The sequence below is a fragment of the Lentzea sp. NPDC037011 genome (assembly GCF_055607425.1).
This window is the reverse complement of the sequence record NZ_JBVJRT010000009.1, coordinates 171,377-402,062: the sequence shown is the minus strand read 5'-3', so window position 1 is coordinate 402,062 and position 230,686 is coordinate 171,377. Positions and strand designations below refer to the sequence as shown.

The 230,686-nt window shown below is 71.8% G+C and carries 183 protein-coding genes (2 of these 183 cut by a window edge); 92 read left to right on the top strand and 91 right to left on the bottom strand.

The annotated features are described in order from the left end of the window. The 3 genes in view from ACZ7CH_RS28380 to ACZ7CH_RS28370 are tightly spaced (at most 18 nt apart) and all read right to left on the bottom strand, a layout consistent with a single transcriptional unit that may run on beyond the window. On the bottom strand, positions 1-285 hold the 5' portion of the coding sequence (locus ACZ7CH_RS28380) for a hemerythrin domain-containing protein (RefSeq protein ID WP_360384491.1). 270 nt of this gene lie to the left of the window's left edge; 285 of the gene's 555 nt are visible here — the first part of the coding sequence; its start codon is at positions 283-285; its stop codon lies off the left edge, out of view. A gap of 18 nt (positions 286-303) precedes the next feature. After that, complete coding sequence (locus tag ACZ7CH_RS28375; protein WP_360384493.1) at positions 304-969, bottom strand: hypothetical protein; 666 nt, start codon at positions 967-969, stop codon at positions 304-306. A 1-nt stretch (position 970) separates the two neighbouring features. Then, entirely contained in the window at positions 971-1,294 is a 324-nt protein-coding gene (locus ACZ7CH_RS28370) for a plasmid stabilization protein (protein WP_470375362.1), read from the bottom strand. 70 nt (positions 1,295-1,364) lie between these two features. On the opposite strand from ACZ7CH_RS28370, the gene ACZ7CH_RS28365 reads away from it, so the two are divergent. Next, positions 1,365-2,552 carry a cytochrome P450 gene (locus tag ACZ7CH_RS28365; protein WP_458432669.1) on the top strand — a complete coding sequence of 396 codons (1,188 nt, stop codon included), beginning with the start codon at positions 1,365-1,367 and terminating at the stop codon, positions 2,550-2,552. Next, entirely contained in the window at positions 2,549-3,373 is an 825-nt protein-coding gene (locus tag ACZ7CH_RS28360; RefSeq protein WP_470375361.1) for an SDR family oxidoreductase, read from the top strand. Before ACZ7CH_RS28365 ends, ACZ7CH_RS28360 begins: the two co-directional genes overlap by 4 nt. A gap of 18 nt (positions 3,374-3,391) precedes the next feature. On the opposite strand, the gene ACZ7CH_RS28355 is transcribed toward ACZ7CH_RS28360, so the two are convergent. From ACZ7CH_RS28355 to ACZ7CH_RS28310, 10 genes are all read right to left on the bottom strand, one after another. Next, on the bottom strand, positions 3,392-3,892 hold the full coding sequence (locus tag ACZ7CH_RS28355) for a phosphatase PAP2 family protein (RefSeq protein WP_360384501.1): 501 nt from the start codon (positions 3,890-3,892) through the stop codon (positions 3,392-3,394). After that, positions 3,889-4,557, bottom strand: coding sequence for an SDR family oxidoreductase (locus ACZ7CH_RS28350; RefSeq protein ID WP_458432672.1), 669 nt, complete (start codon positions 4,555-4,557; stop codon positions 3,889-3,891). The genes ACZ7CH_RS28355 and ACZ7CH_RS28350 overlap by 4 nt, the downstream gene beginning before the upstream one ends. Next, positions 4,557-5,834: a D-glycero-beta-D-manno-heptose 1-phosphate adenylyltransferase gene (rfaE2, locus tag ACZ7CH_RS28345; RefSeq protein ID WP_470375360.1), complete on the bottom strand. Its 1,278-nt coding sequence runs from the start codon at positions 5,832-5,834 to the stop codon at positions 4,557-4,559. The genes ACZ7CH_RS28350 and rfaE2 overlap by 1 nt, the downstream gene beginning before the upstream one ends. Positions 5,835-5,988: 154 nt before the next feature. Further along, on the bottom strand, positions 5,989-6,564 hold the full coding sequence (locus ACZ7CH_RS28340; protein WP_360384507.1) for a D-sedoheptulose-7-phosphate isomerase: 576 nt from the start codon (positions 6,562-6,564) through the stop codon (positions 5,989-5,991). Next, positions 6,561-7,775, bottom strand: coding sequence for a glycosyltransferase (locus ACZ7CH_RS28335; protein ID WP_470375359.1), 1,215 nt, complete (start codon positions 7,773-7,775; stop codon positions 6,561-6,563). Before ACZ7CH_RS28335 ends, ACZ7CH_RS28340 begins: the two co-directional genes overlap by 4 nt. Beyond that, positions 7,772-8,638 (bottom strand): glycosyltransferase, encoded by an 867-nt coding sequence (locus ACZ7CH_RS28330; RefSeq protein WP_470368966.1) that lies wholly within the window; start codon positions 8,636-8,638, stop codon positions 7,772-7,774. Before ACZ7CH_RS28330 ends, ACZ7CH_RS28335 begins: the two co-directional genes overlap by 4 nt. Continuing rightward, on the bottom strand, positions 8,635-9,618 hold the full coding sequence (locus ACZ7CH_RS28325) for a glycosyltransferase family 9 protein (protein WP_458432676.1): 984 nt from the start codon (positions 9,616-9,618) through the stop codon (positions 8,635-8,637). The genes ACZ7CH_RS28330 and ACZ7CH_RS28325 overlap by 4 nt, the downstream gene beginning before the upstream one ends. Then, positions 9,615-10,130 (bottom strand): D-glycero-alpha-D-manno-heptose-1,7-bisphosphate 7-phosphatase, encoded by a 516-nt coding sequence (locus tag ACZ7CH_RS28320; protein ID WP_360384515.1) that lies wholly within the window; start codon positions 10,128-10,130, stop codon positions 9,615-9,617. The genes ACZ7CH_RS28325 and ACZ7CH_RS28320 overlap by 4 nt, the downstream gene beginning before the upstream one ends. Positions 10,131-10,192: 62 nt before the next feature. After that, positions 10,193-11,185, bottom strand: coding sequence for an NAD-dependent epimerase/dehydratase family protein (locus ACZ7CH_RS28315; protein ID WP_360384517.1), 993 nt, complete (start codon positions 11,183-11,185; stop codon positions 10,193-10,195). Then, entirely contained in the window at positions 11,182-11,577 is a 396-nt protein-coding gene (locus tag ACZ7CH_RS28310; protein WP_360384519.1) for a ChaB family protein, read from the bottom strand. The genes ACZ7CH_RS28315 and ACZ7CH_RS28310 overlap by 4 nt, the downstream gene beginning before the upstream one ends. Before the next feature lie 50 nt (positions 11,578-11,627). On the opposite strand from ACZ7CH_RS28310, the gene ACZ7CH_RS28305 reads away from it, so the two are divergent. Continuing rightward, the gene (locus ACZ7CH_RS28305; RefSeq protein WP_458432677.1) at positions 11,628-12,974 is read left to right on the top strand and encodes an aldehyde dehydrogenase family protein; all 1,347 of its coding nucleotides are present in this window, start codon (positions 11,628-11,630) and stop codon (positions 12,972-12,974) included. On the opposite strand, the gene ACZ7CH_RS28300 is transcribed toward ACZ7CH_RS28305, so the two are convergent. From ACZ7CH_RS28300 to ACZ7CH_RS28275, 6 genes are read right to left on the bottom strand one after another with little or no spacing between them, the layout of a single operon-like run. After that, the gene (locus ACZ7CH_RS28300; protein ID WP_470375358.1) at positions 12,958-14,187 is read right to left on the bottom strand and encodes a UDP-glucose dehydrogenase family protein; all 1,230 of its coding nucleotides are present in this window, start codon (positions 14,185-14,187) and stop codon (positions 12,958-12,960) included. The genes ACZ7CH_RS28305 and ACZ7CH_RS28300 overlap by 17 nt on opposite strands. Further along, positions 14,139-15,014, bottom strand: a complete 876-nt coding sequence (locus ACZ7CH_RS28295) for a glycosyltransferase family 9 protein (protein ID WP_360384525.1) — start codon at positions 15,012-15,014, stop codon at positions 14,139-14,141. Before ACZ7CH_RS28295 ends, ACZ7CH_RS28300 begins: the two co-directional genes overlap by 49 nt. Continuing rightward, positions 15,011-16,234, bottom strand: a complete 1,224-nt coding sequence (locus ACZ7CH_RS28290; RefSeq protein ID WP_470375357.1) for a glycosyltransferase — start codon at positions 16,232-16,234, stop codon at positions 15,011-15,013. Before ACZ7CH_RS28290 ends, ACZ7CH_RS28295 begins: the two co-directional genes overlap by 4 nt. Continuing rightward, the gene (locus ACZ7CH_RS28285) at positions 16,231-17,826 is read right to left on the bottom strand and encodes a carbamoyltransferase family protein (RefSeq protein ID WP_360384529.1); all 1,596 of its coding nucleotides are present in this window, start codon (positions 17,824-17,826) and stop codon (positions 16,231-16,233) included. Before ACZ7CH_RS28285 ends, ACZ7CH_RS28290 begins: the two co-directional genes overlap by 4 nt. A gap of 9 nt (positions 17,827-17,835) precedes the next feature. Then, positions 17,836-18,753, bottom strand: coding sequence for a UDP-glucuronic acid decarboxylase family protein (locus ACZ7CH_RS28280; RefSeq protein ID WP_360384531.1), 918 nt, complete (start codon positions 18,751-18,753; stop codon positions 17,836-17,838). Continuing rightward, complete coding sequence (locus ACZ7CH_RS28275; RefSeq protein ID WP_470375356.1) at positions 18,743-19,876, bottom strand: zinc-dependent alcohol dehydrogenase; 1,134 nt, start codon at positions 19,874-19,876, stop codon at positions 18,743-18,745. The genes ACZ7CH_RS28280 and ACZ7CH_RS28275 overlap by 11 nt, the downstream gene beginning before the upstream one ends. Before the next feature lie 149 nt (positions 19,877-20,025). Between ACZ7CH_RS28275 and ACZ7CH_RS28270 the strand changes: the two genes are divergently transcribed. Continuing rightward, positions 20,026-22,284 (top strand): molybdopterin oxidoreductase family protein, encoded by a 2,259-nt coding sequence (locus ACZ7CH_RS28270; RefSeq protein WP_470375366.1) that lies wholly within the window; start codon positions 20,026-20,028, stop codon positions 22,282-22,284. A gap of 3 nt (positions 22,285-22,287) precedes the next feature. Then, positions 22,288-22,749 (top strand): hypothetical protein, encoded by a 462-nt coding sequence (locus tag ACZ7CH_RS28265; protein WP_470375355.1) that lies wholly within the window; start codon positions 22,288-22,290, stop codon positions 22,747-22,749. Here the strand turns inward: ACZ7CH_RS28265 and ACZ7CH_RS28260 are convergent. The 5 genes from ACZ7CH_RS28260 to fusA all read right to left on the bottom strand — a co-directional run bounded on the left by ACZ7CH_RS28260 (position 22,746) and on the right by fusA (position 31,108). Beyond that, positions 22,746-25,328, bottom strand: a complete 2,583-nt coding sequence (locus ACZ7CH_RS28260) for a hypothetical protein (RefSeq protein ID WP_470375354.1) — start codon at positions 25,326-25,328, stop codon at positions 22,746-22,748. The genes ACZ7CH_RS28265 and ACZ7CH_RS28260 overlap by 4 nt on opposite strands. 10 nt (positions 25,329-25,338) lie before the next feature. Further along, positions 25,339-27,627 (bottom strand): GH92 family glycosyl hydrolase, encoded by a 2,289-nt coding sequence (locus ACZ7CH_RS28255; protein WP_470375353.1) that lies wholly within the window; start codon positions 27,625-27,627, stop codon positions 25,339-25,341. Between the two features lie 32 nt (positions 27,628-27,659). Next, on the bottom strand, positions 27,660-28,256 hold the full coding sequence (locus tag ACZ7CH_RS28250) for a hypothetical protein (protein WP_360384541.1): 597 nt from the start codon (positions 28,254-28,256) through the stop codon (positions 27,660-27,662). 64 nt (positions 28,257-28,320) lie between these two features. Next, positions 28,321-29,097, bottom strand: coding sequence for an endonuclease/exonuclease/phosphatase family protein (locus tag ACZ7CH_RS28245; RefSeq protein ID WP_360384543.1), 777 nt, complete (start codon positions 29,095-29,097; stop codon positions 28,321-28,323). 52 nt (positions 29,098-29,149) lie between these two features. Beyond that, positions 29,150-31,108 (bottom strand): elongation factor G, encoded by a 1,959-nt coding sequence (gene fusA / locus ACZ7CH_RS28240; RefSeq protein WP_470368955.1) that lies wholly within the window; start codon positions 31,106-31,108, stop codon positions 29,150-29,152. 331 nt (positions 31,109-31,439) lie between these two features. Between fusA and xylA the strand changes: the two genes are divergently transcribed. From xylA to ACZ7CH_RS28225, 3 genes are all read left to right on the top strand, one after another. Beyond that, the gene (gene xylA, locus ACZ7CH_RS28235; protein WP_360384547.1) at positions 31,440-32,579 is read left to right on the top strand and encodes a xylose isomerase; all 1,140 of its coding nucleotides are present in this window, start codon (positions 31,440-31,442) and stop codon (positions 32,577-32,579) included. Position 32,580: 1 nt separating this feature from the next. Then, complete coding sequence (locus tag ACZ7CH_RS28230; RefSeq protein WP_360384549.1) at positions 32,581-33,966, top strand: xylulokinase; 1,386 nt, start codon at positions 32,581-32,583, stop codon at positions 33,964-33,966. Positions 33,967-34,170: 204 nt separating this feature from the next. After that, positions 34,171-35,307 (top strand): ROK family protein, encoded by a 1,137-nt coding sequence (locus ACZ7CH_RS28225; RefSeq protein ID WP_360384551.1) that lies wholly within the window; start codon positions 34,171-34,173, stop codon positions 35,305-35,307. On the opposite strand, the gene ACZ7CH_RS28220 is transcribed toward ACZ7CH_RS28225, so the two are convergent. Beyond that, positions 35,264-35,575: a DUF6223 family protein gene (locus ACZ7CH_RS28220; protein WP_360384553.1), complete on the bottom strand. Its 312-nt coding sequence runs from the start codon at positions 35,573-35,575 to the stop codon at positions 35,264-35,266. The genes ACZ7CH_RS28225 and ACZ7CH_RS28220 overlap by 44 nt on opposite strands. Before the next feature lie 153 nt (positions 35,576-35,728). Between ACZ7CH_RS28220 and ACZ7CH_RS28215 the strand changes: the two genes are divergently transcribed. Next, the gene (locus ACZ7CH_RS28215; RefSeq protein ID WP_470375352.1) at positions 35,729-36,817 is read left to right on the top strand and encodes a sensor histidine kinase; all 1,089 of its coding nucleotides are present in this window, start codon (positions 35,729-35,731) and stop codon (positions 36,815-36,817) included. After that, the gene (locus tag ACZ7CH_RS28210) at positions 36,814-37,470 is read left to right on the top strand and encodes a response regulator transcription factor (protein ID WP_360384557.1); all 657 of its coding nucleotides are present in this window, start codon (positions 36,814-36,816) and stop codon (positions 37,468-37,470) included. Before ACZ7CH_RS28215 ends, ACZ7CH_RS28210 begins: the two co-directional genes overlap by 4 nt. Before the next feature lie 154 nt (positions 37,471-37,624). On the opposite strand, the gene ligA is transcribed toward ACZ7CH_RS28210, so the two are convergent. Continuing rightward, positions 37,625-39,616: an NAD-dependent DNA ligase LigA gene (gene ligA, locus ACZ7CH_RS28205; protein ID WP_470375351.1), complete on the bottom strand. Its 1,992-nt coding sequence runs from the start codon at positions 39,614-39,616 to the stop codon at positions 37,625-37,627. A 447-nt stretch (positions 39,617-40,063) separates the two neighbouring features. Between ligA and ACZ7CH_RS28200 the strand changes: the two genes are divergently transcribed. Next, entirely contained in the window at positions 40,064-43,258 is a 3,195-nt protein-coding gene (locus tag ACZ7CH_RS28200; RefSeq protein WP_470375350.1) for a tetratricopeptide repeat protein, read from the top strand. 19 nt (positions 43,259-43,277) lie between these two features. Here the strand turns inward: ACZ7CH_RS28200 and ACZ7CH_RS28195 are convergent, their stop codons facing one another. Together ACZ7CH_RS28195 and ACZ7CH_RS28190 are read right to left on the bottom strand one after the other, a co-directional pair. Then, positions 43,278-43,604 (bottom strand): DUF6416 domain-containing protein, encoded by a 327-nt coding sequence (locus ACZ7CH_RS28195; RefSeq protein ID WP_470375349.1) that lies wholly within the window; start codon positions 43,602-43,604, stop codon positions 43,278-43,280. A gap of 132 nt (positions 43,605-43,736) precedes the next feature. Then, on the bottom strand, positions 43,737-43,967 hold the full coding sequence (locus ACZ7CH_RS28190) for a hypothetical protein (RefSeq protein ID WP_360384565.1): 231 nt from the start codon (positions 43,965-43,967) through the stop codon (positions 43,737-43,739). 115 nt (positions 43,968-44,082) lie between these two features. Here ACZ7CH_RS28190 and ACZ7CH_RS28185 point away from each other — a divergent pair, with 115 nt between their 5' ends. The 4 genes from ACZ7CH_RS28185 (at position 44,083) to ACZ7CH_RS28170 (ending at position 50,055) form a co-directional block, all read left to right on the top strand. Continuing rightward, entirely contained in the window at positions 44,083-45,096 is a 1,014-nt protein-coding gene (locus tag ACZ7CH_RS28185; RefSeq protein WP_470375348.1) for a pyridoxal-phosphate dependent enzyme, read from the top strand. A 77-nt stretch (positions 45,097-45,173) separates the two neighbouring features. After that, a complete protein-coding gene (locus ACZ7CH_RS28180; RefSeq protein WP_470375347.1) occupies positions 45,174-48,707 on the top strand; it encodes an nSTAND1 domain-containing NTPase in 3,534 nt (1,177 codons plus the stop codon). A 119-nt stretch (positions 48,708-48,826) separates the two neighbouring features. Continuing rightward, positions 48,827-49,678 (top strand): NAD(+)/NADH kinase, encoded by an 852-nt coding sequence (locus ACZ7CH_RS28175; RefSeq protein ID WP_360384571.1) that lies wholly within the window; start codon positions 48,827-48,829, stop codon positions 49,676-49,678. Between the two features lie 20 nt (positions 49,679-49,698). Continuing rightward, complete coding sequence (locus ACZ7CH_RS28170) at positions 49,699-50,055, top strand: 5-carboxymethyl-2-hydroxymuconate Delta-isomerase (RefSeq protein ID WP_458432697.1); 357 nt, start codon at positions 49,699-49,701, stop codon at positions 50,053-50,055. Here the strand turns inward: ACZ7CH_RS28170 and ACZ7CH_RS28165 are convergent. After that, complete coding sequence (locus ACZ7CH_RS28165; protein ID WP_470375346.1) at positions 50,052-50,591, bottom strand: CGNR zinc finger domain-containing protein; 540 nt, start codon at positions 50,589-50,591, stop codon at positions 50,052-50,054. The genes ACZ7CH_RS28170 and ACZ7CH_RS28165 overlap by 4 nt on opposite strands. Before the next feature lie 72 nt (positions 50,592-50,663). Here ACZ7CH_RS28165 and ACZ7CH_RS28160 point away from each other — a divergent pair, with 72 nt between their 5' ends. The 5 genes from ACZ7CH_RS28160 to ACZ7CH_RS28140 all read left to right on the top strand — a co-directional run bounded on the left by ACZ7CH_RS28160 (position 50,664) and on the right by ACZ7CH_RS28140 (position 54,505). After that, positions 50,664-51,125, top strand: coding sequence for a mycothiol transferase (locus ACZ7CH_RS28160; protein WP_360384578.1), 462 nt, complete (start codon positions 50,664-50,666; stop codon positions 51,123-51,125). After that, positions 51,122-52,222 (top strand): MalY/PatB family protein, encoded by a 1,101-nt coding sequence (locus ACZ7CH_RS28155; protein ID WP_470368947.1) that lies wholly within the window; start codon positions 51,122-51,124, stop codon positions 52,220-52,222. The genes ACZ7CH_RS28160 and ACZ7CH_RS28155 overlap by 4 nt, the downstream gene beginning before the upstream one ends. A gap of 4 nt (positions 52,223-52,226) precedes the next feature. Then, the gene (locus tag ACZ7CH_RS28150) at positions 52,227-52,418 is read left to right on the top strand and encodes a hypothetical protein (protein ID WP_470375345.1); all 192 of its coding nucleotides are present in this window, start codon (positions 52,227-52,229) and stop codon (positions 52,416-52,418) included. Between the two features lie 155 nt (positions 52,419-52,573). Continuing rightward, complete coding sequence (locus ACZ7CH_RS28145; protein ID WP_360384584.1) at positions 52,574-53,296, top strand: MgtC/SapB family protein; 723 nt, start codon at positions 52,574-52,576, stop codon at positions 53,294-53,296. 264 nt (positions 53,297-53,560) lie between these two features. Beyond that, positions 53,561-54,505 carry a hypothetical protein gene (locus ACZ7CH_RS28140; protein ID WP_360384586.1) on the top strand — a complete coding sequence of 315 codons (945 nt, stop codon included), beginning with the start codon at positions 53,561-53,563 and terminating at the stop codon, positions 54,503-54,505. Positions 54,506-54,665: 160 nt separating this feature from the next. Here the strand turns inward: ACZ7CH_RS28140 and ACZ7CH_RS28135 are convergent, their stop codons facing one another. Beyond that, the gene (locus tag ACZ7CH_RS28135; RefSeq protein ID WP_360384588.1) at positions 54,666-55,241 is read right to left on the bottom strand and encodes a TetR/AcrR family transcriptional regulator; all 576 of its coding nucleotides are present in this window, start codon (positions 55,239-55,241) and stop codon (positions 54,666-54,668) included. 107 nt (positions 55,242-55,348) lie between these two features. Here ACZ7CH_RS28135 and ACZ7CH_RS28130 point away from each other — a divergent pair, with 107 nt between their 5' ends. The 6 genes from ACZ7CH_RS28130 (at position 55,349) to ACZ7CH_RS28105 (ending at position 61,664) form a co-directional block, all read left to right on the top strand. Continuing rightward, positions 55,349-56,872 (top strand): MDR family MFS transporter, encoded by a 1,524-nt coding sequence (locus ACZ7CH_RS28130; protein ID WP_360384984.1) that lies wholly within the window; start codon positions 55,349-55,351, stop codon positions 56,870-56,872. Positions 56,873-56,876: 4 nt separating this feature from the next. Beyond that, a complete protein-coding gene (locus ACZ7CH_RS28125) occupies positions 56,877-57,359 on the top strand; it encodes a universal stress protein (RefSeq protein WP_360384590.1) in 483 nt (160 codons plus the stop codon). A 34-nt stretch (positions 57,360-57,393) separates the two neighbouring features. Further along, positions 57,394-57,867: a GNAT family N-acetyltransferase gene (locus ACZ7CH_RS28120; RefSeq protein WP_360384592.1), complete on the top strand. Its 474-nt coding sequence runs from the start codon at positions 57,394-57,396 to the stop codon at positions 57,865-57,867. A gap of 629 nt (positions 57,868-58,496) precedes the next feature. Beyond that, entirely contained in the window at positions 58,497-59,507 is a 1,011-nt protein-coding gene (locus ACZ7CH_RS28115; protein WP_470368944.1) for a CobW family GTP-binding protein, read from the top strand. After that, positions 59,507-60,631 (top strand): GTP-binding protein, encoded by a 1,125-nt coding sequence (locus ACZ7CH_RS28110; RefSeq protein ID WP_458434418.1) that lies wholly within the window; start codon positions 59,507-59,509, stop codon positions 60,629-60,631. Before ACZ7CH_RS28115 ends, ACZ7CH_RS28110 begins: the two co-directional genes overlap by 1 nt. Before the next feature lie 73 nt (positions 60,632-60,704). Continuing rightward, positions 60,705-61,664, top strand: coding sequence for an alpha/beta fold hydrolase (locus ACZ7CH_RS28105; RefSeq protein ID WP_360384598.1), 960 nt, complete (start codon positions 60,705-60,707; stop codon positions 61,662-61,664). Between the two features lie 51 nt (positions 61,665-61,715). On the opposite strand, the gene ACZ7CH_RS28100 is transcribed toward ACZ7CH_RS28105, so the two are convergent. Beyond that, entirely contained in the window at positions 61,716-62,948 is a 1,233-nt protein-coding gene (locus ACZ7CH_RS28100) for a helix-turn-helix domain-containing protein (protein WP_470375344.1), read from the bottom strand. 122 nt (positions 62,949-63,070) lie between these two features. On the opposite strand from ACZ7CH_RS28100, the gene ACZ7CH_RS28095 reads away from it, so the two are divergent. The 22 genes from ACZ7CH_RS28095 to ACZ7CH_RS27990 all read left to right on the top strand — a co-directional run bounded on the left by ACZ7CH_RS28095 (position 63,071) and on the right by ACZ7CH_RS27990 (position 103,279). Further along, a complete protein-coding gene (locus ACZ7CH_RS28095; protein ID WP_458432710.1) occupies positions 63,071-64,018 on the top strand; it encodes an alpha/beta hydrolase in 948 nt (315 codons plus the stop codon). An 80-nt stretch (positions 64,019-64,098) separates the two neighbouring features. Next, the gene (locus ACZ7CH_RS28090; protein WP_470375343.1) at positions 64,099-65,169 is read left to right on the top strand and encodes a FecCD family ABC transporter permease; all 1,071 of its coding nucleotides are present in this window, start codon (positions 64,099-64,101) and stop codon (positions 65,167-65,169) included. Further along, complete coding sequence (locus tag ACZ7CH_RS28085) at positions 65,166-66,239, top strand: FecCD family ABC transporter permease (protein WP_470375342.1); 1,074 nt, start codon at positions 65,166-65,168, stop codon at positions 66,237-66,239. Before ACZ7CH_RS28090 ends, ACZ7CH_RS28085 begins: the two co-directional genes overlap by 4 nt. Before the next feature lie 29 nt (positions 66,240-66,268). Continuing rightward, positions 66,269-67,102: an ABC transporter ATP-binding protein gene (locus tag ACZ7CH_RS28080; protein WP_360384608.1), complete on the top strand. Its 834-nt coding sequence runs from the start codon at positions 66,269-66,271 to the stop codon at positions 67,100-67,102. A 104-nt stretch (positions 67,103-67,206) separates the two neighbouring features. Continuing rightward, on the top strand, positions 67,207-68,229 hold the full coding sequence (locus ACZ7CH_RS28075) for an iron-siderophore ABC transporter substrate-binding protein (RefSeq protein WP_470375341.1): 1,023 nt from the start codon (positions 67,207-67,209) through the stop codon (positions 68,227-68,229). A gap of 34 nt (positions 68,230-68,263) precedes the next feature. Next, complete coding sequence (locus ACZ7CH_RS28070) at positions 68,264-70,057, top strand: ABC transporter ATP-binding protein (protein ID WP_470375340.1); 1,794 nt, start codon at positions 68,264-68,266, stop codon at positions 70,055-70,057. 29 nt (positions 70,058-70,086) lie between these two features. Further along, positions 70,087-81,006 (top strand): non-ribosomal peptide synthetase, encoded by a 10,920-nt coding sequence (locus ACZ7CH_RS28065; protein WP_470375339.1) that lies wholly within the window; start codon positions 70,087-70,089, stop codon positions 81,004-81,006. Then, a complete protein-coding gene (locus tag ACZ7CH_RS28060; RefSeq protein WP_470375338.1) occupies positions 80,993-82,696 on the top strand; it encodes an ABC transporter ATP-binding protein in 1,704 nt (567 codons plus the stop codon). The genes ACZ7CH_RS28065 and ACZ7CH_RS28060 overlap by 14 nt, the downstream gene beginning before the upstream one ends. A 34-nt stretch (positions 82,697-82,730) precedes the next feature. Then, positions 82,731-83,807 carry an alpha/beta hydrolase-fold protein gene (locus ACZ7CH_RS28055; RefSeq protein WP_470375337.1) on the top strand — a complete coding sequence of 359 codons (1,077 nt, stop codon included), beginning with the start codon at positions 82,731-82,733 and terminating at the stop codon, positions 83,805-83,807. A gap of 124 nt (positions 83,808-83,931) precedes the next feature. Then, a complete protein-coding gene (locus ACZ7CH_RS28050; RefSeq protein ID WP_470375336.1) occupies positions 83,932-85,005 on the top strand; it encodes a hypothetical protein in 1,074 nt (357 codons plus the stop codon). A 1-nt stretch (position 85,006) separates the two neighbouring features. Next, positions 85,007-86,149 carry a toxic anion resistance protein gene (locus tag ACZ7CH_RS28045; RefSeq protein WP_470375335.1) on the top strand — a complete coding sequence of 381 codons (1,143 nt, stop codon included), beginning with the start codon at positions 85,007-85,009 and terminating at the stop codon, positions 86,147-86,149. Then, positions 86,146-87,759 (top strand): substrate-binding domain-containing protein, encoded by a 1,614-nt coding sequence (locus tag ACZ7CH_RS28040; RefSeq protein WP_470375334.1) that lies wholly within the window; start codon positions 86,146-86,148, stop codon positions 87,757-87,759. The genes ACZ7CH_RS28045 and ACZ7CH_RS28040 overlap by 4 nt, the downstream gene beginning before the upstream one ends. Beyond that, positions 87,746-88,336, top strand: a complete 591-nt coding sequence (locus ACZ7CH_RS28035; RefSeq protein WP_470375333.1) for a hypothetical protein — start codon at positions 87,746-87,748, stop codon at positions 88,334-88,336. Before ACZ7CH_RS28040 ends, ACZ7CH_RS28035 begins: the two co-directional genes overlap by 14 nt. 60 nt (positions 88,337-88,396) lie before the next feature. Beyond that, positions 88,397-90,733: a glycoside hydrolase family 3 protein gene (locus ACZ7CH_RS28030; protein WP_470375332.1), complete on the top strand. Its 2,337-nt coding sequence runs from the start codon at positions 88,397-88,399 to the stop codon at positions 90,731-90,733. Positions 90,734-91,475: 742 nt separating this feature from the next. Beyond that, positions 91,476-94,157 carry an AfsR/SARP family transcriptional regulator gene (locus ACZ7CH_RS28025; protein WP_470375331.1) on the top strand — a complete coding sequence of 894 codons (2,682 nt, stop codon included), beginning with the start codon at positions 91,476-91,478 and terminating at the stop codon, positions 94,155-94,157. Between the two features lie 91 nt (positions 94,158-94,248). Continuing rightward, positions 94,249-94,428: a thiazolylpeptide-type bacteriocin gene (locus ACZ7CH_RS28020; RefSeq protein WP_360384633.1), complete on the top strand. Its 180-nt coding sequence runs from the start codon at positions 94,249-94,251 to the stop codon at positions 94,426-94,428. Continuing rightward, positions 94,425-96,842, top strand: a complete 2,418-nt coding sequence (locus ACZ7CH_RS28015) for a lantibiotic dehydratase (protein WP_470375330.1) — start codon at positions 94,425-94,427, stop codon at positions 96,840-96,842. Before ACZ7CH_RS28020 ends, ACZ7CH_RS28015 begins: the two co-directional genes overlap by 4 nt. Then, positions 96,839-97,918 carry a hypothetical protein gene (locus ACZ7CH_RS28010; protein WP_470375329.1) on the top strand — a complete coding sequence of 360 codons (1,080 nt, stop codon included), beginning with the start codon at positions 96,839-96,841 and terminating at the stop codon, positions 97,916-97,918. The genes ACZ7CH_RS28015 and ACZ7CH_RS28010 overlap by 4 nt, the downstream gene beginning before the upstream one ends. A gap of 4 nt (positions 97,919-97,922) precedes the next feature. Beyond that, a complete protein-coding gene (locus ACZ7CH_RS28005; protein ID WP_470375328.1) occupies positions 97,923-99,404 on the top strand; it encodes a hypothetical protein in 1,482 nt (493 codons plus the stop codon). Further along, the gene (locus ACZ7CH_RS28000; protein WP_470375327.1) at positions 99,401-100,951 is read left to right on the top strand and encodes a YcaO-like family protein; all 1,551 of its coding nucleotides are present in this window, start codon (positions 99,401-99,403) and stop codon (positions 100,949-100,951) included. Before ACZ7CH_RS28005 ends, ACZ7CH_RS28000 begins: the two co-directional genes overlap by 4 nt. Before the next feature lie 12 nt (positions 100,952-100,963). Then, positions 100,964-102,469, top strand: a complete 1,506-nt coding sequence (locus ACZ7CH_RS27995; RefSeq protein ID WP_458432733.1) for a thiopeptide-type bacteriocin biosynthesis protein — start codon at positions 100,964-100,966, stop codon at positions 102,467-102,469. A gap of 210 nt (positions 102,470-102,679) precedes the next feature. After that, on the top strand, positions 102,680-103,279 hold the full coding sequence (locus ACZ7CH_RS27990; RefSeq protein WP_470375326.1) for a DedA family protein: 600 nt from the start codon (positions 102,680-102,682) through the stop codon (positions 103,277-103,279). Here ACZ7CH_RS27990 and ACZ7CH_RS27985 read toward each other — a convergent pair. Further along, positions 103,242-103,961, bottom strand: a complete 720-nt coding sequence (locus ACZ7CH_RS27985; protein WP_470375325.1) for an SDR family NAD(P)-dependent oxidoreductase — start codon at positions 103,959-103,961, stop codon at positions 103,242-103,244. The two genes, ACZ7CH_RS27990 and ACZ7CH_RS27985, sit on opposite strands and share 38 nt — an antisense overlap. 111 nt (positions 103,962-104,072) lie before the next feature. Between ACZ7CH_RS27985 and ACZ7CH_RS27980 the strand changes: the two genes are divergently transcribed. Next, positions 104,073-104,915 (top strand): alpha/beta fold hydrolase, encoded by an 843-nt coding sequence (locus ACZ7CH_RS27980; RefSeq protein WP_360384648.1) that lies wholly within the window; start codon positions 104,073-104,075, stop codon positions 104,913-104,915. Here the strand turns inward: ACZ7CH_RS27980 and ACZ7CH_RS27975 are convergent. The 8 genes from ACZ7CH_RS27975 to ACZ7CH_RS27940 all read right to left on the bottom strand — a co-directional run bounded on the left by ACZ7CH_RS27975 (position 104,890) and on the right by ACZ7CH_RS27940 (position 113,971). Next, positions 104,890-105,996, bottom strand: coding sequence for a macrolide family glycosyltransferase (locus ACZ7CH_RS27975; RefSeq protein WP_470375324.1), 1,107 nt, complete (start codon positions 105,994-105,996; stop codon positions 104,890-104,892). The genes ACZ7CH_RS27980 and ACZ7CH_RS27975 overlap by 26 nt on opposite strands. A 41-nt stretch (positions 105,997-106,037) precedes the next feature. Next, positions 106,038-106,952 carry a Gfo/Idh/MocA family protein gene (locus ACZ7CH_RS27970; protein WP_470375323.1) on the bottom strand — a complete coding sequence of 305 codons (915 nt, stop codon included), beginning with the start codon at positions 106,950-106,952 and terminating at the stop codon, positions 106,038-106,040. A 15-nt stretch (positions 106,953-106,967) separates the two neighbouring features. Next, on the bottom strand, positions 106,968-108,032 hold the full coding sequence (locus tag ACZ7CH_RS27965) for an ABC transporter permease (RefSeq protein ID WP_470375322.1): 1,065 nt from the start codon (positions 108,030-108,032) through the stop codon (positions 106,968-106,970). A 1-nt stretch (position 108,033) separates the two neighbouring features. Beyond that, on the bottom strand, positions 108,034-108,903 hold the full coding sequence (locus tag ACZ7CH_RS27960) for an ABC transporter ATP-binding protein (RefSeq protein ID WP_360384656.1): 870 nt from the start codon (positions 108,901-108,903) through the stop codon (positions 108,034-108,036). A 125-nt stretch (positions 108,904-109,028) separates the two neighbouring features. Then, a complete protein-coding gene (locus tag ACZ7CH_RS27955; protein WP_470375321.1) occupies positions 109,029-110,468 on the bottom strand; it encodes an alpha/beta hydrolase in 1,440 nt (479 codons plus the stop codon). Positions 110,469-110,799: 331 nt separating this feature from the next. After that, a complete protein-coding gene (galK, locus tag ACZ7CH_RS27950) occupies positions 110,800-111,942 on the bottom strand; it encodes a galactokinase (protein WP_470375320.1) in 1,143 nt (380 codons plus the stop codon). Between the two features lie 125 nt (positions 111,943-112,067). Next, on the bottom strand, positions 112,068-112,718 hold the full coding sequence (locus ACZ7CH_RS27945; protein WP_458432742.1) for a response regulator: 651 nt from the start codon (positions 112,716-112,718) through the stop codon (positions 112,068-112,070). Further along, positions 112,715-113,971 (bottom strand): sensor histidine kinase, encoded by a 1,257-nt coding sequence (locus ACZ7CH_RS27940; protein WP_458432743.1) that lies wholly within the window; start codon positions 113,969-113,971, stop codon positions 112,715-112,717. The genes ACZ7CH_RS27945 and ACZ7CH_RS27940 overlap by 4 nt, the downstream gene beginning before the upstream one ends. Positions 113,972-114,127: 156 nt before the next feature. On the opposite strand from ACZ7CH_RS27940, the gene ACZ7CH_RS27935 reads away from it, so the two are divergent. Both ACZ7CH_RS27935 and ACZ7CH_RS27930 read left to right on the top strand, forming a co-directional pair. Beyond that, entirely contained in the window at positions 114,128-115,441 is a 1,314-nt protein-coding gene (locus ACZ7CH_RS27935) for an alpha-lytic protease prodomain-containing protein (protein ID WP_360384667.1), read from the top strand. 73 nt (positions 115,442-115,514) lie between these two features. Further along, on the top strand, positions 115,515-116,261 hold the full coding sequence (locus ACZ7CH_RS27930) for an MBL fold metallo-hydrolase (RefSeq protein ID WP_470375319.1): 747 nt from the start codon (positions 115,515-115,517) through the stop codon (positions 116,259-116,261). Here ACZ7CH_RS27930 and ACZ7CH_RS27925 read toward each other — a convergent pair. The 5 genes from ACZ7CH_RS27925 to ACZ7CH_RS27905 form a co-directional block, all read right to left on the bottom strand. After that, a complete protein-coding gene (locus tag ACZ7CH_RS27925; protein ID WP_360384671.1) occupies positions 116,248-116,670 on the bottom strand; it encodes a VOC family protein in 423 nt (140 codons plus the stop codon). The two genes, ACZ7CH_RS27930 and ACZ7CH_RS27925, sit on opposite strands and share 14 nt — an antisense overlap. A 10-nt stretch (positions 116,671-116,680) precedes the next feature. Beyond that, entirely contained in the window at positions 116,681-117,115 is a 435-nt protein-coding gene (locus ACZ7CH_RS27920) for a helix-turn-helix transcriptional regulator (protein WP_458432745.1), read from the bottom strand. A gap of 44 nt (positions 117,116-117,159) precedes the next feature. Continuing rightward, the gene (locus tag ACZ7CH_RS27915) at positions 117,160-118,053 is read right to left on the bottom strand and encodes a helix-turn-helix transcriptional regulator (protein ID WP_470375318.1); all 894 of its coding nucleotides are present in this window, start codon (positions 118,051-118,053) and stop codon (positions 117,160-117,162) included. A 55-nt stretch (positions 118,054-118,108) separates the two neighbouring features. After that, the gene (locus ACZ7CH_RS27910; RefSeq protein ID WP_360384675.1) at positions 118,109-118,912 is read right to left on the bottom strand and encodes an SDR family oxidoreductase; all 804 of its coding nucleotides are present in this window, start codon (positions 118,910-118,912) and stop codon (positions 118,109-118,111) included. Between the two features lie 165 nt (positions 118,913-119,077). Next, positions 119,078-121,342 (bottom strand): glycosyl hydrolase family 18 protein, encoded by a 2,265-nt coding sequence (locus ACZ7CH_RS27905; protein WP_470375317.1) that lies wholly within the window; start codon positions 121,340-121,342, stop codon positions 119,078-119,080. 181 nt (positions 121,343-121,523) lie between these two features. On the opposite strand from ACZ7CH_RS27905, the gene ACZ7CH_RS27900 reads away from it, so the two are divergent. Further along, a complete protein-coding gene (locus ACZ7CH_RS27900) occupies positions 121,524-121,970 on the top strand; it encodes a hypothetical protein (protein WP_470375316.1) in 447 nt (148 codons plus the stop codon). Positions 121,971-122,027: 57 nt separating this feature from the next. Here the strand turns inward: ACZ7CH_RS27900 and ACZ7CH_RS27895 are convergent, their stop codons facing one another. The 6 genes from ACZ7CH_RS27895 to ACZ7CH_RS27870 form a co-directional block, all read right to left on the bottom strand. Further along, complete coding sequence (locus ACZ7CH_RS27895) at positions 122,028-122,480, bottom strand: DUF4396 domain-containing protein (RefSeq protein WP_360384681.1); 453 nt, start codon at positions 122,478-122,480, stop codon at positions 122,028-122,030. Positions 122,481-122,690: 210 nt separating this feature from the next. Continuing rightward, positions 122,691-123,686 carry a YdcF family protein gene (locus ACZ7CH_RS27890; RefSeq protein ID WP_360384683.1) on the bottom strand — a complete coding sequence of 332 codons (996 nt, stop codon included), beginning with the start codon at positions 123,684-123,686 and terminating at the stop codon, positions 122,691-122,693. A 22-nt stretch (positions 123,687-123,708) separates the two neighbouring features. Then, positions 123,709-123,909 (bottom strand): hypothetical protein, encoded by a 201-nt coding sequence (locus ACZ7CH_RS27885; RefSeq protein ID WP_360384685.1) that lies wholly within the window; start codon positions 123,907-123,909, stop codon positions 123,709-123,711. 32 nt (positions 123,910-123,941) lie between these two features. Then, positions 123,942-124,094, bottom strand: a complete 153-nt coding sequence (locus ACZ7CH_RS27880) for a hypothetical protein (RefSeq protein WP_360384687.1) — start codon at positions 124,092-124,094, stop codon at positions 123,942-123,944. Between the two features lie 40 nt (positions 124,095-124,134). Next, positions 124,135-124,866 (bottom strand): phosphotransferase, encoded by a 732-nt coding sequence (locus tag ACZ7CH_RS27875; RefSeq protein WP_470375315.1) that lies wholly within the window; start codon positions 124,864-124,866, stop codon positions 124,135-124,137. A gap of 46 nt (positions 124,867-124,912) precedes the next feature. Then, positions 124,913-125,359: a YflT domain-containing protein gene (locus tag ACZ7CH_RS27870; protein ID WP_470375314.1), complete on the bottom strand. Its 447-nt coding sequence runs from the start codon at positions 125,357-125,359 to the stop codon at positions 124,913-124,915. Between the two features lie 215 nt (positions 125,360-125,574). Here ACZ7CH_RS27870 and ACZ7CH_RS27865 point away from each other — a divergent pair, with 215 nt between their 5' ends. From ACZ7CH_RS27865 to ACZ7CH_RS27855, 3 genes are all read left to right on the top strand, one after another. Then, positions 125,575-127,020 carry an aminotransferase class I/II-fold pyridoxal phosphate-dependent enzyme gene (locus ACZ7CH_RS27865; RefSeq protein WP_470375313.1) on the top strand — a complete coding sequence of 482 codons (1,446 nt, stop codon included), beginning with the start codon at positions 125,575-125,577 and terminating at the stop codon, positions 127,018-127,020. A gap of 74 nt (positions 127,021-127,094) precedes the next feature. Next, positions 127,095-127,379, top strand: a complete 285-nt coding sequence (locus tag ACZ7CH_RS27860; RefSeq protein WP_470375312.1) for a hypothetical protein — start codon at positions 127,095-127,097, stop codon at positions 127,377-127,379. A gap of 38 nt (positions 127,380-127,417) precedes the next feature. After that, positions 127,418-129,970, top strand: coding sequence for an NPCBM/NEW2 domain-containing protein (locus ACZ7CH_RS27855; protein ID WP_470375311.1), 2,553 nt, complete (start codon positions 127,418-127,420; stop codon positions 129,968-129,970). A gap of 23 nt (positions 129,971-129,993) precedes the next feature. On the opposite strand, the gene ACZ7CH_RS27850 is transcribed toward ACZ7CH_RS27855, so the two are convergent. The 6 genes from ACZ7CH_RS27850 to ACZ7CH_RS27825 all read right to left on the bottom strand — a co-directional run bounded on the left by ACZ7CH_RS27850 (position 129,994) and on the right by ACZ7CH_RS27825 (position 133,173). After that, positions 129,994-130,182, bottom strand: coding sequence for a DUF3072 domain-containing protein (locus ACZ7CH_RS27850; RefSeq protein ID WP_360384697.1), 189 nt, complete (start codon positions 130,180-130,182; stop codon positions 129,994-129,996). Between the two features lie 53 nt (positions 130,183-130,235). Then, positions 130,236-130,529 carry a hypothetical protein gene (locus ACZ7CH_RS27845; RefSeq protein ID WP_360384699.1) on the bottom strand — a complete coding sequence of 98 codons (294 nt, stop codon included), beginning with the start codon at positions 130,527-130,529 and terminating at the stop codon, positions 130,236-130,238. A gap of 399 nt (positions 130,530-130,928) precedes the next feature. Continuing rightward, complete coding sequence (locus ACZ7CH_RS27840; RefSeq protein WP_470375310.1) at positions 130,929-131,138, bottom strand: hypothetical protein; 210 nt, start codon at positions 131,136-131,138, stop codon at positions 130,929-130,931. Positions 131,139-131,145: 7 nt separating this feature from the next. Then, positions 131,146-131,322, bottom strand: coding sequence for a hypothetical protein (locus ACZ7CH_RS27835; RefSeq protein WP_470368913.1), 177 nt, complete (start codon positions 131,320-131,322; stop codon positions 131,146-131,148). Between the two features lie 206 nt (positions 131,323-131,528). Further along, positions 131,529-132,593, bottom strand: a complete 1,065-nt coding sequence (locus ACZ7CH_RS27830; RefSeq protein ID WP_470375309.1) for a CU044_5270 family protein — start codon at positions 132,591-132,593, stop codon at positions 131,529-131,531. Continuing rightward, a complete protein-coding gene (locus tag ACZ7CH_RS27825) occupies positions 132,586-133,173 on the bottom strand; it encodes an RNA polymerase sigma factor (protein ID WP_360384705.1) in 588 nt (195 codons plus the stop codon). The genes ACZ7CH_RS27830 and ACZ7CH_RS27825 overlap by 8 nt, the downstream gene beginning before the upstream one ends. A gap of 174 nt (positions 133,174-133,347) precedes the next feature. Here ACZ7CH_RS27825 and ACZ7CH_RS27820 point away from each other — a divergent pair, with 174 nt between their 5' ends. The 8 genes from ACZ7CH_RS27820 to ACZ7CH_RS27785 all read left to right on the top strand — a co-directional run bounded on the left by ACZ7CH_RS27820 (position 133,348) and on the right by ACZ7CH_RS27785 (position 140,427). Beyond that, on the top strand, positions 133,348-134,352 hold the full coding sequence (locus ACZ7CH_RS27820; protein ID WP_360384707.1) for a LacI family DNA-binding transcriptional regulator: 1,005 nt from the start codon (positions 133,348-133,350) through the stop codon (positions 134,350-134,352). Positions 134,353-134,362: 10 nt separating this feature from the next. Then, a complete protein-coding gene (locus ACZ7CH_RS27815) occupies positions 134,363-135,961 on the top strand; it encodes an FAD-dependent oxidoreductase (RefSeq protein ID WP_360384709.1) in 1,599 nt (532 codons plus the stop codon). A 15-nt stretch (positions 135,962-135,976) separates the two neighbouring features. Continuing rightward, entirely contained in the window at positions 135,977-137,170 is a 1,194-nt protein-coding gene (locus tag ACZ7CH_RS27810; protein WP_470375308.1) for an ABC transporter substrate-binding protein, read from the top strand. After that, a complete protein-coding gene (locus tag ACZ7CH_RS27805; protein WP_360384713.1) occupies positions 137,167-138,054 on the top strand; it encodes a carbohydrate ABC transporter permease in 888 nt (295 codons plus the stop codon). Before ACZ7CH_RS27810 ends, ACZ7CH_RS27805 begins: the two co-directional genes overlap by 4 nt. After that, positions 138,044-138,862, top strand: a complete 819-nt coding sequence (locus tag ACZ7CH_RS27800) for a carbohydrate ABC transporter permease (RefSeq protein WP_360384715.1) — start codon at positions 138,044-138,046, stop codon at positions 138,860-138,862. The genes ACZ7CH_RS27805 and ACZ7CH_RS27800 overlap by 11 nt, the downstream gene beginning before the upstream one ends. Continuing rightward, positions 138,859-139,743, top strand: coding sequence for an alpha/beta hydrolase (locus tag ACZ7CH_RS27795; protein WP_470375307.1), 885 nt, complete (start codon positions 138,859-138,861; stop codon positions 139,741-139,743). The genes ACZ7CH_RS27800 and ACZ7CH_RS27795 overlap by 4 nt, the downstream gene beginning before the upstream one ends. A 140-nt stretch (positions 139,744-139,883) precedes the next feature. Continuing rightward, a complete protein-coding gene (locus ACZ7CH_RS27790; protein WP_360384719.1) occupies positions 139,884-140,183 on the top strand; it encodes a hypothetical protein in 300 nt (99 codons plus the stop codon). Between the two features lie 88 nt (positions 140,184-140,271). After that, a complete protein-coding gene (locus ACZ7CH_RS27785; protein ID WP_360384721.1) occupies positions 140,272-140,427 on the top strand; it encodes a hypothetical protein in 156 nt (51 codons plus the stop codon). A gap of 14 nt (positions 140,428-140,441) precedes the next feature. Here ACZ7CH_RS27785 and ACZ7CH_RS27780 read toward each other — a convergent pair whose 3' ends face one another. Beyond that, positions 140,442-140,915 (bottom strand): MSMEG_6728 family protein, encoded by a 474-nt coding sequence (locus ACZ7CH_RS27780; RefSeq protein WP_360384723.1) that lies wholly within the window; start codon positions 140,913-140,915, stop codon positions 140,442-140,444. Positions 140,916-140,992: 77 nt separating this feature from the next. Here ACZ7CH_RS27780 and ACZ7CH_RS27775 point away from each other — a divergent pair, with 77 nt between their 5' ends. After that, entirely contained in the window at positions 140,993-141,271 is a 279-nt protein-coding gene (locus ACZ7CH_RS27775; protein ID WP_360384725.1) for a hypothetical protein, read from the top strand. A gap of 61 nt (positions 141,272-141,332) precedes the next feature. Here ACZ7CH_RS27775 and ACZ7CH_RS27770 read toward each other — a convergent pair whose 3' ends face one another. Next, on the bottom strand, positions 141,333-141,728 hold the full coding sequence (locus ACZ7CH_RS27770) for a RidA family protein (protein WP_360384992.1): 396 nt from the start codon (positions 141,726-141,728) through the stop codon (positions 141,333-141,335). Between the two features lie 91 nt (positions 141,729-141,819). Between ACZ7CH_RS27770 and ACZ7CH_RS27765 the strand changes: the two genes are divergently transcribed. Continuing rightward, a complete protein-coding gene (locus tag ACZ7CH_RS27765; RefSeq protein WP_470375306.1) occupies positions 141,820-142,785 on the top strand; it encodes a helix-turn-helix transcriptional regulator in 966 nt (321 codons plus the stop codon). Here the strand turns inward: ACZ7CH_RS27765 and ACZ7CH_RS27760 are convergent. Together ACZ7CH_RS27760 and ACZ7CH_RS27755 are read right to left on the bottom strand one after the other, a co-directional pair. Further along, entirely contained in the window at positions 142,776-143,837 is a 1,062-nt protein-coding gene (locus ACZ7CH_RS27760) for a family 2 encapsulin nanocompartment cargo protein terpene cyclase (protein ID WP_470375305.1), read from the bottom strand. The two genes, ACZ7CH_RS27765 and ACZ7CH_RS27760, sit on opposite strands and share 10 nt — an antisense overlap. Then, positions 143,837-144,691 (bottom strand): geranyl diphosphate 2-C-methyltransferase, encoded by an 855-nt coding sequence (locus tag ACZ7CH_RS27755; RefSeq protein ID WP_470375304.1) that lies wholly within the window; start codon positions 144,689-144,691, stop codon positions 143,837-143,839. Before ACZ7CH_RS27755 ends, ACZ7CH_RS27760 begins: the two co-directional genes overlap by 1 nt. A gap of 321 nt (positions 144,692-145,012) precedes the next feature. On the opposite strand from ACZ7CH_RS27755, the gene ACZ7CH_RS27750 reads away from it, so the two are divergent. Together ACZ7CH_RS27750 and ACZ7CH_RS27745 are read left to right on the top strand one after the other, a co-directional pair. Continuing rightward, on the top strand, positions 145,013-147,727 hold the full coding sequence (locus ACZ7CH_RS27750) for a CHAT domain-containing protein (protein WP_458432770.1): 2,715 nt from the start codon (positions 145,013-145,015) through the stop codon (positions 147,725-147,727). A gap of 180 nt (positions 147,728-147,907) precedes the next feature. Then, the gene (locus tag ACZ7CH_RS27745; RefSeq protein WP_470375303.1) at positions 147,908-150,766 is read left to right on the top strand and encodes a right-handed parallel beta-helix repeat-containing protein; all 2,859 of its coding nucleotides are present in this window, start codon (positions 147,908-147,910) and stop codon (positions 150,764-150,766) included. Between the two features lie 74 nt (positions 150,767-150,840). On the opposite strand, the gene ACZ7CH_RS27740 is transcribed toward ACZ7CH_RS27745, so the two are convergent. Next, on the bottom strand, positions 150,841-151,614 hold the full coding sequence (locus tag ACZ7CH_RS27740) for an ion transporter (protein ID WP_360384994.1): 774 nt from the start codon (positions 151,612-151,614) through the stop codon (positions 150,841-150,843). Positions 151,615-151,678: 64 nt separating this feature from the next. Continuing rightward, on the bottom strand, positions 151,679-152,635 hold the full coding sequence (gene zapE / locus ACZ7CH_RS27735; protein ID WP_470375302.1) for a cell division protein ZapE: 957 nt from the start codon (positions 152,633-152,635) through the stop codon (positions 151,679-151,681). Between the two features lie 120 nt (positions 152,636-152,755). On the opposite strand from zapE, the gene ACZ7CH_RS27730 reads away from it, so the two are divergent. From ACZ7CH_RS27730 to ACZ7CH_RS27710, 5 genes are all read left to right on the top strand, one after another. Then, a complete protein-coding gene (locus ACZ7CH_RS27730) occupies positions 152,756-153,697 on the top strand; it encodes a pirin family protein (RefSeq protein ID WP_470375301.1) in 942 nt (313 codons plus the stop codon). Between the two features lie 98 nt (positions 153,698-153,795). Further along, on the top strand, positions 153,796-154,197 hold the full coding sequence (locus tag ACZ7CH_RS27725) for an SsgA family sporulation/cell division regulator (protein ID WP_360384737.1): 402 nt from the start codon (positions 153,796-153,798) through the stop codon (positions 154,195-154,197). A 20-nt stretch (positions 154,198-154,217) separates the two neighbouring features. Beyond that, the gene (locus ACZ7CH_RS27720; protein WP_470375300.1) at positions 154,218-155,411 is read left to right on the top strand and encodes an amidohydrolase; all 1,194 of its coding nucleotides are present in this window, start codon (positions 154,218-154,220) and stop codon (positions 155,409-155,411) included. Positions 155,412-155,474: 63 nt separating this feature from the next. Beyond that, entirely contained in the window at positions 155,475-156,326 is an 852-nt protein-coding gene (locus tag ACZ7CH_RS27715; protein ID WP_470375299.1) for a helix-turn-helix domain-containing protein, read from the top strand. Beyond that, positions 156,301-156,477: a DUF397 domain-containing protein gene (locus ACZ7CH_RS27710; RefSeq protein WP_470375298.1), complete on the top strand. Its 177-nt coding sequence runs from the start codon at positions 156,301-156,303 to the stop codon at positions 156,475-156,477. Before ACZ7CH_RS27715 ends, ACZ7CH_RS27710 begins: the two co-directional genes overlap by 26 nt. A 5-nt stretch (positions 156,478-156,482) precedes the next feature. Here ACZ7CH_RS27710 and ACZ7CH_RS27705 read toward each other — a convergent pair whose 3' ends face one another. The 4 genes from ACZ7CH_RS27705 to ACZ7CH_RS27690 are packed head-to-tail and all read right to left on the bottom strand — an operon-like array spanning position 156,483 to position 160,741. Continuing rightward, a complete protein-coding gene (locus ACZ7CH_RS27705; protein WP_360384745.1) occupies positions 156,483-156,779 on the bottom strand; it encodes a hypothetical protein in 297 nt (98 codons plus the stop codon). 22 nt (positions 156,780-156,801) lie between these two features. Continuing rightward, positions 156,802-158,412, bottom strand: a complete 1,611-nt coding sequence (gene glpD, locus ACZ7CH_RS27700; RefSeq protein WP_470375297.1) for a glycerol-3-phosphate dehydrogenase — start codon at positions 158,410-158,412, stop codon at positions 156,802-156,804. Positions 158,413-158,434: 22 nt separating this feature from the next. Beyond that, positions 158,435-159,952, bottom strand: a complete 1,518-nt coding sequence (gene glpK, locus ACZ7CH_RS27695) for a glycerol kinase GlpK (RefSeq protein ID WP_360384749.1) — start codon at positions 159,950-159,952, stop codon at positions 158,435-158,437. Between the two features lie 33 nt (positions 159,953-159,985). Beyond that, complete coding sequence (locus ACZ7CH_RS27690; protein WP_360384751.1) at positions 159,986-160,741, bottom strand: MIP/aquaporin family protein; 756 nt, start codon at positions 160,739-160,741, stop codon at positions 159,986-159,988. A 243-nt stretch (positions 160,742-160,984) separates the two neighbouring features. On the opposite strand from ACZ7CH_RS27690, the gene ACZ7CH_RS27685 reads away from it, so the two are divergent. Beyond that, a complete protein-coding gene (locus tag ACZ7CH_RS27685) occupies positions 160,985-161,749 on the top strand; it encodes an IclR family transcriptional regulator (protein WP_470375296.1) in 765 nt (254 codons plus the stop codon). Positions 161,750-161,774: 25 nt separating this feature from the next. Next, positions 161,775-163,268, top strand: coding sequence for a glycerol kinase GlpK (gene glpK, locus ACZ7CH_RS27680; protein ID WP_470375365.1), 1,494 nt, complete (start codon positions 161,775-161,777; stop codon positions 163,266-163,268). A 63-nt stretch (positions 163,269-163,331) separates the two neighbouring features. Here the strand turns inward: glpK (ACZ7CH_RS27680) and ACZ7CH_RS27675 are convergent, their stop codons facing one another. After that, positions 163,332-164,708, bottom strand: a complete 1,377-nt coding sequence (locus ACZ7CH_RS27675; protein WP_360384755.1) for an aminopeptidase P family protein — start codon at positions 164,706-164,708, stop codon at positions 163,332-163,334. Positions 164,709-164,815: 107 nt separating this feature from the next. On the opposite strand from ACZ7CH_RS27675, the gene ACZ7CH_RS27670 reads away from it, so the two are divergent. Then, a complete protein-coding gene (locus ACZ7CH_RS27670) occupies positions 164,816-165,757 on the top strand; it encodes a LysR family transcriptional regulator (protein ID WP_470375295.1) in 942 nt (313 codons plus the stop codon). A gap of 142 nt (positions 165,758-165,899) precedes the next feature. On the opposite strand, the gene ACZ7CH_RS27665 is transcribed toward ACZ7CH_RS27670, so the two are convergent. After that, a complete protein-coding gene (locus tag ACZ7CH_RS27665) occupies positions 165,900-167,477 on the bottom strand; it encodes an MFS transporter (protein ID WP_360384759.1) in 1,578 nt (525 codons plus the stop codon). Between the two features lie 427 nt (positions 167,478-167,904). Here ACZ7CH_RS27665 and ACZ7CH_RS27660 point away from each other — a divergent pair, with 427 nt between their 5' ends. From ACZ7CH_RS27660 to ACZ7CH_RS27625, 8 genes are all read left to right on the top strand, one after another. After that, positions 167,905-168,666 carry an ESX secretion-associated protein EspG gene (locus ACZ7CH_RS27660; protein ID WP_360384761.1) on the top strand — a complete coding sequence of 254 codons (762 nt, stop codon included), beginning with the start codon at positions 167,905-167,907 and terminating at the stop codon, positions 168,664-168,666. A 342-nt stretch (positions 168,667-169,008) separates the two neighbouring features. Then, positions 169,009-169,389, top strand: a complete 381-nt coding sequence (locus ACZ7CH_RS27655; protein ID WP_360384763.1) for a hypothetical protein — start codon at positions 169,009-169,011, stop codon at positions 169,387-169,389. Between the two features lie 43 nt (positions 169,390-169,432). Further along, positions 169,433-171,106 carry a PPE domain-containing protein gene (locus ACZ7CH_RS27650; protein WP_470375294.1) on the top strand — a complete coding sequence of 558 codons (1,674 nt, stop codon included), beginning with the start codon at positions 169,433-169,435 and terminating at the stop codon, positions 171,104-171,106. Next, positions 171,103-171,858 carry an ESX secretion-associated protein EspG gene (locus tag ACZ7CH_RS27645; RefSeq protein ID WP_360384767.1) on the top strand — a complete coding sequence of 252 codons (756 nt, stop codon included), beginning with the start codon at positions 171,103-171,105 and terminating at the stop codon, positions 171,856-171,858. The genes ACZ7CH_RS27650 and ACZ7CH_RS27645 overlap by 4 nt, the downstream gene beginning before the upstream one ends. A 41-nt stretch (positions 171,859-171,899) precedes the next feature. Next, positions 171,900-172,412: a YbaB/EbfC family nucleoid-associated protein gene (locus tag ACZ7CH_RS27640; RefSeq protein ID WP_360384769.1), complete on the top strand. Its 513-nt coding sequence runs from the start codon at positions 171,900-171,902 to the stop codon at positions 172,410-172,412. 48 nt (positions 172,413-172,460) lie between these two features. Continuing rightward, complete coding sequence (locus tag ACZ7CH_RS27635) at positions 172,461-174,254, top strand: WXG100 family type VII secretion target (RefSeq protein ID WP_470375293.1); 1,794 nt, start codon at positions 172,461-172,463, stop codon at positions 174,252-174,254. A gap of 186 nt (positions 174,255-174,440) precedes the next feature. Further along, positions 174,441-191,885, top strand: coding sequence for a hypothetical protein (locus ACZ7CH_RS27630; RefSeq protein ID WP_470375292.1), 17,445 nt, complete (start codon positions 174,441-174,443; stop codon positions 191,883-191,885). A gap of 19 nt (positions 191,886-191,904) precedes the next feature. Beyond that, positions 191,905-192,753 (top strand): XRE family transcriptional regulator, encoded by an 849-nt coding sequence (locus ACZ7CH_RS27625; protein ID WP_470375291.1) that lies wholly within the window; start codon positions 191,905-191,907, stop codon positions 192,751-192,753. A gap of 85 nt (positions 192,754-192,838) precedes the next feature. On the opposite strand, the gene ACZ7CH_RS27620 is transcribed toward ACZ7CH_RS27625, so the two are convergent. The 12 genes from ACZ7CH_RS27620 to ACZ7CH_RS27565 all read right to left on the bottom strand — a co-directional run bounded on the left by ACZ7CH_RS27620 (position 192,839) and on the right by ACZ7CH_RS27565 (position 210,679). Continuing rightward, positions 192,839-193,567, bottom strand: coding sequence for a hypothetical protein (locus ACZ7CH_RS27620; RefSeq protein WP_470375364.1), 729 nt, complete (start codon positions 193,565-193,567; stop codon positions 192,839-192,841). A 200-nt stretch (positions 193,568-193,767) separates the two neighbouring features. Continuing rightward, the gene (locus ACZ7CH_RS27615; protein WP_360384777.1) at positions 193,768-194,223 is read right to left on the bottom strand and encodes an SRPBCC family protein; all 456 of its coding nucleotides are present in this window, start codon (positions 194,221-194,223) and stop codon (positions 193,768-193,770) included. Positions 194,224-194,278: 55 nt separating this feature from the next. Further along, the gene (locus tag ACZ7CH_RS27610; RefSeq protein ID WP_458432785.1) at positions 194,279-194,509 is read right to left on the bottom strand and encodes a hypothetical protein; all 231 of its coding nucleotides are present in this window, start codon (positions 194,507-194,509) and stop codon (positions 194,279-194,281) included. Positions 194,510-194,541: 32 nt separating this feature from the next. Then, on the bottom strand, positions 194,542-195,762 hold the full coding sequence (locus tag ACZ7CH_RS27605) for a salicylate synthase (protein ID WP_360384781.1): 1,221 nt from the start codon (positions 195,760-195,762) through the stop codon (positions 194,542-194,544). Positions 195,763-195,875: 113 nt separating this feature from the next. Beyond that, entirely contained in the window at positions 195,876-197,129 is a 1,254-nt protein-coding gene (locus ACZ7CH_RS27600) for a cytochrome P450 (RefSeq protein WP_458432786.1), read from the bottom strand. Between the two features lie 62 nt (positions 197,130-197,191). Continuing rightward, entirely contained in the window at positions 197,192-199,156 is a 1,965-nt protein-coding gene (locus ACZ7CH_RS27595; protein WP_470375290.1) for an oxidoreductase, read from the bottom strand. Next, on the bottom strand, positions 199,153-200,118 hold the full coding sequence (locus tag ACZ7CH_RS27590; protein WP_458432788.1) for a thioesterase domain-containing protein: 966 nt from the start codon (positions 200,116-200,118) through the stop codon (positions 199,153-199,155). The genes ACZ7CH_RS27595 and ACZ7CH_RS27590 overlap by 4 nt, the downstream gene beginning before the upstream one ends. Positions 200,119-200,158: 40 nt before the next feature. Continuing rightward, positions 200,159-203,473 (bottom strand): non-ribosomal peptide synthetase, encoded by a 3,315-nt coding sequence (locus tag ACZ7CH_RS27585; protein ID WP_470375289.1) that lies wholly within the window; start codon positions 203,471-203,473, stop codon positions 200,159-200,161. A 5-nt stretch (positions 203,474-203,478) separates the two neighbouring features. After that, entirely contained in the window at positions 203,479-208,032 is a 4,554-nt protein-coding gene (locus ACZ7CH_RS27580) for a type I polyketide synthase (protein ID WP_470375288.1), read from the bottom strand. A gap of 205 nt (positions 208,033-208,237) precedes the next feature. Further along, positions 208,238-209,188 carry an LLM class F420-dependent oxidoreductase gene (locus ACZ7CH_RS27575; RefSeq protein ID WP_470375287.1) on the bottom strand — a complete coding sequence of 317 codons (951 nt, stop codon included), beginning with the start codon at positions 209,186-209,188 and terminating at the stop codon, positions 208,238-208,240. Between the two features lie 47 nt (positions 209,189-209,235). Then, positions 209,236-209,847, bottom strand: coding sequence for a hypothetical protein (locus ACZ7CH_RS27570; protein ID WP_470375286.1), 612 nt, complete (start codon positions 209,845-209,847; stop codon positions 209,236-209,238). 46 nt (positions 209,848-209,893) lie between these two features. Then, positions 209,894-210,679, bottom strand: coding sequence for a polysaccharide deacetylase family protein (locus tag ACZ7CH_RS27565; RefSeq protein WP_470375285.1), 786 nt, complete (start codon positions 210,677-210,679; stop codon positions 209,894-209,896). A gap of 602 nt (positions 210,680-211,281) precedes the next feature. Between ACZ7CH_RS27565 and ACZ7CH_RS27560 the strand changes: the two genes are divergently transcribed. The 7 genes from ACZ7CH_RS27560 (at position 211,282) to ACZ7CH_RS27530 (ending at position 217,785) form a co-directional block, all read left to right on the top strand. Next, the gene (locus ACZ7CH_RS27560) at positions 211,282-212,916 is read left to right on the top strand and encodes an AMP-binding protein (protein ID WP_470375284.1); all 1,635 of its coding nucleotides are present in this window, start codon (positions 211,282-211,284) and stop codon (positions 212,914-212,916) included. Continuing rightward, a complete protein-coding gene (locus tag ACZ7CH_RS27555; RefSeq protein ID WP_470375283.1) occupies positions 212,913-213,197 on the top strand; it encodes an acyl carrier protein in 285 nt (94 codons plus the stop codon). The genes ACZ7CH_RS27560 and ACZ7CH_RS27555 overlap by 4 nt, the downstream gene beginning before the upstream one ends. Further along, positions 213,194-214,423 carry a cytochrome P450 gene (locus tag ACZ7CH_RS27550; protein ID WP_360384803.1) on the top strand — a complete coding sequence of 410 codons (1,230 nt, stop codon included), beginning with the start codon at positions 213,194-213,196 and terminating at the stop codon, positions 214,421-214,423. Before ACZ7CH_RS27555 ends, ACZ7CH_RS27550 begins: the two co-directional genes overlap by 4 nt. After that, positions 214,420-215,409 carry a beta-ketoacyl-[acyl-carrier-protein] synthase family protein gene (locus ACZ7CH_RS27545; protein ID WP_470375282.1) on the top strand — a complete coding sequence of 330 codons (990 nt, stop codon included), beginning with the start codon at positions 214,420-214,422 and terminating at the stop codon, positions 215,407-215,409. Before ACZ7CH_RS27550 ends, ACZ7CH_RS27545 begins: the two co-directional genes overlap by 4 nt. 144 nt (positions 215,410-215,553) lie before the next feature. Further along, a complete protein-coding gene (locus ACZ7CH_RS27540; protein ID WP_470375281.1) occupies positions 215,554-216,018 on the top strand; it encodes a nuclear transport factor 2 family protein in 465 nt (154 codons plus the stop codon). A gap of 46 nt (positions 216,019-216,064) precedes the next feature. Next, the gene (locus tag ACZ7CH_RS27535; RefSeq protein ID WP_470375280.1) at positions 216,065-216,676 is read left to right on the top strand and encodes a TetR/AcrR family transcriptional regulator; all 612 of its coding nucleotides are present in this window, start codon (positions 216,065-216,067) and stop codon (positions 216,674-216,676) included. Between the two features lie 89 nt (positions 216,677-216,765). Further along, positions 216,766-217,785, top strand: coding sequence for an NAD(P)-dependent alcohol dehydrogenase (locus tag ACZ7CH_RS27530; protein WP_470375279.1), 1,020 nt, complete (start codon positions 216,766-216,768; stop codon positions 217,783-217,785). Positions 217,786-217,811: 26 nt separating this feature from the next. Here the strand turns inward: ACZ7CH_RS27530 and ACZ7CH_RS27525 are convergent, their stop codons facing one another. Continuing rightward, positions 217,812-217,955 carry a hypothetical protein gene (locus ACZ7CH_RS27525; protein ID WP_458432799.1) on the bottom strand — a complete coding sequence of 48 codons (144 nt, stop codon included), beginning with the start codon at positions 217,953-217,955 and terminating at the stop codon, positions 217,812-217,814. A gap of 100 nt (positions 217,956-218,055) precedes the next feature. Here ACZ7CH_RS27525 and ACZ7CH_RS27520 point away from each other — a divergent pair, with 100 nt between their 5' ends. Both ACZ7CH_RS27520 and ACZ7CH_RS27515 read left to right on the top strand, forming a co-directional pair. Continuing rightward, entirely contained in the window at positions 218,056-219,396 is a 1,341-nt protein-coding gene (locus ACZ7CH_RS27520; protein ID WP_470375278.1) for a glycosyltransferase, read from the top strand. An 81-nt stretch (positions 219,397-219,477) separates the two neighbouring features. Continuing rightward, positions 219,478-220,620 (top strand): hypothetical protein, encoded by a 1,143-nt coding sequence (locus ACZ7CH_RS27515; protein ID WP_470375277.1) that lies wholly within the window; start codon positions 219,478-219,480, stop codon positions 220,618-220,620. Between the two features lie 65 nt (positions 220,621-220,685). On the opposite strand, the gene ACZ7CH_RS27510 is transcribed toward ACZ7CH_RS27515, so the two are convergent. The 9 genes from ACZ7CH_RS27510 to ACZ7CH_RS27470 all read right to left on the bottom strand — a co-directional run. After that, positions 220,686-222,167 (bottom strand): multicopper oxidase family protein, encoded by a 1,482-nt coding sequence (locus ACZ7CH_RS27510; RefSeq protein WP_470375276.1) that lies wholly within the window; start codon positions 222,165-222,167, stop codon positions 220,686-220,688. Further along, a complete protein-coding gene (locus ACZ7CH_RS27505) occupies positions 222,076-222,726 on the bottom strand; it encodes a hypothetical protein (RefSeq protein WP_470375275.1) in 651 nt (216 codons plus the stop codon). Before ACZ7CH_RS27505 ends, ACZ7CH_RS27510 begins: the two co-directional genes overlap by 92 nt. A gap of 31 nt (positions 222,727-222,757) precedes the next feature. Then, positions 222,758-223,708, bottom strand: a complete 951-nt coding sequence (locus ACZ7CH_RS27500) for a nuclear transport factor 2 family protein (protein ID WP_470375274.1) — start codon at positions 223,706-223,708, stop codon at positions 222,758-222,760. Between the two features lie 41 nt (positions 223,709-223,749). Further along, complete coding sequence (locus tag ACZ7CH_RS27495) at positions 223,750-224,784, bottom strand: zinc-binding dehydrogenase (protein ID WP_470375273.1); 1,035 nt, start codon at positions 224,782-224,784, stop codon at positions 223,750-223,752. Next, positions 224,781-227,012: an SDR family NAD(P)-dependent oxidoreductase gene (locus ACZ7CH_RS27490; protein ID WP_470375272.1), complete on the bottom strand. Its 2,232-nt coding sequence runs from the start codon at positions 227,010-227,012 to the stop codon at positions 224,781-224,783. Before ACZ7CH_RS27490 ends, ACZ7CH_RS27495 begins: the two co-directional genes overlap by 4 nt. A gap of 37 nt (positions 227,013-227,049) precedes the next feature. Next, entirely contained in the window at positions 227,050-227,736 is a 687-nt protein-coding gene (locus ACZ7CH_RS27485; protein ID WP_360384827.1) for an O-methyltransferase, read from the bottom strand. Then, positions 227,733-228,500, bottom strand: a complete 768-nt coding sequence (locus ACZ7CH_RS27480) for an L-tyrosine 3-hydroxylase (RefSeq protein ID WP_470375271.1) — start codon at positions 228,498-228,500, stop codon at positions 227,733-227,735. Before ACZ7CH_RS27480 ends, ACZ7CH_RS27485 begins: the two co-directional genes overlap by 4 nt. Beyond that, positions 228,497-230,008: an aromatic amino acid lyase gene (locus tag ACZ7CH_RS27475; RefSeq protein WP_470375270.1), complete on the bottom strand. Its 1,512-nt coding sequence runs from the start codon at positions 230,006-230,008 to the stop codon at positions 228,497-228,499. Before ACZ7CH_RS27475 ends, ACZ7CH_RS27480 begins: the two co-directional genes overlap by 4 nt. 481 nt (positions 230,009-230,489) lie before the next feature. After that, positions 230,490-230,686, bottom strand: partial view of a LysR substrate-binding domain-containing protein gene (locus ACZ7CH_RS27470; RefSeq protein ID WP_470375269.1) — the final stretch only. The gene runs 730 nt beyond the window's last position; the window shows 197 of its 927 coding nt (coding positions 731-927); its start codon lies beyond the right edge, outside the window; it ends in the stop codon at positions 230,490-230,492.

The window sequence follows — 230,686 nt, the reverse complement described above, 5'->3', positions numbered from 1 at the left end:
CTGCTCGTACTGCGGGGAGTCCATCTCGGCGTCGAGCAGCTTCGCGAGGAGCTGCTCCGCCTCGGCGTGCTCCTCCTGGCTGTGCTCGACCTCGTCGGACTCGCCGGCTTCCTGCTGGGCCACGGGGTACACCTCGGCTTCCTCGGCCCGGCTGTGCGCGACGAGCAGTCCACACAGGACGGGCGTGAGCAGCGGTCGCTTCTCCGGGTGGTTCTTCAGCTCGTCGAACAGGCGCTCGACCTCGCGGTGGTCCTGCATGATCAGGTCGACGACGTCGTACTGCACGGTGGTTCTCCTCGTTGGTCAGTTCCTGGGAAAGCGGGTGTTGATCGGTGCGACGCCGCGGCGGCCGATGCGGCCGAGCGCCACCCCGAAGGCGGTGATCACGACGGTGGCCACGCAGAGGCCGATGACGATCGACCAGGTGAGGCCGGCGTGCAGCAGTCCGGCCGCTGCGCCCGCGATGGCGCCGGCGACGAGGCCGTTCACGAGGTTCACCAGACCGGCCACGCTCAGCGCGGTGCCGATGAGCCGCGGCCGCCGGGCGTTGCGCCAGGCGGTCTGGCCGGAGTCGACCTCGACGCCGACCGTGTCGTCGTGCACCTGCCGGACGAACACGTCCCTGGTGCAGGGTTCGATGTCGCCGTACATGTGCCGGATGCGGTTGATCCCCAGGCCGGCCTGGACGTCCTCGACGCCGAGCTCGACCGTGCGGAAGAGCGTGGCGAGGCCGATCAGGAACAGGCCCGTGAAGATCACCAGCATCAGCGTCAGCAGCACCGGCAGCGGCACGACCTGGGCCACGAACCCCAGCGCGATCATCGACGCGGAGATCGTGGTGAGCAGGTGGCCCGCCCGGCTGGACGCGTCGGCGATCGTCGCGCTGCGCACCATCTGCAGCGTGTAGTGCTCGGTGGTGAGGATCGTGAGCGTGGAGCCCTTGTCCTCGACAGTGGTGGTGGGTGGCACGTCAGCGTCCGAGGGCGTGGGCGAGCTCCTTCTTCGTCATGGACGAGCGGCCCTTGACCCCGCGCTGCCTGGCCTCGTTGTAGAGCTGGTCGCGCGTGGGGCCCTGGGCGCCGCTGTGGGACCGCTGCCCGCCGCGCTGCTGCGGCGACTTGTCCTTCGTGGACGATCGGCTGGCGGTCTTGGACTCACCGGCCTGGGCGCGGTTCTTGTTCACCGTGCGCGCGGCGATCTCCTTCGCCCGCGCGGGTGACTCACCACGGCTGCGGGCCGAGTCCTCGATGTGCTCGTACTGGCGTTCACGTTTGGCGTTCGATCCGCGTGGCATGATGACCTCCCGCTGGCCGAATACCCCCGGTCGTGCCGGTTCACACGCACACGAGCGGGTAGTCCGGTGCATGGCCATCTCTTCACGACTCGACACCACGCGTGTCTTCGCGACGGTGTTGCTGCCCACGCTGGCGAAAGGCGTCATCGTCCGCAGGCCGGGCGTGATGGCGCTCGCCGACAAGGTCCAGTCCGACTCCACCGCCATCGACACGATGCGGCACCTGCGGGACCGGTACGGGCCCGAACCGGTCCGCCTGCGCGTCACCGGCCGCAGCGTCGCCGTGCTGGTCGACCCGGCTGATGTGGGACGGTTGCTGCGCGAGTCGCCGGAGCCGTTCGCGTTGGCCACCAGGGAGAAGAAAGCGGCGCTGCGGCACTTCCAGCCGCACGGCGTGCTCATCTCGGACGAACCGGAGCGCGACCGGCTGCGCGAGCTCAACGAACGCGCGCTGCGGCCGGAGAACGTGCCGGTCGAGGACGTCGTGCGCGACGAGGTGGACCTGCTGGTGCGGCACGTGATGAGCAACGGCGAGCTGACCTGGCAGGGGTTCAGCCAGGTGTGGTGGCGCATCGTGCGCAGGATCGTGCTCGGCAACGGCGCACGTGACGACGACCAGCTCACCGACGACCTGAAGGCGTTGCGGCAGAACGCGAACTGGGCGTTCCTGCACCCGCGGCAGGAGGGTCTGCGCGAACGCTTCCAGCACCGGCTCGACGAGCACCTCGCACGGCGCGAGCCCGGCAGCCTCGCCGCGTTCCCCGGCGACCTGTCCGGCCAGGTGCCGCACTGGCTCTTCGCGTTCGACGCGGCCGGGATCGTCACGATGCGGGCGCTGGCGGTGGGCGGCACCGGTGTGCGCGGTGTGCTGGAGTCGGCGCGGCTGTGGCCGACGACACCGATCATCCTGCGGGAGAGCACGATCGCGACCCGCTGGCACGGCACGTGGCTGCCGGAGAACACCGAGTTCGTGGTGTTCACGCCGTTCTTCCACCGCGACCCGGACCGGTTGCCGTTCGCCGACCGGTACGCGCCGGAGCTGTGGGACGGGCCGCGCGACCCGGCGATCGTGCCGTTCAGCGGCGGTCCCGGCGAGTGCCCCGGCCGCGATCTGGTGCTGGTCACGGCCGGAGCGGTGCTCGACGCGCTCAGCGAGCACCTGGCGTTCTCCGGTGTGCTGGGTGAGCCGCTGCCCAGGACGTTGAACCACTTCACCCTCCGCATGCCCGCGACCGCGGCGGGTACTCGCGTCCCATGACCACCGCACCCCTGCCCCAGGACCGCGCCGGCGCGCCGCTGCGCGCCGTCGTGACCGGCGCCGACTCCGGCATCGGCAAGGCCGTCGCGGTCGCGCTGGCCGGCGGCGGCGTCGACGCGGGCATCACGTTCCACGACGACGCCGACGGCGCCGAACGCACCGCCGAGGAGGTCCGCGCGGCGGGCGGCCGGTGTGCCGTGCGCCGCCTCGACCTCACCGACCTGCCCGGTGCCGCCTCCGTCGTCGACGAGCTGGCCGAGGAGCTGGGCGGCCTCGACGTGCTGGTGAACTGCGCGGGCACCGGCAGCAGCGAGAAGGCGCTGGAGATGTCGTACGAGAAGTGGCGGGAGGTGCTCTCGGTTGACCTCGACGGCGCGTTCCTGTGCTGCCAGCGGGCCGCGCGGCACATGATCGCCAGTGGTCGCGGCGGCCGGATCGTGAACATCACGTCCGTCCACGAGCACCTCCCCCGCGTCGGTGCCGCACCGTACTGCGCCGCCAAGGCCGGACTCGGTGCGCTGACCCAGGTTCTGGCGCTGGAGCTGTCCGAACACGACATCACCGTGAACTCCGTTGCCCCCGGCGAGATCTCGACGCCGATGACCGGCCAGGAGGACGTGGACCCGCGCACGGAGCCGCGGCCAGGCGTCCCGCTCGGACGGCCCGGTCACGCCGCCGAGGTCGCCGCGGTCGTGGCGTTCCTGACGACCCCCGCCGCCGGGTACGTGACGGGCGCGTCGTTCGTCGTGGACGGCGGGATGTCGCTGATGGGACCGCAGGCGAGCCCGCTCCTCGGCGACGAGGGGTGGAGGCGGCCCTGACCCGCGTGCGCGCCGGGATCAGCGCCTGGTCCCGGCGCGCACGGCCAAGCCGATCACCGCACCGAGCGCCAGGCCGCCGATGACGTCGGTCGGCCAGTGCACGCGGGTGCGCAGCCGGCTGTAGGCGACGAGCAGGACCAGCGGCGTGACGAACGCGCCGGCCACCGGGTCCTCCACCGCGGTGACGGTGCCGAAGGCGGCGGCCGTCACCGCGTGCTTGGAGGGGAACGACGACGAGTCCGGGTGCTCCGGCAACGCCTTGCGCGCGGGCAGCACCGAGTGCGGTCTGCGCCGGTGCACCACCAGGCTCACCAGGTGGCCCAGCGGCATGGCGGCCACGGCCGCGAGCAGCGCGTGCCGGGCGGTCCGCTTCCTGCCCGTCGCGGCGATGACACCCGCCACCGGCAACCACAGCAGGCCACCGCGCGCGCTCAGGCCGGCCGCGACGATCACCGGGTGTGGTCGTCTGGCCGGCAGGAAACCGCTGTCGAACTGGGAGTCCTCGTCGAGTTCGTTCACGGCCAGGACGGCTCCTGTGCGTGGGCGATCACGAGCTCGCGGACCTCGCACCCCTCGGGTTGGTTGAGCGCGAACAGGATCGCGGCCGCCACCCGGTCCGGCGGGTTGAGCTGGTCGAGGTCCTTCGGCCGGTACTGCTCGGTGCGGTCGTCGAAGAACTTCGTCCGCATGCCGCCGGGCACGACCAGCGTGACACCGGTGCGGCCCGCGGTCTCGGCCGCCAGTGCGCGGGTGAAGCCGACGACGCCGAACTTCGACGCGCAGTACGCCGTGGCGTCGCTGACGGCCTTGAGCCCGAGGGTGGACGCGACGGTGACCACCCGGCCGCCCTCCAGGTACGGCAGTGCCGCCCGGACGACGGCCGCGGTGCCGAACAGGTTGACCCGCACGACGTTCTCCCACTCGTCAGCGGGCACCTCCGCGAGCGTGCCGCACCGGTCGATGCCCGCCGCGGTCACCACCGCGTCGAGTCCTCCGTTGCGCTCGGCGAGCGTGCGCACCGCCTGCTCGGCGGCCCGTCCGTCCGCGAGGTCGACCAACTCGAAGTCGTGCACGCCCTCCGGCGCCGACTTGTCCAGCACCAGCGGGGTTCCGCCCGCTTCGCGCACCGCGTCCGCGACGGCCGCGCCCAACCCGGACGCGCCACCGGTCACCAGCACCTTCATCAAGCCCTCCTCGACAGGATCTCGGTCGTCGAATGCCCGCGGTGGTACGGCACCACGACGGTGCGCCCGCCCCACCGCCGGACCACCGCGGTCTCCGGCAGCAGCTCGGCGGTGTAGTCGCCGCCCTTCACCCAGATGTCCGGCCGCAGCCGGCCCAGGACGTGCTCGGGGGTGTCCTCGCCGAACACGACCACGTCGTCCACGGACTCCAGCGCCTTGAGCACCTCGATCCGCTCGGCCTGCCCGTTGACCGGCCGGTGCTCGCCCTTGAGCCGGCGCACCGAATGGTCGGAGTTCAGGCACACGACGAGGCAGTCGCCCAGCGCCCGTGCCGCCGCGAGCATCCGCACGTGCCCGGGGTGCAGCACGTCGAAGCAACCGCCGGTGGCGACCACGACCCCGCCGCGCCTGCGCACCTCGTCCACGGTGGAGCCGGGCTCCGCCCGCATGCCGGAGACACCGCCCTGCTGCAGGAACTCCGCCGCGCGCGCGACCGCGTCGGCCACGGCGTCGTCCGGTGCCGCGCCCCGGGCCAGCCTCGTGGTGACGGCGACGGCGAACCGGTCGCCGGCACCGCACGGGTCCACGGCCGGGATGACGGGCGCCGGAACGGCGACGGGTGTCCCTCCACAGTGGAGCAACGCACCGGACTTGCCCATCGTGACCACGACGGCACGCGCCTGCCAGGTCTCCCTCAGTGTGCGCGCCGCTTCCTCCGGGTCGGCGGTGCCGCTGAACGCGGTGGCCTCGGACAGGTTGGGCGTGACGAGCCGCGCGCCGGGCACCGGTCGCGGTCCGCGCGGGTGCGGGTCCCACACGACCGGGACGCGCGTGAGCACCGACCGCAGCCGTTCGTCGGCCAGCAGCCCACGCCCGTAGTCCGACGCCAGCACGAAGTCCGCGGTCAGCACCGCGTCGAGCATCTCGTCGGTGACCTGCGGTGCCGGGCCGCCCCCGCCGCGGTCCACCCGTGCCAGCGACGTGCCGCCGCTGCGCAGCCGGGTCTTCACCGGCACCGGTCCCGACTGCCCCACGACGGCGGGCACCTCGAACAACCCGCGCAGCCGCTGTCCGGCCTCGTCATCGGACAGGGCGGTCACCAGCGTGACGTCAAGACCGTCCCGCGCCGCCATGGTGGCGGCCAGCGCGGCACCGCCGGCACGGGCGTGCTCGTCGGCGACGTCCAGGACGGGGGCGGGCGCGTCCGGGCACACGCGGGTGACGGTGCCGCAGATGTCGATGTCGAGCAGCGCGTCACCGACGACGACGAGCTTCATGCCGGCCTCCGCTCTGCTGCGTGCGGTGGGCGGGCGGGCGCCGCACGCCAGGCTGTCGGCACTACCACGTCGCACCGCGCACGCGCCGTACCGCGCGATCCGGCCAGCTCGGGCCGCCCATCCCGCACCGCAGCCCGCGACGTCCCGGCCGCGGTCACGACACCCTCCGCCCCACGACCGGCAGCGCGGCCTCGAACGCCTCGCACAGCGCGTGCACCACGACCAGCTGCGCCTCCTGCACGTGGCACGGGTCGCCCGGCAGCGCGAGCACGTCGTCGGCCAGCGCGGCCAGCGGGTTCGGCAGGGCGCCGGTCAGGGCCCACACGCTCGCCTCCGCCACCCGACCGGCCCGTGCGGCCTCCAGGAGGTTGGGGCTGGAGCCGCTGGTCGAGATGAGCAGCACCACGTCGTCGGGGCGGGCGTGGGCGAGGACTTGGCGGGCGAACACCTGGTCGTAGCCGTAGTCGTTGGCGATGGCGGTGATGCTGGAGGTCTCGGCGTTCAGCGCCAGGGCCGCGAACGGGCGGCGGTCGTGGCGGTAGCGGCCGACGAGCTCCGCGGTGAGGTGCTGGGCCTCGGCGGCGGAACCGCCGTTGCCCGCGGCGAGCAGGCGGCCGCCCGTGGAGAGCAGGTGGGCCAGGCGGGCGCCCCAGCGGTGCACGAGGGAGGCCTGGGACTGCAGGCCGGACAGCGTGTGGTTCAGGCCTTCGAGGTGGCTTTCGAGGGTCACCGGGCCACCGCCAGCCGGTCGGTCGGCGCGAGGTGGCCGGTCGCGAGGCCGCGGTAGACCAGCTCGGTGCGGGCCGCCACCTCGTCCCACGAGTACATGGCCTCGACGCGGTCGCGGCCGGCGATGCCGTAGGCCGTGCCGCGGGACGGGTCGGCCAGCAGCGTGCGCAGCGCCCGGCCGAGGGCACGCGGGTCGCGGGGTGCGGTCAGCACACCGGTCACACCGTCGACCACGGTGTCGGTCAGGCCGCCCACCTCGGACGCCACGACGGGCACGCCGCAGGCCATGGCCTCCAGCGGCACGATGCCGAACGGTTCGTACCAGGGCACGCACGCCACGACGTCCGCGGAACGCAGCAACGCGGGCATGTCCGTGCGCGCGACCTGGCCGGCGAGCTGCACGCGGTCGGCGACGCCGAGCGACTGCGCCACGGCCAGCAGCCGTCGTGCCTCCGGGTCCGCGGTGAGGTCCGGTGGTCCGCCCACGATCACCAGCTCGGTGTCGTGCACCATCGGCAACGCGGCGATGAGGTCGGCGAACCCCTTGCGCGGCAACAACCTGCCCACCGACACGATCCGCCGGGGCGCCGACCGCGGCACCACCGGGCCGGCCACGCCGAACAGGTCGGTGTCCACGCCGCAGGGCACGACGACGGTCTTGTCCCGCCGCAGGCCCATGGCGACCAGCTCCCGCACCTCGTCGGCGCAGGTCGCGGCGATGACGGTCGCCTCCTGCCCGACCAGGCGCTCGACCGCGACGCGCTGCGGCGGGCTGGTGTCGTCCGCGCCCTGGTGGCGGCGCTTCACGGTGCCGAGCGCGTGGTAGGTGTGCACGATCGGCACGCGGGAGCGGCGGGCGGCCAGCACGGAGGCGAGACCGGACATCCAGAAGTGGCTGTGCACGACGTCGGGTGCCTTCTCCTGCCACTGCTCGTGCAGGAACCGGCCGAACTCGGCCATGTGCGGCAGCAGCTCGTCCTTCGGCACCTCCGCGGGCGGCCCGGCCGGCACGTGGACGACCTCGTACCCGTCGGGCGTCGTCACGCGGCCGGGCAGTGCCTCGCCGTCGCGGCGGGTGTGGACCACGACGTCGTGACCGCGCCGCACCAGTGCGGCCGCGAGCGACGCGACGTGCACGTTCTGACCGCCCGCGTCCGCGCCGCCCAGCACGGCAAGCGGACTTGCGTGCTCCGACACCATTGCGATCCTCATCCGACCCACACCTCCTTCAGCACCACGTCCCAGCTCCGCAGGAACGCTTCGAGCCCGTAGCGGGCCAACGCGAACTCACGCGCCCGTTTCCCTTTCTCGTGCGCAAGAGCCGGATCGGCGATCAGCTCCCGCACCGCCGACACCAGCTCCTCCACGTCCGTCGAGATCGCACCGGCCTCGGGCGGCACCGCGCGCATGGCTTCCGTGCACGCCAGCGCGACCACGGGCATCCCGATGTGCATGGCCTCCAGCAACGACAGCCCGAGCGACGTCCAGCGCGGTGTGTGCACGTAGACGCGGCGGCGCGCGAGCTCGCGGTGCAACGACTCCAGGTCGTGGTCCCCCATGCCGCCGATCTGCTCGGTGCCCATGCCGAACACGTCGACCGGGTCGAACCGCGGCAGCAGGTCGGTGCCCACGACCCGGCCGCGCCGCACCGGTTCGTTGATCACGGCCGCCGCCCTGGGCAGCTCACCGGTGTAGAGCTGCCCGGGGTCGACGACCCCGTGCTCGACGACGATCGTGCGGGTCCTGCCGCAGTCCCACATCAGGTCGTTGAAGTGCGTGACGTGGACCAGGGTCCCGTCCCAGTCCGCCATCGGGTGCCGCTGGCCGGGCGCGGCGGGCGTGTTGTGCTCCAGGTACACGACCGGGATGCCGCGCGGTACCAGCGACAGCTCCTCGACCCGTTGCACCACGGCCACGTCGGGGTCCACATCGGACAGTTCGATCTCGCGCGCCGCGGGCCACGGCCGCCCGGCGAGCCCGATGCCGTCCGGCGGACCGGGCACCAGGTACTCGTGTCCACCTTGGACGAACGAGTGCGTCCACGAACCGTGGACGTGCCACAACAGGATCCTCACGCTGTCACCTCCGCGACCGCCGCGACGACCGCGGCCGGGTCCACCAGGTCGAGACACGGATGTCCGGGCACCGGGCACTCGCGCGCCCTGCTGCCCCGGCACGGCGCGTTCTGGTCACCGAGCAGCACGTGCCTGCCGTACGGCGCCCACCGGACGGCGGGCACCACCGGCGCGAACAGCGACACGACCGGGGTGCCGACCGCGGCCGCGAGGTGGGCGGGTCCGGTGTTGCCGACGACGATCGCGGCAGCACCCTTCAGCACCCCGGCCAGCTCGCGGAAGCCGGTGCGCCCGCCCAGGTCGAGCCCGCACGCGCCGGCAACGTGCCCGGTCAGCTCGGCCTCGGCCGGTCCGCCGGTCACGACCACCCGGTGCCCGGCGGAGGTCAGCGCGACCACCGCCTTCGCCCAGCGGTCCGGCGACCAGGTGCGGGCGGGCGCCGTCGCACCGGGGTGCACCACCACGTACGGACCGCTCAGGTCCGCCTCCGGCGGGTCGGTGACGGCGAGCCGGCCGTCGTCGCCCTCCGGCAGCTCGAACCCCGCGGCTCGGGCGACCTGCAGGGCCCGCTCCGCCTCGGGGATGTCCGGGTCGTCGCGCAGCCGCACGTCCAGCAGCGACCCCGGGTAGTCGGTCGAGCGGGCCACGATCTTGGGCACGCCCGCCAGCCGCAGCAGCAGCGCCGTGGGCAGCGGGCTCTGGTGGAACGACGTCAGCACCAATGCCACGTCGGCGCGAATCCCGTGCACCAGCGCGATGACGGCCTCGATGTCGACCGGGCGCACGTCGGAGGCCGGGTTGACGATCCACGGGCACTCCCACTCGACGATCCGGCTGACGCCCGGCAGCAGCTCGGCGGCGCGGACACCGTTGGGGCCGCACAACAGCACGACCTCGCCCGCCGTCGCGGCCGCGCGCACCGCCGGACCGGCCAGCAGCACGTCACCGTCGCTGTCGAGGCGGGCGACCAACGTCCTCATCGGACCATCTCCAGCACGCCGAACAGGTCGGGTGCGGTGTGCGGTGCACCGGCGACCTCGTCCGGCCTGGTCACCTCGGTCGGCACGAGCAACGGCACCGCGCCCGCGGCCTGCGCGGCCTCGACGTCGGAGCCGATGTCCCCCACGAACAGCGTGCGGTGCGGACTCACCCCGAGGGCTTCGCACGCGGCCAGGACCATCCCGGGAGCCGGCTTGCGGCACGCGCAGCCGTCCTCGGGCGCGTGCGGGCAGATCTGCCAGGTGCCGAACCGGCCGAGCAGCTCGTCGACCCGTGCGTTCACGGCCGTGACCTGCGTCTTCGTGAGCAGGCCACGGCCGATCCCCGACTGGTTGGTCACCACGCCGGTGAGCAGGCCGTGGGCACGCAGGCCGTGCAGCACCTCGCGGGCGCCCGGCATGGGTGTCACGGCACTCGGGTCGCCGTTGTACGGGACGTCCCGGATGAGCGTGCCGTCGCGGTCGAAGAGGACCGCGTCGAAAGTCCCGTCCATAGAGGAGATTTAGCCGAGAAAAGCGGCTTGAAACGCTACTCGGCGAAGCGGTTCTCCCCGTCTCACAGCACCGGGCTGGCGTCGACCTCCTGACCGGCGCCGATGCCCCGAACAAGAGCACGAAGAGCTTCCTGTGACCCGAAAGTGGGCTCCCAGCCCAGTTCCGACCGCGCCCGCGACGCGCTGAGCAGCGGCGATGCCAGTGCGAGGTCCACCCAGCCCGGCGGAGTCGGTTGAAGCCGCAACAACCAGGACGCGTGCGCCAAGAACCGCATCAGCCGCGCCGGCACGGGAACGTGGCGGCCACCGAGGACGTCGGCGAGAACACGGGGAGTGACGACGGGTTCGGCGACGAGGTTCACCGCGCCGTGCGGGCGGTGCCGCAGGATGCGCACCAGACCGTCGGCCACGTCGTCGGCGTGGACGAACTGCAGCACCAGGTGGCGCGGCAGCGGCAGCACCGGGATGCGGTGCCGGAACAGCCACTTCGGCACGAGGCTGCCGAGGAAGTAGTCGCGGATCTCGGACCCGGCGTCGGACTGCAGGATCAGGCCCGGTCGCGGGCGGGAGATGAGCAGCTGCGACTCGAACTGGCCCAGCAGGTGCTCCACCGCGGCCTTGTGCCTGCTGTAGAACGACGACCGCACGCCCTTGACCGGCCACGACTCGTCCACCCTGCGGTCCTTCGTCGCCGGCGAGTACGCGCCGACCGACGACATGTGCACCAAGTGCCCCACGCCCGCGTCGACCGCGGCGGTGAACACGCGTGCCGAACCGGCGATGTTCGTGCGGTACAGCGCGCGTTCGTCGTGCGACGGCTGGATCAGCCACGCCAGGTGCACGACGGCGTCGGCGTTCTCGAACGCGGTGGCCAGCACCTCCTCCGCGCCCGGCCGGCCGATGTCGACGGGCGTCCAGGTGATCCCCTGGTAGGGCGCGGCGTTCGCGGGACGGCGGCGGGAGATGCCGTGCACCTCGATGTCGGGCTCGTCGGCGAGCCTGCGCAGCAGGGCGGTGCCGACGTTGCCGGTCGCGCCGGTGACGACGACCTTCACGAGCGCGCCCGAGCCGTCGCGCGGGTGTTGGCCCTGTCGATCGCGTCGACCAGCTCGTCCTTGGTCATCTGCGACCTGCCCTCGACGCCCAGCCGCTTGGCCAGGTCGTAGAGGTGCTGCTTGGTCGCGTTCGCGTCCACGCCACCGGCGGTCTCACCCTGCTGCGGGGTGCTGCGCTCGGCCTGCGGGTCGGACGGTCCCTTCTCGTCCTTGGCCTCCCAGTGGTCGCCCACCTTCTCGAAGCTGTGCTTGAGCGCGGAGAACGCGGTGCGGTGCGCCCGTTCCCCCTCGCCGTAGGACTCGACGGCCGAGTCGTGCGCCTTGATCCACGTGCGCTGGGCCTTCTTCGACGACCGGGCCACCGTGCTGGGCAGTTCCTCGCGTCCGGGCATGGTTCTCCTCCCAGGTGTTTCTCCCTGCTCAGAAGGGCTACCCGGCGGACATGACCACCATGCACGCCATCGACGTCCGCAGCCCCCTGGACGACCAGCCGGTCGGCTTGCTCCCCGTAGCCGGCGAGGACGACGTGACCGCCGCGCTGGCCGCCGCGCGGACCGCTCAGGCGGAGTGGGCGGCGACACCGGCGGCGGAACGCGGAGCGGCGGTCGCCGCGGCGGCGGCCGAGCTCAGGGCGCGGGCCGGCGACCTGGCCGCGGTGATCGAGACCGAGACCGGGCGGCCGCTCGCCTCCGCGCGGGAGGGCGTGCTCGCGGGCGCCTCGACGCTGGTGCAGTACTCCGAGCTCGGTCCGGTCCACCGTGGACGGTCGTTGCACGGCACCGCGGTCGACTTCATGATCCCGCAGCCGCGCGGGGTGGTCGTGGCGCTGACGCCGTGGAACGATCCGGTGGCGGTGGCGTGCGGGCTGCTGGGGGCGGCACTGGTCACCGGGAACACCGTGGTGCACAAGCCGAGTGAGCGCTGCCCGCACACCGGTCTGCTGCTCGACGCGGTCCTGCGCCCGTTCTTCCCCTCCGGCGTGCTGCAGACGCTCACCGGCGCGGGCCCGGTCGGTGCGGCGCTGGTGAGCGGTGACGTGGACGTCGTCGCGCACGTCGGCAGCACCGCGACCGGACGCGCCATCGCCGCGTCCACCCGCGCGAAGGTGTTGCTGGAGAACGGGGGCAACGACCCGTTGCTCATCGACGACGACGTCGACCCGAGGTGGGCGGCGGCGCAGGCGGCGCTGGGCGCGTTCACGAACGCGGGCCAGCTCTGCGTGTCGGTCGAGCGGATCTACGTGCACAAGACGATCGCCGCACCGTTCCTGGAGGAGCTGTGCGCGCTGGCCCGCCGGTGGAACGAGCAGCCGCAGCCGCTGGTCGACGTGCGGCACCGGGAGTTCGTGCACGGCCAGGTCGCCGCGGCCGTCACCGCCGGGGCGCGGGCCCTCGTCGGCGGGGAGGTCCCGCCCGGTCGCGGCGCCTTCTACCCCGCGACCGTGCTGGCCGACTGCACCTCGGCGATGCAGGTCATGTGCGAGGAGACGTTCGGCCCGGTCGCCCCGGTGCAGGCGGTGCCGACGTTCGACGACGGGCTGGCCGAGGCGTGCTCCGGCGACTACGGGCTCGCGGCGACCGTGCTGACCGGGTCGATGGAGCACGCCACCCGCGCGTGGCGTGCGTTGCCGGTGGGCACGGTGAAGGTGAACAACGTCTTCGGCGGTGCCCCCGGCGGTGCGGCCCAGCCGCGCGGGGCGTCGGGCACCGGGTTCGGGTACGGGCCGGAGCTGCTGGACGAGATGACCACCGTGAAGGTGGTGCACCTCGGGGTCAGCGGCCGGTCGTGACCAGCAGGAAGCCCGCCTCGGCCACCTTGTCGCGCGGCACCACGTTGCGGGTGTCGAGGATGCGCGGGGTGGCCGTGTGGCGGGCGAGCTCCGGCCAGTCCAGCTCGGCGAACTCCGGCCACTCCGTGAGCACCACCAGCATGTCCACGTCCCGCGCCGCGTCGGCGGGGGTGGCGTGCACGGCGATGCCGTCGAGGTCGCCGGTGACGCACGGGTCGTAGCCGGTCAGCCGGGCACCCTCCCGGGTGAGCAGCTCCGCGACGGCGAGTGCCGGCGAGTCGCGCAGGTCGTTGGTGCCTGCCTTGAACGTGAGCCCGAGCAGGCCGATCCTCTTGTCCCGCAGCGGACCGGTCTCCGCGCGGATGCGGTCGACGACGCGGTGCGGCTGGTGCCGGTTGGTCGTGACGGCCCCCTCCAGCGTGGGGAAGTCGACGCCGGCCTGCCGTGCGGTGGCCAGCAGCGCGAGGGTGTCCTTGGGCAGGCACGAGCCGCCCCAGCCTGGTCCGGGTTCCAGGCAGGACGCGCCGATCCGGTCGTCGAGCCGCATGCCCTCGGTGACGCCGTCGATGTCGGCGTCGACCTGCTCGCACAGCTCTGCCAGGGTGTTGACGTAGGAGAGCTTCAGCGCCAGGAAGCAGTTGCTGGCGTACTTCACCAGCTCCGCGCTCGTGTTGTCGGTGATGACGGTGGGCGCGCCGGTCGGTTCGTACAGCGCGGCCACCTCCAGCGCGTGCCGCTCGTCGCGGGCGCCGACGACGACCCGTTGCGGCCGCAGGAAGTCCTCGACAGCGTGGCCCTCGCGCAGGAACTCGGGGTTCGACACCACCCCCGGGTACCGCGCGGCCGTTCCCACCGGCACGGTGGACTTCAGCACCAGCCGGCACCCCCGCGGTGCCTCGGCGATGACCGCCTCCACCGCCGTGAGGTCGGCCGCGCCGTCGGGTCCGGTGGGGGTCGGCACGCAGACGAACGTGAAGTCCACGTCGGACAGCGCCTCCCGGTTGCCGGCCACGAACCGCAACCGCTCGGCGTTGCGCACGACGAGCTCGCGCAACCCCGGCTCGTGCAGCCCGACCTCACCCGCGGCGAGGGCGGCGACCTTGGTCTCGTCGACGTCCGCGCACACCACGTCGTGGCCGAGGTGCGCGAAGCACGCGGCCGTGGTCAGGCCGACGTAACCCGCGCCGACAACACCGATCCGCTGGGGTCGCACAGCACACCTCCTGCAGCTTCGAGGACCTCGTCCACGGTGATCCGCAGCAGGCCGGGGTCGGGTTCGGCGGCGAACGTGTCGCCGGTGGAGCCGTGCCAGAGCACGAGGTGCGGCCCGTGCCGCGGCCCCCAGAGCTGAGGCGGCACCGGCCCGAACAACAGCACCGACGGGGTGCCGTAGGCGGTGGCGACGTGCGCGACGCCGGTGTCGCCGCAGATGACCAGCCGCGCGGTGGCGACGAGGTCCAGCAGCTCGGCCAGGCTGCCCGAGAACGGCGTCGGCGAGACCCTGCGGGCGAGCTCGCGTTCACCGGGCCCGGCGGTGACGACGACATCGCTGCCCAGCGCGCGCACCACCGTCGCGTACCGGTCAGCCGGCCAGCGCCGCGCCCCGGTGCTGGCGCCGGGGTGGACCACCATCCGGTTCGTGCGCGGCCCGACCGGCGGCAGGTGCAGGTCGGCCGGGTCGCACGGGATGCCGTTGCGCTCCAGCAGGTCGCACCACCGGACCACCTCGTGGTGGTCCTCGCGCCAGTACTCGTGCGTGATCAGCCGCTGCGGCCGGGTCGCCCGCAGCAGCTCCACGCTCTGCGGCCCGCGACCGTGCAGGTTCACGGCGAGGTCGGGCCGGTCGAACGCGATCGGCGCCAGCTCCTCGGTGGGCAGCAGGCGGTCGACCGCGTCGATCCGGTCCACGACGTCCCGCAGCCACTCCGGAGCCGCCAGGGTGATCTCCGCGTCCGGGAACGCGGCTCTCAGCCCGCGCAGGGCCGGTACGGCGGTCAGGAGGTCACCGAGGCCGAGGGCGCGCAGGACGAGGACCCTCATCGGCCGGCCCTCCGCGGTCGCAGCTCGTCGGCCGGCAGCCGGTCGGGCTGAACGTCCCGGCGGTCGCCCAGGTCGGTGGCCTGGCGGTCGCCCAGGTTGGTGGCCTGACGGTCGCCTGGGTGGGTGGCCTGACGGTCGTCCAGGTCGGTGGCCTGACGGTCGTCGAAGTCGGCTGTCCGACGGTCGCTCAGCCCCGCAGCCAGCCGATCGCCCAACTCACCAGAGCGCTGCCCATTCGGCGGCACAGCCTGCGGCTCGCCCACTCCACCGCTCCGCGGCCGGCCACCCTGCGGAACCGGCACCTCGCCGCCCTCCTGCGGCACCCGAGCGACCCGCCGGTGCCGCCACTCCCCGCGCACCCGGTGCCAGCACGCCACCGGCGGGATCGCCGCACTGGTCACCACCATCTCGGCGACCTCCCGCACGTCACGCGGCCCCGGCGCGATCCGCGCCCAGGCGAACCACCCGGTCAGCCCCGCCCACACCGCCGCCAGCACCGCACCGGCCCGCCGCCGGCCCGTCAGCCCGCACAGCACCGCGCCCACCCCGGCAGCGGTGGTCAGGGCGTGCACCCGCAGCCGACCCCGCCGGCCACCGATGCGCGACCGCCAGCCGGGGCCGAGCAGGCGGCGCATCAGGGCGTCGTCGGCGTTGCCGCGTTGCTGCTGCACGCTGGTGAAGAACGTCGCGGGCTTGACCGGGTGCGTCGTGACCCGTTCCCCGCGCACGATCCGGTACCCGCGGTCCTGCACGCGCAGCGCGAGCTCGGCGTCCTCGCGGTAGGCGCGCGGGAACCGTTCGTCGAACCCGCCGCACTCCGCCAGCGCGGAACGGCGGTAGGCCATGTCGGCGGTGATCCACAGGGCGTCGGCGAGGCCGGCGGTGCCGCGTTCGGCGTCGGTCGGCCTGCGGTCGGGTGGCAGCGGCACCACGATCCACGCCTGGGTGGCGGCCACGTCGTCCGCGAGGCCTTCCAGGTCCGCGGCCAGCTGGGTCTTCCAGTCCCGCGGCAGCACCACGTCGTCGTCGACGAAGGCCACCCAGTCGCCGGACGCGGTGCGCCAGCCGGTGTTGCGGGCGGCGGCCGGGCCCAGGCGGGTCTCGCTGTCGTCGACGACGACGACCTCCAGCGGCTCCGGGCCGGGGCCGTTCTCGAGCACGTCGAGCAGCGCGTCCAGGGACGCGCGGCCGACGGTGGGGATCACGACGGAGTACTTCATCGGCGCACCACGAAGGGGCCGATGGCGAGCAGGTCCACCGGGGACGAGCCGAAGCACTCCAGCGCGTCGCGCGGGGTGTCGACCATCGGGCGGCCCGCGGTGTTGAGGCTCGTGTTGACCACGACCGGCACGCCGGTGAGCTCCTCGAAGCCGCGCAGCATCCGTTCGAGCAGCGGGTCACCGGCCACGGTCTGGGCCCGCGCGGTGCCGTCGACGTGCACCACGGCCGGGATGCGGTCCCTCCACTCCGGACGGACGTCGTGCACGAACAGCATGTAGGGGCTGGGGATCGGGCCGCGGGTGAAGATCGTGGCGGCCCGTTCGAGCAGCACCATCGGCGCCACCGGGCGGAACTGCTCCCGGCCCTTCACGTCGTTCAACCGGTTCAGGTTCTCCGGGAAGCACGGGTTCGCGAGCAGCGACCTGCGGCCGAGTGCGCGCGGGCCGTACTCGCTGCGGCCCTGGAACCAGGCCACGATCTTGTTGTCCGCCAACGCCCGCGCGACCTCGGCGGCCACGTCGGCGGGGCGTTCGTAGGGCACGGCCGCGGTCTTGAGCACCGACTCGATCTCGGCGTCGGAGAAACCCCGGCCCAGCGCCGCGGTCGGCATCGGCTCGACCACGTCGGTGCTCGCGTGCAGCGCGGCGCCGAGAGCGGTCCCGGCGTCACCGGCGGCGGGCTGGACCCACACCTCGTCGAACGGTCCCTCGGCGAAGATCCGGCTGTTCGCCACGCAGTTCAGCGCCACGCCACCGGCCATCGCGAGCCGCCGTTCGCCGGTGTGCTCGTGCAGCCACCCGGCCAGCTCCAGCAGCACCTCCTCGACGCGGACCTGCACGGACGCGGCCAGCTCCGCGTGCTCGGAGGTCAGCTCCTCGTCGTCGGCCCGCTGCTTGGCCAGGGTGTTCCAGTCGAACGGCGTGATCTCGAAGCCGCCGTCGCGGACCACCACGTGCTCGCGCATCAGGTCCAGGTGCACCGGCTTCGCGTGCGAGGCCAGCGCCATGACCTTGTACTCGTCGCTGGACCGCAGGAACCCCAGGTGCTCGGTCAGGTCCTCGTAGAACAACCCGAGCGAGTGCGGCAACCGCTGCGCCGCCAGCGTGGTCAGCTCCTGGTCGACGTACCGGCCGGCCAGGTGCGACCCGCACTCGCCGCGCCCGTCGGCCACCAGCACGGCGCAGTTGCCCGCGAACGGTGCGGCCAGGCCGGTGGAGGCGGCGTGGGCGACGTGGTGCGGTACGAACTGGACGATGTCGGGGTCCAGCCCCGGCAGGACGGTGGAGAGGAACTGCGGCGCGCGCCGCACGTACTGCGTGCGCAGGTCCTCCCACGGCGCGTACTGCGCGTCGACCAGGTCCGGGTCGTAGGAGTAGGCGACGGCGTCGAGGTCCGCCGCCGTCAGCCCCGCCTGCTCCAGGCACCAGCGCGCGGCCAGCTCCGGCTGCTCCCACGCGGAGAACGGCACCGGGCGCTTGCCGTGCTTGCGGCGGGAGAAGCGTTCTTCCTCCGCTGCCGCAACGGTCTTGCCGTCGATCACGAGAGCGGCGGCCGGGTCGTGGAACACCGCGTTGATCCCGAGGACTCGCATGGTCAGCGGCTACCCGGCGAAGTGCCGGGCAAACGAGCGCAGCCCCTCTTCCAGCGGAACGCGTGGCTGCCAGCCGAGCACCTGCCGTGCCAGCGCGATGTCGGGGCGGCGGCGGCGCGGGTCGTCGGTCATCGGCTCGACGTGGCGGATCTCCGACGAGCTGCCGGTGACCTCGATCGTCTTGTGCGCCACGTCCAACACGGTCACCTCGGCCGGGTTGCCGAGGTTGATCGGGCCTGCCTGGTCGGTGCGGGCCATCGCGAGCAGCCCGCGCACGAGGTCAGAGACATAGCACAGCGACCGGGTCTGCCGGCCGTCGCCGTGCACGGTCAGCGGTTCTCCGGCCAGCGCCTGCCGCAGGAACGTGGGGATCATCCGACCGTCGTGCGCGCGCATCCGCGGGCCGTAGGTGTTGAAGATCCGCACGATGCCCGCGTCCACGCCGTGCTCCTGCCTGAACGCCATCGTCATCGCCTCGCCGAAGCGCTTGGCCTCGTCGTAGACGCTGCGCGGCCCGATCGGGTTGACGTGGCCCCAGTAGGACTCGCGCTGCGGGTGTTCCAGCGGGTCGCCGTACACCTCGCTCGTGGAGGCCACGACGACCCTGGCCCCCTTGCGGCGGGCCAGCTCCAGCGCGTGGTAGGTGCCGAAACCACCGGCGCGCAACGTGTCCACGGGCATCCGCAGGTAGTCCGCGGGCGAGGCCGGGCACGCCAGGTGCAGCACCAGGTCGACCGGGCCGAGCAGGTCGAGCGGACGGGACACGTCCGCGGTGACCACGCCGACACCTTCCGGCACGTTGGCCCGCGAGCCGGTGCGGAAGTCGTCGATGCACACGACCTGCGCACCGTCCCGCAGCAGCGCTTCGCACACGTGCGAGCCGAGGAACCCCGCACCCCCGGTGACGACGACCCTTTCAGGCGACATCGAGGACCGTCTTCAACCAGCCGTCCTCGCGCAGGTCGAACGACTTGTACGCGTCGATCGCGGCGGCGGGCTCCTCGTGCTTCGTGATGAACGCCGTCGGGTCCACGACACCGGAGACGACGAGGTCGAGCAGCCGCGGGAGGTAGCGGCGGTGGTTGCAGTTGCCCATGCGCAGGGTGAGGTTCTTGTTCATCGCCTCGCCGATCGGGAACTGCTCGAAGCCCGGCGGGTAGACGCCGATGATCCCGATGGAACCGGCCTTCGCGACCATCTCCACCGCCCACTTGAGCGCGAGGTCCGGCGCGTCACCGGGCTTCCACTGCTCCCCCCTCTCGCCACCGGGCTTCTCGGCGTCGACACCGACCGCCTCGATCACCCGGTCGACGCCGATGCCGCCGGTCAGCTCCTTCACCACCTCGGCGGGGTCCTCGGTGTTGAAGTTCACCGTCTCGGCGTTCTGCTCGCGGGCCTTGTCCAGCCGGGACTCGATGCCGTCGACGACGATCACCCGTCCCGCGCCCTGCCGCTTGGCCGACGCGATCGCGAACTGACCGACCACGCCCGCGCCCAGCACGAGCACGGTGTCACCGGAGCCGACCTCGGCCAGCCGGGCGCCGAACCACGCCGTGGGGAAGATGTCGGAGAGCAGGATCGCCTGGTCGTCGCTCACCGCGTCGGGTATGCGCACCAGCGTCGTCATGGCGTACGGGATGCGGGCGTACTCGGCCTGCAGCCCGTCCACCGGTCCGGTCGGCTGGGGGCCGCCGAAGAAGCAGGTGCCGGCTTCCGGGCCGTTCGGGTTGGCGGTGTCGCACTGGGCGAAGTACCCGGCCCGGCAGTAGGAGCAGGTGCCGCAGCCGACCGTCGAGGTCACCACCACCCGGTCACCGGGCGTGAACCCGCGCACCGCGGACCCGACCTCCTCGACGACGCCGACGGCCTCGTGGCCGAGGACCGTGCCCTCCACCATGCCCGGCATCGTGCCGCGGACCATGTGCAGGTCGGTGCCGCAGATCGCGCTGCGGGTGATCCGGATGACCGCGTCGGTCGGTTCCTGGATGCGCGGGGCGTCCACGTCGTCCAAGCGGATGTCGCCCACGCCGTGCCACACAACAGCCTTCATCGGCCCTCCTCGTTTCCAGGCTGGTTCCCGTGCCGGAGCGGCACAAACACGCCCGGACGGGTGTTTGCGGCGGGCGCACCCCGGGTAAGGCTCGTCCGATTTGCGCGCGATGTCCGCAGTTTCAGCAGGTCAGCGGGGGGTACCGCTTCCTGGTGAACCGCATCGACGACATCTGGGGACCGCGCACTCCGCACGCTCGCGACGCGCGCTGGCCGGTACGGGTGGACCTCGAGCTCGCGGACGGCGTCACCGAGTCCGATGTGGACCGGTGGGTGCCGTCGGCCTGCGTGCTGTGCAGCAACGGCTGCGGCTGCGACATCGCCGTCAAGGACGGCAGGATGGTGGGCGTCCGCGGTCGCTCCGGCGACATGGTCAACCATGGCCGGCTCGGCCCCAAGGGGCTCTACGGCTCCTGGCAGGCCCATCGCACCGACCGCCTCACCAAGCCGCGCGTCCGCCGCGGTGGCGAGCTGGTCGAGACCGACTGGGACACCGCGATGGGCGAGGTCGTGCGCCGGTCGAAGGCGCTGCTGGCCGAGCACAGGCCGTTGTCGCACGGGTTCTACACGAGCGGGCAGCTGTTCCTGGAGGAGTACTACACGCTCGGCGTGATCGGGAAGGCCGGTCTCGGCACACCGCACATGGACGGCAACACCCGGTTGTGCACGGCGACGGCCGCGGCGGCGCTCAAGGAGACCTTCGGGGCCGACGGGCAGCCCGCGTGCCACGCCGACGTGGACCTGACCGACGCGATGTTCCTCTACGGGCACAACATGGCCGCGACGCAGACCGTGCTGTGGGCGCGGGTGCTGGACCGACTGGAGGGCCCCGACCGGCCGCGGCTCGTCGTCGTGGACCCGCGCCGCACGCCCGTGGCCGAACGCGCGGACGTGCACCTGGCGCCGTTGCCCGGCACCAACCAGGCGCTGATGAACGGCCTGGTGCGCGCGGTGATCGCGAACGACTGGGTCGACCACGACTACGTCGCCGCGCACACCCTCGGGTTCGAGGACCTCAAGGCGGTCGTCGAGCCGTACACGCCCGAGCACGTCGCCGAGGTCTGCCGCATCTCCCCCGTCGACCTGCTCAGGGCGGCGGAGATCTTCGGCACCACCGGGCGCGTGCTGTCGACGGTGTTGCAGGGCTTCTACCAGTCCCACCAGGCCACCGCGGCGTCCTGCCAGGTCAACAACCTGCACCTGCTGCGCGGCCTGATCGGGCGGCCGGGCAGCGGCGTGCTGCAGATGAACGGCCAGCCGACCGCGCAGAACACCCGCGAGTCCGGCGCGAACGGCGACCTGCCCGGTTTCCGCAACTGGGACAACCCCGACCACGTCGACGAGCTCGCGCGGCTGTGGAACGTCGACCCGCTGACCATCCCGCACTGGGCGCCGCCGACGCACGCGATGCAGATCTGGCGGTACGCCGAGCAGGGCACGATCCGGTTCCTGTGGATCTCCGCGACGAACCCGGCGGTGTCGCTGCCGGACCTGGCGAGGATCAGGGACATCCTGCGGCGCGAGGACCTGTTCGTCGTGGTGCAGGACGGTTTTCCGACCGAGACGACCGAGCTGGCCGACGTCGTGCTGCCCGCCGCGCTGTGGGGCGAGAAGCAGGGCACGTTCACCAACGCCACCCGTGTCGTGCACCTGTCCGAGCAGGCCGTGCAGCCGCCCGGCGAGGCCCGCAGCGACCTGGACATCTTCCTGGACTACGCGCGCCGCATGGACCTGCGCGACCGCGACGGCGCCCCGCTGATCAAGTGGAAGGACGCCGAGGGCGCGTTCGACGCGTGGCGTGAGTGCAGCCGTGGCCGGCCGTGCGACTACACCGACCTGTCCTACGAGAAGCTGCGCGGCGGCGGAATCCCCTGGGGCGGCGCGGAACGGCTCTACGCCGACGGCCACTTCCCCACCGCAGCCGACTACTGCGAGGACTTCGGCCACGACCTGCTGACCGGCGCATCGGTCACTCCGACCGAGTACAGGGCGCGGCGCCCCGACGGCCGCGCGTTCCTCAAGGCCGTCGAGCACACCCCGCCGCCGGAGCAGCCGAGCGAGGACTACCCGCTGCTGTGCACGACCGGGCGGTCGGTCTACCACTTCCACACCCGCACCAAGACCGCCCGCGCACCGAAGTTGCAGCAGGCCGCGCCCAACCCGTGGGTGGAGGTCTCCCCCACCGACGCCGAAGAGCTGGGCCTGGCCCACGGCGACCTGGTGCGCGTGGAGTCGCCGCGCGGCGCGATCGAGGTCCCGGTCCGCATCGGGCGGTGTCGGCCGGGGGTGGTGTTCGTGCCGTTCCACTACGGCTTCCAGGCCGCGAACGAGCTCACCCGCACCCAGTGGGACCCGGTCTCGAAGCAACCGACGTTCAAGATCAGTGCCGTGCGGATCAGGAAGGTGTGACCGGTGCACCTCTCGACTTACCTCGGTCTCCTGCACACCTCGCTGGGCACGCTCGCCGCCGCGTTCCGCGAGATCGCCGCCGGGCACGGCGACGAACCCGACGTGCAGCATATGTGCGAGGTGCTGGCCGGCCGGACCGACAGCCAGGCCGGCCACCTCTGGCCGTTCGTGCAGCGCTACGGCGAGCACCGCGAGGACGAACCGGAACGCCTGCACGCGGCCGAGGTCACCGAGACCCGCAGCGGTGGCGTCGGGCTGTTGCGCGACCTGCAGGACCTGTACGCGCTGGCGTCGTTCACGGACATCACGTGGACCGTCGTCGGGCAGGCCGCGCAGGGGCTGCGGGACCGCGCGCTGCTCGACGTCGTGAGCTCCTGCGAGAAGGAGACCAAGCGGCAGCTGTCGTGGCTGACGACGCGGATCAAGCAGGCGGCACCGCAGGCGTTGATCGCGGCGAAGGACTAGAAGCCGCGCAACATCTGGCGCACCAGGTCTCGGCGCACGCGCCGCCACCGCTCCGCCGCCTCGTCGTCACCCAGCCTGGTCTCCAGCACGATCACCGCGTCGGCGGCGGCGAGCGCGCCCGCACCGTCGAGCAGCAGCTCGCGCACGCCGTCGGCGAACGGTCCCGGCCCGGTCACCAGGTCCACGGCGATCCCGTGGCCGTCCTCCGTGAGGTCGATCAGCCACCTGAGGTGCTCCAACGCCTCGTCGAACGCGCCCGCCCGCACCGCACGCGCCGCGAGCTCCCGGCGGGCCTCCCGGTCGCACGGGTCGACCTCCAGCGCCTGCTCCGGCGAGTCGCACGGGGTGAACTCGACCGCGCGGGCCAGCTCGACCAGCCCGGCCGGCTCGGTCTCCACCACCGGGCCGAGCCAGCCGACCGCCCTGCGCACCGGCGGTTCCGGCAGCGACGGCATCCCGGTCAGCGCGAACTGCTGGTGGAGCAGGAAACCCGCACCACCCAGCACGGCGGGCAGGTCCGGCAGCAGGTGCGGCAGGCGTGCCGCCACGACGACGTCCGCGAAGAGGCCCTGCATCGTCCGGCCCTGGCCCAGCTGCAACGCACGGCCCTCGGTCGAGGCGGTGCGGGCGGCGTCGGCGTCCCCGCACACCGCGAACACCGCGGCGGCGGCCCTGAGCACCAGGCCGCGGCACCCGCCGCAGTGGTCGTGGGCCCGCCGCCACACCGCCAGCGCCTCCACGAGCAGCCGCGCCGCGTGCGCCGGCCGACCGGCCACCAGGAGCACCTCGGCGCACCGGACCAGGGCCTCGACCTGGTCACCCGACGGGCGCACCAGGGGACGTGCGGACGGCAGCCCGAAGACGTCGACCTCGTCCACCCGAGCCGCGGCGGCGAGCCTCCTGCGGGCGCCGTGCACCGCCGCGAGCCCGATCTCCAGCGCTGCGGCGGGATCGCCACCGTGCAACGCCACCGCCATCCGCACCATCGCCGTGTCGTGCTGCTCGGCGCCGTCCGGCAGCACGGCCAGCTCGTGCGCGGCCTGCTCGGTCCGGCCGATCATCAGCAGGTGGTGGGCCAGCGCGGGCCGCAGCCGGTCCGGTCCGAACTCGCCCTGCTCGGCGCCGAGCCCGGCCACCAGCGCGGACAGCAGCTCAACGGCCTCGAAGTTCGCCCCGATCTCCAGCCGCAGCGGGAGGTCGAGCTGCTCGTCGTACAGCTCGGCCGCCGCCTGCCACTCCCCGAGCCGCACCAGCGCGCGGCACAACGCCATCGCCTCGGCCCGGTCCGACACGTCGGCCGTCGCGCACCACCCGGCGTACCCGGCGCCCCACGCGTCGATGCCGGTGAACCGGCCGCGCAGCGTGGTGCTGAGGGTGCGGACCAGCGCGGTGGTCTCGTCCGGCGCGAGCCGCGCGGCCGCCGCCGACCCGGTCAGCGGGTGGCAGCCGAGCTCGTCCCCGTCCGCCACCGCGAGCCCGGACGCGACGACCTCCCGCACGGCCCGGCGGAACTCCGCGTCGGTCAACCCGGCCGGGCCGACCGCCCGCAGGGTCGGCAGGTCCGCCGAGCCGCCCAGCACACCCGTGGCGGCGAGCAGCAGGCAGGCGGGGGCCGACAACGCCGAGGCCGCGCGCACGAACAGCCGGTCGCGGAGCTGCCGCGGCCCGGTGCCGTCCGCCGTCAGGTAACCCTCGTCGGCCAGCCACGCCGACAGCGACCGCTTCGGCCGCACCGACCCGCGGACCTGGCGGGCGAGCAGTTGCAACGCGAGCGGGTGGCCGCCGAGCACCGACGCCGCCGTTGCCGCGTCCGCCGGGGTGAGCGGGGTGCCGACCCGGTCGAGCAACGCGCGGCCGTCGGCGGGGGTCAGCGGGCCGACGACGTGGCTCGTGATCCCGGCCCGCAGCGCACCGCCGCTCGCGAAGTAGTCGGCGGGCACGACGCGGGACGTCGCCACGACCCGTCCGGCGGGCAGCTCGGTCAGCTGCTGGAAGAAGCGCAGCGCGTCGTCGGAGGCGAAGCCCAGCTCGGTGTCGTGCCACAGCTCGTCACCGTCGTCCTGCACCGCGCCGAGGGGGCGCTGGTAGCAGCGCAGGCAGCGTTCGACGCCGTCGAGGAAGAGCACGACCTCCTCCGCTGCCACGGCGTCGAGCACGGCGTCGACGCGCGCGGTCTCCGGCAGTCCGAGGAACCGGGCCAGCTCCGGGACCATCGCGGCGAAGCTGCCGACGCCGCGGCCGTCGTAGAACGAGTACCAGAACTGCCGGGCCCCGCTCGCGCGCCGGCGTTTCCAGCTGTCCCAGGCCAGGGCGCTCTTGCCGATGCCGGGCACGCCGACCAGCAGCAGCACCGCCGCGCCCGTCCCGGTGAGGAACTCGTCGACGGCGCGGCGCAGCTCCGCCCGCCCGACCACCGCGCCGGTCTCCAGCAGCAGGTACGGGCGCGCGGCGACGGCGTTGGGCCGCGGGCGTGCCGAGCCGATCGTGACGTCGCCGTGGACCGATCCGCCCACCTGCACCACGACCTCGGCGTCGCCGGTGAACGAGACCCGCGCTTCCGGTTGCTGCACAACTGGCATTGGTACCAGCTCAGCGGGCGCTGACGACCAGGATTCCGCCACGTCGCACGAACGACTCCGGCAGCCGGGGCTGCTCCACCGCCCGGCCGTTCCACCGCACGGTGCCGACGTGCACGCCGTCCGGCCGCGGCGCCAGCACCGTGATGCCGCGGCCGGCGATGCGGGCCTTCGCGAACATCGGGTTGGTCACGTGCAGCTCCGCGCTGCTGGGCGTGCGCGGGTACAGGCCGAGCGCGGCGAAGACGTACCAGGCGGACATGGTGCCGAGGTCGTCGTTGCCGGGCAGGCCGGCCGGGCCGGTGCGGTAGACCAGCGACGCCAGGGCGCGCACGGTCTCCTGCGCCTTGTCGGGGCGGCCGAACTCGCTGTAGAGCCACGGGGTGTGGATGCCGGGCTCGTTGGTCGGGTCGTAGCGCGCCGGGTCGCCGCCGGTGGCCCACGAGCCGTCGGCGCGGTGGAAGAACGCGTCGAGGCGGGCCACCGCGGCGTCGTCACCGCCCATCGCGGCGGCCAGACCGGCGGCGTCGTGCGGGACCATCCACGTGTAGGTGGCGCTGGACCCCTGCGCGAACCCGAGGTCGGAGGACGGGCTGAACGGCGTCACCCACGACCCGTCGGCGCGGCGGGCCTGCTGGTACCCGGTGGCCGGGTTGAAGGTGTTGCGCCACCAGCCCGCGCGGGCGCGCAGCTCGGCGGACGGGCGGCCGAGGCGGTCGGCGAGGTCCGCGAGCGCCTGGTCGGCGACCGCGTCCTCCAGGGTCTCGGCGGCACCGCCCCAGCAGTGGCAGGTGTCCTGCGGGGCGTAGCCGAGGCGCAGGTGCTCGGCGAGGTTGGGGCGCTGGCCCTCGCACTGGCCGGGACAGCCCTTGTCGGACAGGCCGTCCGGGTGCGGGACGGTGGCCTGGCGCAGCAACGAGTCGAACGCGCCGCGGACGTCGAAGTTCTTGGCCCCCATGGCGTGCATGCCGGCGACAGCGGGCGCGGACGGGTCGCCGGTCATCACGTGGGTGGGGCCGTTGACGTGCACCCAGCGGTCCCACACCCCGCCGTTCTGCCGTGCCAGGTTCAGCAGGGACTGGGCGTAGTCACCGGCGACGCGCGGTTCGAGCAGCGCCAGCAGCTGGGTGTGGGCGCGGTACTGGTCCCAGCCGGAGAAGTTGCCGTACTGGACCCGCTGGCCGGGTGCCAGGCGGTGCACGAGGCGGTCGCTGCCGAGGTAGGTGCCGTCGACGTCGCTGGCCACGTTCGGCTGCAGGAAGGCGTGGTAGAGCGCGGTGTAGAAGACCGTGCGCCGGTCAGCGGTGCCGCCGTCGACCTCCACGGCGCGCAGCTGCCCCGCCCACTCGCGCCGGGCGTCCCCGGCCACCGACTCGACGGTGTCCCGCTTCGAGATCTCGGCCTTCAGGTTGCGCTGTGCGGCTTCGAGGCTGGTGTAGGAGATGCCGACGCGCATGCGCACCTTGGTGTCCGCGAAGGACACGTAGCCGCCGGAACCCCTGCCGGCACGGGCGTTGCCGGTCAGGTAGCCCTCGCCGCCGGTCGCGGTGGTGGCACCGGGCTTGAGCGAAGCGTCGACCCACGTGCCGAAACCGCTGAACGCCTGGTCGAAGGAGGCGGTGAAGTACAGGCGGTAGTAGGACCTCTGGTTGTTCGTGCCGCCGTTCGCCCGCCGGCCGCAGAAGGCGCCGGTCAGCACGGAACCGGAGACCGTCCGCGCGGCCGGGTCGATGGTGACCTCGGCGTCCTCGCTGCCGTTCAACGAGTTCGAGACGCGGAACAGCAGCGACGCCGGCTGGTCGGCGGGGAAGCCGAACTCGCCGATGCCCGCGCGGGTCGTCACGGAGAGGTCGGCGCTCGCACCGGACTTGAGCCCCACCCGGTACCGGCCGGGTTCGGCGACCTCGTCGGCGTGGGAGAAGTCGCTCGCGAAGACCTGGTCCCCGATGTCCGCGGTCGGTGACGTGGTGATGGCGCCGACGTGCGGCATGATCGGCACGTCCCCCGCCGCGCCGGGGTGGCAGCCGGCGCCGTTGACGTGTGTCAGGCTGAACCCGCGCACCCGCGTGGCGTCGTAGGCGTACCCGTTGGCGGCACCGGTGTTCGTCTGGTCGCCACGGGTCGACGTCGGGCTCCAGGAGATCATCCCGAACGGCCGCACCGCGCCCGGATAGGTGTTGCCACCACCCGCCGAGCCGATCAGCGGGTCGACGGAGGACGTGTCGTCCCGCACCGCCGCGCTCGCGGGAGCCGCCAGCGCGGCGGTGAGGACAGCGACCAGGGTGATCGAGAGCGCTCTCACGCGCCGGAACGTACCCGGTCGCGACAACGCTGTCAGTAAACGCAGGGTGGCCGGTACCCGTCCACCTTCAGCCCCTTGAACGTCAGGTCGTTGGGCGTCTTGCCGACGAAGACCAGGCCGCGGGCGTCGTCGAGCGCGTCCGCCAAGGGGTAGTTCGGCGCACCGAGCTCCGCCAAGGTCGTCCACTTGTCCGGCGCGAAGCTGAAGAACCGCGAGACGACCTTGCCGCGGGTCGACGGGATCTTGGTGACCCACTTGGCCCCGCCGCTCCAGTCGGACGCGGGCCGCAGCTGGACGTACAGGTCGTCGGTGGCGCTGTAGGTCATCAGGAACCCGCGCGAGCGCGACAGGTCCGCCTCTGCCTCGAACCGGTTCCCGAGCCAGAGCACCATGACGTGCCACTCGGGGTTGAGGAACTTGATCTTCGCCGCGTACCGGTGCCGCCCGTCGGGGACGAGGGTGCTGCCGGTCGCGGGCTCGGTGGTGCCCTCACCGCTGGCCAGCCACTGCTGGTAGCGGTCGATGGACGGGGTGGCGCACTCGTGGCGGGCCGGAGCGGCCGCCGCCGCCGCTCCGGAGCCGAGCGAGACCGCCACCAGCACGGACGCGATCACTGTTTTCAGGCGCATGCAGCCAACCTAATGGTTCAGACCACTGCGCGGTCGAGCTGAGACGGGTTCCGGTACCGATGGATCAGTGGAGCCGGAGCAGCGCCTGGATCGGGAGGTGGTCGGACGGGTACTGGGTGCCCTCGGCGTAGGTGTTGATCGCGGCGGCCTCGGTGGTGGCGCCGCGGGTCATGATCCAGTCGATCCGCGGGCCGTCCGGCACCAGCGGCGCGTAGCCGTGGAACGTGCCGTACGCGGGCGTGAGGCGGGAGCCGTTCCAGGTGTCCTCCAGGCCGAGGACGCGGTAGGCCTTCGACCCCGGCACGTCGTTGAAGTCGCCGGTGAGCACGACCGGCAGCGTCTGGGCGTTGAGGCGGTCGCGGATGGCCTCGGCGCTGCGCAGCCGCGCGAGCTCCGACTCGTGGTCGAAGTGGGTGTTCACGAAGACGAACTGGGCACCGGTGTGCTTGTCGGCGAAGCGGACCCACGTGACGATCCGGACCACGTTGTTGCCCCACGTCCGCGAGCCGATCACGTTCGGGGTGTCGGAGAGCCAGTGGTGGTCGAACGCGAGCGGGTCGAGCCGCGCGGTGTCGAAGAAGACGGCGACGAACTCGTCGTGGCTGCCGCCCGCACGGCCGACGCCGATCCAGTCGTAGCGGTCCGGCAGGTCGGTCGCGACGTCCTTGACCTGTCCGTACAGGCCTTCTTGAGTGCCCAGGACGGTGGGTTGCTCCGCGTTGAGCAGCCGGGCCACCACCGGTCGTCTCGTGGCCCAGGAGTTCGGCTCCACGTTCGAGGCGAAGCGCAGGTTGAACGACATCACGTGCAGTCGGTCGTGGGGAGCCGGTCCGATCACCATTCGATCGAGCATAGGCCCGCCCGCGCCGGTGCGCGGGCGGGCCCGTTCCGTGCTATGCGGGCGCATAACCGGTGGGGCGGCTGGTGAACGTGCCGCGGCCCTGCGTCCGGCTGCGCAACCTCGTCACGTAGCCGAACATCTCCGCCAGCGGCACGCTCGCCGTCACCACCGCCACGTCCGCCCTGGTGGTGGAGCCGAGGATGCGGCCACGCCGGGCCGCCAGGTCGCCGAACACGCCGCCGGCGAACTCCTCCGGCACGGTGACCGTGACCTCGGTCACCGGTTCGAGCCTGGTCATGACGCCCTGGCGCAGCGCGTCGCGGAGCCCGAGGCGGCCCGCCGTCCGGAAGGCCATCTCACTGGAGTCCTTGACGTGCGTGGAGCCGTCGGTGAGCGTCACCCGCACACCGGCCACCGGGAACCCGAGCGGGCCCTCGGCGAGCGCGTCGCGGCAGCCCTGTTCGACCGCCCTGACGAACTCCTGCGGCACCCGCCCGCCGGTGACCGCCGAGCGGAACTCGAAGGCGTCGGCCGGTTCGGTGTCGATCACCACGTGGGCGAACTGCCCCGCACCTCCGTCCTGCTTCACGTGCCGGTAGACGAATCCGGACACACCCCGTTCGACCGTCTCGCGGTAGGCGACCCTCGGCCGTCCCGTCACGACCTCGACGCGGTGGGTCTGGCGCACCTTCTCCACCGCCACCTCCAGGTGCAGCTCACCGAGGCCGGCGAGCAGCAGCTGATCGGTCTCCCGGTCGGTCGTGACCTTCAGCGACGGGTCCTCCTCTGTGAGGTGGGCCAGCGCCTGGACCAGCCGTTCGGTGTCGGCGGCGGACCTGGCCTCCACCGCCACCGAGACGACCGGGTCCTGCGTGACCGGTTCTTCGAGCAGCAGCGGGGCGTCGGGCGCGCACAGGGTCGCCCCGGTGCGCGTGTTCTTCAACCCCACCACGGCCACGATGTCACCGGCCGTCGCGGTGTCGATCGGCGTGTGCCGGTCGGCCTGGACCCGCAGGATCCGCGCGACGCGTTCCGTTCGGCCGTTCACGAGCACCGTGTCTCCCTTGTGGAGGGTGCCCGAGTAGACGCGCACGGAGGTCACCCGGCCCGTCGCGGTCGAGTTCACCTTGAACGCCAGCGCGGCGAACGGTTCCTCCGGATCCGCCCGTCGTCGTTGCCCGTCCACGCTCTCGATCGGCCGTACGTCCACAGGGGACGGCAGGTACGCCACGACCGCGTCCAGCAACGGTTCGACGCCGCGGTTGCGGTACGCGCTGCCGCACAGAACGACTGTCGCCTTGTTCGCGTGCGTGAGGTCGCGCAAGGCGTTCCTGAGCGTGTCGTCGGTGAGCTCGTCCTTCGCGCAGAACTCCTCCAGCGCACCGGGGTGCAGCTCGGCGACCGCTTCCTCCAGCCTTCTCCTGCGGGCGTGTGCTTCTTGCGGCACAGCGGTTTCCGCGCATTCGTCGGTCCAGACGTACGCGCGCATCGCGACCAGGTCGACGACCCCGCGGAAGCCGTCCTCCCGGCCGATGGGCAGCTGGACGACCAGCGGCGTGGTGCGCAGCCGGGTCCTGATCGACTCGACGGCCCGGTCGAGGTCGGCGCCGGCCCGGTCGAGCTTGTTGACGAACGCGATCCGCGGCACGCCGTACCGGTCGGCCTGCCGCCACACCGACTCGCTCTGCGGCTCGACCCCGGCCACCCCGTCGAACGCCACGACCGCGCCGTCGAGCACGCGCAGCGCCCGTTCGACCTCGTCGGCGAAGTCGACGTGGCCCGGCGTGTCGATGAGGTTGATGCGGTGGTCGTCCCACGTGCAGCTCACGGCGGCGGCGAAGATCGTGATGCCGCGGTCGCGCTCCTGCGGGTCGAAGTCGGTGACGGTCGTGCCGTCGTGGACCTCGCCGCGCCGGTGGGTGGTGCCGGTGACGAAGAGGACGCGTTCAGTGAGGGTGGTCTTGCCGGCGTCGACGTGGGCGAGGATGCCGATGTTGCGGATGGCGCGCATGGCGCGGTGCCTTTCGGGTGGTCTCTGGTGGTGCGGTCGGCGCGATGCGGCCGACGAGACCCGGACGGCACGACAGGTCACGTGCCGGGAGAAGAGGGGTCTTCGCGGACTACCGGTGCCCGGCGCGCAGCGGGCAGCCGGGGTGCGAGGACACGAGGATCACGTCGAAGCGGGGAGCGGTGCGGACGCGCACGGCCGTACTCCCCTCGCTCGGTGATGGTGATCAGAAGTCTACGAGGCGCGTTGCGGACGTGGAACCGGATTATTGCGATCACGGGCTCGGCGTCGTACGGTCTGCACTAAGTTCAAGCTTTGAACGAAAGGGTGGATCATGAGCGCGCCCACTCCGGCGGACAAGTTCTCCTTCGGCCTGTGGACCATCGGCTGGCCGGGTCGTGACCCGTTCGGCGAGGCCACGCGACCCGCACTGGACGTGGTCGAGGCCGTGCACAAGCTGGCCGAGCTCGGCGCGTGGGGCATGTCGTTCCACGACGACGACCTCTTCGACTCCTCCAACCGCGACCAGCAGGTCGGGCGGTTGAAGGGGGCGCTGGAGGAGACCGGGCTGACCATCCCGATGGTCACCACGAACCTGTTCACCCACCCGGTGTTCAAGGACGGCGGTTTCACCAGCAACGACCGGGGCGTGCGCCGGTACGCGCTGCACAAGGTGCTGCGCAACGTCGAGCTCGCGGCCGAGCTCGGTGCGAAGACGTACGTGCTGTGGGGCGGCCGCGAGGGCTCCGAGTACGACACCGCGAAGGACGTGCGGGCGGCACTGGACCGCTACCGCGAGGGCCTGAACCTGCTCACGCAGTTCGTCACCGACCGCGGTTACGACATCAAGTTCGCCATCGAGCCCAAGCCGAACGAGCCGCGGGGCGACATCCTGCTGCCCACGATCGGTCACGCGCTGGCGTTCATCACCTCGCTGGACAAGCCGGAGCTGGTCGGCCTCAACCCCGAGGTCGGGCACGAGCAGATGGCGGGCCTCAACTTCGTGCACGGCATCGCGCAGGCGTTGTGGCACGGCAAGCTGTTCCACATCGACCTCAACGGTCAGCGCAGCATCAAGTACGACCAGGACCTGGTGTTCGGCCACGGCGACCTGATGAACGCGTTCGCGCTGGTCGACCTGCTGGAGACGGCGGGCTACGAGGGGCCGCGGCACTTCGACTACAAGCCGTCGCGCACCGAGGACTTCACCGGCGTGTGGGAGTCGGTCAAGGCGAACATGCGGACGTACCTGCTGCTCAAGGAGCGTGCGGCGGCGTTCAGGGCCGACCCCGAGGTGCAGGAGGCGCTGGCCACCGCCGGTGTGCCGGAGCTGAGCCAGCCGACGCTGAACGACGGCGAGGGCTACGACGAGCTGCTGGCCGAGTCGTTCGACCCGGACAAGGCCGCCGAGCGCGGGTTCGGGTTCGTTCGCCTCAACCAGCTGGCCCTCGAGCACCTCATGGGAGCGCGCTGACATGACGCTCGTGGCGGGGGTCGACTCGTCTACGCAGTCGTGCAAGGTCGTCATCAGGGACGCGGACACCGGCGAGCTCGTGCGCGAGGGCCGGGCCGCGCACCCCGACGGCACGTCGGTGCACCCGTCGCACTGGTGGCGGGCGTACGAGGAGGCCGCCGCCCAGGCGGGCGGGCTCGACGACGTGGCCGCGCTCAGCGTCGCGGGGCAGCAGCACGGCATGGTGTGCCTCGACGACGACGGCGAGGTCGTGCGGGACGCCCTGCTGTGGAACGACACCAGGTCCGCGGCAGCCGCCGCGGACCTGACCGCCGAGCTCGGCGCGGACGTGTGGGCGGCGCGGATCGGCCTGGTGCCGGTCGCGTCGTTCACGATCACCAAGCTGCGCTGGCTGCAGCAGCACGAACCGGAGAACGCCAAGCGCACCGCCGCCGTCTGCCTGCCGCACGACTGGCTGACGTGGCGGCTGCGCGGCACCGGCGACCTCGCCGACCTGGTGACGGACCGCTCGGACGCCTCCGGCACCGGCTACTTCGACTCGGTGGCCGACGAGTACGTCCCGAGCCTGCTCGAACGCGGCCTCGGCCGCGCCGACGTGCAGCTCCCCCGCGTGCTCGGCCCTGCCGAGTCGGTCACCGCGGGCCACCTGCGCCTCGGTCCCGGCGCCGGCGACAACGCGGCGGCGATGCTGGGCGTCTCGTCGGGCAACGACGTCGTGGTGTCCCTGGGCACCTCCGGCGTGGTGACCGCGACGAGCGAGGTCCGCGCGACGGACCCGTCCGGCATCGTGGCGGGCTTCGCCGACGCCACCGGCCGCTACCTGCCACTCGCGTGCACCCTGAACGCCGCCCGCGTGCTGGACGCGACCGCCCGCATGCTGGGCGTGGACCTCGACCGGCTGAGCACGCTCGCCCTGTCGGCCCCGGCCGGCGCGGAGGGCGTGGTGCTGGTGCCGTACCTGGAGGGCGAACGCACCCCGAACCTCCCGGACGCGACCGGCGCCCTGCACGGCCTGACCCTGTCGAACGCCACCCCGGCGAACATCGCCAGGGCCGCCGTCGAGGGCATGCTGTGCGGCCTGGCCGTCGGCCTCGACGCACTCGCCGCCCAGGGCGCCGACGTGACCGGCGTGCAACTGGTCGGCGGCGCGGCTGCCTCACCCGCGGTCCGCCGGATCGCGCCGACCGTGTTCGGCGTGCCGGTGACCGTGCCGTCGCCCGGCGAGTACGTGGCCGACGGTGCGGCCCGGCAAGCCGCGTGGGTGCTCGCCGGTGGTGCGCAGCCGCCCGTGTGGTCGCGCGGGGCGGCGGAGGTGTTCGAGGCCGCCGCTGTTGCGGAGGTCCGGGCCCGGTATGGCGAGGCGGCGCAGAAGTACCTGAGCCGGTGATGGTGTGACCGGGGGCTTGGGAGTGGGCTTGGGCGGCGTGCGCGCGGTGGGAGTCGTGCGCACGCCGGCCGGGTCGTGTGTGGGGTGCGGTGTGGGCGCATGTGCCACCACCACGCGACCCGCCGCTCCCCCGCCCACCCGCGTCGGCCCACCAACCGGCATCCACGCGCACCCCTCCGCCCCCGCGCGGCGATACTGATGGCGATGACCACCGTCGACCACCTGCGGCAGGTACGCCTCGGCAACCTGCGCACAGTCCTGCTCGCCCTGGTCGACAAACCCGGCTCGCGCGCCGAACTGGCCGCCCGCACCGGTCTCACCAAGGCGACCCTGTCGAACCTGACCGAACCGTTGCTGGCCAACGGTGTCCTGGTCGAGGAGCCCGCGACCCTGACCGGGGTCGGACGGCCGTCGAAGCCGCTCCGGTTCCACCCGGAGGGGCCGGTCTCGATCGGCGTGGAGGTCAACGTCGAGCACCTCGCCGTCGAGGTGCTGGGGCTCGACGGCGAGACCGTGCACCGGCACCGGGTGCCCGCCGACAACCGGCACGCCACCGCCGAGCAGGTGCTCGCCCGCGTCGCCGACCTCGTCGAGAGCGCGAAGACCACGAGAACCGTCCTCGGTGTCGGGCTCGCGGTGCCCGGCGTGGTCCACAACGGAACGGTCGTCCGTGCGCCGAACCTGCCGCACCTCGTCGGCCACGACCTCACCGCGCACCTGACCGCGCGGCTCGGGCTGGACGTCGAGCTCGACAACGAGGCCAACCTCGCCGCCCTCGCCCACCTGTGGCCGAAGCACCTGGCGGGCGAGGACTTCGTGCACGTCTCGGCGGACGTCGGCATCGGCGCCGGGGTGGTGCTCGGCGGCGAGGTGTACCGCGGGGTGAGCGGGTTCGCCGGCGAGCTCGGGCACGTGGTCATCGAGCGCGATGGTGTGCAGTGCACGTGTGGCAGCCGTGGGTGCGTGGAACGGTATGCGGGGCTTGACGTCATGCTGCGGGATGCGGGACGCAAGCACCTCGACGAGCTCACGGAAGCCCTGAAGACCGATGAACGCGCACGGCACGCCGTCAGCGAGGCCGGACGGGCGCTCGGAGTGGGGCTGGCGACGTTGATGAACCTCTTCGACGTGCCGACCGTCGTGCTCGGCGGCAGCTATGCCGTCCTGCACGACCACTTGAGCGCCGCGATCCGGTCCGAAATGGACAACCGGGTGCTGGCGGGCGGTGAGCGGCACACGCGGCTGGTCGCGTCGCCGCTCGGCGAGTTCGCGGTCGTGCGGGGTGCGGCGGGGCTCATCACCCGGCGGACGGTCCAGCAGCCCGAGCGCCTCTACGCCTGAGCACGGCGGTGACCACCGCGGCCAGGCCCACGACCAGTGACACGTAGCCGCCGACGATGCCGTGGCCGGTACCGGGACCGCCCTTCGCGAACGCCACCACCAGCACCCCGGCCACCGCGCCGGCGGCACCCGCGGCGAGAGCGACCACCGCGAACCGGCGCCCGGCGAACGCGAGCACCAGCCCGGCCAGGCCGAGTGCGGCACCGACGAGCGACCACGTGCGGCCCGCCGTCATCCCGTACGTGTCGGCGATCTGTGCGAGAACCACGACTTTCCCCTTTCAACGGATGGCCCCAGCGTGGCCGCGCAGACCGTCCGCGTCGTCGTGCGCGCACAGACACCCGTCTACTGCGTCCGCGGTAGCCGGAAGGTCCTCCCCGTGCAGGATCTACCAGCGTGAACATCCGGTTAGGGTGCACGCATGAGCAGGCGGTGGACGGACTGGGCGATCGCGGCCGGGGTGGCGGCGAGCCTCGTGGTCGCCGGTGCCTCCCGGCCGGTCACGACGCTCGAACCGCTCGGTTTCGCACTGCTGGCGGCGAGCGGACTGGCGTTGGTCGCGCGGCGCAGCCACCCGCGTGCCGTCCTCGCCGCCACCGGGCTCACCGCGCTCGGCTACCAGGCCGCCGGGTTCGACGTGCCGGTGATCGCGTTCCTGTTCGCCGTCTACGCCGCGATGCGCGCCGGTCACCACGTCGTCACGGTCGCCGGGTCGGTGCTGATGCTGGCCGCGCTGCCGCTCGCCGTCGTGCTGTCGCCGCGCGGGCTGACCACCGCCGAGGCGTTCACGCAGAGCCGGGACGTGCTCCAGATCGCCTGGCTCGTCGCGGCCGCGGCGGCGGGAGAAGCGTTGCGGCAGGCGGAGAGGAGGGCGGACGAGGCCGAGCGCACCCGTGAGGAGACCGCGCTGCGCCGGGCGAACGAGGAACGCCTCCACATCGCCCGCGAGCTGCACGACTCGCTCACCCACCAGATCTCGGTGATCAAGCTGCAGGCCGAGGTCGCCGTCCACCTCGCGCGGAAGCGGCGGGAGGACGTTCCGGACGCGCTCATCGCCGTCCGCGACGCCAGCCGCGAGGCGACCAGGGAGCTCCGCGCAACGCTGGAGGCCCTGCGCGACGACACCGAGTACCACGGCCTGGGCGACGTGCCCGACCTCGTCGACCGCGCGCGGACCACCGGCCTCGACGCCCGGCTCACGATCGAGGGCGACCGCGCGGACCTCCCCGCGGCCGTCGACCGGACCGCGTACCGGATCGTGCAGGAGTCGCTCACCAACATCGCGCGGCACGCGCGGGCCGCGTCCGCCAGCGTCCACATCGACCACCGCGAGGACGCGCTCGTCATCCGGGTCGACGACGACGGCACCGCCACCCCGAACGGCACTCCCGGTGTCGGCCTGCGGGGGATGCGCGAACGGGTCACCGCGCTCGGCGGGCGCCTGGACGCCGCGCCGCGCACCGGGGGCGGCTTCCGCGTCCACGCCGAGCTGCCGGTGGCACAGCCGTGATCCGGGTGCTGCTGGCCGACGACCAGCCGTTGATCCGCAGCGGGTTCCGCGCGCTGCTGCAGGCCGAGGACGACATCGCGGTCGTGGCGGAGGCGGCGAACGGCGCCGAGTGCGTCGAGCAGGCCCGTGCCCACCTGCCGGACATCGCGCTCGTCGACGTCCAGATGCCCGAGGTCGACGGCATCGAGGCCACCCGCCGGATCGCCGCCGACCCGGCGCTGGCGGGCGTGCACGTCGTCATCCTCACCAACTACGGCCTGGACGAGTACGTGTTCGAGGCGCTGCGGGCGGGCGCGGCCGGGTTCCTCGTCAAGGACGTGCACCCGGAGGACTTCCTGCACTCGGTGCGGGTGGCGGCCCGCGGCGACGCCCTGCTCGCGCCGTCGATCACCCGCAGGCTCATCGACCGGTACGTGAGCCAGCCGCAGCTCAACCGGCACGGCCTGAGCGAGCTGACCAACCGCGAACAGGAGGCCGTCGTGCTCGTGGCCCAGGGCCTGTCGAACGACGAGGTCGCCGCCCGCATGGTGATCAGCCCGCTCACCGCCAAGACCCACGTCAACCGCGCCATGACCAAGCTGCACGCCCGCGACCGCGCCCAGCTCGTGGTCCTCGCCTACGAGTCGGGCCTCGTCACGCCGCAGCGCCCGTGACGCGGACCCTGCTCGCCGACTTCAGCCCGTTGCCACAACGGGTGCCGCTCGCCGTTGCAGGGCAAGCGGTTGCGCGTGGAGACGCGGCAGGGCAGATGACGACGCTGTGGGTGAGGGCGGCCGCCGCGGAGGCGGCACCGGAGGCGGGCGCCGGTCAGGCGATGCCCGCCGCGATCAGCTTCGACCAGATCTCGCCCTGGTCCACCACCTCGACGCCGAGCTTCTCCGCCTTGGTCAGCTTGCTCGCGCCGACGTCCGCGCCCGTGATGAGCATGTCCGTGGTCGCCGAGACCGAGGAGGCGGCGGTGGCGCCGGCTTTCTCGCACATGCGCTGGAAGGTGGGGCGGGCGACCTTCTCGCCGGAGCGGGGGTCGCTGATGGAGCCGGTGATGACGACGGACTTGCCTTCGAGCGGGGCGCCGGCGGCGACCACGGGTGGGAGGTCCTCGTCGCGGACGTCGAGGTTCACGCCGCGGGCGCGCAGGCGTTCGATCTCGGGGCGCAGGCGGGTGAGGTGGTGGTTGAGGGACTCGGCGACCTTCGCGCCGATGTCGTCGACGGCGACCAGGGCCTCGACGCCCGCGTCGGCCACCTCTTCGAGGGAGCCGAAGCCGGCACGGCACAGGCGGGCGGCGGTGCCCTCGGAGGCCATCGGGATGGCGAGGCCGATGAGGGCGCGGCGCAGGCCGACGGCGCGACTGCGGTCGATCGACTCGATCATGCGGGTCGCGGAGACCTCGCCGACGCGGTCGAACTCCAGCAGGCGTTCCTTGGTGAGGGTGTAGAAGTCGGACGGGTTCACCAGGTCGCCGGTCTCGGCGAGGCGTTCGATCCACACCTGGCCGATGGCGTCGATGTCCGCCGCCGCGCGGGAGGACCAGTGGATGAGGCGGCGCACGGTCTGCGCGGGGCAGGCGGCGTTGGTGCAGAACAGTTCCCGGCTGTTGCCCTGCTCGGTCAGCGGCTGCGCGCACGAGGGGCACTCGGTCGGGGGCACGATCTCGCGCTCCTCGCCGGTGCGCTTCGAGGCGTCGAGCACGCCCGCCACGAACGGGATCACGTCGCCGGCGCGGCGGATCAGGACCGTGTCACCGATCTTGATGTTGCGGGCGCGGATGACCTCCTGGTTGGCCAGGGTCGCGCGGGTCACGGTCGTGCCGCCCACGAACACCGGCTCCAGCCACGCGACGGGGGCGATCTTGCCGGTCTTGCCGACGTCCCACACCACGTCGGCGAGCACCGTCGTCTTCTCCTCGGCGGCGAACTTGTAGGCGATCGCGCCGCGCGGTGAGCTGGACCGGGTGCCGGCGGCGGCGAACGCGTCGCGGTCGGCCAGGCGCAGCACGGCGCCGTCGAGGTCGTAGTCGAGGGAGTTGCGCTGCTCCTCGATCGAAGCGATGACCTCCTGCGCCTCCGCCGCGGTGCCGCAGTGCCGCATCTCGGCAACGCTGAAGCCGAGCTTGCGCAGACCGGCGTCCAGGTCGGAGTCCGCGCTCTCCGGCTCGGTCGTCAGGTCGAACGCGAAGAACTGCATGCGCCGGCCCTCGACCGCCTTGGGGTCCTTGGCGCGCAACGTGCCCGCCGCCGCGTTGCGCGGGTTGATCAGCGGCTTGTCCGGGTTCTTCCTGTTGTAAGCGTCGAAGGTGGACCGCAGCATCACGCACTCGCCGCGCACCTCGACCCGCCCCGGCGCGTCCACCCGGTCGGGCACGCCGTCGGTCAGCGCGCGCGTCAGGTACGTGACGTCGTCGCCCGTCGTGCCGTCGCCCCGCGTGACCGCGCGCGCCAGCCTGCCGTTCTCGTACACCAGCGCCAGCGACAGCCCGTCGAGCTTCGGCATCACCACCACCTGCTGGCCGGGGAACCGCCCGAAGAACGCCTCGACCTGCTCGGGCCGGTTCGCCTTCTCCAGCGACAGCATCGGCCGCGAGTGCCGCACCGGGGCGTGCAGCACGGTGGGCGCCCCCACCGAGTCGAGCGGGTTGTCCTCCGGCGTCAGCTCGGGGTGCTCGGTGAGCAGCGCCCGGAACTCGTCCTCCAGTGCGTCGTACTCGGCGTCGGCCACCAGCGGCGCGCCCTGGTAGTACGCGTCGCGCAGCTCGAAGAGGCGGGCGGCGAGCTCCTGAATCCGGTCCCCAGCGTTCATGGGCCAGACGTTACTCGGGGGGACCGACAACATCGGCTCGTTCCTGGTGGAGGCCCGCTTGAGTCCTCGTCGAGCCCGCTCCCGCGGCCACCCGATCCACATGCGACTCCGGATACTGGTTCGCGTGCCGGCGCCACGTGCTCAGCGGTGTCCACTCCGGACCTCCGTGAACGCCCGCAGGAACCTGTCGTCGGCGAACAGCCCGTGCGTGAGCATCTCCAGGCCCGTCACCGCCGAGGGTCGTGGCCGCGACGCCGTCCGCACCGAACGTGTTCGGTCTTGCCAAGATCAATTGATTCGGCGAACTCCCCGGAAAAGTGGACAAATGCTGGCCAGGCGATCACGGACTTGCTCGTGCCGCTACGCTTTCCGCTTTCCCCAGGGCGTTCAGGAGCGGAACGGATGCGGGCCCACGAAAACCGGAGACGAGACGGTCTCGAATCCGACGTGCGCAACGAATTCACCGGGCTCGCGACCGGTCCGGTCGTGCAGGTCGGGCACATTGGTGGAAACGTCAACATCCATTCCCGCAGACGCCGCTACGACCTGCGCCCGTTCACCAGCCCCATCCCACCGGACCCCGCTGAGCTGCGCAGACAGCCCAGCCAACTGCTGCTCGCCGGCAACCAGGTCGTGCCCTTCACCGGCCGGGAGAACGAGCTCGCCCGGCTCGACGAGTGGCGGCGCGGCGAGGGCCGGATCAGCGCGATGCTCGTGCACGGTCCGGGCGGCCAGGGCAAGACCAGACTGGCCACGGAATTCGCGGCGGAATCGATGTGGGCGGGCTACTCGGTGCTGGTCGCGCACCACGGCGGCGATTCTTCGGAGGCCTTCGCCGAACAGCTCACGGTCACCGAGCCGAACACGGGAATTCTCGTCATAGTGGACTACGCGGAAAGGTGGCCGCGTGCCGATCTGCTGGCGTTGTTCGAGGACCGGCTGATCCACCACGCCGGTCCCACCAGGGTGCTGCTGCTCGCCCGCTCGGGCGCGCGGTGGTGGGACCTGCTGCGCTACCCGCTGCTCAAGCGCGGTGTGGCGGCCGAGTCGGAACGGCTGACCGACCTCGCCGCCGACGTGGACGCGCGGCAGGCGGTGTTCGACTCCGCGCGGGACAGCTTCAGCACCGTGCTGGGCACGGACGCGCGGGACGCGACGCCCGCGGGGTCGTTGGCCGACCCCGCCTACCAGTCCGTGCTGACGATCCTCATGGCCGCGCTCGCCGCCGTGGACGCGTGCGACCGCAACCGGGTGCCGCCCGGTCACCCCGGCGCGCTCGCCTGCTACCTGCTCGACCGGGAGACCGACCACTGGGCCGGGATGCGGGCCGGTGGCAGCGTCGGGGCGAGCACGGACGTGCTGGGGCGGGTGGTGTTCCTCGCGACGCTGACCGGCCCGATGTCCTACCGCGAGGGCTGCCTGGCGTTGCGGGTCACCGGGCTCGCGCGGTCGCGGGAGGAGGCCGACCGGCTGCTCGACGACCACCAGGCCTGCTACCCGCCCGCCGACGACGGCACCGTGCTGGCCCCGCTCGCGCCCGACCGGTTGGGCGAGGACCTCGTCGCACGGGGCCTGAAGACCGATCCGCGCTGCCGGGACATGGTGCGCGCGCTGCTGACGACGGGCGCGCTCAGCCAGGTGATCACGGTCCTCGCCGAGACGGGCAAGCGGTGGCCGCACGTCGGCGAGCACCTCGACGCGGTGGTGCGCGAGGACCCGTGCCGCGTGATCGCCGCGGGTGGCAGCGCGTTGATGGCGGTCGTCGACACAGCGGGGACGGACCTGCTGGCCGCGATCGAGCCGCAACTGCCGGAACGGCACGTGGACCTGGACTTCCCCGCAGCCCGGCTGACCCAGCGGCTGACCGAGCACCGGCTGGAGCAGACCCACCACCCCGCCGAACGCGCACGGCTGCTGATGGTGCTCGCCCGCAGGCTGGCCAACGCGGGCGCGTTCGACGAGGCGGTGAAGGCGAGCGAGCCCGCGGTGCAGATCTACGAGGGCCTGGCGCAGCGGCAGCCGGACAGGTACCCGCTCGTGCTGGCCGAGGCGCTGCACCACCTGGGCACGCACCTGTCCGGCGCGGGACTCGGCCAGCGGGCGCTGGACGCCACGGCCCGCGCGGTGGAGCTGCGCCAGCGGCTCACACCGGCGTCGGCGGAGCTCGCGTCGTCGTTGAACAACCTCGCGATGGACCTGTCGGCGCTGGGCCTGCGCGGCCAGGCGCTCGGCGCGACCCGCACGTGCGTGGCGATCCTGCGCCGCCTGCGCCAGCCGCAGGAACCGCTGCTCGCGGTGGCGCTGAACAACCTCGGCATGCACCTCGCGGGCGTGGGCCGCCGGCACGAGGCGCTGGAGGCGGCCCGGCACTCGGTCGACCTGCACCGCAGGCTCGCCGCGGTCAACCCGGCCGTGTTCGACCCGGACCTCGCGGGCGCGCTGCACAACTTCGGCCTGCACTGCTCCCACCTCGGCGGCTGGGAGGAGGCGCTGCGGGCCACCGAGCAGGCCGTCGCGATCCGCCGCCGGCTGGCGATCACGAACCCGGCGCTGTTCGAGCCCGGTCTCGCGCTGTCGTTGCGGGAGCTGGCCGCGATCTGCCTGGAGCTGGGCCGCGCGGCCGAAGGGCGGGAGTGGAGCGCGCAGGCCGTCGACCTGCACCGCACGCTCGCGACCGTGAACCCGGCGGTCTACGACGCCGAGCTGGCCACGTCCCTGCACAACCACGGCGTGCACCTGGCCCGCGCCGGTGAGCAGGTCGGCGCGCTGGCCGCCACCCGCAAGGCCGTGGTGATCAGGTCGAGCGTGTTCGAGGTCCACCTGCACGCCCACGAGCTGCGCCTCAACTCCGTGCTGACGCAGCTCGGCATCGCGCTGCCCGGCACCCCGCGCGCGTCGTCCGACAGCGACCTGCAACGGCGGGTGGACGAGATCTTCAACTTCCCGCGCCCCGGTTTCATGCAGTCCACCGACAACCTCGCGGCCCGCTCGGCCATCGCCCACCGCCTCACCGCCGCCGTGTGCGCCGTGCACCCGCGCTGGTCGGACCACCTCACCCCGTCCGCCGCCGCGCTGGTGACGATGGAGGCCCTGCTCGCCCGGTCGCTGGGCAACCTCAGCGCCCGCCACGCCGACCTCGGCAAGCAGGCGGAGGCCCTCACCGCGGCCGAGCAGGCCGCCGACTCCTACCAGCGCCTGGCCGACCTCGACCACGCCCACCGCGCCGACTTCGCGACGTGCCTGGCCTCGCTCGGCACCCGCCTCGCCGAGTACGGCCGCCGAGACCAGGCTCTCAAAGCAACCCGCTGGGCCGTCGCCGGCATCGGCACCGGCCGCACCCCCCAGGTCGCCGCGGCACTGCACGCCTTCGCCTGGGTCCGCATGCACTCCAGCCTCGAACTGGACGACGCCGTCCGCGCCGCCGAGGCCGCCGTCCGCATCTACCGCGACCTCGGCCGGACCTCACCGGCGGTGGCGGCCGACCTGCGGTGCGCGCTCAAGACCTGTTCGGCGCTGCTGAGCCAGGTCGGGCGGGGCCGGGAGTCGCTGACGATCGCACGGGAGCTGCGCGCGCCGGGCGGTGAGGAGGCGCCGGCGACGGTGCGGTTGACGGCGCTGGAACGGCGTCCTGCTCTGACCTGATGCCCGCCCTCAGCGCGGGTCAGCGCGCACTCGTCCGCTTGAAGAGAGCGGCGACCTCTTCGGTCATCCAGTAGTGGGCGGTCTTGCCACCGGGATACCCCCAACACCACACCAACGCGCGGCCGAGCTGGTAGCAGCACTTGCCTGCCGTGCCGAGGACGCCCGCCACACTGCTCTTGCCCTTGGGCAGGTCGAGCAGTCGGCTCAGCTCGTCACCGCTGAACTTCCTCCCCGGCTCTGTCATCAACTCCGAGAAGAGGGCTTTGGCGCTGTCGTTCAGCGTCTCCCACAGCTGCTCCGCAGCGGCACCGTCGGCACGGCTCCACGCGAGCCGGTCTTCAGGCACGGACCGCTCCTCTTCCTGGTCGGGTCGAGGCCCGACCGGCCACGCACGAGTCGCCACGAAAGATCATCGACGATTCGCCCCGCGTGTTACAGCACCTGCGCCGCGGCATCACGAACGGCAACCGCCCCGGTGCTAGTCCCGAGGACCGCGCAACGTCAGCACCACCCGCAGCACGTGCTCCACAGCAGCCGGGAACACCGCCCCGCGCAGCTCGTCGCGGTGGGCCAGGGTCTGGCCGGCGAACTCCACCATCCGGTCGGGTCCCACGCGGCGGACCACGAGCGCGGCGACCTCCTCCAGGTCGAGGCCGGGGTGGTCGAGGCGGGTCAGGGCGAACTCGACGACCAGCTCGTCATCGGTCACGGCGCCTCCTCCCACCGCGGTCCAGCCTAGTGGAGAACCGGTGGGCGAACCGGACGAGCAGGCGTCGCGAACGCGCGCTGGACCGACGGCTCGGCCAGGCCCCAGGCTGGGCACCATGATGTGGTTCACGCGGCCGGGTGCCCGGCAGTGGCGGTGTGCACCGGCGCCGCGCGAGGTGCGCGCCTTCCACGCGGGGCTGCCGGGATACGCGCCGACGCCGCTCGTCGAGCTGCCGGACCTCGCGGCGGAGTTCGGGGTCGGGCGGTTGCTGGTGAAGGACGAGTCGGACCGGCTGGGGCTGCCCGCGTTCAAGGCGCTCGGAGCGTCGTGGGCCGTGCACCGCCTCCTCGAACGGGTCACCGCGCCGGTCACGCTCGTCGCCGCCACCGAGGGCAACCACGGGCGGGCAGTGGCGCGGATGGCCCGGCTGCGGGGGCGGGCGGCGCACGTGTTCGTGCCGGAGGCCGTGCACTCGCAGGTGGTGCAGGCGATCGCCGCCGAGGGTGCGCGGGTCACGGTCGTGCGCGGGTCGTACGGCGACGCGGTCCGTGCGGCCGCGGAGGCCGACGGGGTTCTGGTGCAGGACGTGGGGTGGCCCGGTTACGAGGAGGTGCCGGGGTGGGTCGTCGAGGGGTACGCCACGCTGTGCGCCGAGGTCGACGAGCAGCTCGGGCGGGCGCCGGACCTGGTCGTGGTGCCGGTCGGGGTGGGGTCGCTCGCGCAGGCCGTGATCACGCACTACCGCAGCACGACGGCCGCGCCCTGCGTCCTCGCCGTGGAACCGGAGACCGCCGCGTGCGTCACGGCCAGCCTCATCGCCGGCGAACCGGTCACCATCGGCACGAGCGACACCGTCATGGCCGGGCTGAACTGCGGGACGCCGTCGACCACCGCGTGGCCGTTCCTGCGCAACGGCCTTGACGCCGCCGTCACCGTCTCCGACGCCGAATGCACCAAGGCGGCAGCGGATCTGCACGCGCGCAACGTCCACTCCGGACCGTGTGGTGCCGCCCCGCTCGCCGGGCTGCGGGCGGCACCACACGGGGACCTCGGGCTCGACTCCACGTCCGTCGTCGTCCTGCTCGGCACCGAGGGCACGAGCGCCAACCCGCGAGGAGCGACCGGCTGACGGCGATGATCATCCGGTTCTGCGGCTGAGCGGCGCCCGCTACCTTGCTCGGTACGCGAGGGCAGGGGGATTCGGGGATGCCACGCAGGGAACGACCGCTCGACGCGGGCGACGGCGCGGTGCTCGCGTTCGCGCGCGAGCTGAGGGCGTTGCGGGAGCGGGCGGGGAGCCCGACCTACCGCGAGCTGAGTGCGCGCACGCACTACTCGGAGGCGGCGTTGTCGCAGGCCGCGGCCGGGCGCAAGCTGCCGACGCTGCAGGTCGCGCTGGCATACGTGCGGGCGTGCGGCGGTGACGAGGACGAGTGGCGGCAGCGCTGGCAGGAGACGTCCGCAGGCCAGCGGCCCGCCGACGTCGACGACCGGAGCGCGCCGTACGCGGGGCTCGCGGCCTTCCAGGCGGAGGACGCCGACCGGTTCTTCGGCCGCGACCGGCTCGTCGAGCAGCTGGTCGAACGCACGGAGGAGCAGCGCGTCGTCGTGGTCGTCGGGGCGTCCGGTGCGGGCAAGTCGTCGCTGCTGCGGGCCGGGCTGCTGCCGCGCCTGGGCAACGCCGTGCTGTTCACGCCCGGTGCGCAGCCGCTGGAGGAGTACCGAGCACACGCACGTGAGAACGCCGTCCTGGTGGTCGACCAGTTCGAGGAGGTCTTCACCCTCTGCGCCGACCGCGAGACCCGGCGCCGGTTCGTCGAGAAGATCACCGCTCACCGGGTCGTGCTGGGGGTGCGCGCCGACTTCTACGGTCACTGTGCCGACTTCCCGGTGCTGGTCGAGGCGATGGGGTCCGGCCAGGTCACCGTCGGGCCGATGAGCACCGACGAGCTGCGCGCCGCGATCGTCCAGCCCGCCCGCGGCGTCGGGTGCGCCGTCGAGACCGCGCTGGTCGCCGAGCTGGTCGCGAACGGGACCGGTCACGCGGGCGCGCTGCCGCTGCTGTCGCACGCGCTGCTGGAGACGTGGCACCGCCGCAAGGGCAACACGCTGACGTTGCAGGGGTTCCAGGCCGCCGGCGGGTTCGAGGGCGCGCTGTCCAGGACGGCGGAGTCGGTGTTCGGCGAGCTGACCGGGGCACAGCGGGAGCGCGCGCGGTCGTTGTTCCTCCGGCTCACCGCGGTCGGCGACGGCACCGAGGACACCCGGCGCCGAATCGCCCGCGCCGAGCTGGACGACGAACCGGACACGCGGCTGGTGCTGGAGGCGTTCACCGCGCAGCGGCTGGTCACGGTGGACCACGACCGGGTGGAGCTCACCCACGAGGCGCTGATCCGCTGCTGGCCCCGGCTGCGCGAGTGGCTCACCGCCGACCGCGACGGCCTGCGCGCCCACCGCGACCTCACCGAGTCCGCCGGTGTCTGGGAGTCGCTCGACCGCGACCCCGGCGCGCTGGTGCGGGGTGCGCGGCTCGCGGCGTTCCGGTCGTGGCTCGACGAGCCGCCGCACCCGCTGACCGCCCGTGAACGCGACTTCCTCACCGCGAGCCTGGCCGCCGAGTCCGCGGAGCTCGCGAAGGCCCGCTCCGACCGGCGCCGGCTCGGCCTGCTCACCGCGCTGCTGTCGGTGCTGCTCGTGGCCACGGCCATCGGTGCCGTCACGGCGGTCGACGCGGGTTCCGAGGCCACCCGGCAACGCAACAACGCGCTTTCGCAGAAGGTCGCCCAGGACGTGCACCGCCTGCGCGGCACCGATCCCGCGCTCGCCGCCCAGCTCGCGCTGGCCGCGTTCCGCCTGTCCCCCACCGTCGAGGCGCGCAGCGCGTTGCTGGGCTCGTTCACCCCGTCCTACGCCACCCTGCTGACCGGCCACACCGACGCCGTCAACGCGGTCGCCCACAGCCCGGCGCGGCACCTGCTGGCCAGTGCGAGCCACGACCGCACGGTGCGGCTCACCGACATCGCCGACCCGCACCACCCCCGTGAGGTGCGCACGCTGACCGCCCACACCGACAACGTCCCGCACGTCGCGTTCAACTCCACGGGCAACGTGCTCGCCACGGCCGGTTGGGACCGCACGGCACGCTTGTGGGAGACCAGCTCCGGCGCCGTTCTCGCGACGCTGACCGGTCACACCGGGCCGGTCAACGCCGTCGCGTTCAGCCGTGACGACCGCCTGCTCGCGACCGCCGGATCGGACAACTCCGTGCGGTTGTGGGACCTCACGGACCTGCGCTCACCCCGCGAGGTCGCCGTTCTCCCGCACCCGGCACCGGTGGTGGCGCTCGACCTGGGCGACCGGCACCTCGTGACGGGGTCGTGGGACGGCTCGGCGCTGCTCTGGGACCTCGGCACCCGCCGGGCACGGCCGTTGACCGGGCACACCGGCGCGGTCCAGGCGGTCGCGGTCAGCCGGGACGGCGCCCTGGTCGCCACGGCGGGCCAGGACCGGGTGGTCAGGGTCTGGCCGGTCGAGGGCGGCGAGCCGCGCGTGCTGACCGGGCACACGGACGCCGTGCGCGGGCTGGCCTTCGAGGGCTCCCGGCTGGTGAGCACCGGCGTCGACCGCACGGCCCGCGTCTGGGACCTCGACCACCCCGGTGACCCGCTGGTGCTGACCGGCCACACCGCCGCGGTCGTCGGCGCGGTGGTCGCGGGCGGCACGCTGGTGACCGCGAGCGACGACCACACCGTCCGGCTGTGGGACCTGCCGTTGCCGTTGAGCCACAACGACTCGGTGTACTCGGTGGCCTCCTCCGGCCCCCTCGTCGCCTCCGGCGGCTACGACCGCACGGTCCGGTTGCTGGCGAACGGCCGGACGGCCGCGGTGCTCACCGGACCGGCCGGCGCGGTGAACTCGGTGGCGTTCTCCGCCGACCGCCGCACCCTCTACGCCGCGAGCGCCGACCAGCGCGTGCACCGCTGGGACATCGGCGATCCCCGGCAGCCACAACCGCTGCCGCCGCTGACCGGGCACACCGACGCGGTGAACGCCATGGCCGTCAGCCCGGACGGCAAGGTGCTCGCCACCGGCAGCACCGACCGCACGATCGTGCTGTGGGACACCGCCACCGGCACGTCCCTGGGCACCCTGACCGGGCACGCGGAGTCGGTGCAGGCACTGGCGTTCAGCCCGGACAGCCGCAGGCTCGCGAGCGGCGGCGGCGACTTCGGCGTGCGGATCTGGGACGTGGACACCCACCGGGTCACGACCCACCTGCCCGGCCAGGGGCACGTGGTGAAGTCGGTCGCGTTCAGCCCCGACGGCACCCGGATCGCCACCGGGACCACCGACTTCGCCGTCCGCGTCTGGGACGCGGCGACCGGCGCCCGCACGGCGGAGCTGACCGGGCACACCGACACCGTCCACGCCGTCGCGTTCTCCCCGGACGGCACGACGTTGGCCAGTGCGAGCGCCGACCACGACGTGCGGTTGTGGCGCCTGTCCGACCACACCCCGTTCGCGGTGCTCAGCGGGCACACCGAACGGGTGTACGGGCTGGCCCACCCGGACGCGCACACGGTGCTCAGCGCGAGCGGCGACCACACCGTCCGGACGTGGGAGGCCGACGAAGAGCATGCCGCGCAACGGGTCTGCGCCACCGCCTCACCACCGTTGTCACCGCAGGAGCACGACCGGCACTTCCCCGGCGTCGGGCACACCCCGCTCTGCGGATCGTGACCTTCCCCGAACGGGGTGCCGGCCGTGGCGGAAGGCCCGGTACGTCCCCCGTACCGCACGCTCCCCGCCGGACGAGGGCAGACTGGCGTCCGTGACCCAAGACGTGAGGACCCGCTGACGTGCACGCCGCAGGACTGGTGCTGCACCCGCGCCGTGACTCCGCCGCCGCGGTCGAGGCCGTGCTCGGCTGGGCGGCCAACCGCGGTGTCGAGATCCTCGGCATCGACGACGAGATCCAACGCCTGCGCTGCGCCGCCACCCCGGTGTCGGCGGTGGAGCTGGGGCGGCGGGCCGACCTGGTGGTGAGCCTGGGCGGTGACGGCACGATGCTGCGCGCGATGCGGCTGGCCGACGGGGAGAAGGCGCCGGTGCTGGGCGTGAACCTGGGCAAGCTCGGGTTCCTCGCCGAGGTCGACGTGCCGGACCTGCCCGCTGCTCTGTCGGCCATCGACGCGCACGAGTTCACCGTCGAGCCGCGGCTGGCGGTCGACGCGACGTTCGGCGATCAGGAGGTGACCGCGTTCAACGACGTCGCGGTCGTGCGCACGCCCGGTCAGGGCAGTGCGCGGGTGGCGGTGCGGGTCGCGCGGCAGCCGTTCGTGAGCTACGCGGCGGACGCGGTGATCGTCGCGACGCCGACCGGGTCGACCGCGTACAGCTTCTCGGCCGGTGGGCCGATCACCAGCCCGTCGGTGGAGGCGTTGCTGGTCACCCCGGCCGCGCCGCACTCGGCCTACAGCCGCGGGGTGGTGCTGTCGGTGGCCGACGAGGTGGACCTCGACCTGCTGCCGTCGAGCGGGCGGCTGGCCGTCGAGGTGGACGGGCAGGTCGCGGGCTACGTCGAGCCGGGTGAGCGGGTGTCGTTGCGCGGGCGGCCCGCCGCCGCGAAGGTGGTGCGGCTGGGGATGACCACGTTCTACCAGCGGGCACGGCGCAAGCTGCAGCTCACCGACTCGGCCGAGCTCACCTGAGCACCCAGTAGGTTGACCTCATGCCACAGATCACCGTCGAGTACTCCGCCGAGCTGGCCGGCGCGTTCGACCGCCGCGGGTTCGCCCTCGCACTGCACCGGGCCGTGTCACCGCTGGTCTCCTCCGAGGTGGCCGCGTTCAAGACGCGGTTCCGGCAGATCGAGGAGTCGGTGATCGGCGAGGGCGCGCCGGCCGCGATGGTCCACGTCCGGGTCGGCCTGCTCTCCGGTCGTCCGGCCGAGCTGAAGCAGGAGGTCGGCCGCACGGTCGTCGGGCTCGCCGGTGAGCACCTCAAGCCGGTGGAGGGCCTGCCCACGCAGGTGACGCTGGAGGTCTACGACATGGACCGGGAGCAGTACCGGCAGCTGGAGTCCTAGCCGCTCATGCGGCGGGCGCGGTACTGGGCCGCCTTGATCCGGTTGCCGCACTCCTCCATGTCGCACCAGCGCCGGTTGCCGGTGCGCGAGCGGTCGATGAAGATCCGCGTGCACTCGGCGCGCCCGCACTCCCTGATCACCAGCTCGTCCGCGCGCTCCAGCAGGGCCGCTGCCGCACGCGCGATCTCGCCGCCCACCGCACGCGCGGTGCCGTGCCTGCGCACCCCGGTTTCCGTCAGCGTGAACGACGGCGCCGGGGCGTCCGCGTAGGAGTTCACCCGCAGCAGGTCGTCCTCCGGCCGGCCGCTGCCCGCGAGCGTGGCCCTGACCAGCCGGTACACCGACTCCCGCAGCTCGACGAGCGCGGTGAGCTGGGCCGCGGTCACCTCCGGCTGCTCCGTGACCAGCCCAGCCGCCACCGCCCACGCACCCACGTCCCGCGGGCCGGTCAGCAGCTCCTCGTCGTCGCCGCCGCGCCACTTCAGGGTGCCCAGGAAGTCCAGTGCCAGGTTGCCGCTGACGAACGCGAAACTCACGTCACCATCTTGACAGGTGACGCGGGTGCCCGGCAACGTTCGCGTCACCATCTGAGAAGGTGACGCGAACTGATGATCACTGTCGAGCAGTACCTCCACTTCACCGGCCAGGCCCTCGACGACATGGCCGCGACCGTGCGCGACCTCGGAGCCGAGCGCGCGAACCGCACGCCCATCCCCGGCGTGAGCAGCCCGTACGCCCTGCTCACGCACTGCTGCGGCGTGGTCGACTACTGGGCGGGTGAGCTCGTCACCGGCCGACCGGCGCACCGCGACCGCGACTCCGAGTTCGTCGCCACCGGACCGGTCGAGCCGCTGCTCGCCCGCGTCGGCCGCACGAAGGCCGCGCTGGAACGCGCTGTGCGGCAGGCCGACTTCCGCGCGCCGCTGAAGGCCGAGCCCGACTCGAACTTCCTCGGCCCCGGCCTCCCGCTCGACCAGGGCGCCGCCCTGCTGCACGTGTACGAGGAGCTCGCCCAGCACCGCGGTCACGTGGACATGCTGCGGGCCGTTGTCGAACGGGGCACCGCGTGAGCTTCGACCGGATCGACGAGTCCCGGCTGCGGTCGGGTTCGGGCGTGAAGTGGGGTTCGCTGCCCACGGGCACGATCGGCGCGTGGGTCGCGGACATGGACTTCGGCCTCCCGCCCGCGGTGAAGGCCCGGCTGTGGCAGGAGGTCGAGCGCGAGGACTTCGGCTACCCGCACTGGCCCTCCGGCGACCCGGTGGTCGCGGCGTTCGAACAGCGGATGCACACGCGCTACGGCTGGACGCCGTCGGCGGGCCACACCAGGGTGTTCAGCGACCTCATCCAGGTGCTGCAGGTCGTCATCGAGCACACCACCGCACCCGGTGACGGCGTCGCGCTGCACGTGCCGACGTACCCGCCGTTCCTCGCGAGCATCCGGCGCGCCGGCCGCCGGGTCGTGCCGATCCCCCTGCGGCACACCGGGGACGGGTGGCGGTTCGACGCGGAGGTGCTGCGCGGGACGGGGTGCCGGTTGCTCGTGCTCGTCAACCCGCAGAACCCGACCGGCCGGGTCTTCACCCGCGCGGAGCTGACCGGGATCGCCGCACTGGCAGAGGAACTGGACCTCGTCGTGCTGTCCGACGAGATCCACGCCGACCTCACCCACCCCGGCCACCGGCACCTCCCGTTCGCGTCGCTGAGCGCGGAGACGGCCCGGCGCACGGTGACCGCCACGTCGGCCACCAAGGCGTTCAACATCGCCGCCCTGCGCTGCGCGGTGGCGCACATCGGCGTTCCGGCCCTGCGCAGGGCGCTCGACGCGGCACCGCTCGACTACTTCGGCACGCCGAACACGCTGGGGCGGGCGGCCACCGTGGCGGCGTGGCAGGACGGCGACCCGTGGCTCGCGGAGCTGCTGGAGACGTTGCGGCGCAACCGGGACACCGTGACCGCGTGGCTGGGGCCCGACCGGCGCTACCACCCGCCGGAGGCCACCTACCTGGCGTGGTTCGAGGGCACGGCCGCGCCGGGGGTGAAGCTCAGCGAGGGCGCGGAGTTCAGCGCGGGCACCGGCGTGGACACCTCGGCGTTCGTGCGGCTGAACTTCGCGACGAGCCCGGACACCCTGGCGGAGGTCCTGCGGCGGTTGGCATCCTCGTAACGGTGTGCCCGCCGCGCTCGATGTCCTGCGGCACGCGTTGACCGGCACCCCGGACGTGCCCGCTCCCCCGTCCCGCCGCGAGCTCGCCGCCCTGCTCACCGCTCCGAACTGGACAGAGGTGCTGCACGTCCTCGCCGCGTCAGAGCCGGAAGTCCTGCGGCAGCTCGCGGAGGCGTTGCCGGCGCTGCACCGGTAGCGGTCCCACCGCACGGGACCCGCGGGCCGCCGGAAAGTTCCCGGCGGCGTTCAAGATCATCCCTTGGTGGCGCATCGGGCAGGAGGGGTGGCCGCGTGGAGCGTCCACATCGGATACTCCGGTGGCCTTGGCCGCGACCGGAGGAAGGCCGCACGATGACCACCGCGGAAATGCTGCTGCGCCTGGGCACGGGTGTGGGGCTGGGTGCGCTGATCGGCATCGAGCGCCAGTACCGCGCCCGCATGGCCGGGCTGCGCACCAATGCGCTCGTCGCCGCCGGTGCGACGTTGTTCGTGCTGCTGTCCGCGCACGGCTTCACCGGCGGCACCGCCGACCCCACCAGGGTCGCCGCGCAGATCGTGTCCGGCATCGGGTTCCTCGGCGGCGGTGTCATCCTGCGCGAGGGCCTCACCGTGCGCGGACTGAACACCGCCGCCACGCTCTGGTGCTCGGCCGCGGTCGGAGCGCTCGCGGGTGCCGGCCTGCACCTCATGGCGGTGGCCGGAACCGTTGCCGTGGTCGCCGTCCACCTGGTGTTCCGCCCGCTCGGCCGGGTGCTGGACCGGCGCCCGGACACCGGTGAGGAGACACCGGCCACCTACACCTTCCTCGCGGTCACGAGGGACGACGACGAGGCCCACGTGCGCACGCTGCTCGTGCAGGCCCTGTCGCGCACCGACTTCGCGCTGCAGTCGATCGAGAGCACCAACGCCGGCCGCGACGGCCTGGTCGAGGTGCGGGCGGCGTTGAGCGCCGAACAGCGCGACGACAAGCAGATGGAGTCGGCGGTCAGCCGCCTGTCGCTGGAGCCGTCGGTCACCAGCGTGCGGTGGCGGGTGCACGCACCCGGCGAGCGCAACGACGAGGACGGCTGGTGACGCGGTCAGCCGATCCAGTTACCCCGCACGAGGTCTAACACCCCTTCAGGTGGCCGGTACATCAACGCACGATCAGCGCGTGTCGCCCGTTCAGCTATCGCTTGACCAGCATGTTTTCCGCCCTCCGGCACGGTTATTCCCACCCCGGGAGTCACGGTGCTCCGTCGAGAGGAGGGCTCTGCGCGGACGTGGTTCCCATGCTGTGTCCCGCACATCCGAAACGACATCACGTTCCAAGGCAGTTGTCGTCAAGGAAGGAAGACAATGCGCAAGAAACTCAAGGGCGGTCTGCTGGCCGCCGCCGTGGCCGGTGGGCTCGTGCTCGCGAGCGGGCCCGCCTCCGCGGACGTCGCCGCGTTCCACCCGTACTGGTTCGGCGGCGGCGCACACCCGCTGGCCGGGGAGATGCTGCTGCACCACGCTTCACCGTCCACTGTGGCCGCTGAGGACGACGAGGACGCCGAGGACGAGGACGGGCACCACCCGCACGGCCACGGTCACCACCACACCGGCCAGGCCGACTCGGACGCCACCGCGCTCGCCGTGGGCGGTCACGGCGCCCCGTCCGGTGAGGGCGGCGACGCCGAGAGCCAGAACATCGCCCTCTCCGGTCACTCCGGTGACTCCGGTGACTCCGGTGACACCGGCGACAACAGCGCGATCATCATGTGCGTGCAGGCCGACTGCGCGGCGGACGTGTCCTCCGGCGACTCCGGCGACACCGGCAGCGGTGACACCGGCGACGCCGTGAACCTCAGCGCCACCAACGGCGGCGACACGGGCAACGGCGGCAACGGCGGCGACGCCGGGGCCATCGCGGAGAGCGCGACCGCGACCGGGTCGGAGGACGACGACCACGGCTCGGCGAACGACTCGGACGCCACCGCGGTTGCCGTGGGCGGTCACGGCGCCCCGTCCGGTGAGGGCGGCGACGCCGAGAGCCAGAACATCGCCGTCTCGGGCAACTCCGGGCACTCCGGTGACTCCGGTGACACCGGCGACAACAGCGCGATCGTGATGTGCCACAAGGCGAACTGCATCGCCGACGTGAGCTCCGGCCACTCCGGCAACACCACCACCGGTGACACCGGCGACGCGGTCAACACGAGCGTCACGAACGGCGGCGACACCGGCCACGGCGGCAACGGCGGCGACGCCGGCGCATGGGCCACTTCTCTGAGCGAGCTGTACGAACTGGACCTCGACTGATGCCGTGACCGCCGGTGGGACGGACGGGATCGCCCCCTGTCCCGTCCGTCCCACCGGCGGTTCAGTCGAATGCGGGTCTTCGCCATCCAGATGACCGGCAGGCACGGCAGCGCCGGTTCGGGCCCGTCCAGCGCTGCCGTTCCGGCCTGCGGCCTCCCGCTCAGCAGCTGATCCCGCACCGACCGAGCAGCCGGTCCACCAGGTCGGGCAGCGGTTCGTCCGCGCCCTCCAGCCACAGCGCGACGCCGGTGCGCAGGACCGCGAAGAACGTCGCCGCCGTCAGCCGCGCCAGCTCCGGGTCGGGGCCGCGCGCCACCAGCACCTCCGTCAGGTCCCGTTCGACCGCCACCTGGTCGCCCACCTGCCGCGCGAGCAGCGACGGGTGCCTGCGCAGCATCCGCAGCTGGGCCATCCACTCCAGGTCGGGCACGGGCCACGTGGCGTACAGCCGGGCCGTCGCCGCGCGCAGGGCCGGCCACGGCTCCTCCTCCGCCGGCCGTGCCGCGACCAGGGCGACCAGTGCCCTGGTCCGTTCGCGCTCGGCCTCCAGGACGGCGTCTTCCTTGCCGGCGAAGTAGTTCGAGAAGGTGCGCCGGGAGACCCCCGCCGCGTCCGCGATGTCCTCGACCGTCACACCGTCCAGACCGCGCTCCATGGCCAGCCGCAACGCCGCCGCGGCCAGCGACCGCCTCGTCACCGCCTTCTTCTGCGCGCGGAGCGTGGTGAGGGTCTCCATGCACCCAGACTAGCCGTGGAGTAAGTTGCCCATTGTGCAAATTTGCACGACGCGCAAGAATTGAGGGGACGAAGGGACTCGGGGTGAAGACGCAAGAGAGCGGCGCGATGGGGCACCGGCAGGTGCTCGAGTCGTTGTCCGGACTGCTGCTCGCGCTGTTCGTGGCCATGGTCAGCTCCACGGTGGTGTCCACCGCGCTGCCGCGGATCATCGGCTCGCTGAACGGCACGCAGACCCAGTACACGTGGGTGGTCACCGCCACCCTGCTCACCGCGACGGCCACGACCCCGGTCTGGGGCAAGCTCGCTGACCTGTTCAACAAGAAGACGCTGGTCCAGGCCGCGATCGTGATCTTCGTGATCGGGTCGCTGCTGTCCGGCTTCGCGCAGGACACCGGTCAGCTGATCGCCGCCCGCGCGTTCCAGGGCCTCGGCGTCGGCGGTCTGCAGGCGCTGGTCCAGGTCGTGATCGCCGCGATCATCCCGCCCCGCGAGCGCGGCCGGTACAACGGCTACCTCGGCGCGGTCATGGCGGTCGCCACGGTCGGCGGCCCGCTGCTCGGCGGCCTGATCGTGGACGTGTCGTGGCTGGGCTGGCGCTGGTGCTTCTGGGTGGCCGTGCCGATCGCCGCGCTCGCGTTCGTCGTGCTGCAGGCCACGCTGAAGCTGGAGACCGTGCGCAGGCAGAACGTGAAGATCGACTACCTCGGCGCCGCCCTGATCGCCGCCGGTGTCAGCGTGCTGCTGATCTGGGTGTCGTTCGTCGGCAACTCGTTCGACTGGCTGTCCTGGCAGACCGCGGCGATGGTGGGCGGCGGGCTGGTGCTGCTCGGTGCCGCCGTGGCCGTGGAACTGCGCGTGCCCGAACCCGTGGTGCCGCTGCACATCGTCACCCAGCGCACCCCGGCGCTGGCGATCATCGCGAGCCTCGCGGTCGGCATGGCGATGTTCGGCGGCGCGGTGTTCCTCGGCCAGTACTTCCAGATCGGCCGCGGCTACTCCCCCACGGAGGCCGGCCTGCTGACCATCCCGATGATGGCGGGCGTGCTCGTCTCCTCGACCGTCTCCGGCCGCATGATCAGCCGATCCGGCAAGGTCAAGCCGTACATCGTGTCCGGCACGGTCATCCTGGTGCTCGGCTTCCTGGGCCTCGGGTTCGTCGACCACGCGACCGCGCTGTGGATCGTCGGCACCGCGATGGCCGTGGTCGGCATCGGTGTCGGCATGACCATGCAGAACCTCGTGCTGGCGGTGCAGAACACCGTGCCGCTGCGGGAGCTGGGCGCCGCGAGCGCCACGGTCACGTTCTTCCGCTCGCTGGGCGGCACGATCGGCGTGTCCGTGCTGGGCGCCGTGCTGGCCAACCGGGTCACCGCCGACCTGTCCGCCGCGCTGCACGTGCCCGCGGGCCAGTCGACCGGCGAGACCAGCGCCCTGAACCTGCAGGCGCTGCCGCCGCAGGTGCAGACCGTCGTGCACACCGTGTACGGCGACGCGACCGCCCACATCTTCCTGATCTCCGCGGCCGTGGCCGTGGTCGGTGTGGTCGCGGCGCTGCTGCTGAAGCCGATCACCTTGCGCACGACCATCGACCTCGAGAAGAAGGACGCCGACACCGCTGTCGTGAGGTGACATCGTGGACCGTTCGCTCAACACCTTCGAAGCCACCAAGGACGACTTCGGCCCCCGCCCGGTGCCGTCCGCGCGGACCATCCTCGTCGGCGTGGACGGCTCCGACACGGCCATGCGGGCCGCCGCCTTCGCCTTCGGCTCGGCCCGCCGCCAGTGCGCCCGCCTGGTCGTCACGTTCGTCGCCTGCCACTCGACGCTGGCCTCGCTGAGCCCTGGCGCGGCATCGGTGTTCGAACACGAGGCCACGGCCGGCCTGTACGCCGAACTGCGCGGCCAGGTGCGGGCGGCCGCCGAGGAGCTGGACGTGCCGGTGACGTTCGTGAAGACCTTCGGCGACCCGTTCACCACCCTGCGCGACTGCGCCGACCGCTGCCAGGCGGACATGGTGGTGGTCGGCGCCTCGCAGCAGGCGGGACATCGCTTCGCGGGCTCGGTGGCGACCCGGCTGATCCGCACGGGCCACTGGCCGGTGCTGGTCGTGCCGTGAGTTTTTCGTCGGTGCTCGTCGCTACGGTCATCCCATGCCCCACGTCACGTTGCGAGAGATCGAAGAGTCCGACCTGGACGCGCTGTTCGAGCTGATGCGCGATCCCGAGTCGGTGCGCATGGCCGCTTTCGTCGCCGACGACCCGGACGACCGCGCGGCCTTCGACGCGCACTGGCAGCGCATCCTGGCGCGCCCCGACGTCACGAACCGCGCCGTGCTGGCCGACGGCCGGTTCGCGGGCACCGTCGCGAGCTTCGTGCTGGAGGGCGACACCGAGGTCACGTACTGGATCGACCGCAGCCTCTGGGGGCAGGGCGTGGCCAGCCGTGCGTTAACGCTGCTGCTGGAGCTCGTGCCCGTCCGGCCGGTGTACGGGCGGGCGGCGAGCGACAACGCCGGGTCGAGGCGGGTGCTGGAGAAGGTGGGCTTCGAGGTGGTGGGGACCGACGTCGAGTACGCCACCGGGCGGCGTGAGGAGGTGGAGGAGACGATCATGCGGCTGGGCTGAGCCGGTCGGCGTTGGTCTGCGCGGTCGCGCTGACCAAGCGGCCTGCGATGCCCAACGGCCCTCGCGGGCTCACGGTCCCGCGGGTTTACGGTCCCGCGGGCTCACGGTGCCAACGGTCCCGCGTTGCCTCGCCGATCCGACGCGCGTCGTCCCGTGGGCTCACGTTGCCCAGTTGGCACGCGCCGACCCGTGCCGTCCAGCGAACCTGCGTCGCCCCCGCCCCGTGCTGCCCAGCGAGCCTGCGCTGCCCAGCCGACCCGCGCTGCCCAGCCGACCCGCGCTGCCCAGCCGACCCGCGCTGCCCAGCCGACCCGCGCTGCCCAATCGACCGTGACGCCCGCTGGCATGCGCCGCCCAGCCGATCCGCCGTCCGGCTGCCCTGCCCACCTCACACGCGCCGTCCGGCCGACCTGCGCTGCCAGGCGGCTTGCGCTGGCCTGCGCTCCTGGTGGGCCCGCGCCGCCCAGACCAGCCCGTCTCCCTCAGCCGACCCGCACCGCCCAGCCCGCCGCATCGCTCAACCCACCCCACCCAACTCGCCCGCGCAGCCCACCCCCGTCGGCCCCAACCACCCTCCAACCCCCACCCACTCACGCTAACGATAATCATTGTCATGTACGCTGCCACCCATGGCAGCGAGGGTCGTATTGGTAGCCGGGTTCACGCAGCACGACGTGGCGGACGAGGTGTGGCGGGCGTCGCCGGACTCGGTGCTGGTCCGGCACGACCTCAGCCGCCTCGCCGACGGGGTGGTGCGCAGGTGGGTCGACGGCCGGTTGACGGTGCTGGAGCTGGCGCACGGGTGCGTGTCGTGCACGTTGCGGCTGGACCTGGTCCCGTTGCTGGAGGGGCTCGACGCCCGCGTGGTCGTGCACCTCGACCCGGCGTTGGAGCCGGAGGCGGTGTGCTTCGCCCTCAGCGCGACCGAGGTCGAGGTGGAGGCGGTGCTCACCGTCGTCGACCCGGCGCGGTGGCTGGCCGACGCCACCGGTGGTGACACGCTGGCCGAGCGCGGCATGGGTGCGGCGGCGGAGGACGAGCGGACGGTGGCGCAGGTCGTCGTCGGGCAGGCGGAGTTCGCCGACGCGCTGGTGCTCACCGCGGCACCAGACCCGGCGACGGCGGCGGTGCTGGAGCGGCTCAACCCGTTGGCGCCGCGGCAGCAGCTCGACGGGATTGACGTGCCGGCGTTGCTCGCCGCCATTCCCGCGACGGCGCGGCGGGGTGGGTTCGACGACGGGTTCGGGTCGTTGCTCTACGGGGCGCCGCCGCTGCACGCCGCGCACGGGGTGTCGGTGGTGTGCTTCAGCGAGGCGCGGCCGTTCCACCCGATGCGGTTGCACAAGGCGGTGGACGTGCTGCTCGACGGGGTGGTGCGCACGCGCGGGCGGGTGTGGGTGGTGAGCCAGCCCGACGAGGCGCTGTGGCTGGAGTCGGCCGGTGGCGGGTTGCGGGTGGGGAACCTCGGGGCCTGGCCGCGGGACAGGGGTCAGGAACTCGTCGTGATCACCACGAAGGACCCGGCGCGGATCACCGCCGCGCTGACGGCCGCGGTGGTCACGGACGAGGAGCTCGCGCTGGCGGACGAGCTCGACTTCGTGGACCCGTTCGGCGAGTGGCACGAGGAGGCGGAGCTCTGATGCGCACGCCCGTGACGGTGCTGTCGGGGTTCCTCGGCGCCGGCAAGACGACGTTGCTCAACCACGTGCTCGCCAACCGCGAGCAGCGCAGGGTGGCGGTGGTGGTCAACGACATGAGCGAGGTCAACGTCGACGCCGCGCTCGTGGCCGGGCAGGGGACGCTCGACCGCACCACCGAACGGCTGGTGGAGCTGACGAACGGCTGCATCTGCTGCACGCTGCGGGAGGACCTGCTGGAGAGCGTGGGCGAGCTGGCGCGGTCGGGGCGGTTCGACTCGATCCTCATCGAGTCGACCGGCATCTCCGAGCCGATGCCGGTGGCCGCCACGTTCGAGTGGACCTTCGAGGACGGCACCAGCCTGTCCGACCACGCCCGCCTCGACACGATGGTGACGCTGGTCGACGCGGCCGGGTTCCTGCGTGAGCTCAAGGCGGGTGACCGGCTCGACGAACGCGACCTGGCCGCCGCGGAGGAGGACGAGCGCACGATCTCGGACCTGCTCGTGGACCAGGTGGAGTTCGCCGACCTGATCGTCGTCAACAAGACGGACCTGGTCGGCGCCGAAGAGCTCGCGACGGTGAACGCGCTGCTCAAGCGGCTCAACCCGGTCGCACGGCTGCTGCACACCCAGCGCGGCGTCATCGACCTGGCCGAGGTGTTCGACACCGGCCGCTACGATCCGGTCACTGCGGCCCGGTCCCCCGGCTGGGCGCAGGAGCTCGCGGGCACCCACACGCCGGAGACCGAGGAGTACGGCATCCGGTCGGTCACCTACCGCGCCGACCGGCCGTTCCACCCCGGCCGGTTGCTGGCCGCGCTGGCGGACTGGCGGACACCGCTGCGCAGCAAGGGTTTCTGCCACATCGCCACCCGGCGGGACGTGCTCGCGGTGTGGTCGCAGGCCGGTCCCAACCTCACGTTCGAACCCGGCCAGCTGCTCACCGGTGACGAGCGGCCGCGGCAGGAGTTGGTGTTCATCGGTGTCGGCCTCGACCCCGACGAGCCGCGCCGCCTCCTCGACCCCGCCCTGCTGACCGACGCCGAGCTGGCGGACCCGGCCGGCTGGGCCGCGTTCGACGACCCGCTGCCGCCGTGGAGCGCCGAGGACCTCCACGCGCACTGACCGGTTCCACCGGTCTTCAAGCGCCGCTTGTTCGGATGTCCGCGCCGAGCAACGGGATGTGGGGGTAGGGACGATGGAGTTGAACAGACGCGGCGTCTTCGCACTGGGCGCCGCACTCGCCGCGGGCACGGGGGTCGCGGGCACCGGGGTCGCGAACGCGGAGGGCGCCGGGGCGAAGCACGCGGAACCGAACCTGCCCGGGTTCAAGCACAACTACGCGCGGGTGAACGGCGTCCGCCTGCACTACGTCACGGGTGGCAGCGGCGAGCCGCTTGTGCTGCTGCCGGGGTGGCCGCAGACGTGGTGGCTCTACCACAAGATCATGCCCGCGCTGGCCGCCCGGTACCGGGTGATCGCGGTGGACCTGCGCGGCATGGGCGGTTCGGACAAGCCGCAGTCCGGGTTCGACAAGAAGACGATGGCGACCGACATCCACGAGCTGGTGCGCGCGCTCGGGTACAGCAAGGTCAACGTCGTCGGCCACGACCTGGGCAGCATGGTGGCGTTCGCGTTCGCCGCGAACTTCCCCGCGGCCGTCGACAAGGTCGCGTTCATGGACGTGCTGCACCCGGACGAGAGCTTCTACCACATCCCGCTGCTCCCGCCGCCCGGCGGATTCAGCCTGTGGTGGTTCGCGTTCAACCAGGTGCAGGCCCTGCCGGAGCAGCTGCTCGCCGGCCGGTTCCGACACCTCGCCGACTGGCTGTTCGCGAACACCGCGTTCACGCCGGCCGCGATCGACGAGCGGTCCCGCCAGATCTACGCGCGGTCTTACAACTCACCGGACGCGATCCGCGCGAGCAACGGCTGGTACCAGGCGTTCCACCAGGACATCGCCGACGGCAAGACCTACGCCAAGCTCGTCCCGCCGGTGCTGGGCCTCGCGTCCGTCTCGTCCTACGACCAGTTCCTGGGCGCGCTGCCGGCCGTGGCGAACGACTTCCAGGTCGTGCGGGTCGACGGCTCCGGCCACTGGCTCGCCGAGGAGCAGCCCGACTTCGTGGCACGGGCGCTCACCGAGTTCTTCGGCTGACCGCCCAGCGGCAGCGGGACGACCGCGGGCGCCGGGAGTGCGCCTGCCGGATCAGCCGGACCCGTTGTCCCGCAACCGGCGCAGCAGCAGCGCGAGGTGCAGCCGAAACCGCCCGCCCGCCGAGTCGACCTCGAACCCGAGCACCGTCTCGGCGCGGGCCAGCCGGACGGTCATGGTGCTGTGGTGGCGGTGCAGCACGGCGGCGGCCTTGCGCACCGATCCGGTGGCGCACAACGCGTCCAGTGCCGCGAGCGTGTCGGGCTGGACAGCGGCCAGCCGGTCGAGTGCGCGGACGTCGTCGAGCGCGGCGACGTCGTCCCGGTCGACTCGCTCGGCCACCAGCGCGAGGCCGCCGAGCCGGTCCCACCACACCACGGGTTCGCTGTCCGCGGTGAACCGCAACGCCTTCAGCGCGTCCTGCCACGACCGGGCCGCCTCGATCGCGGGCACCACCGGCCCGACGCCGACCCGCACCCCGGCGGCGCCTGGCAGCCCTGCAACGCCCGGTGCCCAGGCGGCATCCGGCACCCCGGCGGCATCCGGCGGCCCGACGACGCCTGGCATCCCTGCGGTGCCCGGCAGCCCTGCAACGCCCGGCGCCCAAGCGGCATCCGGCACCCCGACGGCGCCTGACACCCCGACGGCACCCGGCAGCCCGACGGCACCCGGCAGCCCGACGGCACCCGGAAACCCGACGGCACCCGGCACCTCGGCGGAGTCCGGCACGTCCGTGCTCAGCACCGCCCGCACGCTGCCCAGCACCACCGACCGCCCCGGCAGGTCGCCGGTGGTGGCCAGCACCCGCAACCGGCTCGTGGCGGCGATGCCGAGCAGGTGCAGCGCCCGCGAGCGCTCCGCCGTGCCGGCGCCCTCCGAGAGCACCAGCTCCACCAGCGCGGGATCGCCCAGTTCGGGCAACGGCACGCTGGAGTGGTCCAGCAGCACGGCGGCGGCGATGGCGAACCGTTCAAGCAGCATGTCGTCCAACGGCGCGGGCGCGCCCTCGCGGGCCACCCACACGTCGGCGCCGCCCTCCAGTGCGCGGACCGCTGCACGTGCGGGAGCCGGTGCGGCCGTCACGCCGGTGCCAGGGGCGGCGCGCAGCACCAGGCCCTGGCCGGGGGCCCGCAGGCCGACCGGGCAGCCGGCCAGCTCGGCCGTGCTGTGCACCAGGGTGTCGAGGCCGGAGCGCTCGGTGATCAGGCGGTCGAAGAACCCGATCACCCGCACGGCGTTCTCGGCATCGGCGTCCAACCCGGACAGCCGCAGCAGCAGGCCCTTCATCCCGTCACGATAGCCCCGCGGGACGGCCGCACCGGGCGATCCGCCACCTGGCTGTCCCGGAGCGCCGATCCCCCGCCACGTGTCGGCTGCCGCCGGAGCTGGAACGGCTCCATGATCGGTGCATGAGCTACGCCATCGACCCGGAACTGCTGCCCTGGCTCGACATGCTGCCCGCACTGCGGTTCACCGACCACGAGGAGCTGCTGGCCGCCCGCGCCAGGCAGTCCGAGCTCCTCGCCGCCATGCCGACGTACGAACCGGTGAACGCGATCGACGTCCGCGACACCACCGTGCCGGGACCCGACGGCGCGCCGGACGTGCCGGTGCGGGTCTACTCACCGACCAGGGACGCGCAGCCCGTGCCCGGCCTGCTCTACATCCACGGCGGCGGGTTCATCGTCGGCGACCTCGACATGTTCCACTCCTCCGTGCTGCGCATGGTCGACGAGCTCGGCGTCGTCGTCGTGTCGGTGGACTACCGGCTGGCACCGGAGCACCCGTTCCCGGCACCGGTCGAGGACTGCTACGCGGCCCTGCGGTGGCTCTCGGCCAACGCGGCCGAGCTGGGCGTCGACCCCGGACGCATCGGCGTGGCCGGGGAGAGCGCGGGCGGCGGGCTGTCCGCCGGGGTCGCGCTGCTGGCCCGCGACCGGGGCGGGCCCGCGCTGTGCTTCCAGCTGCTCGGCATCCCCGAGCTGGACGACCGCCTCGACACCGAGTCCATGCGCGACTACGTGGACACGCCGCTGTGGAACCGGCCCAACGCGATCTTCAGCTGGGCCAGCTACCTCGGTGGTGCCGAGGAGGTCTCGCCCTACGCCGCGCCCGCCCGCGCCACCGACCTGTCCGGGTTGCCGCCCGCGTTCGTGACCGTCTGCCAGTTCGACCCGCTGCGCGACGAGGGCATCGAGTACGCCCGCCGGCTCGCGCACGCGGGGGTGCAGGCCGAGCTGCGCCTCTACCCCGGCACGTTCCACGGGTCGAGCCTCGTCGAGAGCGCGGAGGTCTCGCGGCGGATGTTCACCGACGAGCTGGACGCGCTGCGCCGGGGACTGCGGATCACGGGCTGACCGGGGGCCGGGCCAGGCACGCGGTCACGTGATCGACGCGCGTCACCCACTTAGGTAAGGGTGAGCTAACGTAGCGGCTCGTGAGCATCGTGGTGGAGCAACGCGGACTCGACCCCGCACCGGGCGGTGGGGGCGCCGGCCCGCGACGGCGCAGGCTGCTGGGACTCGTCCTCCTGGTGGTCCTGCTCGCCGCCACCGCGGTGCTCTCCACGACGATCGGCGCACGGGCGCTCAGCCCGGCGCAGGTGTGGCAGGGGCTGTTCGGCGACCCCGGCACCGACCAGCGGCTCACCGAGATCGCGCTGATCATCCACACGTCGCGCATCCCGCGCACGGTCCTCGCGGTCGTGGCGGGGCTCGCGCTCGGGGTCGCCGGTGCGCTGATCCAGGGCCACACCCGCAACCCGATCGCCGACACCGGCCTGCTGGGCGTCAACTCCGGCGCGTCGTTCGCGGTGGTGCTCGCGGTCTACCTCTTCGGCCTGCAGAACCCGCTGCAGTACCTGTGGTTCGCGCTGGCCGGTGCCGCGGCGGCCGGTGTGGTCGTGTTCGGGCTGGCGAGCCTCGGCCGCGGCTCGGGCAACCCGCTGACGCTCGCGCTGGCCGGGCAGGGCGTCACGATCTTCCTCGCCGCGATGACGACGGCGGTGGCGTTGCAGGACAAGGCGTCGCTGGACGTGCTGCGGTTCTGGAACGCCGGTTCGGTGCAGGGCGTCGGCTGGAACGTCATCGCGGTCGCCGGGGCGTTCGTCGCCGCCGGACTGGTGCTGGCGGTGGTGAACCTGCCGACGCTCAACCTGCTCAACCTCGGTGACGACGTGGCGCGCGGGCTCGGCGTGAACATCGCGGCCGGGCGGACCGTCGGCGTACTGGCGATCACGTTGCTCGCCGGCGCGGCCACGGCGGCGTGCGGGCCGATTGCGTTCCTCGGGCTGATGGTCGCGCACATCGCGCGCTGGATCACCGGCCCCGACTACCGGTTCCTGGTTCCGTTCGCGGGGCTGCTCGGCGGGGTCCTGCTGCTGGTGGCGGACATCGCCGGCCGGCTGGTCGTGCGCCCGGCGGAACTGCAGGCGGGCATCGTCGTCGCGCTGCTCGGCGCCCCGTTCTTCGCGGTGCTGGTGTGGCTCGGGAAGTTCAGGCAGGCATGAGCACCCCCGCGGCCGACCCGGCCACCGAGAAGATGCCCGCGGGCCTGCGCCTGGGCGGCTGGTCCTGGGTCTGGCGGCCCTGGCTCGTGCTCGCCGCGGTGGTGCTCGCCGCAGCCACGTTCCTGCTGTTCTGCGTGTCCATCGCGGTCGGCGACTTCACGATCGACCTGCCCGCCGTGGTCAGGACGATCTTCGGCCAGGGCGAGCGGGTCGACGAGTTCGTGGTCATGGAACTGCGCATGCCGCGCTCGCTCATCGGCCTGATCGTCGGCGTCGCGCTCGGCATCTCCGGTGCGCTCACCCAGTCGATCGCCCGCAACGCGCTCGCGAGCCCGGACGTCCTCGGCATCACCACGGGTGCCGGCGCGAGCGCGATCTTCGTGGTGACCACGTCGGGTGGCGCGGTGGTCGGCGGGTCGATCGGGCTGCCCGCGGCGGCGCTGGCCGGTGGCCTCGGCACCGGGCTGCTCGTCTACTTCCTCGCCTGGCGGAAGGGCATCGACGGGTTCCGGCTGATCCTGATCGGCGTCTCGGTGAGCGCGATGATGACGGCGCTGACGACGTGGCTGCTGGTGCTGGCCGACATCCGCGACGTCGCCCGCGCGCAGTCGTGGCTGGTCGGGTCGCTCGACTCGCGGTCGTGGGCCGAGGTGTGGACGACGCTGTGGATCACAGTCGCGCTGGTCGTGGTCGTGCTGGCGGTCTCGTTCCACCTGCGCCCCATGCACTTCGGTGACGACGTCGCCGCCGGCCTGGGCGTGCGGTACTCGCTCGTGCGGGCGGTGCTGCTGCTGTGCGCGGTCCTGCTCGCCGGAGTCGCGGTGTCGGCGGCCGGTCCGGTGCCGTTCGTCGCACTGGTCGCGCCGCAGATCACGATGCGGCTGCTGCGCACTCCGGTGCCGCCGCTGGTCGCGTCCGGGCTCTTCGGCGCGCTGCTGCTGATCGGTTCCGACCTGATCGCGCGGCAGGTGCTGCCCAACGACCTGCCCGTCGGCATCGTGACCGCGATGATCGGCGGCCCGTTCCTCGTCTACCTGCTGGTGCGCGCGAATGTGAAGCGTCCTGCCTGAGGTGAGCCTCAGTTAAGTAAGGTTGACCTATGACCGCGATGCGCAACGATGTCGCCCGGCTGGGCGCCCAGGGCGTCACGGTCGGGTACGCCGACCGGGTCGTGCTCGACGACCTGGACGTCGCCATCCCGACCGGGGTGATCACCACGGTGATCGGGCCGAACGGCTGCGGCAAGTCGACGCTGCTGCGGACGTTGTCCCGGCTGCTCAAACCGCGCCGGGGCACGGTGCTGCTGGACGGCGACGACATCGCGCGGCTGCGGACGAAGGACGTGGCGAAGCGGATGGGCCTGCTGCCGCAGACCCCGATCGCGCCGGAGGGCCTGACGGTCGCCGACCTGGTCGCGCGGGGCCGGCACCCGCACCAGAGCTGGGTGCGGCAGTGGTCGTCGGACGACGCGGAGATCGTGGCGAGAGCGCTGGCCATGACCGGTGTCTCCGACCTCGCGCACCGGCCGGTCGACTCGCTGTCGGGCGGGCAGCGGCAGCGGGTGTGGATCTCCATGACCCTGGCGCAGGGCACCGACCTGCTGCTGCTCGACGAGCCGACGACCTACCTCGACCTCGCGCACGCCATCGACGTGATCGACCTCGTCGACGACCTGCACGAGAACGGCTGCACGATCGTGATGGTGCTGCACGACCTGAACCTGGCCGTCCGCTACAGCGACAACCTGATCGTCATGAAGCAGGGGTCGATCGTCGCCCAGGGCCACCCGAGCCAGGTGATCACCAGCGAGCTGCTGCTGGACACGTTCGGCCTGCAGGCGAAGGTCATCGACGACCCCGTCTCGGAAAGGCCGCTGATCGTGCCGATCGGCCGGACGCACGTGGTATCGAAGAGTGACCAAGGACTAGGTTAGCCTGTCCTAACTGGGTGATAAGGTTCGGCTGTCCTAAATTTCCCCCGCCGCGTGGGCAGCGAAGATCGAGGTGCCGAATGGGCTTCAACCGTCCGAGAACAGCCATGACCTGGAAGCGGCTGACCGCTGTGGCCGCCGCCGTGGTCGTCGGCGGCAGCGTGCTCGCCGGGTGCGGCTCTTCCCAGCCGGCGTCCACGCCCGAGGGTGGCAACGCGAGCGGTGGCACGTTCCCGGCCAAGGTCGAGCACTTCTTCGGCACGACCGAGATCAAGGAGGCCCCGAAGCGGGTCGTCTCCCTCGGCTACACCGACGAGCAGACGATGCTCGCGCTCGGCACGGTCCCGGTCGGCATGGTCGACCAGTACCCGAACCCCGAGGGCACCAGCCCCGACGTCAACACCCAGTGGCCGTGGGTGAAGGACAAGTGGGGCTCGACCAAGCCCGAGGTCGTCATGAAGAACGGCGACACCGAGCCCAACTACGAGAAGATCGCGCAGCTGCGCCCCGACCTGATCATCGCGGTCTACTCCGAGGCCGACCAGGCCTGGTACGACAAGCTCAGCAAGATCGCCCCGACGGTCGGCCGCCCCAAGGGCGAGGCCGAGGCGTTCAGCGGCAAGTGGCAGGACACCACCCTGCAGATCGCCAAGGCGCTGGGCAAGCAGACCGAGGGCGAGAAGATCATCAAGTCGGTCGACGACAAGTTCGCCGAGATCAAGAAGGCCAACCCGGACTGGGCGAACCAGACCGCGGTCGTCACCTCCTGGTACAAGGACGCCATTGCGCCGTTCGCCACGACCGACGTGCGCAGCCAGCTCGTGACCGGCATGGGCTTCAAGGGCAACACGAAGGTCGACGAGGTCGCGGGCGGCAAGTTCTTCACCACGCTGTCCCCCGAGCGCATCGACGTGATGAACGTCGACCGCATCTTCGTGATCGCCGACAAGGCCGACGCGGACAAGCTGAAGTCGTTCGAGCTCTTCGCGAACCTGCCCGCCGTCAAGGCGGGCAAGGTGTCGTGGCTGCTCGACAGCGAGGGCCCCGCGATCGGTGCCGCGATGTCGCAGGCCACGCTGGCCTCGCTGCCGTACGCGATCGACGAGATCGCCAAGTCCGCGAAGTCGTAGTACCCGCTCAACCCCTGCGAAAGGCCTCCGAACAGTGAGCACCACCGCGTCCGCGCCCGTGACCATCCTGCGCACGGCGACCGGACGGGAGGCCCTCCGCTGGGTGTACGACCACTGCCGCACCACCCCGCTGCTGCCGATCGCCACCGTGCTGGCGACGGTGGCCGGGGCGGTGCTGCAGGTGGTCCCGGTGTTCCTGCTGGGCACCGTCGTGGACGGCGTGCAGCAGGGCCGTGACCCGGCGGTGCTGTGGTCCATCGGCACCACCACGGTCCTGGCCGCGCTGGGCGGGGCCGTCATGACCTCCGTGTCGACCTACCTGGTCGGCCGGGTGGGCGCAGATTTGCTGGCACGCCTGCGGGAAGGCGCTGTCCGCGCGGTGCTGGGGATGCCGAGCGCGCGGATCGAACAGGTCGGCCGCGGTGACGTGCTGTCCCGCGTGGGCGACGACGTCGCCGTGATCTCCAAGGGTTTCCGCACCGCGATCCCGACGATCTTCTCCGCGACCGTGCTGGTCGTGATCGCCACGGCCGGCATGTTCGGCCTGGACTGGCGGCTCGGGCTCGCCGGTGCGATGGCACTGCCCGCCTACTGGTGGGCGTTGCGCTGGTACCTGCCGCGCTCGCAGCCGCTCTACCGCGCCCGGTCCGAGGCGCAGGCCGACCGCGCGCAGGCGTTGATCAGCGGCCTCGACGGCATCGACACCGTGCGGGCCTACCGGCTGGAGAGCGCGTTCCGGGACAGAGTGACCGCCGAGTCGTGGCGGGTGCGCAACATCGGCATCGACGTCTTCCGGTTCTTCGGCCGGTTCATCGGCCGCGAGAACCGCGCCGAGTTCATCGGCCTCGGCCTGATCATCGTGGTCGGCTACCTGCTGGTGGCGAACGGGCAGTCGACGCTGGGCCAGGTGTCGGTGGCCGCGCTGCTGTTCCACCGGTTGTTCAACCCGCTCGGGCTGATCATGGCGTTCTTCGACGAGGCGCAGAAGTCCGGCGCGGGCCTGACCCGGCTGGTCGGCGTGCTGTCGGAGTCCGACGGCGACCAGCTCGTGCGCAGCGCGGTGGCCGTGGACGCGAACGCGCGGCCGCTGCCCGTGTCGGTGCGCGGGCTTTCCTTCCGCTACCCCGAGTCCGACCACGTGGTGCTGCGGGACGTGGACCTGGAGATCCCCGCGGGCACGTCGCTGGCGCTCGTCGGCGCGACCGGTGCGGGCAAGACGACCCTGGCGGCCCTGGTCGCGGGCACCGGCACCCCGCTGACCGGGTCGGTGCACATCGGCGGGACCGACCTCGCGGACGTGGACGAGGCGGGCGCGCGGGCGTTGGTGAGCATCCTGACCCAGGAGGCGCACGTCTTCGCCGGCCCGCTCGCGGAGGACCTGCGGCTGGCCGCCCCCGACGCGACCGACGACGAGCTGATGGCCGCCCTGCGCACCGTCGGCGCCGCCGGGTGGGTGCAGGCGCTGCCCGACGGCCTGCGGACCGACGTCGGCGAGGGCGGCGAACGCCTCGACGTGACCAAGATCGCCCAGATCGCGCTGGCCCGCCTCGTGCTGGGCCGCTCCCCCGTCGTCGTGCTGGACGAGTCGACAGCGGAGGCGGGCAGCCAGGGCGCCGCACAGCTGGAGAAGGCGGCGCTGGCGGCCTGCCGGGGCCGGACGACGCTGCTCGTGGCGCACCGGCTCACCCAGGCCGTCGCCGCGGACCGGATCGCGGTGCTCGACGCGGGCCGCGTGGTGGAGCTGGGCACCCACGACGAGCTGGTCGCGCGTGACGGGCGTTACGCCCGGCTTTGGGCCGCTTGGCGACTCGGCTCCGCGACCACTTAGGTTAGGCTCACCTTCACCGAGATGAGGGGATGGCTGAGTCGTCGATGGAACTGGTGGCCGACCGTGACGTGCTTCTTCCGACCGCCCGGATCGACTCCGTCCGGCGCCGCGCCGGCGAGTACCCGCAGCGGACCGTCGCCGTCGCCGCAGCCGTCGCGCTGAACCACTGGGCGGACCCCGGTCTGCGGGTCGACGGCCTGGACCTCTCCCCCGCCACGCTCTTCGGCGACCTGCTCGTCTGGGCGGACAAGGGCGAGGACGCCGCGCGGTGGAACGTCACCGAGCGCCAGGAGGGCTGGACGATCGGCCTTCCCGCGGGCGTCGCGCTCGACGAGGCGCAACGGGCGCTGGACGACCTGGCCGAGTTCCCGAACCGGGCGATCGGCACGATGACCGCCCAGACCCCCGGCGACCGGCTCGCGGAGCTGGCCAGGTGGAACGACAACGACCTCCCGCGCGACCGGCCGAGCATCGTCGAGCTGTTTCGCGCCCAGGCAGCCGAACGCCCCGGCGCCGTCGCGGTCAACGACGGCGACCGCGCGTTCACCTACGGCCAGGTGCTCGCGCTGTCCAACCAGCTGGCCCGCCACCTCCTCGACCGCGACCTGCGGCCGGAGCAGGTCGTCGGCATCTCGCTCGACCGGTCGGCGGAGATGGTCGTGGGCCTGCTCGCCGTGCTCCAGGCCGGTGGCGCGTTCGTGCCGCTGGACCCGCAGTGGCCGGCCTCCCGCCGCGAGTCGGTGATCACCGACGCCGGGGTCGTCCTGCTGCTCGGCAGCGGTCAGGACGGTGAACCCGAGGCGGTGCGGGTCTCGTTGGAGGACTGGGACTTCAGCGCGTACTCCGCTGACCCGACCGACGTCGAGGTCGGTGGCGCGCAGCTCGCGTACGTGATGTTCACGTCCGGTTCGACCGGCCGCCCCAAGGGCGCGATGATCCGGCACGAGGCGATCAGCGAGCGGCTGCTGTGGCAGGTGCACCAGATCCTCCACTTCGGACACTCCGACGCGTCGCTGTTCAAGGCGCCGCTGTCGTTCGACATCTCGATCAACGAGATCTTCCTGCCGCTGGTGTGCGGCGGGCGGACCGTCGTCGTGCGCTCCGGCGGGGAACGCGACCCGCACCACCTGCTGCGCACGATCGACCGGCACCGGGTGACGTTCGTGTACCTGGTGTCGTCGATGCTGGACGTGCTGCTGAACATCGCCTCGGACGGCGAGCTGGCCAGCCTGCGGCACGTGTGGTGCGGCGGCGAGGTGCTCACGCCCGAGCTGTACGAGCGGTTCCGCACGCAGCTCGACATCCCGATGTACCACGGCTACGGGCCCGCCGAGGCCACGATCGGCGTCTCGCACGTGATCTACCGCGGCGAGGCGGAGCGGCTGTCGACGTCGATCGGCAAGGCCAACCCGAACACCGACCTGTACGTGCTCGACGACGAGCTGCGGCCGTGCCCGGTCGGCGTCGGCGGCGAGCTGTACATCGGTGGGTTCCTGCTGGGCCGCGGGTACGTGAACGCGCCGGGTCTCACGGCTTCCCGGTTCGTCGCGAACCCGTTCGCCACCGACGGTTCCCGGCTCTACCGGACCGGTGACCTGGCGCGGTTCGCCGCCGACGGGTCGCTCGACTTCCTCGGCCGGGTCGACAACCAGGTCAAGATCCGCGGCATGCGGCTGGAGCTGGAGGACGTCGAGGTCGCCCTCGCCGAGCACCCCGGGGTCCGGCACACCTGTGTCGTGGTGAGGAAGAACTCCGCGGGCGGCAACTACCTCGTCGGGTACGTGATCCCGGTGACCGAGGGCCTGACCGCCGACGAGGTCAAGCGCTGGGCGGCCGAGCACCTCGTCGAGTACATGGTGCCCGCCCACGTCGTCGTGATGAGCGAGTTCCCGTTGACCCCCAACGGGAAGCTCGACCGGCGCGCGCTGCCGGAGCCGGTGGTGGACACCGGCCCGGTGACGGCCGCCGCCACCGACGACGAGGCCGTCATCTGCGCCGCCGTCGCGTCGGTGCTGCGGGTCGAGGCGGTCGGTGCCGACCAGGACTTCTTCGAGCTGGGCGGCGACAGCATCCTCGCGATCTCGCTGCTGAGCGCGCTGCGGGCCGAGGGCGTCTTCGTCACGGCCACGCAGATCTTCGTCCACCGCACGCCGCGCGCGCTCGCCGCCGTCGCCACCCGTGACGGCGGTGCGGTGGCCGACCACGACGACGTGCCGACCGGTCCGGTGGCCGGGCTGCCGATCGTGCAGTGGCTGGGCGAGACCACCGACGCGATCGACGGGTTCGTGCAGTCGGTCGTGCTGAACACCCCCGCCGATCTGACCGCCGAGGCTTTGACGCGGATTCTCGACGCCCTGGTGGCACGCCACGACATGCTGCGCGCCAAGCTCGTGCGCGGCACGCGGTGGTCGTTCGACGTCCTGGAGACCGGTGCGGCGCTGTGGGAGGAGAGCACCGCCTCGCTGGAGGACTGCGTCACGGCGGCGACCGAGGGCCTGAACCCGGACGCCGGGATCATGCTGCGCGCGGTGTGGCGGTCCGGTGCGCGGCAGCTCGTGCTCGTCGTCCACCACGTGGTGGTCGACGGCGTGTCGTGGCGAATCCTGTTCGACGACCTGGCGCTGGCGTGGCAGCAGGTGTCCTCGGGTGCGCCGGTGGAGCTGCGGCCGGTGGGGACGTCGTTCCGGCGGTGGACGCAACTGCTGGAGCAGGCCGACTTCTCGGCGGACCTGGAGCACTACCGGCGGCCGTTGCCGGGTGCCGACGCGCTGCTCGGCCGTCGTGAGCTGAACGACGACGACGTCGTCGCGCGCGAACGGGTCCGGACGGTCACCGTCGGTGCCGCAGCGACCGCGGCGCTGCTGGGCGACGTGCCGGCGTTGTTCCACGCGAAGGTCAACGACGTGCTGCTGACCGGTCTCGCGGTCGCGCTCGCGAAGTGGCGGCGGGACAACGGCCAGGACCAGACGTTCGCGCACGTCGAGCTGGAGGGCCACGGCCGCGAGGGCCGGTTCGTGCCGCTCGACCCCGACCTGTCCCGCACGGTCGGCTGGTTCACCACGCTGTTCCCGGTGGTCGTCGACCCCGGCACGGTCGACGACCTGCCCGCCGCGCTGAAGAACGTCAAGGAGGACCTCGCTCGGGTGCCGAGCAACGGCGTCTCCTACGGTGCGCTGAAGTACTTGGGGCACACCGAGTTCGGCGGCACGCGGCCACAGGTGCTGTTCAACTACCTGGGCCGGTTCGACGGCGGCGCCACCGGTGACTGGCAGCTCGCGGAGAACGCGGGCCAGCTCGGTGAGAAGCGCGACCCGCGCATGCGGCTGCCGCGGGCGCTGGAGCTCAACGCGAGCGCCGAACCCGGTGACAGCGGTGAGCTGGAGCTCGTCACGGTCCTCTCGTGGCCGGAGGGCGTGTTCACCGACGCCGACGTGGAGCGGATCGGCGGCTACTTCACCGAGGCGCTCCGCGCGCTGGCGGCGTTGACGGAGGGCGGCCACTCCCCGAGCGACTTCGACCTGCTGCCGCTCACCCAGGCCGACGTCGACCTGCTCGACGGCCCGGCGTTGCGCGACGTCCTGCCGCTGACGCCGTTGCAGGAGGGCCTGTACTTCCACTCGATCTTCGACGACGAGTCGTCGCACCGGTACGTCGAGCAGCAGCTGCTGACGTTGACCGGCGCGGTGGACGCCACCCGGCTGGAGGCCGCGGCGGCACGGGTGCTGGAGCTGTTCCCGAACCTGGCCGCCCGGTTCACCGGCCTGCCCGACGGCCGGGTCGTGTCGGTGCTGGAGTCCGGTGTGCGCCCGGAGTTCGCCACGGTGGACGGCCAGGGCATGACCGGCGAGGAGATCGCGGCCTTCGCCGAACGGGACCGGCTGGCCGGGTTCGACCTCGCGCGCGGGCCGTTGATGCGCTTCACGCTGATCCGCACCGCACCCGGCCGGTACGTGCTCGTGCAGACCGTGCACCACATCATCGCCGACGGCTGGTCGGTGCCGCCGATGCTGCGCGCACTGCTCGCCGAGTACGAGGAGCCGGGGTCGGTGCACGTGCGCGGCAGCTACGCCGACTACGTGCGCTGGCTGGTCACGAGCGACGCGGCCGAGAGCGACCGGGTGTGGGCCGCCGAGCTCGCCGGGCTGCCGGGGCCGTCGTTCGTGGCGGAGGGGCACACGCCGTCCGAGCGGTTCGCGGACTCGGTGCTCGACGCCCCCGCGGGCCTCGACGAGTCGGTGCGCGCGGCCGGGGTGCCGCTGAGCGCCGCCGTGCACAGCGCGTGGGGCGTGACGCTGGGTGCGTTGCTGGGCAAGCGGGACGTCGTGTTCGGGTCCACCGTGTCCGGCCGGGACGCCGACGTCCCGGGCATCGCGGACATGGCCGGGTTGTTCATCAACACGATCCCCGTGCGGACGCGGTGGAGCGCTGACACCTCCGCGGCCGAGCTGCTGGCGTCGGTGCGCGACCACCAGACGGCCGTGCTGCCGCACCAGCACGTCTCGCTGACCCGGATCGGGCGGCAGGCCGAGCACGGGTCGGCGTTCGACACGCTCGTGGTGTTCGACGTGGCGACCGACGTGACGGCGTTGAGCGGCCCGTTCACGATCGCCGAGGTCGTCAACGAGGGCGCGCCGCACTACCCGCTGACACTGGTGGTCGAACGCGGCAACGACGGTGCGCTGCGGTTCAACCTCGTCCACGACACGACCGTGGTCAGGTCCGCCGGTGCCGAGGTGCTCCTGCGGGCGTTCACCGGCACGCTGACCGCGCTGCTGTCCGGTTCGCTGGTCACGCCGGTGCTGGAGCAGGCACGCCCGGCGGTCGCGGTGGAGCCGGCCACGCTGGTGGAGCTGTTCGACGCTGCGGCACAACGTGACCCGTCCGCGCGGGCCGTGACGATGTGCCACCTCGACGGCAGCTCGGAGGGCCTGTCGTACGGGGTGCTGGCCGACACCAAGAACCGGTTGGCGCGCTCGCTCGTCAACGCGGGCGTCGGGCCGCACGAGCGGGTGGCCGTGGCGATGCCGCGGTCGTTGCAGCAGGTCGTCTCGCTGCTGGGCATCGTGTCGGCCGGTGGCGCGTACGTGCCGCTGGACCTCGCCTACCCGGACGAGCGGCTGGAGTACGTGCTCGCCGACTCGGCGCCGCAGGTCGTGCTGGTCGAGCGGGAGCACCGGGAGCGGTTCGAACGGCTGCTCGCGCGTGCGGGCGTCACCGCGCGGGTTCTCGTGTACGGCGAGGAGGTGCCGGGTGACGGCGTGCTGCCGTCGTTCGACTGGCGCACCCCGGCCTACGTGATCTACACGTCCGGGTCGACCGGCAAGCCCAAGGGCGTCGTCGTCTCGCACGCGAACGTGGTGGCGCTGCTCGCGAACACCCAGCCGGACATGGACTTCGGCCCCTCCGACGTGTGGACCCAGTTCCACTCGTACTCGTTCGACTTCGCGGTGTGGGAGCTGTGGGGCGCCCTGGTCCACGGCGGCGAGCTGCTCGTCCCCGACCACGGCCTGACCCGGTCGCCGGTCGACTTCCACCGGCTCGTGCGGGCGCGCGGTGTCACCGTGCTCAACCAGACGCCGTCGGCGTTCTACCAGTTCATCGAGGCCGATCGGCTCTCCGACCCGCTGCCCGCGTTGCGGCGTGTGATCTTCGGTGGCGAGGCGCTGGACCTGTCCCGGCTGCGCGGCTGGGTCGAGCGCTACGGCACCGACCGGCCGGAGCTGGTCAACATGTACGGCATCACCGAGACCACCGTGCACGTCACGCACCGGGTGCTGGACTCCGCGGACTTCGAGTCCGGTGCGGTGAGCCCGATCGGCGGCCCGATCCCCGGGCTGCGCACCTACCTGCTGGACTCCTCCCTGCGTCCCGTTCCGCCCGGCCGGGTGGGCGCGATCTACGTGGCCGGCGACCAGCTGTCGCTCGGCTACCACGACCGCCCCGGCCTGACCTCGACCCGGTTCGTCGCGGACCCGTTCGGCGGCGGCCGGATGTACAACACCGGCGACCTCGCGCGCCGCACCCTCGACGGCGAGCTGGAGTTCGTCGGCCGCGCCGACGACCAGGTGCAGCTCAAGGGCTTCCGCATCGAGCTCGGCGAGGTCGAGGCGGCCGTCCGGTCCGTTCCCGGCGTCGTGGACACCGCGGTGACGGTGGCCTCCTCCGCCGACCACCTGGTCGCGCACGTGGTCGGCACGCCTTCCGCTGACGTGGCCGGGTTCCTGGGCGCGAAGCTGCCGGTGCACATGGTGCCGCAGCGGGTGCTGTTCCTGGACGCCCTGCCGCTGACGGTCAACGGCAAGCTGGACCGCAGGGCGCTGGAGGAACGCGCTGCCGGCGAGGTCGAGGCGGTCGCGTCCTCCGACGCTCCGGCGCTGTCCGCTCTCGTCGCGATCTTCGCCGACGTGCTGCCGGGCTCTTCGGTGGACGCCGACACCGACTTCTTCGTCGCGGGCGGCGACAGCATCATCGCGATCGGCGTGGTCAACCGCGCCCGCGCCGCCGGCTTCTCCCTGACCCCGCGCGACCTCTTCCTCCACAAAACCCCCCGCCTCCTCGCTTCGCACGCGGGGCCCTCCCGTGCGCTCCTGGTGAACGAAAGCTCCCCGCGTGCACTCGAAACGGCGGTGGACGGGCCGGTTGTGCCGACGCCGATCGTGCTGCGGCAGCGGGAGCTCGGTGGGGAGCTTCGGCGGTTCGCGCAGGCCAGGCAGGTGGAGTGCGCGTCGCTGGCGGATGCGCAGCGGGCCGCAGAAGCCGTCGTGCGGGCGCACCCGGTGCTGCGGATGCGGCTGACGGTCGCGCACGGGGTGTGGTCGCTCGGAATCGATTCCGACTCGCAGGCCCCCAGGGGGGATCGGGTCCCCACTCCAATCGTCTCAGGCGGGTCTGACAGTTCCGGCGAGCCGCACGTCGGGGTCGCTGTCACCGGCGAGCCGCAGGTCGAGGTGGTCGCCGCCGTCACCGACGACCCGCAGGTCGCCGCCGACGAGGCCGCCGACCGGCTCGACCCCGAAGCCGGTGTCCTGACCGCGTTCACCTGGCTGGAGTCCACCGGCATCCTCGTCGTCGTCATCCACCACCTGGCCGTGGACGCGGTCTCCTGGATGATCCTGCTCGACGACATCACCGCGGCCCTCCGCGGCGAGGACCTGGCGCCGGCCACCACGCCGTTCACCGCCTACGCCGCAGCACTCGCCCTGAGCGCCCACCACACCGCCGACCTGCCCCGCTGGGTCGACGCGCTCGACGCGCCGCCGCTCACCCCGCAGGTCGGCCAGGTCCGCGAGGTGACCGTCAACCTGGCGGCCGACATCACCGACCGCGTCGTCCACACCGCCCCGACCGCGCTCGGGCTTGGGCTGACCGAGCTGCTGGCCGGTGCCCTGCGCACCGCCCTCACCGAGATCCAGGGCACCCCCACGGACCTCACGGTCGAGCTGGAACGCCACGGCCGCGTCCCGGTCGAGGAGCACCACGACTACACGCGCACGGTCGGCTGGTTCACCTCCATCGCGCCCGTGAAGCTGAGCGCGCACACCGACCCGGTCGAGGCGGCACGTGAACTGACCGCCAGGCAGCCCGACGAGCAGCAGCACGTGCGGTACGGGCAGTTGCGCTACCTCAACCCGCAGACCGCGCCGGTGCTCGCCGCGCTGCCCCGCCCGCAGGTGCTGTTCAACTACCTCGGGCGTGGGAGCGAGGCGCAGGCGCTGCACGTCGACGCCGGTCCGCGGCCGGGTCCGTACGCGGTCGAGGTCAACACCTGGGTCGACACCACCACGGGCAGTCTGCGGGCCACGTTCGGGCTCTCCGAGGACGTGTCGGACGAGATCGCGGCACGGTGGCTGCTGGCGCTGGAGCGGATCGCGGACGCCTCGACGACCGCGCGCCGGACCGCGCCGGTGTCGCCGTTGCAGCGCGGGCTGTACTTCCAGGCCGAGCTGGCGCGCAGCGGCGGGCAGTACGTCGCGCAGAGCTGCTTCACGTTCCAGAACCGCCTTGACGCCGATGCGCTCCAGAAGGCCATGGCGCACGTCATCGCCCGGCACCCGGTGGTGGGCGCCGGGTTCGCGGACGAGGACGGTGAACCCGTTCAGGTCCTCGCACCGGGCCGCCAGGTCGCGGTCCGCACGGTCGACGTGCTCAACCAGGACGCCGTGGAGGCGTTGCGGACGGAGGACCGCGGCACGGCCTTCGACCTGGAGAACCCGCCGCTCGTGCGGCTGACCGTGCTGCGGCTGCCGGACGGCCGGGACGCGTTGCTGTTCAGCTACCACCTGCTGCTGTGGGACGGCTGGTCGCGCGAGATCGTGCTGCGCGAGCTGTTCGACGCCTACCGGGCGATCCGGAACGGCGAACCGGTCGACTCCTCCCCCGCCACGCCGAGCTTCGAGAGCTACACCCGCGCGCTGAAGGAAAAAGACGCGCAGGCCGCGGAACGGTTCTGGGCCGGCTACCTCGCCGACCTGCCCGGCCCGACGCTGCTCGGTGACGGGTCCACTTCGGACAGCCTGCCCACGAAGATCGTGCGGACGCTGGACGTCGAGACCTCCGAACGCGTCCGGGACGCCGCGCGCCGGCACGGTGTGACGCTCAACAGCGTCGTCACCGGCGCGCTCGGCCTCCTGCTCGGCAGCGAGACCGGCCGCGGTGACGCGGTGTTCGGCGTGACCGTGTCCGGCCGCGAAGAAGAAGGCACCGACGGGATCGTCGGCGTGCTGCTCAACACCGTGCCGATGCGGGTCACGGCCCGGCCGCACGACACGGCAGCCGCGTTCCTGCGGGGCGTGCAGGCCGGCCGGGTCGACGCGATGGACCACGAGCACGTCGGGCTCGGCGAGATCCAGCGCGCGAGCGGGCAGGACCAGCTCTTCGACACCCTGTTCGTGCTGCAGAACTTCTTGGACGACAGCACGTTCGAGGAATTCAACGCCGTCAACGGCATCGTGGGGCACGAGTCGGAGGACTCGACGCACTACCCGTTCACCTGGGTCGTGACGCCGGGCCGGCAGCTCACGGTCAAGCTGGAGTACCGGCCGGAGGTCACCGATCCCGCGCTGGCGCACCGGTTGTTCGACGAGTACCTGCGGATCGTCGACGACCTCGCCACCACCGACGGCCCGGTCGGCGCGGTCCGCGGCACCGGCCCGCAGCCGGAGCTCCAGCCCTCCAACGACTTCGGCGACCGGACCGTCGTGGACCTGTTCGACGTCGCGGCCGACCGCACCCCGGACCGGATCGCGCTGGTCTCGCACGGCACCACGATGACGTTCGCCGAGCTGCGGGACCGCAGCCGCCACCTCGCTGGCGTGCTGAAGGACCGCGGCATCGGCGTCGAGACGTCGGTCGCCATCGCGGTGCCGCGCTCGCTGGACTGGGTCGTGGCGCTGTTCGGCGTCCTGCGCTGCGGCGCGGCGTACGTTCCGCTGGAGCTGGACCACCCGGACGAGCGGATCGCCGCGATCGTCGAGGACGCGCGGCCCGCGCTGATCATCACGACGCGAGCGGTCGCACCGCGCATCAACGGCACCCTGTTCGAGCTGGACGGACCGTGGCCCGCCGCCGAACCGGTGACCACGTTCGCACCGGACGACCCGAACCGGCTCAGGCACGCGGCCTACACGATCTACACCTCCGGCTCGACCGGCAGGCCCAAGGGCGTGGTGACCGAGTACGCGGGCCTGACCAACATGCTCGTCAACCACCAGCGGCGGATCTTCGAGCCGGTGCTGGCCGAGCACGGGCACCGGACGTTCCGGATCGCGCACACCGTGTCGTTCGCGTTCGACATGTCGTGGGAAGAGCTGCTGTGGCTGGCCGACGGCCACGAGGTGCACATCTGCGACGAGGAGCTGCGCCGCGACGCCACCGGGCTCGTGGAGTACTGCCTGCGGCATGAGGTCGACGTCATCAACGTGACGCCGACCTACGCGCAGCAACTGGTCGCCGAAGGGCTCCTGGCCGGTGAGCACCACCGGCCGGCGCTGGTGCTGCTGGGCGGTGAGGCGGTCACGCCGGCGCTGTGGCAGCTGCTCGCCGACACCCCCGGCACGGTCGGCTACAACCTCTACGGGCCGACCGAGTACACGATCAACACCCTCGGTGTCGGCACGTTCGACTGCGTGGACCCGGTGGTCGGCGTGGCGATCGACAACACCGACGTCTACGTGCTCGACCCGTGGCTGCGGCACGTCCCGGACGGGGTCGCGGGCGAGCTGTACGTCTCCGGCGTCGGCATCGCGCGCGGCTACCTCGGCCAGCCCGGCCAGTCGGCGGAGCGGTTCGTGGCCTGCCCGTGGGTGCCCGGCGAGCGGATGTACCGCACCGGCGACCTGGTGATCCGGCGCCCCGACGGCAACCTGCTGTACCTGGGCCGTACCGACAAGCAGGTCAAGATCCGCGGTCACCGCGTCGAGCTCGGCGAGGTGGAGGCCCGGTTCGCCGCGCACCCGGACGTCCGGTTCGTGGCGGCCGTCGCGCAGTCCGACCCGCAGGTCGACGGCGCGCACCGGCTCGCCGCCTACCTGGTGCTCGCCGACGGCGCGGACATCCCGTCGATCGCCGCCGAGGTCGGGGCGGGGCTGCCGGACTACTTGCGGCCCTCGCACTACGCGCAGGTGGACGCGATCCCGTTGACGGTCAACGGCAAGGCCGACACCTCGGCCTTGCCCGAAGCGCGGCCGCTCGGCACGCTGATGACCAAGGTCGAGGAACGCGAGCTCACCGAGATCGAGACGGTGGTGCGCGAGCTGTTCGCCGAGGCGCTCGACCTCGACGAGGACGAGGTGGGCGTGGCGAGCGGTTTCACCGACCTGGGCGGGCACTCGATGCTCGCGGTGCGGCTGGTCGGTTTGCTCCGCCGCGAGTTCGGCCCGATCATCACCATCCGCGACCTGCTGGCCCTCTCCACCCCCGAAGCGATTGCGCAGCACCTTGACGAACACTGACACCACCCCCGACGTCCGCACCGGCAGGGAGATCCTGCGGATCGCGGTGCGCCGCAACCGGGGCGCGATGACGAGCGGGACCCTGCTGATGGGGTCCTACCAGGCAGCCGAGACCGCGGTGCCGGTCCTGCTCGGCGCGATCGTCGAGTTCGCGTTGCGCGGCGGGCAGCTCAGCTCGCTGGGCCTCGCGCTGCTGGGGCTAGGGCTCGTGATGGCGACGGTGTCGTACTCGTGGCGCTTCGGCATGCGAATCCTGCAGAAGGCCAACACGACCGAGGCGCACCGGTGGCGGGTCGCGGTGGCCGACCGCGGCCTGCAACCGGTGGCGCGCGACGTCGAGCTGAAGTCCGGTGAGGTGCTGACCGTCGCCACCGAGGACGCCGACCAGACCGCGGACATCATCGAGGTGGTGCCGCTGCTGATCGCCTCGCTGGTGTCGATCACGATCGCGGGCGCCGTGCTCGCGGTGATCAGCGTGCCGCTGGGCATCACGGTGTTCGCGGGCACGGCGGCGATCCTGACCGTGCTGAGCGTGATGTCACGGCGGATCGGCACGAGCACGCAGGTGCAGCAGGCGAAGGTGGCGCGGGCCGGCGCGAAGGTGTCGGACCTGATCGCCGGGCTGCGGCCGCTGCACGGTTTCGGCGGCTCGTACCAGGCGTTCCAGGCGTACCGGCGGGTGTCGGACGAGGCCAGGAAGCAGTCGGTCGTGGTCGCGCGGGTCAACGGCGTGTACGCGGGCACGGCGCTGGCGCTGAACTCGTTGCTGGCGGCCGCGGTCACGCTGTGGGCTGGCTGGCTGACGTTCGACGGGCAGATCTCCGTCGGGCAGCTGGTGACGGCGGTCGGCCTGGCGCAGTTCCTGATCGAGCCGCTGAAGCTGTTCTCCGAGATGCCGAAGTACGTGATGATCGCGCGTGCCTCGGCCGACCGGATGGCGCTGGTGCTGGCCGCGCCACCGCGGATGACGCCCGGCGTGGAGGAACCCGGCCCTGACGGCGGGCTCGAAGTCGAGGACGTGCACCACGAGGCGCTGCAAGGGGTTTCGTTCAGCGTGCGGCCCGGCGAGCTCGTCGCGGTGGCGGCCTACCAGCCGCAGGCGGCGGAGGAGCTGGCCGCGGTGCTGTCGGTCGCCGTGCCGCCCGCGGCGTACTCGGGCGTGGTGCGGATCGGCGGGCGCGAGCTGGCGCGGCTGTCGATCGAGGGCATCCGCGGGCACCTGCTGGTGAACCCGGCGCACCACGAGGTGTTCGCGGGAACGTTGCGGGACAACGTGGACCCGTCCGGCACCGCGAAGCTGGTCGACGAGGCCGTGGCGGCGGCGATGCTGACCGACGTCGTGGCGCTGCACGCCGAGGGCCTCGACTACGCCGTGCGCGACCGGGGAGCGAACCTCTCCGGTGGCCAGCGGCAGCGGTTGTCCCTGGCCCGCGCACTGGCCGCGGACCCGGAGGTCCTGGTGCTGCACGACCCGACGACCGCGGTCGACGCGGTCACGGAGCTGCTGATCGCCCGCAACGTCGCCGAGCTGCGCCGCGGCCGGACCACCGTCGTGATCACCAGCAGCCCGGCGCTGCTGGACGCGGCGGACCGCGTGGTGGTGCTCGACAACGGCGTGGTCACCGGTGAGGGCACCCACCACGAGCTGCTCGGCCGGGACGCCGAGTACCAGCTCGCCGTGGCGCGCTGACCACGCCTCCACCAGGAAAGGACCTCCACCTCCCATGCAGGCACGTTTCGCCGAGTACGGCCTCACCGCGGTTCCCGGCACCGCCGAGTTCTGGGACGCGGTGCGCGGGCCGGTCCCGGTCCCCGCTGACGGCGGCCACCGGACGTTGTTCCTCTGGCGCGGTTCCGCCGCGGTGCTGCGCTTCGAGTCGTGGTCGGGCCCGGTGCCGTTGCAGCGGTTCGAGGACAGCGACTGCTGGTACGCCGAGGTCGTCCTGCCGCCGCGGCTGCGCGTGACCTACCACTTCTTCGACGGCGACGACTACGACGGCGAGCACGCCGACCCGTTCAACCCGGCCGGCGCCGGTCCGAACCGCTCGATCGCCGCCACCCCGGACCTGGACCCGCAGCCGCACTGGCCCGTCGTGGGCCCGGACGAGGTGCTGGACGTGCCTTCCACTCGAATCCGGTGGAACGGCTCGCTGGGACGCAAGACCGTGCGTGTGCACAAGGGCGCTGAACCGGTCGTGCTGCTGCTGGACGGCGACGACTGGATGTACGTGCACCCGGCGGTGGCCGCGTTCGAGTCGGCGGTGCGTGCGGGCGAGATGCCGTCGGCCACGCTGGTCTTCCTCCCCACGCCCCGTGATCGCGACGCCGAGTACACGGGTGCGGCGCTGTGGCCGGCGGTGCGGGACGAGCTGCTGCCGTTGCTCGCCGAGAACGGCGTGACCGTCGACCCGCGGCGGTTCGTGGTCGCCGGGCAGAGCCTGGCCGGGTTGAGCGCCTTCCGCGCGGCACTGGACTTCCCCGAGCTGGTGACGCGGGTGGCCTGCCAGTCGGGGTCGTTCTGGTGGACGCCCGGCCTGCCCGACCAGGGCCTGTCGCTGGACGGCCCGGCGGGTGGTGACACCGCGGAACGGGTGCGCGGCGCGGACCTGTCCCACCTGCGGGTCGCGTTCGACGTCGGCGAGCACGAGCCGCGGATGCACCGCCACTGCGAGGCGGTCGAGGGCCTCGCGGAGAAGGCGGGGGCGTCCGTGCGTGCCACCCGCTCCCCCTCCGGGCACGACCGCGCGGGCTGGCGGCACGCGCTGGTCCGCGACGTCGCCTGGTTGCTGACCGAACGGTGACGGGCGCGCACTAGCAGGACACGTTCATCGACTGTTCACCTGCTGCTTGCGACCACCCCCAGCGCCACGGCGTCGGAGTGACGAAGGATCTGTTCTCCGGCAGATGGTTCGCAAAGGGTGGGCAGTGAAGAGAACGCTCGGCATCGGTTTGGCGGTCGTGCTCCTGGTGGGCGTGGTGGCCGCGGTCTACTTCGGCCAGGGCGACGGCGGGACCGCGCGGCTGCGGACCGTGCGCGGGGTGATCGGTTCGGAGAAGCTCGCCTTCTTCGCCGACCAGCGCGTCAGGGACGTGTTCGCGAAGCACGGCCTGGAGGTCGAGGTGGACCCCGCCGGGTCGCGGCAGATCGCCACCGCCACGGACCTGGCGCCGTACGACTTCGCGTTCCCGTCGAGCGCCCCGGCGGCCGAGAAGATCCAGCGCGACCGCAAGGCCGCCCGCACCTACGCGCCGTTCTCGTCACCGATGGTGGTGGCGACGTTCGACCCGGTCGTCGAGCTGCTGACCAGGGCGGGGGTCGTCCAGGACGGCCCCGGCTACCGGACGTTCGACGTGCGGGCCTACCTGGACCTCGCCGCCAGGGGCACGCGGTGGGACCAGCTGCCCGGCAACACCGCCTACCCGGCGCGCAAGAACCTGCTCGTCACCACGACGGACCCGCGTGACTCGAACTCCGCGGCGATGTACCTGGCGATCACGTCGTTCGTGGCCAACGGCGGTGTGGTGAGCACGCCGGAGGCCGAGTCGAAGGTGCTGCCGGCGGTGTCGAAGCTGTTCCTGGACCAGGGGTACACGCAGAGCAGCACCGAGGGGCCGTTCGAGGACTACCTGTCGGCGGGCATGGGCAAGACGCCGCTGGTGCTGGCCTACGAGGCGCAGTTCGTGGACCGGGTGGTGCGCGGCGACTCGACGGTCCGGCCGGACATGAAGCTGCTCTACCCGGCGCCCACGGTGCTCTCGAAGCACACGCTGGTGCCGTTGAAGGACAACGGCGACCGGGTGGGACAGCTGCTGCAGACCGACGCCGAGCTGGGGCGGCTCGCGGCCACGTTCGGGTTCCGCACCGCCGACCCGCGGCACTTCACCGAGGTCGTCAAGGAGAAGAACCTCCCGGTGCCGCAGGACGTCGTGGACGTCGTCGAGCCGCCGGCGCACGAGACGCTGGAGCGGATGCTCGAAGCGATCGCGAAGCAGTACTGACATGTCCGACTTCGTGCTCACTCCCCCGGACCCCGTCGAGCCGGTGCCGGTCGAGCGGGCGGCGGGTCTCATCCCGGTGCCCGACGACGCCAGGACCGAGCTTTTCACCAGGGCGCAGGCGTTCGTCGACGCGCTGGGTGCCGTTGACCCGCGGTCGCCGGACTTCGGCCGGATCGTGGACGAGGCGCTGGTGCTCGGCGAGGCGGAGATGCGGGTGGCCGCGCAGATCGCGGGCCGGCTGCTGGACCGCACGCTCGCGTCGGTGTCGTCGCCGAACACCACGCAGGTGACGGCGAGTCTGACCGAGCTGCGCCGGTCGGTGCGCGAGCTCGACCCGCAGGACCTGTCGAAGCTGACCGGCCGCAAGGTCCTCGGGTTCCTCCCCGGTGGCAACGCCGCCAAGGGCCTGCTGGCCCGGCTGCGGGCGGCCGACGAGCCGGTCAACCGGATCGTGCTGCGGCTGCGGTCCGGGCAGGACGCGCTGAAACGGGACAACGCGGCCATCAAGGGCGAACGGCAGCGGCTGTGGGACCTGATGACCAGACTGTCGCAGGACGCCGCTTTAGCCGGTGAGATGGACGCGGCCGTCGACCGGCAGGTGCAGATCTTCGACCTGTCCGATCCCGGCCGCGCCACCGCGTTGCGCGCCGACGTGCTGTTCGGGCTGCGGCAACGGCACCAGGACCTGCTGACCCAGCTCGCGGTCTGCGCGCAGGGGTACCTGGCGCTCGACGTCGTGCGCCGCAACAACGACGAGCTGATCAAGGGCGTCGAACGGGCCGTCACGACCACGGTCACAGCGCTGCGGATCGGGGTCGCGGTCGCCGCCGCACTGGCCGGGCAGCGCGAGGTGATCGACCAGGTCGACGCCGTGCGCGGACTGACCGACGAGATCCTGAGGTCGAACGCGACGCTGATGTCCGTGCAGGCCCAGGACGTCCAGCGCATCGCGGCGACGCCGACGGTCGGCATCGACGCGGTGCGGACCTCGTTCGACCAGATCTACGCGGCGATCGACGCGATCGACACGTTCAAGGCCCGCGCGGCCGACTCGATGTCCAGCACGGTGCACGCGCTGGACGCCGAGATCCGGCGCGCCCACGACCACCTGAGCCGCGTGCGCGGCACCGAGGAGCCAGCATGATCCGCCGCCTCATCCCGGCAGTCGCCGTCGTGGCGCTGCTCGCGGGGTGCTCCGACGACCCCGACCCGGCCAGACCGGTCGGCGACGCGGAGCCGGGGGTGCTGCGCGTGCTCGCCGGCAGCGAGCTCGCCGACCTGCAACCCGTTCTCGACGAGGCCGCCCGCGCCACCGGTGTCACCGTCAAGTTCGACTTCACCGGCACGATCGAGGGCGCGGAGAAGGTCGCGTCCGGCGCCGCCGAGCAGGGTTTCGACGCGGTGTGGTTCTCCTCCAACCGCTACCTGGAACTCGTTCCGGAGGCGCAGAAGCGGCTCGGCACCGCCACGAAGGTGATGGGGTCGCCGGTCGTGCTCGGGCTGCCCGCAGCGAAGGTGCGGGAGCTCGGCTGGGAGGGCAGGCGGGTCGGCTGGGCGGAGATCGCCGCGGCCGCCGGGCAGAAGAGGTTCACCTACGGCATGACCGACCCGTCGGCCTCCAACTCCGGCTTCTCCGCGCTGGTCGGCGTGGCGGCGGCGTTGTCCGGTTCCGGTTCCGCGCTCGACGCGGCCCGGGTCGCCGCGGTCTCCCCCCAGCTCAAGGAGTTCTTCTCCGCGCAGACGCTGTCGGCGGGCTCGTCCGGCTGGCTGTCGGAGGCGTACGCGCGGCGGGCGAAGGGCGAGGACCCCGGCGCGAAGGTGGACGGTCTGATCAACTACGAGTCGGTGCTGCTGTCGCTCAACGCCACCGCGCCCGACCCGTTGACGCTGGTCTACCCCAGCGACGGCGTGGTGACCGCCGACTACCCGCTCACGCTGCTCACGTCGGCGTCGTCGGAGGCCCGCGACGCGCACCGGAAGCTCTCCGACCACCTGCGCGGCACCGACGTGCAGCGCAAGATCATGGAGTCCACCCACCGGCGCCCGGTCGTGCCGCAGGTGCCGCTCGACTCGCAGTTCGCGGTGCGCGACCTGGTGGAACTGCCCTTCCCGGGCAGCCAGTCCGCTGTGGACGGTCTGGTCACCACCTACTTCGACCAGCTGCGCCGACCGTCCCGCACGCTCTACGTGCTCGACACGTCCGGGTCGATGGAGGGCGACCGCATCGACGGCCTGCGTTCGGCGCTCGTCGGCCTCACCGGCGCGGACTCCTCGCTGGCCGGCCGGTTCAGCCGCTTCCACGGCCGCGAGCAGGTGACGCTGCTGCCGTTCGACAGCAGCGCCCGGTCCCCGCTGACCTACGAGGTGCCGCAGGCCGACGCCCGCCCGGTGCTCGACCAGATCGGCACCACGGCGAAGTCGCTGGACGCGGGCGGCGGCACCGCGATCTACAGCAGCCTGCGCAGCGGCTACGACGTGCTGCGCCGCCAGCTCGACGCCGACCCGGACCGCTTCACCTCGATCGTGCTGATGACCGACGGCGAGAACACCGGGTCCGAGGGCATCGAGGACTTCACCGTGTTCCACACGACCCTGCCGCAGGACCTCAGGGGCGTCCCGGTCTTCCCGGTGCTGTTCGGCGAGAGCGCGACCGAGGAGATGGAGCGGGTCGCGAAGATGAGCGGCGGCAAGGTGTTCGACGCCCGCAGCCGTTCGCTCTCGGCCGCGTTCAGGGAGATCCGTGGCTATCAGTGACGCGGTGCTGCGCTACCTGGCGTCGTGGAAGAACCTCGCGGGCTGCGCCGGCGGCCTGCTCGGGCTGGCGCTGCACTTCGCCGGGCTGGCCGGGTCCTACTGGGTGCTCGTGGTCGCCGGCCTGTACGGGGTGGGCGCGCTGGCCGCGCCGCCGGAGGAGGTCGTGCTGGTGACCGCCCCCGAGGAGGCGGCGGGGCAGCTGCGTTCCGAGCTCGACGCACTGGTGGCGCGCGTGCACGGGTTCGGCGGCCGGGTGCCCGCCGAGGTGGCGCCGAAGCTCGCCGAGGTCGCCGACGTGCTGCGCGGCATGCTCGACCGGCCGCGCGAGCTGCGCAGCGACCCGGACGCGCTGCACTCGGTGACCCGGTTGATCGGCACGGACCTGCCGCTGTCGGTGCAGACGTACCTGAACCTGCCGTGGTGGTACGCCGCCGCGCGCGGGTCGGGTGCGGAGCTGCTGCGGCAGCTGGACCTGCTCAGAGCGGACGCCGTCCGGGTGGCCGAACGGTTCCACGCGGCGGACGAGCAACGACAAGCCGACCACGGCAGGTACCTGGAGGACCGCGACCGGCTCTGAGGTGGCTCAGGCCCGGCTGTCGCGACCGCGGACCTCGACACGGGCCCTACTGTCGTCGGGGTGACGGACATCGAGGAAGCGCTCACCGGACTCGACCTGGAGCGGAAGGTCCGGCTGCTGACCGGCGCCGCGCTGTTCGCGCTCCACCCGGAGCCCGCGATCGGGCTGGCGGCGCTGAAGGTGTCCGACGGGCCGACCGGGGTGCGCGGTGCCGAGCTGCGCGGCGGCACGATCGCCGCCCTGCTGCCCAACGCCACGCTGCTGGCCCAGCACTGGGACCCGGAGCTGGCGCGCGAGGTCGGCGCGCTGCTCGCCGACGAGGCCGCCGCCCAGCAGGTGCACGTCGTGCTCGGTCCGACGATCAACCTGCACCGCACGCCGCTGGGCGGGCGGCTGTTCGAGGCCTACAGCGAGGACCCGCTGCTCACCGGCGTGCTCGCGGCCGCGTACGTGCGGGGCTTGCAGGACAAGGGCATCGCCGCGACGCCGAAGCACTTCGTGGCCAACGAGTCCGAGACCGAACGGCGCACGGCCAGCTCGGTGGTGGACGAGAAGACGTTGCGCGAGGTGTACCTGCTGCCGTTCGAGATCGTGGTCGAAGACGCCCGGCCGTGGGCGGTGATGGCCGCGTACAACCGGGTCAACGGCATCGCCGCCACCGACCACGCCGAGCTGGTCGAGGGCGTGCTCAAGGACGAGTGGGGGTTCGACGGCCTGCTGATGTCGGACTGGTTCGCCACGAAGTCCACGGCGGAGAGCGCGAACGGCGGGCTCGACCTCGTCATGCCGGGGCCGGGTGGCCCGTGGGAGGAGCGGCTGGTCGAGGCGGTGCGGGCGGGCGAGGTCGCCGAGTCGACCGTCGACGAGCACGTGCGCCGGTTGCTGCGGCTGGCCGACCGGGTCGGCGCGTTCGGGGAGCGGTCCTGGCCGACCGGCCTGCCGGCGCCGGACAGCCCGCGGCGCCGCGAGCAGCTGCGCCGGTTCGCCGCCGGCGGCATGACCGTGCTGACCAACTCCGGGGTGCTGCCCCTGGACGCGCAGGAGGTCGCGCTCATCGGCCGGCCCGCCCTCGACACCGTGGCGCAGGGCGGCGGTTCGGCCGGGGTGCGGCCACCGCACGTCGTGAGCATCGCGGACGGCCTGGCCGCGGAGCTGGGCGACCGGCTGTCCGTTGTGGACGGTGTGGAGGTGCGCACCCGCCACGCCGCACCGGCACCCGGCGTGCTGCGGAACATCCGTGCCACGACGTTCGACGCCGACGGAGAAGTGCTCGCCGTGCGGGACGTGGAGATCGCCGAGCTCGCCGCGTACGGCGGGTGGGCGCAGGGTGCCGCCGCGATCGAGCTCTCCGGTGAGGTCGTGCTGCCCGGTCCGGCACGGCTGCTGGTGGGCGTGCGCGGCTTCGGCGCCTGGACCGTCGAGGTCGCGGGCGAGCGGTACGAGGAGCGACTGGCCCAGGCGGACGGCATCGTGGAGGAGGCGCTGCTGAAGCCGCCGGCGTGGACCACCGAGGTCGAGCTCTCCCCCGGTGACCGGATCACGGCGACCGTGCGCGAGGCCGCCGCGCTCGTCGGCCTGATCACCCAGCCGGTGCCCCGCCCGGCCGCCGACGCGATCGACGCCGCCGTGCGGGCCGCGCGGGAGGCCGACGTGGCGGTGGTGGTCGTGGGTCTCACCGAGGAGCAGGAGACCGAGGGCTTCGACAAGACCACGCTGGCGTTGCCGGGTGAGCAGGACGCGCTGGTCGCGGCCGTGGCCGCCGCCGCTGCACGGACCGTGGTCGTCGTGAACGCCGCCACGCCGGTGCTGATGCCGTGGCTGGAGCAGGTCGACGCCGTGCTGTGGGCGGGACTGCCCGGTCAGGAGGCCGGTGCCGCGGTGGCGGCGGCCTTGCTCGGCCACGTCGAACCGGCCGGGCGCCTGGTGACGACGTTCCCGCGCTCCGACGCCGACGCGCTGACGCCGGTGCCCGTGGGCGGCGAGCTGGTCTACGGCGAGGGAACCGCGATCGGGTACCGCGGCGCCACCGACCCGCTGTTCTGGTTCGGCCACGGCCTCGGTTACACCGAATGGCGCTACGGCGACCTCTCGGTGTCCACTCGGGACGATGCGGTCGACGTCGTGTCGGTGCGGCTGGACAACGCCGGCGACCGGGACGGGCGCGAGGTCGTGCAGGTGTACCTGCGACCGGAGCTCGAACCGGTCCGGCTCATCGGCTGGGCGGTCGCGGACGTCGCGGCCGGCTCGTCGGCGCTGGTCGAGGTGCGGTGCTCGCCGCGCGTGCAGCGGACCTGGTCGGACGGCTGGCAGCCGTTGACCGGCGACGTGCTCGTGGCGCGCGGGCTCGGTGACGTGCGGGCCGTGCACGTGCGGGTGCCTCGGGACGGACAGGACTGAGCCGCCCGGACAGTCATCCTCGCTCAACGGTGTCGTTACGGCGCAACGACACCGTTGAGCGAGGAAGTGGCGCGCACTGGGAGACCGGGGCGGTGTGGGTGGACGGTGCCGGTGTGCGCGAGCCGCGCCATCCGCCACCGCGCCACCGCGAAGCGGGCGGTGAGGAGCCGGTCCGTTGATCTTCCTCGTCCACGCCGCGCGCTCATCGCAGCGGCGGTACGTTTGGCTCCGGGGGGGAGGAATCATGGTCGAGCCGATCACTCCACCGGCGCCTGGGCCCGTGCGGTCCGCGCCGGTCCGCCAGCGGGAGGTCGCACCCGCTCGTGCGCTGCCGGCCCGTGGTGCGGTCGCGGCACCTCCCGGGTGAGGCCAGACCGGTCGAGGCGCACGCCGGGGGTGGTGGCCGCGGCCGGGCTGGGGGCCCCAACCGGGCCACCGGCCAGCGTGCTCCACCTGCCGTGGGTGCCGGTGCGGTCCGGCCGGCCCGCGGCGGTGGGCTGGTCCCAGGTGGCCGGCGTGTGCGGTGACTTTCACACGCCGGCCGGGTTCTTGGGGGAACCGGACCAGACCGCTGCGCCGACCCCCAATTCCCGGTCGGTCCGGCGGCGCAGTTGCCTGATCTGGGTACAAAGGTGCCAGGTGCCGTGCACAGATTTCGCCCAGACGGCGCACAGACCGTGACCAGGGCGAAGGCGACGATGGCGCACACACGCTTCGTGATCATGGAGGAGGACGGTTCAGGGTGGAGTTCCTGGTGCTCGGCTCGCTCGCGGTGCGTCGTGACCGGACGCCGCTGGAGCTGGGCGGGCCTCGCCAGCGCGCGGTGCTCACGATGTTGCTGCTGCACGCGAACGAGGCCGTGAGCGTCGCACAGCTGACCGAGGCGGTCTGGGACTCGCCGCCGGTGTCGCCCGAGTCGAACCTGCGCACGTACGTGGCCGGGTTGCGGCGCGCGGTGGGCGACCGGCTCGTGACCCTGCCCGGCCACGGCTACCGGCTCGTCGTGCGGCCGGGCGAGCTGGACCTCGACGAGTTCGACCTGATGGTGCGCCGGGGCGAGGAGGCGGCGGCCGACAACGACACCGAGGCCGCCGCGGACTTCTTCGCCCAGGCGCTCGGGAAGTGGCACGGCATGCCGGTGGAGGTCACCGCGGGACCGTTGCTGCGCGCGGAGTTCACGCGGTTGCAGGAGCGCAGGCTGACCGCGGTGGAGAAGTTCGCCAAGGCCGCCACCGAGCTCGGGCGGTTCGGCGACGTGATCGACCGGTTGCGCCGCGAGTCGGCCCAGCACCCGTTGCGGGAGGAGCTGTGGGCGCTGCTGATGCTCGCCCTGGACCGCGCCGGCCGCCGCGGCGAGGCGCTCGAGGTGTACGCCGCTGCCCGCAGGCACGTGGTCGAGCAGCTCGGTGTCGAGCCGGGGGCCCGGTTGCGGCAGCTGCACCAGGTGGTGCTGGAGAGCCGGGCGCCCTCGCCCGCGGCTCTGAGCGCGCACCGGCAGCTGCCGATGGACATCGCCGAGTTCACCGGCCGCGAGGCCGAGCTGCGCAGGCTGTGCGAGCCGGGACCGCAGTCCACGGTGGTGATCTCGGCGATCGAGGGCATGGCCGGTGTCGGGAAGACCAAGCTCGCCGTCCGCGCCGCGCACCGGCTCGTCGAGCGGTACCCGGACGTGCAGCTGTGGGCGGACCTGCACGGCTTCGACCACGACGAGCTGCCCGCCGACCCGGCAGCGGTGCTGGAGAGCTTCCTGCGCCTGCTCGGGGTGCCCGGCGCGCAGATCCCCGAGTCGCTGTCCGACCGCGCCGCGCTCTACCGCGACCGGCTCGCGGGCAGGCGCGCGGTGGTGCTGCTCGACAACGCTGCGGGTGAGGACCAGGTCCGGCCGCTGCTGCCGGGCAGCTCGACGTGCCTGGTGCTGATCACCAGCCGGCGCAGCCTGCTCGGGCTGGACGGGGCGAAGTCGGTCTCCCTGGACGTGTTCACGCCGGACGAGGCGGTCGCGCTGCTGGCCCGCATCGCCGGCGCGGACCGGGTGTGCGCCGAACGCGAGGCCGCCGCCAGGGTCGCGCAGCTGTGCGGGCACCTGCCGATCGCCGTGGCGCTGGCCGCGAAACGGCTCGCCCGCCGTCCGCAGTGGACCGTGCTGGACCTCGTGGCACAGCTGGAGAGAGGCGGTCTCGGCGCACGGGGCGTGTTCGACCTCTCGTACCAGGCGCTGCCCGAGCACCAGAGGCGCCTGTTTCGGCTCCTAGGACTGCACCCCGGTGAGGACGTCACCGCCGAGTCCGCCGCCGCCCTCGCGGGGCTCACCGCGTACGAGGCGGAGGACCTGCTGGAGACGTTGCTCGACGAACACCTGCTCCAGCAGCACACCCCCGGCCGGTACGTGCTGCACGACCTGCTGCGCGCCTACGCCGTGGAACAGGCGAAGGCCGCCGAGCCGCCGCCCGCGCGCGCCACCGCGTTGCGCCGGGTGCTCGACTGGTACCTGCACACGTCGTGGCGTTCGGCCGTTCAGCTCAACCCGCAGCGCAAGCTGGAGCTGCCCGCGGCGGACCCGGCCGTGCACCCGCGCGAGTTCGCCGACCGCGACGCCGCGCTGCTGTGGTGCGACACCGAGCGGGCAAACCTAGTCGCCGCCGTCCGCGACGCCGCCGAGCACGGCCTGAACGGGCAGTGCTGGCTGCTCGCGCAGTGCCTGTGGGACTTCTTCAACCTGCGCAAGCACTGGGCGGACTGGCTGGAGACGCACGGCGTGGCGCTCGGTGCCGCCCGCTCGGCAGGCGACCGTTCCGCCGAGGGCCGGATGCTGATCACCCTCGGCATCGCCCTGCGCGAGGTCCGCCGCCACGACGAGGCGATCGACTGCGGCCGGCAGGCGCTCGCGATCTTCCGCGCGATCGGCGACCGATCCCGGCAGGAACCCGTGCTCAACAACCTCGGCATCGCGTACATGACCACCGGCCGCCTCGACGAGGCGCTGAAGTGCTTCGAGCAGGCTGCCGAGATCGCCCGGGACCTCGGCGACCTGCACACCGAGGCCGTGCTGCTCAACAACATCGCCCTGCTGCACGCCGACGCCGGCCGCTTCCACGAGGCGCTGGACCGCTACCGGCGGGCGCTGGAGATCCGTGGCGAGGTCGAGGACCCCTACAGCGAGGCGATCCTGCTCAACAACATCGGCGAGGTGCACCGGGGGCTGCTCGACTTCCCGGAGGCCGTCGCGCACGTCGAACGCGCGCTGGAGACGTTCCGGCGCATCGGCGACCGCTACGGGCAGGCCGAGTCGCTCGACAACCTCGGTCTCGCGCTCGACGGGCTGGGCGACCGGCGCGGTGCCGAGAAGTGCTGGCTGGAGTCGGTGGCGCTGTTCGAGGAGCTGGGCGAACCCAAGGCGGACGAGGTGCGCGCCCGGATCGGCTGAGCGTTGTCGATCCGGGCTCCAGGCCCGGTCCATCGTGATCTCCGACCCTTCACCCACGGCCTCCCCGGCCTTCTCGTGAAGGGACAACTCCATGAAGGACCTCTCGTTCGACCTGGACGACCTGGAGCTCGGCGACCTCGCGGTCACGTCGATCCGCGACTCCGCGGCGCTGCCCGAGGGCGGTGCGTCCGGAGCGGCGTCGTCGTGTTCGTGCGGCAGCTCGTCGTGCAGCAGCTGCACCCAGCCGAACCTGCCGACGCTGAACGCATGACCGACCCGACGCGGGGAGAACCGGCGCCCTACGCACTGGTGCGCCTGGCCGCCCTGCCCCACCCGGACGGCGCCGCCGACGCGGCGCCGTTCCGGCGTGCCGCGGCGGCGCTGGCGGACAAGGAGGCGGAGCTGCTCGCGCTGGCCGGGCCGCTGGGCGAGCAGCTGCACGACAGCGCCGCCGAGCACGACCCCGGTTTCCACCGCCGGGTCGTGCTGCCGTTGCGTCGCGACGTCCACAACGGGCGGACCCCGCGGCCCGCGCTGGTCGAGGCCGCGGCGGACCTGGTGTCGCGCTACCCGGACCTGCGCAAGTGGCTGGAGCTGCTGGCCGAACGCGCCGCGCTGCTGGCGGAGGCCGACCGCGCCCGGCCCGCCGCGCTGGCCGCCGAACGCGCCGTGCTGGCCGAGGTGTGCGCAGCGGAACCACTGCGCAAGGCCGCCGTCTTCAGCGGCCGGGACCTCTGGCAGGGCCTCGCCCACGCCGGTGCCGGTGACCGCCGCGCCCGCAAGGCCGAGCCGACCGTGCTGCGCTACGCCCTGCGCGCCACCGCGAAGACCAGTCCGCTGTCCTGGTACACCGCCGTCGGCTGGGGCACCTGGTCCGCCGACGCGCCCGCTCCCGAGTGGGGCGAGCCGGTCGCCGTCACACGGGTCAGCCAGGTGCTGCTGGCCCGTCTGGTCGCCGCGCTGCTGGCCGACCGCGAGCTGCTGTTCGACCACCCGCACCGCCTCGCCGCCGACGTGCACGAGGAGGGCGACCGGGTGCGGTTCCGCAGGGACGTGCCCGCGACCGGCCCGCTGCGCGCCCACGTGGGTGCCGAGGAGGACGTCGAGCTGGCCGCGAGCGCGCCGCTGCGCTACCTCGTCGGCCTGACCGCCGCGAACCCCGGGGGCATCACCCCCGCCCAGCTCGCGAGCGTGCTGGCCACCCGGCTGCCCGACGGCGAGTCCGAGCGCGCCCACTCCTACGTGGCGCTGCTGCTCGACATCGAACTGCTCCTGCCGGTGCTCCCGGTCGACCCGCAGGACCCGTCCGCCTGCCTCGCGCTGGCGGCGTGGTTGCGCGGCACCGGACGCGCGGACCTGGCCGACCGCGTGACCTCGGTGCACCGCGACACCACCGCGTTCAGCGGGCTGCCCGCCGCTGCCCGACCGGCCGCGCTGACCGCGTTGTTCACTGCCTGGGCGGAGCTGGGTGAGCTGGTCGGTGCCGACCTCACCGGTGTCACACCGCTGAGCGAGGACGTGGTGCTGCCCCAGCCGGTCCGGCTCGGCCGCGCGCACGGCTACGACGGCGTGCGCTCGCTGGCCGGCCTGACGCCGTTGCTGATGCTGTTCGACCGGCACCTCGCGATCCGCAGGAACATCCGCGACCGGTTCGTCGTGGAGTTCGGCCACGGCGGTGTCGCCCGGCTCGCCGCGTGCGCTCCCCTGCTGCGCGACTCGCTGTCCGGCGCCCCGACCGGCGGCCTCGGTGCCAGCCGCGCGCAGGTGGCGGACCTGGTGCGGGACGGCGTGATCACCGACGAGGCCGTGACCGCGGCGGCGGACCTGCTGCCCGCGTGGATGAAGACACGGCCGGTGTCGTACTCGTTCTTCGCGCAGCCCGCACAGGGCGGACTGGTGGTGAACCACATCTACGACGGGTTCGGCCGCTTCCCCGGCCGGTTCCTGGACCTGCTGCCACCCGAGGCGTACGCGACCGTCCGGGCCACTTTGGACGGTGTGTTCCCGCGCGGTTTCGTCGAGTACCGGCCGGTGCAGGGCTTCACCCCGAACCTGCACCCGCTGCTCGGCCGGCGCGAGGTCGGCGAGGACCCGCACTGGGCCGACCTGACCCCCGACGCGCTGGAGCTGTTCCACGACCAGGAGCACGACGAGCTCCGGTTGCGCCACCGCGACTCCCACGCCGTGGTCGACGTGCTGTACCTCGGCTACCTGATGCCGATCTCGCTGCCCGACCGGGTCGCCGCCCTGCACACCGACCTCACCTGCGGTGGCGTGGAGCTGAGCCCGTTGCGGCGCACCACGTCCGTCGACGGCGTCCTGCGCTCGGAACGGCTGCGCCACCACGACGTGGTGCTCAGCCGCCGGTTCTGGGACGCCGACTCCGCACAGCTGACCGCGGAGCTCACCGACGTCGCCGCCGTGGCCCGGTTCCGCGCCCGCCACGGCCTGCCGGCACAGGTGTTCGCCGGACCCGGCGGCGTGATCACCTCGAACGAGGACGCCGTGGCCCGCGTGGCAGCGGCGAAACCGCAGTACGTCGACCTCACCAACGCACTGCACCTGCGCGGCCTGTCCCGCCTGCTCGCCCGCTACCCCGGCCGCGTGCAGCTCACCGAGGCGCTGCCGGTGCCGTCCGGCCAGGTGCTCGAAGTGCTGGCGGAGACCTACCGGAGGGCCGGATGACCGACGTCGTCGTGCACTACCACGACCCCGTCAAGGCCCCGTTGCTGCGCGACGGCGTCCTGCCCGCACTCGCCGCGGCCACGGCGGCGTTCTCGGACGTCACGGGCCACGTGGAACGCCACTGGCTGCACGGCCCGCACCTGCGCGTCCGCCTCGACGGTCCGTCCGCCGACCCGGCCGCCCTGCTGCTCGCCGCACTGCTGCGCTCCCACCTGGCCGCCCACCCGTCCACGGTGGAGCTGTCAGAGGCGGAGCAGTTGGCCCACGCCTCGGCCGCCGCGATCACCGAACTGCTGCTGCCACCGTTCACACCGCTGCACCCCAACAACTCCGTGCGCATCGAACCCACCTCGCACGACCGCCTGCTCGACCTGCTGCCCGCGAGCCACATCCCGTTGCGCGCGCACGGCCTGCGCCTGGGCATCCCCGCCGTGCGGCAGTCGCTCGACGTCCCCCGCGCGGTGCTGGCGCTGACCGCGATCGCCGTGCACGCCAGCCGCTACCCCGCCGGCCTGCAGTACGGCTACCACTCGTTCCTCTCGCACGTCGAGGACTTCCTGCTCGCCAACGACCCCGACGGCACCCTGCGCACCCGCCTCGACGCCGTGTGGGCCGCCAACGCCGACACCGCCCGCACCCTGGTCTCCCGCGTGGCCTGGGGCCACCCCATCAGCGCACTCGAAGCCGCCTGGCAAACCTGGACCATCGACCTGCGCCTCGCCGCGGAGGCCCACTACGACGCGGGCCACCTCGACCCGGCCCCCAACCCGCGCCACGGCACCCGCGCCCGCGAGATCGGCGACCCGGCCACCGTCCGCCGCTACAACTACGGCGAACGCACCGAGTTCAGCGCCTACCACAGTGCCATGTGGACGGTCGACCTCTCCGACCCCGGCGTGGTCCGCAACATGACGGTGTACCGCTTCGGCACCAACGTCCTCTACCAGCTCCTGACGCTGTGCGACGTCACCCCGATGGAGCGCTACGCCGCCGCCCACCTGCTGTCCCGCGCGGCCCAGGACGTCCTCGGCACCACCTGGTCCGACCAGTTCGCCGCCCTGCCGAAGGTGGGGTGAGCACGTGCTCGTGCGCCTGCGCCCGGTCGTGCGCGCGACCCGGACCCCTGACGGCCTGCACCTGCGCGGCTGGGCGTCGAGCTGCACCATCACCGGTGGCGCGGGGCTGTGGCGGGTGTGGCAGCGCCTGGCCCCGCAGCTGACCGCCGGGCTCACCGCGGACGCCCTCGTCGTGCCGGAGGAAACGACTCCGGCGGTGCGGGCGGCGGTGGAGGTGATCCTGGAGGCGTTGCGGGAGCACGACATGCTGGTGACGGTGCCTGCGGAGTGGGACGGGCCCGCGCCGGACGTCGCCGAGTGGCTGGAGTCCGTCGCGGCCGACCCGGTGGACGCGTGGCGACGACTGAGGACCGTCACCGTTGAGATCACGGGATGTGGCGAGCCGGCGAGCGCGGCGGCACGGGCGGTCGAGGCGGTCGGCCTCGCCGTGCGGGTGAGCCCTCGTGTCGAACAGCCGACCTCCCTGCTCCTCCTCACCGCGGGCCCGTTCACCCTCCAGGCGGGGTGCGGCGCCGACGTCGGCTACGTCCTGCCCCCATCCTCTCTTTCAGGAAACACTGAAGTCATTACACAAACTGCTCGACTCAACGCCACCGGCACCCCACCCGCCGTCCTGGCCGCCCTCATCGGCTCCACCGCCGTCCACCGCCTCCTCTGCGCCGTCGCCGGCCTCGAAGACCCCGCCGCAGCCGAAGCCAGAACCCCGCACCCACAGGTCCTGCTCGCCCGCACCACCCCGCTCCGCGCCACCTACCACCCCCTGCTGACCGGCCCACCCCCGACGGACCCGTGGCGCGCCTTGGACGCCCTCACCGACGCCGAGCTCGGCCTGGTCGAGCCCCCGGTGTTCGGTGAGCTGCCCCAGGTCCCGGCCAAGCTCGCCACCTGCGGCACCGCGCTGGGCATCGGCACCACCGCCGACGCGGCCCGCCTCGACGCCGCCCTCGCCGCGGTCAAGAGCGACGCCGTCCTGGGGGTCGACGACCTCCACGCCCGCGGCGCCGCCCTGCGCCTCGCCGCACGCCACCACCCCGGCGAGCCGGTGGAGCCGCCGGACGACCCGACCGCACGGCGGTGGTGGAAGGCGCTGACGGAACGGTTCGCCGTCCCCGCCGAGCTCCGCACCACCCGTCTCGCGCCGGGTGTGCACCGGGCGGAGGTCCACCGGGGCCACCACCTGCTGGCCTGGGCCGTCGAGGCGACCGCGGCGGACGCGGTGGCGTTCGCCGCGCTGGCCGCCACCGGGCACGCGCAGGCCGGCCGCACCGGCACCGCCCACCTCACCGGTGCCGCTCCCCACCGCGCGGACGCCGGCCAGCCGAGCTGGGTCACCAGGGAGTGGTTGTGGCCCAACGACGTCCGTGACCGCGAGCAGGAGTTCCAGGAAGCCCTCACCGCACTGCCCGGTGTCCGGGTCACCCCACGACCGCTCGACCCGGAGCCGCACGCCGCCGGACTCGTCGCCTACGCCGTGGACCCGCGATGATCACCTACACCCCCGCCGACCCGCCGGCCGTCCGTGCCGACGGCGCGCTCACCCTCGTCGGACCCACCAGCGGTGTCTGCACGGCCTGCGCGGAACACGCCCGCCTGACCGTCGCCGGCGCCCCGCCGCACGGCGACCTCCGGCTCGCGGGCCTGGTCCCGCCCGCGTTCCGCCCGTTCGTCGAGGCCGTGGGGCAGCTGGAACCCGGCACCGTCCTCGCCCTCCGCACCGACCTCGCCCTCGTCTCCACCCACCGCGTCCGCCCCCGTCCCGGCTGCTATCCCCTGCCGGAACCCCGGGACACCACGGAGATCACCGGGAACGCCCTGCGCGCCGACAACCCGCTGACCACCGTCGAGAACCTCACCGCCGCGGTCGTGGACCACCGGTTCGGCCCGGTCACCGGGTTGTTCCGCACGGGCCACCTGCCGCTGCCGACGATGACCGCCGAGCTGCACGGGCACGGCGCCGGTCACGGCCGCACCGCCGGCTTCGAGCAGGCGGAACGGGTCGCGCTGTTCGAAGCGGTCGAGCGGTACAACGGAATGCGCCCGCGCAGCCACCGGAGCACGTTCGAGGCGTCGTTCGCGGAGCTCGGCCCCGACCACGCGGTCGACCCGGCGGCGCTCGGCCTGCCCGACCACCACCGCTACACCCCGAACCTCACCTTCCGCTGGGTCGAAGGCTGGTCGTACACGAGGCAACGCACCATCGCCGTACCGGAACAGGTGGCTTACTGGGACGTCGAAACCCCGCCGGAGCAACGGTTCCTGCACGAGACGTCCAACGGCTGCGGTCTCGGCAACAGCCTCACCGAGGCCGTCCTGCACGGCCTGTTCGAGGTCGCCGAACGCGACGCGTTCCTGATGGCCTGGTACGCGCAGACACCGTTGCGGCGCATCCGGCTCCCCAGGGACCCCTTGCTGCACCACCTCACCGACCGCCTGGAAGAGCTCGGCTACGAGCTGCTGTTCCTCGACGCCACCACCGACATCGGCATCCCGTCGGTGCTGGCGCTGGCCCGCACCGACCGCACCACGCTGCCCAGGGCCTTCTTCGCCGCCGGCGCGAGCCCCGATCCCACAGCGGCGCTGCGGTCCGCGGCCGTCGAGGTCGTCGTGGACGTCGAGTCGTTCGCCGACCGCGTCCGTGCGAACCCCGGGGCCTACGACCGGCACCGCCTCCTCCGCCTGCTGCACGAGCCGGAACTGGTGCGGTCGATGGACGACCACGTCGCCGTCAACACCCTGCCGGAGGCCGCCGACCGGTACGCCTTCCTCGTCGGCACCGGCGAGACCGTCCTCGAAGACCAGCGCGACCACACCAGCCTCGAAGGCCTGCTCGACCACTACAGCGCCCGGCTGCGCCACCAAGGCCTGGAACTGGTCGCCGTCGACCAGACCGACCCGGTCACCGCGGGCGGTCTCGGCCTGCACTCGGCCAAGGTCCTCGTGCCGGGTGCGCTGCCGATGACGTTCGGCCACCGGCGCACCGCCGGTCTGCCCCGGCTGCGGGCGAAGGCCCTGCACCCCCACCCGTTCCCGTGAGATGGAGCAGCTGTGACCTGGACCGGCCTGCACTGCAGGGTCTCCTGGAACCGCACGGACGTCGACACGTTCATCGCCGACGCTCTCGCCCCGGCGATGGCCGGCCACGAGTGGTACTTCCTGCGCTACTGGGAGACCGGCCCGCACCTGCGCGTCCGCGTCAAGGACGCCACCGGGGACCAGGTCGGTGACCTCACCGCGACGCTCACCCGGCTCATCGCCGCACAGGACTTCCAGCCAGGCACCGACGACCCGGACTGGTTGCCGCACGGGGACGTCCGCGAGGTCGAGTACGTCCCGGAGACCGAGCGGTACGGCGGCCGGGAGGCGCTGCCGGTCGCTGAAGAGGTGTTCTGCCGCAGCACGGAGGTCGCACTGGCCGTGCTGCGGGCGGCCCGCACGGACAGCGCCCGCCTCACCGCGGCCATCGACCTCACCATCGCCACGGCGCGGGCGCTCGACCTGAACCTGCCGCAGGCCGCGAGCTGGTTGCGCAGCCTCGGCGCGGGGTGGCGCAACGTGCAGGAGCAGGCGCCGCCGCCCACGATCGGCTCGCAGCACGCCGCCTACCAGCTCCTCGCCAAACGCGGCCGCGACCTCGCCGCCCGCTGGTACCGCGAACCCCGCGGCGCCGTCTCGCACTGGACCGCGGCGGTCACCGACGCCGGGCGGCGGCTGGGCACCTGGTTGCCGCACGTGTGGGCGTCCCAGCTGCACATGCTGCTCAACCGCGTGGGCGTCACGCCCAACGAGGAGCGGATGATCTGCTGGACCACGGCGGCCGCCGCCCTGTCGCCCACCGGCCTGACCGACTTCCACGAGGACGGCGAGACCGCGCCGGACCGCCGTTACCTGGAGGCGAGCAAGTTCCTGCCCGGCTTCACCGACCAGCTGCCCCGCAAGACCGCCCCGAACCGGCGGGTCTGGCCGGCCACCGCCACGCTGCCCTCCACGGTGGACACCGACACGCTGCGGGCCCGCCGGACCAGCCGCGACCTGACCGGCGACCTCACCTCCGAGCAGCTCGGCACGCTGCTGTGGAACGCGATGTCCCCGAAGGACGGCCGCTGGCCCTACCCGAGCGCCGGGGCCCAGTACTGCGCCCGCATCCGGCTCATCGCGCTCAACGTCGACGGCCTCGCCCCCGGCCGCTACGAGGTGAACGAGGTCGACCGGGCGCTCACCTGGTTCGGCGAGGCACCGCCGGTGCCGGACCTGGAGGCGACCTCGATGTGGTTCGGGCCGGGCACGACCGAGCTCGGCGGCACACCGGCCGTGCTCGCGCTCTACATCCGGCTCGGCTCACTGCGGCAGACCTACGGCCTGCGGGCGCTGCGGTTCGCGTTCACCGAGGCCGGGCACCTCGCCCAGAACCTCACGGTGACGGCCGCGAACCTCGGCATCCGCACCGGGCTCGTCGGCGGGTTCTACGACGACATCGCCCACGACGTCATCGGGCTCGACGGCGTGGACGACGCGCTCGTGTACTTCCTGCCGCTGGCCTCGGACCTCGACTGACCCCGGCACCGCCTCGCACACCTGCGTCAGCATCGACGCCGACACCGAGGACCGGACCACGGAGCCGGCCGGGATCAGACTCGGCAGGCCCCGTCCGGGTCCACCGCCCAGCTCGCCCCTGCTTGACTGGCGTGTGCAAGGTGCATAGCTGACCGCTGTCCCGGTCGACGTTCCCGGCGGATTCGGCGGATTCGGAGGAAGATCGCGGACGTGCTGTCCCACTGGCTCCAGACCGTCCCGCCGCTGCTGGTCTACGTGATCGTGGGCCTGGTCGTGGGTCTCGAAAGCGTCGGCATCCCGCTGCCCGGCGAGATCGTGCTCGTCACGGCCGCGCTGATGGCCTCGCACCACGACGGCGTGAACCCGGTCGTCGTGGGCATCTGCGCGAGTGCGGGCGCGATCCTCGGCGACAGCGTCGGGTACGCGCTGGGCAAGCGGTTCGGGCCGCGCGTCTTCACGTGGGCGGAGGCCAAGTTCCCCCGGCACTTCGACGCAGGAAAGGTCGGCCGCGCCCAGGCGCTGTTCGAACGGCACGGCGCCCGGGCGGTGTTCTTCGGCCGGTTCGTGGCGCTGCTGCGGATCCTGTCCGGTCCGCTCGCGGCCACGATGGGCATGCACTACGGGAAGTTCCTGCTGGCCAACGCTCTGGGCGGCATCGCGTGGGCCGGCGGCACGACGGCGGCGGTCTACTTCGTCGGCGAGGCGGCCGAGCACTACCTGGCCGAGTTCTCCTGGGTGGCGCTCGCCGGCGTGCTGGTGGCGGTGGTCGCCTTCAGCGTCCGAGCCCGGCTCCGCCGTTCACGCCGATGACCTGGGCGGTGATGTGCCCCGCCTCCGGTGCGGTCAGGAACGCCACCGCGGCCGCGACGTCGGCGGGCGTGCCCGCGCGGCCGTTGGCGGGGTTGCCGACGAGCTTCTTCCGGCGTTCCTCCGACAGCGTGCCGCCGAAGAACTCGGTGTCCTCGACGACGCCCGGTGACACCACGTTGACCGTGATCCCCCGCGTTCCCAGTGCGAACGCCAGGTCCGCCGTCCACGCCTCGACCGCCGACTTGGCCGCGCCGTAGGCACCGGAGCCGCGCCGGCCCGCGATCGAGCCGATCGTGACGACGCGGGCGTTGTCGGCCAGCCGCGGTTCGAGCGCGGTCGTGACGAGCACCGCGCTGATGACGTTGGACTCGTAGTTGGCGATCCACAGGTCGCGGACGTCGGTCAGGTTCCGCGGCGCGGGCAGGCGCCGGGTCATGTTGCCGCCCGCGTTGTTGACCAGCACGTCCACCTGGGACGGCAGGTCGGCCACCGCGTTCTGGACGGCGTCGGGATCGGCGGCGTCGAAGACCACCGCCCGCGCACCGATCTCGTCGGCCGCGGCCTTGAGCACGTCCTCGCGGCGGCCGGTGACCACGACGTCGAGGCCCTGCTCCACGAGCCGCGCCGCCACCGTCCTGCCGATGCCCGTGCCGCCGCCGGTCACCACTGCTGTTCGGGTCATGCACCCGTTGATATCAGCCGGTTTCCCGCACGTCGATCGGCTTGTCGGGGCAGCGCGGTTCACGTCTGTGACTACGCTGCTCAGGGCATCCACAGCACTGGGGAGAACACCATGACGACCCACATCCTGGACACCGAGGGCGCCGCCATCGCCTACGACGTGGAGGGCGAGGGCGGCCGGCCGCTGATGATGATCGGCCAGCCGATGGACGCGAGCGGTTTCACGGCGCTGCGCGCGCAGTTCCCCGACCGCACGGTCATCACCTACGACCCGCGCGGCCTCGGCCGCAGCACCAGGTCGGACGGCCGCACCGACAACACCCCGGAGACGCAGGCGGCGGACGTGCACGCGGTGATCCAGGCCGTCGGCGGCCCGGTGGACCTGTTCGCGTCCAGCGGCGGCGCGGTCACGGCACTGGAGCTCGTCGCGTCCTACCCGGACGACGTCGTCACGCTCGTGGCGCACGAGCCGCCGATGATCGACGTGCTGCCCGACGCGGCCGCCGCCCGGCGCGCGCGTGACGCGTTCATGGCCGCATACCAGGCCAAGGGCGGCGGCGCGGGCATGGCGGCGTTCATCCAGATGAGCTCGTGGCAGGGCGAGTACACCGACGAGTACTTCGCGCTGCCCGCACCGGACCCGGCGCAGTTCGGCATGCCGTCCGAGGACGACGGCAAGCGCGACGACCCGCTGCTCGGCACCTCGTCGCTGGCGATCACCGACTACTACCCGCGCGTCGACGACCTCAAGGCCGCGTCCACCCGCGTCGTGATCGCCGTCGGCGAGGAGACCGGCGACGCGTTCACCGCGCGCACTGCCGTCCACACGGCACGGTTGCTCGGGCAGGAGGCGGTCGTGTTCCCGAGCCACCACGGCGGGTTCATCGGCGGTGAGTTCGGGTACGCGGGCAAGCCGGAGGAGTTCGCCGTCAAGCTGCGCGAGGTGCTCGGCTGAGCACCAGGTCGGCGGCCCGCTGCACACCGCCGCCGCTGCGGACAGCGGCCCGCATCCGGTCGACGTTGCGCCGGATGCGGTCGCTGGTCGCGACCCGGTCGACGACCGCACGCAGGTCCGCGAGGTCGTGCACGCGTTCGCCCAGTCCCAGCGCGGTGATGTGGTCGGCGTTGCTCACCTGCTCGGGCGTCTGCGGGACGACCACCAGCGGCACACCGGCGTGCAGGGCCTCCATGGTGGAGTTCATGCCGCCGTGCGTGACGAACACGGCCGCGTGCCGGAGGACCGCGGGCTGCGGGAACCACGGGCGCACGTCGATCGTGTCCGGCAGCGGGCCGAGGTCGGCGCGGGCGCTCAACGCGACCTGCCACGCGCCGTCGCCGAACTGCTCGACGCACGCCCGGTAGAAGTCCTCGTCGCTGAGCAACGAGCCGAGCGAGACGTAGAGCAGCGGCAGGTCGTGACGCGGCGTCCACCGTTCGTCCAGGCGGCGGCCCAGCAGCGGTCCGACGAAGTGGCAGGTCTCGTCGAACGTGTCGCCGGCCGGCTGGAACTCCCGTGGCACCAGCACGATGCTGCACTCCTCCGGCGCGTCCAGCGTGCTCGCCACGTCGAGCTCGACGCCCTGCTCCGCCGCGAACCGCGCGCACGGTTCCTCGACCGCCCAGGCGATCGCGGGGTCCATCAGCCGGAAGTGCTCGTTGGACACGAAGTGCGGCACGGTCCGCACCGCCGGGATGTCCAGCTGGCGTGCCACCACCCGTGCGGGCCAGTTCGTGGCGTCGTAGCAGACCACGTCGGGCCGGTCGCGGCGGCAGTGTTCGAGCAGCACCGGGTGGATCGCGGCCATCGCGGCGAAGTAGTGCGGGAACCACTCGTCAACCGGGTTCGCGGTCTTCGGCTCGAACGGCGGCAGCGCGGGCAGTTCCAGCCAGCGCGCGCCCGCCGCCGTGACCGCATCGGCGTGCTCGGCGGCGGTCGCGTACCACACCTCGTGGCCGCGCCGGGTCACCTCCTCGACCAGCGGCAACGTCGGGGTGAGGTGGCCGTGGCCGAAGAGGGTGACGAACAGCAGCTTCACCCCGCCGATCCTGGCGGGGCGTCATGCGCGCGGCAACGCGATTACCGCAGGAACGCCTCCACGACCTCGGCCACCCGCAGCCCGCTGGCGAAGTCCGCCAGGTCACGCGGGTGCTCCCCGCGCACGGCCTGCGCGAACAGCCCGAGCCGCGCCGAGTCCGAGCCGCGCGCACCGAGCTCGACCGGCTCCCACGGCCCGCCGTCCGAACCGGACAGCCGCGCCCACTGGCTGAGCCGCAACGACCTGCGCGTGCCCCAGACCGTCCACTCGTAGACCTCGGGCCCGGCGAGCCCGGAGAACGCCGACACGTGCACCGGCACGCCATCGCCGCTGCGCAGCACCCCGCGTGCCGCGACCTCGGCGGCGCCGGCCGACGGGAAGTCCGCCGACACCGACTCCACCGCCAGCGGCCCGAGCACCCGGTCGGTGAGGTACACGAAGTGCGACAGCACCTCCCGCACGAACCCGCCCTGCCGCGACTCGGCCAGCCACAGCGCGTCCTTCTGGAACTCCCGCGGCCACTTCGGGAACTGCAGCCGCACCTCGACTCCGCGCAGCTCGCCGAGGGAAGGCAGCTGCCGTTCGACCTCCAGCGTCGCGGCCATGTCCGACAGCGCGAAGTTCACCGCGTTCGGGTGCCCGGCCGCGGCCTCGGCCATCGCCCGCGCCTCGCCGAGGTCGACGGCCAGCGGCTTCTCGCAGAACACCGCCTTGCCCGCGGCGAGCGCTTTGACGGCCTGCCCGGCGTGCACGGCAGGCGGCGTGGCGAGGTAGACGGCGTCCACATCGGACAGCACGTCGTCGAGCGACGGCACCACGGGGACGTCCACCGCACGCGGCACGACGTCGACACCGGCGACCACGGTGAAGTCGGGATGTGCCTGCGCCGCCGTCAGCATCCGGGTGCCCATCGCACCCAGGCCGACGACGGCGAGGCGAATCGGATCAGCGACCATGCCGCACAGTCTCGCCTATTCGGCGGGCGCCCACGCACGGGCCAGCTTGACCCGTCCCCCGGTCTGCAGCAGCGATCCGGTGTACAGCCGCGAGGCGACCAGCAGGATCACCACGACGGTGGCGGCGAGGATGCCGAGCGACACCAGCGCCTCCCACGGTGCGGCCTGCTGGGCGAACATCCGCACCGGCATCGCGACGCCGGCCGTGAACGGCACGAACGACATGACGCCGAGCACCGTCGGGTTGTCGAAGAAGAACTGGACGCCGAAGTACGGGCCCATCACCGCGAGCATCACCAGGCCCATGGTCGAGCCGAGGTCCTCCTGGCGGCTGACCAGCGCGCCCGCGACCGCCCACAGCGACGACACCAGCACGAACCCCAGGCACAGGAACGGCACGAACCACCCCAGCGCCGGTGCCACGACCGCGAGCAGCTCCTGCTGCCCCGCGACCCGCAGCGCGATCGGCGCGGTGAGGGCGAGCACCACCACCTGCCCCATCGTCAGGATGACGTGCCCGACGATCTTGCCGGCGAGCAGCGCCTTGACCGGCACCGTGGACACCAGGATCTCCACGATCCGGGTCTGCTTCTCGGTCACCGTGCTCTGCGCGATCGCGGCGCCGCCCATGCCGAACATGAGGAACACCAGCCCGAACACGAGCACCACGACGAACCGCTGGTCCGAGCTCACCGCCGACGGGTCGAGCAGCTCCACCGGCGGCGCCTGCACCAGCTGCGAGATCACCGCAGTCGGCGGGTCGTTGAGCGCCAGCACCTTGATGCCGGAGCCGTCGGGCACGATCGCCGCCTCGACCTCGTCCGCGCGGACCAGCTCCTGCGCGGCCTGGACGTCGGCGACCTCCCGCACGTCGAGCGGTTTGCCCTGCACGACCTGGGCAGCGGACCCGACCACCGCGACCTTCGGGTCGTCACCGCCGAACACCGTCGGCAGCACGGTGAGCGCGAACAACCCTGCGATGGTGGCGAGGAAGCCGATCCAGAACCCCTTGGTGCTGACGAACGTCCTCATCTCCCGCTCGGCGACCAGCCACGTCGCCTTCGTGAACGTCTGCGCCACGTCAGCTCACCTCCTTGAAGATCTCGTCGAGCGTGGGCACGACCGGCGCGAACGACCGCACCTCACCGCGTTGCAGTGCCTGTTCGAGCACCGCGCGTGATGCCCCCTCGAACACCACGCGCGGCCCGTCCAGCTCCACGACCGACACACCCGGCACGTCCCGCACCCACCCCGCGTCGGTGTCCACGACGACCTCGTACCGGTCGTTCGCGTGCCGCTGCCGCAGCTCCTCCCGCGACCCGCTGGCCGCGATCCGCCCCTTGGAGATGATCACGACGTCGTCGCACAACCGCTCGACGATCGCGAGCTGGTGGCTCGAGAACAACACCGGCACCCCGTTCGCGGCGCGCTTGCGCAGCACGTCGAGCACCGTGTCCACGGCGATCGGGTCGAGCCCGGAGAACGGCTCGTCGAGGATGAGCACGTCCGGCTCGTGCACCAGCGCCGCCGCGATCTGCACCCGCTGCTGGTTGCCCAGCGACAGCTGCTCCAGCCGGTCGTCGGCCCGGTCGGTCAGCTCCAGGTCGGCGAGCAGTTCGTCGGTGTTGCGCTGCGCGACCTCCCGGTCGACCCCGTGCAGCCGCCCCAGCCACGTGATCTGCTCGCGCACCTTCATCTTGGGGTAGAGCCCGCGCTCCTCCGGCATGTACCCGAAGTGCGGCTTGTTCTGCGGCGTGATCGCCTGCCCCCGCCAGCTCACCGCACCCCCGTGCGCGGCCAGCACCCCCAGCACGATCCGCATCGTGGTCGTCTTGCCGGACCCGTTGGCGCCCAGGAACCCCGTCATGCGGCCGGGCCGCACGTCGAAGCTCACGTCGTCGAGCACCCGGTGGTCGCCGAAGCTCCGGCTGATCCCCGTCACCGTCAACATGCCGGGAACGCTATGCGGCCGGGTTCACGATCGCGTCCGCCGCGCGGCATCATCCTCGCGGAGGACGACCCGTGCCGCGTGCCCGAGCGGGCACGCGGCACGGTTCCGGCCGGTTGCTCAACCACCTAGCACTTCTGGTCGCCCGGCCGTTCCCCGCCGAGGAGGTACGACGTCACCTTCTCGTTGGCGCACGCGTTGCCCGCGAACGGGTAGGCGCCGTGCCCACCGTGGTCGAGGGTCAGCATCGCCGTCCGGTCCCCGAACGCCCGGCGCATCGTCCGCGCACCGGACAGCGGCGTCGCCGGGTCGCGCTCGTTCTGCACCATCAGCACGTTGCGCGGCCCGCGGTCGGTGGGCTTGACCTGCTTCTCGACCGGGTCCGGCCAGAACGCGCACGGCATGATGTTCGCGCCCGCCGCGCCGAACAGCGGGTACCGCACGCGGTCGACGGCCACGTTGCGCTCGTAGGTGCTGACGGCGGTCGGCCAGCGGGAGTCGCCGCACACCACGTAGAACCGGCCGGAGATCAGGCTTTCGACCCGTGCCGGGACCGGCGTGTTGTCCGGCGGCAGCGGGGTGCCGGCGTCGAGGGCCTGCCAGCGGGCGGCCAGCTTGCCGAACGACGCGTCGGTCGTCGAGTACAGGCCGCCGAAGGTCAGCAGCCGGAACAGCTGGCCGGTGACGCCCTCTGGGGACGGCGTGCGGTCGAGCTTCCCGGCGATGGCGAAGTACTTCGCGCGCACCGCCGCGGGGGTGGCGCCCAGGCCCAGTTCGGGGCGTGCGGCGGCCCACCGCGCGAAGTCCGGGAACGTGTCCTCGGTGCCGCGGCCGTAGTTGCGGCTGCCCTCGACGTCCCAGCCGCCCGCGCCGAGGTTGCTGTCGAGCACCACGCGGTCGGTCGTGCGCGGGAACAGCGTCGTGTAGACCGCGCCCAGGTTCGTGCCGTACGAGTAGCCGAGGAACGACGCCTTGCGCTCGCCCAGTGCCTGGCGCACCGAGTCGAGGTCGCGGGCGATGTTCGCGGTCGTGTTGTGCGGCAACAGGTACGCCGTCGACGACGTGGTGCACTGCTGGGCGATCTGGCGGACCTCGTCGGCCCGCTTGCGCACGTCGGCCTGCGTCACCGCGTACGGCGGCACGTTGCCGAGGTACATCTGCTCCTCGGTCAGGTCGCACGTGGCCGGCGTGCTGTAGCCGAAGCCGCGCGGGTCCATGCCGATCAGGTCGTAGCCGTCCAGCACGCTCGGCGGCATCCCGCCGAGCTTGAGGTCACCGGGCAACGTCAGGCCCTCACTGGGCCCACCGGGGTTGGTCAGCAGGATGCCGCGGCGCTTCTCCGGGTTCGTGCTGGCCAGGCGCGAGATCATCAGCTCGATCTTGCGCCCCTCGCGCTTGCGGTAGTCCAGCGGCACCTGCAGGGTGCCGCACTCCAGCCCCGGCCGCGCCACGTCCGCGGGACACTCCCGCCACTGCACGACCGGTGCCGGCGTCGCCGATGCCGCGCCCGGCACCACCAACGCCGTCGCCGCGGCCAGCGCCGCGGCCAGGGACAACGCTTTTCGCATGTCCGAATTCCTCCCCCGACGGCGCGCTGCTCGAGCGCGCCCTCCACTGTGGAAACCCGGCCGTTCGATGCGGAACGACCGGGTCCCAGTCGAAACCGTGCCGTAGCGGCACGGTCAAGGCGGGAGGGCTGGTTTCAGCCGAAGGTCGACGGCAGGTGTCGACCTTCGTCGCCCCCGGGGGTGTCGTTCGTCCTCGTTCGTCGGTACGCACGGCGATCGAGGACGGGTCGGCGTGCTCCGGCAGGCGTTGGTCACGTCGCGTGTCGCTGCCGGCCTTGCCGTGCGACTGCCCTTGCGCGACGACCCCGGCACTGCCGCACGTGGCAACCGGTCAGAGGTCGCGCCCGGCCCCGGCCGACGGCACCGCGACGAACGTCCTGGGTGCGGTGAACCCGTTCTCCGCGAACGCTTCCGCGACCCGCCGCTCGACCTCGCCGCGCACCTCCCGCGGCACCAGCGCGATGGCCGACCCGCCGAACCCGCCACCGATCATCCGCGCCCCGAGCGCACCGGCCTCCTCCGCGGTGGCCGCGGCGACGTCGAGCTCGGCGCAGGACACCCGGTAGTCGTCGCGCAGGCTCGCGTGCGACGCGCTCAGCAGCGGCCCGATCTCCTCGTACCGGTCCTGCCGGAGCAGCGCGACGGTGTCCTCGACGCGCCGGTTCTCGGTGACGACGTGCCGGACCAGCGGCCGCAGGTGCTCGGGCAGCCCGTCCCAGCCCCCGGCGTCCCGCAGCGACGGCAGCCCGAGCAGCCGCGCCGCCTCCTCGCACCCCTTGCGCCGCTCCCCGTACCCGGACTCGACCAGCGAGTGGCTCACCCGCGTGTCGATCACGAGGACCTCCAGCCCGTGCCGCGCGGCGTCGAACGGCACCTGCTCCCGCTCCCCCGACCGCACGTCGAGGAACAGCACGTGCGCGTCCGTGCAGCACAGCGACGCCGTCTGGTCGAGCAGCCCGGTCGGCGCGCCCACGAAGTCGTTCTCCGCCACCTGCACCCACTTGGCGACGTCGCTCGCGGACTCCTCCCGCCCGCTCAGCCCCAGCAGCGCCAGCGCGCTCGCCACCTCCAGCGAGTGCGACGACGACAGCCCGGCCCCGCGCGGCACGTCCCCGCTGATCACGAGGTCAGCCCCGCCGGTCACGCCCTGCTGCCGCAGCACCCACGCGACCCCGGCGGGGTAGGCCGCCCAGCCCTGCACGCCGCCCGGCTCGACCTCGCCGACGGGGACGGGCTCGGCGGTCGTGGTCCGTTCGCCCTCGACGGTCGCGAGCGTGAGCAGGCCGTCCTCGCGCGCCGCCGCGGCCACCCACGTCCGCTGCGGGATGGCGAACGGCAGCACGAACCCGTCGTTGTAGTCGGTGTGCTCGCCGATGAGGTTCACCCGGCCCGGCGCGGACCACACCCCGGTGGGGTCGGTGCCGTGCAGCCGCCGGAAGGCCTCAGCCGCGTTGTTCGATCCTGTTGAGCTCATGCCACCTGATCCCACGCCGTCGTCCGTGTTGCCGCAGAAGTGCTGGCGATGAGGATGACGGGCGAGGGCCGGTCTTGACAATGTTGGATCTTGGTCGACAAAGTTCGATGACGTTCCCGCCCTGGTCACCCGCCGGGCGTGACGATCCCCTGCTCGTAGGCGAACACCACCGCGTGCGTCCGGTCGCGCAGCCCCAGCTTCGCGAGCACGCGGGACACGTGCGTCTTCACCGTCGCCTCCCCCAGGTACAGCGCGGCGGCGATCTCCGCGTTCGACGCGCCCTTCGCCAGCTCCACCAGCACCTCGTACTCGCGGTCGGTCAGCTCGGGCGGCCGGGTGCGCGCGGGTTGCCGGGGTGCACTGAAGCGGGCGATCACCCGCCGGGTCACCTCGGGCGAGAGCAGCGCGTCGCCGCGTGCCACCACCCGCACCGAGTCGACGAGGTCCTCCGGGGAGGCGTTCTTCAGCAGGAACCCGCTCGCTCCCGCCCGCAGCGCCTCGAACAGGTAGTCCTCGCGGTCGAACGTCGTGAGGATCACCACGCGGGTGCCGCCGTCGGCCGACAGGATGCGCCGGGTGGCCTCCAGGCCGTCCATGCGCGGCATCTGCACGTCCATCAGCACGACGTCGGGCCGCAGCCGCGCGACCAGCTCGACGGCCGCGGCACCGTCGCCGGCTTCGCCGACCACCTCGATGCCCGGCTCGGTCCCGAGGATGACCCGGAACCCGGCGCGCACCAGGTCCTGGTCGTCGGCCAGCACGACCCGCAGACTCACACCTTCTCCTCTGTCGGCAGCGATGCGCGCACAAGGTAACCCGCCGAGGTGCGCCGCGGTCCCGCTTCGAGGGTTCCACCGTGCACGGCAACGCGTTCGCGCATGCCCACGAGCCCGAAGCCGCTCTCACCGGAGGGGCGCCCGCGCCCGTCGTCGGCCACCTCCAGCTCCAGTGCGCTGTCCAGGTACCGCATCCGCACGTCGACGTGGCCCGCTCCGGCGTGCTTCACCACGTTCGTCAACGCCTCCTGCACCACCCGGTACGCCGAGACGGCGACGGCCGGCGGCACCTCGCGCGGCTCGCCGTAGACGCCGTGCGAGACCTCCAGACCGGCCGACCGGGCGGTTTCGAGCAACTCGGGCAGGTCGTCGAGTCCGGGCGCAGCCTGGAAGTCCTGTTCCGCGTCGGCCCGCAGCACGCCCAGCAGCCCGCGCAGCTCGCTGATCGCGGTCCGCGCCGTCTTCTCCACGGTCTGCAACGCGTCCCGCGCCAGCACCGGGTCCGAGTCCAGCACCCGCCGCGCCGCACCGGCCTGGATGCCCATCACCGACACGTGGTGGGCCACCACGTCGTGCAGGTCGCGGGCGATGCGCATGCGTTCGGCGGCGATCGCGCCCCGCACGTTCTGCTCCTGCGACCGGCGCAGCTCGTCGGCCTGGAACCCCAGCTGCGCCTGCCGCCGCGCCGCCGTCCACGCCATCTCACCGACCACATAGGCGAAGACGAAGAAGAAGATGTTGAATTCGAGTCCATAGAGGACACGGGCGAGCACCGGGTCCAGAAGGCCGGGCACGAGGTCCTCCGGCACGTCCGGGCCGAGCAGGAACTGCACGAGGTTGAACCCGAGCCACAGGAACATGGCGGCGATCACGCCGATTCGCGACCAGCGCGCCAGCACCCGGTTCGGCTCCCACGCGCCGACGGTGAAGATCGCGAGGAACAGCACGGCCGACGGGACCAGGCTGTCACCGGCCTTGTTCACCTGGGCGGCGATGAACAGCGCCGACACGACCAGCATCACCGCGATCGGGTACCGGCGGCGCACGACCAGCGGTACCGCCAGCGCGACCATCCAGGCGAGCTGCTCGCGCAGGCCGGCCGGGTCGGAGAACGCGTACCCGCCGATGCTGTCCACCAGGACGGTGAACTCGACCCCGCCCAGCAGCACGAGCACCGCGACGCCGATGTCCCGCCGCCGCTGGGCCGGGGCGGGGCCGGGCCGGCGCCACTGCAACCACTGGGGTTCGTCCACCGGCCAACCCTATCTTTCCGGCGGGCAGCGGACGGCGTTCGCACCGGGGACCGGGCAGGGCGAACTCCCGATTTTTATGGCCAATTGGTATGTACCTATTGGTCTGGACCTCATCTTAGGGTGTGGCGGCAACCACCCTGCACGCAAGGAGCGGACATGAACCGCAAGCTCATCGCCGCCGCCACAGCGGCGATCACAGCGGCCGGACTGGCCGCCGCGGTGGCGCTGACGACCAGCGCCACCGCGGCCGACACGACCGACCAGGGCATGCTGACCGCGATGGCCCGTGACCTCGGCATCTCCCCTGACCAGGCGCGTGCGCGCCTGAGCGCCGAGAAGGTCGCCGGCCAGACCGACGCCGCGCTGAGGGCGCAGCTCGGCGCGGCCTACGCCGGGTCCTGGCTGGACGGCACCGGCCGCACCCTCACCGTCGCGGTGACCGACTCGGCGCTGACGGGCGCGGTGCGCTCACGGGGCGCCGTCGCCGTCGCGGCGAAGCACAGCGCGTCCACTCTGGACAGCGCGAAGACCAGGCTGGACGCCAAGGCCACCACGGCACCTGACGCCGTTCCCGGCTGGTACGTCGACGTGCGCACCAACAAGGTCACCGTGCTCGCCCGCTCCGGTGGCGAGGCGCAGGCGAGGGCGTGGGCGGCCGAGGCGGGGGTGCCCGGCGACGTCGTCACCGTCGAGGCCAGCACCGAGGACCCGAGGCCGCTGGTCGACGTCATCGGCGGCAACGCCTACAGCATCCCGGGCGGCGGCCGCTGCTCCATCGGCTTCGCCGTCGAGGGCGGCTTCGTCACGGCGGGCCACTGCGGGTCCGCGGGTGGGCGCACCTCCAACCCCGGCGGCACCATCCAGGGCAGCAGCTTCCCCGGCAACGACTACGCCTGGGTCCGCACCGACGCGGGCAACACCCCGCGCGGCCTGGTCAACCGCTACCCCGGCACCGTCCCGGTCGCGGGTTCCCAGGAGGCCCCGGTCGGCGCCTCGGTCTGCCGCTCCGGCTCCACCACCGGCTGGCGCTGCGGCACCATCCAGCAGAAGAACGCCTCCGTCACCTACCCCGAGGGCACCATCACCGGCCTGACCCGCACCAACGCCTGTGCGGAGCCCGGTGACTCCGGCGGCTCGTGGCTGACCGGCGACCAGGCGCAGGGCGTGACCTCCGGCGGGTCCGGCAACTGCCAGTCCGGCGGCACCATCTACTTCCAGCCGGTGACCGAGATCCTGCAGGCCTACGGTCTGCGCCTGGTCACCTCCGCCGGCCCGACCACGACCACCCAGCCGACCACCACGACCACGAGCACCCCGCCCGGCGGTGGTGACTCGTGGGCCGCGTACACCTACTACGCCACCGGCGCCCAGGTCACCTACGACGGCGGGTCCTACCGCGCGCTGCAGGGGCACACGGCCCTCCCCGGCTGGGAGCCGCCGAACACGCCCGCCCTCTGGCAGCGGGTCTGACGGCACTCCCCTCCCACCGCCCCCGACGGCCACCCGCCGCCGGGGGCGGCCCGTGTGCGGCTAGGGTCGTCCGGTGGTGAGCCTGCGCCTGACCGTGCTCGGCAGCGCGACCCCGTACCCGGCGGCGGACAACCCGTGCTCGGGCTACCTGGTGTCGCACGGCGACACTCGCGTGTGGATGGACGCGGGCACCGGCACCCTGGGCCCGCTGCAACGCCACACGTCGCTGGCCACCCTGGACGCCATCTGGATCTCGCACCTGCACGCCGACCACTGCGCCGACCTGCTCACCGCGTTCTACGCCCTGCGGTACGCCGACGTCTACCGCGCGCCGGTCCCGCTGTTCGGCCCGCCCGGCACCGCCGACCGGCTCGCCGCGTTCCTCACCAACGGCCCGCGGCGCAGCCCGGTCGAGGACGCCTTCGCGATCACCGAGCTCACCGACGGCCACGAGGCGCGGATCGGCGGCCTGCACCTCACGTCCAGGGCGGTGCGGCACGGCCTCCCGGCGTTCGCGGTGCGCATCGAGGCGGGGACGTCCCTGACCTACTCCGGTGACACGGCACCGTGCGCCGCCCTCACCGACCTCGCCCAGGACACCGGCCTGCTGCTGTGCGAGGCCGACGGCACAGTGCCGGACGAGGCGCACCACACGCCGGAGCAGGCGGGCGAGACGGCGCGGCAGGCACGGGCGCGACGGCTGGTCGTCACGCACGTGGGCCGCTCCCTGACCCCGCAGGACGCGGTCACCCGTGCCGGCACCCGCTACGAGGGGCCGGTCGGGTACGCCGCGCCCGGCGCCGTGCTCACAGCTGGTTGATGCGCACCAGGTTGCCGGCCGGGTCGCGGAACGAGCAGTCCCGCACGCCCCACGGCTGGTCCTCGGGCTCCTGCAGCACCTCGCCGGCGCCGGTGGACTCGACCCACTTCCGCGCGCGGTCGAAGGTGCCCTGGAGGTCCTTCGTGGCCAGTGACAGCGCCGTGTAGACGCCCTTGGCCATCAGGACGGCGATGGTGCGGCGTTCCTCGTCGCTCACGCCGGGGTCGGCGGCGGGCGGGTGCAGCACGATGCCGGTCTCCGGCTGGTCGGGTGGCCCGACGGTGATCCAGCGCATGGTGCCCTGGCCGACGTCCTGGCGGACCTCGAAACCGAGTGCGTCGCGGAAGAAGCCGAGTGACTTCTCGGGGTCGTCGGCCGGCAGGAACGCCGCGGCGATGATGACGGACATGGCGGTCAACCTAATCGGACGGACCGGCCGCCGCTTCTCGATTCCTGATGGGTCGCATCACGGCCTTCGCGAGGCAGTTCGGGATGCCCTGGCCGTCCTCGGCCGCGACCTTGCGGTACTGGCTCGGCGACATGCCGACGAGCTCGGAGAACCGGGTGCTGAACGTGCCGAGCGAGGTGCAGCCGACCTCGAAGCAGACCTCGGTGACGGACAGGTCGCCGCGCCGCAGCAGCGTCATGGCCCGCTCGATGCGGCGGGTCATCAGGTAGCTGTAGGGCGACTCGCCGAACGCCGCGCGGAACGCCCGCGACAGGTGCCCGGCGGACAGGTGCACCCCGCGGGCCAGCGCGGCCACGTCGAGCGGCTCGCGGTACTCGCGGTCGATGCGGTCGCGCACCTTGCGCAGGAGCACGAGCTCCTGCAGGCGCGGGTCGGAGGCGGTCACGCCGACCAGCGTAAGACCCGCGCCTGACAGATCGCTGACTCTCCTCAGCCGGGTGTCCGCGCCCCGGTCGCCTGCCGGTCCTGGCCGGCCGCCCACGACGCCAGCAGTGCCAGGCCGTCCGCGGCCGGCGTGCCGGCGGGTGCGGTGTAGACGGTGAGGAGCAGGCCGGGTTCGGCGGGCAGCTCCATCGACTCGACGTCCAGGTCCAGCCGGCCCACCACCGGGTGGTGCAGGCGCTTCCGGCCGGACCGGTGGTGCCGGACGTCCTGGGTCGCCCACCGCTGCCGGAACGGTTCACTGCGCGTCGACAGCTCACCGACCAGGGCGACCAGCTCCTCGTCGTGGGGACTGCGCCCGGCCTCCAGCCGCAGCTTCGCGGCCACGTCGCCGACGATCCGGTCGTAGTCCACGAAGAACGCCCTCGCCGCCTCGGGTTCCAGGTACACGAACCGCGCGGTGTTCGCCGGCCGTCGCGCATCCGCCGGCAGCGGTGCGTACAACGCGCGGGCGAGCTGGTTCGTGGCCAGGACGTCGTACCGGCCGTTGCAGATCCAAGCCGGCGCGTCGGTGATGGCGTCGAGCACCTGCTGGAGCGCCGGACGCACCGTCACGGCGGGGCGCCGGCGGCGTGGACCGCCGGGTGTCCTGGACTGCCGCGCGAGGCGGAACAGGTGTTCGCGCTCGGCCTCGTCGAGCCGCAGGGCGGCGGCGACCGCGTCGAGCACCCCGTCGGAGGCGCCGGCGAGGCCACCGCGCTCCATCCGCACGTAGTAGTCGACCGACACCCCGGCCAGCACAGCCACCTCTTCGCGCCGCAGACCTCGGACCCGGCGGTTGCCGCCGCCGTGGGCGGGCAGTCCTGCCCGTTCCGGCGTGAGCCGCGCGCGACGCGAGCTCAGGAACTCCTTGATCTCGGTGCGGAGGTCGGTCGTCGCCATCCCCTCACCGTAGGCGTTGGCCAGACGGCGAGGGAGGTCCTGCCGGTACCCCGCACTACGTGCCCGACGCGGTCGTCGCGATGCCGCCGTCCACCGGGATGACGGCGCCGGTGAGGTAGGACGCGGCCCGGCTGGCGAGGAACACGGCGGTTCCCGCCATGTCGTCGTCGCGGCCCAGCCGGCGCAGCGGGGCCTTCGCCGCGATCCGGTCGCCGGCGGTCTCGATCGTGGACGCCATCATCTGCGACGGGAACGGTCCCGGCGCCACCGCGTTCACCGTGATGTGCTGCGGGCCCAGCTCCCTGGCGAGCACCCTGGTGAGCTGGTGGAGCGCCGCCTTGCTGCTGGCGTAGGAGTAGTTGGGCGCCTCGGCGACGTGGATGGCGGCGATGCTGCCCACGTTGACGACCCGTGCGGGGTCATCGGCGGTGCCTGCCCTGCGCAGTGCCGGGAGCAGTGCCTGCACCAGCCAGAACGGCGACTTCACGTTGAGGTCGAGCACGGTGTCCCAGCCCTCGTCCGGGAACGTCTCCAGCGGCTCGCGCCACATCGCGCCCGCGTTGTTCACGAGGACGTCCAGGCGTTCCGAGCCGGCCTGCACGAGATCCGCGAGACGCCGGCACTCGTCGTGCCGGGACAGGTCGGCGGGGATCGCCCGGACGTCGCCGAACTCGGACAGCCGGCGCTGGGCCTCCGCGCACGCGTCCTCGTTGCGCGAGCTGATGACGACGCGGGCGCCCGCCTGCAGGAGGCCGCGCGCCATCATCATTCCGATGCCCCTGGTGCCACCGGTGACGAGCGCGTGCTTCCCGCTCAGGTCGAAGAGCTCCGCGTGAGTGGTGAACCGGTTGTCCGCCATTGGTTTCCGTCTCCCCTTGGTTCGGCTGCCGCGGAAACGCTGACACGCGTCCCGGGGCGTCCGGGAGACCCTGCTGTGACCGGTACTGCGAGAGCCCCTGAAGCAGAACGCGGGTCCCGAGCGGTCACACCCGCCCAAGACCCGCGTCCTGACGATCACCGCCTGCTAGCAGGCGCCCTGGTCGCGCCAGACGCCCCACTCACCGGTGGTGCCGGGCTCCTCGCCCTGCGTCCACCACTGGGCCCGCCACTTGCGGCCCTTGTGCGAGACGTCGTTGCCGCCGTTGTAGACCTTGCCCCGCTCCCACGCCGGCAGCGCGCACACCGGCGGGTTGGAGGTGGTCGTGGTGGTGGTCGTTGTCGTGGTGGTCGAGGTGGGCGGGGTGCCGCCGCCGATCCGCGGGTGGTCGGCGGAGATGGCGTAGGACTGGCCGCCGAAGGTGAACACGAAGTTCGACGGCGTCGAGATCGGCAGCTGGTAGCTGACGGTCAGCTCGATCGACGCGCCCGGTGCGAGCGACTGCCACGACGGCAGCGCGAGCTCCGCCTTCTGGAAGTCGCCCTTGAGGCCGCCGACGTTCGGCCCGCTGTGCCCCTTCGACACGACCTTGAGCCCGAACCCGGACTGGTCGGCCATGCTGCCCGGCGCGCTGGTGCCGTAGTCGAACGCGATCTTCGTGCCACCGGGGATGGTGACGTTCGAGCGGTTGGTGAACTTGATCTTCGGCGTGATCGGGTAGTTGTTGTCGCCCAACGCGAAGCCGTGGACGTCGACGTCGACCGCGAGCACCTGTGACTGCTGGGTCGTGGCCTTCGCCGCACCGTAGGGCGCCGCGCCGTTCAGGCCGGTGTCGATCGTCGACAGCAGCGTGTCGCCGATGAAGTACTCCTTCTTGACCGAGTCGTACCGGTAGTCACCGGCGAGCTCCCAGATCATGATGCCACCGAGGCCCTTGTCGCGGACGTACTTGGCCTTGGCCGCGATCGACTGCTCGTTCTCGGTGGAGAGGAACACCTTCTTGTCGTTGTTCCACAGCCACGGCGACTGCATGGTGGTGTCGTAGAACGGCGAGTAGGTGCCGGTGAGCCGGTCGGTCGGGTCGTTCACCGGGTCGAGGCCGTACTGCGCCGAGTACGAACCGGTGATCTTGTTCTCCAGGTTCTTCGTGTGCCACAACGGGTTCACGCCCGACGGGACCTCGGCACCACCGGCGGTGACGTCGTGCCAGAGGTTGTCGATGCCGGTCGCGCCGTTGCCGCACGGCGTGGTCGAGCCGACCGACGTGCCGGTGCCGGGCGGGCACTGCGACTGGTTGGGCAGGGCCGCGCGGCCCCACAACCCGTTGGTGCCACCGGTGACGCCCTGCCAGCCGCGCGAGTAGAACGGCACGCCGACGTTGATCCGGCCGGCCTGCATGGCACCGCGGTAGTAGTGGTAGGACCAGTCGGTGTTCAGGTAGCCCATGCCCTCGTACTGCGGTGCCGTGTACACGCCACCGGCCGCGAGCTCACCGTCCTTGCCGTCGTCGTACAGCGCCGCGTTCGGGCCCACGAAGTGGTTCCACGAGCCGTGCAGGTCGTAGCTCATGACGTTGAGGTAGTCGAGGTACTTGACGACCTGGTAGGTCTCCTGGCCGCGCAGCAGCCAGCCGGAGGCGGGCACGGCGGCGGTCAGCAGGTAGTGCTTGCCGTCGGCGGCACCGGCGCGGTCGAGCTTCTCGCGCAGCGTCTTCATGATCGCCTGGTAGCCGGCCCACAGCGTGCCGCGGTTGGCGTTGGAGATCCAGAAGTCGTCCGGGTTGCCGGCGTGGTTGTTCGACGTCGCGTACTCGTAGTCGATGTCGGCGCCGTTGAACCCGTACTGGCGCAGGAACGCGACCACGCTGTCGGCGAACGTGTCGATCGCCGCCTGTGACTGGCCGAGCTTGTAGAAGCCGCCGGAGGCGTTGCGGGTGCCGTCGGCGTTGAAGAAGCCACCGGTCTCGGCCCAGCCGCCGACCGAGATCAGCGTCTTGACGTTCGGGTGCTGCTTCTTGTACTTCGTCAGCTGGTTGAAGTGGCCCTTGTAGGGCAGCGACGGGTCCATCTCGGCACCCGCGACGCCCGGCCACTCCATGCCGATCGAGGAGTTGTTCGCGTCCGGCGCACCCACGGAGATCTTGTTCTGCGCGTCGATGTGGGCGAACGCGTAGTTGAGGTGGGTGACCTTGGTCCAGGGGACGTCCTTGGCGAGGTAGCCCGGCTGGCCGTTCTTGCCGGTGCGCCAGCTGGTGAAGTACCCGATCACCCGGCGGGACTTGTCGGTCCCCATGTTCTCGCGGCCGGCGGTGTCGTAGACGGTGCAGTAGGGCACGTCGACGCCCGGCGTCTTGTACAGCCCGTCCGGCCGGCAGTCCTCGTGGGCTGCGGCTGCGGTGGGCGCGTTCGTCACGGCTATCAGGGTCCCGGCTAGCAGGGCTAGCACCGGGACCACTCTGGCGAGCAGGCGCAAGGGAAGGACCTCCTGGCTAGGGCGGCGGCCACTGCCCCGAACCGTAAAATGGTCCAGACCTTTGCGTCAATACTCGATCACTGACAAGAGGTGTCAGCGGTATCGGTTCAGCATCTCCACCATGACTGCAAACGATTTCGACTTCCTCCACGGGCGCTGGCGGGTCGCCAACCGCAAGATCGCCGACATCGCCGGGCGCGGCACCGAGTGGGTCGAGTTCGGCGCGCGGGCCGACGTGCGGCCGGCGCTGGGCGGCGCGGCGAACGTCGACACCTTCGACGCCGGCGACTGGGAGGGCATGACCCTGCGGCAGTACGACCCGGCCGCCGGCCTCTGGCGCATCTGGTGGGCCTCGACCCGCGCGCCGGGCCAGTTGGACCCGCCGCTGGAGGGCCGGTTCACCGGCGGGCACGGCGTGTTCCTCGGCGAGGACGTCGTCGGCGGGCACGCGGTGGCGGTGCGGTTCGACTGGACGGCGGGCCCGGCACCGGTGTGGCGGCAGTCGTTCTCCTACGACGGCGGCGACACCTGGCAGGAGAACTGGGTCATGCGCTTCGAACCGGCCTGACCGGCGAGGAGCGCGGGGCGCCGGGGCGGGTACCCGGCGTCCCGCGCCCCACCCGGCTCAGTGGTGGTGCCGGTGCACGACCGCGTGCCCCTTGCCGCGCGCGATCATCCACCGGTTCACCGGCACCGTCACCGCGAACGCGACCGCCAGCGAGAACACCAGCGCCGCCCAGAACACCCAGTCCGCCAGTCCCGCGTCCATCGCACCCGGCACCAGCAGCATCACCGCGTTGTCGACGACCTCCATCACGGCGATCGACACGGTGTCGGCGGCCAGCGCGACGCCCACGGCCGCCTTGAGGGCGAGGCCGGAGCGCAGGACCGGGCGGATGGTGAGCGAGTAGCCGAACAGGAACGCCAGCGCCACGGCCAGCACGACGGTGGCCAGGTTGCCCCAGCCCAGCGCGGTGCCGACGACCATGCCGAGCACCTCGCCGATCGCACAGCCGGTGAGGCAGTGCAGCGTCGCCGAGACCGCCTGGCGGGTCAGGCTCACGGGTGCGTGGTCCATCTCGTCCTCCTCCGTCAGCGCCGAACGGTACCCCTAGGGGGTATGGGTATCAAGGAGGCGGACAGGTACGGTGGCTCACACGACGAGGCGCCTCCTCACGGCCCTCTGCGTGCTCGGGAACTGCCGAGTCCCGTCCACACGGCACCGTCCACAAGGCGCGGAGAACCCAGCCGCGAACAACGCCGCGGACGTCACGTTCGCCGGCTCGCGCTAGCCGATCTGGGTCAGCGCCAGCCCGCCCGCCATCAGCACCGTGCACGCCAGCGCGTGCACGCCCGGGTTCTGCGCCAGCAGCGCCACGAACTCGCGGATGAACGCGCTCGGCACGAAGTACCACGCCGTCGGCGCGCCGATCACCTGCATCCGCAGTCCGTGCGAGCGGGACAGCACGGCGGTGCGGAACACGTGGTAGTTGTTCGTCACCGCCACGACCGACCCGGTGAGCCCGCGTTCGACGAGCAGTTCCTTGCTGTAGCGCAGGTTCTCGTCGGTCGTGCCGGCCTGGTCCTCCAGCACGACGTCGTCCTCCGGCACCTCGCGCTCCAGCAGGTACCGCTTCATGGCGAGCGCCTCGGACACGTCCTCGTCAGGACCCCTGCCGCCGGTCACGACGATCACCGGCGTGCGTCCGGCTGAGCGTTCCCGCAGGTAGAGGCGCAGGGCGCGGTTGAGCCGGCTCGCGAGCAGCGGGGGCACCTGGGAACCGACCAGCCCGGCGCCGAGCACGACGATGCCGTCGAACCCGCTGCGCCGGCCCGTGCGGCCGTAGATCACCGAGTACAGCAGCAGGCTCACGAACAGGAACGCGATGTAGGCGGAGACGAGGAACAACCCGATCGCGCTGCCGCGGACCCAGTCGTTGGGCTGGGTGATGCCCCAGAAGAAGTAGGCCATCTCGCCGAGCAGCGCGAGACCAGCGAGGAACGACAGGAGGTTGCCCAGCGACCGGCCCTCGCGGCGGATCATCACCAGGCCGTTGGCCAGCAACGCGAGCGGCAGCAGCAACAGCCCGAACACCGCCAGCGCGAACGCGAGCAGCAGCGGCAGGCTCACCGCCGGGTTGTCCCGCCCCGCTTCGGCGAGCAGCAGCAGGAACAGCACCAGCGTGATGCCGAGCCAGATGGCGTTGCTCAGCCTGCGCCGGTCACGGACCACTCCGACGAGGAAGAACAAGGCGGGGATTACGACGAGCAGACCTACCAGCACCGGCCAAGGGTAGTACCCGTGATCACGCGCCGCTCTCGGGCAGGGGCCTCTCGGCGCCCTCGGCCTCCTCGGGAGCGGGCTGCGGCTTGGGGCGGGGCCTCAGCTGGACGACTCCGGTGGTGAGGTCGAGGGGACCGGTCTCCTCGAAGTCCTCACCGGTACCGGAGTCGCCTGCTTCGCTGCGGAGCTTGCGTCCGGGGAACAACTCACCCAACTGACCCATGCCCCGACCATACCGCTCGGACCGGCGGCGGGTCAGAAGACGGCGATGAGCAGGATGATGAACAGGACCACGACGGCGATCGGCAACCACGCGTTGAGCGGGCGCCTGCGGTAGTGGCTGCGGACCGTGGTGGAGCGGAACCAGCTGTACGGCGTGCGACGTCGGTGCCGCTGAACCCAAGGCATTTTTCCTCCCAGCGTTTCGTTGCACCGGGAATACCCAAAGTCAGAACCAGCTACTCCGGTTCTTGATGCCTTCCAGGCCGCTGGCGGCCATCGCCGGGTCGCCGTTGTCGTTGCCGAAGAGCACCTCGTACCACGGCCCGATCCGGTGCCACAGCAGCGAACGCTCCCGCAGCTCCGGCGTGACGCCGTAGGTCGCCGCCAGCGCGTCGGCGAACTCCGGCGGCGTCGAGTGCAGCGCCCACGCCAGGTCGATCGCCGGGTCGCCGACGTGCACGTCACCGAAGTCGATCACGCCGGTCAGCACGCCGTCGCGGCCCAGCACGTGCTCGGGGCCGAGGTCGCCGTGCACCAGCACGTCCGCCGGTGCGGCCGCGACCGCGTCGAGCAGGTCGGCCTGGTCGGGCACGAGCGGCAGCACCTCCGCGCGGAACCGGTCGAGCGGCACCGGCGGTGTCCCCACGCCGCGCGCGACCGCCCCGGCCACCGGGACCGCGTGCAACGCCAGCAGGAACTCCCCCAGCTGCTCGCCCTGCACCGCGTTCAGCGTCGCGAGCTCAGCACCGGGCACGAGCTCGTGCCGCACCACGAACGGGTCCACCGAGACCAGTTCCGGCACCGGGACGGGCAGCGGCAGCAACGGCGCGAGCCACGGCATCACGACCGTCTCGCGCCGCAGCACCGCCTCGATCGCGGGGCGCTGCGGCCGCCGTTCCACCCAGCGCTCGTCGACGAGCGTCGCCGTGCTGTCCCAGCCCTGTCCCAAGAACGTCACGGCGCCAGTGTGGCAAGCAGGTCCCGTGCGCCGGAACCGAATTTCGTCAGAGCACGTACTTGCCCGCCTGGCTCGCGTGCTCCCCGTCGACCAGCACGTCGTAGCGCTTCGCCTCCAGGGTCATGACGCTGGAGAAGTCGCGCTTGCCGCGGGTGGTCCAGTGCGCGGCGAACCCGAACACGGCTCCCCAGAAGGCACCGATCACCAGGCTGAGCACCAGCATCCACACCCAGGCCACACCGGAGGTGAACAGCCCGAACAGCAACCCGATGAGCACGCCGAACCAGGCTCCGCCGGCCGCACCGGAGACCGCGGCCTTCGCGCGCGTCATCCGGCCGGTCACCTGCTCGACCGTGCGCACACCGTCGCCGATGATCCGCACGTGCTCGACCGGGAACCCGTCGTCGGACATCCGGTCCACCAGCCGCTGGGCCTCCGCGTAGTCGGAGAAGCTCGCGAGCAGGCTCGACCGCGCCGCCGGCTGAGCAGGCACAGGCACGGGGGTGGTCGCCGGTTCCGTCGTTCCAGCCTCAGGAGTCACGGTCTACGACTAACCGGTCCGGGCGCCGCGCAAACACCAGGCCGAGCTACCGCCGCCGGCTGCGCACCGAGCTCGGCCTCGAACCGTCGGACCACATCCGGGCCCTCGTCCGCCCGCTGCTGCGCGCCTGAGGTTCGAGCCTCGGCCGGACGGGCTACTCCCCGTCCATGGACCACAGCAAGGCACCGGTGCTCGAAGCGCTGCAGGACTTCCGCTCACGCGGCTTCGTGCCGTTCACCCCACCCGGCCACCGCCAGGGCCGCGGCGTCGACCCGCGCGTGCTCGACGTGCTCGGCGAACAGGTGTTCACCGCCGACGTGGTCGCGCTGAACGGCCTGGACGACCGGCTGATGAGCGGCGGGGTGATCGAGGAGGCCCAGCAGCTCATGGCCGACGCCGTGCACGCCGACCACGCGTTCTTCTCCACGTGTGGCAGCTCGTTGTCGGTCAAGAGCGCGATGCTCTCGGTGGCCGGCCCGCACGAGAAGCTCATCGTCCCCCGGCACGCGCACAAGTCGGTGGTGTCCGGCCTCGTGCTGAGCGGCGTCAGGCCGGTGTGGCTGAGCCCGCGCTGGGACGCCGACCTGCACCTGTCGCACCCGCCGGGCCCCGACGAGGTGCGTGCCCTGCTGGAGGCGGAGCCCGACGCCAAGGGCGTGCTGCTGGTGACCCCCACCGACTACGGCACCTGCGGTGACATCAAGGCCATCGCCGACGTGTGCCACTCGTTCGGCAAACCGCTGATCGTCGACGAGGCCTGGGGCGCGCACCTGCCGTTCCACGCCGACCTGCCGCCGTGGGGCATGGACGCCGGCGCGGACGTGGTGGTGACGAGCGTCCACAAGTCCGGCGCCGCCGTGGAGCAGAGCTCGGTGTTCCACCTCCAAGGCGACCTCGTCGACCCCGCGGTGCTGAAGTCCCGCGAGGACCTGCTCGGCACGACCAGCCCGACCTCCCTGGTCTACGCCACCCTCGACGGCTGGCGCCGGCACATGGTCGAGCAGGGCGAGTACCTGCTGACGGCCGCACTGGCACTGGCCGGCGCGACCCGTTCCGCGATCTCCGCACTCCCCGGTCTCCAGGTCGTGGACTTCACCGGCCTCACCCACTCCACCGACCCGCTCAAGATGGTCATCGACGTGTCCAGCCTCCACATCAACGGCTACCAGGCCGCGGACTGGCTGCGCGCCGAACAGCGCGTCACGGTCGGCCTGTCCGACCACCGCCGCATCGTCGCCCAGTTCACCCACGCCGACGACCAGCGCACCGCCGACATCCTCGTCGAGTCGCTGCAGGCGCTGACGCGGGCCGACCTGCCCACGCCGAAGCCGGTCGACCTCCCCTCCCCCGACGACCTGCAGCTGGAGACGGCGATGCTGCCGCGCGACGCGTTCTTCGCCGAGGTGGAACAGGTGCCGGTCGACAAGGCCGCCGGCCGGGTGGCCGCCGAGATGATCACGCCCTACCCGCCGGGGGCGCCCGCGGTGCTGCCGGGTGAGGTCATCAGCGAGGAGGTGCTGGCCTACCTGCGGAGCGGGCTGGCGGCGGGGATGGAGCTGCCGGACCCGGCCGACTCGGAGCTGGAGACTGTGCGGGTGGTGGCACGGGGCTGACGCCGGGGGAAGTGGGCGGCTCGCGCTGAGGGCGACCGCGCCGGTAGCGGCTCGCGGTGGCGGCGACGACCTGCGTGGAAGACGCGGCTTGCGGTAGCTGGGACGGCTCGCGGCGGCTGGCGTGGCTCGGGTTCGCGGCGCCACCGCGTTCGCGACGCGGCTCGTTCGCGGCACGGCGCGGCTCGTTCGCGGCACGGCGCGGCTCGTTCGCGGCACGGCGCGGCTCGTTCGCGGCACGGCGCGGCTCGTTCGCGGCACGGCGCGGCTCGCGGCGCGAGCCGCCCCTCCACCGGACAATTCCTGTCCTGCCCGACACCGCCGCCGGCGTTGACCGCTCCTCCTACCCCGCGCCAAGGTGAGAACGTTCTCACCGCCGAACTCCGGGGAGCTGACAACGATGTCAAGGCTGCTGGCCGCCTTCACGACCGCCCTCCTGCTCGCTCCGACCCCCGCCACCGCCGCACCCTCGTCCAGATGGCAGGTCCACGGCCCCTCCGCGCTCACCGCCACGGTCGAACTGATCAACGGCTCGCCGACGCTGGGCGTCACCCGCAACGGCGTCCCCTTCCTCGCCCCCGCTCCGATCGGCCTCCGGACCACCACTGCCGACCTCACCACCGGCCTGCGCCTGACCGCCAGGAAGGACCGGACGGTCACCGAGCGCTACTCGATGACGACCGGCAAGGAGCGGCAGCGGTCCACGACCATGACCGAGACGACGCTGACGTTCGAGGGCGCGGGCCGGTTCGACCTGGTCGTGCGGGTGGCCCCGGACGGCGTGGCCTACCGGTACGTGCTCCCGGCCGCCCACACCGTCACCGGCGAGGCGTCCGCGTTCCGGCTGCCCGCGGACGCGCCGGCCTGGCTGCTCCCCTACAACGCGTGGTACGAGCAGAACAGGGTGCGCACGACGGCGGGCGCGGCCACCGGTGAGTTCGGCTACCCGTCGCTGTTCCGGGCGGACGGCGCGTACGTGCTGCTCACCGAGTCCGATGTGGACGGACCGCACTCGGGCAGCCGGTTGCGGCGCACCACCGGCGACTACGAGGTCGTGCTCGCCGACGCGCAGGTGACGCTGACCAGGACGCCGTGGCGCACGGCGGTCATCGGTGACCTCGCGACCGTCTCGACGTCCACGCTCGTCGACGACCTCGCCTCACCGTCCAAGCTCGCCGACACGTCGTGGGTGAAACCCGGCAAGGTCGCGTGGTCGTGGCTGAGCGAGCACGACAGCCCGCGGTCGTTCGAGCGGCAGCAGCGGTACGTGGACTTCGCCGCCCGGTCCGGCTGGCCGTACGCGCTGGTCGACGAGGGGTGGAGCGCGCAGTGGGTGCCGGAGCTGGTCCGGTACGCCCGCGCCAAGGGGGTCGAGGTCCTGCTGTGGCTGCACTGGACCGACCTCGACACCGCCGAGGAGCGCGACACCCTGCTCCCCCGCTTCAGGCAGTGGGGCGTGAAGGGCGTGAAGCTCGACTTCATGGAGTCCGACTCGCAGGCGCGGTACCAGTGGTACGACGCGGTGCTCGCCAAGACCGCGGAGCTGCGGCTGATGGTGAACTTCCACGGCTCGACGATCCCGCACGGGCTCGCGCGGACATGGCCGCACATCATGACCATGGAGGGTGTGCGAGGAGCGGAGAACTCGCCGCCCGCGGGCAACAACCCCGTGCAGTTCTTCACCCGCAACGTCGTCGGCTCGATGGACTACACGCCGGTGTCGCTGGAGGTCGGCACGCGGGAGGCGTCGGTCGCGCACGAGGTGGCGTTGCCGGTGGTCTACGAGTCGGGCTGGACGCACTTCGCCGACAAGCCCGAGGCTTACGAACGGCATCCGCAGGCGTTGCGGTTCCTCAACCAGGTGCCGACCACGTGGGACGAGACGCGGCTCATCAGCGGTGACCCCGACACGCACGCGGTTGTCGCACGGCGCAACGGCGCGCGTTGGTTCATCGGTGCGATCTCGGCCGACGCGCGCACGCTCGACGTGCCGCTGTCGTTCCTCGGTGGCGGGCAGTGGCTGGTCGAGACGGTCCGGGACCCGGCTGTCCGCGGTGACGTCACGCGTGACCGGCAGGTGGTGTCGTCGGCTCAGACGCTGGCGCAGGCGGTGCAGCGCAACGGCGGGTTCGCGGCGGTCGCGTGCCGTTACCGGCCCGGTCTGCAAACCTGTGACCAGGTGATTCCGCAGGTGCCGGTGACGTCGTTGACGATCACGCCGACCGAGGTGGACGTCGCGCGGGGTGCGTCGTTCGAGGTGTCCGGGACGTTCACGAGCACCGCGGACGTGTCCGACGTGGTGCTGACGGCGGCCCCTCCCGCGGGCTGGATGGTCACCGGTGCGCCGGTGACCAGGACGAAGCTGCGGGCGGGCGAGACGGTGACCGGCACCTGGACGGTGCGGGCGGGTGGCCCGGTGGGGTTCACGGACGTGCCGGTGTTCGCGGAGTTCCGCGCACATCAGACCGTGCACGTGGAACGGGCGGTGCGTGCGTTCGTGCCGCCGCCGGTGCCGAGCGGGACGCCGTTCGCGAGCGACCTGCCGTTCGTCAGCGAGTCGAACGGCTGGGGTCCAGTGGAGCGGGACCGGTCCAACGGTGAGACCGGCGCCGGTGACGGGCGGCCGTTGCAGATCGCGGGCGTCACCTATGCCAAGGGCCTCGGCACGCACGCCCCGGCTGAGGTCTCCCTCTACCTGGGTCGCGGGTGCCGGGCGTTCGACGCGCTGGCCGGCCTCGACGACGAGACCACGTCGCCCGGTTCGGTGAGCTTCCAGGTGTTCGGCGACGGGCGGTTGCTGCACGACAGCGGTGTCGTGCGCGGCGGCGACCCGGCCCGGCCGGTCTCGGTGGACACGACCGGGGTCCGGATGCTGGGCCTGCGGGTCACCGACGGTGGCGACGGCCGCGACTTCGACCACGCCGACTGGGCGGACGCCCGCCTGTCCTGCTGACGCACGGCAACGGCCGGGGCAGGTCAGGTGCCCCGGCCGGTCTTCTCCTGCAACCGGTCGATGAGCTGCGACGCCTCGACCTTCGTGAGCTCGCCCGGCACCTCCTCGCCCGCCTCCTGCGCGAGGGTGTGCAGGTACGACTCCTGCGGCCCGGTCATCGGCTCGTCACCGGTCGTCCAGTCCTGCGGGTCCTTCTCCGGCGTGCGGTTCACGATCGTCCCCTTTCACTCGAACGCCCGTTCGAGATACCCGAGGGGACGCCGGTTCACACCCGGATCGGGGTGGTGGGCGGCACGGCCTGGCTCGGCAGCACCACCGCGGGCTGCCCGGTGCCGGACTGCGCCAGCAGCCGGTGGGCCACCGTCAGCAGCGTCCGCGCCTCCATCAGCTCGCCGTGCGCGAGGTGGTCGTCGGCTGCCCTCACACAGGCCAACGCCTGCGGCGGCACCGCTCCTGCCAGGGACAACGCCTCCCGCAGGTCCTGGACGGCCGGTCCGGGTGCCCCGGTGCGGAGGTGGGTGAGTGCCGAGGTAACGGCATCGTCGAGATGCACGGTCATCGCCGCCTTTGAACAGCCGAAGGTATCGCGCCGACTGCTTGACGCGCCGGACGCGAATACCCGGTCCGATCCACCTCAAACCACGACTTCACCCGTTCCGGTCACGGTGGCGGTATGCGGGTGGTGGCGAACTGGCGCGAGTACAGCACGCCGTGGCGCGGTGAGCCCACCTCCTGCCCCGACATGCGACTGATGGCCGTCTGCCGGCTCGCCCACGCCCACGGCACCCACACTGCCCGCCACCCCTCCCTCCCCAACCCCCCGCTTGACCGCACGCGGGGCCCTTTCGTGCGCTCCTGTCGCACGCGGGGACCTTTCGTGCGATGCCCGCGCGCGAGGGCTACCTGCGTGCGCAACGAAAGGGCGCCCTCCGAGGAGGGCGCCCTTGGGGAGCGAGGGTCAGAGCTCGTCGAGCGGGCGGCGGGTCACCGGCGGTGTGACGTCGCCGAGAACCGGGGAGGCGGGACCGGTCGCGGGCACCTGCTGCTCGGCCACGACCCCGGTCGAGGTCTCGGCCGGCACGTGGCCGCGCGCCGTGTCCCCGCGACCGCGCCGGTACGCCTGCGGGAGCACGGCCTCGGCGCGACGAGCCAGCCCTCCCACCGTCACTCAACGCTCACGAGGCCGGCCGCAGGTCCCGATCACTCGCCACCAGGTCGCTCCACGTGCGGCCGCGCTGGCTCGGCGGGGCGGACCCGTCCGCCGCGCAGATCGGGTACACCAGACCGAAAGGAACCGGCTGATCGAACTCGTCACCCGTGTGGACGTCTACCAGCCGACGCACGTGTGCCATCACAACCACTCCTCACGACCGAACAGGGCCGCACGCATCCGGCAATCGCCGGGGCGGGGGGACCGGGGTTTGGAATCACTGATTACCCCGCGAGCTGCGCGAACATGCGCGCAAACGTTGCTGCATAAGAGTGAAACAAGTGTCCTAAGTGGACAAAATCACGGCGGGGACACCGCTGTGCCGCACAAGATCACCCCTCGACGCGATCACTTCGGCGCATTCCCCGCGCGGTCGACCACGGCGAAGTCCACCGCGGAGGAGGAGACCTCGGTGCCCGGCTCCAGGCCCTCCCACGCGCCGGTGCCGGGGCGGAGCAACACCCACCGCGTGCCGATGTACCGGCCGGTCGCCGGGTCGATGATGATGTCCTCGCGGGCGTCGGCGCGCGCCAGGCCGAGGGCGGTGCCGGTCTTGCCGTCCAGGTTCGCCGTCTCCTCGGTGACCCGCAGGTCCGGCAGGTGCTGCAGCGCCTGGTAGAGCGCGGACCTCAGCTCCTGCGACGCGTCGGGTGCCGCCAGAACCGTTGCGGCGTGGGACAACGCGTTCGCGGCGTCGTTGCGCGCATCGGCCCACAGGCGGTCGTACAGCGCCTGCGGAGCGGTCGGCAGCGAGGTGAGGAACCGGGGGTTGGGCCGGTACCAGCTGCCCGCGCGCTCGGTGCACGGCTTGCCCCAGTCCGGATCTCCGCCGAGCTCCTCGTTCACGTCGGGGTAGTCGCCGCACGGTCCGCGGCGCTCTTGCACCGGCGGGTTGCCCGCGAACAGCCCTCCGTCGCCCTCGGCCTCGACGAGGTCGTCACTGCCGACCAGCCACCGGCTGCCCAGCGTGGAGCGGCGTTCCAGCCACTCGCCGGTGCGGTCGGCCGGGACCCAGACCTCGACGAGGGTGTGGATCAGTGCCGAGAGGGGCTTGCCCGTTCTGGTCGTCGCACTGCCCACGTCCCAGGAATGCGTTGCCACGTAACGGTACTGGCCCTCCGACGGTGCGGTGTGCGCGGTCGTGGCCGCGGCGGCGCGGCGCAACGTCTCCGCGGCGCTCGCGGCGGGACCCGAGTCGTCCGACCACAGCGGGGGGACGGCGACGAGGGCGCCGACGACGAGCGTGACCGCCGCCGCGGCGACCAGCCAGCGCTTCCTGCCGGGCCGCGGCGCCTCCGCCGCCAGCATGCGGGCGAGCGCCCGTTCCCGCGCCGCCGCGCTGAACGCCGGACCGGCCGGCTGGTCGGCGATCGCCTGGTCGAGCTCGTCGTCGGTCCACATCTTCTCAGTCATCGTTGTTCTCCAGGACGATGTCGGGACACGCGGTGCGCAGCTGCCGCCGCACGCGGTGGAGCCGGGACCGCACGGTGCCGACGGGGATGTCGAGCGCCTGTGCGACCTCGGCGGAGTCCAGCCCCGCCCAGCCGGTGAGCAGCAGCACGTCGCGGTCACGCGGTTCGAGCCGTTGCACCGCCACGGCGAACTGGCGTGCCCGGACCTCGGCGTCCACGGTGTCCACGACGCGGCTCTCGTGGCTGTCGCTCTCCCGCCCGTGCACGAGGCGCGCGTACGCCTCGCGTTCCCGCCGGCGCCCTCGCAGGTGGGTGTGCAGCAGGTTGGTCGCGATGCCGAAGAGCCACGCTCGCGCCGATCCGCGCGAGGGGTCGAAGCGGGCACGGCTGCGGATCGCCGAGACGAACACGTCCCCGACGAGGTCGTCGGCCGCCATCGGCACCCAGCGGGCCAGGTAGCGGTGCAACTCGTCGGCGTGGCGGGTGAACAGAGCTGTGAAGTCCTCCCCGTCCGAGTGCTCCGCCGAGCGCTCGTCGTCTGGGGGGACTCCGTCCCGCGAACTGCGGTTGATCACGGTCATCACACAGGTACTTAGCCGCAGCCCGCTTCCACGTTCACCGGAGTGGCCCCAGCGTACCGGCAAGCTGGGCCACCCACCGCACCCGTCAGCGTGCTAATTCGAATTATTACAAGGGGTTGACGACACCTGGGCCGCCGCAGCACAATCCGTGCCAATTCGAATTGGCAGGTGGTCATGGCCAAGCGGCTCACCCAGCAGGACATCGCCAGGATGGCAGGCGTCAGCCAGGCCACGGTGTCGCTGGTGCTCAACAACCGCCAGGACGGCGGCGTCCGGATCGCGCCGGAGACCCGCGCACGGGTGCTGGAGGTGATCCGCAGGACCGGCTACGTCGCGAACCCGATCGCGCGCAGGCTGCACGACCGGCGCAACCAGATCCTCGGCGTGTTCACCTACGAGGCGGTCTTCCCGAGCACCCGCGCCGACTTCTACCAGCCGTTCCTGGAGGGCATCGAGGAGCAGGCCGAGGCGGTCGGCTGCGACCTGCTGCTGTTCACCGGCGCCAAGGCCGTCGGCGGGCAGCGGCGGATCTTCAGCGACGACAGCCGGGTGCGGCTGGCCGACGGGTGCCTGCTGATCGGCCGCACGGTCGACCGCGACGACCTGGCCCAGATGCTCGCCGAGGGCATCCCGTTCGTGTCGATCGGCCGCCGCGACGATGCCGGCGCGGCCGTGCCGTGCGTGGGTGCCGACTACCGGGCCGCCGTGCGCGACCTGGTCGACCGGGCCGTCGCCCACGGCCACCGCAGGATCGCCTACGTCGGACCGGGCACCGGTGCCGAGTCGTCCGCCGACCGGTTGCGCGGGTTCCGCGACGCCGTCGCGGCCCATGGGGTCGAGGGCACGCACCTGCCGGCCACCACGCTCGGCCACGTGCGCGGCGCGGGCGTCACGGCCGTGCTCGCCGAGGAGGTCTCCGACGGTGCCGCGCTCGTGCTCGCCGCCCGCGAGCACGGCCTGTCGGTGCCCGGCGACCTGTCCGTGCTCATGCTCGGCGCGGCCACCCGGCCCGCACCGGGCGACGTCGACCTGACCGGGTTCCGCATCCCCCGCCGCGAGATGGGGCGCAGGGCGGTGCAGGCGCTGACCGAGGTGCTCGAACACGGCACCACACCGCGGGAACTGCTGCCGTGCGCGTTCGTCGAGGGTTCGACGCTCGGCGCACCGGTGGACCACTGAGGAGGAAGCTTTGCCGCACCACACGGACGTCGTCGTCATCGGCGGCGGACTCGGCGGAGTCGCCGCGGCGCTCGCACTGCTGCGCGCCGGCCGCCGGGTCGTGCTCACCGAGGAGTTCGACTGGCTCGGCGGGCAGCTCACCAGCCAGGCCGTGCCACCGGACGAGCACAGCTGGGTCGAACGCTTCGGCGTCACGGCTTCGTACCGCGCCCTGCGCGAGGGCATCCGCGACCACTACCGCCGCAACTACCCGCTGACCCCGCGGGCACGGGCGTGGCGCGAGCTCAACCCCGGCGCGGGCAACGTCAGCCGGCTGTGCCACGAGCCGCGCGTCGCCGTGGCGGTGATCGACGAGATGCTCGCGCCCTACCGCGGCAGCGGCCGGCTCACGGTCCTGCAGCCGGCGCGGCCGGTCAGCGCCCGCACCGACGGCGACCGGGTCGTGTCCGTCACCGTGGAGCACCACGGCAGCGAGGTCGAGCTGTCCGCGCCGTACATCCTCGACGCCACCGAGACCGGCGAGCTGCTCCCGTTGACCGGCACCGAGTACGTGACCGGATTCGAGTCCACACTGGACACCGGTGAGCCGAGCGCACCGGAGGTGGCGCAGCCGGCGAACATGCAGGCGATGTCGGTGTGCTTCGCGATCGACCACGTCGACGGCGACCACACGATCGACAAGCCCGCGCGCTACGACTTCTGGCGCGAGTACCAGCCGGACTACTGGGGCGACCGGATGCTGTCGTTCCGCTCCCCCGACCCGCGCACGCTCACCACCGCCGAGCGCACGTTCACGCCGAACCCGGACGACGATCCGCTGTCCGTGCTGTCGGACCAGCGGCTCAGCGCGGGCGACAGCAACCTGTGGACGTTCCGCCGGATCGCCGCGCGACGCAACTTCGTCGAGGGCGCCTACGACAGCGACATCTGCCTGGTGAACTGGCCGATGATCGACTACTTCGAGTCGCCGGTGATCGACGTGCCGGACGCCGACCACCACATCGCGGCGGCACGGGAGCTGTCCAGGTCCGTCCTCTACTGGCTGCAGACCGAGGCACCGCGCCCGGACGGCGGCACCGGCTTCCCCGGCCTGCGGCTGCGCGGTGACGTCACCGGCGGCGGCGCCGACGGCCTCGCCCAGGCGCCCTACATCCGCGAGTCGCGCCGGATCAGGGCCGAGTACACGATCGTCGAGCAGGACCTGTCGCTGGCCGTGCGCGGCGACAAGGGCGCGGTCCAGCACCACGACGCCGTCGGGGTCGGCATGTACCGCATTGACCTGCACCCCTCGACCGGTGGCGACAACTACCTCGACGTCGCGAGCTGCCCGTTCGAGATCCCGCTCGGCGCGCTCATCCCGCAGCGGGTGGAGAACCTCCTGCCCGCGGGCAAGAACATCGGCACCACCCACATCACCAACGGTTCCCACCGGCTGCACCCGGTCGAGTGGAACGTCGGCGAGGTCGCGGGCGCGCTCGCGGACTTCTGCCTCGCGCACAACACCACCCCCCGTGCCGTGCGCAACACCCCCGGCCTGCTCGCGGACTTCCAGCACCGGCTGGACCGCGACGGCGTCGAGCTCCGCTGGCCGGACGTGTCCGGTTACTAGTCCAGGGAGACAACGATGTCCCGACTGCTCGCCCTCATCTGCACCGCACTGCTCGCCCTCACCGCCTGCGGCGGCTCCTCGGCCCAGTCCGGTCCGAAGACGCTGCGCATGACCGTGTGGACCGCCAACGAGGCACATCTCAAGCTGCTCACCGAGATCGCCACCGAGTACAAGGCCGCGCACCCGGACGTCACCGAGATCAAGTTCGACTCGGTGCCGGCCGACGGCTACACCACCACGCTCACCACCCAGATCGCCGGCGGCAACGCACCGGACCTGGCCTGGCTGCTGGAGGAGTCCGCGCCGGACTTCGTCTCCTCCGGCGCGCTCGCCCCGATCCGCGGCAAGGTGGAGAAGGCCGACGAGCTGGTGCCGTCCGCGACCAAGCTGTGGGAGAAGGACGGCGAGCTGTACGCCTACCCGTTCTCCACCTCGCCGTTCGGCCTGTTCGTCAACACCGACCTGGTGAAGGAGCTGCCCACGACCTGGGAGCAGGCCGTGGCGGCGTCGGCGGGCAAGAACCTCGTGCTGCCGGACTTCAAGTACCAGAACTGGGCCGTGCTGTCGACCATCTGGCGCGGCTGGGGCGCCAACGCCTGGAGCGAGGACGGCAAGAGCTGCGGGTTCGCCAGCCAGGAGATGAAGGATGCCATGGCGTTCGTGCACAAGGCGATCTTCACGGACAAGGCGATCCCCGGACCGGGCACGACCGTCGACTTCTTCGCGGGCAACGCGGCGATGGCCGTCAGCCAGATCTCGCGCGCCGGTGCGTTGAAGGACGCCAAGTTCGGCTGGACGCTGCTGCCGCTGCCCCAGGGCCCGAAGGGCGACTACGCGGTGATCGGCCAGGCCGGCGTCGGCGTGCTGAAGCGCTCGAAGAACGCCGACGCCGCCGCGGACTTCCTCGGGTTCCTCACCAACCCCACCAACTCCGCGAAGCTCGCCCAGTTCTTCCCGCCGGCCAGGCAGTCGCTGCTCAACGCCGACACGCTGGCCAAGTCCAACCCGCTGCTCAAGCCCGAACAGCTGCAGTCGGTCGTCATCGACGGCATCAACAAGGGTGTCGTCAAGCCCAGCCACCAGGGCCAGGAGGAGCTGAACCAGACGATCCGCGCGGCGCTCGACCCGCTGTGGAAGCCCGACGCGAACGTCGGCCAGGTGCTCGACGGGGTGTGCGCGAAGATCAAGCCGCTGCTGGAGCGCCCGTGACGTTCTGGACCTACCGCAGGCGCGACAACCTGGTCGGCTACCTGTTCGTCGCGCCCGCACTCCTCGGCAGCATTGCGTTCGTGCTGGTCCCGCTGGCCCTGGTCGGCTGGTACAGCCTGAACGAGTGGAACGTGCTCGGCGGCACCTTCGAGTTCATCGGCGCGGAGAACTACGAACGCCTCCTCGCCGACGAGAAGCTGCGCGACTCGCTGGTGGCCACGGCGTGGTTCGCCGGCGGGCTGGTGGTGCTGAACCTGTCGCTCGCGCTGCTGCTCGCGGTGCTGCTGAACCAGAAGCTGCGCGGCACCACGTTGTTCCGCACGCTGTTCTTCTCACCGGTGCTGGTGTCACTGGTGGCGTGGACGCTGGTGTGGCAGCTGATGCTGCAACCGGAGGGCAGCGTGAACGGCCTGCTCGGGTTCTTCGGGGTGGACGGGCCGAACTGGCTGCGCGGCGAGTCCACGGCGATGGTGTCGGTCATCGTCGTGCAGGTCGTCAAGAACGTCGGCCTGAACATGGTGCTGTTCCTGGCGGCGCTGCAAGGTGTCCCGGCGCCGCTGTACGAGGCCGCGAAGCTCGACGGCGCCGGGGCGTGGACGCGGTTCCTGCGGATCACGATCCCGTTGATCAGCCCGACCATCCTGCTCACCTCGATCATCACGATCGTCGGCTCGCTGCAGGTGTTCGCGCAGATCGCCGTGCTCACCCAGGGCGGGCCCGGCACCTCGACCACCGTGCTGATCTACTACCTGTACCAGCAGGCGTTCCAGTTCCACCACTTCGGCTACGGCGCGACGATCTCGGTGCTGCTGTTCGCCATCGTCGCCGTGCTGACGCTGGTGCAGTGGCGGATGCGCCGGAAGTGGGTGCTCCATGAGTCGTAAGGTCTGGCTGTACGGGTTGCTGTGCCTGCTGTGCGTGCCGTTCGTGTTCCCGACGTGGTGGATGGTCACCTCGTCGATGAAGCCGATCGGCGAGATCTTCTCCGTGTCGCTGCTGCCGTCCGACTGGACGTTCTCGACGTACTCGCAGGTCTTCGAGCTGCAACCGTTCGGGCAGCAGTACTGGAACAGCCTCTACATCGCGGTGGTCGTCACGATCGGCACGATGGTGGTGGCGGCGATGGCCGGGTACGCGTTCGCCCGCATCCGCTTCCCCGGCCAGAACGCGCTGTTCGTGGTGGTGCTCGTCGGCCTGCTCATCCCGAGCGAGGTCACCATCGTGCCGCTGTTCCAGCTCTTCCAGCAGCTCGGCCTCACCAACACGCACTGGCCGCTGATCATCGTGCCGATCTTCGGGGCGCCGTGCGTGCTGGCGATCTTCATCATGCGCCAGTTCTTCATCGCCCTGCCCGCCGAGCTGGAGGAGGCCGCCCGCATGGACGGCCTGGGCAGGGCCGGCATCTTCTACCGGGTCGCGCTGCCGCTGTCGCGGCCGGCGCTGGGCGCGGTCGCGATCTTCACGTTCCTGCACTCGTGGAACCTCTACCTGGAACCGATCGTGTACCTGTCCACACCGGACATGTTCACGCTGCCGCAGGCGCTGACCCAGTTCGTCGACATCTACGGCGGTCCGATGTGGAACGTGCAGCTGGCCGCCGCGACGATGACCGCCGTGCCGATCCTCATCGTGTTCGTGCTGGCACAACGGCAGTTCATCGAGGGCCTCGCGCACACGGGCGTGAAGGGGTGATCGACCGGGAGATCGCGGCCGCCGCCGACCTGTCCCGGCCGCCGCTGACGCCCGGCGGCATCCCGGAGCGGCGCCGCACCGGCCGGGTCGTGACCGACGCGGAGCTCACGCGGGGCGGTGCGGTGACGTTCTCGGAGGAGGACGCGGACGGGGTGCCCGTGCTCGTGCTGCGGCCCACCGGCGGTGACGGGCCGCCCGTGCTGCACCTGCACGGCGGCGGGATGGTCGCGGGCACCCGCCGCTCCGACCTGCACGTGCTGGCCGAGTGGGTGGAGGAGCTGGGCGTCACGCTGGTCTCCCCCGAGTACCGGCTGGCGCCCGAGCACCCGCACCCGGTCCCCGTGCGGGACTGCTATCGGGCGCTGACCTGGATGGACCGGGCGGGATTCGCCCCACCGGTGGTCGCGGGAACGTCGGCGGGCGGTGGTCTCGCGGCGGCGGTGACGCTCATGGCCCGCGACCGCGGCGGCCCGGCCGTCCGCGGTCAGCTGCTGATGTGCCCGATGCTCGACGACCGGTGCGAGACCCCGTCCAGCCACCAGTTCCTCTCCGGGACGACGTGGGTCCGCGCGTCGAACCTGACCGGCTGGACGGCGTTGCTCGGCGCGGCCCGCGGCGGCCCGGACGTGTCGCCGTACGCCGCACCGGCCCGTGCCACCGACCTCTCCGGCCTGCCGCCGACGTACGTGGACGTCGGCTCGGTGGACGTCTTCCGCGACGAGGCGGTCGACTACGCGGCCCGGATCTGGCGCGCGGGCGGTGACGCCGAGCTGCACGTGTGGCCCGGCGGCTGCCACGGCTTCGACCAGCTGGTGCCGGACGCCGTGCTGTCCCGCCGGGCCCGCGCGGCCAGGATCGAGTGGCTGCGCCGCGTGCTGTAGCCGCGGCTTCGGGCAGCGGGGCACGACCGGTGCCGGCCAGACACGTGCCGCGGCGGTGCCCTTCCCGAAGACCGCTGACAAGTGGGCGGATTCTCACCGGAGAGCATCAATAATCCGCCCGTTGCGGGTACCCCGAGCTCATGACTGCCACCACCCGCACGATGCAAGCCGACGCAGACATCGTGTTCAACACCGCGTCGGACGACACCCGCGCCCTGGCCTGGCTGCCGCCGTCGCTGCGCACCTGCGAGACCGTCGTGCACACGGAGGAACGAGCCCTGGAATGGCGGCGCGACGACGTGCAGCAGGCCTACCTGCGCGTGGCGCCCGGCGGCGCGGGCACGAGCGAGGTCGAGCTGCGGATTCCGGACGACACCGACGGCGACGGCGCGTTGCGCGCGCTGGAGGCCGAGGTGGCGGACAACTTCACGGCGGGCTGAGGGTGCGACCGTCCGCGGGCCAGCCTCGCGGCGGTGTGAACTTCCCCGCGGGCGGCATAGCGCCCGGCCCGCGGGGTAACCGCGCGGCATGACCGATCCCGTGAACCCGGAGGCCCCGCACTCGCCGGGCACCCCCGACCTGGACGACCTCGACACGCCGGAACCCGATGTCACGCAGGATGGCGCCGACACCGAGCCCGAGGTCCCGCAGGAGAACCCCGACGCCCCCGAACCCCCGGACTGACCGCCGGGGCCCGTTCAGACCCGGACCTCCCGGTCCGACCTCGGCCACACGTACGGCAGGTCGTCCGGGACGTCCGGGAAGAACCGCCGGTAGAACTGCGGGTCCTTGCGCACCAGGGCGGACCGGTGGCTGCGGTGCAGTCCCTCGTCACCCAGCCACCACGGCAGGTCGCCGTCCGCCGCCAGCTGCTCCTGGGTGCGCACGACCGTGATCTCCTTGGCCCGCGCCAGGTCCGCGCGCATAGTGGTCTCGCACGTGTCGCGGTACCCGCCCGCGCGCCACTGCGCGCAGATCTCGATGCCGTACCGCACGAGTGCTTCCTCGTAGCCCGCCCACATCCGCACGGCCGGGTGGTTCCGCCAGCCGTGACCCGGCACGACCAACGCGCGCTGCACCTGCAGGGTCTCGACGCGTTGTTTGCCGAGCCTGCGCTGGTCCAGCACGCGGGCCGTGAAGGTGAAGTCCTCGTAGGGCAAGAAGGTCTGCACGACAAAGGCGTACCCGCACAGCCCCGTCGCAATCCCCGCACAGGTTTTCGGGGTCACCGCACGGGTAGCCGAGCGACATGAGCACGGATGTTCGAGTCATGCCGATGGCCGCCCACGAGTACGCCGCCGAGGTGCGCGAGGGCACCGAGACGACCCGGCACCACGTGGTGCTGTCCGAGGGGTTCTTCGACGACCTCGCACTGGTCGAGCCCGACGAGCCCGTCCTCGTCAGCGAGATCATCCACTACCTGCTCGACCGCGAGCCGAACACGTCGGTCCCGCACGAGCTGGACGCCGCCCGCCTGGTGGCCGAGGACCCGGAGTTCCTCCCGGAGCTGCGCCGCCGCCTCACCTGACCAGCCGAGTGGGGCACCCGGGCTGCTCGTGCCGCACGAGGGCACGAGCAGCCCGTCCACGTCACGCCACCGCGGTCCCCTCCAGCTCCACCACCAGCCCCGGCACCGCCAGCCGCGACACGCCGAGCATCGTCGTCGCCGGCGCCACGCCCGCGGCGCCCAACCGGCCGGCCAGCACGCCGTAGTGCGCGAACAGCGCGTCCACGTCGGTCGTGTACACGGTCAGGCGAACGAGGTTCGCGAGCGCCATCCCCGCGGCGGCCAGCACCGCCTCCAGGTTGTCCAGGCTCAACGCCAGCTGCGCGCCCACGTCACCGGCGTGCTCGGGCTCACCGGAGGCGTTCATCGCGGCCTGCCCGGAGCAGTACAGCGTCCGGGTCTGCCCCGACACGACCTCGCCCTGGTTGTACCCCAGCTCCACCGACCACTCCCACGGGTTGACGGCGGTCCGTTCCACTGCCACTTCCAGCTCCATTCGTCGAATCCGAAAAGGAGCTTCGCAAGCAAAACACGACACCCTGTGTCATGTATTGCCGTACGGTTCGGGCATGCGCGCCGATCGCCTGGTGAAGCTGGTACTGCTGCTGCGCCAACGCGGACGGCTCTCCGCCACCACGATCGCCCGCGAGCTCGAGGTCTCCACGCGCACGGTTCTGCGTGACGTCGAGGCGCTGTCGACCGCGGGCGTCCCCGTTTACGCCGAACGCGGGCGCAACGGCGGGTTCGCGTTGCTGCCCGGCTTCCGCACCGAGCTCACCGGGCTCGGCCACGACGAGGCGCTCGCCCTGCTGATCGCGGGCTCACGGCGGGGCGCGCAGGTGTTCGGGCTCGGCTCGGCGCTCGCCTCGGCCGTGCTGAAGGTGGCCGACGCGTTGCCGGCGGGCCACCGCGACCTCGCGGCCGGTGCCGCCCGGCGGCTGCTCGTCGACCCCGACACGGACCTGCTGGAACGCCGCACCGCGACCGAGGAGCTGTCCGACGCGCTCGTGACCGAGGTCCGGCGCGCGGTGTTCGCCGGGCACAAGCTCAAGATCCACTACGCCGCCCGCGGCCAGCAGCCGCGGTGGCGGACGGTCGACCCGATCGGGCTGGTCACCGTGCGGGGCCAGGGCTACCTGCTGGCCACGGCGGACGGTGCCGACCGCACCTACCGGCTGGCGCGCATCAGGGCGGCGGAGGAGCTCGACGACCCGGCCGACCGCCCGGACCACGTCGACCTCGGCAAGACCTGGCAGGAGCGCGGCACCCGGTTCCGCACCGGCGGCGAGCAGACCACGGTCCTGCTCCTGCTCGACCCGGCGCGGCGGCAGCAGCTCGCCGACACCGCGCTGACCGTCCACTCCGAACACACCGAGGCCGATGGCCGGCTGCGCGTGGAAGCCTCGTTCCAGGACGCCTGGCACGCCGAATGGGCGCTGTGGCAGCTCGCCACGGGCGCGGAGGCCCTGTCACCGCCGTGGCTGCGCACCGCGCTGCACGACCGGGCCGCCGCGATCGCCGGCCGCTACCGGTAGCGCGGGTGCGTGGTGTGCCACTCGAACCCGCCACCCATCCAGGCCTTCACCCCCCTGAGGAACCGGTGCAGCTCCACCGACGGCACCGCCAGCAGCGCCCGGTGCCCGGCCTCGAAGTCGCGCACGAGCTGGTTGTGCAGCTCGACGGTCCGCTCGACCGCCTCCGCGCGGGAACAACCGCGGTCGGCCTGGATCTGCAGCACCATGTTGCACACCGGCTTCTCGTCGGCGGCGTCCTTCTCCACCGACACCAGGTCGTTGACGACCACCGACGCCGTGCCCGCCGCGGTCAGCAGCTGCCGCACGCGCGGGTCGTAGTACAACGGCGCGGGCACCTCATACCCGCCGACGGCGTCGATGAGCGTCATCGACGTGTAGAACGTGTCGTGCTGCCGTGTCGCCAGGTACTGCCACGCGGGCGGGTACGAGGCCGTGTGCCGCCACGCCGCGTAGGCACCCCACGACACGAACATCGCGAACGTCGAATAGCACACGCGTTGCACGATGGTCGCCGTCGAGCGGGACGCCAGGTGCGCGATGCCGGACCGCAGCCCGACGAGCACCGGGTCGTCGTTCAGCACCTGTTCCAGCTCGACGGTGAACTCCGCGGCGGGTGCCACCGGGTCCATCGCGGCCATCGCCAGTGCCAGCCGCGGCGGCAGCTCCTCCGGCACGGCGCCCATCTCGGTGCTGTCGGCGTAGAGGTCGTCGGCCGCCCACCACGCCGCGTTGAGCTTCGCGGCGATCAGCAGCTGCTCGACGTCGTCGGTGTCCACGTGGGTCAGCACGGCGAGCCGGCCGAACCGCCCGCCCAGGAACCGGTCCGGCTCCTCGAAGCCGCAGCCGTCGGCCCACGCCACCAGCCGCTCGTCCACGGCGGCGGCGAGCAGCTCGTTCTCGCGTTCCACCACGGGCACGTACATCGGCGGCGCGTTGCCGTCACCCCAGGGGCGCTCGGCGTAGCCGGGGTCGGTCGTGGCCACGACCTCGGGCCGCCCGAGCCGGGCAGCGGAGGTGCCCAGCCCGGACGGCCCGGAGAGGAGGTCCTTCATCAGATGCGGTCCGCGACGATCAACAGGTAGTGGAACGACCCTTCCCTGTACGCGGTCAGGAACGGCTCCTCGACACCGGTCGCGACGTTCGACTGCGCCCGCAGCTCCCAGTACGGGATGGCGTCGGGCGTCAGGTCGACGACGCTGATCGGCACGAACCCGTTGTCCGCCAGCGCGCGGAAGTACTCGCTGCGCGGGTGGATGTTGCAGATGTAGTGCTGGTCGATCTGGCTGACCGCCCGCGACCGCAGGCCCGTCAGGTCGTTGGAGCAGCCGGTGATGCAGACGTACCGGCCGCCGGGCGCGATCAGCCGGGCGAACTCGCGGTAGAGCTGCTGGAGGTCCACGTACATCGTGGTCTCGTTGGTCCAGATGCCGTTGAACGAGCCGGTCTCGAACCCGGTGTCGAGCATGTTCTTGAAGTGGAACCGCACCTCGTCGGCGACACCGCGCTCGACCGCCTGGTCGTTCGCGAACGCCACCTGCTGCTCGGAGATGCTGACGCCGTCGATCCGGGCGCCGAACCGGGCGTTGGCCATGAAGCTCGTGCCGCCGCGGCCGGACCCGCCGTCCATCAGGTGGCCGCCGAACGGGACGTCGCCGAACGCGTCGAGCAGGACCTCCGCCTGCGCGGTCTCCAGCCGGTGCATCTCGGCGATGATCGCCGCGTCGCGCTCCGCCGGCGGCGCCTCCAGGACGGCCGGGTCGTACGCACCGAGCCCGTAGTGGTGGTGGTACAGCCCGTCGACCTCGCCGAGCTTGATGTTGACCGGGTCCTTCTCCCTGTTCCAGTACTCGGCGACGGAACGCTGGTAGTCGGTGCGCAGGACCGGCTTCACAGTGGGGCTCGCCATACCTCGGGTGCTCCTGTTCGTTGGAACGCTCACTGCCGAACAGCAACTGACCCTTGCACCTTTCGCAGCAGTCGGCGACACACCGTTCAGGGTTGTTTCGGCCACGAACGTATCGGTCGGCTGATCGCGCGGGTAGGTGCCTTAACGCACACTTCAGGTACGGAAGCCCCGCTTCTGATGGTTTGCTGCACCCGTTCGCATGACAACGCTCCGCGTTATTCCACGCGACCTGACAGCACCAAACGGGGGAAACAACGGCAAAGCACCACACGGCGCCCGGTCGGCGCACCAGGCTGTGAGCGGATGACTCTAGGAGAACCGATGGCGGACGCGGTCGCCGTGCACAACCAGGGCGGTGCGCTGATCGAGCAGTACCAACGCACGGGCGACCACCGCCTGCTCGACGAGGGCGTGTCGGTGCTGCGCGACGCGTTGCGGCTGGGCGGTCTCACCGAGACGATCAGCACCCTCGCGTCGTCGTTGCTGCACCGCTACGAGACCGCGCACGACCCGGCCGACCTCGACGAGGCGATGGACCTGCTGACCCGCCTGGTCGACGGGCCGGGCGTGAACCTCACCCAGGCCACCGAGATCGTCCGCATCCAGCGCCACCGCTACGAGCGCGACGGCGACCTGAGCAGCCTGAACGAGGCGATCGCGCTCGCGCAGGGCGTGGTCGGCCAGACCGGTCCCGGCCAGCGCGACTACGACCTGATGCAGCACCTGCTCGGGTTGGCGCTGGCCGAGCGCTACGACCGCACCCGCCACCTCACCGACCTCGAAGGCGCGATCGCCGCGCACCGCATCGCCGCCGACAACGCCCGTGACGAGCTCCGGCCGGGCATGCTGCTGAACCTCGCGGCCACGTTGCGCGCCCGGATCGCGGCGACCGGCGACCTGTCGATGCTGGAGGAGGCGGAGGCGATGGTCGGCGGTGCGCTCGCCGCCCTGCCCAAGACGGACCCCGAACGCGGCAACGCCGAGTGGCTGATCGGCGCGCTGGCGCAGTTCCGCGCCCAGCTCAACCGCGACACCGACGTGCTGACCGACGGCATCGGGGCGTTGCGCAGGTCCGTGGAGTCCGCGCGCGACCCGGAGTCGCTCGGCACCCGGCTCGACAGCCTCGCCGGTGCGCTGCTGCAGCGGTTCGAGCAGGCCGGGGAGCCGGGGGCGCTGGACGAGGCGATCGAGGTGCTGCGCCGCACGCCGCCGACCGCCGAGCACCTGACGAGCCTGGGCAACGCGCTGCGGCTGCGCTACCGGCACCTCGGTGACGTGGACTCGTTGCGCGAGGCGGTGCGGGTCCTGCGCGACGCGGTGGCGGCGGCCGTCGACCCGCACGCGCACACCGCGGCCGCGACCAGCCTGACGCGCGCGTCGACCGAGATGGCCGAGCGGTTCCCCGAGCTGGTCACCGACGCCGTCAACGCCGCACGGGCCCTGGTGGCCGCGACGCCCAGCGCCGACGCGAACGAGATGCTCGCCGTCGCGCTGCGGATGCGGTTCGACGTGACCGACGCCCGCGAGGCGCTGATCGAGGCGGGCGAGCTGTTCGAACAGGTGCTGCGGCAGCGCCCGGCCAAGGACCCGCTGCACCCGCGGGCGCTCGCGAACCTCGGCGGGTTCTGGCAGCAGATCTACGAGCTCACCGGCACGCCGGAGACGTTGAACGAGGCGGTCATCTACTACGGCAGAGCCGCGCGCGCCGACCCGCAGCAGGCCTCCTACCAGCACTGCTTCGCCAGGTTGCTGCTGCGCCAGGCCGAGCAGGCCGGTGACTCGGGCCGGTTGCGCGCGGCGGCACGGGCGCTGGCGGAGGCGGCGGCGAGCGAGGCGCTCGACCCGGTGACGCGGGTGCTGGCCGCGCACACGGCGTCGGTGACGTCGGCGGGGATCAACGACTGGGAACAGGCGCTGCGCGGTGCCGAGCGGGCGATGGCGTTGCTGCTGCGGCTCCGGCGGGCCGACGTCGAGAACGGGCTGGCCGAGCTGACCGGGCTGGTGGCCGACGCGGCGGCGTGCGCGGTGCAGGCCGGACAGCTGGCGCTGGCGGCGCAGTGGCTGGAGTACGGCAGGGACCTGTTGCTGGCGCGGGTGTTCGAGGACGACCGGCAGGTGGCGTTCCCGTCCGTCGGCGATCTGCAGCAGTCCGCGGTGGACGGTCCGGTGGTGCTGGTCAACGTGAGCCGGCTGCGCTGCGACGCGCTCACGCTGTGGCCGGGCCGGGTGGAGCTGCTGCCGTTGCCGCGGCTGCGCTACGACGACGCGGTCGCGCACGCCGAGCACTTCGGCAGCGACGACCGGGCGTTCGCCGAGACGCTGGAGTGGTTGTGGGACACCGTGACCGAGCCGGTGCTCGAAGGCGTTCCCGAGCACACGCACGTCTGGTGGTCGCCGACCGGCCCGCTCGCCGGGCTGCCGCTGCACGCGGCCGGGCGGGACGGGCGGACCGTGCTGGACCGCGTGGTGTCCTCCTACACGCCGACGGTGCGCGCGCTCACCTGGGCCCGTGCCCGCGCCGCCGCACCCGTGGGCGCGCCGAGCATGGTCGTGGTCGCGCCTGCCGACGCGCCGTACGAGGTCGCGGTGCTGGCCGAGCTGTGGGAGGCCGCCGCGCTGGAGGGCCCGCTCGCAACGCGGGAGAACGTGCTGGCGGCGCTGGAGCACCACCCGTACGTCCACTTCGCCTGCTCCGGCTCCCCCGACGACAACCCGGCGCGCAGCGGGCTGCGGTTGCACGACGGGCCGTTGACCGCGCTCGACGTCGCCCGGCTGGGACTGCCGGCCGCCCGGCTCGCGGTGCTGTCGTGCGGGCACCTCGCCGGTGCGTTCCTGCTCGCCGGCTACCCGAGCGTCGTCGACACCCTGTGGGAGGTCGGCGAGCAAGCGGCGGCGGACGTGAGCGTCGCGTTCCACTCGGCCCTGCTCGACCACGGCCTGAGCCTGCCCGCGAGGGCGCTGCACGCCGTCGTTTGCGAGCTGCGCGACCGGTATCCGGCGCGGATCTGGGCGGCGTTCACCCACACCGGAGCTTGAGCCCGGCCGACCGCTCGCTCGATTCAGCAGCGTGAGCTGGCGGTGCCCGCGGGCGGTTTCGGAATTCAGTAATTGAAACCCTTTGCAGGAAGACAATTTCAGTCACGTGAATGTTTGACACATTCCGCGACTGTCGGCTACAAAGATTTCGCCCCGCCCTGCCGAAGGGTTCCCGCAAAGATGCGAACTCCGATAGCCCTGCTGTCCGCGGCTGTGATAGCCGGTCTCGCCCTACCCGTGACCGCGACGGCCACACCCGCGGTGACCGGCCTGGACGTCTCGTCCGGCAACCGGCGGGCCGCCATTCCCGGCCTCTACGACTGGTCGAAAGCCGGTTATCGCGGCACCGGCGTGCTGCCCGGCGACAATGACGTGAACCCGAGCGCGAGCTGCCGGATCACGGCTGCGGAACTGGCTTCCCGGTTCGGCGTCCGGCCCGATGACGCGGCCGACGACACCGCCGGGCTGCAGGCCGCGATCGACTTCGTCCGCACGTCGTGCTCACCGGGCGCGAGCTACTCCAGGCTGAGCCTGATCACCCTGCCCGCCGGGGTGCTGAAGGTGTCGAAGGAGCTCCACGTCGATGCCGACCACCTGGTCATCAGGGGCGCGGGCGCGACCGCGACGAAGATCGTCTACACCCCGGACGCGACCACCCGCTACGACGCGCTGACCCCGGACGGCTCGGACTGGGACGAGGACAGGATGACGTTCGGGCAGGGCAAGGGCGGCTGGCTGTGGCCGGGCCGCGGCCTGTTCCGCGTGCAGTCGCGCGGCGTTCACCCCGGCTACGCGAGCGACCACTCGCGGGCCCCGGAGAACCGCAAGGACATCTTCGAGGGCACGGTGAACGTGCACTGGAAGGCCGGCACGAAGGTCAGCACCGCCGCGAAGACCGGTGACCGCACGGTGAAGGTGGCGTCCACCACGAACATCACGGCCGGGTCGCTCGTCAACGTGCGCGCGGCGAACTCGGTGAAGTTCTACGAGCAGCAGAACGCCACCGGCACCCCGCACCCGTTGCTGAACATGCACATGCGGCAGCAGATCTTCACCGTCGCGTCCGTCTCGGGCACGACGGTGACGCTGGACAAGCCGCTGGAGTTCGACGTCCCGGTCAACTCCACCTCGGACGGTTCGCCCGCGATCGACGGGACGACGTACGACTCGAAGGTCTCGCCGCTGGTGGACCCGGTCCTCGGCGTCGGGTTCGAGAACTTCGGCTTCACGCAGGAGATACCGGGTCTGGACCCCGCTGCGGCCGTCCACGACTACGGCAACATGGCGCCGGCCGACGAGATGCACGGCATCGTGTTCAAGTGGGCGGCGAACTCGTGGGTGCGCGGCATCCGCGCGGAGATGACCGGGTCGCACCCGATCGTCACCGAGGAGGCCAAGAACCTGCAGATCGTCGACAACGTCCTCGACGGCGCGTGGAACAAGGGCAAGGGCGGCAACGGCTACTTCCGCGGCTCGCGGGTGTGGGACTCGCTCTACGCCGGCAACACCTCCCGCAACCTGCGCCACTTCACCTTCCAGTGGTCGGCCTCGGGCAACGTCGTGATCGGCAACGACTTCGACTCCGACCTGAACCTGCACGGCGGCTGGGAGCGCAACAACCTGTTCGAGAACAACACGGTCCGCGTCCCCCACGCCCACCGCTCCGGCAACTGCCGCGCGAACTGCGGTGAGGAGGGCGGCGGCGGTCCCGACGACTCGAACTGGTTCCCGATCTGGTGGGGCGCGGGTCAGAAGGCCGTGAAGTGGTCGGGCGCCTCCGGTCCGCGCAACGTCTTCTTCAACAACGCCATGACCAAGCAGCTGTCCGCCGACGGTGGCTACGAGCCGTTCTACGCCGACCGCCGGCGCGTCTACCAGTTCGGCTGGAACGGCAGCGGGTACCGGCACCTCGACGTGAACGGCACGCCGATCACCGACTGGGCGAAGAACGAGCAGCGCGACTACACCGGCGGCCACGGCGTGGACGCGACCAGGACCGACGCGGCGAAATCGTTGTTCCTCAAGAACGTCCCCGACTCGACCACACCCGTCGAGGAACCGGCGGGCACGGTCCCGGTGTCGACCGCCGGCCAGCTCCAGGCCGCACTGGCGAACGCCCGGCCCGGTGACGTCATCAGCCTGGCGCCCGGCACCTACCGCGGTTCGTTCGTCACGCAGAAGGCCGGTACCGCGAGCAACCCGATCACGCTCACCGGCCCGTCCTCCGCGGTGCTGGTCAACGACGGCCCGTCCGGCACGGCACCGACCCCCTGCCCGGTGCCGGCAGCGGGCTGGGACTCCGGTTACGGCCTGTGGTTGTTCGACGCGCCGCACTGGACCATCAGGGGCATCACCGTCGCGGAGTCCAAGAAGGGCATCGTCCTCGACAACTCCCACCACGTGACGATCGACGGCGTCACCGTGCGGAAGACCGACGAGGAGGGCGTGCACTTCCGCCGTTCCTCCGCGGACGGCGTGCTCAAGGGCTCGACGATCACCGACGCCGGTGTCGTGACGAAGGACTACGGCGAGGGCGTGTACATCGGCTCTGCGAACTCGAACTGGAAGTGCCACGGCAACTCCGGCGGCGTCGACCGCTCCGACCGCGTGCAGGTGCTGGACAACCGGATCGGCCCGAACGTCTCCGCCGAGCACGTCGACGTCAAGGAGGGCACGCAGGGCGGCCTGATCGCCGGCAACACCTTCGACGGCACCGGAATCAGCGGCGCGAACTCCGCGGACTCGTGGGTCGACGTGAAGGGCTCCGGCTACCGGATCGAGAACAACACCGGCACGTTCACCGCACCCGGCACGTTCAAGAACGGCTACGAGACGCACAACCCGAGCACCACGCCGTCGTTCGGCAACGGCTGCGGCAACGTGTGGCGCGGCAACCGTTCCGACCTCGGCGGCGTCGGTGAGTACGGCGTCCACGTCAGCTCGACGTCGAAGTGCAAGGACAACCCGAACGTCGTGCACGCCTCGAACACGGTCTCCCGCGCGACGAAGGGCCTCACGAACATCCCGGTCACCCCGTGACCCGGGGTTGAGGTGGTCCGGCCGGTGCACGGCGGCGTCACCGGCCGGACCACGTCGCGGCTCTCAGGCGGGGGTCACACGTTCGCCTTCAACGCTCGCACCTCGTCGCGCAGCGCGCGCACCTCCTGCAACAGCAGGTCGTCGTGTGCGCCGGAACGGGGTGCGGGCAGCGTGACCTCCTCCTGCATCGCGCTGCACACCACCGCGATGAACAGGTTGAGCATCGTGAACGTGCCGACCAGCAGGTAGACCAGGAAGAAGATCCACGCGTACGGCTTCTGCTCCATCAGGTCGCGCATCACGTCGGACCACCCGTCACCGGTGGTGATCTGGAACAGCGTCAGCAACGTCGATCCGAGCCCGGAGAATCGCGGGTCACCGGTGTCGCCGAACAGGTTGCTCGCGATCACGCCGCCCACGTAGACGAGCAGCACCAGCAGACCCGACAGCGACACCAGGCCCGGGATCGACCGCACCAGCGCCGTGACGACGCGGCGCATGCTCGGCACCATCGCGACGAGGCGCAACGCGCGCAAGATCCGCAACGCGCGCAAGACCGACAACGGGCCCGCGGACGGGATCAGCGCGATGGCCACGATCACGAAGTCGAACACGTTCCACGGGTCGCGGAAGAACCTCCAGCCGAACGCGTACAGCCGCGCGCCGAGCTCCAGGGTGAAGATCATCAGCGCCAGGCGGTCGACGAACGTCAGCACGGGACCCAGCTCCGCGTGCAGCACCGTCGTCGTCTCCGCGCCCAGCGCCAACGCGTTGACGACGATCACCGCGACGATGAACGCCTGGAACCGGTTGCTCTCCACTGCCGACGCGACACGGGCGCGCACCATCTTCACTTGCTCGCTCCTAGCACAGGGGTTTTGGGTGCTATCGGCGGTGGAGGCGCTCCACTGTTCACCCGATGGAGTTGATCAGCTCCAGCCGGCTGGCGGTGCGGGCGAGGTCGAGGGCCCGGCCGCCGACGATCTCGGCCAGCGGGTGGTCGCTCACCAGGGTCAGCCGGGCGTCGTGGTCGACGAGGACGTCCACGACGTTCGCGAACCGCTGCTGCGCCTCCCGGTCGCACGTCTCCAGCCGCGGCACGCCCACGACCACCCAGTCGTCGTGGCGGTCGGCGAGCGCCAGGTAGTCCGCTGTGGACGTCGGCTTCTCGCACAGGTCGCCGAAGTCGAACCAGATCCGCCGCCCGTCGACACCGAGCGCGGTGATCGCCCGGCCGCCCACGTCGAGCACCACCGGGACGGCCGGCAGCTCCACCGCACGCACGACCGCCCCGGTCTCGAACCGCGAGCGCGCCCGTCCGCGCAGGTGCCGGTAGTCGGTCGGGCCGTCGAGCTCGACGGTGTCCATCAGCTCCTCCACGAGCGCGATGCCCGGCAGGAAGTGGTCGTGGTAGAGCGGGTTGGGCAGCAGGCCGTCCGGCGGGTAGTTCGAGGTGGCGATGATCATCACCCGGCGTGCCCGCAGCTCCTCCAGCAGCCGCGTCATCAGCATCGCATCGCCGACGTCGTGCAGGTGGAACTCGTCGAACGCGAGCACGTCACACCGCCCGATGAGCTCCTTCAGCGCGTGGGCCACCGCACCGCGTTCGTGCAGCCGTGACGAGATCCGGGCGTGCAACTCGTAGAAGAACGCGTGGAAGTGCACGCGCCGTTTGTGCCGCACGGGCAGCACGTCGAAGAACGCGTCGGCGAGGAAGCTCTTGCCCCGCCCGACCGGCCCGTGCAGGTAGACGCCCCGGCGCCGCTCCCCCAGCCCTGCGAGCCGCTCGACCGCCCGCGCCTGCGCCTCGTCCAGCTCGTACCCGCTGCTCGCCACGCGCGCGAACAACCCGTCCCGAAGTTCCGCCACCGCTGCCCCCAGCTCTCACCTGTCTGCTCCCATGCTGCCCCCACCGGCCGGACGCCGAGCCCGCCGGGGGGCTCGGCTCAGGAGCCACGTGCTCGCTGAACCACGCCTACGATCACCGGCGTGAGCAACGTCGAGGTCGAGCCCGCCGAAGTCACCTGCACGCCCACGCCGGGCGGGGTCGAGGTCCTCCAGCCGCGCGACGTGCCGTTGGGCGGCCCGCGGGCGATGTCAGTGCGCCGGACGCTGCCGCAGAAGCAGCGGTCGTTCATCGGCGCGTGGTGCTTCTGCGACCACTACGGGCCCGACAACCACAAGATGGACGTGGCGCCGCACCCACACACTGGGCTGCAAACGGTCAGCTGGTTGTTCACGGGCGAGATCGAGCACCGCGACAGCCACGGCGTGCATGCCTACGTGCGGCCCGGTGAGCTCAACCTGATGACCGGCGGCCGGGGCATCTGCCATTCCGAGGTGTCCACGGCGGCGTCGACGGTGTTGCACGGTGTCCAGCTGTGGCTCGCACTACCCGATTCCAACCGAGATGCGGCACGTGATTTCCAACACTACGTGCCACCCGCCGTTCAGCTGGACAACGCCACGGTCAAGGTGTTCCTCGGTGAGTTGGCGGGTTTGAAATCTCCCGTTCACACGTTCACCCCGCTGCTGGGCGCGGAGATCGTTCTCGCACCGAACAGCAAGATCACTCTTGGTACCAAGACCGACTTCGAGCACGGCGTGCTGCTCGACACCGGCGACGTGAAGATCGACGAGACCGCTCTCACGCCGGGGCAGCTCGGGTACGTCGGCACTGGTCGGAGCACCCTCACCCTCACGACGGAGGCCGGTGCGAGGGTAGTTCTGCTGGGTGGCACGCCATTCGGGGAAGAGATCGTCATGTGGTGGAACTTCGTCGGCCGCACCCACGACGAGATCGCCGCCTATCGCGAGGAATGGCAGGCGGAGACGGACCGGTTCGGCCGTGTCGAGGGCTATGCCGGAAGCCGCCTGCCTGCGCCTCCGCTGCCCGGTGGCCGTCTGCGCCCGCGCGGCAACCCGTCGTGACCAATGTCAAAAGTCATATTCGGACCGCTTGAAAGTCGCGTTGTCATCGATTTTCCTGATGGAGGCATCCAGGGAGGATGTCGCACGTCTTAGGAGGCATGACGAACGTGACACGAGTGGGCGCCGAGTCGGTCTTCGCCTTCATCGCACCGTCCGGGCGCCCCATGCCCGTCGAGGTCGAGCTGGGCTACCGCGCCGACGACCCGCACGCCGTGACGATGACGTTCCGCATGGGACGCCAGGAGACGGTCTGGCTCGTCAGCCGCGACCTGCTCGCCGACGGCCTCATCACCTCGGCCGGCGCCGGTGACGTGCGGCTGCGCCCGCACAACTCCACGACCGCCGTGCTCGAACTGCAGTCCGACGTCTCGCACGCGGTCTTCCACGTGCGCTCGACCGAGCTGCAGGAGTTCCTGAACTCCACCTACGACGTCGTCGCCCCCGGTCGCGAGACCGACCACTTCGACTTCGACGCCGAGCTCCGCAAGCTGCTCGACTAGAACTGGGTTGGAACTGTGGCGTGACCCTCGACCTCGCCGCGCTCTACCGCGACCTGCACCGGCACCCCGAGCTGTCGTTGCAGGAGTTCCGCACCGCCGGAGTCCTCGCCGACGCACTGCGCCCCCTGGGCTACGCCGTCACGACCGGGGTCGGTGGCACCGGTGTGGTCGGCGTGCTGCGCAACGGTGACGGGCCCACCGTCCTGCTGAGGGCCGACATGGACGCCCTGCCGGTGCGCGAGGAGACCGGGCTGCCCTACGCCAGCACAGCGCGCGCGGTGGACGCCAACGGCGACGAACAGCCTGTGGCGCACGCGTGCGGCCATGACATGCACGTCACCTGTCTGGTCGGCGCGGCCGAAGCGCTCGCGAACACCCGTGACGAGTGGTCCGGCACGCTGCTCGTGGTCGGCCAGCCCGCCGAGGAGCTCGGCCGGGGCGCCCGGGACATGGTCGAGGACGGGCTGTTCGAGCGGTTCGGCACGCCGGACGTCGTGCTCGCCCAGCACGTCGCTCCCCTGCCCGCCGGGATGCTCGCTCACGGCAGCGGCCCGTTGATGGCGGCCAGCGACACCGTGAACGTCACCCTCTTCGGCCGCGGCGGTCACGGTTCGTCGCCGGAGACCGCTGTCGACCCCGTGCTGATGGCCGCGCACGTCGTCGTGCGGTTGCAAGGGATCGTCGCGCGCGAGATCTCCCCCAGCGAACGTGCGGTGGTCACGGTCGGCCAGATCCACGCCGGGACCAAGGAGAACGTCATCCCGGACACCGCCGGGCTGGGCATCAACATCCGGACGTTCAACGACCACACGAGCGGCATCATCCGCGACGCCGTCGAACGGATCGTGCGCGCCGAGGCCGCCGCCTCCGGTGCGCCGCGGGAGCCCGAGTTCGAGTGGCGGGACGCCATGCCGCCGCTCGTGTCGGACCCGGACGCCACGGCACGGATCGTGGCCGCGTTCACCGAGCACTTCGGTACCGAGCGCCTGATCCCCGGTGCGGTCGTCAGCGCCAGCGAGGACGTCGGCGTGTTCGGCACGGCCGTCGGCGCACCGACGGTCTTCTGGTTCCTCGGTGGAATCGACTTCAACGCGCGCACGCCCGACCCCGTGCCGATGAACCACTCCCCCGCCTTCGCACCCGATATCGAACCAACGGTGAAAACCGGCGTTGAAGCACTAGTGGTCGCCGCGAAAGCATGGCTTGATCACTAGCCCGCTGTTTTCACCCGAATGTGGCTATTACTTGTTCCAAAAACAAGCCATAGCGTATTTGGCATGACCGCGATGACCTCTACGGCCTACAGCCGAGACCTCGGCGACGAACTGCGCCGGCTCCGGGAAAAGTACACGACGATGACGGGCCGGGCGCTCGCGACCCAGCTGGGGTGGGACCCGAGCAAGGTCTCCAACGTCGAGAACGGCAAGGCGCGGGCGAGCGAGATCGACCTCGTCCAGTTCCTCACGGCCTGTGGCCAGAGCCTGGACTTCATCGAGACCTTCCGCCGCCGCTACACCAACGCCTTCAACACCTACTACGCGCAGATTCCTGACAACCTGCGCACGCTGGCCATGACGGAGTCCATGGCCACGAAGATCACGAGCTTCGAGGTCCTGAAGGCGCCCGGCCTGCTCCAGACGCGGGATTACGCGCGCCAACTCCTCCTCGACACCGCATACCACGAACCGGCGGAAGTCGAGAAATTCGTCGACCTCCGCATCGAACGGCAGACGATCCTCCGACGCCCCTTCCGCCCGGAATGTTTGTTCTACGTCCACGAGCTTGCACTGCAACTAATCCTGGGCGACGCGAAGCTCATGGAGGACCAGTACCTGCGTCTGCTGTTCAACACCCACATCATGCGAATCGTGCCCGACCGCTATCGGGCCGTCGCACTACAGGGAAAGACCACGTTGTACGAGTTCGACAAGGCCGACCCGATCACCTACAGCGAGTCGGACCTGGTGCAGGTGTTCGCGCAAGACCGTGCGGCCGTCGCGCGCACACGGCAGCTGTTCGACCATCTGGATGCTATCGCCTTGGACGAGGAACAATCGAAGAGCATGCTGACGGAGTACATCAGCGCTCTTCGAAAGGACTCCGATGACCCAGGACCGGACGTGGCGTAAGAGCACCTACAGCGGCGGCAACGGCTCGACTGACTGCGTGGAGGTCGCGCTGGCCCAGGACGCGTTCGTGCGGGACTCGAAGAACACCGGTGCCGAACTGGCGTTCTCCGGTCCCGCCTGGCGTGCCCTGGTCGGCTGGGTCGCCGAGTAGTCCGCTCAGCGGGCCGTGAGACCCGGCTGCAGCGGCAGCAGCGGTGCGACGACCCGCGCGAACGGCCCGCTCTGGGCCGTCGCGCCGGTCGGCACCGCGAACGGTGCGGCGGCGTCGAGCACGTCGGGCAGCCGGGCGTAGACCGCCCAGTGCTCGTCCCACGCCTGGATCACGTCGAGGTGGCCGCCGGGCAGGAACCGGGTCAGGTGCACCCCTGCGACCTGACCGGTGTTCCCGAGCAGTGGCAACAGCCGGAAGCCACCCTCCCGGCGCAACCTCTCGATCAGCTCCGTGCTCTGCATCGCACCGTCACATCTCCTACGCCTAGTGGGCGGCCAACTCTGCACTCTCCCGATAAGCGCGCACGGCGTCATCACGTTCGGCCGTGGTCCACCCGAGCGGACCAGCGACCAGATCGGCCACCCGGTCGACGACCGAGGCGCCGCCGTCGAGGTGTTCCACCGCGATTCGCGTCCGCCTGGCAAGGACGTCGTCGAGCGAAAGCGCTCCCTCGTGCGTCACGGCGTAGACGACCTCGGCGGCGAGGTGGCCGGCCACGTCCTCGGTTAGCGCCGGGTCCCGGGAGACCAGCGCGAGCACGTCGGAGATCGCCGAACCGTAGCGGCGCAGCAGTCGCTCCACAGTGGATGCGGACAGGCCGGACTCGGCGGCGACACGGGTCCGGTCTGCCCACAGCTCTTGGAAGCCAACGGCTCCGCACAGCGGCAGGCGCGCGGTCAGCGACGGCGCGACGGCCTTGCCCAGACCCGCGACGGCGGCGTTGACGACGTCGGCGGCCATCACGCGGTAGGTCGTGTACTTGCCGCCCGCGATCACGAAGAAGCCCGGTTCCGGCTGGGCCACGGCGTGTTCGCGCGACAGCTTCGCGGTGTCGCCGGACGCGCCGTCGAGCAGCGGGCGCAGACCCGCGTACATGCCGACGACGTCGTCGGCCGACACGCTGTCGCGCAGCACGGCGTTGACGTGGTCGAGGATGTAGGACACGTCCTCGGGGGACGCCGACACCGCGGCCGGGTCGCCGTCGTAGGGCGTGTCCGTGGTGCCGATGATCCAGTACGCGCCCCACGGGATCACGAACAGCACGCTCTTCTCGGTGCGCGTGATCAGGCCGCCGTCGAGCTGGATCCGGTCGCGCGGCACGAGGACGTGGACGCCCTTCGACATCCGCACGTGGAACGGCGGGGTGCCGGGGCTCATCGAGTTCAGCGAGTCGGTCCACACGCCGGTCGCACTGATCACGCGCCGCGCGCGCACCACGTGCGTCACACCGGTCAGCTCGTCGCGCACGGACGCGCCGGCAACACGGCCGCCGTTGCGCAGCAAGGAGGTGACCTTGGCGCGGGACAGCACGGTGGCGCCGTGCTGCGCCGCCGTGCGCACCAGCGTGGTGACGAGGCGAGCGTCGTCCACCTGCGCGTCGTAGTAGCGGATGGCGCCGGCGAACGCCGAGGTGTCGAGCGAGGGCGCGACCTCGGCCATCCGCCTGCGGGACAGGTGCCGGTGCATCGGGACCGCACCGGCACCGCCGATCGAGTCGTACAGCAGCACGCCCGCGCCGACGTAGGCGCGTTCCCACTGCTTCTCCAGCGGGAAGAGGAACGGCACCGGCCGCACCAGGTGCGGTGCGAGCCGGTGCAGCAGCAACCCGCGTTCCTTGAGCGCTTCGCGGACCAGCTTGAACTCCAGCTGCTCCAGGTAGCGCAGCCCGCCGTGGACGAGCTTGCTGGACCGGCTCGACGTCCCCGCCGCCCAGTCGTGGGCCTCGACCAGTGCGACCGAGAGACCTCTCGACGCCGCGTCCAACGCGGCACCCGCACCGACGACACCTCCACCGACGACGAGCACGTCGAACTCGGTGCCGTCCAGGGCAGCCAGCGAGTCGGCACGTCGAGCCGGATCCAGCCTTGCGAACACCTTCAACTCCCTCAGCAGAAAATCAGCGGACGTCGGCGTCGACCCAGTCGAACGACTTGGTCACGGCCTTCTTCCAGTTGCGGTACTGGCGCTCGCGCTCGTCGGCGTCCATCTCGGGCGCCCAGCGCTTGTCCTCGGACCAGTTGGCGCGCAGCTCGTCGAGCGAGGACCAGTAGCCCACCGCGAGACCGGCGGCGTAGGCGGCGCCCAGCGCGGTGGTCTCGGCGACGACCGGCCGGATCACCGGCACGTCCAGCACGTCGGCCTGGAACTGCATCAGCAGCTCGTTGGCCACCATGCCGCCGTCGACCTTCAACTCGGTCAGCGGCACGCCGGAGTCGGCGTTCATGGCGTCGAGGACCTCGCGCGTCTGGAAGGCGGTGGCCTCCAGGACGGCGCGGGCGATGTGGCCCTTGTTGACGAACCGGGTGAGGCCGACGACCGCACCGCGGGCGTCGGAGCGCCAGTACGGCGCGAACAGGCCGGAGAACGCGGGCACGAAGTACGCGCCACCGTTGTCCTCGACCGACTTCGCGAGCGTCTCGATCTCCGGCGCCGAGCCGATGATGCCGAGGTTGTCGCGCAGCCACTGCACCAGCGAACCGGTGACCGCGATCGAGCCCTCCAGGGCGTAGACCGGGGCCTCGTCGCCGATCTTGTAGCAGACCGTGGTCAGCAGGCCGTTCTTCGACGCGACCTTCTCCGTGCCCGTGTTGAGGAGCATGAAGTTGCCGGTGCCGTAGGTGTTCTTCGCGGTGCCCGGCTCGTAGCAGGCCTGGCCGAACGTGGCGGCCTGCTGGTCGCCCAGGATGCCGGCGATCGGCACGCCCTTGAGGACGCCGCCGGGGCCGCCGTGGCCGTAGACCTCCGAAGAGGACTTGATCTCCGGGAGCATGGACAGCGGGATGCCCATCTCCTCGGCGATCGTGGCGTCCCACTGCAGCGTGTCGAGGTCCATGAGCATGGTCCGCGACGCGTTGGTGACGTCGGTGGCGTGCACGCCGCCGTTGGGGCCGCCGGTGAGGTTCCACAGCGTCCACGTGTCGGTGTTGCCGAACAGCAGGTCGCCGGCCTCGGCGCGCTCGCGGGCACCCTCGACGTTGTCGAGGATCCAGCGGATCTTCGGACCGGAGAAGTAGGTGGCGAGCGGCAGGCCGACCTTGGCCTTGTAGCGGTCACCACCGCCGCCGAGCCGACCGAGCTCGTCCACGATGGCCTGGGTGCGGGTGTCCTGCCAGACGATCGCGTTGTAGACCGGCTGCCCGGTGTTCTTGTCCCACACGACGGCGGTCTCGCGCTGGTTGGTGATGCCGACCGCGGCGATGTCGCTCGTGTTGAGGTCGGCCGTGGCAAGCGCCTGGCCGATCACGAACCGGGTGTTCTCGGAGATCTCCACCGGGTTGTGCTCGACCCAGCCGGCCCGCGGGAAGATCTGCTCGTGCTCCTTCTGACCCACGGAGACGATGGAACCGCTGTGGTCGAAGATGATCGCCCTGGTGCTGGTCGTGCCCTGGTCGACGGCGAGGACGTACTGCGTCATCGAAACTGTCCTTTCGGGATGGTCAGAACACGGTCAGAACGCGAGAGCTGCGACGACACCGGCGAGCGCGCCGCCGAGGAGCGGGCCGACGACCGGCACCCAGGCGTACGCCCAGTCGGAGTCCTTCTTGCCGACGGCCTCACCGTCGGTGCCCTTGTAGGACAGCGGCAGGATGGCGTGCGCGATGCGCGGGCCGAGGTCACGGGCCGGGTTGATGGCGTAACCGGTCGGACCGCCGAGGGAGGCACCGATGCCGACGACCAGCATCGCGACGGCCAGCGGGCCGAGCTGGGTCGGGGTCTTGCCCAGTGCGAGGATCACGAAGACCAGGACGAACGTGCCGATGATCTCGCACACCAGGTTCCAGGCGTAGCTGCGGATCGCCGGGCCCGTGGAGAAGACGGCCAGCTTGAGGCCCTCGTCGGGCGTCTCGTCGAAGTGCGGCTTGTAGGCCAGCCACGCGAGGACGGCACCGAGGAACGCGCCGAGCATCTCGCCGGCGAAGTAGACGAGCGTCGAGCCGACGCCGACCGGCACACCGGGCGCGAACTCGGCCGCACCGCTGGTGAGGATGCCGACCGTCACGGCGGGGTTGAGGTGCGCCCCCGACTTGTACGCGATGTACACACCGGCGAAGACCGCGAGACCCCACCCGAAGTTGATCAACAGCCAGCCGCCGTCGAACCCCTTCGACTTGGCGAGCAGCACGTTGGCCACCACGCCCGCACCCAGCAACAGCAGGATGCCCGTACCGAGCACCTCGCTGAGGAACACTGTCCCGAGACCCACGCTGGCCTCCCATTCGTCCTTGAACGGCTGATCACCCCGTGGTGACTGCCGCGGAACGTAATGACCCGCGTCACGCCTGCTCAACGGGTGCTGTTCGACAATGTCGACACCGACCGGGTGCACTGCTGTGACCGACCGGTCACGCTGCGCTCAGACAAGGTGTTTCAGGCGCGTGTCCAGCGGTGACGCGGGTCGTAGCCGTTCGACATTGCCGACACGGGTCGTCTCAATTACGTTGCTCGCGTGCCGGGACCCATCCAGTCGATCGAACGCGCCGCAGCCGTGCTGCGGCTTCTCGCGCGCGGGTCCGGCCACCACGGTCTCACGGAGATAGCCGCCTCGCTCGGTCTGGCCCGCGGCACCGCGCACGGGATTCTCCGCACGCTGCAACGGGTCGAGTTCGTCGAGCAGGACTCCGCGACCGGCCGCTACCGCCTCGGTGCCGCCCTGCTGCACCTCGGGACGAGCTACCTCGACGCGAACGAGCTGCGTTCCCGATCGATCAACTGGGCCGACACGCTCGCCGCGCGCTCGGGTCAGGAGGTGCGGATCGGCATGCACCACGACGGCGCCGTGCTCGTCGTGCACCACGTGTTCCGCCCGGACGACTCGGTGCAGACGCTCGGCATCGGCGCGATGCTGCCGTTGCACGCGACCGCGCTGGGCAAGGTGCTGCTCGCCTACGACCCGGACCTGTCGGCGGCAGCGCGCAAACGGGAGCTGACGTCGCTGACCCGCCGCACGATCACGCGCACGCAGGCGTTGGAGCGGGTGCTGACCGAGGTGCGCGCGCAGGGCTGGGCGAGCGAGGCGGAGGAGTACATGCCGGGTGAGGCGAGCATCGCCGCGCCGATCCGCATCCCCGGCGGCCTCGTGGTCGGCGCGATCGGCATCTCCGGCGCCGTGGACCGGCTCTGCGACTCCACCGGCCGGCCGCGCACGGCGCTGGTGCGCCAGGTCGTGCAGGCCGCCGACGCGGTCACCACCTCACTGGTCGACGAGAACTGAGAGGACCGGCGTGCAACGCTTCGTGATGGCGATCGACCAGGGCACGACGTCGACCCGGTGCATCGTGTTCGACCAGAACGCCCGCCTGGTCGCGGTCGCCCAGCGCGAGCACCGCCAGTACCGCCCGCGGCCGGGCTGGGTCGAGCAGGACGCCGTGGAGATCTGGCGCAACGTCGACCGGATCATGCCGCAGGCGTTGCGGCAGGCGGGGATCACCGCCGACCAGGTCGTGGCGCTGGGCATCACGAACCAGCGCGAGACGTTCGTGGCGTGGGACCGGCACACCGGTGTCCCGGTGGGACGCGCGATCGTGTGGGAGGACATCCGCACCGAGGAGCTCGTCGCGCGACTGGAGGGGCAGCCGGGCATCGAGGAGGTCCGCGAACGCTGCGGCCTGCCGCTCGCGACCTACTTCTCGGCGCCGTCGCTGCGGTGGCTGCTTGACACCGTGCCGGGCGTGCGCGAGCGGGCGTCCCGCGGTGACGTGCTGTTCGGGACGATGGACACCTGGCTGATCTGGAACCTCACCGGCGGTGTGAACGGCAGCCTGCACGTCACCGACGTGACCAACGCGTCCCGCACGATGCTGATGAACCTCAGCACCCGCCAGTGGGACCCGATGCTGCTGGACTTCTTCGGCGTGCCCGCGGCGATGCTGCCGGAGATCCGGCCGTCGTCGGAGATCTCCGGTGTGACGGCGCGGGTGGTGCCGGGCATCCCGATCACGGCGGCGCTGGGCGACCAGCACGCGGCGCTGTTCGGGCAGACGTGCTTCGAGAAGGGCTCGATCAAGGGCACGTACGGCACCGGTGGGTTCCTGCTGATGAACACCGGCACCGAGCTGGTGCGGTCGAAGCACGGCCTGCTGACCACGATCGGGTACCAGATCGGTGGTGAGCCGACGTACGCGCTGGAGGGCTCGATCGCCGTCGCCGGATCGCTCGTGCAGTGGTTCCGCGACAACCTCGGCCTGATCCACTCCGCGCCGGAGATCGAGACGCTGGCCCGCACGGTGAAGGACAACGGCGGCTGCTACATCGTGCCGGCGTTCTCCGGGTTGTTCGCGCCGCACTGGCTCGCACAGGCGCGTGGGATCGTCGTCGGCTTGACGTCGTACATCAACAAGGGGCACCTGGCGCGGGCGGTGCTGGAGGCGACCGGGTGGCAGACGCGTGAGGTGGTCGACGCGATGAACGCCGACCTGGGCGCGCCCACGCCGGTGCTCAAGGTGGACGGCGGCATGACCGCCGACCACCTGCTGATGCAGTTCCTCGCGGACGTGCTGGACATCCCGGTGATGCGGCCGCTGGTGGCCGAGACCGTGTCGCTGGGCGCGGCCTACGCCGCCGGGCTCGCCTCCGGCTACTGGCCGGACCTGGAGGGGTTGCGGCGCAACTGGCACCTGGCCGCGCGGTGGAACCCCGTGATGGACGCGGCGCACCGGGAGAACGAGTACGCGAACTGGAAGCGGGCCGTGGAACTGACGTTCGCCTGGGCCCGCTCGACCCCGTCCGCTTAGGCATCTGCAAGTACTGCCAACCACCACGTTGGTAGTACTTGCAGATGCTCCAACAGCAGGGGGCTAGGCGCGGTTTGACCGCACCCAGGCCGCGATCTCGTCCGCGTCGATCGGCAGCGCGTCCGACAGGACGTCGGCGCCGTCGCCGGTCACGACCAGGTCGTCCTCCAGCCGCACGCCGATGCCGCGCAGCTCCGGCGGCAGCGTCTCGTCGTTCGGGTGGAAGTACAGGCCCGGCTCGACGGTCAGCGCCATGCCGCGTTCGAGGATGCCCTGCTGGTAGGTCTCCTGACGGGCGTCGGCGCAGTCGTGCACGTCCAGGCCGAGGAAGTGCCCGGTGCCGCAGACGATGTAGCGGCGGTGGTGCTGGCCGGACGGGTCGAGCGCCTTGTCGACGCTCACCGGCAGCAGGCCCCAGTCGTGCAGGCCCTCGGCGAGCACGCGCATGGCGGTGTGGTGGAAAGCGCTGTAGTCGTTGCCCGGCTTGACTTCCGCGAGCGCGGCGACGTGCGACCTGAGCACGAGGTCGTACACCTGGCGCTGGGCCGCGCTGAACTCGCCGCCGACCGGCAGCGTGCGGGTGACGTCGGCGGTGTAGAGGGTCTTGGTCTCCACGCCGGCGTCGAGCAGCAGCAGGTCGGCGTCGCTCACCTTGCCGTCGCAGCGGGTCCAGTGCAGCACCGGGGCGTGCGGTCCGGACGCGACGATGGAGGTGTATCCGGGCCCGTTGCCCTCCGTGCGCGCGCGGCGGTCGAACGTGCCCTGCAACCAGCGCTCTCCCCCGCCGCGCACGGCCTGGCCGAGCTCGCCCGCGACGTCGAGGAAGCCCCTGACCGTGGCGTCCACGGCCTGGCGGAGCTGGTCGACCTCCCAGTCGTCCTTGATCCGCCGCAGCTCGGACAGCACGGTCCGCAGCTCGTCGCTGTGCGAGCCGGTGAGCGCGTCCAGCAGCGGGTCGACGCCCTTGGCGGTGAGCGTCTCGGGGTGGCGGCCCTGGAGCGCGCGCGGCAGGTCCTCGATCGGGCGCACGGTGAGGTCGAGGGCCTCGGACCACTCCTTCGTGCCCGCCGCGGCACCGATCCAGAACGGGCTGCGGTCCGCGTCACCGAAGAAGTCCACGGTGTGCGGCTCGGACGGCGTCGGCACGAACAGCGTGGCGTCGTCGTTCTCGACCACGACGACCGCGCCCTCGACCTGGCAGCCGGTCAGCCACACGAAGTCGCTGTCCGCGCGGAACTCGTGGAACGTGTCGTTCGAACGCACGTGGGCGCGTCCGGCGGCGAGGGCGATGCGCCGGCCGGGGAGCTGCGCGGCGAGCTTGGCCCGGTGCTGCGCCGCGGCCTCCTTCGCGCCCGCCGGGAGGTCGATGGGGTTGTCCCACTCGCCCCAGCCGTCGCGGATGTAGGTGCGGAAACCGTCCGCGTCCACCAGTTTCGCCATGTCACGGCGTGTGCGGGCCAATTCTCGTCCTTCCGGGGGTCTGTTTTCCCACAGCCTCCGCCGAACGGAGGGCTTCCGCCCATCCGACTTGGAGATAGCCTCGTCCTATGGAACTGGAGATCCGCCACCTGCGGGCCATCTGCGCCATCGGCGACGCGGGCAGCCTCTCCCGCGCGGCGACCCAGCTCGGCATCTCCCAGCCGTCCCTCACCACCCTGCTGCAACGGGTGGAACGCCTGGTCGGAGGCCGGTTGTTCGACCGAGGACGGGCCGGCGCGGAGCCCACACCGCTGGGTGTGCAGATGCTGCAACGCGCGCGGTTGCTGCTGGTGGAGCTGGACGCGTTCGGTGCGTCCGTGGCCGGTCGTGGCGGGCCGGTGCGGTTCGGTTCCGTGCACATGGAGTGCGTCACGAGGTTGTACACGCGCCTGGAGGAAGCGCTGGAGGACGTCACGCTGCACGTCGATCCGTCGTCCACGGGCCTTGCGCTGGCGTTGGCCAACGGCCACCTCGACGCCGCCGTGATCGCGGTCGACGAGGACGGCGACCTGGGCTTGCCACGCGGCGTGGCGCAACGGGTCGTGGTGCCGTGGGTGCCCGTGCACATCGCATTGCCCGCCTCCCACCCGTTGGCCTCTCGGTCCGAAGTCGAGCTGGCGGACCTCGCCGGTGAGGCGTGGGTGGGGCCGCCGGGTGCCGAGGACGGGTCGCTGACGGCGTTGCGCGCGGCCTGCCGGGCCGTCGGGTTCGTGCCGAAGATCCGGTTCGAGGTGCCCAGCGGTGCCGGGCGGCAGCTGATCGCGGCGGGCAAGGCGGTGCAGCTGGTCGAGCCGACCTCGCGGGGCGGACAGGGCGTGACCGTGCGGCCGCTGGCGGGGGCGCCGATGCGGCTGAGGGTGGTGTTCTGCTGGCGGCGGGAGCGGCTGACCTGGGACCAGGCCAGCCGCATGTTCACCGACGTGCTGGAGGCGTACGCCGCCGCCGCGCTGGCCAGCCCGGCGTTCCGGCCGTGGTGGGAGGAACGCGGCGCGGCCCTCACAGCGAGCTGAGCCAGCCGTACTGCTCAACGCGCACGAGGGCGGCTGATCGCATCGAGGTCCTCCGCAGGGGTGTGAGGTGTTCGGTAGCGTCACACCGCCCGCAGGCCGGGGAGCATCCCTACTCGGCATAGCCTGCCACTATGGGAGCGTCTCACTCCGGCTTCGTGGGCTGCGCGAACAGCAGGTGCCGCACCCGCGGCTCCTCGCGCGCCAGCTCACGGGCGATCCCCTGGTTCTGCTGGTCCACGACGGTCCCGCGCTCCAGGTGCTGCCGCAGGTGCTCCTGCCAGGTGGCCACGGTGAACGTCTCCAGGAACACGTCCGGCTGCTCGGTGTCGCGGAACAGCCCCCACATCGTCGCCCCGGTGCGGCGGCGGGCGCGGCCGACCTTCTGCATGGCGTCGACGAACCGGTCGTGGTTCTCGGGGGCGACGGGCCATTCGACGGTGACCAGGACCGGACCCGCGTCGGTGTCGTCGAGCTGGGGCGGTTCGTTCCAGTAGGTGGCGGGGGTGACGTCGAGCGGGCGGTCGATCAGGGGCCACCAGCGGGTGGCGACCAGTGCCAGCACGGCCATCGCCACCGCGGGGACGATCATGGCGGGGTGCAGGCCGTAGACGTCGGCGACGGTGCCCCACAGGACGGCGCCGAGGGCCTGGCCGCCCATCAGGATCAGCTGGTAGTAGGCGAGCGCGCGGGCCCTGGTCCAGGCGGGGAGCAGGACCTGGGCGATGGCGTTGAAGGTCGACAGGGTGGCGATCCAGCAGGCACCGGTCAGCAGCATCGCGACGATGACCAGCGGGAAGCTGCCGACCAGCACCGAGGTGCTCGTGGCCAGCGCGTAGACCAGCGTGGCGCCCAGCACCATGCTGTTCTTGCTCATGCGCTGCAACAGTTTCGGCACGACGAAGGCACCACCGATCGCCCCCGCGCCGACGCTGCCGAGCAGGACGCCGTAGCCGCCGGCGTCGAGACCCAGGGGGCCGCGGGCGATGGCGGGCAGCAGCGCCCACAGCCCGCTGCCGAAGACGATGAACACCAGCAGCCGGGTGAGCACCCGGCGGAACAGCGGTGAGCTGGCCACGTAGCGGGCGCCGGTGCGCACGGCGGTGGCGATGTGCTCGGTCCCGAGTGGACGGTGGTCGGACGGGCGGCGCCAGCGGGCCAGGACGATCAGCACGCCCAGGAACGACACGGTGTTGAACGCGAACGTCGCCTCCGGACCGGCCAAGGCGATCAGCAGACCGCCGAGCGCGGGGCCGATGGCGCGGCCGACGTTCATGTTGACGCCGTTGAGCAGCGCGGCCTGCGGGATCTCCTCGCGGCTGACCAGCTCCGGCTGGATCGCCTGGAACGACGGCATCGACAGCGCCTGGCCCATCGCCATCAGTGCGAGCAGCGCGAGCAGGCTCGACGGGGTCGCCCGGTCGGTGCCGGTGAGCAGCATCAACCCGGCGGCGCCTGCCAGCATGAGCGCCTGGCCCGCGAGCAGGACCCGGCGGCGGTCGAGGATGTCGCCGAGCGCGCCGGAGGGCACCACCAGCAGGAACACCGGCAGGGTGGTGGCCGTCTGGACGAGCGCGACCTGCAGCGCGCTGCCGCCCAGGTCGCCCATGAGCCACTGGGCGCCGACGGTCTGCGCCCACGTTCCGATGTTGCTGGCGAACTGGGCCAGCCACAGGGCCCGGAAGGCGCTGCGGCGCAGGGGCGCCCACGCGGAGACGGTCACGCTCCGATCTTCACACCTGCGGGTGCGGGTCGCCGACCGCCAGGACAACACCTTCGGTTTGCGCTGAAATCATCAAACGCACGAGAAATGAGATTCGGGCACCCCCGTTGTCGCTAACGGGTTCGTATCGGCGCCCCCCCAAATGGATGTGATTTGCATCACTACGACTCACCTGAAGCACCCCGCCGGAATCGACGAGCAACCAGTTCGCGTCGACACGGAGCGCGACTTGGCAGCGCTCCCAGACCCTGGTCTCACGCGGGCTTCCCAGGCCTGGCGACACGGAAGCGGGCCGAATGCGGGCAGTGCGGCGGATCGTGAACATTCCGTCTCAACCGGGTACGCAACCCCACAATGATGAACGCCCGAGCCGTTCCTGCTCGATACTGCGCGCAACGCAGGCAGAGCAGAAAGGTTCCGAGCACTCGTGATCACGCCCGAGTACTTGCTGTCGACCCGCGAGTTCGAGGTGCTGTGGCAGACGCTGCGGCTCGGCAGAATGCCGTACCCGCTCGACGTGCCCAGCGAAGGAGCTACCGCGAGCGAGCTCACAGCGTTGCAGGAACGGACGATCGCGGACCTGCGGAGGCGCGGGCTCGCCGATGACGCGCGGCTCGAGGACCTGATGCGCCTGCTCGGCGAGCACGACGTGTCCGTGGACGCCGTCGCCGGGCTCGACCGGACCGTGCGGGCGCTGGCCGCCTCCGACGGCAACGAGGGCGTGCTGGCCGTGATCGACGGTGACGCCGTCGGCCTGTCCGAGATCAGGCCCACCGCGCTGGCCCGCGAGATCGTGCGGGTCCTGCCCCACGGCGTTGCCGGACCCGGCAGCGCGCTGTCGGTGCGGCTGGAGACGTTGCAGCAGGCCGTGGCACTGCAGGAAGCCGAGCAGGACGAGGAGTCCGAGGACCCGTGGGGTGCGGCGGACGACGAGCTCGACGACCGCCAGGCACTGCTCAGGGCGGGGTTGTCCGCGCAGGACGCGCGCCAGATGGACGAGCTCGCGGCGAACCGCGTGGCAGGCGGCCAGTTCGGCGTGACGCACGGCCGGCACCGCGCCGACGTGGTGATCAACTGGTTCGACACCCACCAGGGCCGCTACCTCATGGTCCGCTCCGACGGGTGGCTCAGCCTGTCCCCCACCGACAACGACCGGATCGCCATGCGGATCGACTCCGTGCTGACGTGACCGGCCGCGGCCTGATCGGATCGGGCAAGTCGGGCTTCCACGGGAACGCCCGCGTTCCGCTAACCTCAAGACAGCCCTAAATCACACATTCAGACCACTGTGACTTCGGTCACACCGGCCCTGTCGAGGGCAGATCCAATGGCGTGGACGGAGATCGAAAGCCCGAGCGGGCAACGTCCCGAGAGCGCTTCCACAACCTGCGGAAACGACATGCTTGTTACAGTCCGTTCATCTGGAGCCGGCGGTTTCCCTCCACTGCAACGCTTTGCGCGGACAAGTCTCAATTGGGACAGGCCTGGAACGGAACGCGCGATGTGCGAAAAGACCCCCGATACTGCCCGCATGTACATCGTCGGTGACAAAGAGGCTGTCCCGCTCGGCGAGACCGTCTCCTCGGGGCAGGTTCAGCTCGACCCGGCAGCGGGTGAGGAGCTCCGCAAGCAGTTCCAGGCCCAGATAGACCAGGTCGACTCCTGGATCGAACGCGCGACCAGCAGCATCGCCCGCCCGGCTCCGCTCGGAGCGAACCCGGTCGGCGACAAGATGCGCGACAAGTTCACCCACCGCGCGGACGGCGAGCAGTACTCGTTCGTCAGCGTCATGACCGCGTACCGCACGGTTCTCGAGCAGACGAAGAACTCGATCGTCGAGGCGATCGAGAACTTCACCCGCCTCGACGAGGACCAGCAGGCCGAACTGAAGAAGCACATGGGCAACAGCTGATCTTGTGGCCAGTTGACCCAACGACGTGAGAGGCGAGCCGGTCATGCCCCCCGAGACCGTCCCGAGCGACATCGAGAACGTCCCGGTCCTCACGGACCCGCAGAACTGGGCGTCTCGTTCGCACCAAGAGCTGTACGCCGCGGTGCACAACAACAACGACCCCGGTCAAGCCGGCCAGATCAGCTCCGACTGGGGCAAGTACGGCACCGAGCTGACCGAGGCGTCGCGCACCATCAACTCGGTCATCGCGGCGTCGGAGTCCAGGTGGACCGGTGACGCCGCCGAGGCCGCCCGAGCCGCGATGAAGAAGCTCGGGGACTGGGTCGACGAGACCGCTCGCACCGCGGTCGAGGTCGGCGCCAAGGTCGCGGACCAGGGCCGCGTCATGGAGAACGCCCGCGCGCAGATGCCCCAGCCCGTCCAGTTCGACTGGAACAAGGCGGCGGCCGCGCTGTCGCAGCCGGGCACGCCCGCGTTCGTGCTGGCCTCAGCGGACATCGCGCTGGCCAACGCCGCCTCGCGCGCGGCGCACGAGCAGGCCGTCACCGTGATGACGGACATGGAGAACAACTCCCGCCAGATCGACTCGACGACCCCGACCTTCAAGCCGCCGTTCAACCCGAACACCGGCCAGGTCGAGCAGCCGGTGATGGCGGTGCGGCGCATGGGAGACGTGCCCACGCTCAACGGCAACGCGGACGCTCTCACGGCGACGCACGCGCAGAGCGGCGCCGGTGTGGCCGCTCCCCCGTCCCCCGCGGGTGCCGGAACCGGAGCCGGCGCCGGCACCACGACCGGGACCCAGCCCGCCGCGGCGGCCTACACGCCGACCGCGCCCGGCTACACCGGTGCCGGAAACGGCGGTGGCGGTGGCGCCGGCGCGAACTACACGCCGCAGATGCCCGGCTACAACCCCGGCAACACGAGCACCAACACCTCGGCGGCGTACACGCCGACCGCGCCGGGCTACACCCCGCAGCTGGGTGGCAACTCCGGCAACACGTACCCGAGCGGCAGCGGTGGTGGCGGCGGCAGCTACACCCCGACCGCGCCGGGCTACACGCCGCAGCTCGGCGGCACCGGCACCGCCAGGCCCGGCGGCGGCCAGAACCAGAACATCCCCAGGACCCCGGTGGTCGGCAGGGACATCGCGAACCCGAACTACACCCCGCAGAACCCCGGCTACACGCCGCAGAACCCCAAGGGTCCCGCGGCGTACACGCCCACCGCGCCCGGCTACAACGGCCCCGGCGGTGCGGGCGGTGGAGCCGGCGGTGGCGGCGGAGCCGGTGGCGGTGGCGGAGCCGGTGGCGGTGGCGGCATGAAGGGCGGCCCGATGCCGTACACCCCGCAGATGGGCGCGGGTGGCGGTGGTGGCGCCGGCGGCGGTGCGTTCGGCGGTGGCGCGGGTGGTACCGCGGGTGCCGGTGGCGCGATGCAGTCCGGTGGCGCGGCGGGTGTCCAGAACGCGGCCCGCGGCGGCATGCCGATGGGCATGGGTCCCGGTGGCGCCGCGGCGGCCGGTGCCGGCATGGGTGCGGGCGCGCCGATGGGTGGCGCTCCGGGCGGCGGCGGCAGGGGCGAAGAGGACAAGGAACACCGCTCCGCCAGCTTCATCATGGGCGGCGACCTGTTCGAGGTCCCCGGTGAGAACCTGCCCCCGTCGGTGATCGGTGCCGCGAAGGTCAAGAAGCCGAAGGGGGCAGAGCCCGCGTGATCACGCCTGAGTTCCTGCTCACGCCGCGCGAGTTCGACGTCCTGTGGCACGCGCTGGACCTCGGCAGCGTGCCCTACCCGCTGGACGTGCCCAGCGAGGGCGCGACGGAGCAGGAACGCCGTGTGCTGACCGAGAGGACGCTCGAGGACCTGCGCTCGCGCGGTCTCGTCGACAACGAGCGCCTCGAAGGTCATCTGCGGCTGCTCGACGACCACCGGGTGTCCGTGGACGCCGTGGCCGGACTCGACCGCACGGTGCGGGCGCTCGCCGTCTCGAACGGCGAGCGCGCCGCGCTCGCGATCATCGACGACGACCGGGTGGGGCTGCTCGGAATCCGGGAGACCGGCATCGCCCGCGAGATCGTCAAGGTCCTGCCCGACGCCGTGCCCGGTCCGGGCACGGCGGTGAACGTGCGGGTCCAGTCGCTGCAGGACGCCGTGGCGCTGCAGGAGACCGAAGGGGCCAAGTCCGCGGACGACCTGTTCGGCGAGGGCGGGGTGGACGACCAGGAGGCGCTGCGGCAGGCCGGTCTGTCCGCCCAGGACGCCAAGCAGTTCGACGAGCTGGCCTCGAACCGCGTCGCGGGTGGCCAGTTCGGCGTCACCCTCGGCCGGGAGCGGTCGGGTGTCGTCATCAACTGGTTCGACACCCACCAGGGCCGTTACCTGATGGTCAACTCGGACGGCTGGCTGAGCCTCTCGCCGACCGACAACGACCGCATCGCAACCCGTATCAACGCTGTGCTCGCGTGATCTGACGCGTCTCAGTTGAACCGCCGCCGCCGGAGGACCGTGTGAACCCCGCGAACCCCACCCAGTGGGTCGAAGAGTACGAGGCCAAGCTGGCCGACCTGAAGAAGAAGTCGGAGGACCTCACGGAGAACTTCGCGGCCGCCTCCGCCACCGTGTCGTCCAAGGACGGCTCGGTGACCGTCACGGTGGGCCCGAACGGAGGCCTGCAGAACCTGCAGCTCGGGCACCGCGCGGTCGAGCTGGGCGCCGCCCGGCTCACCGCGGCGATCCTGGAGACGGCGCGGCAGGCCCAGAAGCAGGCGGCGTTGCAGGTCCTGGAGCTCTTCAAACCGCTCGGCGAGGGCACCGAGGCCTACCAGATGGTCTCGGACTCCATCCCGGACGACGACGAAGCCGAGGACACCGGCGACACCTATGACGAGATCGACGACGATCCGGAACCGGCCCCTGCGGCACCGCCGGCATCCCGGCCCGCGGCGGCTCCCCAGCCGCCGCCCGTCCGCGGCAGGCGCCGCGCGGACGACGACGATGACGACGACAACCAGCCCTGGTAAGGAACAGCGATGACCGCGCCGGAAACTCCACTCCCGTCTCCTCCCGGGATGAACATCACCGAGGAGAACAAGCTCAAGGGCTCGCTGTTCATCGAGGCCTACGGCAGCCTGATCGACGGCATCAGCAAGGACGCCGAGAGCGAGACCGAGAAGGCCCTGGACATCACGTTCAACGCCATCGGCGCCGCCTCCGCCACGGTGATGCTCGCGATCGACCCGCTGGGCAGCATCATCGGTGCCGGCGTCGGCTGGCTGATCGAACACGTGTCGTTCCTGCGCGACGCCCTGAACCAGCTGATGGGCAACCCGGAGGAGATCCAGGCCAACGTCGAGGCGACCAAGGCCCGTGCCGCCGAGCTGCGCGTGCTGGCCGAGGACCACAAGAGCGGTCTCGCGACGTTCGACGGCTGGACCGGTCAGTCCTCCGAGCGCTTCAAGACGTCCATGGACTCCATGTACCAGGAGCTCGACGACCTGGCCAACGCCGTCGAGACCAAGGCCAAGATCACCGCGATCATGGGCATGCTGGTCACGGTGCTGCGCGACATCGTGCGCGACCTGATCGCCCAGCTGATCGGTTCGCTGATCGGTGGCGCGATCCTCGCCGCCGCCGCGATGATCCCGACGTTCGGCGCCTCGATCCCGATCTTCATCGGCTTCGCCGTCGGCAAGGCCGTCGCGCTCGGCGTCAACATCGCCTCGCGCGTCGCCCGCGTCGTCGCCGCGCTCGCCCGTCAGATGAAGCGCATCGGCGACCTCGACGAGATCATGAAGAAGGTCAGCAAGGGCTGGGAGCGGTTCGAGAACTCCGCCGACGCCGCCGAGATCACCTACGAGGGCTACAAGGCCCAGGACGGCGTCAACGACAAGATCGACGAGGCGCTCCAGAACAAGCAGGGCGGTGGCGGCGGCACGGCTCCGGGTGCCACCACCGGTGAGACCACCACGGGCACGACCGGCACCGCCACGGCGACGCTGCAGAACTCGGTGCGCCTCGCCGACGCCGAGCCGACGCAGGCCCGCATGGCGGTGCACCAGGCAGAGCAGTTGCAGCCGACCCATGCCGTGCGGGCGATGCAGGCGGAACCGCTCCAGGCGACTCACGCCGTGCGGGCCATGCAGGCGGAGCCGTTGCAGCCGACTCACGCCGTGCGGGCGCTGCAAGCGGAGCCGTTGCAGCCGTTGCAGCCGTTCCAGCACGCCGAGCCGATGCAGCCCCTGCAGCGCGTTGAGGCGATGCACGCCGTCGAGCCGATGCAGGCCGTGCACCGCACCGAGGCGGTTCAGCCGTTGCAGCCCATGCAGCGCGCCGAGGCCGTGCAGGCGCCCATGGCGTTCCAGCGCGGCGAGGCCGTCGAAGCGCCCATGGCGTTCCAGCGCGCCGAAGCGGTCCAGGCCCCGATGGCGTTCCAGCGCGCGGAGGCCGTGGAGGCTCCTGTGGCGTTCTCCCGCGGCGTCGCTTCGGACTCCACGATGGTGTCCGGCGTCAGCATGACCTCGGGCGGCTCGCTGCACGAGGCCGTGCAGCCGATGCAGGCGCGTGAGGCCTACACGAGCGCGGACACGCAGTCCGAGCCGTTGCAGCAGACCACGGCCTATGAACCGCTCGCGCGCACGCAGGTGTCGCACGCGTACGACGGTCTCGAACCGTCGCAGCCGCGTGAGGCCTACTACGCCACGGGCATCGAGGCCGAGTCCGCCGTCTACGAGAACGTCAACCCGCTCGTGGCGAACGAGCCGTTGCGCGCGGTCGCCGCCTTCGAGGTGGACGCTCAGGCCAGCGGTGCGGCGGCGGAGCCGGTGCAGCCGACGTTCCAGCGTTCCGTCCGGCCGACCGAGTAAGTCCAGCCAACAGCCGGGATCCGAGGTCCCGCCTTGTTCTGACGCAGTACTGGAGAAGCACCGCCCATGGCCAAGGGGAACGTCAATCCCAACCCGTCGCCGAACCCGGGGGCGAACCCGCCCCCCTCGGCGCCACCGGCCGGCACCGGTACGGGTGGTGGTCCCACCGGCAACAGCGGTTACTCCATGAGCGACTCCTCGATGCAGGGGTTGCAGAACAAGGCAGGCGACCTCGGGTCCCGCCTGGCGAGCATCTCGAGCGGCCTGCGCGGCCTGAGCTTCAGCGGCAACGCGCTCGGCCCCATCGGCCTGTTCGCGGTGCCCGCGCTCAACGCGTCCAACGACAACGCGGTCGCGCAGGCGGACAGGGGCGCCAAGGCGTTCACCGACGTCCAGTCCGGCCTGAAGGCCACGCACCAGACGTCGACCACGACGGACACCAACCAGAGCTCCAACCTCCGCTCGATCGACACGAGCACCAACGCGAAGCCGCCGGCCGGCACGACCGCTCCGCCGCCCTCCGGTCCGAGCACGTCGGGTGGCAAGGTCAGCGACCCGGGGTCGGTCAAGGGAGGCGGCAGCTCCACGCCGGGCCCGAACGGGCAGAGCGGCCCGAAGGTGTCCGGTCCCGGCTCGGTCAAGGGCGGTGGCGTCAACCCCAGTTCCACCCCCGGCCCGCAGGGTGGCGGCAAGGTCACCCCCACCCAGGGTCCCAAGGGCGGCGCGAACTTCACGCCCACCCTCGGCTCGGCACCGGGTGGTGGCAAGGTCGGCGACGTCCAGGGTCCCAAGGGCGGCGGCGCCAACCCCGGCTCCACCCCCAACTCGCAGGGTGGCGGTGGCAAGGTCTCCCCCACCCAGGCCCCCAAGGGCGGCGCGAACTTCACGCCCACCCTCGGCGCAGCACCGGGCGGCGGCAAGGTCGGCGACGTCCAGGGTCCCAAGGGCGGTGCCGGCTTCACGCCGACCGCCGGTGCCACTCCGGCGGGTGGCAGCAAGGTCAGCCCCACCCAGGGCCCCAAGGGCGGCGGCGCGGGTTTCACGCCCAGCGTCGGCCCCACGCCGGCCGGCGGCGGCAAGGTCAGCCCCACGCAAGGCCCCAAGGGCGGCGCGAACTTCACGCCGAGCCTCGGCAAGTCGCCGGGCGGTCCCGCGGCCGGTGCGCCGCCGGTCGTCGGTGGCACGCCCGGTGCTCCCGGTGCCTCCGGTTCGAAGGGCGGCGGGTCCGGCGTCAAGAGCCCGGCGGCCTTCACGCCCTCCGCTCCCGGCAGCGCCGGCGGCAAGGGCGGTGCGACGCCTGGCGCGACCCCCGGCTCCACTCCCGGCGGCAGCGGGACCAAGGGCGGCTCCACTCCCGGCGGCGCCACCCCCGGCGGTGGCGCGAAGACCCCCGCGGCGTTCACGCCGTCCGCGCCCGGCTACAAGGACCCCGGTGGCGCGGCGGGCACCAAGCCGTCCACGGGCGTTCCCGGCTCGCAGGGCGCGGTGACGTCACCTCCGCGCGGCGGCGCGACGCCTCCCCCGATGGCGCCCGGCATGGCCCCGCCGGCGGGTGGCGCGACGCCGGGTGCGACCGGCGGCGAGCGCGGCGGCAGCAAGGTTCCGATCAGCGGTCAGAAGGGCGTGTTCGACGCGCCCAAGCCCTCCACGCCCGACAACACCATCACCAAGGCACCGGGAACGTCCCCCTCGACCCCGCCGCCGGCGCCGAAGCCCAACGCCAACATCCCGCTGACGCCCGGTTCGACGCCCGGCTCCACCCCTGGAGGTTCGGCTCCGGGCGGAGCGAACCCCGGTGGCGGCGCGAACCCCGGTGGCGGCGCCAAGGCTCCCGCGGCGTTCACGCCGTCCGCGCCCGGCTACAAGGACCCCGGCAACACCCCCGGCTCGCAGAGCGCCGTCAGCACCCCACCGCAGAGCACGGGCTCGCGCGGCGGCGCGGCTCCGAGCGTGACGCCTCCCGCTGCGGGCGCACCCCCCGTGGCCCCGCCGATGGCACCAGGCGGAACCCCCGGCGCGACCGGCGGTGAACGCGGCGGCAGCAAGGTTCCGATCAGCGGTTCGAAGGGCGTGTTCGACGCGCCCAAGGCCCCCACGCCCGACAACACCATCACCAAGGCACCGGGAACGTCACCCTCGACCCCGCCGCCGGCACCGAAGCCGACGCCGACGACCCCGCCTCCCTCCAGCACGCCGTCCGCTTCCCCGGCGGCGAACCCGAACACCGCGCCGCCCGCCCAGTCCCGGCCGGGCACGCCGCCCGTGTCGTCCCCGCCGGCGTCGCCCGCGCCCAACACCAACGCGCCGTCGCCGCGCCCGGACGCCACCCCGGCCGCACAGCCGCCGCGTTCCGACGCACCGCCCGCGCAGACCCGTCCGGCACCGCCAACCAGCGCACCGCCGGTCACAACGCCTGCGGCCAACGCTCCCTCGCCGAACCCTGCGACCACCGTGCCGCCGGCCAACACCCCGGCACCGCGCCCGGACACGACGTCGTCGACACAGCCGCCCGCGCAGACGCGCCCCGCACCACCGACCAGCGCACCGCCGGTCAACACCCCGCCGGTCAACACCCCGCCGGCTGCGACCACGCCGAAGCCCGAGACCAGCGCTCCGACGACCACGCCGCCACCCGCACAGACGCGACCGGCTCCCCCGCCTCCCACCGGCGTGACTCCAGCTCCTGCCGCGGCCGTGACCCCGAATCCCGCCACCGACTCCGGACGCGGCAGGCCCGAGGACGCGCAGCCCCGTCGTGCACCGGTCAACTTCAGCCGCCCGACGCCGCAGAACCCGGAGGCGGGTCCCGCGGGACAACAGGTCCCGGCGCCGATCAACTTCAGCCGCCCCACGAGGCACAACCCGCAGACGGGTCCCGTGGAGCAGCAGACGGCGGCGCCGATCAACTTCAGCCGCCCGACGAGGCACAACCCGCAGATGGGCCCTGCACAGCCGCAGACGCCGGCGCCGATCAACTTCAGCCGCCCCACGAGGCACAACCCGCAGATGGGCTCCGCAGACCCGCAGGCGTTGGCCGACTACGGGGACATAGTGATCGGCTACGACCACGAGATCGCCGTGGCGGAGGGCATCGCCGGCCCGGACCACGACGCGATGGTGGACCACCTCGCCAACCGCGAATCGGCCTACGACCTGCTCGACTCGATCATCGACGACTACACCGGCCCGGTGACGACGCGGGACTACGAGTTCGCCAGTGACGGTGTCGAGCCGCAGTTCGTCTGGCAGGGCACGAAGGTGGTGCTGGAACCGCGTCCGGGTCAGTTCCCGTCCGTGGTGCCGGTGGTGGAGACGGGCGTGGCGGCGAAGCCGGAGATGATGTTCTCCTCGGACAGCAGCCTCGCTCTGCCGCTTGCTCGTGGCGGCAACCAGTTCAGGGAGTTCTACGCGACACCGGAGGTGATCGCGGACGCTCAGGCGCGGTTGAAGGAGGTGGGCAGCAAGCTCGAACTGAAGGTGGCACCCGGCAACACGGTGCGTCATGGGGACACAACGCTGCTCATGGTCAAGCCGCACTTCGCGAGCAGGCCGCCCGGAGTGTGCAGCGAGTTCTCCCAAGGCATCATCGGTGGCACGCACAGCCAGGCGGTCATGCGGCCACCGGATGGTGCGCCGGTCGTCGCCAAGGTCGGCAACGGCGGTCCGCTGAAGTTCAACGGAATGCACGAGATGGCCTTCGCGCTCGCCCACGCGGCGAGGCAACCCTCGTCACCGTCCACCACGCTCGCCCCGCAGCAGGTGGCCGACGCCATGGTCGCCCCCTCGACGAACCCACCGCCGGTGGGTGCTCAGTACGGCTCCGCGCTGATGCCGGGCACCGAGCAGCGGGCCAAGCTCGACGAGGCGGCCGAACAGCTGGGTGTCAACCAGTTCGCCTGGGCCAAGCCGGGCGAGGCGTACATGATCCAGTCGATCGCGGCCCCCGATCCGGCTGGCGCCAACTACGGTCTGAACTACACCCGCACGGGTGACGGGCAGCAGCTTCCGCAGGTGTGGGGCTACCACCTCGGTTCGGTCGTGGTGAACAGCGCCGCGGACGACATGCAGATCAGCGTCGAAACCGTTCGGCAGGGCGGTTACCGCAAGGAGCTGCTGAACCAGGCGATCGGTGAGAACCTGCGCAGGCACCAACACGAACTTCCCGGTATCGAGGCGGAACTTCGCAAGCAGCCACCGGGGACGGTGGACGCGGAACTCATGCTCGCCGAGGCGCTCACGAAGATCCAGGACAGCCGTGCGGCCCTCGCCGACCCCTCGGTCCAGGGCGGCGATCGCCAGAGCGCGGAGACCACGCTGAACCAGGCCACGTTCCAGGCGCGGCTGGCGATCAACAAGATCGCGGGACCTCAGCTGCCGCAGCCGGGTGAGATGTGGTTCTTCAACGACTACAGCAAGCAGCCCGGCCAGTCGTTCTTCGACAAGTGGGGCCATGTCGACGACGTGAACACGCCAATGCAGTTGGCGAACCCGTTGGTGGCTGTCACGACGTCTCACCAGAACACGACGAGCTACCAGGTGCCGATGGGCGAGACCAAGGACCTGGACGCGGAGCAGGTCGCGGCCGGCGTGCAGAAGTTGCCCGGAAACGCGACCAGCATGCTGACCGGTCTGGCGCAGCAGACAGTCGAAGCGGCGCTGTGGCGGCATCGCAACGGAATGCCCCTGCCTGAGATCCAGTTGCACGGCTACAGCAACAACCTCCTCAACAGCGACGCGGCAAGTCAGCAACGCGCTGATGTGGCCGCCGCGTGGACCAGGTCCGAGGTCGCGCGTCTGCTGGACGAGCTGCAACGCGACGTGCCGCCCGAGCGGCGGCTGGACGCCGGGCAGATCCGCGTCGATCCGATCTCGCACGGTCGCGAGGTCCCTCCGGACTCGAAGAACCCCAAAACCGATCGCCGCAACGTCCGCGCGGAAGTGGTCATCCCGGACACCACGACTGCCGATCGACAGTCGGCCCCCCGCGACATCCCCGTTGCCGACGCCACGAACACCGCGGCGGACATCAGGGAGAAACCGCTGCCCCCGCTGCCCGCGGAGGCGTTCGCGGCGGAGAGCAGCCGTGGCGGTGCGGACACGAACGCACTCAGGCCTGCTCCGGCCAACACCGGAGTCCCGGGTCAGGGCCGCGACGGCGGTGTGCCGCCGGTCCCGTCCACGTCATCCGCCGGCACGGCCACGAACACCACAGCGGACGGCAGTGGGAAGTCCGTGCCCACGCCGCCTCCGCTGCCCGCGAAGCCGTCCGCGGCGGAGAGCAGTCAGGGCGGTGCGGGGACGAACACGCCCGGTGCTGCTCCGGAGACTTCCACGGAGCCGAAGAAGGTCCGCGGCGGTGGCGCGCCGCCGCGGATGACGCCGCCCACCCCGGAGTCGCACCAGGGCAAGGACGTGCTGTCCGACGAGTCGTGGCGGCACGACCCCGCCCGGACCGCGGAGTGGTCCGAACCGGACAACCCGGCCGACCGCAGCACGTGGGCCGATCGCCGCAACGACACCGACGTCCGCACCGTCGACCTCGACGTCCGCGACGTGCGCACCGACAGCACGCCGTCGAAGATCGAGGCCTACAAGGGCCTGATCAACTACGACCTGCGCCGCATCGAGACCAGCCCCGGCAAGTTCGTGCAGGAATACACCGTCAAGGTCCACCTCGAACCAACCGGCAAGACCACCGCCGAACAGCTCGCGCAGATCAGGGACAACGCCACCAACGGCGTCAACAACCTGCTCAACCAGGGTTTCCGGCTGCCCAGCGGCGACCAGTTCCACGTCAACCTGGAGTTCACCGACAACAAGGCCGACGCCCACACCACCGTCCAGGTCGACCCGAACGACCCGAAGGTCAACCAGGACCACTGGAACCCCGACACCAGTCCCGAGGTCCTGGCCCACGAAACCCTGCACTACCTCGGCATCCCGGACGAGTACAAGGACACGACCCGGGTCCTGCAGCAGCACGAGACGAACTCCGGCGTGCACGAGAACGACGGCGGCCTCATGGGCTCCGCCGTCCACCTGCCCGACCCCGGCATCCTGCCCCGTCACCTCTGGCTGATCGAACGCACCGCGAACAGCCAGGTCATGGTCCCGGACACGAGGCTGGAACCGCCCGGTCCCGCCACCGTGCCGCCGCCCGCGGGCTGGACGCCCAAGCCACCGTCGAGCGACGGCCCGGTGTCCACGCCCGGCACCGACGGCACCGTCGACACCGGGACGGACTCGGATTCGAGCCTCGACACCGACCTCGACCTCGAAACCAGGCCGGCGACCATGCCCGGCCGGTTCTTCGACTCGGACAGCGACGTCGACGTCGCTGTCGACGCCGCCGCCGCCCGTCCGAACCAGACGCACCTGCCGAACCTGGACCGCGTCGGTCTGGTCGAGTCGGTGCTGCGCAGTGCGGCGTTCCAGAACGCGCCGGTCCCGAACGCCTCGCCGCTGGTCGGTTCCACCGACGTCAAGTCCACTGTGGACACAGTGCTCGGCGATGTCCGGCAGAACCCGCGCAACCACAACCACTCCGGTCTGACCCCGCCCGCTCTGGCGAAGTGGGTGGCGAACCAGGTCAGCCAGGAGACCCTGGCGAAGTTCCACCCCGACCTGGAGCCGAACCTCCCCGGCCTCACCTCCGACGCCAAGGCCGACCAGTGGCGGGCGAACCTCGCCGACGACCTGGCGAACGGGTCGTCGAGGCGCTGGGACGTCGTGAACGCCGGTCCCAAGGCCGCCGGCACGAACCCCGGCGACGTCGAGGTGATCAACCACCTGACCCAGCAGCTGAAAGCGAACGGCGCGTTGCCGTCGCCCGCCGACCTGGTGGACAAGGCGCTGCAGACGCCGTCGTGGGCCGACTCCCACGTCGGCTCCCACCTGCCGGCGTCGATCGCGCAGGCGTTGGACGTGCAGCTCGTCGTCGACAACAACGGCGTGCAGACCGTGCACGGCCCGGGCGGCGCGACGCAGGTGCAGATCAGCTCGCAGAACGGCACCTTCGGTGCGCTCGGTGCCCCGTCGGCCCAGGAGGTCCGCGCCGGCATGGAGGCGTGGCTCGCGGGCAAGTCCTCGGCGGAGGTCAACCAGACCATCGCCGATCTCTACAAGGGCCGCCAGGACGAGGGTCTCTACAAGGCCGCGCAGACGGTCCAGCTCGTCAAGCGCGCGGCCGCGCACCCCGGTGGCCCGCAGGCGTTCGTGAACGCCCTGCGGGAACGGGCCTCGACCCTCGAGAACCGCATCGCGGAGGTGAAGTCCCAGGCACCCCGCCGGCCCAGCCTGTGGAAGACGCCGCAGCACACCGCACAGCTGGCGCAGATCGACGCGCAGGTCAAAACCCTCACCGACCTCCTCGACAGCACCAACAGCCAGATCGAGACCATTGCCGCGCAGGGGCCCGCGCTGGGCACCACGCACCTCATCGACAAGTTCGTCGCGGGACCGAACGCGGACAAGCTCGAACACGTCCCCGCTGACGTGCTCCCCCGGCTCGACAACCAGCTGACCGCGCAGATCACGGCGGCCGAGAACGCCGGGTTCGACGCCTCGGACCTGAAGGTGTTGCAGGAGCGGGTGCGCAACGAGGCGGACGTGCGCATCGTGATCAACCACGCCTCCACGCGTGGCCTGGACGGCCTGAGCGCCCAGTTGGAGGACGCCAAGGAGGCGTTGCAGAACTACCGCGACGGCAAGTCGTCGACCACGGGTGTCCAGGGCTTCCTGAACCAGATGCTCGGGCACGAGGTCGACACCTCCGTCGACTTCGACCAGAAGATCGCCCAAGCCGAAGCCCTGGTGCAGCAGGCAGAGCGCAACCTGGCGTTCACGAATGATCCCGACTACGGCAACCGCTTCGAGAAGGCCGCGGAGAAGTACGCGCAGCTGCAGGCGACGATGCAGCGGTTGGAGCGGTTCAACGCCGAGCTCGATGCGCGTGCGGAACGCCTGCGCGATCTCGGGGTCAGGACTCGCGAGTTCCAAGTACGCCAGCTCGCCCGCGCTCTCGAAGAGCAACGCACGCAGCGGGACACCGCAAGCATTCACAGCGCTCCCGGTTTCGACACGCAGTCGGATGTCGACGCGCGGTCCGACGCCGATGCGCAGTCCGACGTGGACGCGCGGCCGGACAACCGCGTGCTGACCCCGCGGCACGAGCACGCGGCGTTCCGGGCCTCGCTGTACGGGAAGTCGCAGGCCGAGCTCGCCGATCTGGCCGCGCAGCACAGCACCCACCCGGACCGCTCGTTCGAGATCGAGCAGATGTCCCGCTACCAGGAGATCGCCCACAAGGAAGGCGGCCTCCAGCAGCACCTGCGGGACCTGCAGAGCGAGATCCGCCAGACCCGCGAGGAGGCCCGTGACCTCAAGCGGACCACCGACGCCCTGCCGGACGTGTTCAAGTCCGAGCTGATGCGCACGGACCAGGCGCAGCGGCAGGCGGAGCAGCAGCGGCTCACCGACCATGCGCGCCAGCTCGACCAGGAGCTCATGCGGCTGCAGTACGACCGCACCGACGCGCTGACCACCTACGCGCTCAACCTGCCCGCCGACACGACGGCACCCGAGTGGCAGGCGGTGACACCGGCCGACGCCGAGATCATCGAGAACCGCGTCACCGACCTGATCCGCGACGCGCGCATCGGCGGTCTCCCGACCCCGGAGCTCGACCGCCTGTACGACCAGATCCGGGAAATCCGGATGATGGAGACGCCGTCGCCGTCCCGGCCCGACACGCCGGTGCCGTCCCGGCCCGACACGCCGACGGCCGAGGTGGACGACTCGGCGTCCGTCCGATCGGACGACTCCTCGTCAGCTGGTTCGGACACCGACGCGCGGGACAGCGACACCGCCCCTCCGGTCGAGGCCCGGCAGGAGCAGGCCGCCCCCGCGGCCGAGCCGCGGCCGTTCATGCAGGACCCGTCGGCACGGTCCGCGGCCCCGGACATGGACCTCGTCGTGCCCGGTGGCTTCGGCCCCGTCCACGAGGGCACGCCGCAGCGGTCGTTCGAGGCGTCGCTGTACGGCCTGGACACCGCGGCGCTGCGGGACCTGCAGCAGACGTACGGCCGTGACGCCGCGCGCTCGGCGGCGATCGAGCACATGATCGAGGTGTCCCGGCAGGCGGGCCCGCCCGCGATCCACGACCAGCGCACGCAGATCGCCGAGCAGCGCCTCGACGAGATGAAGACGGCCCGCGACCGGTGGAACGCATCGGACCTGGTGCCCGACCGCCTCAAGACCCAGGCGATGCTCGACGAGCAGGCGGCCAGGCGGGCGGCAGCGGACCGCCAGGTCGAGTACTACCAGCAGCGGGTCGACCAGCTCACGAACAACCGCGACGCCGCTCTCACCACGCACGCGCTGCAGCTGCCGGCCGACGTGGACGCGCCGGCCTGGCGGCACTTCGGCGACGCCGACCTCGCGGCCGTGCGGAACCACGTCGACCAGCAGATCCGGGACGCGCAGGCGGGTGGGCACAACACCGCTCACCTCGAAGCCTTCCTCGACTTCACCACCGAGCTCCAGGAGACGCGTCAGAACGAGGACGCGGACACCCGTCCCGCGCCCGAACCGGACACCCGTCCCGCGCCGCCCAGGCCGACGCCCAACCCCGTCATCCCGATGACGACGATGGCGCCACAGCCGGTCGGCCAGCTCCCGGACACGAACCTGCCGAGCTTCTTCCAGGACAACAAGGCGCTCGGCTCGATCGTGCCGACCGACGTGCGCGGCGCGGACGCGGTGGTGCGGGAGATCAACGGGCTGAAGCCCGACGACGCCGCCCGCATCAAGAACGCGATCGAGAACGACTTCGAGACGTTCCTCGGCGACGGCCGCAACTTCCAGGTGAAGATCGGCAACGCCTGGTTCGAGGCGAACGTCCGCGCCGAGATGCACGCGGACGGGAGCAGCACCACCGACGCCGCGACCACGAAGGTCGACAAGAACTACCAGGCCGCCGCCGCGTCCACGACGACGAACAGCATCTCGACGTCCAACGACGTCGGCGGTGCGGTGACGGCCGGCGTGGCGATGGGACCGTACGGCTCGCTGGGTGGCAAGGCCGCGCTCGCGACACCCGCGGTGTCGCAGGCCACCAGCACCTCCGTCACCGAGCAGCGTGCGATCAAGGGATCGGACTCCGGGTCCAAGAAGATCACCGTGCCGGTCTCGTACGAGATCACGCTGTACGACGCGTCGGGCAACCCCACGCTGTTCTCGACGCTCAGCACCGGCCCCGACGTGACGCTGCAGGTGCCGACGGACCTCAGCACGATCGTCGACTCCGGCAAGTCCTCCGCGGCGGTCACGCCGTCCGACGCGGCGTGGGGCGTCAAGGCGGAGAACGTCGTGCCGGAAGCCGTGGTGGTCAAGGACTCCGGGAAGCTGTTCAACGACGTCGCGGAGAACCTGCACCCGTCGATCACCAAGATCGGTTCGCCGGGGCGCGAGGCGCTGCAGAACTTCCTGAGCCCGACCTCGATCCGCAACAACCTGCCCGCCATGCTCGGCGGCTTCGTCACCTCGCCGGACCTCATCAGCCCGCACGCCGGCAAGGGCGCCGCGGTGCAGATGAAGGCGACGCTCAAGGACGCGAAGCTCGTCGGCACGCACGCCGACGCGGCGCTGGACCTCAAGGACACCTTCTCCTGGGGCAGCAGCGTGTCCGCGGCCAGCAAGACCGGGTTCGACGTCACCGCCGGCTTCGGGGGCAACATCGGTGTCCCCGGCCAGGTCGGCGGCACCGTCGGCGCGACCGGCGGGTACTCCGCGCGCACCGCGGAGGGCGTCAACGCGGGGACGAGCTCCAGCCGCAAGTCCGGCATCGGGGTCAAGGCCGAGACCGGTCTGTACGAGGTCACCGCCGAGGTCGAGGTCCAGGGACCCGCGGGCAAGCCGGTGACCATGGAGGTCACGACCCACATGCGCATGGGTCTGGGCGAGGCCGGCTCGGTGGGCCTGCCGACCGTGGGCAGCGCCCTCAACACCACGACCGACCCGGCGACCGCGGACACCAGGTTCCTGCCGCCCTACGTCGCCGACACGCTCGCCGCGGGCAACGCGAAGGTGGGTGAGTTCGTGCCCGCGACGCAGGTGCAGGGCCAGGTCGAGACGAAGCTGCGCGAGCTGCCCGGGTTCGAGAAGTTCCTGCCGAAGTGGAACAACCCGGACGCGAACCCCCGCTCCAGCAAGGGCCAGGGGTTCGGTGACGTGGCCGTGCAGCTCGCGAACCAGCGCAAGCTGGACGCCAGCCTGTCCCCGGCCGCGCTGAAGGCGAACATGGACAGCCTGCTCGGTCCGGGCGTCCAGGTGCAGCTGAAGAACTCCGGCAAGACGACGAACACCTACGTCAACGTCACGGTCAAGGCGAAGCTGACCAACCCGAAGCACCTCGGCAAGGCCGAGGGGCGCGCGGTCAGCGACTCCACCACGAGCGGCCCGAAGCTCGACGCCAACACCAGCACCACCAAGGGCTGGACCGGTGGCATCACCGGCAGGGCCAACATCCCGGTGAAGACCGGCGTCGCCTCGCTGACCCCGATGCCGCAGGCCGGTGTGTCCTACAGCCACTCGTGGACGGACAAGACCTCTGCGGGACCGGCGGTGAGCGCCACCTCGTCGAACCCCGGCAGCGCGGACGCGCAGGTGTTCCAGGGCGACGTGGAGTTCGAGGTCGAGATCACCACGTTCACGCGGCCCCGGACGTGGGTCCGCACGATCGTGCCGGGCGCGCCCGGTCAGCACGCGCCGGACGTGAAGACCGTCGCCAAGACCGGCGCCGGCCTGGGCAAGATCGACGGCAAGGTCAACCTGTGGGTGTCGGACTCCTCGACGCTGAAGGACGACCCCGGTGACGGTTTCAAGCCGGGTGATCCGAAGGCCACGCCGATCGGCAACTCCCCGACCGTCAAGGACCTGCTGAACCCGGGAGAAGCCCGGCAGAAGTCGCCGGAGTTCCTCAACGTGGAGGCGGTCGCCAACACGACGGAGCTGCGGGACCAGGCGATCGACGCGCTCAACCGCGCGGCCAAGGGCGACTCGGCGCTCACCACGCCGGGCACGGCGTCACGGGCGCAGATCGACAAGATGTTCGCCCCGGAGAACATCAAGGCGAACCTGCAGCGGCTCATCGAGACCGGTGTGCAGGAGCAGGGCCTCAAGTACGACCGCCGCGTCACCGACCGCTCCGGCGCGATCGGCATGTCGGTCAAGCTCGGTGCGGCGAAGCTGGTGTCCATCTCGGACGCCACCGGCACCGACAACTCGGTCAGCGGTGGGTACAAGGCCGGTGGGTCGTCCACGACGAGCCGGTCGGTCGACCTCGTCGCCGGCATCAACGTCCCGGTGCGTCCCAACGTCACCCCGCCGCCCGCCGGCCAGCCGTCGAACCCCAGCGGGTCCGGCGGTGTCGCGGTCACCGGCAGGTGGACGCCGTGGTCGGACAACAAGACCACGTCGAACGAGATCGGCGGCAACGTCGACCGCGGCCAGACCACACCGGACGACGCCAGGACCGTGCTGGTCCAGGTCGACGCCGAGTTCACGATCGTCGGTGAGAGCCGCGCCGAGAACTTCGTGCACGGCGGCACACCGAACGCCGAGGGCGTGAAGGTGGACCTGCCGAAGTCCGTCTTCGTGCGGGTGTCCGAGGACGTCGCGCGGGAGATGGGCGTGCTGCCGAAGGTGGCGCCGAACGTCCCCAAGCCCGAGTTCCCGAAGATGGCGCCGCCGTCGACGGTGGCACCGGGCGAGCCCGGCGCGCTCGGGCTGTCCAACGTGGAGAAGGTCCCCGACCTCTCCGCGGCGGTCAACGAGCTCACGACGAAGCTGTCCACGAACACCAAGAAGTTCGGCAGCGCCCCGCTGATCCCGGACTCCGTGCTCAAGGACTCGATGAGCAACCTGCAGCGCATCGTCGACCTCAACTCGCCGTCGAGCGTCAAGGCGATGATCGACAGCGCCCTGGACGGCGGCGTGCCGCTGCTGGTCCACCAGCCCGGCACGTTCGGCAAGGACTCCTACCAGGTCACGCTGCGGGCGAAGACGGGCGAGCCGAAGTTCGACCAGGTCGTCAACGACGGCGTCGACATGTCCCACAACGACGGCGGCTCCCGCAAGGACGGCGACGGCAAGGGCCGCGGCACCGGCTGGGGCCTCGGCCTGCGGGCACCTGGCCTCGCCGCGCCGGGGAGCGCGAACCCGAACGTCTCCGGCACCGCGGGTCTCAGCGCCATCGCGAACGTCGGCTCCGCCCAGAGCACCTCGGTGACGACCTCGACCAGCACGGCGTTCGGCCACAACCGCACGGCGAGCGGTCCGGCGGCGCGCTACACCGTGCCGGTCGAGTTCGAGCTCGTCGTGGAGAAGGGCGCCAAGGAGGTCGCGAAGGTCCGCAGCGCCGAGCAGGACATGGTCGTCCGCACGCACGCGGACAACCAGAAGGTCTCGGCGCCGACGACCGGTCGCGGCGCCCCGCAGCCCTACATGTCGGCGGCGAGCAGGCGTAGCAGTGAGTTCGGCACGCCGGACGCGACCTACGCGTTCCAGCAGGACAGCCGGGCCACCCAGCTGCCGGCGACCGCGTCGGTGGAGAACCTGCGCGGCGCGGGCGACCTGCGCGACGCCGCCGTGAAGGCGATGACGGAGGCCGGCGCGGGCAAGGGCCTCACCGGCAAGGGCACGGGCTCGCTCAACAGCCTGCTCTCGACCCTCAGCCCGGAGAACCTGCAGCCGCACCTGCCCGCGATGCTGTCCGGACCGCTCGACGTGCCCGGCCTCAAGGAGGCGGCGCTGACGTTCGGCCAGGACGCCGACGTCAAGGTCTACGCGAAGCTCGTGAACCCGCAGCTGGGCTCGCTCAGCGACGGCGTCAAGATCGAGACCCCGCTGATCACCAAGACGACCGACGTCTCCAGCGAGGCCAAGGTCGCCGACACCTCCGACGTGGCCGTGGGCCTCGCCCAGGGCAGCGCGGCGGTCAAGCAGGGCGACCCCGCGGACACCGTCAACGTCGGCTCCGGTGGCGTCGAGCTGAGGCACGCGAACGAGGAGTCGTCCGCGGTCTCCGGCGGCCCGGCGCAGGCGCAGGGCGGCGGTGTGAAGCCCAAGGACCCGTCGCGCACCGGTCTCGTGCAGTTCGACGTCGAGTACCGCGTCGTCGCGACGGTCGGCGGCAAGACCGGCGTCGTCGACCTGACGGTGCCCGGCTCGGCCGGCGTGCGCATGCCCGCCACCGAGGTCGAGTCGATGCTGAACCAGAACTTCAGCGACTCGCTGAAGGACGCCCAGACCGAGGTCAAGAAGACGGCCGACGACTGGCGCGAGGCGGAGAAGAAGGTCGACGAGGCCCGGCACGAGGCCCAGGAGGTCATCAACTCCGCGGCCGCGGTGCTGGCGAGGACCGACCAGCCGCTGGGTGACGCCGCGACGAAGCTGAACACGGCGATCGAGAACCACGTCAACGCCGAGGCCGAGCTCCGGACGCGGCAGACGGCGTTCGACACCGCCGTGGCGGACGTCGCGCAGACCCGCGCGGCGATCCAGGACCTGACGCCGCAGATCTCGTCGCTCAGCCAGGACGCGCTCACGACCAAGGACGCCCTGGACGACGCCCAGATCAGCGGAGCGCCGAAGGCTGAGCTGGACCGGCTGGGCCAGGAGGCCGACGCGGCGCACACCGCGTTGACCGACGCCCAGCAGCAGCTCACCGACGCCCACGCGCAGCTCGACGTGCAACGCAAGGCCGCCGTCGACGCCCGCGCGGAGCTCCAGGCGCAGCAGAAGGCCGTCGCCGACGCCGAAACCGCCCGCACCACCGCCGAGGAAGCCCACAAGGCGCTGTCGGCCGAGCGCGCCGCGGCCGAGAACAAGATCAAGGAAGCGGAGACCAAGCTCGACGACGCCCGCAGGGCCGCGGACGCGGAGCAGAAGAAGTGGTGGGACGCGAAGGCGGAGGCGGACCGCCAGGTCGACCTCTACAACTCGACCCCGCCCGCACCGCCGACCCCACCGGCGCCGTCGGCACCGCCCGCACCGTCGGGCCCGCCCGCCCCGCCGGCCCCGTCCGCGTCACCTGGCGACGCGAGCACGAGCACGCCTCCCGGCAACGCGACCACGGGCACGCCTGGCCGCGACGCGACCACGGACACGCCTCCCGGCAACGCGACCACGAGCACGCCTGCCCGCGACGCGACCACGAACACGCCTCCCACCGGCGCGGCCACCAACACCCCACCCGCCGACGTCACCAACACCGCGGCGGGTGCGAGCCAGAAGCCGCTGCCCACGCCGCCTTCGCCGCCCGCGGAGTCGTCTGCGGGCAACGAAGGCAGCCGCAGCAGTGCGGAGACGGGCACACCCAGTCCTCAGGTCGCCGCACCGGCCACCCACAGCAACGCCGAGGCGTCACTTCCGCGACAGACCACGGTGGTCACGGGCCCCGCGGATGTCCAGCCCACGACGCCGAGCCCCACCGTGCACCCGACGACCGCTTCCGCCGAGGCCGAGGTCGAGGTCGAGGCTGAGCCGCAGGCCATGCTCGACAACGAGCCCGAGGCTGCGACCACGGACCCCAGGACGAACGAGGCACCACCAGCCACGTCGACTCCTGACACCACCGACAACCCACACGCCGGCCCAAGCGAACCGCCACGCGAGACCACCGAACCCGGCGCGGCAACGACCGCTTCCGCCGAGGCCGAGGTCGAGGTCGAGGTCGAAGCTGAGCCGCAGACCGTGCTCCACAACGAGCCCGAAGCCGCGACCACGAACCCCAAGACGAACGAGGCACCACCAGCCACGTCGACTCCTGACACCACCGACAACCCGCACGCCGGCCCAAGCGAACCGCCACGCGAGACCACCGAACCCGCCGCGGCAACGACACCGGAGCAAAAACCCGAGGCCGAGATCGAGGCCGAGCCGCAAACCGTGCCCGACAACCCGCACGCCGGCCCAAGCGAACCACCGCGCAAGACCACCGAACCCGGCACGGCAACGACGCCGGAGCAGGAAGCCGGCGCCGCGGCGGTCAGCAGCGCGCTCACCGGCCCCCCGGCGGACCAGGACGCAACCGGGTCCAGCCGTGCCGGTGGTGCGGGTGAGCGGACGACCCCGGGTCAGCCGGTCGAGCCGCAGCTGCCGGAACCGGACCTCGGCAAGCCGTTCGTCGAGGACCTCTTCGACGAGATCGACGCCAAGACGTCCGCCGCGCCGCGTCCCGCGCAACCGCGGGACTCCGTGCAGTGGCGGGTTCCGGACGACGCCGCGCCGCTCACCCCTGACCGGCTCGAAGGGGAGTTCGGCATCCCCAAGCGCAACCAGGAGCGGTTCCAGAACTTCGTCGACCGCTTCAACATCGTGCTGGACGTCCGTCCCACGAACCCGGACTCCGTTCGCTGGCTCCACGACGGCGCGATGCCGAAGCCCAAGGACATCAAGGCGAAGACCATCAACCAGGCCGACGTGCTGCTCGGTGCCGACGCGGAGCACGTCGGGCTCGTCGGGTTCTTCCAGCCGGACCCGAACCCGGACCTCTCCGGCGTCGACCCTGCGATGCGGGACAAGGTCGCCAAGCGCTTCCACGAGCGCACCGCCGAGTTCGCCGAGCTGATCGGCACGATGGAGCAGTACGAGCAGGAGGGCAAGTTCAAGGTCATCGACGGTGTCGTCCACGGGTCGAACTCGCGGGGCGACCTCATCTGGATGACCGGTGACGCCGACATGTACGGCATGTACGACCCGGAGGGCAACCGGCTCGGCGAGGAGGACTACGAGAGCATGGTCTTCCTGCTGGTCAACCGCAACGTGGGGGTCCAGCACGGAGCACACCTGTACTGGGACCCGGCCACCGACTTCGACCGGAAGATCTTCGACACGATCGTCAACAGGCACGTGACCGAGGAACCGCTGGTCCGGTTCAGCCCTGGCCGGTCGGCATCCCTGGTGCTCGCCGACCCGGTGTCACCGCGCGTCGACTCGGTGCCCCCGCTCGCCGACCCGGTGCCACTGCTCGCCGACGCCGACGGCCAGGTCGCGCCGACCGGTTCCGGAGGACCCGAACAGCCCGAGGTGGCGGAGGCCGCCCCGTCGAGCCGGCTCAGCGAGTACGAGGAACACGTCAGCAGCACGCGGCGGCACCTGCGGCACCTGGCGTTCGACGTGCTCAACCGGCCCGCTCCCCCGCCCGTCACCTCGGACGGCCTGTACGCGGCGGTCGCGGAGGTGGTGCGCCAGGACCCGGCAGCCCTGCGCGCGCAGGTGCTGAACCAGGCCGCCACCACCGCGGCGGTGAGCCGGGCGGTCGCGGACTTCACCTCGTTCAGGCCGGCTCACACCGGACACCTGACCGGTGCGCTCGTCGAGAACGCCAACTGGGCGCTGCACCCCGACGCGAACGAGAACACCGGTGCGGGGAACGCGCGCGACCTGCTCGGCCACCTGATCGCCACCCGGCTGGGCACGACCTTGGTGATCCACCAGGGCACGGGCACCGCACCGCTGGTGCTGGCACCGATGGGCGAGCACACCGGAGCTCCCGTCGAGGTCGACGTGGTGGTGGTCGACGGCCGCGTGACCTACCGGCCTCACCAGCCACTTCAGCCGGGCAGGTGAGTGCGTTAGCGTGACCGGCGTGGACGAGTTCGCGCAGGCTCTCCGGACGGCGATCACGAATCGCGGTCTCGGTCTGGAGCGCCTGCGCGAGCACCTCTCGCACAACGGCGTCTCCGTCTCGATGGCGACGCTGAGCTGCTGGCAGACCGGTCGCAGGCGGCCAGAGCGGCAGAAGTCGCTGCAGGCCGTCGTCCACCTCGAGCACATCCTGCGGGTGCCTCCCGGCCACCTGTCGGAGCTGCTCGACCCCCCGCGCTCACGCGGCCGCTGGCTGCGCGGGGCGCCGGCGCCGGTGTCGGCGTTCTGGCCGGTCCCCGCGCCCGTCGAGCACGCCCTGCACGACCTGGACACGCAGTGGGACGACCAGCTCCTGCGCGTGAGCCAGCAGGACTTCGTGACGATCGGAGCGGACCGCACCGAACGGGTCTTCCGCTCCCGGCAGGTGCTGTCGGCGTTGATGAACGGGCCCGACCGGTGGGTCGTGATCCTGCACGACGACGACCGCGACCGCCCGCCACCGCTGGTCAAGGCCTTGAAGAACTGCACGGTCGGACGGGTCGTCCAGGAGCCGGCCGAGGGGTTGCTGGTCGCGGAGCTGCTGTTCGAACGGCCGCTGCGCAAGGGTGAGAGCGTCGTGGTCGAGCACGAGATCGTGAACCAGGCGCCCTGTCCTCCCGCGACGAGCTACGAGCGCAAGTTCCGCCTGCCGACGCGGGAGTACGTGCTCGAGGTGACGTTCGAGGGTGCCCCTCCCGCCTCCGCCGTCCAGCTCGCGGACGGGTCCGAGGTGGCTCCCGGGCGCACGTTGCTGGACGTGGCTTTGAACGTGCGGCCCGGTGTGCGCGGGTTCAGCTGGTCGTGGTCCTAGCGCGACATCGCCGAACGCGCGGAACGGCTGTTCCCCCGTGCCTCGGGAGAACAGCCGTCCTGCGGCAACCGTCCGGTGTGGACTCTCAGCCGATCTTCTCGATCAGCGCCCGGCGGATCAGGAACTTGCCGGGCTCCCGCACCTGTTCGAAGGCGGCGTTGTTCAGCAGCGCGCAGCTGCCGGACACCGACGCGACCTTCACGGTGGTGGACTTGTCGTTGTCCAGGTTCGTCACCTTGAGCGTGGTGCCGATCGGGAACTCACCGCTGGACGCGGCGGGCGCGCCACCTTCGCCGGACAGCGTGACGGTCGAGCCGGCGCAGACCTGCTGCCCGGATGCGCCACCGTTGCCCTGACCGGTGCCGGGCTGCTGGGGAGCGGGCTGGGCCTGGTCGGCGTTGCCCGCGCCACCGTCACCCGCGCAGCCCGCCGCCTTGCGCCGCTGCTGGATGAGGTCGACCACGGCCTGCCGGTTCGCGATGCGCGCCTGGGACTGCGCGTCCGGGTTCGCCTTCTGGCCCGCGATGAAGCTCAGGTTGTTCTGCAACGCCTTGTCGAGCCCGCCGCAGTCCTCACCGGACGTAGCGGCTTGGCCCTTCTCGGGTTGCGCCTGGACGTTGCCACCACAACCGGCGGCAGCACGTCGCTGGTTGATGAGGTTCACGACCGCCTGGCGGTTCGCGATGCGGGCGTCCGACTGGGCGTCGGGGTTCGCCTGCTGACCGGCGATGAAGGTGAGGTTGTTCCGCAGCGCCTGGTCCAGTCCGCCGCAGTCCTCGGCCGCGTTCGAGTTGGTGCCGCCGAAGGCGAAGATGCCACCGGCGACAGCGGCGACCGCGAGCACAGCGCCCGCGCCGATCATGGCGGGCTTGCGGTGTCGAGCGCCCATCCTGTGTCTCCTCGGGGTGGATCGGTGTTGTACCGATGACTACGGGGAGATCACGGGGCGGGTTCAGAATTCGGTTGTGGGCAAAGGATTTTAAATCGGTTTAAGGTCCGTGGAATTCTGCGCGGTCAGCCCGACTCCGCGACCTTCTTCAACCGCTCCAGCGTCGCCTCGATGTTCCGCTGGTTCGTCACCGCCCGGTCCTTGACGCCGGTGGCCAGCCGCGTGATCGGCACGTACCACCCCGGCCGGCGGTCCCAGGTCGACTCGGTCACCCGGCACCCGCCGGCGGTCGGCTCGATGTCGTACTGCCAGCGCGCCACCGCAAGCCCCAGCGACCTCACCTCGAACGCGAACCGGGTCACGGAGCAGTCCGTCACCGTGGAGGTCGTCGGCCACACCCGCCGTCCGCGCCGGTTGACGCCGCGGAACCGCGCGCCGACCGACGGGCCGGAGCCGTCCAGCCACTTGCCGCCCGCGTACTCCTCGGCGACGCCGCTCAGGTTTCGCAGGTCACTGACCAGTTCGAACACTCGCTGCGGTGAGGCGGCGACATCGACGTGCGCGGTGGCGTCCGGGGTCATGCAGGCGAACCTACTACGGGTAGGTTCGCTGCACCAGCAGCTGATCTCCTGCTGATCAGTCCGTACCCCGGACGACCCCCGCTGCCGGGTTTTCTTCCTCGTCGTCGAACCATTCCGGCCGCAGCGGAACACTGCACAGCGTGGGGAAGTCGTCGAGATCCGGTGCACCGCCGCGCAACTGCTCTTGAACGCTCATGGTCACTCCTGGTGAAATCCCCCGCTGGCTTTGTTGAACGATGGCAATGAATGTAGTCGAAAGGGTGTGACCCAGATCGCTGAGTTCCACGGGGTGGAACGCGGGTTCTCCGCCGGCTCGGTTCACTCCGCGGACGGCACGAGGAAGCGCGACACGCTGCGCAGCTTCTCCCGCGTCTCCTCCAGTTCCCGTTCAGGGGTGGACTGGGCGACGATGCCCGCGCCTGCCCGCAGCCAGATGTCGCCGTCGCGGCGGAACACGCTGCGGAGGACGAGAGCCGCGTCGATGGCGCCGTCCTGGTCGACGGTCAGCACGGCGCCGCTGTAGAGGCCGCGCGGCTGCGTCTCGGCGCGCCGGATCAGCTCGCACGCGGAGGCCTTGGGGATGCCGGACGCCGTGACCGCGGGGAAGAGGGCGGCGAACGCGTCCCAGCCGGTGCGGTCCGGTGCGAGCGAACCCGAGAGCTGGGAGGCGAGGTGTTGCACGCTGCCGCGTTCCTTCACGCTCATGAACTCCTCGACGCGGACGGTCGACGGTCTGCACACGGTCGACAGCTCGGTCGCGGCCAGGCGCACCGAGATCGCGTGTTCGAAGACCTCCTTGGCGTCGCGGTAGAGCTCGTCACGCCGCACCCGGTCGGCTTCGTGATCACCGAAGAAGGCGCGCGTGCCGGCCAGCGGCTGGGTGACCACCTCGCCCTTGGAGCTCACGCTGATCACGATCTCCGGGCTGAACCCGAGGACCTCCCAGCCCTGAAGGCGCAGGAGGAACGATCGCGCCGGGTTGTTGGCAAGACGGCCGGTGAGGTACGTCGTGGGCATGTCGATGTCTTCCTGCACCGGTACCACACGGGAGAGGATCACCTTGTCCAGCGCGCCGGAGCGGATCTCCGCGATGCCCGCCGCGACCGCGGCCCGGTAGCTCTCCGCGTCGTGGCCGTCGACATCGACCTCGACGCGCGCCTCCGCCGGCTCGACCCCGCCGGTCAGCACGGCAGCCGCGAGCCGCGACTCCAGCGCGTTCACGTCCGCCGCGGTGAGTGCGCGCAGGAGGGCAATGCCGTTCTCGAAGCGCACCTCACGCCGCGGGATCATCAAGGTGACCGTGTCGGTCGTCGGCGCGTCGTCCAGTCCGTACAACGCGTAGGACAGCTCGAAGGTGGCCCAGCCGTAAGCGCGCCAGTTGTCGACGTCGACCTCCGCGAGCCGGGTGGCGAGCGCCGACAGCGGTTCGCCCGCCCGCGTGGTGACGGTCGCATGGGCGCCCTCACCCCAGCAGATCGAACCTTGGTTCTCGTAGAGCACGTTGTCCTCGGTCGACGTCGCCGCGAGCGTGGCAGCCACGCGAAGAGGATCGGCCGGCAGTGCGACGTGACGTTCCCAGTACCTCAGTGCAGTTCTCCTAGGTCGAGTCGGTTCGCAGCTCGCCCGCATCCGGGCGCGTGGGTCGTGGTGGCTCAGGCGGCGGCCGGGTTGTCCACCCACAGCCGCACGGGGCCGCGGAAGCACGCGTTCTCGTGGTAGCGCACGACTTCACCGTCCGCGAGCCGGAGGTGGGGCAGGCGTGCCGTCAGCTCCTCCAGCACGACCCGCATCTCCAGCCGAGCCAGCGGAGCACCGAAGCAGGCGTGGATTCCCCTGCCGAAGGTGAGGTGCTGCTGGGGGTTGGACCGGTGGACGTCGAACCGGTCCGGGTCGGCGAACCGTGCCGGGTCGTGGTTCGCGGAACCGATGAGGAGCAGGAGCTTGGCCCCCGCCGGGACGGTGACCCCGCCGATGTCGACCTGCCTGGTGGTGATCTTGCGCCAGGTGTGCAGGCTCGGGTCGAAGCGCAGACCCTCCTCGACCGCGTTCGGGATCAGCGACGGGTCGGCGCAGATCGCCTCCCACTGCTCCCGGTGCGTGAGCAGCCGCTGCAGCGTGCTCGACGACGCGTTGGTCGTGGTCTCGTGGCCGGCGAAGCTCACCGCGTGGATGACGTTGACGATCTCCTCGACCGACAGCGCGGCGGGATCCGCGAGGTGCGAGCGGAGCAGGTCGCTGGTGAAGTCGTCCCGCAGGTCCTCCTTGCGCGCGGCGACGAAGTCCGTGCAGTACCGCCAGTACTCGACCATCCTTCCCGCGATCCTGACCTGTTCGTCCGGTGTGGACCGTCCCCAGGTGAAGGCCATGCGGTTGAGGGCGAGCGCCTTGAGCGCTTCCGAGTCCGACTCGGGAAAGCCGATCAGGCTGAACACGATCTTGGCGGGCAGTGGTGCCGTCAGCTCGTGCACCAGGTCGAACCGCGACTTCGAGGCGGCACCGTCGAGCAGTTCGGTGGTGCAGGCGCGGATGACCGGTTCGAGCCCCGCGATCCTCCTGGCGGAGAACGCCTTGACGTTGAAGGCGCGCACCCTGGTGTGCTTGGGCGGGTCGCAGTTGGAGACGGTCGGGGTGGCGTGGAACCCGGCGTCGAGGATCTCCTTCGCTTCCTGTGCAAGCGGGTAGAAGGGCGTCTGGGTGATCGCACCGGAGAAGCTCTCGTGATCGGTGAGGACGCGCTTGACGTCCTCGTGGCGGGTCACCGGCCACATGTCGAGCTGCGGTTCGTAGAAGACCGGGCTTTCCTCGCGCAGGGTGGCGAGCGCCGGGTACGGGTCGGCGAGGTAGTCGGGAGCCAGCGGGTCGAACCGCCCTTGCACAGGGCAACGGCCCGTGCTGCTGTTCAGCATCTCATCTCCACGGAGTTGGCTGGGTGAACCGGAAGCCCGGAGGAACAACCGCTGAGGCGCGCTCACAGCCGCCTGCCGAGCACCTCGGCCTCCCGGATCGACGTGAGCATGGTTCCCGGCGCGTACGCGTCCCCGATGACGTGGACTGGCACCCCGCTCGCCGACAGCGGACCCGACAGCTCGTCGACCGGCTGACGCGGGGTCGACCAGGTGAACAGGGCCACGTCCTCGATCTCGGTGAGCCGCCCGGTGAAGACGTTCGCACAGCGCAGCACGCGGTCCTCGTACAGCAGCGGTTCGGTCGACAACTCGATGCGCACGCCCGCCTCGTGCAGTCTCCGGTGGACACCAAGGCGGCTCACGTACGGCACCGCGTCGCCCAGGGACGCCCTGGGCGTCATGAGCACCACGTCGCGGTACCGCCGCGCCAGGAGGTCGGCCACCGCGTAGGTCCCGGCCGAGTGGTCGAAGTCGAACAGCACCGCTGTGCCGTCGCTGCCTCCGCCGTCGCCGTGGACCAGGTGGTCGCGCACGCTGACGCCGTCCTCGCCGTGGGCGGCCAGGGTGGGCGGTCGCATCATCCGCGCCCCGGTGGCGAGGACGACGACGTCGGGACCGGTCGCGAGGACCATCTCCTCCGTCACGCGCGCACTCCGCTCGATGCGCACGCCGTTGCGTTCCACCAGCCACAGGTGGTGCTCCAGCGTGGTGGCGATGTCAGCACGTCCCGGCAACAGCGACTCCACCCTCGCCTTGCCGCCGAGGTGCGGTCCGGCCAGCAAGGTCACCCGGTGCCCTCGTTCGGCCGCCGCCGCGGCGGCCCGAAGACCTGCCACACCGGCGCCGACCACGGTCACCGCACGCTTCGTCGACGACCCGCGCACCCGGCCGGCGGCTTCACCACCGGTGCCGAGGTCGGGGTTGACCACACAGGCGATCGTGCGGCCACTGGTGACCTCTCCCCAGCAGACGTTGCAGTAGAGGCACGGCCGCACCTCCTGCTCGCGGCCCGCCCGCACCTTGGCCGGGAAGCCGGGATCGGCCACCAGGAGACGTCCCAGGCCGACCAGGTCACCGACCCCGTCCCTGACCACGGCCTCGGCTTCGGCAGCGGAGGTGACGCGGCCGAACGCCACGACCGGGACGTCCACCGCTGCCCTGAGGTCGCGCTGGATCCCGAGGTACGGGCCGGGCGGGTAGTGCATGTCGGGCACGTGGTCGCCGAAGCTGAGCGAGGAGTTGCCCTGGCCGAACGCGAGGTAGTCCGGCGGAGTCTCCTGGCCCACCCGGTTCGCGATGCGAGCCGACTCCTCCGCGGTGATGCCTCCCCGCACCAGCTCGTCACCCGGCATCTTCAAGCCCAGCAGGAAATCCGTCCCGCACACCGACCGGATGCCGGCCAGGACCTCGCGCAGGAACCTGGTCCGCCCGTCCAGGTCGCCGCCGTACTCGTCCTGCCTGGTGTTCGACCACGGCGACAGGAACTGCGTGATCAGGTGACCGTGCGCCGCGTGCACCTCGACGCCGGAGAACCCCGCACGCTGCAGGACGGCGGCCGAAGCCACGAACGACTCGGCGATCATCCGGACCTCCGACGTGGACATCACGTGCGGAACCGTCCAGCTGTACGGGTCCGGCAGGGGCGACACCCCGATCGAACTGTCCGACACCGGACCTCGCACCTGCTGCCTGCCCGAGTGCAGGAGCTGACCGACCATCCGGCAGTCGTGTTCCTCGACCGCGGCCGCGAGGCGCTCGAAGCCCGCGGTGTTGGCGGGTTCGTACGCCGCGAGACCCGTCTGCGGGGGCACCGAGCTCGGGTGGACGAACAGCGCCTCGGACACCACCATCGCCGCGCCACCGGCCGCGCGCTCGGCGTAGAAGGTGACCGTGCGGTCGGTCACCAGCCCCTGGCGCGCGTAGTTGTTCATGATCGCCGGAAACACGATCCGGTTCTTCAGCCGCGCGTTGCCCACCCGCAACGGGGAGAACAGGTGCGGATACCGGTTCTGTTCCTCGGTGGTCACGCCCTGGTGCCTTCGCCCGCCGCGGAGACGATCTCGCGCAGCTCGCGGCCGATCTTGCCGATGTCCGGCTCGGCACCGTCGAACAGCGCGCCGCCGTCGGCGTCCACGAAGACGGTGGTGATCCGGTCGCGGTGGATCGACCGCAGCGGTGCGGCGTAGGGCGACATCGCGTGGATCGCGGTCTCCTGCCGGCTGGCCTCGCCGACGGCGAGGATCGTGATGCTGCCGTCGAAGCCGGTCGGCGGGTCGTAGGTGAGCATCGCCGAGAGGTTCGCCTTGTAGATGGCCATCCGGTTGCGGAAGACGTCGAGGTCCATTCCGGACAGCAGGTCGTGCTCGTCGACGTAGCGGACGACGAACTCGACCTGTGCGTCCTCGTCGAGCTCGTTCAGCTCGTCCCACGGCAGGTCGATCCGCACGGCCAGCAGGCGTTCGATGATGTAGACGTAGTCCATGATCGCCCGCTGCTGCAACGAGGCGCTGTCGACCGGCAGCTCCTTCCAGGGGCGGTTGAAGTTCGGCATCAGGTGCAGGACGAGACCGGTGCGTTCACCCTGCTCGTGGAGCTGGCGGGCCGTCTCGTACGCGGGCAGTCCGCCCATGCAGTTCCCCGCGACGTAGTAGGGGCCCTCCGGCTGGACGCGGCGCATCTGGCGGATGCCGTGGGCGGCCAGCTCCTCGACCGTGCGGTACGGCGCCTGCTCACCGTCCATTCCCGGGGTCTGCAGGGCATACACGCCCCAGGTCTCGGGGATGTGCGGCAGGTAGTTGTTCATGTAGCTCACGCTGCCGTCCGTGGCCGGGTAGAGGAACAGGATCGGGGTGCCCTCCCGCAGCACCTTGACGTTCGACCCCTCCAGGGTGAGCAGCCGGTCGTTCCCGATGTTCTTGTTCTCCAGCAGCCGCAACAGCGCCAGTCGCTTGGTGTCGGACAGCTGCTGGAGCCGGTCGGTCGTGTTCACACTGTCTCCTGGTTCGCTGGTTCGCTGGTTCGCTGGTTGGTCAGTGGAGGCCGTCGAGCAGGCGGGCGACGTCCTCGTCCGACATCGACTCGAGCTGGTCGAGCGCGGCGCTGATGGCGAGGTCGTCCCGGACACCGCGGGTGAGGTCGTCGTCGATCCGTGCGGCGAGCGCCGACACCGTGGGGTGCGCGAAGAGGTTCTGCAGCTCCACCCGCACGCCGAAGCGCTCCTCGACCTGGAACAGCGCCCTGGTGGCCAGCAGGGAGTGCCCGCCCAGGTCGAAGAAGCTGTCGTGCCTGCCGACCCCGGTCCGGCCGAGGAGGTCGCCGTAGATCTCCGCGACGACCGCCTCGGTCCCGCCGGCCGGCGGTTCGTGCGCGGTGGCGCTCGGAGCCGGCTCCGCGACCATCGACGACAGCGCCGTGCGGTCGACCTTGCCGTTGGGAGTCATCGGAAGCGCGGTGTGCAGGACGAAGCGCTGCGGCACCATGTAGGCGGGGAGGACAGGAGCGAGCAGCTCTCTGAGCCGACCCGCGGAGACGGTGTCGCCGTCATGCGCGGCCAGGTGGGCGACGAGCACTCCGTCCGCCGCCAGGGTGACCGCGGCGTCGACGACCGCGGGGTGCCGGCGCAGCGCGTGTTCGACCTCGGCGGCCTCGACGCGGTGACCGCGCACCTTGAGCTGCTGGTCCGTCCTGCCCAGGAAGGTCAGCGTGCCGTCCGCCGACTCGCGGACCAGGTCACCGGTGCGGTAGACGCGCTCGGGCGCGTCGGCCACCCCCGCCAGGTCCGCGAATCGCCGCTCGGTCTCCTCCGGCCGGTTCAGGTAGCCGTTCGCGACGCCCTCCCCCGCGATGCACAGCTCGCCCGGCACTCCGGGCGGCACGAGCAGGCCGCGTCCGTTGACGACGTAGAACCGGGTGTTCTCGATCGGCTCCCCGATGCGCACGGGACCGGTCGCGTCGACCTTCCAGCGGGCGGACCAGATGGTCGTCTCGGTCGGACCGTAGAGGTTCCACACCTCCCGGCACCCGGCCAGGAGCTGGTCGGCCAGGTCGCGGCTCATGGCCTCTCCGCCGCACAGCGCGGTGAGCCGGGAGAGCCCCTTCCACCCGGAGTCGAACAGCATCCGCCACGTGGAGGGCGTCGCCTGCATGACGGTGGCACCACTGGTGTCCAGCAGGCCGGCCAGGCGAGCCGGGTCCGCCGCCTCCCCCGCGGTGGCGACGACGACCGCCGCACCGGTGACCAGCGGGAGCAGCAGCTCCAGCAGCGAGATGTCGAACGACAGGCTGGTCACCGCGAGGAACACGTCGTCCTGCCGGATTCCCGGCTTCACCGCCATCGCGTGCAGCAGGTTCAGCAGGTTGTCGTGCCGCACCTCGACTCCCTTGGGCCGGCCCGTCGACCCGGAGGTGTGCAGCACGTAGGCGGGACTGCCGGCTGCGGGCGGCTCGAGCGGCCGGTGCGGCGTCGCGTCCGGTGACCCGTCGACCAGCAGCGGCCGGACCCGCTCGGGCAGGCGGGCGGCGAGGTCCGATCGCGTGACCGCCAGGGACATGCCGGTGTCCTCGACGATCCAGGCCATCCGCTCCTCGGGCAGATCGGTGGCCAGCGGGACGAAGACCGCTCCCGCGCGGACCGCTGCCAGCACCGCCACCACCATGTCGGGACTGCGGTCCAGGAAGATCCCGAGTCGCCGGCCACGACCGCCCGCGGCGTCGATGCGGCAGGCCAATGCCGACACCGCGCGGTCGAGCTCCGCGTAGCTGAGCTCACGGCCGTCGCAGCGGACGGCGACGCGCTCGGGGTCGGCTTCGGCCCATGCCGCCACGAGCCGGTCGACCGTCGTGTCCCGTGCGTGGTCCGATGCGGTGCTGTTGCGCCTGCGGAGGTTCCGGCGCTCCAGCTCGGTCATCAGGGAGACGTCGCCGATCGGCAGGTCCGGGGAGCCGACCAGCAACGCGGCGAGGTGCTGCCAGCGGCGGGCCATGGCCTCGACCGTCGACCGCTCGAACAGTGCCGTGTCGTAGTAGAAGCTCCCCAGCAGTCCCCGTTCGCCGGCGTCGGGGTGGAAGTGCAGTTCGAGGTCGAACTGGACGCTGCCGGTGTCGAACGGGCGCAGCTCGGCCGTGGCGCCGGGCAGCCTCAGCGGGTGGAACGCGTCCTGGAAGGCGAAGAACGCCTGGAACAGCGGACTGCGGCTGAGGTCGCGGCTGCCGGCCACCTCGCTCACCAGCTTCTCGTACGAGTAGTTCTGGTGGTCCCAGGCGTCGGCGCACACGGCGGCGGTCCTGCGCACCAGCTCGCGGAAGCTCAGCTCGGCGGACAGGCCGACGCGCAGCACCAGGGTGCTGACGAAGCACCCCGCGGTCCGCTCGAAGCCGGGGTCCAGCCGGTTGGCGCACGGCGTGCCGATCGAGATGTCCTCGCGCTCGGTGGAGTGCCACAGCAGCACGAGGTACACGGCGAGCAGCGTGGCGAACCGGGTTGCCGCTTCCTCCCTGCCGAGCTCCGTGAGCCCGGTGGTGAGCTCCGGTCGCAGGACGAAGTCGACCCGCGCGCCGACGTGGCCGCGCCGGGGCGGGCGCGGGTGGTCCAGCGGCAGCTCCAGCGGGGTGCTTCCCGACAGCGCACCCACCCAGTGGTCCAGGTTCCCGGCCGAGGCGGGGCTGTCGGCGTGTGTGCGTTCCCACTCGGCGTAGTCGGTGTAGTCCAAGCCCGCGTCCGCACCGCTCTCGCCGTTGAGGATCTCGGAGACCTCCCGCACGACGAGCCCGGTGGTCCACCCGTCGGCGACCAGGTGGTGCAGGGTCAGCCCCCACACGTGTTCCCGCTCCCCGGTGCGCACGAGCACCGAACGCGCCAACGGGCCACGAGCGAGGTCGAACGGCGCGATCAGGGCCGCTCGCAGCTCCCGGTCGACTTCCTCGGCATCGGCGCCGAGGAGATCGGCACTCCTCAGCACGGGTGCCGACTCCGGGTCGATGAACTGGACCGGCACTCCCCCGATCTCCTCGAAGGTCGCCCGCAGACCGGGGTGGCGGCGCCAGACGGTCTCCAGTGCGGTGGCGAGCGCCGGCGCGTCGACCGGCCCCTCGATCCGGTAAGTGACGGTGAACGTGTACGCCACTCCCGTCGGGTCGAGCCTGTCGAGGAACCAGATGCGGTTCTGCACACCGGTCAGCCGGCAGGCCGAGCGCCCGCCGAGCAGCTCCAGCAGCTCGGACCTGTGCTCCCGCACCGCATCCCGCTCGGCGGGGTCGAGGGTTCCCGGAGCAGCCCGCAACCGCAGCCGGTCACCGGCCGGCGTCAGCTGCACGCCCCGCCTCAGCAGCTCCACCAGTGAGGTCATCGCGTTCACAGCTCCATCCAGTCCATCGATCCCACGAGCGCCGCCGCGCCGGGCGCCGGCTGGCCAGCACCGGTCGACGGCTGGACCTCGGCCGCGAGTGCGGAGACCCCGTCCGCCCGCAGCACGCGTGAGACCGGGATCTCCACGGCCAGATCACGCAGGACCAGGTTGCGGAGTTCCATCGCCATCAGGGAGGTCATGCCCAGCTTGCTCAGCTGGACGTCGCGCTGGACCTCGTCCTGCCGCAGGCGCAGCACCCTGGCCACCCGGTTCGCCAGCCGGTCCTCGAAGGCCGCACCGTCGTCGGAGCTGCTCGCGGCCTCCTGCGGGACGACTTCCTCCGGCTCCGAGCGCGAACCGTCATCGATCGCGCTCGTCATCTCGCGGCGAGTGCCACGTACGCGGTCGAGCCAGTACCGCTCGCGCTGCCAGGGGTAGGCGGGCAGCGGAACCGTGCGGCCACCGGCGGGCTGCACCCGGTCCCAGTCGACCTCGCACCCCGCCGTGTAGAGCGCCGCGACGGCTTCCAGCAGGCCTGTCCGCTCACCGCGCTTCCTGTGCGCCTTGGCGACCGTGGTGGCCGTCGCGCCGACCGAGTGGAGCGTCGCGTCGATCGCCGGGCCGAGCACGGAGTGCGGGCTGATCTCCAGGAACACCTGGTGCCCCTGCTCGGCGAGCAGGGCGACGGCCGGGCAGAGCATCACCGGTTCACGCAGGTTCCGCAGCCAGTACGACGTCCCCAGCTCCTCGCCCGCGCTCAGCGCACCGGTGACGCTGGAGCAGAACGGCACCGAGGTCGCGGCGGGCCAGACCCCGCGCAGCTCGGCGCGGAGCTCGCCGAGCAGCGGCTCCACCTGCCGGCTGTGCCCGGCCACGTCGACGACCATGCGCCGTGCGAACACCTCCGTGCGCTCGAGCTCGCCCAGCACCTCTTCCACCGCCTCGGGACTCCCGGCCAGCAGTGTCGAGGACGGGCTGTTGCTCGCCGCGACCTCGACCTGGCCGTCCCACCGGCCGATGAGCTCCCGCGACTCCTCCAGGCCGAGCTCGACCAGCGCCATCGCACCCTGCCCGCGGATCGACGCCAGGAGCGTGCTGCGGCGGCAGATCACGAGTGCGGCGTCCTCGAGGGACAGTGCGCCGGCGGCGTGTGCCGCGGCGATCTCCCCCATGCTCTGCCCCACGACCGCGGCCGGTTCGACGCCCCAGGACCTCCACAGGGCCGTCAGCGCGACCTCCATCGCGAACAGGGCGGGCTGCACCTCCTCGATCAACGGGATGTCCGCTTCCCCGTTCTCCCGCCGCAAATAGTCGAGGACGGAGAACCCGCTGACCCGCCGGATGGCCGCGGCGCAGTCCTCCAGCGCATCCCTGAACACCGGCTCCGTCGCGGCGAGCTCCAGGCCCATGCCCGCCCAAGCGGCGCCGTGGCCTGGAAAGACGAACACGACGGACGGCTTCTTCCACGTCGGCGCCAACGGCCGTTCCGCGGCTCCTTCGAGTGCATCGGCCAGCTCGGTCCGCGAAGCACCCGCGACGGCCAGTCGTCGCGCGTGCGGAGAGCGGCGGGCGGCCGTGTGGGCGATGTCCCCGAGGTCAGCGGCGGTCCGCACGACCTCGGCGAGTGCCGTGGCTCCCTCGGCGAGCGCGGCCGGGGTGTGCGCGGACAGGGGCAGCACCACCGGTTCCCGCTCCTGCCCGTCCGGTGCGTGCGGGCGTTCCGCCGGCTCTCGGCCGGTCCGGGCGTGCACACGGGACCAGTTCACGTCCTGCCCCAGGCAGTACAGGCGGCCGAGGGAGTCGAGCAGCACCGGGCGGCTCGGCTCCGCCCGCCGGGAGGACGGCAGCACGTGACCTTCGCGGCCCGCCTCCGCCAGGCACTCGGTCACGTTGTGCACGAGGAGCGGGTGCGGGTTCACATCGATGAAGTCGCGCCGCCCCTCGGCGACGAGCAGCCGCACCACCTCCGCGAAGAGGACCGGCTCACGCAGGTTGTCGCACCAGTACTCGGCATCCAGCTCGTCACCGGCCACGTCCTGGCCGACGACCGTGGAGTAGAAGGGGATGACACCGCGGTGGGGACGCACACCGCTCAGCGCCGACCGCAGCTCGGGCAGCAGCGGGTCCATCTGCGGTGAGTGCGACGCGTAGTCCACCTGGATCGGCCGCAGCGTGACGCCCGACCGCGCGAGCTCGGACGAGAGGTCCCGCACGGCGTCAGCAGCTCCGGAGATCACCGTCGCGTTCGGACCGCTGCTGACGGCGATCGAGATCTCGTCCGCGCGGCTCGCGATCACCCGGCGAGCCTCCTCGACCGGCAGGTCGACCACGGCCATCGCGCCCGAGCCGGACGCGGCGCCGTGCACGATCGTGCTGCGGACGCAGACGACCCGCACCGCGTCCTCCAGGCTCAGGCACCCCGCCACGTGGGCTGCCGCGATCTCTCCCAGGCTCTGCCCGGCGACCGCGCCGGGGTGCACTCCCCAGGAGCGCCACAGAGCGGCGAGGGCGACCTGCACGGCGAAGATCGCCGGTTGCACCAGCCTCAGGTCCTCCAGCCAGGCCGGGTCGTCCGCGAGCACCACGTCCAGCACCGACACGTCGAGGTAGGGGCGCATCGCGCGGTCGCAGCGCCGCATCGCGGCCAGGAAGGCCGGTTCGAGCACCAGGTCCCTGCCCATGCCGAGCCACTGCGATCCCTGACCGGCGAACAGGAAGACGGGGTTGCCGCGATCCGCTTCCACGAGGCCGGTCACCGTGCCGGGCAGGGGACGGCCGTCGAGGTGCGCGGTGAGCCGCCTCGCCAGATCGGCGGGGTCCTCCGCGGTGACCGCCAGCCGCTGTCCTTCCCCCACTCCCCGTGCCACGGCACCGGAACGCAGCGCCGGCATCGTCGCACCGGGTCGCTCGCACGCTTCGAGCAGCTCTGCCGCCGCAGCGCGCAGCCCGTCCTCGTCACGGGCCGACAGCGGCACCAGGTGCGGCCCGCCCGTGCCCGCTTCCTCCAGGACCACGTGGCAGTTGGTGCCGCCGAAACCGAAGGCGCTCACCCCGGCGAGCCCGGGACGGTTCCGCCGCGGCCACGGCGTGCGTCGTGCAGCGACCCGCAGCCGCAGGCCGTCGAAGTCGATGTGCGGGTTCGGGGTCTCGAAGTGCAGGCTCGGCGGGATGGAACGGTGGCTCAGCGCCAGAACGGTCTTGATGAAGCCCGCCATCCCCGCGGCCGCTTCGAGGTGGCCGATGTTGGTCTTCGCCGAGCCGAGCAGCAGTGGGCGGTCGGCCGGGCGCCCCGCCCCGTGCACCGCGCCCAGCGCTCCCGCCTCGATCGGGTCGCCGAGCATCGTCCCGGTGCCGTGCGCCTCGACGTAGTCGACGTGCGCGGGGTCGATCCCGGCGTCGGCGCAGGCGTCGCGCAGGACCTCCACCTGGGCGGCCGGGCTGGGGGCGGTCATGCCGTTGCTGAAGCCGTCGTTGTTGATCGCGCTCCCCCGGATGACGCAGTGGACGGGGTTGCCGTCGGCCAGCGCGCGGGACAGCGGTTTGAGCACCACCACACCGCCGCCCTCACCCCGCACGTACCCGTTCGCCCTGCTGTCGAATGCCTTGCACCGCCCGTCGGGCGCCATCGCGCCGAACCGGTCCATCGCGACCATGCTGTCCAGCGCGAGGATCAGGTTGACCCCGCCGGCCAGTGCGAGCGACGACTCGCCGAGCAGGAGGCTCTGCCGTGCCTGGTGGATGGCGACCAGCGCGGACGAACAGGCGGTGTTCAGGGTGATGGCGGGTCCGCGCAACCCGAGGAAGTAGGAGATCCTGGCGGGGATGATGCTGAGGTCCTGCCCCGTCGCGGTGTGCTGCGTGGTTCCGGCGAGGTCACCCGCGGCCAACTGGGCGTAGTCGTGCCACATGGCGCCGAAGAAGACGCCGGTCCGGGTGTCCCGGAGGCTGTGGGGCGCTATGCCCGCGTCGTCGAGCGCCTCCCACGACAGCTCCATCGCCAGCCGCTGCTGTGGGTCCATCTCGGCCGCCTCACGCGGTGAGATGCCGAAGAACTGCGGGTCGAAACCATCGACCCGGTCCAGGAAACCACCCCGCCAGCCGTCGGTCCCGGCCGGAGCGTCGCCCGCGTGCCACCGCTCCGACGGCACGGTGCCGACGGCGTCGACCCCGTTCGACAGCAGCGACCAGTACGCGTCGAGATCTCCGGCCCCCGGGAACCGGCAGGACATGCCGACGACGGCGATGGCCTCGTCGGAGCGGGCACCGCGCGTGGCCGGAGCGGGAACCGGGCTCGGCTCCCCGTGCCGCACGGAGGCGCTCACCGCCTGGGCGAGTGACCTGACGGTGGGGTTCTCCCACATCATCGTGGGCCGCAACGGCCTGCCCAGCTCGGTCCCGAGATCGGTCAGGAGCCGGACCATCTGCACCGAGTCGCGGAGGTAGCGGTTGATCCGTTCGTCCACGTCGACGAACTGAGCGGGTGTACCTGTGAGCTCTGAAAGGCGTTCCACGAGCCGCTCTTCGACTGCGGTGGCGGAAATTTCCAAGTCGGAGGACATCGCTCGGTTCCTCAGCTCTCGATGAGTCGCAGACACTTCCCGCGTGATCCACTCTGGAAGTGGATCATGACTCGGTCAACGAACCGTCCCGCGTACCGGAACGCGGCAGCCCGACCGGGCCGGTCATTCCGCTCGGCGCGGAAATCGTTGGCCTGCCTGGAAAACCACGCAACGGCGCCGGGGTCGACCGGGACCCGGTGAACCGTCAAGCGGGACCCAGGCTCCTGACGTGCCCAGCAGGATCGTCACCGGTCGGGACCAGTGCGATGATCGGTGTCGTCAGGCCGTTGTCCACATAGGATCGAATTCGCTCGCGGCAGTCTTCGGGCGCGCCGTGCACGACGAGGTCGTCCACGACCTCGTCGGGAACCAGCTCCAGCGCCTCACGCCGGTCACCGCGGTTCCAGGCGTCGTGCACCGACTTGAGCGCCTCGCCGCGGCCGAGCCAGTCCTGGAACGCCGCATAGGCGGGCACGGTCAGGTACTCCGCGACGAGTCGGCGGCCGAGCCTGCGTGCCAGCGCCCTGTCCGCGGTGGGGCAGACGAAGATCCTGGCGGCCAGCTCGACGCCCTGGCCGACCTCCTCGCGCACCCGGCGCACGTCACCGGGAGCGAGCCAGTTGGTGATCACACCATCGGCCTCCTCCGCGGCCAGCCGCAGCATTTCCGGCCTCAGGGCGGCGAGCGCGATGGGAGGCGGCGGATCGACCGCGTTCTGCAGGCGGAAACCACTGACGGAGAACGTCTCATACGCCTCGGTCACCTTCTCACCGCCCAGCGCGGCCCGCAGGAACCGCAGCGTGTCCCTGACTCTGCGGAGAGGGGTGGTGTACTCCGCGCCGTTCCACTGCTGCACGATCACCCGCGACGAGGCGCCGATCCCCAGCACGAACCGGCCGGGGGCCAATCCCGCAAGGGTCGCCGCGTTCATCGCGAGGAGCGCCGGACCACGGGTGTACACGGATGCCACCGCGGTGCCCAGGCGCAGCTGCTCCGCCCACTGGGAGACGAGCGCCAGAGGGGTGAAGGCGTCGGTGCCCGCCTTCTCGGACGTCCAGACGTCGGTGTACCCGAGGTCCGGGAGCTCCTCGACGATCTTCCGGTGGAGCGCGAGAGACATCCCGGGCAGGGGAACGGTGATGCCCCACCGGCTCACAGGCCCTCCTGGAGTTCCACCGCCGGCCATGCCACGCCCTCGCCGCCTCAGGGCTTCGCGCCGCGCTTGCTCGCCTGCGGCCGCCAGATCGGGTACAGCGACGGACCACCTCGCAAGGTGATGGGCTCGCCCAGCCGCACCTGCCCGAGCCGTTCGTACAACGCGAGGTTGCGCAGGCAGCTCGCTTCGCCGTACACGCCCGCGTCCGCATCGTCGGCGATGGCGAACTGGGCGTTCTTGAGCACGGTTCCGAGCCCTTTGCCCTGCCACGCAGGGACCGTCGAGAGGAAGGTGCCGTACAGGTGCGGTGGCACGTTCCGCGGGTGGTTGTCGTTCAGCAGGTCCACGAAGGCCACCGCCCGCTCAGCCTGGTCGCCCAGCCGCTCCGTCAACCGCCTGACGACCTCGGCGTGGTCCTCCGCGGTGGGCAGCACGGACGGCGGGTAGAACAACGAGACCGCGCTGAAGTCCTCGACCTGGAGCGCGAGTCCACCGCCGGCGAACGTCGTTTCCACGATGACGGTGAAGAACTCCCGGTTGGCGTCCATGCGGCGTTCCTGGTCCGGGAAGATCCAGGAGAACACGGGGTCGTCGTGGAAGGCTCGGGCGTAGACCTCGACCAGGGACTCGGCCTGGTCCTCGTGAACCGCGTTGATCATCGACACGGGTGCTCTGTCCTCTCGGTTCGCGACGAACGGGCGGGGCTCAACTCACTGCGGGCGAACGGTGTGCCGCCGCGTGTCGCGCGATCTCGGCACAGGTGGCCCACCAGACGCCGGTGCGGGCAGCGATGTGCGCCAGCAGCTCGTCCAGCACCTTGACGCGGGAGCGGTGCCCGATGATGTGCGGGTGGAGCGCGAGGGTGAACAACCCGCCTTCGGCGTAGGCCGCGTCGAACTCGTCCTGCCACGTCCGCAGCACTTCACGCGGCGCCAAGACCTGCTTCCCCAGAGCGTCGTCGGGGAAGTAGGGGGCGTCGTCCCGGATCCAGGACACCGGGATCTCGGTCACCCCGGTCGCCTCACCCCGGTGCAGGAGCTCGTAGGGCTGGTCATCGGCCATGAGGGAGGAGTCGTACTCGAGCCCGAGCTCCCTGATGATCGGCAGCGTGTGCACGGTGAAGTCCCAGTACGGCGTGCGCAGACCGACCGGACGGACGCCGGTTGCGGCCTCCAGCCCGTCCGCGCTGCGCAGAGCCAACTCCCGTTCCTGTTCCGCGGTCAGGTCACCGCACTTCTCGTGGATCCAGCCGTGCAGACCGATCTCGTGCCCGTCCGCCCGCACCGCGGCGAGCCCGGCGGGATCCAGCAGGGTCGAGACGACCGGGTAGAAGAACGTCGCAGGTGCGGAATGCCGGCGGAGCGTTTCGAGAACGCGCGGCAGGCCCACACGCGCACCGTACTGGCCCTGCGAGAGAAGGCCGGGTCCGGTCTCACCACGGGAAAGGGGAAGCGTCTCGTTGTCGACGTCGACCGAGATCGCGACGGCCACCCTCGCGTTCTGCGGCCAGTTCCCCGGGGCCAACCGGGCACCAGCGCCCACCTCGTCCACCGCGGATCGCCATTGCCATTCAGCCCACTCCCAAGGCGAGGAATCCACATCAGGCATTCTCAGAACCCTTCTTGCTCATGCCACAGGGGCGTCGAAGCGCCACTCACCGGCAGGTGATCTCGGGAATCCCTGAATGATGATTTCGTGCTTTCAGGATTTCCACGCTAGTTTGAGCGGAAATCAGCGTCAATGAGACGTTCCGGTGTGCGGAACCTGTCCCGGATTCGCGCACCAGCTCTTCACGATGTGCGCCAAATGTGAACGCAGGCTCCCGCGCGAGCCGCGAATGCCGAGGTTCAGGTGACCGAACTGCGGCCTTCCGCAGCACCGGGGAACCGGTGATCCGCGGCGTGGCGGACCTGCGGACCGCAGCGGCGCTGTGGATGTCCACAGTCACACGACATTGCGCTGCCCCTACACTCGCTCGAAGTTGAGCGACGGCTTCACCGCCGCACTGGAAGCTTTGTGAAAACAGATTCGCCTGTCACCGGTCAGCACCGGTTGCACGACTTGACACCGCACCGCGACAACAGGGACAACGCATGGCGATCGACATTTCCGGCACGCTCGTGGACGCGATCAACTGCGCACCCGGTGACCGCGGTCGGATGTTCTTCCCGGAGTCCACGACCGTCCTGACCCGTGCCGAACTCGGCCCCAGGGCCAACGGCGTCGCCGCCGCACTGCTCGCCGCCGGTGCCGGACCCGGCGAGGTGGTCGGCGTGCTGCTGCCCGCTGTTCCGTCCTTCCCGCCGGCGCTGCTCGGCGTGCTCACCACCGGCGCCGCCGTCAGCGTGCTACCGCTGCCCGCCGTCGCCCACGACGTCGACAGCATGGCCGACGACCTCGCCGCGTTCATCCGCACCGTCGGCATCCGGCACGTCGTGACCGGTGACCTCTTCGCCGCCGCGCTCGAACCGCTGCAGCGCCGGTGCCCCGGACTGCGCGTCGTCAACGCCGACCGGTGCCCGCCGGCCACCCGCGTCCCGACCACGCACACCCCCGGACCGGATGACCGCGCCGTCGTGCAGTTCACCTCCGGCACCACCGCACGGCCACAGGGCGTCGTGCTGTCCCACCGCGCCGTCCTCAACGGCGTCCTCGCCCCGGTCGCACGCTGCGAGCTCACCCCGGCCGACGTCGGCTACCAGTGGCTGCCGCTGTTCCACGACTTCGGCATGATCGGTCTGCTGATCTCGCTGTGCGCCGGGTTCGACACCCACCTCGTCTCACCGGCGGCGTTCATCCGGCGCCCGGTGGACGCGTTGCGCTACCTCGGCGAGCACGGCGTCACGATCTGCACAGGACCGAACTTCGCCTACGACCGGCTGGCCGAAGCCGCCCGCACCGCGGAGCTCGACGGGCTCGACCTCGGACGCTGGCGCCTGGCGCTCAACGGCGGTGAACCGGTCTCCCCGGCCACGGTCCGCGCCGTCACCGAGGTGCTGGGCCGGCACGGCCTGCCGGCCGGCGCGATGACCCCGGCTTACGGCATGGCCGAGTACTGCGCCGGCATCACCATCGACCTGCCGGCGCTCGCACCTCGCACCATCACGCTCGACCGGGCCGCGGCCACCGACGGCCGGGTCGTGCCCGTCACCGGGGACTCCGGCTGGACGATCGTGTCGCAGGGTCCCCCGTTGCCCGGCACCGAAGTGAGGGTCGTCGACGCCGGAGGCACCGTCCTGCCCGAGGCCGGTGTCGGCGAGCTCCAGGTGCGTGGCCCCAGCCTCATGGACGCCTACCTCACCGATGACCCTGCAGCCACCTCAGGGGTCCTGGCCGACGGCTGGCTGCGCACCGGCGACCGGGGCTTCCTGCTGGGCGGGGAGGTGCACGTCGCGGGCAGGCACAAGAACATGATCATCGTGCGTGGCCGCAACGTCCACGCCGAGGAGGTCGAGCACGTCGCCCGGCACGTGCCGGGCGTCTACCAGCGCCACTGCGTCGCGGTGGCCGACCAGGAAAGAGAGCGGGTGGTCGTGGTCGTGGAAACCGTCGAAACCGACCGGGCGGCGGTGGCCGAGGGCGTGCGGCGAGCCGTCGGTGAACGCCTCGGCATCACCGACGCCGACGTGCGCACCGTCGACCGCCGCTGGCTGCCCCGCACCACCAGCGGCAAGTGGAAGCGCGACGAGCTCCGCCGCCGCCTGTTCGGAGAGGAGAACGCGGCATGACCGGACCGGTGCACGGCAACGAGTCCTCGGCGCTGGCCGTGGTGGTCCAGGAGCTCGCCAGGGTGCTGGAGATCCCCGCCGAACAGTTGTCGCCGGACGACCGGCTCGCCTACCTGCCCAACGTCGACTCGTTGCGGCTGCTGGACGCGATCACCGCCGTGGAGAACACGAGCCGCGTCAAGCTCAGCGAGGACGACCTGGTGACCGCGCGGACGGTGGCGCAGCTCGCGGCGCTGGTCGAGTCCGCCAAGACCGCGGACGTGGAGAGGGACCGGTCATGAGCCTGCCCACCCTGGTCTCGCTGCCTGACGATGACACCAACACCGCCTACTACGCGCGACTGCGTGAAGCCGCATCCGTGCAGCGGGTGCAGCTGCCCAACGGGTTCCCGATCTGGCTCGTGACCAGGTACGACGACGTGCGGGCCTGCCTGCGCGACGAGCGGCTCGCCGTCGACCCCCGGCTGCTGAGCTCGCCCGAGCACAAGTTCGGCGGACGGCGCGTTCCCGAGGACACCCTCAGCTCCACGGGACGGCACATGCTCAACACCGACGGGGCCGAGCACCGCAGGCTGCGGTCGCTGGTCAACGCCGAGCTCTCCAGCGGTGCCGTGGGTCGCTGGCGCGCGACCGTCGACCGCATCGTGCACGAGCAGCTCGACCACCTCGAGCACCAAGGCGCCGCCGCGGGTGGCGGGCCGGTCAACCTGATGACCGCCTTCGCCAACCAGGTCCCCGTCACGGTGATCAGCACCGTGCTCGGCCTGCGCCCCGCGGACACGCCGGTCGCCGCCGCGCTGCTGCGCGAGCTGCTGTCCAGCAAGCCCACCGACAGCCCCGAGATGATCGGCTATTACCACGAGCTCGTCGACCTCGTCCTCGCCACGGTCGAACACCGCAGGAACGACCCCGGCGACGACCTGATCTCCATGCTGCTCGCCCGGTCGGAGTCCGTCGGGGTGCGCGACCTGCTCAGCACGGTCATGGCGCTGTTCGTGGGAGGACCACCCACCACCGCCACCGCCATCGCCCACGGCGCCGCCACGCTCGGCGCCAGGCCGGACCTGCGTGCTGAGGCCCTGGGCAGCGAGGCGTCCACCGCGCGGATCGTGGAGGAGCTGCTGCGCCACCACCCGCCGTTCCAGTTCGCGATCTGGCGGTTCGCCACCGCCGACGTCCGCGTCGGCGACGTCGTCATCCCGAAGGACGCGACCGTGCTGCTGTCGCTTGCCGCTGCCAACCGCGATCCTCGTGTCTACGACGATCCCGACGTGGTCCGTTCCCACCGCGACGGTGAGCCCAGCCACCTGTCGTTCGGCAGCGGCGTGCACCGCTGCATCGGCGCGCCGCTGGCCCGCATGGAGATCACCGTCGCGGTCCGCTCGCTGTTCCTCCGCTTCCCGCGGCTGCGGCTCGCCGTCGACCCGCACGAGCTGTGCTGGAGCGACATGGTGTTCGACCGCAGGCTGGAGTCGATGCCCGTCGACCTCGGCGGTGTGCGCGCATGAGGGTGTCCGGACGGGTGCGCATCTCCGCCGCCACGACCTGGCTGCCCGCAGGACGGTCCCGCGCCGCTGATGCGGTCACGGCGGGCACGCTCAGCGACATCGACGCCCGGTCGGCCGTCTGCCACGAGGTCGCGGTCGCCGACGGGCAGCAGGCGTGGCAACTCGGCCTGACCGCCTGCCGAGACGTGCTCCCCACCGCCGGGATCACGCCGGAGGAGATCGGTTTCCTCGCCTACGCGGGCATGTCCGCGACCGACGAGGAACCCGCGTCCCCGGCACACCGGCTCGCCGCCGCGCTGGGGACCACCCACGCCGTCGCCGTCGGCCTGAGCCAGATGTCCAGCGGCGGCGACGCGGCGCTGCACGCCGCCATCACCACCCTGCTCACCGAACCCGACACCCACCACGCTCTCGCGTGCACCGGCACCGACACCCGCGAGCTGCCCTACGACCGCTGGCGCACCGCGCCCGAGGTGGTGCTGGGCGACGGGGGCACCGCCGCGCTCCTGCACCGCGACCGGGGCCCGCTGGCCGTGCTGGCCACCGGCCGGGCCGGCAACCCCCGGCTGGAAAGCGCCTTCCCCCGGTTCCACCCCTTCCGGCCGCTACCACCCCCGCTCGACAACAGCGCCGCCCTGCTGGAGTTCCGCACGACCGCCCAGGAAATCCGCACCACCGTCGCCACAGCGGTGCAGCGGGCGCTGTCCGACGCCGACCTGCACGACGCCGATCGCATCCAGGCCGTCTGCACAGCGCGGTTGCGCCCGGACACCATCAGGTACACCGTGCTCCCGGTGCTGCCCGAAGCCTTGCGTGACCGTCTCGTGGTGTTCGGGGACACCACAGGTCACCTCGGTGCAGGCGACACGATCGCCAACCTGGACGACCTCCTCCGCCTCGACGGGTTGGCCATCGGCGACTGCGCCCTGCTCATCGGCCTCGGCGCCGGGTTCACCGCGACCGCGCTCGTCGTCGAGCGGTGCTGATCGTCCGTCCACAACAGACAAACGGGCGCACGCTCCGGCCGAACCACGCTCTCCCGTCCTCCCCAGGTTGCTGTTTACGACAGTCTGTCGTAATGTTTGCGACAGATCGTCGTAAACATGCAGACCACGGGAACGGGGACAGACATGACCACGCTGAACGATCGGGCCGAGCTCATCGAAGTGATGGGCCACTACGCCGACATCGCAGACCTGAAGGAGTTCGACGCGCTGCCCGGCCGGGTCTACACCGACGAGGTCTCGTTCGACTTCTCGTCCGTCACGGGCACTCCGCCGATGACGATCGCTCTGAGCCAGTACGTCGAGGTCCTCCGTGCGAGCTTCGCGGCGTTCAAGGCGACGCACCACGCCATCACCGGTCATGTCATCGAGATCGACGGCGACAAGGCCAGGATTCACGCCCACGTCCGCGCCGAGCACTGGCTGCCGGAAGAGCTCACCGCCGATGGCGCCGGTCCGTGGCTGGTGGTCGGCTTCTACGACAACGAGGCGATCCGCACGCCGGAGGGCTGGCGGCTCACGCACGTCACGCTGACCGCGATCCACCAGGAGAACCAGCCCCGGCTGCCGGACGCCGTGCCGACGGCGTAGGACGAGGTCATCCGGCCGGAGCCGGCTTTCCGAGGAGAACGAGCAGATGCCGCGGATCAAAGCCGCCACCATCGAGGAACACCACGAGGTGGTGTGGGCCGACCTCACCGAGGCGGTGCGGCAGCTGCTGCTCGAACGCGACTACGACTCCATCACCATGGGCCACATCGCCGCGCAGGCAGGACTCGCGCGCAACACCCTCTACAACTACGCCGGCGACAAGCGCGAGCTGGTCCTCGAACTGGCCCGGCGGGCCGGCCGCCCGCTGGCGCACCAGGTGTCCGCGATCGCCGCACGCTCCGCGGAACCGGCTGCCGGCAGGATGCGGACGATCATCGAAGCGATCCTGTCGGCCTCCACGAACCACGCCATGCGCCTGATGTTCCTCCCCAACTCCACACCGCTGGTCGCCGAGCTCCCAGCAGGGCGGGAGAACCCGTTCACCGCCCTTGTGACCGAGGTGGAGAACGTCGTCCGCGACGGCATCGGCACCGGCGAGTTCCGTGCGGTCGATGACGTCTCGCTCACCGTCGACCTCCTGACCGGCACCGTGCGCGCCGGCATCCACCGGATCAGCAGGGACCCCGGCGCACTTCCCACAACCGTCCGCGCGGTGCAGCACGTCGTCCTCGCTGCGATCACCCGCGAACAAGGCTGATCCCGGCTCCGCAGAGAGCACGTCCACCAGTTCCACCGATCACCGCACGGGTGATCGGTCGCCATCGGCTGTCCTGAGAGGAATTCACCATGAAGGTCATCGCCTATGCGGCCCGCACCGCCGGCGGCGCCTTGCAGCCCTACGAGTATGACTCGGGACCGCTGGGGCCCAACGAGGTCGACGTGCGCGTGACTCACGGCGGCATCTGCCACACCGATCTCGCCGCCATCGACGACGAGTGGGGCCTTGCGCGGTTCCCGGCCGTGGCCGGACATGAGGTCGTGGGCGAGGTGGTCGCCATCGGCTCCGCCGTCGACGAGGCGGCGTTGCCGATCGGGCGGCGCGTCGGCGTCGGCGCACTCGCCGGGTCGTGCTTCCGGTGCGAGTCGTGCCTCAGCGGGCGCACCAACCTGTGCCCACGTCGCGACGCCCTGGTGCTCCGCGGCGACCGCGGCGGCTTCGCCCACCACGTCAGGGCGAGCGATTGGCGCCACGTCCACCCGATCCCCGACTCGATGCCGTCCGAACACGCCGCACCGCTGATGTGCGCCGGCACCACGGTGTTCTCACCGCTGCTCGCCAACCGGGTACTCCCGACGCACCGCGTCGCCGTCGTGGGCATCGGCGGCCTCGGCCACCTCGCGCTCCAGTTCTTGACCAGGTGGGGTTGCGCGGTCACCGCCATCTCGACCACCAAGGACAAGCAGGCCGACGCCGAACGCTTCGGCGCCACGGACTTCATCGCCTCCCGGGAGCCAGGAGCCCTGCGGGCGGCGGCCGGCTCGTTCGACTTCGTGCTGTCCACCGTCTCCGGTGACCTGCCCTGGGACGACTACCTGGGAATCCTTGCTCCACAAGGCCGTCTTTGCGTCGCGGGGGTGCCGGAGCGGCCCATCTCCGTGTCGGCCCTGGGATTGGTGTCCGAGGCGAAGGAGATCACCGGAGGCATCGTCGGGACGGTGACGGAGACCCGGCAGATGCTCGACTTCGCGGCCCGCCACGCCATCCGTCCCCAAGTGGAGACGTTCGCGCTGACCGACTTCGAACAGGCACTCGACCGGGTTCGCAAGGGCAACGTGCGCTATCGCGCCGTCGTCGACTTCACCTGAGAACAGCCCACGCCACTCGTATCACGTCAAAATTGACGGTCTTGTTGTTCCACAAGGCGGAATGACGCCTTGTTCACCACTGACGCGAGGGCAATATTCGGAGAGAGCACACCGATGAGGGAGTTTTGTGAACCAGCAAAGCGCCGACCCGGTTTCTCTTCGCCGGTCACGGCGGTCATCTCCCGGGCGCCCTGCACGAGTCGGCGACCGAGATTCCGGCACCGTCCGCCGACGGGCTTCTCCCCGAAACACACCTCCGGAGGTCAAGGTATGACGCGCGTGGTCATGGCAGCGATTCCCTTTCCCGGACACGTGAACCCGCTGCGCCCCATCGCCGCCCACCTCGTGGCCCGGGGGTACGACGTCACCTTCGTCACCGGCACCAACCTGCGCGACGCGGTTCTCAGCACGGGCGCCACCTTCCACCCGCTCAAGGGGCACGCCGACTACGACGGCCCGAACGTGTACCAGACCTTCCCGCAGCTCGTCGCCGCCGCGCCCGGTGTCGAGCAGATCTCCGTCTACCTCACCGAGGTGCTGGCCAAGCCCATGCGGGAGCAGCACGAGGCGATCCAGGAAGTTCTTGCCCAGCAACCGGACACGCCCGCGGTCGTGCTGCACGAGATGTACTTCACCGGCCTGTGGCCGATCCAGCTGGGCGCGCCGGGCATCCGGCCCGCGCGGGTGCTCGGTCTCGGTGTCACGGTGCTTCCCCTGTACAGCGTGGACACGGCGCCTTTCGGCATGGGTCTGCCGCCCGACGCGTCACCGAGCGGACGGGAGCGCAACGCCCGGCTCAACGCGGAGGTGCGCGCGGCGTTCTCCTCAGCGCAAAGCCTCGCGGAGCAGCTGGTCCGCGACTGCGGCGGCACCGGCACGCTGCCGTCCTACTTCGACGCCCAGGTCGTGGTGCCCGACGAGTGCCTGCACCTGTCCATCCCCTCCCTGGAGTACCCGCGCAGCGACCTCCCCGGTTCGGTTCGCTTCGTGGGCGTGCCGTGGGAGGCCGACCACCAGGACGTGCCGCTGCCGCAGTGGTGGGACGACGTGCTCAACGCCGACAAGGTGGTGCTCGTTTCGCAGGGCACCGTCAGCAATGACGACTACTCCGAACTGATGCTGCCCACGATCGAGGCCCTGGCCGGCCACGACTGCCTCGTGATCGCCACCACCGGCGGCCGTCCGGTGAGCGACCTCGGCGCCCTGCCGGACAACGTGCGTGCCGCGGAGTACATCCCGTACACGCAACTGCTCCCGCACGTCGACGTGTTCGTCAGCAACGGCGGGTTCGGCGGGATGCAGATGGCCCTCAGCCGCGGTGTGCCGCTCGTCCTGGCGGGCGAGACCGAGGAGAAGAAGGACGCCACCGCGCACGCCGCGTGGACCGGCGCGGCCATCAACCTCGCGACGGGCCGGCCGCGCGCCTCTGACATCGGCGCAGCGGTGAACGAGGTGCTGCGCGACAACAGCTACCGCGCCGCCGCGCAACGGCTGCAAGCCGAGTACGCGGAGTACGACGCGCTTCGCACCATCACCGAGATCGTCGACAGTGCGGGTAAATCCCCGATTTCTCAGGAAACCGGTCCGGTCGGCGATCTCCTCCACTCCTGACCTGCGGGACGCCGGGAACGTTCGCGCGGGACCGGCGCACCAGGTGAGGCCTACCGACACTCAGCAGAACGGCATGTGAAGATGCACATCTCGCGCACCAGCGAGCGTCACCGGCAGAACTTGCTGGCGGAACTGCTCTCCGACGACAAGGAGCTGATCACGGCGTTGGAGACGACGCTCACCGAGAGCGACGTCGCGGGCAACGTCGAGAACTTCGTCGGCGCCGTACCGGTACCCCTCGGGCTTTGCGGTCCCGTGCTGGTCAACGGGCAACACGCCGCAGGCGAGTTCGTGGTCCCCATGGCAACGCTGGAGGGCACCCTCGTGGCCTCCTACAGCCGCGGTGCGAAGATGCTCAAGGCGTCGGGGGGCTGCGAGGTCGTCGTGACGGCCGACCGCTTCCTGCGGGGCATCCACTACCGGGTGAGCAGCCTCCGCGCGGCGCAGGACCTCGTGACGTGGTGCCGGACCCAGGAGCAGGTGCTGCTCGCCGTGGCGGAGAGCACCAGCGGTCATCTGCGTGCGCAGCGCCTCAGCTTCGACCACGCCGGCTCCACCGTGCTGGTCTCCGTCGAGTTCACCACCGGTGATGCGATGGGCAGCAACATGGCGAGCAAGGCGATCGCCGCGGTCTCGGAGCACGTCGTCCGGCACAGCGGCATCGAGCTGGAGGAGTTCCTGCCGTACGCGGAGGACAAGAAGCCCATCCCGGCACGCCTGAAGGGCAAGTCGGTGACCGCTCGGGCAGTTGTCCCGGCGGACGTCGTGGCTTCGCAGGGGCGGACGGACGTGCTGCGGCTGGACCGGTACGTCCAGGCCTACCGGAGCACGCTCGCGCTGCACGGCAGCTCATCGCTCAACATCCACGTCGCCAACGGCATGGCCGGCCTGTTCCAGGCGTTCGGGCAGGACATGGCCTACCTGGGCGAGTGCGCGAAGGGAATCGTGGACTCGCGCGTGACGAGCAGTGGCGACTGGGAGGTCTCCCTGACGCTGCCGACGCTCGTCGTGGGGACGGTCGGTGGCGGGACCGGCCTGCCGGCCTTCCAGGCGACGCTGGGAATGGTCGGGTGCGCCGGCACCGGCAAGGTGGCCAAGCTCGCCGAGATCATCGCCGCGGTGTTGCTGGCGGGCGAGGTCGGTTGCGCGGTCGCCCAGTGCGCGAACGAGTTCGTCTCCGCGCACGAGTCCCTGGGGCGCAACCGTCCGGACAAGTCGGACTGAGCTCCCACGTCGAGCTGGACGCGGGTGGTGACCGGCAGTGCGGTCACCACCCGCGTCCAGCTCCCTCATCGTCTCGGCACGACCTCGAACTGGCCCATCATCGAGTGGGTCGCGTGGTCGAGGAAGTGGCAGTGGAACGGGTACCGGCCGAGGTGGGAGTCGAACGTCGCCTGGATGCGGACCACGTCGCCGGGGAACAGGCGGACGGTGTCCTTCGGGTATGAGTCGTAGGCGGGCTCGGGCTTGCCGTTCCGGTCGAGGACCCTGAACTGCACGAGGTGCAGGTGCAGCGTGTGCTGGATGCCGAGAGCGGCGTCGTCGTTCACGACCTCCCAGATCTCGGTCGAGCCGTGCTCGATCGTCGCGTCCACGCGGTCCGGGTCGAACCCCTGGTCGTTGATGACGAACTGGCCGCGCTCGAGGTCGAGCCGCAGGACGAAACGGCGGGTTCTCGTGACCCGGCCGCGCAGCGGGTCGTGCGCCGGCCATCCCGGGATCTGTCCCCCCACCGACGGAACCCGCGCGCGGGACCAGCCGGGGATGGCGATCTCCGGCTTGGCCCACGCACCCCCGTCGCCGACCCGGAACTGCAGGACGTCGCGCTTGTCCTCGGACAGGGCCGCCACGTTCTGCAGCGCGATGGCGGTGCCCGGCGGAACCGACCGGAAGTCCACCAGGACCTCGGCGCGCTCCGCCGGCCAGACGTCGACCTCCTGCCGCGCCGCGGGCACGCGCAGGAAGCCGCCATCGGACGCGATCTGCAGGAACGGCGCTCCGGTGGAAAGCCGGAACTTGAACATCTCCAGGTTCGAGCCGTTGATCAGCCTGAGGCGGTACAGCTTCCGCTTGACCTCGAAGTAGGGCTGCGGCCGTCCGTTGACGAGCACCGTCGGCCGGTTCAGGAAGTCGTCCGGCACGAAGACGAGCTGGCCCCTGCTGTCGAACTTCGCGTCCCTGAGCATGAGGGGAACGTCGAACTCGCCACTGGGCAATGGAAGCAGCGCGTCCACGGGGTCCGACAGCAGGTACGCGCCGGAAAGGCCGCGGTAGACCCGTTCAGCTTCGAGGTGGTGCGTGTGGTCGTGGTACCAGAGCGTCGCGGCCCGTTGGTCGTTCGGGTACCGGTACTCCCTGGACCGGCCGGGCGCGATCGGGTCCATCGGATGCCCGTCACTCGACGCCGGGACGTCCGCGCCGTGCAGGTGGACGGTGGCGGGGCCGGACAGGCCGTTGAACTGCCGGACCACGACGGCACGACCGCGCCGGGCGCGGAGGGTGGGGCCGGGGAAGCTCCCGTTGAAGGTGAGCGTCCTGGTCCGGATGCCGGGGAGGACCTCCAGCTCGGTCTCCGCGATCCGCATGTCGTAGAAGTCGGTGTCCGCCGTGCTCCGCGTGGGCTTCAGCACCGGGGGGATCGACAGCGGCAGTGAGAAGGGCGGCACCTCCGGCAGATCGTCAGAGAACGCGGATGCCAGCTGCTTCGCCGGGAAGACCAGGGCCGCGCCGACGACGGAACCGAGTTTGATCGCATCTCTTCTGTTCAGCACGTCGATCACCTTCAGGGAGTCGGGGGGCGATCCGCGGGTGGAGGGCGACCGCGGCCAGCAGGGAGAGCACGAACGAGTGCTGCAACACGGTGATCGCCGCGGACATCGTGTTGCCGCGTGAGATCGCGTTGCCGACGGTGAGTCCCGCGAGGGGGATCGTCGCCGAGGCGCTGAGGACGGCCGCCGTCGCCGCGAAGACCAGCGCGGCGGTGATGCGCCTGGTCGCCGCCCACCGCCGGGTGGCGGCGCCGGCCAGCACCACGATCGCCATCGTCACGTGCGCGGCGAGCAGCGTGATGCCGACGAAGTTGGGGACGGCGTGCGCAACGACGGCGGGAGGCGGGGCGAGGGCCCCGCCCCCTGTTCCCGCGTGGTGCCCGGCACCGGCCGGCAGGAGGGACGACTGCCGCGGCCTGACGTCCAAGTAGGACGACCAGTCCCGGATCTGCCAGGCGACGACCGCCGCGAGGACGATCGCGAGCAGAGCCAGTGGAGTCGTGGGCCGGCCACGGCCCGATGATGACGAGGACGCGGGCCGGAGTGCGAGTTCGTCCTGCATGGAGCCGCCTTTCCCGCCCGCGTCCTTCGGATCAGTACATCGTGTTGGGGTTGGCCGAAGTCGGCGGAATCGGCTGCAGGACGGCCCAGTGTTCCAGCAGTTTCCCGCCACGGACGCGGTACAGGTCGACACCTACGCCGTTCTCCATGTCGAACAGCTTCTCCAGGTGGACGAAGACCGCGACCAGGTCTCCCTCTGCGACGACGGTCTTCACGTTGGCGCGGTAGTCCGGCTGCGCGGCGTACGCGGCGTGCAGGAACTGCTGCAGTGCCTCGGTTCCGTTCGGGACGTCCGGGAAGTGCTGGTAGTAGGTGTTGTCCCCGATGTAGCGGTCCAGCGCCCGGAGGCGGAGCTCGTCATCGGGCTGGTTGACGATCTCGGAGAAGGCGGCCCGGCCGAGGCGTTCGCTTTCGGCGTCCGTGGCGAACGGCAGCGACTGGGAGATCTTCGGCGAGCTGAGCGTGGAGAACATGTCGTTGCCGATGCTCACCGGCCGGACCGCCTCGTTGACCTCCCAGTGCTCGGCGATCCTGCCCCGGTCGAGGCGGAAGAGGTTGATCTTGGCGACACCCGCGTCGCCGGGCTTCCCTGCGAAGTGGCTGTGCACCACGACCAGGTCGTTCTGGGCGATGGTCCGCTTCACGGTGAAACGGAGGTTCGGGTTCTGGTTCCGCAGGCCCGCGTGGTACGCCCGGAACGCGGCCCGGCCGTCTGCGATCGCCGGGTAGTGCTGGACGAGGTCAGGGCGCACCACCCTGTCGAGGTGTCCGAGGTCCCCGCGGTTCAGCGCGGAGTAGAGGCCGAGGACGACCGCCCTGTTCGCCCTTTCCTTCGGGGTGGCGATCGACTCGAACGCGCCTTGCCGGTGCTGGGTGGGTGCGGCGGTGACGGCCGGGGTGAAGGCGGCGATCACGGTGACGGAGAGGATGACCGGCACCACCGCACGCCAGCGGGTCCGGGATCGGTAGGTCCTTTTCGGCATCTTGGTTCTCGCTTCCTGCGATTGTGGAAGATGTGACTGCGCTAGGGCCGCACGAGCACCTTGGTGGCCGTGCGTGCGGCCATCGCCTCGTAGCCGGACGCGATGTCGTCCAGGCTCACCGCCTTGTCGAAGATCGAACCGGGGTCGAGCGTGCCGGCCAGCACCCGTTCGGCGAGTTCGGGGAGGTAGGCGCGGGCCGGTGTGAGACCGCCGGTGAGGGTGATTCCGCGGAAGAAGACCGAGGTCACGTCGCCGATCGGCGGGCTGCCCATCACGCAGGCGGTGCCGCCGGTCCGGCACAGCGCGAAAGCCGTGTTCTGCGCCTGCGGACCACCACCGCACTCCACCACCACATCGGCGCCGAGCCCTTGGGTGGCCGCGCGGACGAAATCGACGGACTCGGCATCGCTTTCGGGTCCCTGGGCTCGGAAGGTGTCCGTCGCACCGAAGTCGCGGCCCTTGCCCAACCGGGATTCGTGCCTGCCCACGAGGATGATCCGGCCTGCTCCCGCTTCCCTCGCCGCGAGCACGGCGCACATCCCGACCGGCCCGTCACCGAGGACGGCGACCGACGAGCCCGGCGTGACCCGGCCCGTCCGGACGGCGTGCAAGCCGGTCGCCATCGTGTCGGTGAGGGCGAGGAGCGAGGGCAGCCGTTCGTCGTCCTCGTCCACCGGCACCGCCACCAGGGTGGCGTCGGCGAAGGGGACGCGGACCGCTTCGGCCTGTGCGCCGTCACCGTCCACACCGAACATGCCACCCGCGGCGCAGGCGCTGTGCACACCGGCCTGGCACGCCGAGCAGGTTCCGTCGGCGAAGTTGAACGGGGCGACGACCATCATCCCGGGGCGGAGTGTGGCGACCTCGGTGCCGACGTCTTCGACCACGCCGACGAACTCGTGCCCGCAGCGAGGACCGGTGACCGGACCGGGAAGCCCGTGGTAGCCGTGCAGGTCCGTGCCGCAGATCCCGGCGACGACAACGCGGACGACCGCGTCACCGGGGGCCCGGAGCGCCGCGTCGGGGACTGCCTCCACGGTCAGCTCGTGCTTTCCGCGCAGGACCGCAGCCCTCATGAGCACACCTCTCGTCGGCTTGACCTGATCGAACCCGGCCCTCCCGGCAGCACGTCGTCCGTCCGGACGTACCGGCCCGACAGGTGGTCCGCCGCGCCCGTGACGACGGAGACCAGCGCGGCCGCGGCGTCCTCGGCGGCCGTGAAACGCCCTGACCGCCGGGCCTGCAACGTCCACGTCAGGATGTCGTCCTCCCAGCGGTTCCCCGTCCGGCCGCGGTCGAGGTGGGACCGGGTCATGCCGGCGTCGACCAGGCCGGGGTCGAACGCCACCGCAACCCGTGCGGAGCAGGCCAGCTCCCCGGCCAGGCTCGCTGTCACCGAGATCAACCCCGCCTTGGCGGCCGCGTAGGCGCTGGCGTGCGGCCAGCCGACCGCGCCGGCCCGGCTCACCACGTTCACCACGCGTCCGGTGAGCGAGGGCAGCACGGCCCGCGTCACCCGCACCGACCCGAAGAACCCGACTTCGGAGGTCTGCCGCCACTCAGCTTCATCCACCGTCCACAACGGACCGATCGGCCCTGCCACACCCGCGTTGTTCACCAGCACGTCGAGGCCACCCAGCTCGGCCACGACCTGGTCGACCCCGCGGGCCACCGAATCGTCGTCCGTCACGTCCAGGCACACCCAGGTCGCGGTTCCACCGGCTCGCCGGATTCCGTCGGCGGTCTCCTCCAGGGCGTCCCGGTCGCGGCCGGCGACGGCGACGGACAGCCCGGCGGCGGCCAGCGCCTGCGCGAACGTCCGTCCCAGCCCGCGTCCGCCGCCGGTGACCAGCACCCGCAGCGCCGGAGGCCGCAACCGCTTGCCGGTCGAGGAACGCGGGATCGCCCGTACCCGCTCGATGGCCCGCACCCGTTCGTGCGGTGCGACGCGGTCCGCGACGTGGGCCGTGATGTCCGCGAGGGGCACCGGCTCGGCCAGCACGACGTAGGCCTTCGGGACCTCCCCCGCGACCGGGTCGGGCACGCCCACGACGCAGGCTTCGGCCACCGCGGGGTGGCCGGTGAGCACTTCCTCCAGCGCGGCCGGCGACACCTGGTGGCCCTTGTACTTGATCAGCGACTTCGCCCGGCCGGTGATCCGCAGGAAGCCGTGCGCGTCCCGGCTCACCAGGTCGCCGGTGCGCAGCCAGCCGTCCGCGTCCGCCGACGTGCGGGCGATCTGCGGCCCGCGCAGCCACAGCTCGCCCGACTCCGGCTCCGTGCCGCCGGTGAACCGCACCTCGGTGCCCGGGACGAGCACGCCGGTGGAGCCGGGCGGCACCTCGACGCCGTCCGGGCTGAAGCTCACGCACCCCGCCTCGGTCATCCCGAACCCCTGCACCACCGGGACACCGAGGACCGCGGCGCAGCGGTCGGCGTCCACCGAGGGCAGCGGTGCACCACCGGAGACGACCAGTCGCAGCGACGGCAGCGGCTGGCCGGTCGCACCGAGCTCGGTCACGACGCTCGGCACCAGGTACGCCAGCGACACGCCGTCCTCGGTGACGTCGCGGGTGAAGTCGGCGGCCGAGAACGGGGTCGCGCCGATGACCAGGGTGGCGCCCGCCCGCAGCACCGGGTTCATCGCCATCTGCATCCCGTAGACGTGCCGCAGCGGCGGCACCGACAGGACCACGTCGTCGTCGCGCACCCGGTGCAGGTGGGCGATCTGCCCGAGGTTGGCGGTCAGGTTGCGGTGCGACACCGGCACGAGCTTCGGTGCGCCCAGCGTGCCGCTGGAACTCATCAGCACTGCCGTGCGGTCGCCTCCGCGCGGAGACAGCGGCAAAGGTGGCGTGGCCACTGCCTCGTCCCACGGCGTGCCGTTCGGTGTGGGGGCGCCGACGCAGACGGTCGGCAGCGAGACCTCCGGCGGTCCGAGGGCCGTCTCCGCGACCAGTGCCTTGGCACCGGTGCCGTCGATCGCGGCGCGCCACCGCTCGGCGGTGTCCCGCGGGTCGAGCGCGAGCACCACGGCACCGGCCGCGAGGATGCCGTGGTAGGCGACCACGAACTCGGCGCTGTTCTCGGCGAGCACCACCACGGTGTCGTCATCGCCGACCCCCGACCGGCGCAACCAGGCCGCGAGTCCGGCGACGGCCGCGCGCAGCCGTCCGTACGTCCATTCGAGACGCCCGCCCCGCGAGCGGTCCACCACCGCGACCCGGTCGTCGTCCGCGGCGCCCGGCCGCAGCACGTAGTCGCCTAGGTGTGCGTCGGCGGGCACCTCCCAGGCCGCCGTCACGGCCGCACCGGCACTTCAGCGGCTCCCCGTCCGGTCCTCACCGCTCCCCCGGGCCCTTCTTGCGAGCCAGGGTGAGTCCGTCCGCGACGGTCAGCAGGACCGACTCGACGCGGTCGTCGTTGCGGACGTGCTCGTTGAACTCGCGGATGGCGCGGGCGTTTCCCTCCGCGCCGGGTGAGGCCGCCTCGCCGGCGTAGAGCACGTTGTCGGCCACGATCAGGCCGTTGGGGCGCAGCCGGGGCACGAGCTCTTCCCAGTAGGTGCGGTAGCCGGCCTTGTCGGCGTCGAGGAAGGCCAAGTCGATGAACGGCTCTTCCGGAAGGCCGCGCAGGGTGTCGGCGGCAGGGCCGAGCAGCGGTTCCACCCGCTCGGCGACACCGGCCCTGGCCCAGGCGGCGGTGGCGATCCCCGCCCAGCGGTCGGTCACGTCGCAGGTGATCACCCGACCGGTCGGCCCCACGCCCTCGGCCAGCGCGAGCGTCGAGTACCCGGTGAACGTCCCCACCTCGACCGCCACGCGGGCGCCGGTCAGCCGGGCCAGCAACGTGAGCAGCGCTCCCTGTTCCGGCGGCACCTGCATCTCGGCCACCTGGCCGAGGGCGAGCGTGGCGTCGATCAGTTCGCGCTGGACGTCGGTGAACGGCGGGAGCTGACCCCGGACGTACTCGAGCACCTGCGGGGTGAGCAGCACCGCCTTGTCGGGCTGTTCCGCTGTTGTCGTCATGCGTGGGCTCCGTCCGCGAGAGCCGCCTCGGCGATCGGGACGAGGCGGGCGATGTGCACCGGCAGGTCGGTCTGGAAGTGGTTCACCGCGTCGCGGTCGTAGATCGCGTGCACCGGCTGCGTCGCGAGGTCCGCCAGCAGCGCCGCCACCCGCGCCCGCAGCGCGGCGGTGAAGACGTGCGCGCAGACCTGGGCCCGGTCGACGAGGAAGAAGTCGTCGAGCAGCGCCTGCTCGTCCTCGGTGGGCGCCTGGTGGACGTCCCGCCCGGCATCGCGCAGCAGCGACCCGCCGACCGGCACGAGCCGGGCGGCCACCGTCATGTGCACGAGGCGGTTGAACTTCACCGCCGCCCTCAGCGCCGACCCCGGTGCGGGCCGCGCTGCGGCGAGCAGCGCGGCGGCGTGGCGGTGGTCGCGCGCCCACGTCCCGCTCATCGCCGGGTGCCGCGCCGCCATCCGCGGCCGGATGACCGAGAGGTAGATCTCGGGGCGGCAGCTGCCCGAGTAGAGCAGCAGCGCCGAGTAGGTGTCGTGCAGGACGGCGGCCTCGTCGAGGTCACCGCGGCCGAGCGCGGCCGAGAGCAGCCGCCACACGCAGAAGGCACCGTGGTGGCCCAGCAACCAGCGGTACCAGGCGAACTCCGCCTCGCTGTCGGACGGCGGCGGGCCGACGGGTTCGTTGACGTCACCGGGGTGCCAGGCACACGGGGCGAGCGGGTTCTGCGGAAGCGGAACGGTGAGCCGGGGCAGCGGCGGAGCGGTCACGACAGCACCTCCGCGACGTGCTCGTCCAGCGCATCGGCAGCCGCGCGGATGTCCTCGTCGAGCGGACGGTCGTGGGTGATCGGCGCGACCCGCTCGGCCAGCGCCGCGACCAGGCCCGCGCAGTGCGGCGCGGTCGGCTCGCGATCACCGATGTGGGCGGCTTGGCGCACCGCGACGCCGAGGCAGCCGTGCAGCAGCCGCAGGAGGTTGGCCTGCTCGTAGGCGGTCAGCGCGGCTTGGGTGCCGAAGGGGACGACGTCCTGGTTGTGCAGGTTGGTGGGAATGCTCTGCATCGCCGCGGGCGTGCACGCCCGGCGCATCGCCACGACGACCGACGTCGCCAGCACCTGCAAACCCTGGACCGCGTGCTGCTTGCCCGGCTCGGCCGCGAGCATCGGTGGCCGTCCTCCGTTGCGGCCGGGGTCCACCAGCAGGTCGACCTGCCGCTCGGCGAGGTTGCCGACCTGGGTCATCGCCGAGGACAGCAGGTCGGCGGCGAAAGCGGCGGGCTGGCCGAAGAAGTTCCCCCCGTGCGCTACGAGGTCTTCGTCCGGGAAGAACAGCGGATTGTCGCTGACCCCGCGCAGGTCGTCGGCGACGGTCCGGGCCGACCACCCGGCCGCCGACCGGGCAGCGCCGAGCAGCTGCGGCGCGCACCTGATGCTGTAGGGCTCCTGCAGCGGCCGCCCCGTCACCGGCGTGGTCCCCCCGAGCCACCACGACAGCTCACGGCCAGCCGCTTCGGCCTCGGGATGACCGAACGCCTCCAGCAGGGACGGCGCCAGGAACGCGGGCGTCGCACCGAGCAGGTCGGCCAGTGCCGCCGTCAGCGCGACCGCGACCTTCAGGGAACGTTGCGCCAACAGCACCGCGAGCCCGGCGGCCGCCGTCGTCACCGACGTCCCGTTGACCAGCGCCAGCGCGTCCCGGCCGTCCAGCTCGAGCGGGGCCAGGCCCGCCGCGCGCAGGGCGTCGCCCGCGGGCATCCGATCGCCGTCGAAGTAGGCGTACCCGTGCCCGCGCAGGCTCTGCACGGCGTGCGCCAGGGGAACCAGGTCTCCGCTGGCTCCGACCGAGCCCCAGGTCGGTATGGCGGGGGCGAAGCCGCTGTCGAGCATCCGGGCCAGTGCGTTCACCGTGGACATCGACGCGCCGGACAAGCCGCGGGCCAGGGACCGCGCACGCACGAGCACCGCCGCGCGGGCGACGGGGACCGGCAGGTCGGGCCCCTGTCCGACGGTGAGGTGCTGCAACACGTTGTCGCACTGCGCGGTGCTGCTCTCCCGGCCGTCGAAGACGACCAGCGGCCCGAATCCCGTGGTGGCACCGTAAACCGGGCGTTCGGACCGCGCCAGGGTCGCCTCGACGAAGCGCCGCCCGCGCTCGACGTCCGCCACGACCTGTGCGGGCAACGTGATGCGCATCGGCCGAGCCGCGGCCTCCAGGTGGGCCAGCTCCACGGGAGCCGAGAGATCGAGGGTGGTGGTCGCGGAATCAATCGGGCTCATCGTGTCATCGCCCCTAGTTCGGCCGAAGTGGGTTGGAGCTCGTCATCAGCCACGTTGGTCAGGTCAGCGGCCGTCCGAAGTGGTCGCGCTGTTCACCGGAAGAGGTGGACCGCCGGCGAAGCGACTCCTCACCTCGAGAAGCACTCTCACCCTGTCCGCGTAACAATTTTCGTCGCAAGTATGTAGCCGCGGAGCCGTCGCACAACCGGACATTCCAGCTACCGGAACGACGACCGCGAGCCGCAACGGGCCGACACTGTCCACAAGCGACTTCTGCGCGGCACTTCCCGTCGTCGCCTGCAGACCGCAGGGCGTTCGTCGACGAACAACCGTTGCGGGAAAACGACTTCGTGGTGTAGAGCGGCCTCGACGCGACTGACCGGAGGGGTTAGCGACGATTCGATCACGTGTTGGTGGTACTTGCAGACGCCTGGGCAGCAACGAAGGGGAAGGGGGGCGGACAAGGCTTCTGTCCGGGTGCTCAGCCGACCGCCCGCGTGTCATCGCACTGCTCGCGCTGCGGCCAGTGCGCGCCGAAGGCCTTGAGCACGTTGGTCATCAGGGGCGAACACTGCGACCTGTGCCACGCCAGGGCGATCCCCACGTTCGCCCCGTCCTCGAGGGACCGGACCGTGATGCCCGACAAGGGGATGGAACGGGCGGACTCCGGCACCACAC

Bases quoted from the DNA above. Each gene is read 5' to 3' on its own strand.
- ACZ7CH_RS28370 (WP_470375362.1), bottom strand. From the start codon at position 1,294: ATGCCACGCGGATCGAACGCCAAACGTGAACGCCAGTACGAGCACATC.
- ACZ7CH_RS28365 (WP_458432669.1), top strand. From the start codon at position 1,365: ATGGCCATCTCTTCACGACTCGACACCACGCGTGTCTTCGCGACGGTG.
- ACZ7CH_RS28360 (WP_470375361.1), top strand. From the start codon at position 2,549: ATGACCACCGCACCCCTGCCCCAGGACCGCGCCGGCGCGCCGCTGCGC.
- ACZ7CH_RS28350 (WP_458432672.1), bottom strand. From the start codon at position 4,557: ATGAAGGTGCTGGTGACCGGTGGCGCGTCCGGGTTGGGCGCGGCCGTC.
- rfaE2 (WP_470375360.1), bottom strand. From the start codon at position 5,834: ATGAAGCTCGTCGTCGTCGGTGACGCGCTGCTCGACATCGACATCTGC.
- ACZ7CH_RS28335 (WP_470375359.1), bottom strand. From the start codon at position 7,775: ATGAGGATCGCAATGGTGTCGGAGCACGCAAGTCCGCTTGCCGTGCTG.
- ACZ7CH_RS28325 (WP_458432676.1), bottom strand. From the start codon at position 9,618: ATGAGGACGTTGGTCGCCCGCCTCGACAGCGACGGTGACGTGCTGCTG.
- ACZ7CH_RS28320 (WP_360384515.1), bottom strand. From the start codon at position 10,130: ATGGACGGGACTTTCGACGCGGTCCTCTTCGACCGCGACGGCACGCTC.
- ACZ7CH_RS28310 (WP_360384519.1), bottom strand. From the start codon at position 11,577: ATGCCCGGACGCGAGGAACTGCCCAGCACGGTGGCCCGGTCGTCGAAG.
- ACZ7CH_RS28305 (WP_458432677.1), top strand. From the start codon at position 11,628: ATGACCACCATGCACGCCATCGACGTCCGCAGCCCCCTGGACGACCAG.
- ACZ7CH_RS28295 (WP_360384525.1), bottom strand. From the start codon at position 15,014: ATGAGGGTCCTCGTCCTGCGCGCCCTCGGCCTCGGTGACCTCCTGACC.
- ACZ7CH_RS28290 (WP_470375357.1), bottom strand. From the start codon at position 16,234: ATGAAGTACTCCGTCGTGATCCCCACCGTCGGCCGCGCGTCCCTGGAC.
- ACZ7CH_RS28285 (WP_360384529.1), bottom strand. From the start codon at position 17,826: ATGCGAGTCCTCGGGATCAACGCGGTGTTCCACGACCCGGCCGCCGCT.
- ACZ7CH_RS28280 (WP_360384531.1), bottom strand. From the start codon at position 18,753: ATGTCGCCTGAAAGGGTCGTCGTCACCGGGGGTGCGGGGTTCCTCGGC.
- ACZ7CH_RS28275 (WP_470375356.1), bottom strand. From the start codon at position 19,876: ATGAAGGCTGTTGTGTGGCACGGCGTGGGCGACATCCGCTTGGACGAC.
- ACZ7CH_RS28260 (WP_470375354.1), bottom strand. From the start codon at position 25,328: ATGCCAGTTGTGCAGCAACCGGAAGCGCGGGTCTCGTTCACCGGCGAC.
- ACZ7CH_RS28250 (WP_360384541.1), bottom strand. From the start codon at position 28,256: ATGCGCCTGAAAACAGTGATCGCGTCCGTGCTGGTGGCGGTCTCGCTC.
- ACZ7CH_RS28245 (WP_360384543.1), bottom strand. From the start codon at position 29,097: ATGGTGATCGGACCGGCTCCCCACGACCGACTGCACGTGATGTCGTTC.
- fusA (WP_470368955.1), bottom strand. From the start codon at position 31,108: ATGCGCGCCATCCGCAACATCGGCATCCTCGCCCACGTCGACGCCGGC.
- xylA (WP_360384547.1), top strand. From the start codon at position 31,440: ATGAGCGCGCCCACTCCGGCGGACAAGTTCTCCTTCGGCCTGTGGACC.
- ACZ7CH_RS28230 (WP_360384549.1), top strand. From the start codon at position 32,581: ATGACGCTCGTGGCGGGGGTCGACTCGTCTACGCAGTCGTGCAAGGTC.
- ACZ7CH_RS28225 (WP_360384551.1), top strand. From the start codon at position 34,171: ATGACCACCGTCGACCACCTGCGGCAGGTACGCCTCGGCAACCTGCGC.
- ACZ7CH_RS28215 (WP_470375352.1), top strand. From the start codon at position 35,729: ATGAGCAGGCGGTGGACGGACTGGGCGATCGCGGCCGGGGTGGCGGCG.
- ligA (WP_470375351.1), bottom strand. From the start codon at position 39,616: ATGAACGCTGGGGACCGGATTCAGGAGCTCGCCGCCCGCCTCTTCGAG.
- ACZ7CH_RS28185 (WP_470375348.1), top strand. From the start codon at position 44,083: ATGATGTGGTTCACGCGGCCGGGTGCCCGGCAGTGGCGGTGTGCACCG.
- ACZ7CH_RS28180 (WP_470375347.1), top strand. From the start codon at position 45,174: ATGCCACGCAGGGAACGACCGCTCGACGCGGGCGACGGCGCGGTGCTC.
- ACZ7CH_RS28170 (WP_458432697.1), top strand. From the start codon at position 49,699: ATGCCACAGATCACCGTCGAGTACTCCGCCGAGCTGGCCGGCGCGTTC.
- ACZ7CH_RS28160 (WP_360384578.1), top strand. From the start codon at position 50,664: ATGATCACTGTCGAGCAGTACCTCCACTTCACCGGCCAGGCCCTCGAC.
- ACZ7CH_RS28145 (WP_360384584.1), top strand. From the start codon at position 52,574: ATGACCACCGCGGAAATGCTGCTGCGCCTGGGCACGGGTGTGGGGCTG.
- ACZ7CH_RS28140 (WP_360384586.1), top strand. From the start codon at position 53,561: ATGCGCAAGAAACTCAAGGGCGGTCTGCTGGCCGCCGCCGTGGCCGGT.
- ACZ7CH_RS28135 (WP_360384588.1), bottom strand. From the start codon at position 55,241: ATGGAGACCCTCACCACGCTCCGCGCGCAGAAGAAGGCGGTGACGAGG.
- ACZ7CH_RS28130 (WP_360384984.1), top strand. From the start codon at position 55,349: ATGGGGCACCGGCAGGTGCTCGAGTCGTTGTCCGGACTGCTGCTCGCG.
- ACZ7CH_RS28120 (WP_360384592.1), top strand. From the start codon at position 57,394: ATGCCCCACGTCACGTTGCGAGAGATCGAAGAGTCCGACCTGGACGCG.
- ACZ7CH_RS28115 (WP_470368944.1), top strand. From the start codon at position 58,497: ATGGCAGCGAGGGTCGTATTGGTAGCCGGGTTCACGCAGCACGACGTG.
- ACZ7CH_RS28110 (WP_458434418.1), top strand. From the start codon at position 59,507: ATGCGCACGCCCGTGACGGTGCTGTCGGGGTTCCTCGGCGCCGGCAAG.
- ACZ7CH_RS28105 (WP_360384598.1), top strand. From the start codon at position 60,705: ATGGAGTTGAACAGACGCGGCGTCTTCGCACTGGGCGCCGCACTCGCC.
- ACZ7CH_RS28100 (WP_470375344.1), bottom strand. From the start codon at position 62,948: ATGAAGGGCCTGCTGCTGCGGCTGTCCGGGTTGGACGCCGATGCCGAG.
- ACZ7CH_RS28095 (WP_458432710.1), top strand. From the start codon at position 63,071: ATGAGCTACGCCATCGACCCGGAACTGCTGCCCTGGCTCGACATGCTG.
- ACZ7CH_RS28085 (WP_470375342.1), top strand. From the start codon at position 65,166: ATGAGCACCCCCGCGGCCGACCCGGCCACCGAGAAGATGCCCGCGGGC.
- ACZ7CH_RS28080 (WP_360384608.1), top strand. From the start codon at position 66,269: ATGACCGCGATGCGCAACGATGTCGCCCGGCTGGGCGCCCAGGGCGTC.
- ACZ7CH_RS28075 (WP_470375341.1), top strand. From the start codon at position 67,207: ATGACCTGGAAGCGGCTGACCGCTGTGGCCGCCGCCGTGGTCGTCGGC.
- ACZ7CH_RS28065 (WP_470375339.1), top strand. From the start codon at position 70,087: ATGGCTGAGTCGTCGATGGAACTGGTGGCCGACCGTGACGTGCTTCTT.
- ACZ7CH_RS28055 (WP_470375337.1), top strand. From the start codon at position 82,731: ATGCAGGCACGTTTCGCCGAGTACGGCCTCACCGCGGTTCCCGGCACC.
- ACZ7CH_RS28045 (WP_470375335.1), top strand. From the start codon at position 85,007: ATGTCCGACTTCGTGCTCACTCCCCCGGACCCCGTCGAGCCGGTGCCG.
- ACZ7CH_RS28040 (WP_470375334.1), top strand. From the start codon at position 86,146: ATGATCCGCCGCCTCATCCCGGCAGTCGCCGTCGTGGCGCTGCTCGCG.
- ACZ7CH_RS28020 (WP_360384633.1), top strand. From the start codon at position 94,249: ATGAAGGACCTCTCGTTCGACCTGGACGACCTGGAGCTCGGCGACCTC.
- ACZ7CH_RS28015 (WP_470375330.1), top strand. From the start codon at position 94,425: ATGACCGACCCGACGCGGGGAGAACCGGCGCCCTACGCACTGGTGCGC.
- ACZ7CH_RS28010 (WP_470375329.1), top strand. From the start codon at position 96,839: ATGACCGACGTCGTCGTGCACTACCACGACCCCGTCAAGGCCCCGTTG.
- ACZ7CH_RS28000 (WP_470375327.1), top strand. From the start codon at position 99,401: ATGATCACCTACACCCCCGCCGACCCGCCGGCCGTCCGTGCCGACGGC.
- ACZ7CH_RS27985 (WP_470375325.1), bottom strand. From the start codon at position 103,961: ATGACCCGAACAGCAGTGGTGACCGGCGGCGGCACGGGCATCGGCAGG.
- ACZ7CH_RS27980 (WP_360384648.1), top strand. From the start codon at position 104,073: ATGACGACCCACATCCTGGACACCGAGGGCGCCGCCATCGCCTACGAC.
- ACZ7CH_RS27970 (WP_470375323.1), bottom strand. From the start codon at position 106,952: ATGGTCGCTGATCCGATTCGCCTCGCCGTCGTCGGCCTGGGTGCGATG.
- ACZ7CH_RS27960 (WP_360384656.1), bottom strand. From the start codon at position 108,903: ATGTTGACGGTGACGGGGATCAGCCGGAGCTTCGGCGACCACCGGGTG.
- ACZ7CH_RS27955 (WP_470375321.1), bottom strand. From the start codon at position 110,468: ATGCGAAAAGCGTTGTCCCTGGCCGCGGCGCTGGCCGCGGCGACGGCG.
- galK (WP_470375320.1), bottom strand. From the start codon at position 111,942: ATGAGCTCAACAGGATCGAACAACGCGGCTGAGGCCTTCCGGCGGCTG.
- ACZ7CH_RS27935 (WP_360384667.1), top strand. From the start codon at position 114,128: ATGAACCGCAAGCTCATCGCCGCCGCCACAGCGGCGATCACAGCGGCC.
- ACZ7CH_RS27925 (WP_360384671.1), bottom strand. From the start codon at position 116,670: ATGTCCGTCATCATCGCCGCGGCGTTCCTGCCGGCCGACGACCCCGAG.
- ACZ7CH_RS27915 (WP_470375318.1), bottom strand. From the start codon at position 118,053: ATGGCGACGACCGACCTCCGCACCGAGATCAAGGAGTTCCTGAGCTCG.
- ACZ7CH_RS27910 (WP_360384675.1), bottom strand. From the start codon at position 118,912: ATGGCGGACAACCGGTTCACCACTCACGCGGAGCTCTTCGACCTGAGC.
- ACZ7CH_RS27900 (WP_470375316.1), top strand. From the start codon at position 121,524: ATGACTGCAAACGATTTCGACTTCCTCCACGGGCGCTGGCGGGTCGCC.
- ACZ7CH_RS27895 (WP_360384681.1), bottom strand. From the start codon at position 122,480: ATGGACCACGCACCCGTGAGCCTGACCCGCCAGGCGGTCTCGGCGACG.
- ACZ7CH_RS27885 (WP_360384685.1), bottom strand. From the start codon at position 123,909: ATGGGTCAGTTGGGTGAGTTGTTCCCCGGACGCAAGCTCCGCAGCGAA.
- ACZ7CH_RS27880 (WP_360384687.1), bottom strand. From the start codon at position 124,094: ATGCCTTGGGTTCAGCGGCACCGACGTCGCACGCCGTACAGCTGGTTC.
- ACZ7CH_RS27865 (WP_470375313.1), top strand. From the start codon at position 125,575: ATGGACCACAGCAAGGCACCGGTGCTCGAAGCGCTGCAGGACTTCCGC.
- ACZ7CH_RS27855 (WP_470375311.1), top strand. From the start codon at position 127,418: ATGTCAAGGCTGCTGGCCGCCTTCACGACCGCCCTCCTGCTCGCTCCG.
- ACZ7CH_RS27845 (WP_360384699.1), bottom strand. From the start codon at position 130,529: ATGACCGTGCATCTCGACGATGCCGTTACCTCGGCACTCACCCACCTC.
- ACZ7CH_RS27835 (WP_470368913.1), bottom strand. From the start codon at position 131,322: ATGGCACACGTGCGTCGGCTGGTAGACGTCCACACGGGTGACGAGTTC.
- ACZ7CH_RS27830 (WP_470375309.1), bottom strand. From the start codon at position 132,593: ATGACTGAGAAGATGTGGACCGACGACGAGCTCGACCAGGCGATCGCC.
- ACZ7CH_RS27825 (WP_360384705.1), bottom strand. From the start codon at position 133,173: ATGACCGTGATCAACCGCAGTTCGCGGGACGGAGTCCCCCCAGACGAC.
- ACZ7CH_RS27820 (WP_360384707.1), top strand. From the start codon at position 133,348: ATGGCCAAGCGGCTCACCCAGCAGGACATCGCCAGGATGGCAGGCGTC.
- ACZ7CH_RS27810 (WP_470375308.1), top strand. From the start codon at position 135,977: ATGTCCCGACTGCTCGCCCTCATCTGCACCGCACTGCTCGCCCTCACC.
- ACZ7CH_RS27800 (WP_360384715.1), top strand. From the start codon at position 138,044: ATGAGTCGTAAGGTCTGGCTGTACGGGTTGCTGTGCCTGCTGTGCGTG.
- ACZ7CH_RS27790 (WP_360384719.1), top strand. From the start codon at position 139,884: ATGACTGCCACCACCCGCACGATGCAAGCCGACGCAGACATCGTGTTC.
- ACZ7CH_RS27785 (WP_360384721.1), top strand. From the start codon at position 140,272: ATGACCGATCCCGTGAACCCGGAGGCCCCGCACTCGCCGGGCACCCCC.
- ACZ7CH_RS27775 (WP_360384725.1), top strand. From the start codon at position 140,993: ATGAGCACGGATGTTCGAGTCATGCCGATGGCCGCCCACGAGTACGCC.
- ACZ7CH_RS27765 (WP_470375306.1), top strand. From the start codon at position 141,820: ATGCGCGCCGATCGCCTGGTGAAGCTGGTACTGCTGCTGCGCCAACGC.
- ACZ7CH_RS27760 (WP_470375305.1), bottom strand. From the start codon at position 143,837: ATGAAGGACCTCCTCTCCGGGCCGTCCGGGCTGGGCACCTCCGCTGCC.
- ACZ7CH_RS27755 (WP_470375304.1), bottom strand. From the start codon at position 144,691: ATGGCGAGCCCCACTGTGAAGCCGGTCCTGCGCACCGACTACCAGCGT.
- ACZ7CH_RS27750 (WP_458432770.1), top strand. From the start codon at position 145,013: ATGGCGGACGCGGTCGCCGTGCACAACCAGGGCGGTGCGCTGATCGAG.
- ACZ7CH_RS27745 (WP_470375303.1), top strand. From the start codon at position 147,908: ATGCGAACTCCGATAGCCCTGCTGTCCGCGGCTGTGATAGCCGGTCTC.
- ACZ7CH_RS27740 (WP_360384994.1), bottom strand. From the start codon at position 151,614: ATGGTGCGCGCCCGTGTCGCGTCGGCAGTGGAGAGCAACCGGTTCCAG.
- ACZ7CH_RS27725 (WP_360384737.1), top strand. From the start codon at position 153,796: ATGACGAACGTGACACGAGTGGGCGCCGAGTCGGTCTTCGCCTTCATC.
- ACZ7CH_RS27715 (WP_470375299.1), top strand. From the start codon at position 155,475: ATGACCGCGATGACCTCTACGGCCTACAGCCGAGACCTCGGCGACGAA.
- ACZ7CH_RS27710 (WP_470375298.1), top strand. From the start codon at position 156,301: ATGACCCAGGACCGGACGTGGCGTAAGAGCACCTACAGCGGCGGCAAC.
- ACZ7CH_RS27705 (WP_360384745.1), bottom strand. From the start codon at position 156,779: ATGCAGAGCACGGAGCTGATCGAGAGGTTGCGCCGGGAGGGTGGCTTC.
- glpK (WP_360384749.1), bottom strand. From the start codon at position 159,952: ATGACGCAGTACGTCCTCGCCGTCGACCAGGGCACGACCAGCACCAGG.
- glpK (WP_470375365.1), top strand. From the start codon at position 161,775: ATGGCGATCGACCAGGGCACGACGTCGACCCGGTGCATCGTGTTCGAC.
- ACZ7CH_RS27675 (WP_360384755.1), bottom strand. From the start codon at position 164,708: ATGGCGAAACTGGTGGACGCGGACGGTTTCCGCACCTACATCCGCGAC.
- ACZ7CH_RS27670 (WP_470375295.1), top strand. From the start codon at position 164,816: ATGGAACTGGAGATCCGCCACCTGCGGGCCATCTGCGCCATCGGCGAC.
- ACZ7CH_RS27655 (WP_360384763.1), top strand. From the start codon at position 169,009: ATGTACATCGTCGGTGACAAAGAGGCTGTCCCGCTCGGCGAGACCGTC.
- ACZ7CH_RS27650 (WP_470375294.1), top strand. From the start codon at position 169,433: ATGCCCCCCGAGACCGTCCCGAGCGACATCGAGAACGTCCCGGTCCTC.
- ACZ7CH_RS27635 (WP_470375293.1), top strand. From the start codon at position 172,461: ATGAACATCACCGAGGAGAACAAGCTCAAGGGCTCGCTGTTCATCGAG.
- ACZ7CH_RS27630 (WP_470375292.1), top strand. From the start codon at position 174,441: ATGAGCGACTCCTCGATGCAGGGGTTGCAGAACAAGGCAGGCGACCTC.
- ACZ7CH_RS27615 (WP_360384777.1), bottom strand. From the start codon at position 194,223: ATGACCCCGGACGCCACCGCGCACGTCGATGTCGCCGCCTCACCGCAG.
- ACZ7CH_RS27600 (WP_458432786.1), bottom strand. From the start codon at position 197,129: ATGCTGAACAGCAGCACGGGCCGTTGCCCTGTGCAAGGGCGGTTCGAC.
- ACZ7CH_RS27585 (WP_470375289.1), bottom strand. From the start codon at position 203,473: ATGACCTCACTGGTGGAGCTGCTGAGGCGGGGCGTGCAGCTGACGCCG.
- ACZ7CH_RS27580 (WP_470375288.1), bottom strand. From the start codon at position 208,032: ATGTCCTCCGACTTGGAAATTTCCGCCACCGCAGTCGAAGAGCGGCTC.
- ACZ7CH_RS27570 (WP_470375286.1), bottom strand. From the start codon at position 209,847: ATGATCAACGCGGTTCACGAGGACCAGGCCGAGTCCCTGGTCGAGGTC.
- ACZ7CH_RS27560 (WP_470375284.1), top strand. From the start codon at position 211,282: ATGGCGATCGACATTTCCGGCACGCTCGTGGACGCGATCAACTGCGCA.
- ACZ7CH_RS27555 (WP_470375283.1), top strand. From the start codon at position 212,913: ATGACCGGACCGGTGCACGGCAACGAGTCCTCGGCGCTGGCCGTGGTG.
- ACZ7CH_RS27550 (WP_360384803.1), top strand. From the start codon at position 213,194: ATGAGCCTGCCCACCCTGGTCTCGCTGCCTGACGATGACACCAACACC.
- ACZ7CH_RS27545 (WP_470375282.1), top strand. From the start codon at position 214,420: ATGAGGGTGTCCGGACGGGTGCGCATCTCCGCCGCCACGACCTGGCTG.
- ACZ7CH_RS27540 (WP_470375281.1), top strand. From the start codon at position 215,554: ATGACCACGCTGAACGATCGGGCCGAGCTCATCGAAGTGATGGGCCAC.
- ACZ7CH_RS27535 (WP_470375280.1), top strand. From the start codon at position 216,065: ATGCCGCGGATCAAAGCCGCCACCATCGAGGAACACCACGAGGTGGTG.
- ACZ7CH_RS27530 (WP_470375279.1), top strand. From the start codon at position 216,766: ATGAAGGTCATCGCCTATGCGGCCCGCACCGCCGGCGGCGCCTTGCAG.
- ACZ7CH_RS27520 (WP_470375278.1), top strand. From the start codon at position 218,056: ATGACGCGCGTGGTCATGGCAGCGATTCCCTTTCCCGGACACGTGAAC.
- ACZ7CH_RS27515 (WP_470375277.1), top strand. From the start codon at position 219,478: ATGCACATCTCGCGCACCAGCGAGCGTCACCGGCAGAACTTGCTGGCG.
- ACZ7CH_RS27505 (WP_470375275.1), bottom strand. From the start codon at position 222,726: ATGCAGGACGAACTCGCACTCCGGCCCGCGTCCTCGTCATCATCGGGC.
- ACZ7CH_RS27500 (WP_470375274.1), bottom strand. From the start codon at position 223,708: ATGCCGAAAAGGACCTACCGATCCCGGACCCGCTGGCGTGCGGTGGTG.
- ACZ7CH_RS27495 (WP_470375273.1), bottom strand. From the start codon at position 224,784: ATGAGGGCTGCGGTCCTGCGCGGAAAGCACGAGCTGACCGTGGAGGCA.
- ACZ7CH_RS27485 (WP_360384827.1), bottom strand. From the start codon at position 227,736: ATGACGACAACAGCGGAACAGCCCGACAAGGCGGTGCTGCTCACCCCG.
- ACZ7CH_RS27475 (WP_470375270.1), bottom strand. From the start codon at position 230,008: ATGAGCCCGATTGATTCCGCGACCACCACCCTCGATCTCTCGGCTCCC.